Below are 230,686 nucleotides of genomic sequence, written 5' to 3'. Positions count from 1 at the left end.
ATGTTTGCTCTACACTTCGCAGTGTAAAGCCTCAGCAGGTATGAAGAACACAATGAACACAGTTCTTCAATATCTGCAGTCCGTAACGTGGACTAAGACGATTCCCCCTAATAAACGCTGTTACGACTTAATGCGATAAAGTCATAACGTAGCATCTTTCAGGGAAACAGCTCCGAGGTGAGCTCGTATAAAAGGGGTTTTGGTGGTGGTTTCAGCTGATCCATCCACTCTCTGAGCAAAAGAGCCCTTTAAACTTCGTCCTCATCATTGCCGATTGGATATATTCGTTAAAATGTTTAGAAACATTATATGATTCATTCATTCCAGAAGTCAACACATTTATTTTACTTCCGATGAAAGGTTTTCATTCACTATTGGAACAATCCCCTCGCTTCCTTGATGCAAAACACGCTCTTAAACCCTGCTACATATGATAAATGGAGCTATCCTTAATAGCGGTGAAGGGAGGAAACAACACGATGATCCGCTATCGAAAACCGGAGCAGGATGATCCGATGATTCTACAACTCATTGAGTCCCAACTCGTCCCGCTTTCCCATATGACAAAAAAAGAGCTGGACATCATCCGCAAGGATATTCCCTCTCGATTACGACGCGGCGTGACCCTTGTTGCTTCGCCTCAGGATAACGATAAAATCATTGCCTTTATCCATTTTATGATGCACGGCGAACTGCTGTATATCGATATGCTGGCCGTCGCATCCACCGCACAGCGAAGACGGTGGGGTGTCCGATTGATGGAGCATGCCGAACGTTTCGCTGTATCCCGCGGATGCAAACGCGCCAAGGTCATGGTGGATATTGGAAACCAGACCGGCCTTAACTTTTACCGAAAGCTCGGCTACACGGTTACAAGAATCATCGAACCGAGCCGCTGTTATGAGCTAGAGAAGATTTGGTTCCTCTAATTACCAGAAGAAACCTGGCCCAAAGCCTGGCCCGAACGCGCCATACCCCGGTCCGAATCCGCCGTATCCCCCTGGGTAGCCTCCCGGATATCCACCGAATGCGCCACCATAGCCTCCACCGAATGCATAAGGTGCCGTCCCAATGGCAAGAAGGTCAAACAATGCGAGCGGAAGAATCGCCTTGGTTCTCACCTTTTTCCCCTTGGTTGCCGGTTCTACAAAAAGGCGGTTGCCGGAAATGCGTACCAGCTTGCCTGTCACCATCGTCCCGTCTTTCTTATACGCTACGATCTGTTTGCCCACATATGATTTCACTTTTGCCTTGCTGACAGGCTTGTGCATAAGATCCCTCCTCAGGTAATATACATTCAATCTATTCCGGAAGGAGTTCCTTTGCTTGTTTCATGGCCCTTACCACGGCTAAAGATAGGTGAAAAAGCTCGTCCTGCCCAGCATTCAGCGCTAGCAATTCTTATGTATGACAGACAGGAGTGGAAAATAAAAAAACCGCCGTAATATTACGGCGGTTTCTTCATACACGTATAATTAAGCGTTCACTTTTTCTTTAGCTACAGTAGCCAAGGAATTGAACGCGTTCAGATCATTAACAGCCAGATCAGCCAGCATTTTACGGTTAATGTCCACGCCAGCAAGCTTCAGACCATGCATCAATTTGCTGTAAGACAGACCGTTTTGACGAGCAGCGGCGTTGATACGAACGATCCACAATTTACGGAAATTACGTTTCGTTGTACGACGATCCCGGTATGCATAAACGAGGGATTTCATTACCTGCTCGTTCGCTGTTTTAAAAATGCGGTGTTTGGAACCGAAATAACCTTTCGCAAGCTTCAATACTTTTTTATGTCGACGACGAACGACAAATCCGCCTTTAACTCGTGCCATATCAAAAGACCTCCCAATAATTGTTGTTTACTATTTCAAGTTAGCCAGACCTTGCTTCAAACGTTTAACATCTCCAGGCGCCATAACTGGGCTATTGGACAATACACGCTTCGCACGCTTGGATTTGTGGGAAAGCAAGTGGTTTTTGTAAGCTTTATAACGTTTAACTTTACCAGTACCAGTAATCTTGAAGCGGCCTTTCAGGCTGCTATGTGTTTTCATTTTAGGCATTGTAGTACTTCCTCCTCTAATTTCTCTTAGGCTTTTGGAGCCAAAATCATAATCATGCTGCGGCCTTCCAATTTCGGTTGACGTTCAATGACGCAGAGATCCGCCACTTCCACCTTCACGCGCTCCAAAATCTTCTGACCAATGTTAGCATGGGTGATTTCACGACCACGGAAACGCACGGAGCATTTCACTTTATCGCCGTCTTTCAAAAACTTAACGACATTGCGAAGCTTGGTTTGATAATCATGCTCCTCAATGTTGGCTCGGAACCATACTTCTTTGATATCCACAATTTTCTGGTTCTTACGTGCTTCCTTCTCTTTCTTCTGCTGCTCATAGCGGAATTTACCGTAGTCCATGATGCGGCATACCGGCGGTTTCGCCTGAGGGGCCACGTTCACCAGATCCAGATTGAGATCAATTGCCATTTGCAGTGCTTCACGAATCGGCTTGATCCCGATTTGCTCACCTTCGGCACCAACCAAACGTACTTCCTTGGCCCGAATCTCGTCATTGATCATATGTTCCTTACTGATAGTCCTCCACCTCCAAATTACTTGTTGTTCCTGTTTGCAAAAAAAATAAAGGGATGACGGGTTAATCACCGACATCCCTATTTGATACTCATCTCACAAATGAAGTTAAATCCATTCATTGATTTCGTGATCAAACCAGCCAACACACGTCGGTCAGGTGAGAAGCGGCGCTTCTGCTTGCAATCAGATATTCTGTTTAACAGACTACGATAGTATAACAGGTCATCCTATCTTCTGTCAACACAGATGCAATATAAATATTGGATTAGCCTTGTTTGCTTTGAACTTCTTCAAGGCGTACAACCCGGGTATGCTCCGTATGACTCCACTGCTTGTTGTTCTGCGTGAAGAACGCATACACCGTGATAGGATACCACGACAGCAGGTAAATCGGGAACAGCACCAGATACATATACACTTTCTTGTATTTCACCTTCTCCAGAATCATCGCGATCATGAACGTGAACACATTCGCTGCGATCGCTGTAAAGCTAAGCCAGAGCGGTAAATATCCATACAGGTTCGCGATATTCGGACCATCGAAGAATGAGCTGTCAACCCATATGATGGCCGTCAACAAGAAAGTCAGCAGTACGATGTAAACGTTGACTCCGTACAATGCCAAGTCCAGCTTCACGAGGCTGCGTTCTTTAATGGCACGCCACAGCAGCGGGAAGAAATAACGGCGGGCAACCGTAAAGTGACCCTGCATCCAGCGCAGACGTTGTCTGGCGGAAGCCTTAAACGTAAGCGGCTTTTCGTCAAATACCTTCGCGTCATAGTTGAACTTCGGATACACGCCGCGCATAACGCTGCGCATCGTGAACTCCAAGTCCTCAACCAGACTGGTTGCGCCCCAGCCGATCTCCTTCAAGAGATTGGTCTCAAAGCACATTCCTGTACCGCCGAGGAAGTTCGCCATGTTCAGATTGCTACGGGAAAGCTGCCACAAGCGGTTGATATACCAGTAAGACACCCCGTAAGAGGCAGTGATCCAGGAATCCTCAGGATTCTTGGTATCGATATATCCCTGGATAACTCTTGCTCCAGAGCATAGATCATTGTTCATTTCGTTCAAGAAATTCGGAGCGGCCAGATTATCCGCGTCAAACATAACAACCGCATCATACTGGCGCGGCATTGCCCAGAGCTCTTTCAGCATCCACTCGATGGCATAACCTTTGCCTCGCAGATTCTGATTCGTGCGCACGCATGCGTTCATCCCGTGGGCACGGACGATCTCTGCAGTACGATCTGTACAGTTGTCGCAGATGACAAATACGTCGTACAGATGTTTCGGATAATCAAGCTGTTTCAGGTTCTCCATCAATGCACCGACAACCTGTTCTTCGTTGTGCGCAGCAACTAACACTGCAAATGATTTATTGGGTTCAAACTGTTGTTTCTTTTTTCTTTTGACCAGACCAAACAAAGAGAATACGAACTGGTACACACCCACCGCGGCCAAGAATAGTTGGAGCGCGATAAAGATGGCGTCTGTCATGATTCTCCGTTACCCCCTTTTTATAACCCGAGAATGTTTGTTATTTTTTTCTCTCTAAGTTTTTCGCTTTTTTTTGTTGTTGCTATGACCCTGTGACTTGTGTCTGTCCTTCTAGTAGCCTCGGTGCCGCGGGGCAACTTCGCACGTCATACACGATTTTCCACACTTTTGAATCTTTTGTCAAAACCGTGGAATGCTCTAATTTACGGAAAAACTTCGTAAAAGAGCTCAGCTTGCAATGTCGTTTGCCAGCAAGCTTCGTTTCAAACGGCTTTAGTTCTTATTTTCATCCGTTTCCTTGCTTTTTATTTCTCTTGGCTGCCCATTTTTTCTTTTTCGACTTGTCCGCCAATAAATAAACGCAACAGACACCCAAAAAGTTTCCGTTTTTCAATGCTCTTTCTCTAATAAACTTTTTGATGTCCGTTTGAATCATTGTAGCGGCATCTCATACTCAAGTCAAAAGACCACGGACCCTGATTTTCTACAAAATGCGCGCAGCTGACTAACTCCTTAAGTAGCAAGGCGCCAGCGAGAAGCTTGCCGAATAAAGTTTCCGTTTCCGGGACCAAAGTCCCTGAAACATAAGTGGAGAACGGTTGATTTCTTTTCCCAAAGTCGATATGTTAAAGTTAAAGAATAACGCTGCAGAACGGGTGAAAAGTAGTGGCTAAAAAAAGAGTCTTGCTGTTATCTGAAGGGTTCGGTGCAGGCCATACACAGGCCGCTCATGCACTCTCCAGCAGCCTGCGCCAGTTATCTCCTAGCGTACAGACCAAAGTTCTCGAGCTCGGGAGCTTCTTGAACCCTAAAATCGCTCCACTGATCATATCGGCCTACAGAAAGACGATTACAACTCGCCCGAGATTGGTCGGGTACATGTATCGCCATCAAAAGTCCTTTAATCGCTTTACGGCTTTAGCACTTCACCGAATGTTCTATACAAGCACCAAAAACGTGGTTAGACAGCTCAAACCCGACATCATTGTGTGTACCCATTTTATACCGAGTGCGGTCATCTCGCGTTTGAAACGACTGGGCATCGATGTGCCTCTGTGTACCGTTATTACCGATTATGATGCTCACGATACATGGATCAGTCCAGAGGTCGACCGATATTTCGTGTCCACGCCGGAGGTGAGGCGAAAGCTGCTCAATCGCGGGGTGTCCCAAGCCAAAATTCAGGTTACCGGCATTCCGATCCATCCCGACTTCTGGACGCATCCGAGCAAGAAGGAAATCAGGGAACGATTTCATCTGTCCGATATGCCTACCGTGCTTGTAATGGGCGGAGGCTGGGGCATCATGAATGATGAAGTGGTGCATGAATTTCTGACCCGATGGCGCGACGAAGTCCAGATCATATTTTGCCTCGGCAATAACGACGAGGGACGCGAGGAGATGGAGAACAACCCCCGGTTCCGGCATCCGAACATCCGGATTTTGGGCTTTACGCGCGAGATCGACAAGCTGATGGAGGTGTCCGACCTGCTCGTTACGAAGCCAGGCGGGATGACATGCACAGAAGGCTTGGCCAAAGGAATCCCGATGCTGTTTCATCAGCCTCTTCCGGGACAGGAAGAAGAGAACTGCCAATACTTCACCGCGCAAGGATTGGGCGAGCCTATCCACTCGCTGGAGGTTATTGCCAACTGGATGAACAAACTGCTTCATCAATACGACGTAATCCAACAGCAACGGGCGCAAAATTTGCGAGACATCGAACGATTCCATCCGATGCAAAGCGCCCGCAGCATCATCGACATGCTGGAAAACGAAAAGGTGTACTCCTAATGAGGGAGCACACCTTTTTTTGCGCCGTTTCCGCAAACACGTCATCGAATTGATAGATTTCCTACTATTATAATAGATGCAAGCGCTATCATCGGAGAAACTCTACCATATAGACGTTATTTACCGTATTTTTCAAGACGATTCTCATGGTAGGAAGCAAGTGCTTCCTTGCCAACGATGGCCTCGCAGCGATGTATCTGCATACCTTGACCGACGAATTTCGTCTCGTACTCAGTCATCACGTGTTCTTCGTTCAGTCCGTCCCGATGCAGATCCAGCGAAATATTCGTCATTTGCAAACCATAATCGGCAAATGCATTCAGGGAAAACTCAAAAAGCGTAACCGAATCGGTCTTGAAATGAATTTCCCCGCGCTCGTTCAGGATCTGGGAATACTTGTCCAAAAAACGCGGATGCGTCAAACGACGGCGGGCATGCTTGGCTTTTGGCCACGGATCGCTGAAGTTTAAATATAAACGTTCGATCTCGCCGGATTCAAAAACCTGCTCGACATTCTCGATATTAAACAGCGCCAGCTTCAAATTCGGCGGGGTATCGACACCGTCCTGAGCCCAGACATTGCGTCCCTTTTCGCTTGCGCGGCGAATCAGCTCGTCGTACATGTCCACCCCGATAAAATTCACATTCTGATGCTTGTAACTCATCTGGCTTATAAATTGGCCTTTGCCCATGCCGAACTCGACATGGATCGGAAGGTCATTGCCAAATAATGAAGCCCATTTCCCTCTATATTGACCGGGGTCCAAAACGACCAGGTCTTCCTGCTGCTCCAGATTTTCCCGTATACCTTTTCTTCCGCGTAAACGCATGTCATACCTCCGAAACTTTCCAAGTAAATTTAGAATGATATCCCGATACTGCATTTATTGTGACGAAGTTAATCCCAAAAGTAAAGGCCCCATAGAAAAAGGAACCTATACTCTGCTTAACGCAAAGGCTTAGGTTCCTCTTTCTTATATTTGGAATTGGGGTTCCGCGATGGTTAAACTGTGAATAGTCTACCTTTCATTGGACGTAAAATCAAACGTCTTCTCAAAGGCGGCCCGAATCTTGCGACGTGCCGAAGCCTTCACGTCCTGATCGGAGTTAAACTCCACGCCAGTAAGGGCTAAAGCTTCGTTCGGGGTAAGCTCCACAGCGATTTTGTCTCTACTGTCATTCTTTACTGTCGATGAATTCATTCGTAATCACCTCACGGTATTATTGTATCCATGACGTCACACAAATATGAATCCTATCCGATATATACCCATGCCAAAATTGCTTGAATCATATTTTTATTTTTCTACTTTAAATATACCAATTATATGCAATTCATTCAAGTAACAACATCTTAATTAGGCATGAAGACCTGTATATAACGCAAAGTTTTATTTTTTGTTACAATGGACATATCTGCTTAAGTAAAAGTTAAGTAACACATGTATACTTTGAGGCACGGCTATCCCTGTCTCTATTCATCTTATGCGGCTATAAAGGAGCACACATGAGTACATCACTTAGACCCGCCCCAACATTATGGGGCGACAAACGATTTCATACATGGAATTACGAGATGCGCAGCCAATTCCAGGAAAAAGTATTCAAGGTTATGCTGGATGCGGGCTTTACGTGCCCGAACCGCGACGGCACGATTGCCAAGGGCGGGTGCACCTTCTGCAGCGCCCGCGGCTCCGGTGATTTTGCCGGACGACGGCGGGACGATCTTGTAACCCAGTTCAACACAATCCGTGACCGGCAGCACCAGAAGTGGCCGAGCGCCAAATACATCGGTTATTTCCAAGCCTATACCAACACTTATGCTCCAGTAGAGGAGCTTCGGGAGTACTATGAAGTCATTCTGCAGCAGCCGGGCGTTGTCGGTTTATCGATCGCTACACGCCCGGATTGCTTGCCTGACGACGTCGTGGAATACCTGGCCGAGCTGAATGAGCGAACCTATCTCTGGGTGGAAATGGGCCTGCAAACGATCCATGATGCCACCTCCGAGCTGATCAACCGGGCCCATGATACCGAATGTTATTTGGAAGCGGTCGAAAAGCTGCGCAAGCATAACATCCGTGTCTGCACACACATCATTTATGGTCTTCCGCAAGAGGACCATGAGATGATGCTCGCCACCGGCCGCGCGGTCTCCAAGATGGATGTGCAGGGAATCAAGATCCATCTGCTGCACCTCATGCGCAAGACGCCGATGGTGAAGCAATATGAGGCGGGGCTGCTTCGGTTCCTGGAACAGGACGAATATATCAGCCTTATCGTAGATAGCCTGGAATTTTTACCTCCCGAAATGATCGTCCACCGTCTGACGGGAGACGCTCCACGGGATCTCTTGATCGGGCCGACGTGGAGTCTCAAGAAGTGGGAAGTGCTTAACGGCATTGACGCCGAGCTCAAGCGCCGGGATACATGGCAGGGTAAATTGTGGGGGGGATCCTGATGGGCTTCCTCTCGGTTTTGAGTTTTGCTCACAAGCTGGTGTCCGAAAGGCTGCGGCCTGGAGACATTGCGCTGGATGCGACGGCGGGAACCGGGGCCGATACGCTGTATCTAGCCAAATGCACAGGATCAAAGGGCAAGGTGTACGCTTTTGATATTCAGGAACAGGCGCTGCAGCTGACTCGTGATCGGCTGGACAAGGAACCGCCCGGCACCCTTGCGGAGGTTACCCTTCACCATCAGAGCCATGCCCTTATGGGAGAATGCGTACCTGAGTGCGAGCATGGCCGTATGGGTGCGATCATGTTCAATCTCGGTTACCTTCCGGCAGATTCATCAGATAAACGGATCATGACGGAAACCGCCAGCACACTCACGGCTCTGGAAGCAGCCATCGAGCTGCTCCGTCCCGGCGGCATTATCACCATCGTGCTGTACCCGGGCCATAAAGGCGGCGATGCCGAAGCGGACGCCGTGCAGGCCTGGGCGGCGGAATTGCCCCCGCACAAGGTGCAAACGATATTGTATCGTGGTCTTCAGCGTTCCGAAGCGCCATATCTCATTGCACTGGAACGGAAGAAGCCGATATGATATAAGTTCTAGGAGAGGTCCCGCACTTACATCCATAGAATATTCCAAACATGATGAAAGGTAGATGATTACTATGACAAAACCATATCCATTATTGTTCCAACCCGAATTTAAAGAGCGTGTGTGGGGTGGCCGTGCCCTGGAGCAATTCGGCCTGGATATTCCTGAAGGACATATCGGAGAAGGCTGGATGATCGCCGACCACCCGAACGGCACGACCAGCATTGTGAACGGTGAACTTGCCGGTCGCGGCCTGGATCAGGTTCGGGAGCAATTTGGACGGGAGTGGTTTGGCAGCAAAGGATTCTCCGAGGTTAACGGACGTTTCCCCCTGCTGATCAAGCTGCTTGACTGCAATGACAACCTCTCCGTTCAGGTGCATCCGACCGATGACTACGAGGGGCTTCCGAAAGGCGAGCTGGGCAAGACTGAAATGTGGTATGTGCTGGATGCGAAGCCGGACGCCAAAATCATATACGGTCTGAAGGAAGGCGTTAGCCGTGAGACGTTGAAAGAAGCCATGGAAGACGGCACGGTTATGGACCAGCTGCAAGAAGTGTCCGTAAAAGCCGGAGACACGTTCTACATACCTGCCGGTACGGTGCACGCCCTGTGTGCTGGCGTTGTAGTGGCGGAAATTCAGCAAAATTCGGATACAACCTACCGGATTTTCGATTATAATCGACCAGGCCTTGACGGTAAGCCGCGCGAGCTTCATATCGAGGACTCCTTGAATGTGACGGCCTATGAAGGATCCGGCGCGACCACGATGAGCACGGAAGGAACCGCGCCTGGAGAATGGCTTGAGCTTGCCAAATCTCCCTATTTTGTTGTCGAGAAAGGCGTTGTTAACGGTGCCTGGTCCTTGTCCACTTCCGCGGAAAGCTTCACGATCGTCGTGGTATGCGATGGTCAAGGAACCCTCAGCTGGGATAACGGCTCCATTGAGTATACGTCCGGACAATGCTTCCTGCTGCCAGCTAACCTGGGTGCATATACGCTGGACGGGCAATCTACGGTTCTTCGTTCATATCTTCCATAAACAGGGTATAAAGTATTGAAATAAACCATTCGTTTTTGTGGAGGTGTTAGGCCTGAAATGCAAACCGACACGTTTACGATGCTGAATACGCAGGGCATGCATGTTTTTGTATATCAATGGCTGCCGGAGCCGGACCATCCCGTTCGTGCCATCGTGCAAATTGCGCATGGCATGTGCGAAACCGGCATACGATACGAGGAGCTTGCCGAGTTGCTTACAGCACACGGTTACGCTGTGTACTGCAACGACCATCGGGGTCATGGACAAACGTCCGGCCTTACACTTCTCGGCGATGCCGGGGAAGACGGATTCGAAGGGATGATTGAAGACCTGCTGCTTCTTGCTTCCGAGCTTAAAAAGCGCCATGCTAGTGTTCCACATTACTTGATGGGTCACAGCATGGGGTCTTTTTTGACCCAAAAGATCATGTGTTCGAACGGCGAATTATTCAACGGATTCATTCTGTCCGGCACCAATGGTCCACAGGGACTGCTGGCGTTCGGTTTGAATCTGGCAGCGGCACAAATGCGCCTTCAAGGAAACACGCACCGGAGTCTGATGCTGAACGCCATCGTGTTCGGCCCTTACAACAAAGGTTTCGGCCCTATTCGCACTCCATTCGATTGGTTATCCCGGGATGAAACGGAAGTGGATAAGTATATCAACGACCCCTACTGCGGTCAGGTATGCAGCGCTCGTTTCTTCCGTGATTTCTTCAAGCTGCTATCCCAGATCCATAAACCTCAATTGATGGAATGCCTTCTTAAGGATAAGCCGGTCTACATTTTCTCGGGCGAGGATGATCCGGTCGGACACCGCGGTAAAGGCGTACAGCGGTTGATCGAAATGTACCGGAAACATGGCATCCAGGATCTTGAATACCGTTTGTATCCCGGCGGCCGCCACGAAATGCTGCATGAAATCAACCGGGATGAAGTAGCGGCACATGTTCTCGACTGGCTAGAACGGCACACCTCGGAATCGCATGGGACTAGAGACGCCGCGAGAATCGAAACGCGTATGTAAAAGAATGATGCAGGACGAATTAATAAGGGGGTGTCCCAAAAGGTCGATTAACCTTTTGGGACACCCCCTTCTCTGTTGTGACGCTGTGCATATCCATCCTTAGTAAATGTAAACCCTTTTTAATTCGACAAGCTATTCGTCAAGTAAGTAAACCTACTTAACAGAAAGCCCAGCCCCTTACTCTTCCTCGTTCGGCGTGCGATCGATGATCAGCTGCGTGACCTCGGTGTACTCGCCATGGTCTACTTCATCCTCCGTAGCCTCTTCGCGCAGATCATCATTGGTTTCCATACCCGGCGCAATGGTGGGCTCATCCTGCGGATGCTGTTCCCGCCCCATCTGTTTCCCGTTCATAAACATCCCCTCCTCATCGGTTGATGCGATTAGAATACCGATCCTCAGGGTGTTTTATTCCGGGACGCCCAGGTTACAGTCCGTTAATGATACGAAAGGGGGCGTGATCACAGCTTCAATCCAATCAGTCCCTATGAGTCCCTACCGATCCATGATCCTTAGAAGAAAGTTATCTCGCCAAAACGGCAAGCCGCTCACATCAAGTTCCGGTAAGGAGTTGTCCTTCGCTAACTCTACTTTGCCTGCTTCGCTAACTCCACAGGCATCGTGTAGTACTGCGGCTGTCCTGTTTCGTTCTGCTGATACAACACCAACAGCATCGTTGCATGGTCCGAGCTGTCCGGGAGTCCAGTGCCACCCTGGATGGCATCGCTGAGGTTAAATGGCAGCACCTCGATCATCGCATGTTTCTGCAGATCGCGCTCCGTGATCCCCAGATCGGCAAAACCGTCGGACAGGGCCGCAGGCTCCTCTACGATTTTGCGGACATTGGCGGTCCATTGCGCTTTATCCTGGGTATGATCCCACCATATTTTCCGAGGCTTATACTTATGGCCCAGGAAATAATCGAACTTCATGAGACCGGAGACAACGTCCATATGCGGGGTCTTCCGATCTTCAAGGAAAGCCGTTAAACGCGTAAACAGGTCCTCGAGCTGATGGCCGATTTTTTGCCAGCCCTGTCCTTCCCAGTAGTCTCCAAACTCTTGGAAGAAATCAAACGGCGACGTAAACTCATGCTTCATCAAATAATTCAGGGTGTGATCCATCCGGTGCGCATTCCAATACTTCTCCAGCACATCCTCCAGTCTCTTCAATCGGACGATATCCGAGAACGGAAGCACGTCGCTGCCGAGGATCTCATACGGAGCATGATCCATGTAGGTGTAATTATACTTGTCCGCATCGATCCGCAGCCCGGTTCCGCGGAGCATCTTCAGGAAGCCTAACTGCAGCTCCTCCGGTCCAAGCGCAAATACGTCGTTAAACGTTTTGCGGAATGTATCGTAATCCTCTTCCGGAAGGCCTGCGATCAAATCCAAATGCTGATCGATTTTGCGGCTGTCCTTGATCATGGTCACCGTGCGCGACAGCTTGGTGAAATTCTGGCGACGCTTCACCAGCTCGTTTGTCGGATCATTGGTCGACTGCACCCCGATTTCAAACCGGAAAATGCCGGGAGGCGCATTTTTCGCCAAATAATCCAGCACCTCGGGACGCATGATATCCGCGGTGATCTCAAACTGGAATACGCAGCCGCCATGATTCTCGATCAGAAACTCGAACATTTCAAGCGCGTAATCCCGCTTAATGTTAAAGGTGCGGTCTACGAACTTGATCAATTTTGCTCCGTTCTCGATCAGGTAGAGAATATCCGCCTTAGTCCGTTCAATGTCGTAGTAGCGAACCCCCACCTCAATGCTCGACAGGCAGAACTGGCAACTGAAGGGACAGCCCCGGCTGGTCTCAAAATAGACAACCCGCTTCCCGAGATGCGGGATATCCTCCGGAAAACGATGCGGGGAAGGCAGCTCCGCCAGAATGCTCTTCGGTCTTCCGGGATTCACAATGACTTCGTCCTGTTTGCGGTAAGCCACGCCATAAACGAAATGATACTTCCGATCCCCTTCAATCGTTTGCAGCAAATGATGGAAGGTCTCCTCGCCTTCACCCATGACGATAAAGTCGACATTGTGCAGCCGTTTCATCCAATACTCCGTATCGTAGGATACTTCAGGTCCGCCCAATATGATCGTGACCTCCGGCATAATCTTCTTCACGATATCGATCACTTTAATCGTTTCTTCAATATTCCATATATAACAGGAGAATCCGATCACATCCGGCTTGCGCTGGAACAGGTCGGAGACGATATTCATCACAGGGTCCTTAATCGTGTACTCCGTCAGTTCGATATCGAAATCCTTCTCGCTGTATGCCTTCAGGCAGCGAATGGCTAAGGAGGTATGAATGTACTTAGCATTCAAGGTTGATAGTATGACTTTCATGGTAGGGTCCACTTTCTTTCTACGTAATGTAAATTTATTAACCGAACGGTATATTCTGAGTGATGGAACGGGAAAAAGCCATGATTTCCGCCTGTCATGCAAGCCTATTCTTCATAGTCAAACAGATCGTCCCCGTCATTCGACGCACTCTGACCATTCAGGAAGAATTCCAGGAACGGACGGCCGTATTTACGGAATTTCACCTCACCGACCCCTTTGACATTCAACATCTCATCTTCACTCTGCGGGCAAACCACACTCATCTCACGCAAGGTTGCGTCATTAAAAATGATGTAGGACGGCACATGCTCTTTGCTTGCCAGCTCACGCCGAATCAAACGCAGCTGCTCAAACACCGTCTCGTTGACGGCTGACGGCGAATAATCGCGGCGGCTGCCGCTTCGCTGGCTGCCTGCGGCTTTGGAAGGACGCGGAACGCGCTGCATCACTTCGCGCTGGCCTTTTAACACATCGGCGGCCTCGCTCTGCAGTTTCACGACAGGGTATTGGCCTTCCGTCAGCGCCAGGAACCCTTCCGAGATGAGCACATTGATCGTCTCGGATATCTCCTTCTCGGTCCGATTCGACATCACGCCATAGGTCGGAAGGCGGTCAAAGCCGTACTCCAGCACTTTTTTTGCCCGCGAGCCCTTCAGCACGGAGGCGACCGTGGACACGCCAAAGCGTTCGCGCATCCGGTGGATGCATGAGAAAATTTTCTGCGCATCCACCGTGATATCGACAAGCTCCCGGTCATCCGTACAGGAGCTGCACGTACCGCAGGGCTTATCTTCGTGCTCTTCCCCGAAATAATCCAGCATCGCGCTGCGCAGGCACCTTGTGGTGTAGCAGTAATCGATCATCTGCTGCAGCTTCCGGTAGTCGTTCTGCTTGCGCTCGCCCTCCTGGGGATTTTGTTCAATCAGGAATTTCTGGGTCATGATGTCCTGGGCGCTAAACAGCAGTATGCACTGGCTGGGCTCGCCATCCCGTCCGGCGCGACCCGCTTCCTGCACGTAGGACTCCATATTTTTCGGCATATTGTAATGAATGACATACCGGACGTTGGATTTATCGATCCCCATGCCAAACGCGTTCGTTGCTACAATAACGCGAATATCGTCATAGAGGAAAGCCTCTTGGCTCTCCGCCCGCTCCGCGTCACTCATGCCGGCATGGTATCGACCCGCTAGAAGCCCCTTAGCTTGAAGGCGCTGGCATAAATCATCGACCTCTTTGCGAGTGGCGGCATAGATGATTCCTGGCTGGTGGGTATGCGAGGCCGCATAGTCCAGAACGAACTCCCGCTTGTTCTCACCGCGAAGCACCGACATCTCCAGATTGTCGCGCCCAAGGCCCGTTACGAACACCTGCGGCTGTTCCAGTCGCAGCAGACGCTGCATGTCCTCCATAACTTCAGGCGTGGCCGTGGCCGTAAAGGCCGCCACGATCGGACGGTTCGGGAGCCCTTTAACAAAAGGAGCCACCGAGAGATAGCTGGTCCGGAAATCATGCCCCCACTGGGATACGCAGTGAGCTTCATCGACAGCCACAATCGAAATGTCAAGACCTGCCATCTCCTCCCGGAACCAATCCAGTTCAAGCCGTTCCGGGGCGACATATAACAGCTTCAATTCTCCGCGCTTGGCCGCACGTATGCGCTCGTTCACTTCCTTACCGCTGAGCGTGCTGTTGATATAGGCAGCGGCCACACCCGCTGTCGTAAGGGCATCCACCTGATCCTTCATCAAGGAAATCAAAGGCGATACAACCAACGTAAGACCCGGACACAGGAGCGCCGGGATCTGATAACAGATCGATTTGCCTCCGCCCGTCGGCATAATCCCGAGCGTATCCTGACCCGCCAGTAGACTGCCGACGATTTTTTTCTGGCCCTCCCGAAAATCAGGATAGCCGTAATATTTCTGCAGATAATCCCGCGCTGTATCCATATTCATCGATTCTCTATCATTTGTTTCCACATTCATGGATAAAAACTCCTTAATTCTCCTTGGTTTTCCGTTTCGAAAAGCCTGTATCCTTTAAGTTTAACGGCCTTTCCATGAATGGGCAACCGAATCGTAGAAGGAAATTGCATTCGACGAAGAGAACTTCATAAATGTGGAAAAAGGCATGCTATCATGTAGAGCCCAAAAATTGAAGTTGGTGATCCTAATGAATGACGCACATACGGAAGCCGTAAATCAAACCATTCAATATATGAAGGAGCATCTGGACGAGCCCATGACGACCGAGCAGCTCGCCGATCTTGCGGGATACAGTCCCTACCATTTCTCCAGAGTATTCAAGCGAGTAACCGGCATATCGCTCAGGCAATACCTGTCCGCGCTCCGGGTTGAATCCGGCAAAATCGAGCTCCTTCAAAGTCCTTCCCTGCTCGTAAAAATCGGAATGAGCATCGGTTTGGCAAGTCCCGGCACCTTCAATACCCGCTTTAAGCAATTTGTCGGCCTGTCTCCAAAAAAGTTCCGCACCACCACGGAGTCTCTGCATCGTTACGTGAATCAATATGAACACAAGCCATTAACCTGGGCAGAAGAAGAAAGACATGCTCTGCCCCGGATTCATTGCCGGATCGAAGCTCCCGAGGCGTTCCGCGGCATGATTTACGTTGGTCTGTTCCCAAGACCCGTGCCTGATCAGAAGCCCGTGTCCGGTACGGCGGTCAACCTCAAGAACCGGACCTGTACTTTAACCGGCATACCAACCGGAACGTATTATGTGCTGGCAGCGGGCATCCCCTGGAGCCTCAATCCCCGGGATTATTTTCTACTGAGCAAATCCTTGCGAGGCAAGCGGGAGGAGCCTGTCCATATCGACGAAGAAACCGATCTCGCCGTAAACATCACCTTGCGCGAGCCTCTGCCCTACGACCCGCCGATTGTTGTTAATCTACCTCTGCTCTTGTTCGAGAAGGATCGGAAATAACAGCGCAAGGTAGAAGAATTTTTGAATCGCATATCCCTTTATAATGGAATTGCTGGAAGCGTTATTACGGAACGATGAGCAGGATATGTTTGGAGGAATAGACATGACCATTATTCAAGAAACCATAATTCAGGCCGACGTGCAGCTCCTCTGGCGAGCATGGACGGAGTCTGCGAGGATAACCGAATGGTTTGCGCCGGCTGCGGAAATTGAACCGAAGGCGGGCGGGAAATTCGAGCTTTATTTTAACCCCGCTAATCGTGAATCGATGTGCACCGCGGGCTGTACCATTTTGCAATATGATGAGCCGCATACCCTCGTGTTTGAGTGGAAAGGACCCGATCCCTTTGCGGAAACGATGAATCAGGGGGAATTAACTGAGGTCAAGGTGTCTTTTAGACCTGAACAGGACGGCGGCACGAGAATTACCTTAGAGCATACGGGCTGGAAGGATACCGAAGCGTCACTGCAAGCCCGAGAATGGCATGTGGATGCATGGAAGGGCATGCTCGCCAGCTTAAAATCCAGCATCGAATCCGGTGAAGGCATTCTATGCTGCCAGTAAGACAACCCATGGATTAGAGGAGAAGAGGAACTATGCCCAATCTTTGTGTTCTATCGATTAATGTAAGTGATATGGATCAAGCGACGCGATTTTATTGTGATATTCTGGGATTCGAAATTTCCAAGGTGTATGATGATCAGATCATCAGTTTGAAACATGAAGACGTTTCCCTTGTTCTGCAAAAATGCGACCGTCCTACGAAAACCGATTATCCGCATGAAGCTCAGGTTATTATCGGACTTGAGACGGCTGATGTAAGCGCGGCGATTGCGAACTACAAATCGCAGGGTGTAGAGGTCATCTTTGATACACCGCAGCCGTGCCCTCCCGGTCTATACAACGCAATCCGGGACCCTTTTGGCAATGTAATTGAACTGCTGGAATTTACGGAGTAATCATGCCGTTTGAGAAGGACCATGGTATCGGCAATACGAAGTGAAGTCCATATACACGCTCGAAGGATATGCTGCATGTAGCAGGTGTCCTTCTCGTCTTGAGGTCAGCCGGGGATTACCGGTTGACCTTTTTTGAGTTTGGAGCAGCCGATACTTGTCTCTATCATCCTTGACCCTCTGTTAATGTTAAACCCGATCCGGGTAAGAACATATTAATGTTAATTCCGAAGGTGAGGCATGGGCAGATTAGGAATCGCTGGTTTCGGAAATAATAGGTACTCGAACTGATATATTAACGACACAAGGGGAAATTCATATGGATATGACACCAGAACAACGCGTTACCCTGCACGGGTTCAATAACCTAACGAAATCGCTCAGCTTTAATATGTACGATGTCTGCTATACGAAAACCCGGGAAGAACGAGAGGCGTACCTTGAATATATTGATGAGCAGTATAACGCGGATCGGCTAACAAAAATATTAAGCCATGTGGCCGAAATCATCGGAGCGCATGTCCTGAACATTGCCAAGCAGGATTATATCCCGCAAGGCGCCAGCGTAACGGTGCTTGTATCCGAGGGCCCTGTCGTAGAGGTTCCTGAGGAATCCTATGACGAATCGCCGGGGCCGCTGCCGGAGAATGTAAACCTTCAGCTCGACAAGAGCCATATTACCGTCCATACGTATCCGGAATTCCATCCCGATGAGGGAATCAGCACCTTCCGGGCCGATATCGACGTGTCAACCTGCGGGGAGATTTCACCCCTGAAAGCCCTAAATTACCTGATCCACTCCTTTGATACGGATATTATGACGATCGACTATAAAATTCGGGGCTTCACGCGGGATATTCACGGGCACAAGCTGTTTATCGACCATGAGATCAGTTCCATTCAAAACTACATTCCGGACGAGGCCAAGGAGCTGTTCGATATGATTGACGTTAACGTATACAAGGAGAACATCTTCCACACCAAGTGTAAGCTGAAGCAGTTTGATCTGGACAACTATCTGTTCGGTTACACGAAGGATAAGCTATCCGAAGCCGAGCAGCAGAAAATCACCGAGCGCATCAAACTGGAGATGGACGAAATTTATTACGGTAAAAACATGGACCGCAGTTACTGATGGTATGCACTCCGATACGCTGCCATCAAACGGATTTGATGCAGGAATATGCAAAAATCAGAAATCAGGCCGGGCTCATAGGAGCCCGGCCTGATTTGCAATTTCTATCGCTTCGTCCCGGTTGCGGACGCCCAGCTTGGCATACAAGGTTGAAGCGCTTATCGGAAGTGGATTCGTTGATCCGGACACCCGTATCCAAAAAGACGACTCCGTCCATTTCAATCCAAGCAGCTGCTGCTTCGTCAAGAGGCCTGTGCTCTGCTGGATAAGGCTTTTAACTTCTACACCCTTCCGCTAGCCTCGAAATAAATTAGGGATCGAAAAAGCCCTGCACCCCTCGGTGCAAGGCTTTTCATTTCTTCCCATGGCGCTTGCTTGCCGGAGAAGCAACCGGATAACGGTGCTAAAATTGAACCGAAAATCCGTTGAACCGGTGAATGCCCGTTCCAAATCGGACAAGGTCTTTTTCCCGCAGCTCTTGAACCGCCTCTTTGACCACGACCAGCCATGCCGGATCCAGCCCAAGTGTATTGTGAGAACCATAGATGCGCTTTACACCATCGAGATTCGCGATCCGCTCCAGCGAGTTTACGAGATCCTCCGGACTTGTCGTTGGATAAAAAGCATATATCGGCGTCTCGTCATACAATAAATCCCCTGTGAACAAGTAACCCCGGTGTATATCAAATACCGCGATATGCCCGGGCGAATGGCCCGGTGTGTGGTAAATAACCAGACTCCGCCCGCCCAGCTCGATGACATCTCGATCCCTTAGAATACCGGTCGGCTGCCCCTGGTAAGGGGTATAGGTTGCCGGATCGAAGGAAGCCGGTACCGGCCTCGTGATATCGCGTGAAATGTCCTTACGGATTTGTTCAATGGACAGCTTCTTAATCCCGCTGACGAGCCAGTCCTCCTCAGCCTCATGCACATAAATCTCTCCGTACTGCCCATGACTGCCGATATGATCCGCGTGAACATGCGTGGTTAGCACCACAACAGGTAAATCCGTCAGCTGATCGGTCATCCGCCTCATGTTGTCGATGCCAAGTCCCGTATCAATCAATGCGGCACGCTCGCTTCCGATCAACAGAAACGAATGCACCTTCTCCCAATGTCCGTATTCACTGATCGCGAACGTGGTCTCATCCAGCTGCGATACGGTAAACCATGCATCATCGATAACGACGTTATATTGATTTTTTTCCATATGTAACGACTCCCCCATCAAGGATTATCGAATGGTGATATCCTCCTGATCATCTTGAAATGCGATCAACGACATATAGTAATTTTTCTCTTCCGTGGACACATGCGTATGGCCTGTTTCGGCCTTCTCCATCGTAAAGTGTTTATTCATGAGCTGCTTGAACTCGTCCACAAAAGCATGGAAGCTCTCCTTTGTTGCATGAAAACGGTAGGTCCCTGCCATGTTTTTTCGATAGTGTTCGCTTGTGCTGTCCAAGGCAAAAGAAGAAGCCGGCGCGCTTTCGATTTTCGTCCGGGTAACATCGAGTGTCTCCATAAATACCTGTCTGGATGTTTCCACCAAATCCAGGCTCGGCAGCAAATGATCCTCCGGAATGAAACGGCTTGCGACGGCGCGATAGTATTTCTGCACGATACCGTTCTTCTCTTCCTTCCGGACCACGTGAATGATGCCGTGCTTCTCCAGCTCCTTCAGATGAAAGTAAATATTGTTCCGCGTAATGTCCAGTACCTCGGCTAGCTGCTGTCCGGTGTAGGCATCTTTCACGAGATTCATCAGGATCTTGGTGCGCAGGGGATCGGCAATCGCTTTGAGCTGTTCATGAGTTTTAATTCTATAAACACCAGTCATTTTAATTTTAACACCTCCATACATTTTACCGGTAAAATATATTTTACTGTATTTTGTGTTTCATCCTATCATGATCTTTACCCGCAGGTCAATCTTGCTGCCCCTACGATTTTTCCGTTATACCAGATTGGAGCCGATTGCGAGTCAACGATGATACCATTTGGCAATACTGTTATAAAACGAAGGAAATCACGCAGAGAGTCCCATCTTATACATTAGTATGCTCCCCTTAAGCAGCTGAATTGTGATATATTATCCACAATCGTATATACGACATTATGACGTTTAAAGGATGTGCCTCATGTTTGACCCGACGATATTCGAAAATTTAAAGGTTGGCATCGAAAACGCGGTCTATGATCTCGATAACCTCGATGAAATCATTCGTGTTACCGATCGGAAGGATCTCCTGGATATGGCCACGTTATCCAAAAGTTTTAGCCTCCGGTTCGAGCTGGCAGCGCCATCCACAACTTCAGCCGAAATTTGCCTCGAGACCGGGCTCCGGGATTTGGCGGCCGAGATCTTGGAAATTCCGGAAGGCCAGCCAGCCTGCGAGCTGAAGCTCCGCTTTTATAAACATATCGCTGATGCTTCCATAGCGTGTCCGGCTATTGCCCAGATCATAAAGGAGATATGGAATCCGGAGCTGCCTCCGCTGCAAACGATACGGTACACCTACAGCGATGATCCGGTACCGCTTCACAACACGATCGAGCTTCGCTTTCCCCGTAGAATCAACGAAGAACAGATGGGAGATATCCCGAATATCTTGGAGTTCATGCTTCGTACGCTGGGAGAATTAGACCAGATATAACTTAGAGATAACCGAGATTTCTCATAAAAAAAGCCTGCCCACGATCATCGCGGACAGGCTTTTTATCTTAAATTATATTAAGCAACAACCAACCGAATCCAGATATCCAAAGGATCTTGAACGGCCCAGACGCCATCGCGCTGCTCCAGGCGCAGTCCCGCCTCACGGATACGGCCGGTTACCGCTTCAAGCTCCTCATAGCTCGGAAGCTCAATCGTATAATCTTCCATCCCCGCAGCGCTCCGTGGTGTGTTCGGAACACCGTATCCTGCCCAAACATTGAGCCCGATATGGTGATGGTATCCTCCCGCAGAAATAAACAACGCAGCGCCGCCGTAATGGGCTGTCAGCTCAAACCCAAGAACATCGCAATAAAATACGCGGGCATCATGCAGGTTGGACACGTGGAAATGCACATGCCCGATAACCGTCTCTTCAGGGAGTCCATACCATTCCTTGTCCTTGGAGAGAGCCAGCAGTCCTTCTACATCGACAGGGTCGGTAGTCATCACATACTCCCCATTGGCATCACGCTTCCAGGTATCCCTTGGTCGGTCGGCATAAATCTCGATGCCGTTTCCGTCCGGATCATTAATGTACAATGCTTCGCTGACCAAATGATCGCCTTGACCGACAGGAATGTTATGCGCAATCAGATTGGCAAGCACAAGCCCGAGCGATTCCCGATTCGGAACCAGGATCGCAAAATGGTACAGACCTGCCGTCCGGGTCTGCGGTCTCACCAGATCTTGAATTTCCTCTATAATCAGCAGCGGCTGTTTGCCGTCTGCCGTCAATTCGGCAACACGGCCATGCTGGCGAAGCATTTTCAACCCGACGACTTCTGTATAAAAGCGAACAGATTGTGCCAGATTACTGATCCGCAGAGAGACGGGGCCAAGCTTTGTGGATGGATGTATAATGGCTGTCATATTCTCACTCCTTGAATGTTGTGGTTAGTTCGTTCCATATATTCAGGTCAACGTCAGGTTCAACTTGTAATCAAATCAGTTACACCTTGCTTGTAATCATTATAGTTACAGGACATCCTTGTTGTCAAACCCAGTAATTTACAAGTACATCGAAGAGTCGCCAACAGTTAACCAAAAGAAAACGCCCATCCTACATAAGGATTGAGCGTATGATTTTGGCTTATTCACTTGATGTTCCATTCGCAGAGGCATCAATTTTCCGGACAATCTCTTCCAGATTCACCTCATGCAGCGTGTTCTCCATGGCCTTCTGGGCCGCTGAAAAAACCGGGACAATTGCCGTTTGAATATGTTTGCCAACAGGACATTTTGTGTCCGAATTCTCATGAATGCCAAACAAGGAATCCTCCTGCACGACATGAACGGCATGATAAATATCCAGAAGCGTAATCTCGGACGGTTGCTTTGCCAGCTTCGCTCCCGCTACGCCAGGTTTAACCTCCACCAGGCCCGCTTTGCTCAGCATGCCTACGATACGCCGGATAACCACAGGATTCGTGTTCACACTCTCCGCGATATAATCTGAGGTGCTGACGCCAGCCTTATTCATCTCCAGCACGGAGAGAATATGAATGGCCACTGCAAATCGGCTGCTTATGTTCATGTGACCCCTCCTGACGGACCAAATCTTCAGATGACTATCATATCATGTAACCATCATAGTTACATTAACCCTTAAAGTCAACGGTGAAGCCCCTTAATCCAAAACCAGGCATTTGATATACAAATTTCAAAATAATTATGGGATATAATGTAATTCTATGTTGATTTTCCCGAGCATTTCACTATAATTATCACAACACGTATTGGTAAAATCAACCTATTCAAACATAATCCAGGCATCCCTGCATGATCCGAAACATTCAAGGAGGAAATCCATGGATCCCAGCCAACATCGAAATGAAACGTATACTATCAGACGTCCTCGAAAACCTAAAAGCCGTATCAAGCTCAAGAAATGGATAGGAATATCCTTATCGATACTAATTCTCTTAGGCGGACTAGGCTATATTTTCAGAAAAGAATTATCCTGGATGGCGTTTCATGTTTTTTTCGCGAAAGATATCAAACATACACTGGACAAGTCCTACAAACCTGTTGGTCCTTCTGATTCGCCCGAGCCTGCTTCGGAGGCAACGAAACCATTCTCGGTTTTGCTTCTGGGCGTTGATCAACGCGAGGACGAGCCTGCCCGTTCCGACACCATCATCTACTCTGTCATCCGACCTGACCTTAATAAAATATTGCTCGTCTCCATTCCCAGGGATACCTACACCGAAGTCATCGGCAGGGGAGTCACCTCCCGAATCAACTCAGCTTACGCCCACGGCGGCGCGAAAATGGCCATGGATACGGTTGAGCATCTGTTTCAGCACCCTGTCGATTATTATGCAGCGATCAATTTCTACGGATTAAAGGATATCGTCAATGCATTGGATGGGATTAAACTCCCCATCGATAAAGTCATCGAGAACAAGAGCGCCCGTCATATCAAATTGCGGATCGAGCCGAACAAGCCGATTTACGATGGCACAGATGCATTAAATTATGTCAGGTACCGGGAAGACTCGGATTTCAACCGCACCATGCGCCAGCGCATATTCCTCAGTTCCTTAATGGATCGGGTATTTGAATTGAAAAATATAACCAAAATCCCGGAGCTAATACGTATCGGAGGCAGCAATCTCACGATGGACTTAAACTCCGATTTCATTCTCAAGCTGGCCGAAAACCTATTTTTTAATGACTCCCCACCGACATTTGAGAATTACATGCTAAAGGGAAAAGATCTAGTGATCCGCGGTGATTACTTCTATGATCCGGACGATTCGGACATCCGGTATATTCAAGAACTGCTTGCCGACTGGTCTGATGAAGAGACCAAGCTGGAAGATTTGATGATCCCAGCTGCAAAATAAAGCTGATCGTTCGAGGTTGGGTGAATCGCCTGACTAGGGTACAGCTTGTTTTGAAAAAAGCCGATCCATGATAAAAAACCTCTCTTTCGCGTACCACGAAAGGGAGGCTTTTTAACGAATACCATCTGCTCCTTCTAGAACATCGGAAATACGTATTTGATAAGGAAATACAAAAATCCAAAGAAGATAATCAGATAAGCCACATACTTAATTAACGTAGATGCTACCCTGCTGGAGTCATTCCGCTCCTCGATATTGCGGGTCTCGATCTCCACGTCTCGGTCACGCTGCCTGCTCATAGTCTCCACCTCCATCCGATTCTTTAGTTGCAGATGTTGGTTATTTCTTGACGCTTACTACTCTTTACACACACGTCTGGAGATTGAACCAAGCTTCAGGTCAGGAGATGGCAAGCCTAGAGAAAGCCGATCATGGCAGGCAGAACGATAAAGGAAGCCAGCGTGGTCCACAGTATGCACCTGGATACCAGCTTGGGCGCGGCATCGTATTGTTCAGCAAGGATTACCGCGTTCACGGCTGCTGGCATCGCCGACAAAATCAGGATGACCGCAAACAAGGTTCCCTCAATGGATAAAATCGCGAGCAATCCCCAAGCCACCAATGGGCCCACCAGCATTCGCATCGCCATGCCCGACCAGAATCCGCGCTTGGAGACGGCAGAAGCTCCGCCATCCCGAACCCCGACCATCTGGGCTCCCAAGATGACAAGAGCGAGCGGCGCATAAGCCGCGGACAGCATGGAAACGCCGGTATTCAACCCTTCCGGAAGCTGAAAGTCCGTCAACCGGAAGAGTACGGCGAGTCCCGCCGCGTAAACCGAGGGGAGCGTAAACACCGATTTGATCGCCTTTGCGGCGGAAAAATGAGATCTCGCTGCCAGATACACCCCTAATGTATTCATAATGATAATCTGCACAATGACATAAACAGAAGCTTTATCCAGCCCCGCTTGCCCGAAGGCAAGCAGAACGAGGGGAAGGCCGTAATTCACGCTGTTGGTAAAAATAGTGGTCAAGGCGAGCCCCGATTTCTCTGTCTGGGACAAGCCCAGCATTTTACCGGCTAAGGCACTCAACACCCATAGCGCGATCACATTCAACAAACAAAACGCAACCGTTACCGTGACCTCATTCGAGGTAATCGAAGCCTTCTCCAGCGTTTCGAAGATCAGAGCCGGGCTCAGCACATATAAAGACAGGGCCGACAGACCCTTGGTTTCAATGCCCTTGAATCGCTTGAGCAGTGCTCCGCCGATGACGGGCAGCGATATGGGTAGGAATACGCCATAAATCGTAGCTAAGAAAGAAGAGATCATGAGGTCCACCTTTATGCAAAGTAAAAATTCTTGGTCCGCCGCTGTTGTCTTTTCAACTAACGTATCCCGTTGATTGAGCCATAAATCATCGATTACTGCACTTTGGAAAACTGGCTATCCTATGACGGATTAATAATCGCCAGAACCTGATGATCCACCCACTTACCGTTGATCTTTGCGTTGCTTCGAGAGATGGCTTCATTGTATAAGGTCGACAGCCATCCAAGTTTGCCCCGGACCACGCACCGTGCGCACAGGGGGCAAGGCGCTTGGTACGTGTGCACAGGGGACAGCGTGCTCGGTACGTGCACACAGGCGCCGCCGCGCTCGGTGTGTGCACACAGGGGACAGCGCTCGGTGCGTGCACACAGGCGCCTCCACGCTCGGTGCGTGCACACAGGCGCCGCCGCGCTCGGTGCGTGCGCACAGGGGACAGCGCTCGGTGCGGGGACGCCGCGAACGGTGTACAGACATAAGACCTGCTCCGTGCGGACCGTGATTCCGCTATTTGCAAACAAAGGTACTAAAATTAAGCTTAAGCGGACACTTGTTCCGCTATTGCCGGCATATCACAGCAAAAAACAGGAAAAAGCCGAGAATAACGGATTCTGTGTCCGCAAAGCCTTAAATTTGGCACTGTTGTTGGCAAATAGCGGACCTCCTGTCCGCATCTCTCCGTGCATATTGCACATCATCAGCGCATATTGCACATCGTCAGTGCATATTGCACATCGTCAGTGCATATCGCACATCATCAGTGCATATTGCACATTATCAGCACAGGGGGCGCCGCGAACGGTGTACAGTAGTCATAAGACCTGCTCCGTGTTGACCATGATTCCGCTATTTGCAAACAAAGGTACTAAAATTAAGCTTAAGCGGACCCTTGTTCCGCTATTGCCGGCATATCACAGCAAAAAACAGGAAAAAGCCGAGAATAACGGATTCTGTGTCCGCAAAGCCTTAAATTTGGCACTGTTGTTGGCAAATAGCGGACCTCCTGTCCGCATCTCTCCGTGCATATTGCACATCGATTGTCCGATGTTTATATTATTGAATCGGCATTGCCATTTCCCCCTCTTTCGGGAAAATGGCGAGATTTATGGGTAACAAAGCGCGGCGGTTGATCCGGATTCAAGACCGGGAATTCGGTTACGTAAGTTTTATTATTTACCATCAACTAACTTCGTCTCCGTATTTTCCCTAAGAACAATGTACCTGGATCATTCTCTCTACATCCTAACCCATACCTCAAGCATTCGTCCAAGATTCAAAGACTATAGGTTTAATAGGCTTAGGCTCTCATTATGCCATCTTCCTGATGACAAACGACACGGTGGTTCCTCTGCCCCTTGTGCTGTCAATCATGAGTCCTTGCCCATAGACTTGCTTCAAACGCCGATCCGTGTTCATAAGGCCGACTCCCTTGCCGGTACGCTGCCCGCTCCCCAGCATCAAGCGGAGCTTCTCGGGATCCATCCCGGCACCATCATCCGCAATAATGACTTTGGCGGATTCAGCTTCACTTACGATGCGAATCGTTACGGTCCCTCCCTGGGTTCGAGCCAATACCCCGTGAACGACAGCATTCTCCACAATCGTCTGCATGGTCAAAGGGGGAAGCTTCCACTGCTGAACAGCGACTTCCTCGGAAATATGCCAACGGACACGCAGGCGTTCCCCAAACCGCTCTCCTTCGATATACAGATATGAGCGAACCAAGCCAAGCTCCTGCTCCAGCGGGATAAAACGCTCCAAGTTGCTGATATCATAGCTGGCTCTCAGATAGTGGCTGAATTCTCCAATCAGCGCAACCATCCGGGAAGGGTCAATCTCACTAAGAGACGCAATCGAATTTAAAGTATTGTGCAGAAAATGCGGCTGAATTTGAGCCTGGAGCCAAGCCGCCTCCATATGCAGCCTTTCATTAATGGAGCGCTTCAGCTCCAGCAGTGCGCGTACCCTTGTTTTTAATTCCAGATGATCCACCGGTTTTATCAAATAATCGTTAGCTCCGGAAATGAAGCCCATATGAATATCTTCAGGCCGATTTCTTGCAGTCAGCAGCAGAATTGGAAGCTCCGATATCATATACCTCTGCCGAATCGTCCTGGACAATTCATATCCTGACATCTGGGGCATCATCACATCAGATATGATGAGATCCCATTCTCCCTGCTCTAATAATTGGAGGGCTTCGTCAGCCCGGGTAACGGTCACGATCTGATACCCTTCGTTTTCAAGCAAATGACGGATAACTTTTAGGTTAACCGGATCGTCATCTACGATGAGCAGCCTGCCATCGGTTTGACGAGAACGCTTCTTAGCCTCGGATTCGGCATCATCCTGTTCGTGCTTATCTGACATGTTAGATAGCCTCTCCTTCTCTTTCTCTGAATTTGAAGCCAAGGAGCCGGCAACAAACTCCTGTTTATCCGTATTCTCCTGCCTCATCATATCGTCCACTTTCAGCGTAAACGTAAAGGAACTTCCCAGCCCCGGAGCGGATGACACGGAGAGTTCCCCGCCATGCAGCTCAACCAGCTGCTTGCAAATGCTAAGTCCAAGCCCCAAGCCGCCTCCCGCTGCGGCAAAGCTGGAGTCTCCCTGCTCGTAGGGGAGGAATATCCGCCTTATTGTCTCTTCGTCCATCCCCATCCCCGTATCAAGAACGTGGACGCAGGCCCTTCCATTAACAACATCGGCAGTCACCGCGATTCGGCCTGACTCCGTATATTTGATTGCATTGTGAATCAGATTGAATATAATCTGAACCAACCGGCTTTCATCTGCCCATACCTTGGGAAAGTCATCCTCGATCTCGCATACGAGCTCGATTCGTTTGCCCTCCGCCATCGGACGGAGCATATCCAGCACGCCTTGGGCAGCCGAACCGAGATGGGTGCTCTGTACATTCAGCCGGATCCGCTTGTCCTTCAATAACGAAACATCCAGCAAGTCATCCAACAGCAGCGACATCCGCTTACCAATGCCGGTAATCAGCTCCAGGTGATTGCGATCCTCTTGCTGAAGTGTACTCCCTTTACGTTCCAGCAGCGTTTGCGCCATATTAATCATGCCATTCAACGGATTTCGCAGCTCATGGGACGTATTTGCCAGAAATTCATCCTTCTTCTTGTCTGCCCGCTGCAGTTCCTCTGCCTGTTCCCTCAGCACCACAGTGTTTCGGGCAAACCGGATAAACCAGAAGGAAGCAAATCCGAGAAACGCAACGATCAAGTCAATCGGGTAATAAGGCAGTTCCTTAAAATATCGAAACCTTAAAATTCCGCTTAAGATAATGTTGCAGGAAACCGCAACCGCCGACAGCAAGATAAATATGGCCGCTTCCGTCCGCTCGCTGACCGCCTTCCTGGCCATCGAAGGCAGGAACAGCACGGAGCTTATTAGCACCAATGATAAATAAGTAGAGAGATGCACCATCAGATGAAACGGAAGCAGCAAATAAGCGACGGCATACGAAACCACAAAGATCGTATAGGCCCGGTATAATCCTTCTTTGATTCTCGGCCGGAGTAAATGCTTGGTGCACAGAATCAAACATAAGGATATAGCCACATAAGCAACAACCTTAAGCTTCACTGACCATTCGAAACGGATAGCAGGCTGCCAAACGAGCAGGAGCTTATCGTCGTCAACCAGCGTAGCCAGCAGCGTAAACAGTATAAGGGCCGCAAAATATAAGAGGCCTTTGCTCCGATAGCCGATCAGATACAAAATTAAGACATACATGACATGAAGAAATAACACTACGCAGACCAGCAGCTGCATGTTCTCCGAGAAAGCTTTTCCTTTCATCACCGCTTCTGCAGTCCCGAATTTGATTGGCAGCCTAATCCCGCCTGAATCGGCATATTGGTAATTGCTCACTTCCAGGATGATATCCAGCTCGTCTCCGGCAGCCGGGGGGATGAGTTCGATATGGGGAACGATTCTTGCCACATGGGTCTTTGGCGTATCGGAGGGATGTCCGGATTCGTACAATAACTCGCCATTGACATACAAACGATAGGCTGTACGGATATCGGTGATCCAGAGGCCGTAAGTTACGTTACGTTCCGGTACGAGCAGCTTGAGACGATAAGTGCCGAAGCCTATTTGGTTCCCGTTCTCGTTTACGCCGTCCCATGGACCGGGAACCTGTATCCAGCGCGGATCGGCGGCAGGCTGCCGCTCCCCTTGAGACCATTTATCGGGGCCCAACCATTGATTCGGATAAAAGGCCCACTCCCCGTTCAGCGCGACCGTATTGCGGTCATCCGCCCGCCAATCCCGAAGATCCAGCACTCCTTGCTGAAACGGAACTTCCTCAGGGATCATGATGATTTTAAAATAAGCCAACCGCACGGAGAGTAAAATGACAATAAACAGAAAAGTAATCCCCAACAGCCTTCTGCCGGAGATCGGTTTCGGTTTCGGTTTCGATTTCGAGTTTGAGTTCGAGCTCGAGTTGGAATAGGTCGACAATAATAACAGTCCTTTTAACATATTGTAAAAAATCAACACCCCTACACAACTGTCCATTATTTTACATCGTTACGGAGCTGTTGTCTGTTCCTTTTCCATAAAGTCCAATAAATAAGCGGGCCGGGTCAGGCCGCTATACAAACGACAATGTCTTGCCCGGACGCTGCAGCGGCTGGTACGGACATAATTCCGCAGCGGATACATACTTCACCGTATAGTAAGAGTAGAATCTTTTTCTCCCGGATGCTTCATAGATCCACGAAAAAAAGTCGAAAATCGAATCATCCACCCATTTTCCGTTGTACTCGATCAACGACCGCAAATAAGGAATTTGGAGTTTCACTCCTCCGTCCCACATAAAGATAAATGTGTTAACCTCGGCATTTTTTTGCAATAAAAAATGAACGGTACGCTCATCCAGCAAGTACTTTTCCTGACCACACAGAAATACCGGACCCTCATCCGTAGCAACGATGCCAATCCGCTTGCCGTTGAAGTGAGCATAGAAGCCTCTGCAATGCTGGAGGTCCTTCTCCGCATCAAGCTCGAACTCCCGGAACGTTCCAAGCTCCAATCCCATGGCCTTATGCAGCGAAGATTCCTTAAATTTCCGAATGAATTTCATAACCGAATCATGTACCTCCCGATTGTTATGGTTCACTCCACAGTATAGGAGACCGTCCTCTACAATTTCTGAACAACACCGGGAGGACCACAGATTTGGGCAGCAATATACAAAAAATCACCGGTCGAACGACCGGTGACTTCGAAAGCGCGCTTTGGCTATCTCATCTATTTCATATTGGTGACTTGGATTCCATTGCTCCATTCGTCGTACCATTTCACAATGTAAGGACTTGGCTCCTCGCCCATCTCATCTTCTAACACCTGACACAGAAGACTGAATTGACGGTGCACCTGGGCCGGATTATCCTGCAAAGCATATATTTTCATCAATGAAAAATAAGCCTTCTCCTCCAGGGGATGCTGCCTCTGGATCGAGAAGTAGCATAATATGGCTTCATCGATGCGTTCCTGATCCACATACCATTCCGCCATGGACAAAGAAACGCTAAGCCACAGCTCCTTCAGCCTTTGACGCTCTCCTTCTGCCCACCAGTAGTCATGTTCCTGCAGGTAGTCCCCGGTGTACAACTTCATCATTTCAATATGTCCCTCAATCGATTCGGCCGACACGGAGGGATTGGACATGAACCAATTCTCCCACTCCTCAATGTCCAGCTGCACGCCTTCGATATTCAGCACATAGCCTTCCGTCGTGTTGGTGATTTGGAATCGGGTATCATAAGGCTCCAATGTTTTTCGGATATGATAAATGGCCGTGTACAGCTGGGGATAGGCTTTATCCATATCAAACTCCGGCCATAACATATCGATCAATGCCGACTTTCGTACAAGCTGTCCTCTATGCTGAAGCAAATAAATGAAGATTTCCTGAGCACGAGTTGTCCGCCAATGAAGCAGAGCAAATTGCCCCTGCTCGTTCGGCTGCTCGATCATAACCTGGCGGAACATCGTCATCCGAATGTTGCGATTGGACTCCATGACCTCTTCCGGCCTGGACGCAATGCGGCTTCGCAAACGCTCCATCGTTTTGGCGACTCGATCAATCTGGACAGGTTTAACAATATAGTCTACGGCATTCAATTCAAAGGCAGTGACTGCATATTCGTGATACCCCGTCACAAATACAATACAGAGATGAGGCTTCTGCTCAAGCAGCTGCTCTGCCAGCTCAATGCCGTTTAATTCCGGCAAGCTGATATCCAAAAACACGATATCGACGTCCCTTGCAAGAATTTCTTTTCGTCCTTCAAAGGGATTCGTATATGTACCGATTACATCTATAGACATGGTATCCAGTTTTAACAGCTGACGTTCTAAATACTTCAAGGCCAACGGTTCGTCATCTACGAGAATTACCTTCATTCATATTACTCCTTGGATTGGAAAAATACGGTCACATTTAACTATATTGATTCCTTCGCATTGTTGCAACAAGCGAAAGCAATGTTTATAACAATATACTCGTTATTTTTTCTCTTGAAAAACTCATAATTCCAAGTATAATACTTGGTATAAAGTGATTAGAAGTTTGCTAAGGGGGCTTTCAACTTGGATCAATGCGATAAAGAACCGACATCTCTGACCCTCGATGATTATCTGGATCTTCTCAATTTGGCTATCCGCTTGGAAGATCGGAAGTGGCAAGCAGACATTGTTCGTACACTTCGTCATATGTTGGAACCGCAGGGCAAGAAGCAAGCGAAGTCGGAGGAATGCACGGAACAAGAACTGTGGCAATGCTTGAACCAAATCAATGACCGGATGTTTGCCCTTTACAATGAACTGAAAGCAACGGATGATAAAGATATGCAGCGGAGGCTGCTGGACCAAATGTGGGAACTTAAAATTGCCCGGGTTGAGGTTTTCCGTAAAATACGCTCGATATATCAATAGCAAACAAAGACGATAACCCCTTCTGGAGTATCGTCTTTGTTTGCTATCTGACCCTTCGTTATGATAAATCCAAATAATAATTAGCAAATTCTTCATCCAGCACATACCCTGCGGATTCATACAAATGCTGAGCTGTCACGTTATGAAGCTGCGTAGACAGGGTCAGCCCCATGGCTCCGGTCTGAAGGGCGTGCGCTTTGGCTTGATGCAGCAGTTTCCTTCCGATACCAAGCCCGCGATATTCGGAGTCCACGAATAGATCATTCAAGATCCACAACCTGGACATCGATAGCGATGAGAAGGATGGATATAACTGGAGAAAGCCAGCCGTAAACAGGTTTTCTCCTCTATTGCAATCCGCTAAATACATAACGGAATCGCCCAGGTTCAGCCTCTCCCTTATATATTCCTCGGCCCCGTTCAAATCATCTTCCCGCATATAGAATTGCCGATACTGATTAAACAGAGCGGCTGCCTTGCTCAAATCCTTCTGTTCCGCTTGATATATATGAATCTCTGCTTTCAAATCACGCACATCCTTTACATCCGACGTTACCTCAAGTGTACTGGATGACGGTCAGGGTTTGGAATGCATAAAATCACGAACGGTTTGCACGCAACTTCATCTTCAAGCATCCAGGATGGTGTCATGATTTCCGGATTAAACTGCACGGCCTACAATGACCAAATCCCGCTTAATGCCATCAAGCTCCGCAACCCCGGGGAGAAGCCCCCATTGATCAAAGCCAAACTTCATCAACAGCTTAAGGCTCGGTTCATTATGGCCGAATACAAATCCGACCAGATTACTGACGCGAAGGCGCGGGCACTCCTCAATGGCCTTCTGAATTAATATGCTTCCGGCACCGATGCCGCGATATTTTTCGTTTACGTATATGCTGATCTCAGCTGTGCCGTTATAGGCCGGACGGCCATAAAAGGATTGAAAGCTCATCCATGCAACCATTCCGTCATCGGACCGCATGACCCACAGCGGGCGAAAATCGTTGCTGTGCTCTTCGAACCAGCGTATACGGCTCTCCACCGTGACCGGTTCCAGATCGGCGGTTACTTTTCTGCCTGAGATCGTCGAATTGTAAATGTCCACAATGGCCGGCAAATCCTCTTTGACGGCATAATCGATACGGTATTGTTGCGTCACGATGTCCTACCTCCGAATAGATGCGTAGTCTTTTTGTACGAGATCTATTGTACAAGAGGCAGCGGAAAAACGCTTCTGTTTTTTCAAGCGGCATTAATTCACGAAGGTGTTTCGCACACGCTTGGAGCGAATGAAATACGGGATCCAGATACAGGCGTACAGAATGGACCGGGTAACTTCACGCATGAATGTCCCATCATCCCCCTGAGCCAGGATTTCGATTTGGCTGACTGCGACATAGTCCACTATGCCGGTCAGCAGACTAAATAAAATATAACCGATCATCAATTTGGGAAACGCCCTTTTTTTGCGATAGAGCAAAAATAAAGCAAAGACTAATGCAATAATAAACAACACATTAACTACGGTCTCAAAAAGGATTAGCTGGACAAGCGATTGATTATAAGCAGCCGATCTTTTATCGGTAATCATACTCCATATCTCCGGCTCGAACACCGGGAAAATATGATTAAACAGCAGGTATATGATCGTGATCAATGAAAAATACATAGAAATCTGGACTAATACAAGCCATCCGCCAAGCCCTTCCACTTTAAGTTTTATAAGATGTTTGGGCGTCTGGCCCTGCGGTGATGAACCAGGATTGTTCTCCTGAACTTGATTCGGATCCATTCGAGTGTAATTCCCCCTATATATTATGTAATTTTTAACTCCAAAACATTATATAGGAAGATCAAGCTCATAATAAAGGAACACTTTACTTACGTGATTGAACGCGATAACCTAACATTAATAGCGTGAGAACCGTCTTCTGATGATGAAAGGAATGAACAGAATGAACGAACGATTGCAAAGTTTGCTACAATCCATGAATACACAGGGCTGGGATCATGTCCTTGTGACAGACCCCAAGCATGTTTACTATTTGACCGGATTTGCGAGTGATCCCCATGAGCGTTTCCTGGGCCTGCTCCTCTCCTCTGCGAATGATCCGGTGCTGATTGTCCCCGCATTGGATGCCGACGCGGCAGCGGCCGCTTCAACGGTTAAGCATATTGTCACGCACCAGGATACCGATAATCCGTATCTCTTGCTCAAGCAGCAGTTTCAAGGTGCAGTCGGTACGCTGGCGCTAGAGAAGGATCAGCTTACGGTCTCCCGTTATGAGCAGCTGCAGCAGCATCTGAACGCGAGCCGGGTCGAGGATGTTGGCGCTGTGCTCCGGGAGCTCCGCATTCGAAAGTCGGCCGATGAAGTGAAGATCATCAAACATGCAGTAAGACTAATTGAGGATGTTCTGACGCAAGGCCTGGCCCAGATCAAAATCGGCGTCAGCGAGATTGAGGTTGTGGCAGAGCTGGAATACTTAATGAAAAAAATGGGTGCCGATGCTCCGTCCTTCGCCACAATGGTATTATCCGGCCCTAATACCGCCTTGCCTCACGGTGTTCCCGGTACGCGCCGGATCGAAGCAGGCGATTTGCTCATGTTCGATATGGGAGTTTATGCGGGTGGTTATGCGTCGGATATTACCCGTACCTTTGCCGTAGGCGAGCTGAAGCCTGAAGCCGTCAACATCTATGAGACGGTTCTCGCAGCGAACCTGGCCGGCATTCAGGCCGTAAAACCCGGCGTAACCTATGGCTCGATTGACCAAGCCGCTCGCAAAGTGATTGACGACGCAGGGTACGGCCATGCTTTTGTACATCGCTTGGGGCACGGGCTTGGCATGGATGTTCATGAATATCCGTCCATCCACGGTTTGAACCAGGACATTTTACAGTCCGGGGCGGTATTCACGATCGAGCCCGGCATTTATCTGCAAGGCGTAGGCGGCGTGCGGATCGAGGACGATGTGATCGTAACCGAGGATGGCGTCGAGGTGCTGACCTCCTTCCCGAAAGAACTGACTCGCATCGGATAATTCCATTTTCAGTATGATAAAAAAAGCCCGGATACCGTTTTATTTACGGTATTCGGGCTTTCTCTATGTACCAGAAGAGCCATCCTCCGGCAGAAACAATGCCTCCAAGATGGCTCCCATGGTTACGTTCTTATGCCTGAACCATATCCAGTTCAATGTTGTCGTCGTTATACACGTCTTTATCCACTTCATTCATGACTTTCCCGGTAATCACACCCGCTGTCATGGAGTCATTCACGTTCAGTGCCGTCCGTCCCATATCGATCAGCGGCTCGACGGAAATCAACAGGCCCGCCAAGGCAACCGGCAGGTTCATCGTAGAGAGCACGATGAGCGAGGCGAAGGTAGCCCCGCCTCCGACACCCGCCACGCCGAAGGAACTGATCATAACGACCACAATCAGGGTAAGGATGAACGACCATGAGGTCGGGTCCACGCCGGCTGTCGGCGCAATCATGACGGCCAGCATGGCAGGATAAATGCCCGCGCAGCCGTTCTGCCCAATCGTGGCGCCAAACGATGCCGAGAGATTCGCGATGCCTTCCGAGACACCCAGCTTTTTGTTCTGGGTCTGCACGTTAAGCGGAATCGTAGCCGCGCTGGAACGCGACGTAAAGGCGAAGGTCAGCGTCGGGAATACCTTTTTCACATATTTAAGCGGGTTGAACCCGAATATCGCCAGCAGTACCAGATGGATAATGAACATGGCGATCAAGGCCACGTACGAAGCAAGGACGAAATCGATCAAATTCATGATGACCGCAAGGTCGGTCGTGGCAATCGTTTTGGCCATAAGCGCCAGAATCCCGTAAGGGGTCAGACGAAGCACCAGCGTCACGATGCGCATGACCACGCCATACACCGCAGAAATCATATTGCGGAACGTTTCCGCCTGCTCCTTGTTTTTTCGGTCTAACCCGAGAACCGCGATCCCGATGAATGCCGAGAAAATAACGACCGCAATCGTCGAAGTTCTTCGTGCCCCCGTCATGTCGGCAAACGGATTGCTCGGAATGAAATCCAGGATCTGCTGCGGGAGCGTACGGCCCTCAACATCCCCGAGCCGTTCTTGCAGCAGTGCACCCTGCTGCTCCTCCGCAGCACCGCCTTGGATATTGACGGCGGACAAATCGAACGCCAGCGCGGTTGTAATCCCGACTGCAGCGGCTACGGCTGTCGTCAGAAGCAGCACCGTGATGATAAGTCCGCTCATTTTGCCCAGATTCTTTCCGCCCTTCAGCTTCATGATAGCCGATATGATTGACACCATGATCAGCGGAATGACCATCATTTGCAGCAGCCTGACGTAGCCGTATCCTATCAAATTAAACCAATCGGTGGATTTCACCACCACATCGGAGGTCGAAGTGTAGATGAGCTGCAGTGCCACTCCGAACAACACACCCAGTCCGAGTCCGGCAAACACGCGTTTGGTAAACGAGATATGCTTTCTCTGCATCCAGTACAGAATACCGACCAGCAGAATCAGAACAAGGACATTGATGATAACCCAAAGCGTTTCCATCCTAATGATTCCTCCCATTCTTTAAATAAGGATATATGTGCTCCATCCTCATGTCATAAGTGCGCTAGTATGTATTCATATCCATTACAGCCCACTCTAAACATATCATTACCCGATTGAGAAAATTCCTGTCAAAATCGTTAGTTTCCCATCGATGCGGATTATGTCGACTATGTTTATCGGATTACCACTGATATCACCCTACTATCATATCATGTAAACTTCAAAAGGAGAACCACAAATATTAACAAAACCGTTTCAATCAGTTCATTGAGCGCTCCATATGTATCCCCCGTCAGTCCTCCAAGTCTTCGGCTCATCCGTTCAGCCGTTAAACTTCCAGCTGCCCAGGCTATGAACGGAATGACAAGGATTCCTCCGACTGCAATCGTCCAAAGATTAGTCTCGCCTGCCGTGATCCATAGGAAACCTACATTAACTAGCGTTAAGAGAGCAGCCATTACGCCCGCCAGCGATCTCCTTCCGGCCGTCAATCCGTGAAATAGAGCGGCAAGCCCCTCACTTCCCCGTGCCATCGGCCAGCGATACATCGCATGGACCATAAACCAGCGGCTCCAAACCGGAGCCAGCACCAGCAGCCATGCCTCTTGTTTCCATGCCCCGGCTGACAAATCCCATACAGACATGATCAAGGAAGCCTTCAGAAGGAGCAGCAGCATACACGCCATGACGCCCATCGCACCCACACGGCTATCCTTCATGATTTCAAGCATCCGTTCACGCGACCGATGGCTGAGCAGCGCATCCGCGCTGTCCATCCAGCCATCGAGATGAAGGCCTCCGGTCAGCGCCACCCATACAACCAGCAGGATGACCGCAGCAGGAAGGGAGGGCAGCACATAGCTTAAACCCAGTCCCAATCCGGCAACGATAAAGCCTATGACCGCCCCTACCAAAGGATAAAAAACGACGCTCCGTTGCTGCACTTCCGGAGTAAAAGGAATTTCTCTCCGCACCGGCAGCCTCGATAGAAATTGAAAAGCGGCCGCAGCCGCTTCGATCATCTTGCTCATATGAGATACTCCCTGCTCTTGATTTCCATCGGAATTCCCGCAGTCACCAAAAATACTTCATCGCATATCTGAGCCAGCCTCTGATTCATGATCCCTGCCCAGTCGCGATATATTCGGCCTAGCGGATATTCCGGAACAATACCCGACCCCACTTCATTGGTTACCAAAATGACCATGCCCGGGTAACCCTGGACCGCTCTTGCGAGTCTGCCGATTTGAAGTCCTAACCGTTCTTCCATTGCAGCACTTCCTTCAGGCTCAGCTTGCAGCAGCACGTTCGTAAGCCACAGCGTCAGGCAATCCACTACCACAGCAGGGGCATCCGAGGCGGACTGGCCGAGCGTTTCCAGCAATTCGGGCAGTGCAACAGGCTCCTCCACCGTCTCCCAACGATAGGCTGAATCCTGCCTGCGGTCTTGATGAATCCGGATCCGTTCCCTCATCTCTTCGTCGTAGGCTTGCGCAGTCGCCACGTACGTTCCCGACTCCGATCGCTTCATGCACAGCTTCTCCGCGAATGAGCTCTTTCCGCTTCTGGCCCCGCCTGTTACCAACACGCTTCCACGATGGCTCATACGGCCCCTCCGCTGATTCCAGCGCTCTCAAACGTGGCCATCTCGTTCACGATCCTGCACGCCGCCTCGACCAGATGAAGGCACAGCACCCCGCCCGTCCCCTCGCCAAGACGCATGTCCATTTGCAGCATCGGCTGGAGTCCGAGCTCTTTCAGCAGAAGAACATGCGCCTGCTCATGCGAAACATGAGAGGCAATCATATAGGAGAGAGCGTCCGGGCAGATGCATTTGGCAACCAACGCCGCCGCACTGGATATGAAGCCGTCGATGATAACAGGACAACCGTGAGCAGCCGCACCCAAGATCAGTCCAGCCAACCCGCCGATTTCATATCCTCCAACTTTGGCGAGCACGTCGAGGGGATCATCGGCATGAGGTCTATTAACTTGTATAGCCTGTTCCACCACTCGAATCTTATGCAGCAGCCGTTCATCCGTTACGCCGGTTCCCCTCCCCACGACTTCAGAAGGCTGATAGCCGGACAAAACGGAGAAGATCGCCGCACTCGGTGTCGTGTTCCCAATGCCCATCTCTCCGGTCACGAACATTTGCGTTCCTCGAGATACCAATTCGGCAGCTACCTCTGCACCGGCTACAATGGACTGCAGTGCCGCTTCCTTTGTCATCGCAGGCCCTTTGGCCATATTGGCGGTTCCTCTGCCAACGTTCCGCGACATCAGCTTCTCATGGTTCAACTCGATCGCGACCCCGATGTCCACACAATGAACGTCTGCCCCCGCCTGACGGGCCAGCACATTCACAGCCGCCCCTCCATTCAGGAAGTTCATGACCATCTGGGGCGTTACCTCAGCCGGAAAGGCGCTGATTCCTTCTTCACAGACTCCATGATCACCAGCCATGACAACGACGGATTTTTTGGTGAACGACGGTTTCATATTCCCTGTAATGCCCGCTAATTGGATCGCTAGCGACTCCAGCTTGCCCAGACTGCCCGGAGGCTTCGTCAGCGTATCCAAATAAGCGGCTGTTTCGTTCTGCACCTCGACACTCAGCGGTTTTATGTTAGCAATGTAACGATTTAAACGATTCACGTTGGTATCCGTCAATGAAACGACCTCCTCATATCTTGTTCCTAAATATTGCATCCCCGCCCGGAACATGCGGCAGCATCGGTCAGGACCACGTGCTATTTGCCGTTAACAGCACCTGCGGAGCGCCATTCTCGGGATGGGCCACAATCGAGGGCTCCACCCGGAAGATTTGGCGTATATACGCCGCTGTCAAAACTTCTTTCGGCTTGCCAACCCCCGCGATCTTTCCCTGATCAAGGACCAGCAGCTTATCGCAAAACTGGGCTGCCAGGTTCAGATCATGCAGTACGCTGATCACGGTAATTCCGGACGAGCTCCGCCACTGCGCCACCATATCCATAAACTGAAGCTGATAGCGGATATCCAGATAAGTCGTCGGTTCATCCAGCATCAGCAGCGAGGGTTCCTGGACCATCACCTTACCAAGCGCGACACGCTGACGCTGGCCCCCGCTTAACTCGGTAAGCCGCCGTTCCTCCAGACCGTTCAGATCCAGCTTTCGGATAACGGCCTCAATGAGCGGTGCTGCATCCTTATCTTCACGACCAAGCCAGTTTAGAAAGGGGAATCTCCCCATCTCCAGCACTTCCCGGACCGTAAAATCGGTAGGGTCAAGCCCTTCCTGCTGAAGCACCGCCACGATCCGTGCCAGCGCCTTTCGGGCATAGCGTCCAAGCTCCTTGCCCCGAAGGGTCACGCTTCCTGTCGTGGGACTCTCCACACCGGATAACAGCTGCATGAGGGTGGATTTACCGCTTCCGTTCGGACCGATGATCCCCCACCATTCCCCTTCGGCAATATGAAGGTCCACACCTTCAAGAATCGGCACCTTGCCATAGGCTTTGCCAAGCCCTTGAGCTGTAATCATGATAAACCCTCCCTGCGCCTTTTTTTGTTCCGGTATAGCAAATACGCAAAGAACGGAGCGCCTATGAATGCCGTAACTACACCCAGCGGTATTTCCGTTGGTGCCAGCACGGACCGTGCCGCCGTATCGCACCAGACCATGAACACCGCGCCGCCCAGAGCCGACAGTGGAACAATGACGCGGTAATCAGAGCCGGTGATCAGCCGGATCATATGCGGTACCACAAGTCCCACGAATCCAATCACGCCGGAAACCGACACGGCTGCGGCGGCGAGCAGGGTAGCAACGATGAGCACACTGGTCTTCAGCCGATCCACATTCAAGCCCATATGGGCGGCCTGCCGTTCCCCCAGCGATAAAATATTAAGCGCTCGCGACCTGCTCCATAAGTATATAAAACCTGCGATAAAATACGGGAAAAGGATGGCCGTATACGACCATCCACGCATGCTGAGGCTCCCCATCGTCCAGTACAGGATCTGGTTCACCGTATCTTTGGACATGACCGTCAGGAAGGAAACGACGGCGCCCAGAAACGACTGCATCACCACGCCGGACAGAATGAGCCCGTGGATCGGCAGCTTTCCTTGATCCCTCGCCAGCAGCAGAACGACCCATAAGGTCCCTGCTCCGGTCAGAAACGCTACAAGCGGGAGCGTGTAACCTCCGGCAAAGGAGTATTCCATCCCGAAAAAAATCAGGGATGCTGCGCCAAGCGCAGCACCCGAGGATACACCGAGCGTAAACGGATCCGCCAGCGGATTGCGCAATACCCCTTGAAAGGCGGCTCCGGCGACGGCCAGGGAGGCTCCTACGAGCATCCCCAGCAATATGCGCGGCAATCTCACCTTCATTAAGATTTGCTCGGATGAAGCTTCCCAGCCCGGAACGATGGAATCGCCGATTCCCGGCAGCCGGTGCAGCAGCATCGCCCCAATCTCTCTCACAGGCAGGTGCACGGAGCCGATTCCGAGACTGACAACCAAGGTTAACAGTAATAGGATGATGCCGGCCGCACCGAATCCTGCAAGTTTTTTACTCATGGATTCATCAGTTCCGGATAAACGGCCTTCGCCACTTCAATCAACCCTTGCGTTACACGGGGACCCGGACGGCTTAACAGATTCGCATCCACGGATATGACCTGATCGTTCTTGATGGCTTCGATCTGATCCCAGCCGCCGCGCTCCTTAATCAGCTGATCCAATGTTTTCTTGGTTGCTTCGTCAACGACATCGTCCGTGTACAGAATGACGTCGGGGTTTGCAGCGATAATATTCTCCTCGCTGATTTCGAACCAGCCTTCCGCTTCGCCGGCTGCGTTAACGCCGCCAGCTAAGGTGATGATCTCATCCATAAACTCGCCCTTGCCGACGGTCCATCCTGGAGAGAATTCCACATACACTTTTTTCTTGTCTTCATCCTTCACGGATTTTACGGCATCCGTAACGGTAGTCAATTCCTGCTTCATCTGATCCACGACCGCTTTCGCCTCCGCTTGACGGTCCGTAATTTGCCCGATCAGTTCGATGTTCTCCATCACGGCATCAATGGTTTTCGGATCATTGACGAACAGGGTCACGCCAAGCTCACGCAATTTCTCGGCATTCTCGGCATTCATCGAAGCGGCGAATACCACATCGGCATCGGCTGCAATAATAGCCTCTTCATTTACTTGGAACCCGCCCAATTTCGGCTTGGATTTGGCCGCTTCCGGGTAATCGTCATTATCGGACACGCCCACAATTTCCTCATCCAGGCCCAAAGCGAACAGTTTTTCCGTCTCGGACGGTGTCAGGGATGCAATTTTGACCGGAGCCTTCTCAAACGTCATTTCAACCCCGGTTGAATCCTTAACGGTCAGCGGATACGTCGTTTTAAGCTCTTCGCCCGAATCCGCAGGCGCTTCGTTATTCTGCTCTTCCTGCTGTGCCGGCGGCGTTGTATCCTTCGGCGCCGCTTCTTCGCCTCCACAGCCGATCAAGGCCAGAGCCATCAGTATGGCTACCAGAAGTACGGACCATGTTTTGTTCAATGCTTTCATCTCTTGAAATCCCCCTATACATAATTGAGAACCTGGCGCTGCGAGTTTACATTCCTTCGACCGATCCTTACCGGGAGAAAAAAACATCAATCGTCATACTCCAAAGAAGCAAAAATCCCTGACTCCTCGTAAACAAGGAATCAGGGATTACGTTTTAACATAAGGACATCTGGACCACCGTTCACAGATAGCGCCTTAAACTTCCGCCCACACATGCTGCATGGGTCCGGCAAACGTAATCCTCTCCTCGAAGGACCGTCATTCATTCGCCGAGGGCAGGTCTCCTGACTTGCAGGCTGTAACGACTTCTCCGCCTTCCCAAGCGCTTTTGGCTCAGTGGCATATGGAGAAGTCCCTGCTTCACAGTGGCGGGACCGTGCCGGACTTGCACCGGCTTCCCTATTAACCCGGCAGATGACAATAAATGCCCTCTGTCCGGGACCCTCGCAAATAATATGAATTTATGTATGTTAGGCCAAGCATGGTTTCTCTGCCCAAGATTATAGGCGATAAACCTCCCTCTTACAACCGAAAGTTTCGGTCATTTCAAATGCCTTATGATACGGATTTATCCCGTTATCGCCCATTCCGCACCGATATCATACGATTTCGTTTAATCGCTTAACCGTACGCCTAGCCAGCGTTCTCCATCCCAAGTCAATTGCAACTGGAGCTCCTCCCCCGGCGACACCTGCGTCTCCCAGAATTCCGTATGCGGAAGGGCTGCTGCCGCGATCTGCCGGATGACGCCCCCATGGGTGATCACAAGCACATCAAGCTCCGCCCTCTGTGCTCTAAGGACATAACTAACTGGCATTGCCTCTGCCTCTGCCTCTGCCTCTGCCTCTGCCTCTGCCTCTGCCTCTGCCTCTGCCTCTGCCTCTGCCTCTGCCTCTGCCTCTGCCTCTGCCTCTGCCTCTGCCTCTGCCTCTGCCTCTGCCTCTGCCTGCACAAGGGTATCCGGATCTTCCTCTACATGCAACAGTTCCTTTAAATCCAAATACATTCCGGTCAAGAATGTCTGAATCCGGGAACGGAACGCCTCCCAGCTCTCCCCATTCGGCGGCGTAACTTCTGCGGGGTTATCAATCCAGTGCCGATAGGAGATATCCGATTTCAAATCCTCGTAGGTTTTCCCTTCCCAATCTCCGAAATCGAGCTCGCGCAGCCGCGGATCATACACCACTCCCGGTATAATCCTGCCCAAAACTTCACCATCAGGAATAGCAGCCATTTTGGAGTCCGATAGGATAACATTCAGCGTCTGTCTGCATCGAAGGAGATCGCTGCAATAGATCCGGACAAAGTGCCTGGTAAAAAACCTATCCCGCAGCGGGAGGAGCTGTTCCCTTCCCTCAACCAGGATTCCCTGATCCTCGTGGCCGAGATAACGGCGTTCCTCGTTCCACAACGTGCGGCCGTGACGGACCAGATGCAGGGTGATCCTCATAACCATAGGCTTCCTCCGGCTGCGGCAACAAGTCCAAGCACCAGGGTACCCAGCAACGTAAACAATACCGATACGCCCAGCAGCAGACGGTTTGTCACCCGAATATGCTCCGCTTCAAGCGGGCGTTCGGGATCCCCCATATAAGCCCGGAACGAGATCACGCCTTGATAGGAGTTTTCTCCCCCGAGACGAACCCCCAGCGCACCGGCAACGGCCGATTCCGGGAAGCCGCTGTTCGGACTGGGGTGCTTTCGCGCATCTCTTCTGACCATTTTGATCGCTTTTTTCCATTGCAGCGACAACATGGCAGCCACCATGGCCAACAGTCCTGCCGTCAGACGCGCCGGTATCCAATTGGCGATATCGTCCAGTCTTGCGGATGCCCAGCCGATATGCTGGTATTTGTCGTTTTTATATCCGACCATGGAGTCGAGCGTATTCACGGCCCGGTAGGCCATCGCCAGCGGCGCTCCCCCGATCAGGGCAAAAAACAGCGGAGCGATGACCGCATCCACGATATTCTCCGCAACCGTCTCCACCGTTCCCCGCACGATCTCCGGCTCATCCAGATGACCGGTGTCTCTTCCGACCACCATGCTGAGCGAGCGCCTGGCCTCCGCGATATTCCCGGAGCGAAGATGGCCGTAGACCTCCAATCCGGCTTCACGCAGCCCCTTGATGGCAATCGTAGTCGCAATAAGCACGATCTCTACTCCCCACGCTAGCCAAGGATGAATCGCCCCGCACAGCTCCAGCAGCAGCCATGCCAGTACGAAGGAGCCGCCGGCCACGATCACCGGCAGCAGAATGCCCGCTCGCTTCAGGCTCTGAGCGGTAGTCGCCCGTTGGCGTATCCAGCCTTCAACCCGGCGGATGGCTTTCCCCATGCCGATGACAGGATGGGGAAGCCATCTCGGATCTCCGATCAGCAGGTCCAGTACGACCGCTGCCCAAATGACCCACACGACGGTCATATCCGGTCCTCCCTTTCGGTGATAATGCTTTCCGTAACACTCTCGTAGACAAGACGGCCGATCATGCCGCCCAGATCGGTTGCGGTTCCGGCATAATGGTGGTTAACGCCATACGCTGCATTGCCGCTGACCCCAAGGACCATCGCGTCCGTTGTCGTTCCGGTCGCAACGCCTCCAGTCTCATGATCCTTCACGCCAAGATCATGCAGCGCAGCGGCTTTCGCTTCCGTTGCCGTCAGCATCGCGTTCACCATGCAAGCCGGCGTCATCATCCCGTCCACCATCAGCATGATATTAATCGTGCCCGGCTGGTAGGCCGCAAAGGTCGTACGGCTCGACCCGGCGCGGGCTGCATTGCCCACGCCGGCGGTGGTGCAGCACAGGATGGAAGACTGTTCACTCCGCTCTTCCCGGATGGCAGCATACTTCAGTTTCACCGCTGTCATCAATCCAGTTGTAGATTCAGCCGGATAACCGTGAACAGCCATAAAGTTAACCATATCGTTCACAGGGTCGCTGCAATCGTAATGCTTGTCCACATAACGGTTTACGATATGATCCAATAGCACGAATCCGCCGCCGTATATGGCGCTGCTTATGGACGCAGCCGGCTCCGGAAGCGAGATCCGGATATGCGGATGCTGCCGCTCCGATTCCAAGGACACTGTGGCTCCCGGCCATGCGTCCGAGTTATACGGACGCGTGTTGCCTTTCAGAAAAGGTACTGCCATGTTTTTTTCTCTCCCTGCTCCTTAAATATCTGAACCAACTGTACCTGTAGCGTTCTTCATATAGCTCTGCTGCTAGACATCCCTATGTCACGCCAGCAGAAGGATTTCCAAGGACCTCCGCGGTTATGGCCAGCAGCCTGTCATTAGCTCCGGCATCCTTAACGGCTAGCCGAATATGACGCTCACCAAGGCCCGGGTACATGGCGCAGCTTCGGACAAGCACGCCGCATCTGCCCATCTCCGACTGAAACCTCCCGGCACTCCATGGCCGCGGAAGCTCCATGAGTAAAAAATTGGCCTCCCCCGGCGTAACGTCAAGCTCCATCGCTAGTAACCCCCGTATCAGCTTCTCGCGCTCTGCGCGAATCAATTGCAGCGTAGCCAGTTCATATTCCCTGCCGCTGCCAAGACAAGCCTCTCCCGCAAGCAGCGCCACTCCATTGACACTCCACGTCACCTGTTTGCCTGCCATCTTGCGTATCACGTCGGGATGCGCGACCGTGTATCCGAGCCGCAGGCCCGGAATCGCATAAAACTTGGTCATTGACCGGACAATGATCGTCCGCGGATAGTCCTGCAGCTCCGGCATCAAGGTCTGTCTGTCCTTCGGCGGAATGAAATCGATGAAGGCTTCATCCAGCACCAGCCAGGTCCCTTCTTGCTCTGCGCATACCGCTATTTCACGGATATCCTCCAGGCTGTATTGAACCCCGTTCGGATTGTTGGGCTGGCCCAAAAACACGAGATCCGTGCGAGCCAACAGCTCCATCACATCCGCCTTGTCTGCTCTCCAGTCCCTTTCCGGATGTCCGCACACGGAGCGGATATCCGAACCAAATTTTAAGGACAATTCCCGGTATTCGGAAAAACACGGGTCAACCACGCCCACAGTCCTTGGCGTAAGGCCCATCAACAACAGCGCCATGCACTCTGCCGCCCCGTTGCCGACAAGGATTCGCTTGGGATCGGTGTCTAACTCCGCTGCGAGCAGCTTCTTGAACCTGCGGTGTCCCGGATCCGGATAACGAATGACCGCACTCATTCCCTCTTGCAAGGCCGTAATAACCCCTTGCGGCGGTCCGAGCGGGTTAATATTGGCGCTGTAATCCAGGAAAGCCGAGGCTTGCCTTCCGAATGCAGCAGCAGCCGTCTCCACGTCTCCTCCGTGGCCATACACCTCGATCAAGGGTTGTTTTTTGTCATTCATAAGGGCTCCTCCTGTTCCATGTCCTGGCTCTTGCAAGCCCTGCCGTTATGTAATGCCATCATTATGTCGCTACCGTCCCTGCCTCGTCAACATGGAATGCTTTGTCTCTGTCTTAAAATTGGTTTACAATAGTCTGGAAGCACCACATTTTGATTTGTGACGACGGAGGATACTATGCTATTTATCGATAATCAGGGGATCCACGATCCTTCCATTAACCTAGCGATTGAAGAATATGCCTTGAAGCACTTGTCCATGGACGAGAGCTACCTTCTCTTTTATATCAACAAGCCTTCCATTATTATCGGAAAGCATCAGAATACGATCGAAGAGATCAACCAGGAATACGTTCGTGACAACAACATTCAGGTTGTGCGCCGGCTGTCCGGGGGCGGTGCCGTATACCATGATCTCGGCAACCTGAATTTCAGCTTCATTACGAAGGATGACGGACAGTCCTTCCACAACTTCCTGAAGTTCACGCAGCCGGTTATCGACTTCTTGCAAAAGATGGGCGTGCCCGCCGAGCTGACCGGCCGGAATGACCTGCAGGTCGGCGAGAAGAAAATTTCGGGGAACGCGCAGTTCTCGACGCGGGGACGCATGTTCAGCCACGGCACGCTCATGTTTGACCTGAACCTGGATGATGTCCAAGCCTCGCTGAATGCCAATCCGGAAAAATTCAAATCCAAGAGCACCAAATCCGTCCGCAGCCGCGTGGCCAACATCAAGGAGCTGCTTGGCTCGGATATGACGATTGAACAGTTCCGCGCCGAGCTGCTTCGCTCGATTTTCGGGATGGAGCCGGATCAAGTACCGCAATATGTCCTTCAAGAGAAGGACTGGGAGATGATCAACCAGATCTCGAAGGAACGCTACCAGAACTGGGATTGGAACTATGGGCTATCCCCTGAAAGCAATGTGAAGCATGCCAAGAAGTTCCCGGTGGGCATTATCGATATCCGAATGGACATCCGTGAAGGACATATCGGAGAGATCAAGATTTACGGCGACTTCTTCGGCGTCGGCGATGTTGCTGATATCGAGAACCTGCTCCGCGGCAAACGGTATGAAGAAACAGCGGTGCGCACCGCGTTATCCGGCATCGACGTCAAGTTTTACTTCGGCAACCTTGAGCTCGACGATCTGATCGGCTTGATTTTCCTTGAGGAATAGAGCCGGCTCGTATTAAATAAGCCTCCCGCCCGTATGCTGCACAAGGGTGGGAGGCTTTTTCATTTCAAACAGGTATACCTCGGATCAAGAGGAGGCCATAAACACATACCAAACGAGGACCAGCGTTAACACAATGCAGGCATTCTCTACCGTACGTCCCCATTTGCTTCCGGTGCTCATGATTTTCAGTTTAATTCTCCATTTGAAAGGAGGAAGCGGGCGAATTCCGCGATTGGTCAATGCATCTGCAAGCAAATGAATGGAGTAGGATAAACCGCCGGCAAACCATAGGCTTTCCCCGCCGATCTTACCCTGCGATGCAAAATACAATAGGCCCGTCCATCCGGCAGCGGCATAGACGGTATGTGTTAACCCCCGGTGGGTCACCAAGGAGCCTGCAATAAGCACGCTGCCTGCGATCGTGTTCCATGGGCTGAAGCCCTGCCCGAAGGATATCAGTCCGAGACCGATCAGGAACATGACGATATGGCGCAGGGTCCGGCTTGGCAGGTACGAAACCACCCCGATCAGTCCGGCCAGGGCGATGTTCCAGGGGGCATACTCCTTGCCGTAGAAGACAACAAAGATGGCTGCGCCGATCATGGCCAGCTGCAGGATTCGCAGCAACCCGGAAGGAATCGCCTTGCGCACCAGCAGAGAGTTGGGCTCGTCAATATCGGGAAGCAGCGCGCTAACCAAAGCCACTGCGGCAGCCGGCAATGTGACAGGCACTCCGCTCATGCCCATGACGGATAACGTGACCCCTGTGCTAATAATCAAATGAGCTCTGCCCATCATGATGACAATCTTCCTTTCTAAGCTCAATGCTGACTAAGGGATCGATGGATCGCTTGCCGACCTTCACGTCCGATAGCCCAGGGTCATGAGAATGTACGTTCGGTTCATTAGTATAGCAAAATCATCCTCTTTTTGTCTACCCCTTCCACTTGGGTTAGGCCTAAAAATGGTTGTCCGATTCTCTGATATGGGATACAATTTGATCACTTGCCCAAGGTTACGACCGGGGACGAATGTACGGGAATCTCATCAGGAGTTTCACATCTTCAAGAAAGGATGACTACCGAGTGAATCGCTCACGAATTGCCGATCTCAGCCTGCTTCTGGTGGCCATGATGTGGGGATCTACGTTCCTCATCGTTCAGCATGCGGTCCGCGTGCTCCCGCCGATGGCTTTCAATTCGGTCCGCTTTCTGGGAGCGGCCCTGCTCCTTGCATGGATCATCACCCTCTTTTACCGGAGCCAGTGGAAGCTAATATCCGGCAAAATGCTGCTGCATGCTTGCCTGCTGGGTCTTTTTTTATTTATAGGGTACGCCTTTCAAACCGCGGGCCTTCTGTACACCACCACGTCCAATACAGGCTTTATTACCGGCTTGTCCGTCGTGCTGGTCCCTTTCATATCCTATGTACTGCTAAGGCACTCCATCTCCAAATTCACCTGGATCAGCGCCTTGCTTGCGGTGGCAGGGCTGTATCTGCTTACCTTCACCGGATCCGGCATGAGCCTGAATAAAGGGGATTTGCTGGTGCTCGTTTGCGCCATCGGTTTTGCGCTCCATATCGGTTACACGGGCGTTTATGCCGGCCGATATCCCTCTTTGCTGCTCGCGGCGCTCCAGATGGCTGTCGTGGGGATATTGAGCTTAGCGGCATCTGCGCTAACCGAGCATGTCGGCAATGTGACCGACCTGATAGGGAAGCTGACCCAGCCGAACGTGCTGTGGGCGCTGGCTGTATCCATCGGACCTACCAGCGCATTCGCCTTCTGGATCCAAACCGTCTGTCAAAAATATACGGCGCCGTCCAGAGTGGCCATCATCTATGCAACGGAGCCGGTATTCGCCGCGCTGACCGGAATCCTGTTCGCGGGAGAGCGGCTTACGCTCATCGGCGGCATCGGTTGTCTATGCATTTTGGCAGGAATGATGATTGCGGAATTGAAGTCTGCGCCACAGAAGGTACAATAGAGTTAAAGACAGAGACAGAAACAAAAGGAGAGATACCCATGACAACTTACAAATTGATGGCCATCGACATTGACGATACCCTGATCAATGACGACAAGGAAGTAACCCCCGGCGTCCAGCAGGCGCTTGAGCAAGCCGTAGCCCACGGTGTCGTTGTGACACTGGCAACCGGGCGTGCCTATGCGTCCGCTCAAGCTATTGCGCGTCAAACCGGACTCAACGTTCCCATAATCACCTACCAGGGCGCCCTGATTAAAAATCTGCTCGACGAGAAGGTTCTCTACGAACGCTTCGTACCCGTCGATGCAGCCGTGAAGCTGTATGAATACTGCGTAGAGCACAATCTCCATCTGCAAACCTACATCGATGACAAGCTGTATGCCCGTGAAGAGAATCAGAAGCTGATCGATTACTGCGCCCTGAACCGGACGCCGTATTACATCGAGCCTGATTTTATGAAAATGGTTCAGCAACCGACCCCGAAAATGCTCATCATTGACGATCCGGACTATCTGGATGAACTGATCCCTGTATTCCGTGAGCTGCTGGGCGATGACATGCACATTACCAAATCCAAACCGCATTTTCTGGAGTTCATGCATAAGGAAGGCACGAAGGGACATGCGCTCACCTTCCTGGCCGATCATTTCGGCTGCGATCTCAAGGAAACCATCGCTGTCGGCGATTCCTGGAACGATCACGAGATGCTGGAAGCCGCCGGTCTTGGCGTCGCCATGGGCAATGCGATCGAGCCGCTTAAGGCGATTGCCGATTACGTTACGCTTGGGAATAACGAAGACGGCGTGAAACATGTCATTGATAAATTCGTGCTCAACCAAGGTTAATATCCGGAACAAATAAATCTGCGCAAATAAGCCTCCATGGTATCCATGGGGGCTTGTTCATGTCCATAAAAAACGCAGCCAGTGCGTTCCCTACCCGGTCACCTGGGATGGCGCAAAGCCGTCAATGCCTGTCCGTCATTCCCGATCCGGGTTAAATGTTAGAATCGGCTTCAAAAGCGCCGCATCGTTGAACTCCAGCAGGCCTACCTCCATGCAGAGCTCCATCAATTTATGAATGCCGTTGTATTGCTGCAGATTCCGTTGATGGATGACGGACAACGCTTCGCGGACCATTTTTTGGGCCTGCTCAATGCTCTGATGCTCCACGGCTTGAATAATCTCCTTGATGCTCTCCAAGTAATATACGGTCCGCCTGAGCGAGCGGATCAGCAAAATCTGCCTGACTTGCGACGGGGTGTACAGCCGATATCCATTCTCGGGGTTTCGATCCGGGGTGATCAAGCCTTCCTTCTCCCAGTGACGGATGGCGGACGATTCCACGTTGGTCAGTTCGGCGACCTCGCCGATTGTCATATGGGGTTTGAGCTTTTTATCCTTGATGATGTTAAGTTCGGGATTCTCCAGCAAGGCTAGCGTTTCATCCGCAATATTTTTTTCCTGCAGCAGTTTGACCTGCTCCCCATTCACGAGCCAGAGGGCTTCATCCATCTCCCTCTTCTGAATGTGGCGAATCACATCATAAGTAACCGCGTAACCAAAGCCCGGAAACATGGCGCGCAGACAACGGAAGTAGGCCATATGCATTTGCGTGTATAAACGGTAGCCCTTCTCGTTCCGGGCAGGAGGGGGTACCACTCCCCAAGATTCATAATGCCTTAAAGCACTCGTGCTGATTTGCAGCTCTTTGGCGATATCTTTCGGCTTGTAGTAATGCATGCCCTTCCCTCCCCAATCACGATTGAGAACCTACTTTACCAGAATCGCAAGCCATTGGCAAACCTTAAATTAAAACATTAAAGTGCTCTGAGAATGTCTGTTGGATGATGTCCTCGGCTTGGTTGGATCCGCTGCAAGACATCTTCTCACTTGCATCAATGTTGTATATTGAGTGGTGTAGAGGCAAGATAAACTTAATATTATCCGCGGGAGGCGATTATGATGAACGTGAACATAACCGAGGAGTTTCCACAGAATCAAGAATACATGGATCTAAAAGCAGTTACAGGGCTGCCTGAGGTTGAGATTTCGGCCATAGCGACGGCGCTAAACCGCAGCGTGCTGTCCCTTCTGGCCAGAGACGACAATGACCGGCTGATCGGGATGGGAAGGGTCGTAGGCGATGGTGCTTTCTATTTTCAACTGGTGGACATTATGGTTGCGGCCTCCCACCTTGATCAAGGGGTTGAAGAGATGATCGTGTCCGAACTGCTCTCCCGCCTGACAAAAATAGCGCCAAGCGGAGCCGAAGTCACCGTCATCACCGACGTGCCCGGAATCAAGCTGTACCAACATGCCGGCTTCAAGCTGCTGTACCCTGATCGATACGGCATGGCCAGGTCATTGTAAGAGAGAGCCCCGGAAGCACTTAAAGCGGCAATCCTGCCGCATTTTCACGCTATAGGTCTCGGCACGGGAGCAACCGAGCCCCACGCATGCCCGGCCTACGCTATATTTTTCATTTACTCAGCTTTATTGTCATCCCTGTCCTCGCCACGCGGACTTCCTCCGGAAGAGGCAGCTCCTTCCGAACGTCGACGTCATGAGACATATGGGTATACACCGTTTGGCGAGGCTTCACCTCGGCGAGCAGCTCTGCCGCTTCCTTCATGTCATAGACGGAGCGCGTCTCAAATTTGGCGGTTTCATGAACAAAGCTGGTTCCGAGGACCAGCAAATCCACGCCATTCAGCGGTTCCTTTTCCGCAGGGCTCAGATTAATCGAGTCGGAATTGTATACCCAGATGTACCCGTCCTTCTGAAACCGGTATGCATAAGAATATCCGTTCTGTCCATGGTTTACCTTCCAGCAGGAAATCTCCCAGCCGCCCAGTGAAAATCCATCATCGACTGGCGTCATCTCCATCTGTCGCGGGAGCCATGGATACTGCCTTACAATCTGCTCCAGCACCTCGGCAGGTGCGTATAACCGTCCCTTTTCCCTCTGCCATCTGCAGGCATCGCTCCATTCCGGCAGGCCGCCGATATGATCAAAATGGGCGTGCGTAATCAGCATATCGCTCATCTTCCGCTTTCCCAGCCCCTCCATCATGGAGCGCCAATCCGGACCGCAGTCGATCATGAAGGACGTTTCATCGCACTCCACCATAACGGCAGAGCGCAAACGCCGATTGATCCCCGTATTCCGGGCTTCCGTGCATACCTCACAATCGCAATATACCCGCGGAACGCCCATGGCATCTCCCGTTCCCAAAAAAGTCAATGTATCCCCGCTCACATGACATCCCCCATTTGTGTTTATAGATTTGTTCTTGTTTGCGTAAACCTTGTCCCTATATTGTATAAGCGCACCAAGAAAAAACAAAGACCGCCCGGATCATCCCGAACGGTCTTTCGTCTTAAACGGTATCATAGCAATTCATTAAGCAAATGAGGGCTTATTATCGTCAACAGCTCCGCTGATGACCTTGACGTATTTCTTATCTACACCTTCCACAGAAGGACCAACATATACACTGTTCTTGCTTGGGCGTCTGACCGAGCGCTTCCGGGATTTCAGCGTACTCATCATCGGTACGGGTCCCCGAACCACCCAGCTGCTGCCATTGGCGGACCCCTGCGGATGACCTGACGTTCTCTTCTTCTCATTCCTGCTCACGACGAATCCCCTCCAACTAAATGCCTGATGGTACGAAGCAGCTCACGATTCTGTTCTACAACCTCCGCGAGATCTTCATCCGTAAGAATCTCATGTCCCGTAAAATGCACGGACAATACATGATTTACACCTAAAGGATAGCAGAACACATACACCTGCGCAACTTCCTCTTCGTGATAAAATGCCCATTTTCCACTATTATAGACATCTATCACGTAAATCGACTGGTTACTTGGCGAATGTTCCTTACTCCCATCGAACGGGAAATACCGTCCTCTACCTACATTACCCCCAATTTGGGCAATGCCTTCATCTCTTCGGCCCCAGAAGGCGGCCCCGGTCACCCTGAAATCCCCTGCAGCTGGCGGGAGCAAGGAATTTCGGACAGCTTCACTCAGTGCATGATATTTTTCCGCTTCATCCGTCACATGCACATTTCGATTATATTCCCAGAAAAAATGCAGCACGCTTTGCTTGCGCCTCAGCTCCGCATCCTTCTGCTCAATCACGGTGCTCGGGTTGTTGTAGAACCCTTCGGTTTCGATCGCGCTCAGAATATGCCCGCAAGCGACATCGACGGCTGATTTGTAATCGTCATCGCTTCGCAATTCGTATTCGAGCAGCGTTATGCCCTGCAGGTCGGAGAGTAGATGGTAATCCTTAACGATCACGTCTTGAACGGAACTGCTGTCTGCCTCCACCTGATCCGGGATGATGCAGTACACCCTTCGCCGCCCGAGCCTTCCCCAATACAGCCCCATCTCGAACAGCGTGTTGTCGCGGGTAACGAATACATGTTTGCCTCGAATGAGTGCCACATCATCCGGAGAAAAGACGAACACACCAAAATCACTGGACGCCAGCTGCTTCTCCAAAGCTTCCATCGTATACATGTTCGCCCCGAACGTTCCGCCGTACCACGGTGTCACTTGGGCGGACCGTTTGAGCTGTTCGTGGATCGCCCTTGCATACTTGATGGCCTCTCTGGAAGAACCTATGAATAAATTCGGCTTCGGTATGGTCATAGGCACATCCTATTCTCCCTTTGTTATACATTTTAGTCTTATTCGACCATTATAACAAAGTTGCCTATTTTTGGGTGAAAATTATGGCAGGCGCATGTTGGTATAGTATATGCTAAGGTTTCAAAACAGACCCCATAAATAACCATGTGCCGGTGTCCCGATCTTCAATGGCAAAGAAAAAAGGGCGGTCAACATTCATGACGATCGGCTCGGTAGGCTCAGCTGCGGTTGTCTCGATCCCGACCGCTGTAATCGCGGCGGCCTCCGTGCCCTTTTCGCTGACATCCACCACCGTTTTGTGTTTTACCTTGTCAATCCAAAATTTCTCTCCATCGGCAGCCATGGCGCTAAAATCAGCTGCATCCCTGTCGAATGCCTGAATCATCCCCAAACTTTGAAGCGCATCCGGGAGCTCGAAGGTCTGTTCCACCTTAAATTTGGGCAGCCCAAGCTGGATGGTCTCATGCGGGAAATCGCCTTTCCAGACGGACGTATCCTTCCACAACTGCTGCTGCAGCTCATCCATGGATGAGGATTCCTTCGGCAGGATGATCAGCATATGCATGCGGCCATCTCCATAAGGAATGCGGATCGCCTGCCAGGACTCCCCTTCTTTGTAACCGTATCGTCCTTCCCGCTTCATCATCGAAATTTTTTGAGTGGTGCCGTCAGAAAGCGTGAATTCTTCATCCACGGTATTCGCCGGATCAAATTCATCCGTCCACCCCCCGTTAAAATAAATGGCATTGATCAGAACCGCAACGCCGCCCGGAGGCTTATCATATATCGAAGGAATCATGCCGCTCGTCTTGTCGTTCACCCACCGATTTATGGCATCCACTGCATCGGCATGCAACAAGTCGGCCTCCTTAACTTCAGCACGATAGCTATCCTTAACGGCCTGCAAATACGTCTTCTTCATCTCAAGGCCTGGCTGGTGCCAAACGGAATTGGCCACATTCAGCACGACGCCTCCCCCGTTCTCCAGCAATGATCGCAGCTGGCGGTTCCCATCGTTGATATCAGCCACATTCATGCCCTTCCATCCAAGTACGTCGGACATCTCGGCGGCCGTACCGCCCGCTGTCCCGTTATAGGCCAGTGCCAAAGCTTGCGTAACGCTGTACGGAGAAATAATCAGATTATCACTTCTGTACTCCGGGTTATTCGATAACGCCTGATGCAATCGTAAGCCAAAATCATTCTGCGCTTCCACCATGCCGGTATTAATCTTGCTCAACACCTCTTTACGTTCCTCAGCCGACAGTTCCTTCACTTTGGGCTGCTTAAGCTTATCTACAATCGCTTGCGGTTCCCCTGACTGGATATCGCTGCCCTGAGCGCAAGCGGTAAGCCCCATAAGTAAACATAGGCCCGAGAGTACCATTCTTTTTCGCATAACCTTGTCCCCCTTCAATCTCAAATTCCTTGTCTATCTGCTATTGACGGAATAATGTCACCTAATGTTTCATATAAAGGATCATTTATCCAAATTCAGTTGGCAACCAACTTGTTCACCGTTACAATGTAGAGAACCCGGACCGTACTTAAGCATGTACAGAATACAGAGCGAAAGGAATTTCTACATATGCAAAAAATTCGCCTTGAAGGCAGCAAAGTGACGCTAAGATCCAGGAAACCCGAGGATACCCCGGTTCTATATAATCTGATCTATGGCAAGAAGAATCCGGAATGGAAAAAATACGACGCTCCTTATTTCCCGCTCAAGCCGATTTCCTACGAAATATTTGAAACGCAGTGGAACGCCGACTTCGAAACCGATCAATTTCCGAGTGATTTGCTCATCGAAGCAGAGGGAAAGACGATTGGCATCGTCACGTTCTATTGGGAGCATGAAGCCTCACGCTGGCTGGAAGCGGGCATCCTGATATACGATCCGAGCCATTGGAGCGGCGGATACGGCACGGAAGCGCTGTCGCTGTGGGTGGAATGCCTGTTTCAAAATCTCACCATCGCTCGTGTCGGCATCACCACCTGGTCCGGCAACCCGAGAATGATGCGCTGCGCGGAGAAGGTTGGCATGCAGCTGGAAGGCCGTATGCGAAAGTGCAGATATTACGAGGGCGTCTACTACGATTCCATTCGCATGGGCATTCTGCGCGAAGAATGGGAAGCGCGGAAAATGCGCGTGTAGGGCAGGATTGTACGGCACAATCCGTATACATGGAAAACTTCAGTACACGAGGCGTTATCCAGATCATTGCTTAATGTTCTATATATACAAATAAGAGCCTGCCAGGAGATCCTGGACGGCTCACTTTCATTCTTTTTTGATTGACGGGTCATTTGCGAAACGCAGTTCAGCACGCGACTGCCCCTCATGAAACCTCAATCGCTCCCGTTTGCCGCGAGCATCATAGACCGGCCAGCACCTGATACCAGACTCCGCGCTTGGAATACAGCGTCTCGCGCACCTGATCCCATCCACCCAGATACTCGATATCGAATAACCCCGGCGGATTGGAAAACTGATCCTTCGTCTGTTCAAACACCGATTCTTCAACTGGACGGAACCCATACTTCACAAATATGCTCTGCGCCTCCGGCGTGCGCAAGTACTCTACGAAAGCTGCCGATACATCCAGCGTGCCGTGTTTTTCAGCGAAACGCTCGACGACTGCAGCCGGATTCTCGATCAGCATCGTGTGCTGCGGCACAACGATATCATACTGGACGCCTTGAGCAATCCGGGCGAGCAGCTCGTTCTCATACGTGACGATTACGTCGCCGACCCCGTATTCAAAAGCAGCCATGGAAGCCCGCCCGCTTTTATCGAGCGATTCCACATTGCGGTGAACCGCTTCAAGGAAGGCTTTCGCTTCGGCAGGGTCACGCTTTCCGTTCTCTTCCGATTGTTTCAGCCCCGCGCCGTAGATTGCGTTAATGTCCCACTGGGCGCCGCCCGATGTCTTCGGATTCGGATACAGCACCTTGACGTCCGATCGGGTCAGATCGTCGAAATCCCGTATTCCTTTCGGATTTCCCTCGCGGGTGCCGAGAACGACTATCGATCGTGTCACCATGCCGTTATACGGCTGAGATTTCCATTCCGGGTCCACAAGCCCTTCCCGAACCAGCTTGTCGACATCCCCTTCCATGGCAAGCAGCGTTACGTCGGCCTCAAATCCGCCCGTGATGGCACGAGCTTGTGTTCCGGAAGCCTCGTAGGATTCCTGAAACCGAATGGTTTCTCCCGTCTGCTTCTTCCACTGCGCTTGAAAAGCAGGGATGATCTCGGACAGGGCATCTCTGGCCACACTGTACGCGCCCAGAACGATCGTTCTCTCTCCCGCTCGGGATATCACTTCTTCGCGATCCGGCGGATCATTGGCGCATCCTGCCATAAAAAAACTGAAGAGAAGCGCCATGCCAACCAGCAGGAATGAGGTGCGTTTCATATTTAAGATCCGCATGAATGAATCCACTTCCCTTCGGATATTTAGAACCATCAGATCATAATTGGCATCGGATCGACCTTCAGTCGATTCTCCTCGATCCAGCTGTGCTCTTCATTAAAGAGATAAGCCCGGTGAACGAGGACGCGGACCTCTTGACCCGGATACAGCGTTTCCTTCTCCAGTGAACGGTAGGTGATCAGCTTATGTCCCTTAACCTCCACCTCCACCAGCCATTCGCTGCCGCGGAAATGCAGATGACGGACGATCCCCGTCTCCGTTGCGGACAACACGCTGAAATCATGCTTGCTTCCAATCTCGATGTATTCCGGACGAATCAGCGCACGCGTCGCATTCTTGTTAGCCGCTGCCTCAAATCCCTTCAACTCGGCCGCGCTCGAAATCACGGTGGATTCGCCTATGAATGAAGCGACAAACGGCGTCTTCGGCTCCTTGTAAATATCCCAAGGCGTTCCCTTTTGCTCCACGCGCCCCTGATTAATAATCATTATTTCGTCCGCGACTTCAATCGCCTCATCCTGGTCATGCGTAACAAAAATCGACGTAATGCCGACCCGCTCGATCAGCTCGCGAAGCCAGGAGCGCAGCTCCTGGCGGATCTTCGCATCGATGGCGGCGAACGGTTCATCCAATAAGAGCAGCTGCGGTTCAGGTGCCAGCGCTCTGGCAAAGGCTACACGCTGACGCTGTCCGCCCGATAACTGGTGCGGATAGCGGCTCTCAAAACCTTTTAAGCCGGTCAGCTCCACCAATTCCATAACCCGGTCCTTGATTATGGCCTTTGGAGTCTTCTTCACCTTCAAACCGAAAGCGATGTTATCAAACACGGTCATATGCTTAAACAAGGCATAGTTCTGGAATACAAAGCCGATACCGCGCTCCTGCGGCGGCAGATCATTGACCACTTGGCCGTGAAAGGAGATTTGCCCGGAGTCCGGATTCTCAAGCCCGGCCAGCATGCGCAGGATGGAGGTTTTGCCGCCTCCGCTGGGCCCCAGAAGTCCAATCAGATGTCCCTTCTCAATCTCGAAGCTGACATCCTTGACGGCATGAAACGTACCAAAATGCTTGTTCAGATCGCGAACCTCCACATGCATATCAATGCACATCCTTTCTTTTTTTGGCCCATTCCATCAGCAGCAAGAGTCCTACCGAGAAGGCAGCCAATACCAATGCGACGCCATTCGCCGCAGCCACGTTAAAATTCTCCACATCCTGGTATACTAACGTTGTCGCCGTCTGAGTTTTATTCATGATATTACCGGACACCACCAGCACCGCACCAAACTCGCCCAATGAACGGGCTACAGTGAGTACCAGGCCATATACGACAGCCCACCGGATGGAAGGCCATGTTACCTTTCGGAACGTTGTCCATTCATAAGCCCCCAGCGTCGCTGCCGCCTGTTCCTGATCATTTCCAATTTCCTGCAATACAGGCATGACCTCACGAACCATGAGCGGAAACGTGACGAACAGTGTGGCGATTACCATTCCTGGGAAAGCATACACCACTTTAAACCCGATCCCTTCAAAAAAACCGCCGATGATGCTGTCGGGTCCGAGCAGCAGTACAATCATCAAACCGCCAATGACCGGCGATACCGCATAGGGCAGATCGACAATGCTGTTCAGAATGCCCTTGATCTTTCGGCTCAGCCAATTCGCCCGTACCAGGTACAACGCCATCATGATGCCAAACAACGCATTGAAGAACGTAACGAATACCACTATAAGCCCCGTCATCATCAGGGCATGCAAGGCTTCCGGCCTGAACAAACCTTCGGCAAACCCGCTCAGCCCTTTATCAAACGCACCGATCGCAATTCGGGACAGGGGGATGATTAGCAGAATAATAAATACAGCGTACGTAAGTCCGATCCACAGACGTCTCAAACTCGTCTCCCCCTCTGCTGTACGGCATTGATCACCCAGAGGATGATGAAAGAGAGGGTAAGGAGCAGAATAGATACCGCAGCTGCTCCAGCAGGATTATCGCTCTCGACCTCACCAAAAATAAAAACCGAGGCAATAAGTGTTCTTCCCGGAATGTTGCCGGCCACCAAGACAACGGCCCCGAATTCGGCTAATGCCCTTGAGAATGCCAGCATTCCTCCGCTGATAATCCCGGGCAGCATCGACGGCAGGATGACTTTAAAAAAAGTTCTCGTCCTGGAAGCTCCCATCGTATAAGCCGCTTCTTCCTCCAGCGGGTCGAGCTCCTCCAGCAGCGGCTGAACCGCACGGATGACAAACGGAAACGTGACAAACATCATCGCTATCACAATCGCGGGCTGGTGGAATACAATTTCAAAACCCAATTTCTCTGCCAAACCACCGAGAAAGCTCCCGGGGCCCAGCAGCAGCAATATCATCAGACCGCCAACGGCTGTCGGCAGTGCAAAGGGCAGGTCGACCAGACTGTTCAGCAGCGTCCTTCCCGGAAACTTATATCGGATAAGCACCCATGCAATCATCGTTCCGATAAGCACGTTGATGAAAGTAGAGATGACGCCCAGCTTGATGGTAAGCAGTACAGCCTTCCATGCTATCGGATCCATAATGCTCTCCGTAAAATGACTCCATCCTGCAGAGAATGATTGCACATATACCCCAAAGATCGGCAGTACGATCAAGGCAAGAAAATAAAGCAGTACGGTACTTCGAAACCCCCAAGTCCAACCTTTATGACGAATCCATGTTGTCATCTCGTATCCCTCCCGCCTCCGGATGGCATTCCGGTCGACACTTTCGCAAACCATCTTTATATTTCCTATTTGTATACTTGGTTTTCTTTACACATACTTTACCAAAAGCGGAATCCCATCGTCAATCCATCTTTTGCACTTTATCGGGTAAAATAAAAGAAATGGCAAATAATGAGGAGGTATCTACATGCTGTATACCGGTGAATTGGATACGCAAGGTCGAGATGAGATGAGGGATATTACAAGGGAGATCCACTCCTATGTGAAACAAAGCGGGGTCCAGCAGGGAACGGTCCTGATCTACTGCCCGCATACGACGGCGGGGATTGCCATCAATGAGAATGCGGATCCTGATGTGAAACGGGACGTCCTGATGTCGCTCGATGAGGTCTATCCTTGGAATCATCCCAAGTATCGCCATGCGGAGGGCAACACCGCTTCCCACCTCAAATCGATCACCTGCGGCCCTTCCCAGACCGTGATTATTCAGAACGGGCACCTGCTCCTCGGACGTTGGCAGGGCATTTATTTCTGTGAATTCGACGGACCGCGGCAGCGCCAATATCATGTGAAGATCATGGAAGGATGATCCCTCAAATAAGATGTTATGTTGACGCCAGCGTATGTATAACAACACAAAAAGCAGACAGGCACATGCTAGGGGGCGTGAACCTGTCTGTGTTTTATTCATTAGGTGATTGACGTTTCAACGCTAGATCGTTGTAACGGATTGAAGCATCAAGCTGCGCATTTTGACCGTATTTAAACATCAGACCCTGCTGTACAAACTCCGGCATAACACTTTGATATGGGTAAGAGCGGCTGGTTTAATCTCATCAAAACCAATTCTGTCCTGAATATAATACGATATAAATCCATGCAGCGACAAAAACAAAGTCAACGGAACGGTTCGCCGTTCTTCCTCACTGTAATTCTCCTCAAGCAAATACTGACGGACCAGCATAGCAAACATTTCAAAACAGCGTCCCTGCTCAGAGCGACAGTAGGACAGCAGCTCTTCGTCCCGAATCATGAACATGATTTCGTACTGGTAAGGATTATCCAGACCGAAACGAACGAATTCCAGCATCAGCTGCTCCAGCTTCGATACCCCGTCACAGGGAGGCTTTCCCGAGACTTCCAACAGCAAATCATTTAGATCATTAAAGTCCTTCATGACAATGGCGTAGAAAAGCTCCGCCTTTTCCTTAAAATGATAATACAAGGAGCCGTGGCTATAACCCAGATGCTGCCCGATGCTTCGCATCGATATGGCCCTGTACCCTTTGGTTATGAACAAATGCCTGGCTGCTTCCAGTATCCGCTCTCTCGACAACTCGCGTTCGACTGCTCTTCTTGCCATATTATTTTATTCCCCTTCAATAAAATAAAGCCGCTCTCCCTCTGTGATCAGGGACTGCCCCTGTGTCAAATCCACCATCCAAGACATAAAGCTCTCCGCATCACCATCGAGCGGCAAGCAGGTCAAGGTCACCGTGTCGGCAAAGTTTGTCTCTCCCATACGAACGCCTCGGTTGCGGAGCTCGTTCTCCACCTTACCCAGCCAGGTATAATCCAGCTCCACGAAAATCTCCCGATGCAGAACCCTTGTAATCGGATCGCCTGACTCAATCGCAGCCACGGCTCCGTCGGTGTACGCCCGGATCAATCCGCCTGCACCCAGCATAATGCCGCCAAAATAACGCGTGACCACAATGGCTACATTCTTCCGCCCCTGATTGCGGATCACCTCGAGAATTGGCTTACCAGCCGTTCCGCTCGGTTCCCCGTCATCCGATTGCTTCTGAATCTCATCCCGCTCGCCGATCATATAAGCGGAACAGTTATGGGTAGCATTCCAATGTTTTTTCTTGATCTCTTCAATAAAAGCGACGGCTTCCTCTTCGGCTTCAACCGGCATCACATGCCCGATGAAACGCGATTTCTTGATGACGATCTCTTTGGAGCCCGCCTGACGTACCGTTTTGTAACGATCCAGCATGAAACTACAACCACCTCTATATTGCCAAGAAAGCAGTCCACGGCAATGATATGCCAGCGGACTGCTTCCTTCAGCGTCTTACGTCTAATCCAATGAAAGTGTCAGGTTATTCGGAAAGTCTAGCTTCCAATTCGGCCTTCTCTTTCTCATACCCAGGTTTGCCGAGCAATGCGAACATATTTTTCTTGTACGCCTCTACGCCCGGTTGGTCAAACGGGTTGACACCCAACAGATAGCCGCTGATACCGCAGGCCTTTTCGAAAAAGTATACCAGATATCCGAACGAATAGGGAGTGAAATCTGGAATTGTCACAATCAAATTCGGAACTTGTCCGTCTGTATGGGCCAGCATCGTGCCTTGGAAGGCCTTTTTGTTAACAAAATCCAATGTTTTCCCGGTCAGGAAGTTCAAGCCGTCCAGATCGTCCGGATCCGATTCGATCGTAATATGCTCGGATACGTTCTCCACCTGAATGACCGTTTCGAAGATGTTGCGGCTGCCTTCCTGGATAAATTGACCCATGGAGTGCAGATCGGTAGAGAAATCGACGGATGCCGGGTAAATCCCCTTGTAATCCTTGCCTTCGCTCTCGCCGTAAAGCTGCTTCCACCATTCGGATACAAAATGCAGGGAAGGCTCGTAGTTCACGAGGATCTCGATGCCTTTGCCTTTACGGTATAGCGCGTTACGAACCGCGGCATATTGGTAGGCTTCGTTCTCGGCTACGTTCGGGCTGCTGTATTCCTTGGATGCGTCAGCCGCGCCTTGCATCATTTCTTCAATGTTGATGCCTGCCGTAGCAATCGGAAGCAGACCGACCGCTGTCAGCACGGAGTAACGTCCGCCCACATCGTCAGGGATGATAAAGGACTCGTAGCCTTCTTCGGTAGCCAGCTTCTTAAGGGCGCCCTTCGATTGATCCGTCGTAGCGTAAATGCGTTTGCGAGCTTCTTCTTTGCCGTATTTCTTCTCCAGTTCCGCACGGAAAATACGGAATGCGATAGCCGGCTCTGTCGTTGTGCCGGATTTGGAGATGACGTTGACGGAGAAGTCCTTGCCTTCAATCAATTGAAGCAGGTGAGTCACATAAGTGGAGCTAATGTTGTTACCCGCAAAATAGATTTCCGGTGTCTTGCGCTGGTCCTTCGACAGCTCATTATAGAACGAGTGCGAGAGCATTTCGATGGCCGCGCGTGCCCCGAGATAGGAGCCTCCGATTCCGATAACGATCAGGACGTCCGAATCGTTTTGGATTTTGGCAGCCGCTTTCTGGATGCGCGAGAATTCTTCTTTATCATACTGCGTCGGCAGGTCGATCCAGCCCAGATAATCGGAGCCGGCTCCCGTACCGTTATGTAACTGTTCATGAGCTGTGCGGATCGGCTCAGCGAAATAATCAACTTCGTGCTGATTGACAAAAGTCAGTGCTTTACTGTAATCAAACTTGATTTTTTTAGACATGCCTTAAACCTCCTGTGAATTTAGAAATAGGATACTTTAATTTAATAAAGACCGCAAGTTTCACGGGCCAACTGTCATCTATTCTTCATGCGCGGATCTCCTTACCGCTTCCATTCCTCACAAACGCTGGCTTCGTTTCAGGAACCCATGCTAAGATAGAGTGGATCAGGAATCCATAATCGAAGGTGATATAGCTATGAAAAAAATCGGGTTTATCGGACTGGGCACCATGGGCGCTCCCATGGCCTCCAATCTGCTGAAGCAGGATTACGATGTGACCGTGTATAACCGCACCCACGAAAAATGCCGTCCGCTCGCCGAACAGGGAGCCTCCATTGCGGAGACGCCTCGTGAAGCGGCTGATGGACAAGATCTTGTCATTACAATGGTAAGCAACGACCAATCCATCCGCGATGTATTCTATGGAGAGAATGGTCTGCTCGGCTCCCTGACGAGCGGGATGACCGTCATTGACTGCAGCACGATCTCCGAGAGCCTTGTCAAGGAAATTGCTTCCGCCGTATCCGGTCTCGGCGCTTCCTTCCTGGATGCCCCGGTAACCGGCAGCAAGCCTGCAGCGATGGATGGAACCTTGGTCTTCATGGTTGGCGGCGATGCCGCTGTCATCGAAGCGCATGCGGACGTATTTGACACCCTGGGCAAAAAGGTCATTCACATGGGGCCTAACGGTAGCGGTGCCGTGGCCAAGCTCGCACACAATACGATTGTGGGCATTAACAACCTGGCACTGGCCGAAGGCTTCGCCATCGCTGCGAAATCAGGCATTCCCGCTGACAACTTCCTGGAGCTCGTGCAGCTGGGATCGGCCGGCAGCAAAGCGGCCGAGCTGAAGGGACGCAAAATTATCGAGGGCGACTTCAGCAACCAGTTCTCGCTTGCGCTCATGCTCAAGGACCTCAAGCTGGCCTCCTCGCTCACCGATGGCATCGGAATGCCTTCCCCTATGCTGAACCTGGCCAAGAGCCTGTTCCAGGCCGGTGCCAGCGAAGGTTATGGCGAAGAGGATCTTTCCGCTGTGGTGAAATGCTATGAAGCCTGGATCGGCCAGAAAATCGGCGAACAACAGCAATAATAACAAACAAGCCGTGCTATATCTTATAATGGTTCCTTCTTGCTGGTTTTCGGTTCATCCGGACCAGGAGGAAGGAGCTATTTTTTTGGTCATTCCATCATTTTCCTCTCGGAAAGAAACTTTTTGCATTTCACTTCCGTCTACTATGCAAAGGGAGGAATTACAACATGAAATGGACCAAAAGATTAAAAGCAATGGCAGCTGCTGTCATGCTAACCGCTGTTCTGTCTCCTGCAATAGCCGGTTCACCGGCTTCTGCCGCAGCCAAACCAACCGCTTCGATTAACAATGTTACCGCAAGCGGTGACGTGCTGATCAGGCAGGGCACCACCTTTGTTACCCTTACCGATCTCAAGCCTCTGGGTAACTACGTCATGAAGTACGACAACAGCAAGAAACAGGTGACGATTCAGGGCAACCATCGAACGGTGATTCTCACGGCGGGAAGCACCCGCATGGATGTGAACGGAGTTTCGAAGACGCTGCCTGCAGCCCCGCTGCTGCATAAAGGCAAGACCCTGATTCCCCTGAGAGCCGTAGCCCAAGCTTTTGATGCTGACATCGACTGGAATGGTTCTCTAAAGACGGCATATATCAATAAAGCAGATGCCGCTATGCTCGCTGACTTAAAGAGCTCCGATCTGGCCACCGCCCGGAATGCTGCAGCCAAGCTGCCTTATTCATCCCAACTGCAGAAACCTGAGCTGGAAATGCTCCCTGTGGAAATGCAGGGCGTGGATTATTATTTTCCAAAAGGCAAATCCAATCGCTTCTTCCTGGTCGATAACGACATCGCCGAATATTACGAGATCCAGGGTGGCGTCAAATATTTGAAATGGCAAGGCAAGCTGGATTACTCCGCCAAAGCGGCTGCGAATCAGAACCTGTTCTTCCTGCCCCCGGTTCAAGCCGAGATCGGTAAGCAGCCGGATGCCAGAAACTGGACTGTAGCCGAATTCGCATTCCGTTATCCTTCCGGCGTCACCAGCTACAAACTGCTCGACCGTAATCAGGAATGGAGCAAAGGATACGTAGAGCTTGACAACCGGGCTCCCGGATATAAAGGCGAGATCGTGACGATCCCGGAGGAATAAGTCCATTATAACAACCAACGTTAAAGGCATGCGTTGATATCCGGCATTGACAGTAAGGGTTCAGAGCCAACGGCTCTGAGCCTTTTTGATGTTTATTTACGGACACAAAGTCATGTGGAGCGCTAAAACTATTACATGGTCGGATAAGAGCAGCAATAATCCGTAACGGTGCGGATTTCCAGCTTAAAGCTTGAATTGCCCGGAACGTTAAAGGTCGCAGACCCTTGAATCTCTAACCACTCCTGCTCTCCAGGCAGCAGAACACGCAAATCGCCCGACAAAATCTCCATAATCTCAGGGCCATCCGTTCCGAATTCATAGCTTCCCGGAAGCATGATACCGAGCGTTACCTTCTCGCCATTCTCCAGCAGCACCGTACGGCTGGTTACCTTCCCCTCATAGTAAACGTTGGCTGCCTTTGTAACGGTAGCATTCTTAAATTGTGACATCGACAAACTCTCCTCCTCCAACATCGTTATGGCTTGATATATGGACGGCACCCGCATGATGCGGGTGCCGGAAAATCAATATAGAGTTAGATCCGCTTGGATTACAGCAAGCCTTTTACGCGGCTAACCACGTTCTCAACGGTAAATCCGTATTCGGCAATGACGCGGTCGCCAGGAGCCGAAGCGCCAAATGTGTTGATGCCCAGGATGTCGCCTTTGTCTCCGACATAACGCTCCCATCCGAACGGATGAGCCATTTCAATAGCCAGACGGGCTTTAACGTCAGGAAGCAGCACGGAATCTTTGTATGTCTGATCCTGGCTGTCGAACAGATCCCAGCTCGGCATGCTGATGACGCGTACGGCGATTCCTTCTTCAGCCAACACTGCTTGTGCTTTAACGGCAAGCTGAACCTCGGAACCCGTTGCAATGATTTGAGCTTGTACGTTGCCATCCTTCGCATCGGATACAACATAAGCGCCGCGTTTGATGCCCTCGCGTGCATGATCCGCCGTGCCTGCAAGGATCGGCAGATTCTGACGAGTCAGCACCAGCGCTACCGGACGGTCTGTGTTCTCAACCGCATAAGCCCATGCCGCGGAAGTTTCGTTGGCATCCGCAGGACGGATCACCGTCAGGCCTGGAATGATGCGCAGGGAAGCCAATTGTTCAATCGGTTCATGCGTAGGACCGTCTTCACCGACAGCGATGCTGTCATGAGTCAGTACATACGTAACCGGCAGCTTCATGATCGCAGCCAGACGTACAGCCGGACGGAGATAATCCGTAAATACGAAGAACGTACCGCCGAAAATCTTCAGTCCGCCATGAAGAGCGATACCGTTCATGGCACCGGCCATTGCGAATTCACGAACACCATAATACACGTTGCGGCCTTCGTAGCTGTTCGCTGTGAAAGAGGCCAGGTCGTTCAAGTGAGTCATCGTGGAGCTTTCCAGGTCAGCCGATCCGCCGAGCAGCTGCGGTACGCCTGCAGTCAACCCGTTCAGCGCTTTACCGGAAGCCACGCGAGTGGATAGCGCTTTGTCATCCGCGCTGTATTTCGGAAGGTCTTTGTCCCATCCTTCAGCCAATTCGCCGGATTCACCGCGCTCGAATTGCGCCGCCAGCTCAGGATAAGCTTCTTTGTATTTCGCAAATTGATCAACCCAAGCTTGATAAGCTGCAATGCCGCGCTCTTTCACTTTGCCGAAATGCTCGCGCACTTCCTCAGGCACATAGAAATCCTCTTCATATACCCAATTATAGAAATCCTTGGTCAGCTTCGCTTCATCAGCTCCAAGCGGAGAACCGTGCGTACCGCCATGGCCGCCTTTACCTTGTTTGTTCGGGCTGCCGTAACCAATGACGGTCTTCACTTCGATCAGCGTCGGACGGTTCGTATCGGCTTTTGCTTCCTCGATCGCTTTCTCGATCGCAGGCAAATCGTTACCGTCTTCTACACGCAGCACTTGCCAGCCATAAGCATCAAAGCGCTTCGCTACGTTCTCGGAGAATGCCAGGCTGAGCTCGCCGTCAAGGGAGATATCATTGGAATCGTACAACATGATCAATTTTCCAAGCTTCAAATGACCTGCCAAGGAAGCTGCCTCGGAAGCTACGCCCTCCATCATGTCACCGTCGCCGCAAATCGCATACGTATAGTGATCCACTACATTGAAGCCGTCTTTATTGTAAGTCGCGCCCAAATGAGCTTCAGCCATTGCCATACCTACAGCCATAGCCACACCTTGTCCAAGCGGACCTGTCGTTGCATCTACGCCGGCCGTGTGGCCGAATTCCGGGTGACCCGGGGTTTTGCTTCCCCATTGACGGAACTGTTTGAGATCCTCAATGGACAAGTCATAACCGCTCAGGTGAAGCAGGCTGTAGAGCAGCATGGAGCCATGGCCTGCAGACAAGACAAAACGGTCGCGGTTAATCCACGCCGGCTGGTCCGGGTTATGGTTCATCGTCTTCGCGAACAGTTGGTAGCCCATAGGTGCAGACCCCATCGGCATGCCCGGATGACCGGAGTTGGCTTTTTCGATCGCGTCGATCGCCAGTGTCCGGATCGTTGCGATGGACAGGTTGTCGATCGTTTGGTTATGTTCAGTTGTCATGATTCGTCCTCCTCAAATCTTTTCCATAGTAAGCTTCGAAAATGAAGGCTTCTTACGTCCCTCCAGCCCCAATCCACATGGTATCAGAGCAGTTAGGAATGTTGAGAATATCATTTTGACTCTTATTGTATCACCACACGTCTTTCATTTCCATAACGTAATTGTCAAAGTTGTGTAAAAGCCGCCAGGGCGAACGACATCCCCCTTGCATTATTTCCCTTAATAGTCCGGTTATAACCGGATTCGACATCCGTTAAACGATTTTACGGACATCGGCGGCATGGAAAAAGTTACTTCATTCGACAATAAAAAACTTCGGCCGAAGCTGCACATTAGACAGCTTAGACCGAAGCGTGAGACGGCACATCAGCGCGTGCCGCGTTTTTTGGCTTTGAGGAGGCGATCCATGGAGGAGCCTCCTTCCGGAGCCGGCCCGGTCTCCCCGGGCCGGCCGCTGCCGTCCCCCTGCGCCTTCGGCGGCGGGGGCGGGGGTGGCGTGGGCGCGCTTCCCTTGCGCGCGCCCTGGCTTGCGGGCGGCCTCGCCTGCGCCCGCCCCTCCCCCCCCCGCGGGGGATCCCCCCGCTGCGAATCGCGCGCCTCCGGCGGGGCCTTGCGGCCCCCTGCCGGAGCTGCGCTAGCTGCCGGGGCGGGGTTCCCGCCCCCGGCGCCCTGGCCCGCGCCGCTGCGTTCGCGCGCGGGCGGGGCCTGCGGCGGCGGCTTTGCGGAGCTGCCGCCGTAGAACTGGGCGGCGCGGGCTTTGCGCGCCGCCAGCCGCTCGAGGCCGGCGTCACGCCCGGCCTCGCCGGCAGGTGCAGGCCGCCTGCGGAGCAGGGCGGCCAGCCTAGCGCCGATGGCGCCCCATGGCAGAGCCAGGCGCCGCACGGCGATGTCGGCGACCCACAGCAGCAGGGCCGCCGCCAGCAGCGGATAACTCCAATCATGGAGCTGCATCCGCGAGGCCGCCTGCCGGTCGAACACTTCGGCCGGGTTATCCCAGGATAGTACACGGCCCCCGGTTATCTCGGCCAGCCGCTTCATGGCTTCCTCGCCGCTGCCGGAAGATAGCCGGTATTCCGGCGAATACGGCACAACAAAACCGGTGCCCGGCGCGGCTTGCAGCGGCTCTTCCCCGCTCGCGTCCTCAAGGGACATGAGGAAGGCTCCCGGCTTGGATACGTTGACGAGTCCGGTATAACGGCCGGGCGCCTCCTGAATGAGCTCTACCGTCTGCTCGCCGGCTTCATCGTCCCCGATCACCGCATTCAGCTTCTCCGGCGGATTCTCGCCCTCTGCCATAACATGGAGCTTTACCTGGTTGCCGGCCGTCTCGGTAGTCACTTCATAGGGCGACGACGTAAACTGCGGGAATGTCCACTTCACGATTTCGGTCAACGTGTTGGCAAAGCCGGACCACGATACCCATTCCTTGGACCACTTTCCGCTTAAATCACTCGTCCATGCCACCGTTCGTCCGGATCCGTACTGCCAGCGTGACAGGATCGGGTCCGGCTCCGGACTGGACAGAATCGTCTGGGCGGAAGACTTCGGCGTTGTCGCTACATAACCATACAGCCCCGGAACGCCCTGCTGGAATAGACTCGCCCAATCGCCCGGGTTCTGAACGGCCGGGACAAAGGGTTTATCCACGATATAGGATTTGGCCAGCATGACTGCCTCCCGGCTGAATACCGCCGGCAGCGTCGTTTCATCCTCAACGAAGTAATAACGGCCCTTGGCCGCATCCGCCAAGGATTGAAGCAGGTTGGTATCGGCATCCATCCCGACCGCCACCGAAGACATCGTAATTTTGTTCTCCACCATCGTATCGGTCAGATCCTGATAACCGGAATTCATGGCGGACTGCCCGTCGGTCATCAGAATGATATGTCTGCGCTGGGTTTTAATCTTCAGCATTTCCTCAAGCGCCGAGGAAACGGCAGGATAGATGTTGGTCCCGCCTGCGCTCGGAATCGACTGGATGCTGCTGAGCACCTCTTCCTTGTCCCCGAGCTTCTGCGGCGGAACGACCCACCACGGCTGATCGTCAAAGGCGACAACGCCGACCGTATCCTTGGCTCTCAGCAGCTCCACCGTTCGCATCGCCGATTCCTTGGCCAATTCGATTTTGTTGCCGTCCATGCTCCCCGAACGGTCGATGACGAGTATGAGGCCCAGGGATGGAATCTCCCGCTTGCCTTCCAGCTCCATGGAGACCGGCAGCGCCTTTTCGATCGGGGTTTTAAAATATCCGCCCATCCCGAAGCTGTCCTCGCCGCCCGCCATCATAAACCCGATGCCAAAGCTGCGGACCGCCTGCTCGATCAGATCCATCTGCTTGCCGCCGACGTCACTGCCCGAAACGTTATTAAAGATGATACTGTCGTATACGGCATACTTGGCCGCTTCCAGCGGGAGCAGTTCCGGCGGAATCACCTCGGTGCCGATCATGCCGGACTCGAGGGCTGCCGTGATATTCCCCGATGTTCCCGGGGTTCCTTCCACGATCAGTACGTTCGGCGGACCTTCCACCCGGGTGAAATCGAACGCAGCATTATTGGCGGACGCTTCATCCCCGTCCATGAAGATTTCGGCACGGTAACGGTGAAGTCCCGGACTCTTGGCCAGGCCTTTCACGGCATACCGGTTCTCGCCCGGGGTGACGTCTACGCGTTCCCGGCCGATCTCACGGTTGTCCTCGTAAATGCGCAGCTCACCGGAGGTCTTAAACGTGCTGCGGATCATAACCTCCACATAGAAAGACTCCGCTTGATACAGCTTATCCGGTACCTTCAGTTCCTCCACCGCAACGTCACGGATGGCCTGCTTCGGCGTCGGAAGCACATCAACCGCAATGCCACGGTCCTTCAGCAGCCTCCCGGCCGCTGCCATGCTGCCTACATTCTCTTCCCCGTCCGAGATCAACACAATTCTGGAATCGCTGTTGCCCTCGAACAGGCTCCCCGCGAGCTGAAGACCGGACTCCAGCCCCGTAAACTGCTGCTCCAGCAGCGCATTAAGAGAGGCTCCTGCATTCTCTGCAGAGGTTAACCGCCGTTCTACAGCGCCCTCAAGCCCCGTAGAAACAACGGCGGTGCCATCCTTCTCGCCTTTTGCCGTGAGAGAATCGTTAATCCAGCTCGCGATCCGGGCTGAATCCCCCATACTGTCGGAACGGTCGGCCAGATATACAACCTGTTTATCTCTCAGGACGGTAAAGCCATGCAAACCCGAAATCATAAGAATCAATAATAGAATGACGCAGGTTCTAAAGAATAAAGCCAGTTTCTTCCGAAAGCCGTTTAATCGAAAATCCGACTTGTATGCATAGTAGAGAAATAATCCTGCCGGAATCAACAGCAGCAACAACCATGGTTGGCTAAATTGAACGCCCACGCTGGTACACCCCCCATTCTGCTGCGATCACAGCCAGTGCCAAGACAGCAAGCCATGGCATTAACGAGCCGGCGCGGTTTGCGGTTTCGTTGCTGCCGGATGTCCCGGCATGCTCTCCCGCTTCAGACTCATCCAAGTTCGGAGCCGCTTGACTTACGACCGGCCCCTGATCGTTGCTCCAATCCGCCTCGTATGGATCCGCCGTCACGGCCAGCCAGAACCTAAGCTTCTCACCCGCTTCATTTTGCTGTTCAAAAGCGTACAGCCCCGGATATTCCGGCACAAGCTGTACCGGCGATATCCCTTGCTCATTCCGGAGCGCTTCCGCAGCAGGGATGCCGCCAGTAAGAGCAAGACCGCTCGCAGGTACCCATTTTGCCGCTACCGTATCCGCCGCAATCGGTATATCCGCTTGCGCGCCAGCCATATAGCGGCCAAGGCCGCTTCCCTTGCCCGAGGTCATCCACTCCAGTGCATTGCTGACCATGACCGGGAACTCCGGCGATAACGGAAGATCACTATCCTGTAGCAGGAAATTAAACGACAAGCGCGGTCGCCCGTTTTCGCTTCCCGCATAGACGATCGGTTGATCCCCCAGCTTTATAACGGGCTCTCCCCAGGCAGGGGCCTGTTCCAGTAGCGTGCCAAAATAGACGCCTGACAAGGTTACATAGGCGGTCACCGGATGCTTGGAAAGCACGGCGCGCCCCCCTTGGTTGCCGACTTTGGCACCTTCTCCGCCGATCGTCCAGAGCGGCGTTTTGGCGGCCAGTTCCGCCCACTTCCCTTGCTTGAACCCTTCCGGCACGTCCCCGTCGATGACGAGCAGATCAAATTCGCCTTCAGGCACGGGCGGTACATCCGCAGCTGTGCTGCCCTTACCCGCCTCCTTATCCGTACTGCCATTGTCCTCGGCGGTCTTGTCTTTGGACTCGTCCAAAGCAACCCGGGTGACTTCGGCTCCGCTTAGCTGCAAGGCCTTCTCCAGAAACAAGTTGCCCGAAGTCAGCAGAAGCACGCGCGAAGATCCATGACCCAAACCGAATGCAAAGGATTGATTGTCTGCGGCATATCCGTCATCCTGGGACAACTCGAGCCGGTACACTTCCGCAAACGGCAGATCGGAAAAGGATTCGGTTAATTTTTTACCAGGCTCCAGTTCAAGCATCCTGCTGGTCAATAGCTGTTCATCCCCGTAAAGATTCACTTCAGCCGACATCGATTCCTTGGCATTCGTGCTGAGGACAGACACCGCCCCATAGGATGAACCTGTTTCACCCTTGGGTGAAATGCCGAATTGGTCAATGGACACGTTAAGAGGGAGCTCCCCCTGCACCTTCTCTACGGATACCGGAACCTGAAACGTTATGGGAGCCGTATCCTGCTTCCAGTAGCTGTCCGTAAAAATAACGACCTCTGCATCCCGCTCTTCCCGTGTCAGAGCGGAAGCGAGCGATAAGGTTTCCCTGTAGGATGCCTGGCCGTAATAGGGCCGCAGCCCATCTACAGCCTGATCAATGACGGTGCGGTCGCTTTCATGGGAGACCAGCGTCATGGGACTTGCTCCCACGGACAGGAGGGTGATTTCGCTCCGTCTCCCTTGGTTCTTCACGTATTCCTTTATTCGTTCCTGCATCCATTGCAGCCTGGATGCGGCTTCGCCTTCAGCCGATGGCTGAATCTGCGCGCTCATGCTGCCCGAGGTATCGGCAACGATGACCACGTGGGCGCTGCCTCCGCCAGACACCTGCAGAAAAGGCTGCATCAGTGCGAAGACCATCAGCGCAGCAGCAAGCAGCTGGAGCCACAGCAGAAGCCGGTTCTGCAGCTTCTGCCACGGCCTGTTGGCCTCCAGGTTCCGAAGGACCCGCTCCCACAGCAAATGGCTGGGAACAGTTGTATCGACATATTTTCGTTTGAACATATACATAAGCACGATGGCCGGCAGCGTTAAACCGAACCATAGACTCAGCCAAGATTGAATCCCCAACGTGTCCCCTCCTTACTCCCGTGGACCCTGACTAACACGACTTGGACGTTTTCTCAAAGCATCGGATGAAGGCCTGTCATCTGTTCCTGTTTTATTTCAACGAGTTCTCTTCTTGTTTCTTCTATATAGATCACAAACAGGTGCTCGTGAAGCCCGCATTTCATAGATGTGTATTCACCGGTGTTCCCCTGTCTACCAGCTTCCCCAATACGTATGAAGCTCCTGCAGATGCTTGGACACGGGGCCCTGCAAGGGATCCCGCTCTATCCAGTAACCAGGCCAGCTCCCGCAAGCACCCCGAACATCGCATCCGTAAGCGGCATGTCCGCCGGAATGAGCACGTAAGACATCCCCCGCTCCGCGCACACGCGGGACAGCATCGTCCGGTACCGCTCCAGCTCCTCTTTGTAAGCATCGAGCACTTTACCCGTCAACGCCACTTCCTTGCCGCTCATCGTTTCGCTGTCGACCAATCGCAAATCGCCGGTCAATTTAGGCTCCAGTTCTTCCCTTGACAACACATGCACCAGCACCACTTCCTGCCCGGTGCCGGATAAAAGGGAAAGCGCCCTGAACAACTCCTCCTCGCCGCCCTCGAGCCAAAAATCCGAGAACACCCAGGTCATCCCCGGCTGCCGGGGGAGTGCGCCAGGAACCGCAAGCGCTGCGCCCAAACTGCCCTCGCCTCCCGTTTCTGCCCCTTGCAGGAACGAAAACAGGCGATGGGCCGAGCCCTTTCCTCTCATGATCGGAAGGCGGGCGTTAATCGAACGGCTGTAACAGGCGATCTGCAGCCTGTCGTAAGAGGACAATGCCATGTAGCCGATGCTTGCGGCGAGTTGACGTGCGAGCAGCCATTTCGGACTTTCCTTCGTTCCTGCCGGATCTGCAGCAGATGGTTCGGATGACGATGACATGACAGCCCCCATCGATGCCGAGCAATCCACGAATAGACTGACCGTCAGCTCCTGCTCGTCCATGAATTGACGCACGAATGCTTTTCCCGTACGAGAATAGACGCCCCAGTCAAACCTGCGGACATCATCGCCGGGTGCATACACTCGATAATCGGCAAACTCGAGGGACGATCCGAGCCGGCGGGATCGCCTCTTTCCCTGCAGCGTCCCGGCAACCCGCCGCTTGGCATCCAGGCTCAGCCGCTCCAGACGCGGAAGCCATTCCGGAGGAAGCAGGTGCCCGCCCCCGCTCACGCGGATGCCTCCAGCGCTTGCAGAACCTCCTGAATGACATGGTCTGTCGTAATGCCGAGCGCCTGCCCCTCGAAATTCAGGAACAAACGGTGGCGCAGCGCAGATAAAGCCACGGCGCGAATATCCCCTGTCGATACATGCATCCGCCCGCTGCACAATGCACGGACCTTGCTCACTGATATGATGGACTGAATGCCCCGCGGTCCGGAACCGAACTGAACGTATTTTCGCACCGCCTCCGGGGCCGCTGCCTCTTCGGGATGCGTCATCATGAGCAGACGAACCGCATAGTCCAAAATTTCCTCGGCAACCAGCACTTCCCGGGCTCCGCGCTGGATTTCCAGCAGCTCGTCGCCGGTCATTTGCCGTTCCACCTGGAATTCGTGGGAGGACGTCGTCCGCTTCACGATTTCCTTCAGTTCATCCGCGCTTGGATACGACACTTCGATCTTCAGCAGAAAGCGGTCAAGCTGCGCCTCCGGCAATGGATACGTTCCCTCGTTTTCCAGCGGGTTTTGCGTGGCAAGAACGAAGAAAGGTTTGGGCAGCTGGTGGGTTACCCCACCCACCGTGACGGTCTTCTCCTGCATGGCCTCCAGCAAGGCGCTCTGGGTTTTGGGCGTGGCCCGGTTAATTTCGTCGGCCAGCACGATGCTGCTGAACAGCGGACCCTTTTGAAAGGTCATCCCGGTGTCCCCATGCTGCCCGAACGATAGGATATTGGTGCCCGTTATATCGCTCGGCATCAAATCCGGCGTGAACTGTATACGGGAAAAGGATAGCTCCAACGCTTCCGACACCGTGCGGACGAGCATCGTTTTACCGAGACCCGGAATCCCCTCCAGGAGGGCGTGCCCTCCTGCAAAGATACACCAGAGCATTTGCTCCACAACATCCTGCTGCCCGACAATCACCTTGCCGATATGTTCCCGCAGGCCTGATATTTTCTCCATCCATTCCTGTGGTCTCACTGCTATATCCGACATGGACGAAACCTCCATCTTCTTGGTAAAGTTCAAGTACTCATTCTATATAAGTTGAACTAAAGATTCTTAGCCTGAGCATCACTACGAATGCGGATTATTCTTCCGATCGCTGTTGCCCCCAGATTTCTTCTATACATCCATAGCATGGTTAAAATCCGGGGGCAGTATATGCTTCCGATGCGAGCTTTCCTTTGGAAAGCTTTCGGGCGACCTCTTCGTTTCTCCAGAATAATTCCGCCTTCTTTCGTTGAAGTTCTTCTTTTCTTTAGTTTAATCTATATAGCTTTTCGTTATCGGTTCCTCGATCCCCTACGGATTCGGATTGATCTGTATGAAATATTCCTCAACCAACCCTTGCATCTGGTCAGGCAGCGGATTGCGATCTAACGTTTTGCGCGCTTCGGTCTCATAATCGCGGTACACTTCCTCATAAGGCCTGGACATGCCCGGAACGGTCGGCGAAACACCGCCCTTCTGAATATCTCCGCCGCTGCCCTTGATCTCGCCGGAATCGTTCTGCACATTGCCGCTGCCCTTGAAATCCCTAGGGATCGTCACAAGCTCGCGACCACCTGAGCCGAGGCCGGCTCCGCTTCCGGTTCCGCTTCCCGATCCTCCGCTGCCGCCAGAGCCGGAGCCTGCTCCTGATCCAGAGCCGCTCCCCGAACCGGACCCACTACCGGCGCCTTGACCTTGACCGGCCCCGGAGCCGCCTTCCCCGGAGCTTCCCTCCGAGCCTTCGCCTTCTTCTCCCGAGCCTTCCCCGGATCCCGCCTGCGCCAACGCCTCCGCACTGCCGCCGTTACTCCAGGCATCCGATACCGACATCCCGGCAGCCGTCATCTGATCGGCCAAGCTCAGTCCTTGCGAAGCAAGGGAGGACGCCAGCGAAGCGGCGGATTGCGATTGACTGTCGGATGCGGCTTTAGCTTGGGCCGCTTTAGCCAGCTCCTCGGCCAGCTGCTGGAGCGCTTCTTCCAGCTCTTTCGGCAGCTTGCCTTCCTTCAGCGAGTCTGCCGCTTTCTTGAGCTCTTGCTCCAGCTTCCCGTCCTCCAGCTGCTTGGCCGCTTCCTCAGCCAACTTTTTCAAAGCATCGGCCAGCTCGTTCTTCTCTTCCTGGGACATCTTTTTCACCTGCTCGGTGAGTTTCTTCATTTCCTGCTTGAGCTCATCGGCCATGCCCTCGGCTAGCTTTTTCCCTACCTGGGACAACGCCTTCTCCTGCTGCATTTTTTGGGCCAGCTCCGACAATGCCTTCGCTTTTTCCTCCTGCTGTTTCGCCATTTTCTCCAGCTCTTTCATGGCTTCTTCCAGCTTCTCCAGCGCTTGCTCGGGATGCTTCTCACGCTCCAGCGCTTTTTTCAAGGCATCCAGCTTCTCCTGCAGCTTCTTCCTGTCAGCAGGATCGATCGTTTCTTTCTGGAGTTCTTCCGCCAGCTTTTCGGTTTTGGCTGCCTGCTCCTTCATCCAGCTCTGAGCTTCTTTTGCCGCTTCCACCTTCTTATCCATCGGATTCGGAACAAAAACAAGGATGAGCACGGCAGCCAACGAAGCGCCACAGATCAAGAGATGTCTTTTACGGTTAGGGTAAGGAAGACGCTCCGGCAATTGCTCTGCAAAGCGTGCGCCATAGCGCTCCGCCTGCTCGCGCTGCCATTTTGCGGCCTGCGACTCCTCTTCTTTGAACGATAGTGCCGTCACCATCATGTCACTTCGCTCCGCTCCGTCAGGAACATGATCCATCGCAGAAGCAGCCTCTTCGATCGGAATCCGGTGCAGCCATCCCCATAACAAACCCACGAATCCTGCCCCGACGGGAATGGCGACGGATGCAACGGGAAGCCAGGCTATGGGCACGAATCTCCCCAGCACCAGAAGCAGCAGCAGTGCGGCAAACCCTGCCATCAGTCCGTATAAAACATACGTTATGACGCGGAATCGCTGCAGCCGCCGTCTCGCGGCTTCGATAAAACGCATGATGTTGTCCATTGCTCTTCCTCCTTACCCTGCTGTTATGCTTTAGGTTACGCTTCGTCCCGCGTCATTTCCGATACTTGCGGGAGCTGTTCTTCGTTCTTATCCTTACGCTTCCGCCTGGCGACAGGACGGATATTCCGTACGGCAACCCACAGGGCGAGAACGATCACAACCGAATAGACGATGAAAAATTCCAGCCACAATTCAATGGGAGCCTTGCTGTTCAAGCTTCCTCCGTGGAGCAGGAACACGTCTTTTGAGAAGGACGGGTTAAACAAACTCATCATCGCCCCAGCCGGATTCAAGCCCAGCAAATATCCGACCCAGGAATAGCTGCCTGGCGTTGGCGCCTGCCCGCTTTGATACATATTCTGCTGTTCAATTCCCATGAAGAACAAATACAGAAGTCCTGTTATAAGGAAGATAATCAGTCCCGCACCGTAGGTGACAATAATCGCGACGATGGTTCTTTTGAATAAAGTCGAGAACATCACCCCAAGCGAACCGAGCAGCAGCATCACGAATAAATAAAAAACAAAGACGGATATGAGCTGTTTCGGCGAAATCCCCCCATACAGGAAAACAATGCTGTATACCGGCAGGGTGGCCAGCACGATCAATGTCATGAAGCTGAGCGCCGACACCAGCTTGCTCAGCACAATCGTGGCCGAGCTCTGCTGCGTTGTCAGCAGCATGCTCAGCGTTTGCTTCTCCCGCTCGCTGCTGATGACACCGGCGGTAAGAGCCGGCGCCATGAATGCGATGAGGACAAGCTGGGCAAAACTCAGCACATAGAACATCATTTGGCTCATCTGCGGATCGAATCGCTGTGGTCCCCGCTGTCCCAAATATAAGAAGAGATAAATGAAGCCCATCGCAACGGCTCCGAGAGCCAATACATAAAACAACACCGACAGCATGGAACGCGTAGAACGCATCCGCAGCCGAAATTCCTTGTCAATAACCGGATTAATTAGCTTTCTGCTCCAATTCATTCGCGGGGCCCTCCTTTGGTAATTTCGAGGAATACATCCTCCAGATTACTCTGCGCTTCCTGAAACGAGACAATCGGAATTTCCCAGGAGACCACCTGCCGAAGCAGAGCGCTTTGCTGCGTGTCATCCCCGCCGTAATGAACATGGACGCCGGTGTTATCCGTTAATACCGACGTGACAAACGGTTCGTCCCGCAGCTTCTCGGCCAGTTCCTCTTCACGCTCGAGCGTGCGGATGTGGATGACTTTTTTCACGCGGAGACGGCTCTGAATATCGGCCACCTTGCCTTGGGCAACCATCTCGCCGTGCTCGATCACGCCGATTTCATCCACCATCTCCGCCAGCTCAGGCAAAATATGCGACGAAATGATGATCGTCTTGCCCATCAGTTTCAATTCCTTCAATATTTCACGCATCTCGATCCGCGCCCGCGGATCCAGCCCCGAAGCCGGCTCATCCAGAATCAAGACGTCCGGATCATGCACCAGGCACCGGGCAAGGCATAACCGCTGCTTCATGCCCCGCGAGAGACTGTCGACGTAGGTATCCGCTTTGTCGCTCAGGTTGACAAGCTCCAGGAGCTGCGGAATGAGCTGTTCCCGCTCGGCGCGCGGAATGCCGTAACTTGCCCCGTAAAAATGCAAATATTCGGTAGACTTCAGCTGGTCATACACGCCAAAGAAATCGGGCATGTAGCCGATCCGCTTGCGGACCTCCTTGGGATGCTGGGTCACGTCGAAGCCGCCGACCTTGGCAACACCCGAGGTTGGCAGCATCAGGGTGGCCAATATGGACATCGTTGTGGATTTGCCGGCTCCGTTCGGACCGACAAATCCAAATACCGTCCCTTTTTCGATATGGAGACTGATGTCCTTCAACGCATGGAAGGTTCCGTATTTTTTACTCAGGTTTCTAATCTCGATCATTGAGTGGCCTCCCCCTTCACAGACAGCTCCGGCATCATAAAGTTGGTCTGATCCTTGGCGGTGATCATGAAGCGGATCCGATTCCCCACGATATACTGCTCGGGATTCTTGGTAATGGTAAACACATTGTTCGCGTCTGTAACAGGCTCCCATGCGCTCTTCTTCGAGTTCCAGATCTCCATCGTAACGTTGTTGTTAAATTTGGTGCCTTTCACGGACAACTCCGAATACTTCACGTTGCCTTCCGAAATTAACGGGAATTCGGCGATCAAGCTGCCCTGTCCCATCTCGACCCCATGAGGGTAAACCCCGAACATCGGCGCATTCACCTGCGATATTTCGGGAGACAGGAAGCCGAAAGGAATGTTAATCTCCCCGTTCAGTCCCCAATCCATCTCCACCGGCTGTATCCAGAAATTGAGCTGATCACTGTCCACCTCAGCGCCTTTCAGCGTGTAATTCGTCAAATGGTCCTTGCTCCATCCCAAAATGTAAGCATCCCTGTTGACCATTCTGTTGGAATATCCGTATTGGGACATAATATCGCGCTCACGCTGTTTCGGATCATTCTGCGAATAAGGGTACAGCATCCCGGACAAGTCACCGCCCGTAAACTTGATGATTTGTTTCGGGTCCTGAGGAACGGCTGCAGCAGCCCCCTTCTTGATATCTCCCAGCTTGTAGGCTTTGCCCCCGACAACCAGCACAACCTCGGTCAAATCGTTAATCGTGTCATTGGTGACCTTACCGTTTAATTCTCCTTTGGCATCCAGCTTCAAATCCATGCCCAGACGCCCCATCTCCTCAGTTCCTTGACGGTCCACCCAGACCTTAGCTAATGACCATTGGGACATGTCGCGTAGCTCCAGCGTCGTGGACGCCTGCTCCACTCGGACAAAACTCTTATTCTCGCCCATTCCTCCAAACCTGGTCTGGGACTGCCCCGTTTTCAAATACGTATTCTCCGGAAATTCCAAAGCATAGTTCCCGCTTCGAGGCGTGAAAAATGCGGAAGCCGTCGATTTAACCGCATCCCCCTGACCGTTTAGTTCAATCAAGTTGATGGTGTGCGCGAGTTCCCGCGTCTTGTCCGATGAACCGACCACGTAAACGGAACCGCTCGCGATGACGGCAATGATCGGGATCAAGAACCACGCCCATTCCCGCTTGTCCGCCTTCTTCAAGATATAGTAGAGCAGCGGGGCAACGACGACCGCATAAATAATGAGCATCCATAACAACAGGGTGAAGGAAGGCATCTTCAGCGATGGAAAATACTCCAGAACGTAATTCAAACTGTCCATCAGCGAACTGTAGTACATGCCATTCTGCGCGCCCACCATGGGAAGGTTATTGCGCAATATTGATGCCCATGCATCCGGATGGCCTGCCCATGAGCTCACCGGCTCCATAGCCAGATCATAGGCCGCATATTGAACACTCCCTTGGCCATAGGCTTTCGAGGCAAACAAAGGTTGTCCGTCCGCTTCAATTCCGATTTTGGAGCCTTCCACCGCTTTCGCTGTGGAAATGGTAAATGCCCCATCCAGGTTCAGCGGCTTCCCGCCAAGCTTCTCCAGCTCAGCCAGCGAATGAACGGTGGTGGTTCCATCCGCAACGACCGGCGTGATGTCGGCAAACGGCGCCGCTGTTTTGGCATATCCCGCGCCGCCGGCCAGAATCAGGGTGCCGCCGCCATTCACCCAATCTGTAATCGCCTTGCGTTGTGGCTCTGACAGCGTATCGGAAGCAAAATTGTTGATCACGATGGCGTCCAGTCCGTTCAGCAGCATTCCATCCGATGGAACGCTGGCGTTCTTAAGCGGGAACACGTTCACGCTGTTGCCCTTGCCGTTAAGGACATTCATGAAATTCATCGTATCCGGATCATCGGATAACACGGCAATGAGTGCGCCTTGATACGGAGAAGCCTGCACGTAATTTTTACCTGAGGCAAACGGAATCTGCTTCCCCTTGGTATAAGATCCTTCATAGAAGAGGATCTGGTTATTATCTTTATTCAGCACAGCCCCTGGAATGCCGATCACGACTTCCTTCGGCGTATCCTTCGGCAGGTCCACCTGCTGGACGTAGGAGGTTTGATATCCGAAGCCATTGTAGTTCTGAATCTGCACGACCACGTCACCGGATATATCCCGGTCACTGGTTAAGGTCAGTTTGAGCGGATTCCATTTATCATGTTTAATCTTGCCTTGATAACCCATTTCGGATTGAATGCCAATCTTCGCTCCGTCGGCGTAGACGTTTCCGGCCGGGAACGAGAAGGATAACGTTGCAACAATCAGCAGCGCCACCATCGGCAGCAACATCCACGTTTTTTTTGTATAAAACGACAACTGATGATTCCCCTCTCCACATATAAATTGCTTTCTCATGACAAATGACACCTATGTTCAGAAGACGTATGTAAAGGTTCTCTTCACAAGTTCAACTATATTGACGAGTCGAATCTATAAAAAGTTTGACGTTTCCTTCCATCAAGAGATGTATCGGACCGTAATTTCTGCATATCGGGCGATCTAGCTTTTTTTACCAAGTCGGCTATAAATAAAAATCCCACTCCAATAAGAGGAGCGGGATCAAGGGGTAATCCATTGCAGCGTTAAAGTGTTGGGCTGCTCCATTGTACTATCTATGATGAATCGTCCGAATACAGCCTCACTTGCAATCCTTAATTGAATACAACCGTTTTATTGTTATGCACCAGAATCCGATCCTCAACATGCCATTTGACGGCTCTTGCAAGCACCACGCGTTCGATGGTACGGCCGATACGCTTCAACTCGTTGACATCATCCCGGTGGCTAACGCGCTGCACGTCCTGCTCAATAATCGGCCCGCCATCCAGCTCTTCGGTTACATAATGGGCGGTGGCTCCGATAATTTTCACCCCGCGGTTATAAGCTTGCGCATAAGGCTTGCCGCCGACAAAGGCCGGAAGGAAGGAATGGTGGATGTTGATAATCCGGTTGCGGTAATGTTCGATAAAGGTTGGCGAAATAATCTGCATGTAACGCGCAAGAATAATCACGTCGATATCATCGCCGATCACATCCAGCTGACGCTGCTCCGCTTGAGGCTTCGTATCAGCCGTAACCGGAATGTGGTGATACGGGATACCGAACGATTCCACGTATTCCTTCATATCCAGATGGTTGCTTACCACCAGCGCGATATCCGCGTCCAGATCGCCTGCCTGCCATTGCCACAGCAGCTCTACAAGGCAGTGATCTTCTTTTGAAACAAAAATCGCCAGCCGTTTCTTGCGGACCGCATGGTAGATATTCCATTCCATACGGAATTGATCGGCAACTTCCCGGAAGGACTCCTCCAGCTGGGGAAGCTTCGTGTTCAAATCCTCCAGATCGAATTCCACCCGCATAAAAAACATGCCGCCGGCCGGATCCATTGTATATTGATCAGACTGGACAATGTTGGCGCCATGCTGGTACAGAAACTGGGAGACCGCCGCCACAATTCCCGGTCCATCCGGACAGGAGATCAGCATGCGGGCACGATTAGGGTACTGACCTGCCGCAGACGACAGATCCTTCTTGATGTGAATTTCCATGAGACTTGGTGATCCTCCTTTTAAATCTGCAATTAACGTCAATCGGCCTCTCAGGAAAACATGCCGCGAAATGCGGACGTTATCCCGAGAATGCCTTAGTATTGTGATTATAAAGCCATTTAATGAAGCTTATGAAGTCAGGGAAACACCGGACAACCAAGCGATCAGGCGCTGATTGATCTGCTCCTCCGAAAGGTCGGACAGCAGGCCAGCTGCCATGACCATATCATACAGGCGCTCCATCGGTTCGCGAGGATCCGCCTTTTTGGCCTTGGCATCATTCTTCAGAAGCGTCCAGGTATCCAGCACGAACGAACGGGATTCGATGCCTTCCTTCGCAAAGAAAGCTCCCAGTTCTTCTACTTGCTGAGCAAAAGTCGGCCCGAAACGGCCTTCCACATCCCCGCGCAGAAGCGCAATCTCTATCTCATACATCGGACGCTGCGTTTTCGGATCTTTACCAATCCACGGCGTCTCCAGAATGAACGGTCTGCCCTGAAGCTTCTCATGATGAACCACTCTTTGAATGGCTTCATAGCCGATCCATCCGGTTCCTATCGGCGTATGACGGTCTTTACCCGCTCCGCGCGGATTCTTGCTGTCATTCACGTGCACGACCGTTAACCGGTCGAGTCCGATCAGCTTGTCGAACTGCTCCAGAACGCCGTCCAGATCATTTACGATATCATAACCCGCATCATGAATATGGCAGGTGTCGAGGCAGATGGCCAAACGGTCATTGTACTTCACCTTATCAATAATGGAAGCAATTTCTTCAAAACTGCGTCCCATCTCGGTGCCTTTACCGGCCATCGTCTCCAGTGCAATCTTCACTTCGGTCTCATCCGTACCGCCGAGAACTTCATTAAGACCTTCGGCAATTCGGTCGATGCCGTATTCCGCATCCTTATCGGTATACGCACCGGGATGGAGAACGATATTCTTCACGCCGACCGCATGCGTACGGCGAATCTCCTCTTGCAAAAAGCTTACCGCCAGCTCAAACGTGTTGGGCTTGTACGATCCGAGGTTAATAATGTACGGCGCATGGACCACGATCTCCTCAATGCCGCTTTCCTGCATGGCGGCTTTGCCTTCTTCGATAAACATCGAATCGATCGGCTTGCGGCGCGTGTTTTGCGGCGCGCCGGTATATATCATGAACGAGCTTGAGCCATATGACGTGGCTTCAGCCGTCGCAGTCAGCAATCCCTTGTCCGAAAACGACACGTGGGAACCAATTTTCAACATGCTGCATCCCCCTTTTTTAACACACAATTACACCTATTTTAGCTTGTATATCGAAATAAATCTAGAAATGCGTTATAATTCTCATGAAAGTGTCATGTGACAATAATCATTGAGGTGATATACAGATGAAGAGCACAGGGGCCGTCATGGGCTATTTGTCGTCCAGTGCGCCGCCGTCATGGTTCATGAACTCCATTGCCTTCTGGGGATGGGTCATGCTTGGGCTGATGGGCATCGGCGGATTTTTCATGTTCCGTAAGTTTCTGAAAGTGCTTCCCAAAGCCGACGGCAAATCAAAGCTCGATTGGCAAAATTACTGGGTAGAGCGAAGCCGCCCGCTGTGGACGGATGAATCCAAGGCATTTCTGGACGAGCTGGTGCAGCCGGTTCCGGGACCGTTCCGGGATATCGCCAAACACTCCATTGCAGCCGAAATCGGCAAAATCGCCGTCGAATCCGGCGCAACCGAAGTAACCCGGGATCACTGCATCAAAGGTTACATCGTGGCTACGCCGAAGCGAGATTACAAATTCCTGATGAATTTCCTCCAGAAGAAGGAAATCGACTACAAGCCCTATCAGCATTTGATTAATAAGTAATAATACAACTTCAAATGAAACGACGGTACCTGCCTCATTCAAATGTTCGGACAAACCGTTGGGTCCGAATCATATCTCCCCCTAATCCTCATACAGAGGATCAGGGGGATTCGTTTTTTTATTTCGTTAAATTGAAGGGATACGAATGAACTTGGCCTGTTTTTCTCCAAGAAAATCATGGAAATAAATCATAGATCACGTATAATGGAGTGTTATAAGAATTCTAATCCGATAGTCCTAGGAGGAAAGAATGGCGTGAAGTTGAAATTAGCAATTATTATCGTTTTACTTTTTACATGTATCGTGCCGACCGCAGGAGCGGCGCAAGCCAATATCGTCAATGTGGATGGCGTTAAAGTGGGGCTACGACAGGCCCCTATTTTGCGAGACCGGGTGACCTTGGTACAATTCGCTCCGATATTCAAAAGCTTGGGTCTCTCTGTAAAGTGGGATCCCGCTAAACAGCAGATTACAGGAACTAAAAAAGGGATCAACCTTGTGCTGACCGTTGGCAACAAAAACGCCTATGTAAACGGCTCACGAATGCTGCTCGAATCTCCTCCGGTATCCTTGAACGGAAACATTTTCGTTCCGCTTCGCTTCATTAGCGAAGCCACTGGAGCAACCCTGGCCGTAAATGGAAATACCATCAACATTACCAGTTACAAAGGGACAGAGCCTTTTGTTCCTAAGCCTACACCGATCCCGCCGGTAAAAACGAAAGCCGTAAAAATCGAAGAGGAGTTGGAATCCAAATACTCGAATCTCTCTTTCGGAAAATTGCACCTAAACAACTTAACTTATGGCGTAACCGACGATTCGGATACACTCACCATTGCCGTAGAGATTTCCGATGAACAAACGATGCAGAACATTATCGACACCTTTGACAGCAAACCTTCAACAGGGCATCTGCTGACCAAAAATATTGCCAACCATGTACATAAAAAATATGGCTACAAAAAAGTTAATATCTTTATTATTACTTTTTTTATCCACTCGTCTTATCCAAGCGGATATGATGCACAATATAATATCTTCGTTCCGGAATACAATGTGTACGTTACACGCTGGCCCTTATACGGAGGATCTTATAATTACTCAAAAAAGGTCGCTAACTGGTACCTGGACCCAACCGGAGATACGGAGTACCTGATCTATTCAAGCTCGTTATAAAAATTTCGAACTTACACTTCAATAATAATAAAAAAAGAACCCCGGGTATTATGTTAAGGCAGATGGCTGCCTTTCAAAATCCGGGGTTCTTTATGTACTAAATAATATTAACCCCTTCGCAGGGTAAACGACCATCCGGCAATAATAAAAACATCCCCCTCCATCAGAGGATATTCTTTATAAGGCACCATGGATTCCCCTTTCAACACCGTACCATTTCTCGAACCTAGATCCTTCAGGACGTAACCCCCGCCTTCACGCGAAAGCTCGACATGCGCACGTGAAGTCCCCACACCCTGTGCGACGAATTGGGCTACGTCAGGGGATCGGCCGATGATGAAATGGGGCTGATATAGTTCAATCCGCTGCGGGGCGGCTGCATTCGGTTCGTTTAGCTCGAGGTAAGCACCTGCTGAATACTGCACGGCTGGACGGGCTGTTGCATCCGGACTTAGTAGGACGGTAGCTCCCTCACCTCCAGGGAACGAAAGCACCTCCGTCCGTTGGGACAACTGGGCATAATAATCCCCCACTTCCCCATATGGATCCGCGGCCGCAGCTTCTGCCTCAGATGATCGCGAATAAGCATGGCCCTGCGGAGATTGTGCGGAATATCCCCCTGAATGGTGATCTCTCTCGGAGTTGAATGGAGATTTAGGGGCCCGCCATCTCCAGTTCTCTTTCCCCTCCTCAAGCCCTGCTTCTGCTTTTCCAGCGTCTGTTTCCGAGTTATCCCCAAGAAGACCCGATAAAGGGTCCGCCTGAAAACGCGGGACAGACTTCCACTTGGAATGCTCCTGCGGACTAAGCTCTGTTGACTCGAACATGGGCAAGGAACCGGACCAATCGCCGGATCTCCGTGAGAGCAGCTGGAGTTTACCTGTCCAGCCAAGCCAGGTTACCGCAGCAAGCAGAATTGTAATACCTACCGACAACCCCAGCATCAATGGAGTAGGCTGATTCATGTAAAGCAATCTCCAAGCTCCCGCTGCGGCGAGCAAACATCCTAACATAATATAGGTGCGAACCGGCGAAGTCTTCTCATTATCTGAAGCTTCTGAATTTGTCTCATCCGTATGAGGCAGCCACGAAGGAGTGGAACCCAATGGGCTTCGACCCGCATGAGAATTCATTTCCTCGCTCTTGTCTCTCTTCCCGAACATCTCATTCGTACGTTCCTTCAGACCTTGAATTAAACTCTGTTTATCTGTGTAGATGTCACTCTCCGTCTGTGGCACTGCTGTCCGTCCATGAGTCGGTTCTGCAAATGCGAATGCAGGCTTGGAGCGAATGTTGCTTGATTGACTATCGGTATAGGGCGATCCTTGATTCAGACCTGAAGGCACTGCTGCATTTGCTTGAGTTACAGTACGATGGTCTTCACCCTCTCCGGCTAACAGTTCAATCACAAGCTTCTTAAGGCCCGGCAGATTGAAGCTCTGTTCGCTGCAGAACGACATCAGTGCCTGTATCCCTCCCCCTTTTAGCTCCGTCACCGATGCAAGCAACCTTGTCATTAGTTCCTTGAGCATAAGCGGAAGACGAGTGCCGCTTGCTTCGATGGCTGCAACGGGAACATAAGTTAAATATAAAGTGCCAAGATGCAGGGAACCTTCAATAAACAGATAATCCTCATGCAAAATATAATTCTCCGGTTGAAGCATATACAACTTGCTGTCTTCCAGAGCCGTGACGATCTGCAGCAGCAATCCAAAATATTCGGTCAGCGTCATGCGCTCGCTCTTTAACGTTTGAGATAGCATTTTTTTGCCGGTGATATCATACTCCAGCGTTACCTTATAATCGACTTCTTTCATATGCAGCTTCAGAAAATGAGGGATTCTCGACGAACGGATCATCCCTAGCTGTACATGATTAAGTTCTGATGATTGGATTCCTTCAGCCCGATCCAGCACCATAATGGTTCCACCGTTCTGCATAAAATCCGCCTTTAATCCGAGCATAAATTCCCCCTCCTACAAGTGCAGTACCACATACGTGCTGATTACGCCAGGAAGGACGGCAATCATAAAAGGGAATCGCAAGTGTTCCTCCTGGCTGTTGCGCCATGGCAACCAGCTCTTCATCACAAAAACGCCGGCGATACTGCCAACGACAGTGCGTATTCGCTTCATCGTTTCCCGACGCCAGAGCAGGATAAGCAAACCGATGACACCGGCAAAAAGGACAGAATACATAATGCCCTGCAAGGTAAACCATAAGCCGGTCCAGGCACCAATGCCCCCAAACAGCTTAACGTCACCCGCTCCTACAGCCCCTATAAAATACATGATCAACAAGATAAGAAATCCGGCTCCAAGCCCCTTCAAAGAAAAGAGCAGCCCCTCCCACCCGTCCAGAACGCCATGATAGACAGGGCCGGACAGCATAGCCGAAACAGTTAAAACATTCGGTATTTTCATGGAGCGAAGGTCTGTAATGAATGCGGCGATCAAATAAACAGCACAAACACCAAAAGCAACGGCCATAAAACATCATAACTCCCTTGCTAAACTATTCACTGGAATAGCCGTGGTAGGATTTTAACTATGGATGTACAACGAATGCTTCTTGGAATGACTCTCTTAAACACTTCCCTGAAACGCTTCTTAGGGAACCCTTCATTTCGAACTCTTGCTATCAAGGTTTCAAGAACCTGACCGCGCGACCACCGTAAACGGCACCTCAATCCGCTGCCCGTCTGCTGTCTCAACGACAAACAGCCACGTTCCCGGCGTTGTATTAAAGCCTACGTTCCATTCCCATTCGATATAGCCGTTCTCGTCCGCGGTCTCCCAACCCAAATATTTAGCCGTACTCTGACCGCTCTTATAATAGACTGACAATTGAGCACTGCTGCCCGGCGCCACTCGTACTTTTACCTTAGCCTGCTTGCTGGCAACGGCCGGATTCGGCTTCTCCAACAGCTCAATCGCCCCGTTTGTCCCGGATCCATCCCCTGAACCCGTCCCTCCTTCACCGGTATCGCCAATCCATAATCTCTCCTGAGCTTTTGCCTGCAGCACGATGCGTTTGTTCAAGAAAGGAACCCGGATCGGAAGCGCGTAATTCAGCTCAATGCCGAAATAGGGACTCGCTCCGCTCTTCAAATTGGGAATATGAACATTGGACACATGGATTCGATCATAGTCCAGAAGATGTTCGGGCATAAATGGCTTCAGCATCGGCTTGACCACGGGATCGAGTACGGCTTCCACGGTTTGGTTCTTAAGCTGCTGCAGCGGCTCCTCGCCTGACGCTACAGCTTGCGTGATCCACTCATTAACAGGAGCAGGAAGAGAGTCGCTGTAATTCGAAACCCAATCAGAAAGCGACAATTTGGGAATCTCCCAATGAGATGTGCTTGGAGAGCCTTCTCCTGTTCCACTACCACCAGCATTGGCCTGCACGGCTAGAGAGACAGGATACATATGAGCCGCCACAGTTTTGACCGTATCCGATACGGTACTCTGGAGCGCTGTCGATATCAACGTCATTTGCACGATATAAATGAGAAAAATAACAAAAAACATAAACATCGGCAGCACAAGTGCAGCTTCCACGACCATGCTTCCTTGTTCCGATGACGCTTTACCTTTACGGAGAGGTGTCTGTATTTCCGATAATCGTTTCATTCAACTACCCCTAATCCTAATAGGAAAAATCCGCCTTGCGCTTCACCATGTAACGACTTCCCTGAACTTCGTCCCCATCGCTTCCAAATACAACGCCGATCGCCTTCGTCACTCCTGGAAGAAACCATAAACGCATGGCCGTCCTGACCTCTCCTGAAGCATAGGTAAATCGCTCCGCAGGATTGGTGCCGGTGTTCAATCGAATCAATGCCAACATGCGTGACAGCTTCTTCTCGTTATTGCTGTGAATAAGCAGAAATATTCGTAAATGATCTCTGTAAGTCAGCTCAATGGGGGCATACTTGGATAGCTGAACACTCCCCTTCTGACACAATTGGATCATATCCTCTATGGCCTTCTCAATCCCATACAGAATGGCCGCCGCCAAAATCGCCAACGGATTTCCTAATTTACTATTCACAATGAATCCTTCCATCGTCCGGACCGCGAGTCTGGAAGAAAAAATCTCTGCATAGGCCGCGGATATATTCCCGGCGGGGTTATGAAATCCGTATAGAATATACTCCACTTCCTGGTTCCCAATGGCGAATTCCTGTATGATATCTCCGCCGGTGTTGGAACCATCAACCATTCCGGTTAATTTCCCAATATCAAAATGCTGATAATAATGAACGGCGTACTCATTTTGAAACAGTTCATCCCTGACACTGCCAAGCACGTTCCCCATAAATCCAAACATACCGTCCATATTATCCATTGCCTGTTTACCGGCATCATACGGATCATCATCCATAGGTTTTCCCTTACTCATACTGTCCGCTTCGGCGTTAAATTGAAGACTTTCGTCATAGTACTGCTGGAGTTCACGAAACTCATCGATAATGGCCTGATGTTGTCCATTCAACCCGTTAATTGCCTCAATGACTTTGGATGCCTGCTTCAGCTTTTGATTGGCCTGCTTCTCCATCGCCTTGCGTTCCTTATCCGATGTGCGGAACTGTTCCAATGACGCCTGCTGCCGATCTATAATATTTCCACTGCCTGATACTCCATAATTAGAAACAAAATGCTGTAATGTGCGACTGGCTTCAAGCACCGCTTCCTTCATTCCCTCTCCCCCCAGAGAAGACTGAAGAGTGGTGACCGCTCGTGCAGCCTGCTGGTATCGACTCTCCTGGCTTTCAATCTCTTGCCGGAAGCCGTTCAAGAATTCATCGCTATGAATCAATTTGTCAGCTTGCTTCCGTATGGATTGAATCATCTCCGCTTCTGCCCCCGAAGAATCGTTAGACCCTGGCGTTACATCATTCGTGACCTGATCATATCCCCTATTAGATGAACGATTCTCGGAATCCTTGATGACCTGCTTCATCTCTTCATTCAGATTCCTTGCTTCCTCCCATAATTGATGTGCATCTGAGAGCAGCTTGTCATTCTCCCTCTGAATTCGGCTGGCCTCCCTCGAAATCTGTGAGCCAATGGAAGAAATTCCGCTCCGGTAAGCCATGAGCAGCAGCGTATACTGTTGTTCCTTGGGAGGCCTGTCCGCATCCTCCTGTTGTTTAGCCTTATAATCCTCGTATTGTGATGCCACATCAGCGGCGGTATACATCCTGCCCCCCAGCGAAGTGTCGGAGATCGATTGTCCCGGCGGATCCATAACCAGCTTCGAAAGCCGGATTGCGCCCTCCCCTGCCTTACGCTGCTTTGCCAGCATCTCATCCAGTGCCGCTTCCCGCTTGTCATACAATTTACGAAGCTTCTTAAGAACATCTACCGTATTGGAAGCTTCCTTCATGGACTGCGATAACGGTTTGAACTTGTTCACTAATTCCAAAGTGAAATCAATCGGCGCTTTATACTTCATATCCTCGATAATCTGCCGGTTGAATATGTCATAGGTCCCTAGCGGACGCTGCAGCTCAAGACCCGAACTATCGAGCTCCATTGCCATTAACCGGAATGCATCGCTCCGTTCTCCCGGATTCATGCTGTCATTCAGCACATTGCCCATAATAAGATCGCCGCTGGTGTCCCCAAGGGCATACAATCCATATTCCTTCTGAAGCTGCGGATCATAGGAGGACATCACGGAGCGTACGGCCGCTCTGGTCAGCCTTTCGCTCTGCACCTTCATCGCTGCTATGCGGGAATAATCAATAAAGATAGCTACAAACATGAATACAGCAGCCAGGGCGATAATCAAAAAAACAGATACAGATCCATCGGAAGATCGGTCGCCCTCTCTCCTTATCCGACTCGACCGTGGTTTCCTATGCTTCGTCATGACTATCGCGAACCTCCGAACTTTTGTAGAACTTCTCCGGCGGCAGCTTTATCCGTTCCGTTTCTCCCGCCTTGAAACTTCGATCCGTAATATCGCATTAGATCCACCGTGCGAATAAATTCAACAGGGTCCACCACGATCGATTGTGCGCTGACCCTGATCTGGCCCCCATCGTCCAATATTCGGCTCAATGGCGTCAGAGATACCTGCTCATTTAACGAGGTCGTTACCTTTCGAATCAGCAGCTGATTGGTATAACTCATCTCTCCCGCCATGCTTGTGGGAACAGCCTTGCCGCCCTTGAACATTTTGAGTTCGGGCAGTTTCCCGCCCCCTTCTTCGCCATGCGGCAATGAAATGGACTTCGTTTTCTCACCCCCAGCAAAGCCGAATAGAGTTCCTATAACATGATCATCCGTCAACCGCCAATATAGCGAATCATATTGTCCCTGCTCTACGGATCCCGTGGCTGCATTCTTATGGCTGTTATCCCAGTTATACGCAGTCCGCTCGGATGCTGCAGCTGAAGCTTGGACCAGCAAAGACTGTTGATAGATGTACAAACATAGGAACAGCAGCAATACCGTCACCATCAGTACGACGGGAAGAACCAGGGAGGCTTCCACCGTGAAACTTCCCGTCTCGTCCTTCCATCTTCTCTTAAGCCGATTATTCAAGGAACTCTTTGCTCTTGTTGTTCACGTTTTTAAACAAGTTGTTCACCAAGGCCGTAATCTGATCTTTAAATATCAGCGCGATAATCAAAATAACGACAAGGATCAGAATCATCTCAAGTGTTCCGATCCCTTTCTCATCCTTCCAAAAAGCTTTCATCCCGTTCTTCGCCATGTTTAACATCATATTTCGCACACCGGTCCCTTCTACATGTTCATCATCATAAATGCAGGCGCTCCGAGCAAAACAATCACGATCATGAAGATGACCACCATTGGCAGTACCAGCTTCGAGGAGGCCTGCTCGCCCCTTGTTCTTGCAATGGCCTTGCGCTTCTCCCACAGCACTCGGGACAAATCCCGCAGTGCCAGGACAAAGTCATTCCCGCCGCGCCGAAAATTAAGCAAAACGGTTGTTGTAAATATCGATACTTCCTGAACGCCGCACCGTTTATTGAACTGTTCGAAGGCTTGCTGGAACGGATGGCCTCCCTCCCATTCAAGCACCATTCTCTTCAGCTCAGCATACAGGGGATGGTTTGCGTTCTTGTTCCGTTCCACGCAATGAATGATCGCCCGCTGCACCGTCTCGCCGGCCCCGACAAGCAAAACAATCTTGTTCAGAAGCTCCGGCAGCTCCATCACGATATCCTGCTCACGCAGCGTGACCTTTTTATGGAGGTCCTTCACCAAAGCGACGGGCAGCAATGCCCCCAATGCCAATCCAGCCAGAAGTCCGATTGCATCCCCGGACAGCAACGACCACAAGCAGCCGCCGATCAAAATAAGCCATGTATACGCAAGTGCCTCGGCCATAAACAACAACGTCATTTCCGCGCTGTGCCGCAGACCATGGATCTTCTGGACTGAGCCCTGCATCCGATAGAACACGATCGGAAAACGCATCGGAATCTTTCCCTGCTCCAGCAGGAACAACAGAGGCGGTGTTAACCGCTGCAGCCTGAGCCCATCCATGGGCACTTTGCTGAGACGATGGTATCGTTCGCCGCACATTTGATTCAGCACCACCCAACCACCCACAAGCAGAACCATCAGCGCACCGGATATCCATGTCAGCATCCCCGCCTCACCTCCTTACACCTTGATATTCATCATTTTGGTGATCCATAAGAAACATCCTCCTAAAGCCGCCAATGCAAAAGTAGAGATCATGATCCCCGATCCGCTATACATGGGCTCCATATAATCGGGAGACGTCAGGTTCATGAACAGCAGCAGCAGGAACGGCGCAGCCAGCAGCGCCTTGGATTCGAACCGCTTCTGGGCGATCATCACAGATATCTCCTGCTGAATATCCAGCTTTTCTCCGATGACTGAAGAAGTTCTCCGCACGACTTCAACCAGATCGCCGCCTGTGCGTTTGCAAGTTGAGAAGACATCGGCAAAATTCGTTAGATCCTCCATCCCCGCCCTCTGTGCAAAATCTTGCAGTGCCACTTCGATAGGCTCGCCGTACTCCAAACGGGACACAATGACTTTGAGTTCGAAGATCAGATCGCTACTGCCTCCGGGATCCAGCAGCAGCAAGTCCTGAACGGCATCCCTGAATCCGTTCTCCACGGAGCGGCCGGCCGACAGAGACGAGGACAAGGAGTAGAGAGCTTGCTTGAAGTGAAGATTCAGCGTCCTGCGTCTGCGTTCCAGCATAAACCGTCCCCAAAATTTAGGGATCGTCAGACCTGCCGTTCCAAGCAGCAGCGACAAAATCAGATCGTGATAAAACAGATAACCGATGGAGAAAAACATAAGACCGCCAAGGATAATGCATCCCATTCTCTGTCTCATCGAGAGATGATAGACGCCGTAATCCGGAAGAGTGTTGGTTCCAACTGGAGCAGCTTGCTCACGCTTTCCAGCTCCATTCCTCCTCTTGATCACCCGCTCACCTTGACCCTCTTCCGGGGTCAAGACCGAACCTTCAGATCGCTTCATGACGTCACCTCCATCATCTTCTGCAGCGGCCAAGCCGTAATCCCGGCCATATGAAGCTTGTCCGCCGATTGAAGCGGATTGCCGCAAGGCTCAAGAGACCCAATCACCCGGCCGCCCGATTCGCCCGTTTCACGGAACCGGTACAGCGGATTCAGCACCACCTCGCCATCGCTCATTCCGATCACTTCGCTAATCTCCGTTACGCGTCGCGATCGATCCCTAAGCCGGGATAAATGAACGAAAATATCGATCGCCGAGCTTATCTGCTGACGGACTACACTGATCGGAAGATCCGCGCCGCTCAGCACCATCGTTTCCAAACGGCTGATCATGTCCTGTGTGCTGTTAGCGTGCCCCGTCGACAGACTTCCGTCATGCCCGGTATTCATCGCCTGCAGCATATCCAGCGCCTCGCTTCCCCGCACCTCGCCCACTACGATCCGATTGGGGCGCATCCGCAGCGAGGAACGGATCAGATCGCGTATCGCGATTTCTCCCCGGCCTTCCGTGTTAGCATTCCGGGTCTCCAGCGACACGAGGTTCGGGACCGTCACGATCTTTAATTCCGCCGAATCCTCAATCGTGATGACACGCTCATCAGGCGGAATATACTGCGATAATGCATTCAGGAAAGTCGTCTTCCCCGAACCCGTCCCTCCGCCTATAAAAATGTTGTATTTCCCCTTAACCAGTATCCGAAGCTGCTCCGCTGCCTCCTCTGTCAGGGCGCCCCTTCGTACCAGGTCCTCCATCGTCATCGGCGATTCCGGAAACTTACGGATCGTCATGGTCGGCCCTTTCAGCGCTATGGGAGGAAGCACGATATTTACCCGCGAGCCATCCTTCAATCTGGCGTCAACGATGGGCGTGGATTCGTTCACCACCCGGTTTACCGTACCGACAATGCTCTGAATGATATCCTCCAGGCGGCTCTGCGATTCGAATTGGAGCGGCAGCTTCTTCACCTCCCCATCCTGCTCGATGAATATATCCTGGTGGCTGTTAATCATAATTTCCGTAATTCGAGGATTATCCACTAAGGGTTGAAGCACATCCAACCCGCGAAAAGAATCAAATACCCTGCGCACCAGCCGCCGCTTCTCAGCGGCTGTCAGTTCCATGAGCTCGCGTCTTCTCCACACCATTTCCTCGATACGGGCCATTAATTCCGAATTGTTAATGCTCGCACTCATATCAAGCTCGGAACGAACCTGGTCACGAACCGACTTGAACGGATCCTCCATCATCACTGCCCACCACCCGCTTGCAACGCCATGATACCCGAGCCCTCCAGCAGCTGCTGGCAGAGCTTCAATACCTCTCTCTGATAGATGGGTGAGGACAACAGCAGTTCTTCCCGATGAAGCTGTTTCCATGAAGGAATATAAGGCAGTACGCTGTCTATGCTTATATCCTTGCGGGGGAATCCGTTAACAAGTTGTCCTGTGTACCGATTGACAATGAATTGGCTCCGCTTCTTCAGGCTCCCGAAAAGCGCGGGATCCTCAAGCTCCAATTGATCCATCCACACACCGCTCTTATACATACTCATGAGATCATCTAATAAAACCCAGATTAGCACTCCGGCCTGTTCAAGAACCGCCTGCATTCGTTCTTCCATGTATCCCTCGGTATCCACGACAATGACATCATATTGATTACACGATACGAGGGAAGCCAGCAGCAAAGCCGTATCCTCCATGGTCATCTCCGTGATTTCCTTCACGTTGAAGCTGGGCTCAAAGGAATCGCACTTCAGGCCATGATGTCTGATGATATAAGGGGTTACTGACAAATCGGTCCCCGAAGCCGTTTCTTGTGAGGCCTTAATGTCGTACAACAATCTTGAAAAGCTCCCCTCCATGCCCACCGAACCGGAAGGAAATAATGCACTGCTGTTCACCGTCTCCAAATTGAGATAGAACACCTTTAATCCCAGCACGCCCAGCTGCTTCGCCATGTTCATGGCTATCGTTGACTTCCCGCTCCCGCTCAGGGGAGATACAATCCCAATCACCGAGGTTGTTCCGACATTCAATTTCTCCAGCGCTCCACCGCTTCGCTTACAGTGGGTGATGATGACTTCCATCAGCTGAGGCAGCGGTTGATACTTGAATGTACTGCTGCCGCCCTCTACAAGAGAAGAAGATGAATGACCTTCACTTAGAAGCAGCCAAGGAACCGAAGTCTCCCCCCGGTTAAGCCAGCTCTCCAGCATTTCCGTATCCCCCACGACCAGATTGGGCACTTCCCCCACTTCCATATAATGTAGAAATGAATCGATGCGGGTAAATGCGGTTACCTGAAGAGCCGATCCGTAAGAACTTCCATGCACATAACTCAGCAGCGGTTCAACATACCGGGAATCCTGCACTGCCAGCACAAGTCGGGCCGGTATCATAAAGCCAATCCCTCTCTTCTGTAACAACGCCAAAAAGCACCGTCCAAGGCCGCAATATGCGGTCCATGAACGGTGCTTCCGTTGTCTGTTATAATTTGACATTAGAATATCACAGTTGCAGAAGAACGGCAAGATATTATTTTGATATACAGATAGCCCTTATTCACTATTGTCAAAACAAGGATATATGTCCTACTATATAGGCTTAGAACGAATGTTCTCTATATAAGAACTACTTATATAGAACCAACATTACATAAACTCCTAAACCATCTGAACCAAACTTCCAAGCCAGGAGAGTGACAACATGTGAACAAACGAATGTTAACCGCTGTGCTAACCGCCTTGCTGCTATTATCAGGCTGCAGCCAGCCGCTGATGTCCCCGGCGACATCAAACGAAGGAACCGCAACAAGCGTTAAATCCGAAGCCAAGACCAACAACACCAGTACAACGAATTCCAAACAAACGACCTATCCAACCGATGATCTGAATCTTCCGCGGGCAGCCGTGGAACTGGTCAAAGCCGTTGACGGTGACACCATCAGCGTGATGTTCGAAGGGAAGAAGGAGAATGTCCGGATGCTCCTGATCGATACCCCCGAGACGAGTCATCCGAAGCTGGGCGTACAGCCATTCGGGCCCGAGGCCAAGGCTTTTACGAAGGATCTGGTGGAACAAGCCGACCTTCTTGAATTGGAATTTGATATCGGTCCGAACCGGGATAAATACTCCAGGCTGCTTGCGTATGTATATGCCGACGGAAAAATGGTCCAGGAATCGCTGCTTGAAGAAGGGCTCGCCCGCGTGGCCTATATCTACCCGCCCAACACCCGCTATGTGGACAAATTTGATGATTTGCAGCGGATCAGCCGGGACCAGGCGCTCGGGATATGGAGCGTAGAGAACTATGCCCAGGAAGACGGCTTCCATCCGGAGGAGCAGGACAACACAAACAACAAGAACAACAGTAGCCGTAATAACACAGCGGCAGCCCAAGCTCCGAAAGAGAACAGCCAAGCGTCCAAGCAAGGCTGCGACATCAAGGGCAACATCAACTCGAAGGGCGAGAAAATCTACCATACTCCCGAATCCCCATACTATGAGCGCACGAAGCAGGAGCAGTGGTTCTGCAGCGAGGCAGAAGCCGTCCAGGCCGGTTTCCGGGCCCCGAAGTAAACTCATCTGATATATGAAATGTACTCTCATGTTCATCTTATATAAATTTTAGCTTTAATTGAAAAGGAGCCACCAGCCATGGGGAACAAGAAACCTCCAGCAATCCAACCAAATGAAAGTCAACCGTCAAATCCAAGCTCTGCCGCATGGTACAAAACCGTCTGGAGATGGCATTTCTATGCCGGCATCATTTTTGCTCCCTTTCTGATCATCCTGGCGATCACCGGCTCCGTTTACTTATTTAAGCCTCAGATTGAACAAGCGCTATATCGGGACTACTACACGGTAACCCCTCAGGTTGAACGGGTAACGCCCAGCAAGCTGGTCGGACAAGTGAAAGAGCTCTACCCTGACGCTACGATCACGAAATACCGCCCCGGCGAGTCGGACTCCCGATCTACAGAGATCAGTTTGACCTCAGGGGGCGAATCCATGACCGTCTTCATGGACCCTTATACGGGAGAAAAGATTGGCGAGCTGAAAGACAAAGACCGCATCATGGACAAAATCGAGGAATTCCACGGCGAGCTGATGGTCGGGACCGTGGGGGACCGGATCGTGGAGCTAGCCGCCTGCTGGGCGATCGTGCTGATCATTACCGGATTATTTTTATGGTTTCCGAAAAATAAAAACAAAAGCAAAAAGAAAAGAAGCCTCGCGGGGATCCTGTACCCGAGGCTCGGCAAGGGCAAGCAGATTCTCCGCAGGGACCTGCACGCCGTTCCCGCCTTCTGGATCGCGGCAGGCATGCTGTTTCTCATTATGACCGGCTTGCCCTGGTCAGGCCTGTGGGGCAGCAATTTTCAAACCATGGCAACTAACACCGGCGCTGGTTATCCCCCTTCCATCTGGTCAGGCAGTGCGCCATCCTCCCATGTGGTTCAGACGAAGGAAGTCGCAGAGGTCCCTTGGGCGGCCGAAAATCTGGAGGTACCTAATTCCACCATCTCCGACTTTACGCCGCTTCCAATCGAAGATGTCATGTACGTAGCCCGAAGCGAGGGGATCCATCCTAGCTACACCATCAGCATTCCACAGCAAGCGGACGGGGTGTACACGTTGTCGGCCTATCCGCCGAAAGCCCAAGATGAGGCTACCATGCATATCGACCAGTACAGCGGCGCGGTGTTGGCGGATTATCGCTATGATCATTACGGAATGGTCGGCAAAGCCGTTGCCCTGGGCATTACACTGCATAAAGGAACCCAATTCGGTATCGTTAACCAAATCTTCAGTTTGCTTATATGCATAGGCATCATTTTCATTGCGGTGAGCGGTCTGTACTTGTGGTGGAAGCGAAAACCGGAGCATGGACTGGGGGCGCCAAAAGCACCCGAGGTTAAAGCCAAGAACATGAGGGTATTCCTTCTGCTTCTCATCGCTTTGGGGATCCTGTTCCCGCTTGTGGGCTTGTCGCTCATCATCGTGTGGATCATCGATTATGTCATCGTTCGGAGGGTACCGGCGATCAAGACATTTCTGAATGCCTGATTCGGTCTTTACTCTAACTACAATAAGGGGTGGCGGTTTCATGATCATGAAAAGCCGTTTTATATTATCCGCACTGCTATCGGTCCTGCTGCTGAGCGCTTGTTCGGCCAGTCCCGAAGCAGTGAACCGGTATGAAAAAGAAATCCCGCTGATCGCCGAGGTGAACATTCCGGAGACGTTATATGTTCATCAACCGGAGACCATTGAGATCATTCTCACCCAGGATGGCCAAAGGGTACCTGGTGCGGATTTTGTCCACTACGAACTGTGGAGCCATGACGGCTCCCTGCGGGATCCCATGACGGATGCGGTAGAGGTCGGTGATGGCGTGTATACGGTAACCAAGACCTTCGATAAAGAGGGACTGTATTTCATCAAATTGCACAGCGGCAACAACGGTTCCATCATCATTCCCCAGAAACCGTTCGCCGTCGGCAAACTGTCCGAGGCCGAGCTTGCCTACCTGCAAGCAGGAACTCCGACATTTCAAGAAGGTACGGCAGAACATCATCATTAATACAAGTGGATTAGGACAAGAACCGACGCCGAATGTCCGGCGTCGGGATCATGCATTCACTGGATTGCCCAAACCACCGGTAACGGTTCTTCGCTACCCAGCGGTACACCAGGTTCCGTAAGAACGGGGGAATCAGGATCAGAATATACGACAGCGGCCAAGGAAAGCGAAGACGCCGCGTAATCCGCAGAGCTCCCGTCGACCTTGTGTAATACCTCCCCTGTTCAATCAGCACCATCGTTTCCGTAGTATCTCCACGAAGCCCTCCCTGCCTCAACAGCTCCTGACCGATCTCGGATTGCAGCGAAGCGAACCGGAAAGCACCCGCGGGATCTCGCTTGATAATAAATTGAGTCAGCCCCTGGCACAAATGGCACACGCCATCAATCAGCACAATCGTATATTCCTCATGATTTTCGGTTGCACGATCCTTCATATCTTTCCTGGCTCCCTTCAGGCCTAAAACAAGAAAAAACGCAGGAGCCCTCTCCTACGCTTGATCAAGTACGCTTATTGGTTTATTACTCAGCAGCTTTGTTCAGCCACTCGCCGTCTTTCATCTGCTGGTCGAATTCGTTCGAGAATTTATCCATGCATTTGCATATGAAATCCTTACGACAAACCGGGCAAGGTACTTTCCCAAGTCGGCTAAGCGCAGTCAGTTTCCATTCCGGGAAGCGGTTATAGAATACGCGAATATCCGTTCCGTCAGCCGTGTGGATAATGAATTCGTAAAGCCCTTCTTTTTCATTGCTTCCAGCTGTGGTCACATTTGCAATCTGCGGTCTGTATGGCATGTTCATCACCCGTTTATTTTATTTAAATTCCCTATGACTGGTTTGTACTTTCTGGTACTTAGTCATATTAAAGAATTTTAGGGGTGATGTCAACCGAAGAACACATCCAGGATCGAGCCAAGCTGCCCCCTCTTTTTACCTTCTAATATATCCGGGTTGAACACTTCCACATATCCGCAGTTCGTGCAGGAAACAAATAGGAAATGATTGTGCTGAATATCAAACATCTTGCTCAGCCCGGCCCCTGACATCGAGACCTCTTTCGTCTGGCAGTGATTCCCTCCGCATTTGCTGCATACAAACCGTTCCTCTATCATTTGTTCAATACTCATCTTAAGCGCCCCTTTCCAATTCATAGCTTCAACTGAAATACGGAGTATCATGTAAAAAGTTTCATATTCCGCATCGTAAGCCGACAAAAAAGGATGGCCCTCCATTTCAGAGGACCATCCGAATTCCTTTATGGTTAGCTTACGCTTAACTCCACGTCGATGTTGCCTCGGGTAGCCTTGGAATAAGGGCAGAACGCATGCGCCTTCTTCGCGAGGTCCTCCGCCTGGCTTCGTTCGATTCCCGGCATTTCGATCTTCAGCTTCACCGCAAGCTTAAAGCCGTCTGCGCCTTCGTCCTTTCCGATCATCACCTGGGAGTGGATCACAACGTCTTTGAGCTCGACGCCCTCTTTACGGGCGATATTAGCCAGGGCGCTTTCGTAACAGGCGCCATAGCCGGCCGCAAACAGCTGCTCCGGATTGGTTCCGTCACCGCCCGGTCCTCCAAGCTCCTTCGGCATGCTTAACTTGTGATTAAGAACCCCATCGGTAGATTCAACAGAGCCTTCACGCCCTCCAATGACTTTTACATCTGCTGTGTATAATGGTTTCATGCTCGTTCATCTCCTTCATGCCCTATTATGGTCTCTACATGTACTCTTTAAACTTGCAGCGGAAATTGAAACGATAATTGGGCAAACTCGCATAAGAAACAGCATGTCCCAACTTGCGATGCAAACAAAAAAGCCGTTTATCAGAGGAAGAATTCCTCTTGATAAACAGCTTCTTCATAAAGTATGCGGTAGAGAGGACTCGAACCTCCACGGGTATACACCCACTACCCCCTCAAGATAGCGTGTCTGCCATTCCACCACTACCGCATGTTATAAGGGATGTTCTGTAGCGAACATTCCCTATTATACTGTTCCGTCACACAAAAGTAAAGATCCAAATTATGGGGGGTTCGGTTAGGCGTCATGAGCAGCTAGGTCTTATCGTTTCGCTTTTCCTTCCGGTATGCTGAAAACTCGATATATTCCCGGATAAACTCCTTCTCATTCTCTGCCAATCCGGACATGATGGGAAGATCGAATGATCCCGGCTCCACTTCATACTCCCCGCGCGCTTCATTGACTCGGGTAGGATTGCCCTTGCCAATAATCAACCAATCCAAGCTTACGGAAAAGAATGCAGCTATCTCAATCAATTTATTTGTACTCGGCGTTGTTTTCCCCCTCTTCCAATCACCAAAATTTCCTGTGCTGATCCCGAGGGTTTCACAAAACGCCTTCTTGGTCATACCTCGGCTTTCTATGAGATGTTCGATTCGTTGGTAAATAGACTGCATCAAACAACCGCCTTCCTAGTTCTCTTTGAAAGAAAATTACTTATGTACGTATTTTTCTCTTGCAAAACCACTTATTTACGTGTATAATCAAATATATATTGCCTAAATTATACCATAGTACTCATGGATGGTTGTATCTTTTACTCATGAGTCTATTCCGTATGAGGAGCGAGTCATTTGCCCTACGATACCATGATCACATCCTGGAATAATGCGGTTCATTCCTTGAACAAAGGATTGATGATCATTACGCCGGATGGCATCATAGACAAAATTAACGATCCACTCATTACCATGGCCGGAAGATATGGTGTTTCCCCTGAGTTTGGATGGCAGGGGGCATCTTTTTTTAATCTCGCTTCCAAGTCCCTGAGTCTGGCTTCATTTGATCATTTTTTCCGTGAGTTGGATTTGCCCTCCGTAAGAGATGTTATGCTGGGGAAGCATTCTGATTATTCCTTTGAATATGCCGTGCAATGGAACGGCCAAGAGAATTGGGTTTTATGTGAGGTACTGCCGCTGCTTATCAACAAGGACAGCCGTATTCACGGAGCTATGATATCGTTTACGGATATTACGAAGTTCAAGCGCAAGGAATTGCTGCTGGAACAAGCGCTGGCTCACAGCTTTCCCCTTCCCGGACATATTCCCATCTGCGCCGTATGCAAATACGTTCACCACGCGGAAGAGTGGGAGCCTGTGGAGAGCTATTTGGAGAGCCGCCTCCCCATTGAATTTACCCACGATATCTGTCCGGATTGCATTCGCAGATTGTACCCAAAGTACTCTTCCATCCTTGATGATCCGGAAATACACGATTAACTCTCTGCCTATAAACAGCAACGCGGAATAAGCAGCTTCATGATCCGGCTTTATCCCTGGATATGAGGCTGCTTATTCATGCTTAAGGCATTTTTCTCATATTACGCGTTCACAAAACGAAGCAGAGGGCTTACCAGAGCAGGCAGCACCGAGACGTGGCCTTCTCCCTCAATTTCATGAAACGTAGTCTCCAGCACCTCATCATGCCCTTTGAGGAATGCATAGAGTTCCCTGGCGTCTTGAACCATGGACGGCTTCTCCTCAGCTCCAACGTACAGACGCAGCTCTTTACGCTGTCCGCTCTGTTGTAAACGGAGCTGCCCCTCTTCCCATCGTTTGTACAGCACGTAGTTCTTCCACCATACGGAGGGACAAGCCGCAATATACCGCGAAAAGGCCTCCGGCCTGGTGAATAATGTATACAAGGTGAAAAAACCGCCGAGCGAGTGCCCGAACAGCGCCTGCTTCGAACGATTCACCGCGTATTGCCGCTCCACGGCCGGCTTCAGCTGAAACTCGATGAACGTAAGGAATGCTTCGACGCCGCCTGTTTCCGGCCAATCCAATCCGTTAGGGCGGACCGGCAATTCATGGTCATCAGCATATTCAGTAAAGTTGTAAAAACGCTCGCTGCTCACGATCGGACTGTCACTGTCAAAGCCGATCCCGACAATAAGCGCCGAGGGAATGCCGCGGGGGGTCCGGGATTGCAGTCGGATTGCCTCCGCAAGCGTTCCGAAGGTCGCATTGGCATCCAGCGAATATAACACAGGATAACCGCCTTCAGGTGGCGGTCCCATCGGTTCGGCAATGAAAATACGGTATTCGCGGCCCGTGACCTCGGATTGCATGGACCATGTCACCGTTCCCGGTATGCAAAACAGAAGATCCTTTTCGTGGTAATTGCAGTTAGCTCGCACCATCTCAGATTCTTGGTCATATTCTTCCTTGACGAACAACCACCGCAGCGCATCCGGAAATCTTCTGGCCATAAAGATGGGATCATGGGTCCCATCAGGATCTACCGCCAGCTGGATCCGCTCGGGGCTCACCCCTTGTTCCATCCAGAATCGATGGGCCTCGACATTATTCGGAAACATAAGTTTCTGCGCATTGTTCTTATACGCACCTTCCAACTGTCCAACGGACATATACACCCTCAGCCCGGCAGGCAATTCCCCCTGCTCCCTGATGTAATCCATAACCCCGTCATACCATAACGAAGCCGACAGCATTCCGATCCGTCCAAAGGTCTCGGGGCGCCAATAGCCCGCGAACATCGAGATCAAACCGCCAAAGGAACCACCAATGATGGCTGTATGTTCGGGCGCTGCGAGTGTACGGTACTGTCTGTCTATGTACGCCTTGATGACATCCGCCACCTCATCGACATAAGCTCTGCCCTCCCCGCCGAAAAGCGGATTGCCCTCCAGCAGCGGCTCGGCCGGCCAAGGCGTGTACTCACGGTTTCGATTTGTTGACGAAATCCCGACCAGGATGACCTCGACGAGTTGGCCTGCTACAAACAGATGGTTCAGATAGTTGAGACAGTCCGTGAACATATCTCCTTGATCCTGTACGTAGGCAACAGGATAAGAACGGTCCGACTCATGATAGGAAGGAGGCAAATACAGTGTGAGTTCCCTGTCCTCAACCACCAGCTGTTGATAACGATTCATGTGATCCTCCCGAAAGCTGCTTTTATTTTCGCATGCGAATTAATAGATAGATAAAATATGGAACCCCAATCACGGACACGACAATGCCTGCTGCCAGCTCGGCCGGAGCGAATATCGTTCTGCCGATGAAATCGCCTATGACCACAATCGCCATGCCTGCTATACCGCTGATCGGGATGATATGCCTGTGCCGCAGTCCAACCAGCTGCCTCGCCAGATGCGGAGCGATCAGACCGACAAACCCGATGCTGCCGGATACGGCAACGCTCGCGCTGACCAATCCGATGCTGCATAGAAGCAATACATTTTTCTCACGTTCGACGGTTACCCCGACACTCTTCACGCTTTCCTCGCTCAGCTGGAACAAGTCGAGCACTTGAGAGCGGAGCCAAATGACAGGCGGCAGCATGATGAGCCAAGGAAGCATCGTGACCACGAACTTCCAGTTAGCACTGTGAAGACTACCGGCCAGCCAAGCTACGGCCATCTCATAATCCGATGGATTCATTTTGAGCGAGAGGAACATCGTAATAGCACCAAAACCCGATGCAATCGCAATCCCCACAAGAATTAGCCGCTGCGGATCCAGCTTTCCGTTTTCTCTGGCGAACATAAATATGGCCGTAGTTGCCGCCAAACCGCCAGCGATACCGAACATCGGCATCATCATAACCCCGAGCCACCCGGTCATCGTGATCTGCCCTTGCAGCAGGAACATAAACAACACAACCGCCATGCCTGCACCTGCATTGATGCCGAGAATGCCCGGATCCGCAAGTCCGTTGCGGGTAACTCCCTGGATAACTGCACCGGCCATACCCAGTGCAAAGCCGACGAGAGCGCCAAGCACAATACGAGGCAGCCTGAACTCGAACACAACGAGATCGAAATCCGAATTGGGATTCATCCGGAGCAAAGTTTGAAATACTTCCTTGATGGACATATCAAACGTCCCGTTGGTGAGACTGAAATATACGGCAGTCAGTACAACCAAGACTCCCCCAATCAGAACCATCGGGAATCGGTAATAGGTGTTACGCACGCTGAGCCCCTCCCCTCGTCTTGATCAAATAGAGGAAGAAAGGAACCCCGATCAACGAAGTTATAACACCCACCGGCGTCTCAAACGGATAATTTACAAACCGTGCGAGAATATCACATAATGCAAGAAACATGCCGCCAAGCACGCCCGACACCGGTACGATCCATCGATAATCCGAGCCGGACAGAAAGCGGGCAATATGAGGAATAATCAAACCTACGAAGGCAACCTTACCCGCCAGCGCCACAGATACGCCGGTCAGAATCACAACAGCCACCATCGCAAGGGCTTTAATCAGCCATGTATTCACACCAAGCCCCTTGGCCGTCTCGTCCCCGAGCGACAGCAGCGTGATCGATTTGGATAATACAACGGCAAGACACAAACCAACGATTGCAAACGGAATGCTCAGTTTAATCAGTTCCGGGTCCATGGCATGCAGCCGGGCATTGTACCAGAAGCTGATATTATGCGATATCTGAAAATAGGCCGCCAATGCCTCTGCGGTACCGCTAAGAAACGTCCCGATTACGGTTCCGAGAATAGCCAGTCGAACCGGGCTGAGTCCGCCAGGAATAAGCCATGCCAAGCCGAACACCACGGCCGCTCCGATGGCTGAGCCGATCAACGAGCTGACGATATACATATTGGAGCTAGCGTTCGGGATAAATACCATGAACAGTGTCACCGCGAAGACCGAACCATCCGATACCCCCATGATGGATGGGGACGCCAAATAGTTCCTTGTCATTCCTTGCATTAAAGCACCTGATACCGCGAGAAAAGCGCCGATAAGCATGGCACCGACAACTCTCGGCAATCGGGAGCTCACAATAATCTGATGATCGATGCTCTCCGAATCAAAAGCAAAGATGGAATCCCAAACGGTATCCATCGTAATATTTTTGGCTCCATACAGGATGGAGGCCGCTATGAGCAAGAAACAGACTGCCGGGGCCATCACAAGGATGACAGCCGGCAGTGATTTTTTGAACCTCATGAACAACACGCCTTATAGGTTTATACTGAAATGTTGGATGTTACTTTGTCAGGCTTTCGACTGCAGCTTTCAGAAACTCGATTTTGCTGTACGCGGTTCCGCCTTGAGCCAGTGGATCCACCACGTTGACAAAAGCGGTCCCGTTCTTGAATGCATTCAAGTTCTTCATGATCGGATCATTCTGAAGTTCTTCCAAAGCATTCGGCGTATCCTTATTCTCATCTGGCGAGAATTGGACAAATACATAATCCGGATTCATCTCTGCAATTTTCTCTTTCGAGATCAGTTCCTGTGCTTTGGCTGCCGCTACTTCAGCCGGTACTTCAATCCCCAAATCCTCATACAATACCGGGTTAAAGAACACGCCTGCCGGATAGATGTACATCTCGCCCGCACGAATCCGAAGCGCCAGAACTTTCTTGTCCTTCAGGCTATCTCCAATCGTCGCTTTGACTTCTTCCAAGCTCTCTTTATATTTCGCGATTGCCTGTTCCGCTTGTTCCTGTTTGCCGCTTAACTCGCCGAGCAATTTCAGGTTGCTCTCCCAGTTGGTCGATATATGGGAGTACGGAATCGTGGGTGCGATTTTATTTAACTGTTCAATGACTTCAGGCTTGGCTTTGGACGATGCCAAAATCACATCCGGCTTCAAAGACAGGATCGTTTCGAAATTCGGCTCCATTTTCTCGCCAACCGACTGGGCGTTCTTCGTAATCGATTCAAACATCGGCGGGAATTTACCCGAGAAGCTAATGGCCCCAACCGGGTTTACTTCCAGCACAATGGCATCCTCCATGGCTTCAACGGCACCGGTGATAACGATGCGCTCCGTCTTGGCCGGAAGCGTATATTCCTGATCGAGATATTTCACAACTTTAGTATCGGACGATGCTGGAGCCGCTTCTTCTTTCGCAGCGTTTTCCTCCCCGGCTGTGTTCGCGCTCTCTGCTGCATTATTCGCGCTAGCTCCGTCTGTATCTTTAGCCTCGCTGCCTCCACCGCAGGCGGACAGTACCAACGCAAATACCAGCAATAACCCCAAGACCCATTTCATTCGTTTCATCTCTCTCCAATTACCCCTTCCATGATCTATGATCACTCAACAATTGATAATGATTATCATTATTGATCATAGTATAGGATTTGCTCTCTTAGTACCATGGACAAATCACCGGATTCCTCATGGACAATTTCCGGAAAACAACCGAAAGGCTTCCTCCGCCATCTGCTCCATCGCAATGGGAGAGTATTCGCGCCAAGGGTAAGAGGATAGTTGGTGCAACGTTCCGTCTCGCACCGCAGGAATGGTCATCCACTCCGGCGTTGCCTGCAGTTTTCTCCAATTGGCCAGCGTTTCGGAATCCTGACGGATCAAGAGCAGCATATGGTCTGCCCGGCTCTCCTTGATCTGCTCAATCGTTAAACGTCCAGCCTCCTCCCAGTCCACAGACTTAGCCGGCTGAAAATTAAAATAATCAAATAATAGTTCCTTCATGCCCGGATGACTGTAAGCCATCAATTCATCCTGATGCAGGCGTGCGGTCAAAAGCGTGCGTTCTTCCATCATTTCAGCGGGGAGCTTCCCACGGTAAGTCGATATTTTATGATGAAACGTATCGATCCACTGCTCTGCTTCGGGCAGCTTGTTCAGCAATTTAGCGAGCCCTAACAGATTAACCTGCCACCCTCCCTGCTCTTCCGGCATTTCGTAGAGGGGGGCAATCAGCCGAAGCTGCTCCTTCTCCCAATCTTCCACCCCCTGTGCACAAACGATGAGCTCCGGACGTGCCGAGGCCAGCTTCTCCAGATTCGCATATTTATTATGATTCTGGCGGTATGCATCCAGATGAACGGGGATATCCGGCCCAAGCGTGTTATAGTAATGCTGTGACCACTTCGGATGAAGCGGAGCCGCATACGGCGTGAAATCCAGCGGCATGGCGTAACCTAGGAGGGCCGTTGAGCCGTACATCGCCAGTTTATTTTTCCTTGTTTTCATATACACCGAGGGGGATATCCCGAATGCCTTCTTAAACTTGCGGCTAAAATAAAATTCATCCTTATACCCCACCATGTGCGCCACTTCACGCAGCAAAAAATCCGAGCCCAGCATCAACTGTTTCGCCTTGTTCAAACGAACATGCGCCAAATAATCCATCGCGCTGTGCCCATACGTCTTCTTATATACTTCAACAAAATATTTGGGACTCAGCTCCGAAAGGTTCGCCAATTGTTCAATCGTTACATCTTCATCATAATGTTCCTCGATATACTCCTTCACCCGCTCCAGCGCTTGCCGCTTATCATTCTTGGAGTAAGGGCTGCATTCGGCAATCATCGTATATAACAGCTCTTGAAAATCCAGCTGAACCCTCCACTGCTTCATGGGCTCCTTGCTGTGAAAATCCTTATACATCGACCGGCAGACGAGATTCAAGCGGTCCGGAGAGCTGATGACAAAGATGCCGTCATGGGGCATGAAATCGGCGCAATCCACCTCATGCAATCGACCGCAGCCTGATATCCCTTCCATGAAACTATAATGAAGAATCGCGACCGAAGCCTGCTCGTGTTCCTCGGAACTCTTGTGATCGGCACTCGTAATTCCGAAAGTAGCCCCCGCTGCACAACAATAAACGCATCCCTTATTCATACGGGTGATTTGCTCTGCCTGTTGTAAACAGGGTTCTCCGCTAAGCGGGATAATCAGGGCTGGCTGCACTGCCAACTGCTGCTCCAGGGAGAGCTCTTGCCCATGAACAATATCCATATTCCATAAACGGGCCGTGAGCCCGCTGTATTCACGCGAATCTTTTTTGCTACTGCTATTCGTCGACAGGTTTAACATATGTACAGACCCCAACCTTAGATGAGAATGGTTATCATTATCATATAATTATCACACACCGTCCCAAAAGTCCAGCACGATCTTCTCTTTTCCACCTTGTCGCATGCTGATGTTAGACAAAAAGAAAGCAGCCACGTGCTCCCTGTCAGGAAGCCGTAGCTGCTGCTTTTCAAATATTGTGTATGAAGGCGGATCCTTCGCATGAGAGAATTTCAGTCCCCTCCAAGAAAAGCCTCTTCTCAAATGCGCCTGGTTGTCATTAGTTCCCCCGCTGGCGCTGTCTTGCTCTTGCCTCTCCGCCTTTGCGGCCCGCTTCTTCACGGCTCATCTTGCCGTCCCCGTTGCTGCCGCTATCGCTTCTGGCTTCGCCGCCCTGCTGTCCAATCTCTTGATAGAACTCACGTCCGTGGGATTCCGAGGTAGCCTCGCCGCCTTTGCGTCCGATGTCCTCATAGAATTCCCTGCCATGGGAATCGGAAGTCGCTTCCCCGCCCTTCTGGCCGATTTCCTGATAAAATTCCTTATCATGGGAGTTTGACGTGGAGTCTCCTCCCTTTTTACCGATGTCCTGATAAAACTCTTTGTCATGGGAACGGGAAGTTGCTTCGCCGCCCTTCCGTCCGATTTCTTGGTAGAACTCTTTGTCATGGTTGTTCGCAGTTGCTTCTCCACCTAAACGTCCTGCTTCTTCACGGCTCATCTTTCCATTGTTGTTATTAGCCATTCTGAATCACTCCTTATAGGTAATTTGAAGTTGTTGCTCGTCCACGTTATGATATTAAACTCCTGACCAGAGATGAAACACTTGTTGTGCATAAATGTGCAATGAAAATCGATCAACACCGTGATGAGTCCTATGTAAACCTTGATATAAGAAAAAAACTATCGACGTACATTCATAAGAAGACAGAACTCGTTAGATGTTATTTTCTTGCATATCAGGTAGGCCATGCTTCGAAGTTTATACATTTGAGATCTTAAGCGCAAAAAAAGCCCCGCACAAGGTGCGGAGCTTTTTCTTCATGTTCGTATGCGGTAGAGAGGACTCGAACCTCCACGGGTATACACCCACTACCCCCTCAAGATAGCGTGTCTGCCATTCCACCACTACCGCATAATATAAGGAGTACATCGTTTCGTTGCTTTGTAAAAAATGGTGAGCCATGAAGGGCTCGAACCTTCGACACCCTGATTAAAAGTCAGGTGCTCTACCAACTGAGCTAATGGCTCTCGATGACAATCGTGCTGCTGCCATATAAGAAAGTTATATAGAAAGTGGTGACCCGTAGGGGATACTCTCTCTTCGTTCGAGACTGCGAAGCTTATCCTAACGATGATTATGCTCCGACGAACCGACGGGGTTCTCATCCCGAGGTTATATAGAAAGTGGTGACCCGTAGGGGATACTCTCTCTTCGTTCGAGACTGCGAAGCCTATCCTAACGCTGATTAAGCTCCGACGAACCGACGGGGTTCTCATCCCGAGGTTATATAGAAAGTGGTGACCCGTAGGGGATTCGAACCCCTGTTACCTCCGTGAAAGGGAGGTGTCTTAACCCCTTGACCAACGGGCCACTTTAACCACGTCGCCGTGACGACAAGATTGAGTATAGCATAATTTCAAAAATGCTGGCAAGCTTTTTTTTCGTGATTTTTAAAATTTATTTTCGGAGCTTTTTCGGCCAATAAATCAGCCTAAAAAATCCGGTGTTAGCTCCACTTCTTGAACGCTATTTCCTTCACGCTCCACATGGTATGCATGTGCATTTTCCCTTGAGCTTACGATTCGATACAACCGTCCGTCCATAAAATGTAATGCAACCCCATCATCAGCAGCATATCCTGCTTGTGTTTCACCTTGAAGTACGAGTTTATGATAGGCAGGTCTTCTTTTGCTCTCACCATCATAATGCGGGCAATGACTGCCTTGTAATATACCCAAACCCTCAAGCTTGTACAAGGGGGCGTTCAACGGGTCCGTCACCCCATGCTCAAACCAACAAATGGAACCAGCGCTTAACCCTGTTAAGATGACACCCTGTTCATACGCCTCTTTGAGTATCTGATCCAAGCCCCATTCCTTCCACAAGACCAGCATATTCCGGGTATTGCCCCCGCCAACATAGATGATATCCTTCTCGAGTACAAAAGACCGAAGATCAGCAAAGTTCGGCTGAAACAGCGACAGATGACTGGGAGTGCACGGGAGTGTCCGGAAAGCATGATAGAAACGCTCAACATAACCATCCGCATCTCCGCTTGCCGTCGGAACAAAACACACTTCAGGCAATTCTTTCGGTACTTGTGCCAAAACATAGCGATCAAGCAGCAGATTATCCGGTTCCATCGAAAAACCGCCGCCACCCATTGCAATTATCTGTTTCATTAGATACTCTCCCTTCGGTCGAGACTGCGAAGTATTCCTAACGTTGCTTAGGCTCCGACGAACCCTATCCAGGGTTCTCATCCCTATGCAAAAAAGCTCCCGATCACTTGGTGATGGGAGCTTTCTTCGATGTAACGCTCAACGGAGAGAGAGGGATTCGAACCCTCGCACCGCTTACGCAGTCTAACCCCTTAGCAGAGGGTCCCCTTATAGCCACTTGGGTATCTCTCCATATGGCTCCCCGAACAGGACTCGAACCTGTGACAACTCGATTAACAGTCGAGTGCTCTACCAACTGAGCTATCAGGGAACATTAAGTTGGATATAAATAATTTATCATGACTTTATAGGGGAGTCAAGCTTCAGGAGTGTAAGGCGTCCGCTGCACTTTCCGCACCGATACCGGGCGGGATTCATTTTCCGTTTACGCAGATATTCGGTTCCGCAGACGCTGCAGCGTAGTTTATATCGGTATGGTTCCGGTTGACGCCGGCCCGCGGCCTTGCCCTTCGGCAAGGATTTGCAGAAACGGCTCCCTCCAACGGCTTGCAGCAGGTTTTTGAAATCAGCGTCCCGATGCCGGTATCCCCTGCCCGCGATATGCAGATGATAGTGGCACAGCTCATGCTTGATGATCTTCTCCACCTCTTCCTTACCGTTCGTAGCAAGCTGATGCGGATTGATCTCGATGTTATGGCTTTTCATGAAATAACGGCCGCCTGTTGAAGACAATCGCCGGTTAAACGTAGCCCGATGCCTGAACGGAACCCGGAAGCTTTCCAGCGAGATTTTCTCAACCCATTCCTGCAGTTCTTCGTTACTCATCTCGTTGATCGTCACCATGTCTGATCCTTCCTTTTGCCTTATAAATGCTACTTGAATTTTAACTTCTCTCTGGGCTACACTGTCAAGTAGAAAGTATGGAGGGAGAACCTGCAATCATGCCGAACATGCGCTACGTTATTTTAAAAGGACAGGACGAGCTGTTATTTGTCGAAATGCCCAGTGACTATGCTTACCAGCTCAGTGCTCTAAATTTACGTCTCAATAAGGAAATCGATAAACTCACCGCCGCAGGCAAACCTCAGCTGCCTCTTGCTGTAGCCGAATGCGACAATCTGGATCTGCTTCAGGAATCGCTGAGCATTCAAGGTGGTCTGGAATACATAAATGAGCTTGAGCAGGCCTTTGCTTCCCTTAAGGAAACGGAATATCCGCTCATCTCATTGCTTACCGAAATTCGTGCTCTCCAAGCGCAGCTTGAGCAATGGTACGAGGAAGAAGCGTTATAATCGAGGTAGACCTGCACGCTTTGGGCTTTTTCCCCATATGCTATCCATACAGATGGAATTAGCAAGAGGAGGAGATACCCTTGCCGCAATGGCTCTGCAATCAATTGACACGCGCTTTTCGCAAAAAGGACAGACGTCAGATCAAGCTGTTGAACGAATGCTGGTACTTTTACCGGAATTCCCCGGGCGAAGAAAACTCGAATGCCCGTTAGTGCACTGCAACCGATCCATAGGTATGACAATAAGCCGGACGCCCTGTCCGGCTTATTTTTGCATTTATTATGATGGCTGAATGGACGACTCTTATCCTTATAGATCGCTGCGTTTAGCTGGCCAGGAGCCCTGAAGCTTCCGGAGAAAAACAATTTGTCCCGTATGATACGCATCATGCATGATTAAGCTAAGTATTCGCTGCGGCGATTCGATGATGTCCGCCTCCGTCATCTCTTCCATCTTCTGTCGTAAAGCGGCATGAACATCCTGAAGCTGCTCTCGAGCTGTATTCCATGCCCCCTCACCAGTGTCATGAATGAGAAACGTCTCGTCATTGCCGATTCCTTCATTAGGAAGGGGCGTTCCTTCCAATCTCGCGAGCAGACGCTGCTTGTAATACAGCAAATGCTGCACGTTCTCCCAAATGGAATTTGCCGCCTGCCCTTCCGGTTTCCACAAAGCCTGCTCAACTGTTACATCCTTCAGGGCAGGAAGAATCGGCGGATACCAATCCTCCTGCCCCATCGCATAATCCCAGTTTTGGAGCAGCAGTTCCTTCATGTTCATAAACATCGCCTCCGCATTAAATTTGTAACCAGCATAAATTAAATAGCATGTTACATAAAAATTAACACACTTCGGATTCCATTACAAGTAACTAGCAACATTAATATTTACTTGTTACAATATGAGATGAGAAAGGATGAGTTTCATGTTATGGGATGATTTTATAAACAGTGAATGGCATGACTGGAGAGGCAGCGGCCGATCCGAGGACAGGCTTGCCCGAGAGGATTGGCTCACCGATTTCATGAACCAATATCAGCTTCAAGTCAGCCTGCCCCTGACCCCGGATGAGCTGGGGCAGTTGAGGGAGCTTCGTTCCTTCCTGTTAACGTGTGTTCAACACATCGTCGCGGGGGAGTCACCCTCTCCCATGGAGATAGAGCAATTAAACCGCTGGATGGCTGCTGGACCCGTTATTCGTCATCTGGAGATCGATGAGGAACAAAATTTGGCGCTGTCCTATATCATCCAAAATCCTGGCCTGCAAGCAGCGGCTGCCGAGATTGCCGGCTCCTTTGCGCAAGCCACCCAGCAAGGCGAGTTATCCCGGTTCCGCATCTGCACGAATCCCGATTGCCTCTGGGTATATTACGACGACACGCGTAACCGTTCCAAACGGTACTGCGACGATAAAATGTGCGGCAATCTGATGAAAGTCAGACGATTCCGGGCGAAGAAAAAGCAGCAATCTTCGAACAGCGAGGACTAAGCCGAATGCTTATGCTGCGCGCAGTATACCTCCACATCCATTTTAAAGAAACTGAGGTGAGTAATCATGAGCATCAAAAGGGTGACTCAAGCAGAATTGCCTTGGGTCAATCAACATTACGAGCACATCGGCTTTCAGCCAAGTTCACTGGACAATGAAATCATTGCTATCGTCATGTCGCAAGACGACTACGCAGGAGTCGGTCGATTGGTTAGACTTAATGAACACGAGACAGAGCTCGGCGGTATTTATATTTTGGACAAGTTTAGAGGCCAGTCCCTCGCGCACGAAGTCGTCTCGTTTCTGGTGGAAGAATCAAAGAGACTAGGTTTAAAGACGGTTTACTGCATTCCGTTTGAGGAGCTGCAGCATTTCTATAAGAAGTTTGGTTTTCATGAAGTCGATGTAAATGCTCCCGCAGTCGAACCCAAAATTTCAGCAAAATATCACTGGTGTCTCGAAAGATACGATAAAAAAGTACTGCTGCTAAAGCTGAGCCATGGCTAAGCCAACCGCCAGGACATGCCCCGTTAGCTCTTACTCCAGATCAAGAATTATACAAAAAAAGAGCCGTTCTCCCCAAAGGAACTGCACCTCCAAATGTTAGGTCATCTCTAGCAATTGGCGTACAGTTCAAGGAGTTACGGCTCTTTTTCTATTTTACACAGCAGTTCCTATGACTGATCTTTCGGCTTGCGCATCGTCAATCCGACGCGGCCTTTCTTCAAATCTACATTCAGCACCCACACGGTAACGTTATCCCCCACAGAGACAACATCCATCGGGTGTTTGACAAATCCATCGCTCAGCTGGGAAATATGCACCAGTCCGTCGCTCTTGATGCCGATATCCACAAAGGCGCCAAAATCGATGACATTGCGTACCGTTCCCTGCAGCTCCATTCCCGGCATGAGATCCTCGATCTTCAGTACGTCCTGACGGAAAATCGGCAGCGGCAATTCCTCCCGCGGATCGCGTCCCGGGCGCTGTAAGCTGTCCAGTATATCGCGCAGCGTCGGCACGCCAACCTCCAGCTTCACGGCAAGGTTCTCCGGCTGCTGGGCATCCAGCAGTTCAGCGAGTTCCTTGCTTCCAAGCTTGTCCAGACTTACCTGAAGCTCTTTGAACAAACGGTCAACCACCGCATAGGATTCCGGGTGAATCGGGGTACGATCCAATATGTTCTCGCCTTCCGAAATCCGCATAAAGCCCACGCACTGCTCATAGGTCTTGGCACCGAGACGCGGAACCTTCTGCAGCTGCTTCCGGCTGACAAACTTCCCATTCTCTTCCCGGTATTTCACGATATTTTTGGCAATCGTTGCATTGATGCCGGCCACATAGGATAGTAGTGACGGCGAAGCCGTATTCACATCCACCCCGACATGGTTAACCGCAGACTCCACGACGGCCTTCAGGCTCTCCTCCAGATGCTTCTGGGTTACGTCATGCTGATATTGGCCCACGCCGATCGATTTCGGATCAATCTTCACCAGCTCGGCCAGCGGGTCCTGCACACGGCGGGCAATCGAGGCCGCGCTGCGCTCGGCGACATCCAGGTCCGGGAATTCTTCCTGCGCCAGCTTCGAGGCCGAGTATACGCTTGCTCCCGCTTCATTGACGATGAGGTAGGCCAGCTCAGGGTCAGCAAGTTCCGCAATGACTTCTTCGGCGACGAACTGTTCCGTTTCACGGGATGCCGTACCGTTTCCAATGACAATCAGCTTGATGCCGTATTTGGCAATCAGCTCCTTAAACTTCGCCGCGGCCTCCTGCTTCTTGTTGGCCGGCGGCGTCGGATAGGTTACGGCCACCTCAAGCAGCTTGCCCGTATCATCGACCACCGCAAGCTTACAACCGGTACGGTAAGCCGGGTCAACACCCAGCACACAGCGTCCCTTCACCGGCGGCTGCAGCAGCAGGCTGCGCAGGTTCCCGGCAAAGATGGAGATCGCCTGGTTCTCCCCTTTTTCCGTCAGCTCTCCACGGACTTCCCGTTCAATCGATGGAGCAATAAGGCGCTTGTATGAATCCTCGATGACCGCCGTAAGAATGTCCGTGACGGCTGATGGACCTTTAAGCACCTGCTTGCCGATGTACGCGTGAATGGATTCGGAAGGAACATCCAGCCCTACCTTCAGAATATTCTCGCGCTCTCCCCGGTTAATGGCCAAAATCCGGTGCGGCGGCATTTTCTTCGCCAATTCCCGGTAATCGTAATAGTTCTCGTATACGGATTCCACTTCGGTATCCTTCGCCTCTGAGGTCAATATGCCGTGGTCCAGGCTGTATCTGCGAACCCAGGAACGAATAGTTGCGTCATCGGCAATGTTTTCAGCCAGTATATCCATCGCGCCTTGCACAGCCTCTTCTGCCGAAGCCACACCCTTCTCCTCATCCACATACTTGGCTGCCTCGACCATCACATCAGCCTGCTTCGGCTGCGACCATATCCACTCCGACAGCGGCTCAAGCCCTTTTTCCTTGGCTACGCTTGCCCGGGTTTTACGCTTTTGCTTATACGGACGGTAGAGATCTTCTACCTCCTGCAGCTTAACGGCAGCCGTAATCGATGCCTTCAGATCTTCGGTCAGCTTGCCTTGCTCCTCTATGATGCGGATGACTTCCCGCTTACGGATCTCCAAATTGCGCAGATAGCCAGTCCGCTCTTCAATATCACGTAATTGGTTCTCATCCAGTTCGCCTGTCATTTCTTTACGGTAACGCGCAATAAACGGTATGGTATTGCCCTCATCCAGAAGTTCAACGGTCGTGCGCACCTGTTTTTCGGACAATTGAAGCTCCTTCGCGATCTGCTTCACGATCCGTTTCGATTCTTCCTTGCGAATCTGTTCCTCATTTACTTCCACAACAGCTTCTAATTCAGACAATGATATCCCTCTTTCTTCAATGAAACTATATTTGCTATTATCCCAAACTTAAGCGCTCATTTCCACTACATCGCTCACTTCATAAGGCTTTAAGCTGCTTTTAATGTCAATTTCATCTGATTTTAAGATTAAATTTATATTCTTAGTGTACGAAAATGCTGCTGCCGGATATCCGCACCTCATTACAATTAGGGGGTCACCTAAGATGAATGACAAACATGCGATTGCCTGGTCCGTTGTCTGCCTTTTGTTTATCGTTGCGGCGGTTACAACGGCCTACATCCTCATACCTACAAACGCGTAAACCGCTACTCTCTTAGTTCATGCATCCATTGCCGTGTCCTTCGAACATACCCTCCATATAAAAACCCTCAAGGAGTTAGTCCTTGAGGGTTTTTAGTCATAACATTCTATGTGGAAAACGTTAGCGCTTGAATGGAATCAAAAATCAATCAAGCCCAGACTTATTTGCAGGGAATCATCCACCTTACTCATCATTTCATCATCAAGATGGGTGATTTTGTCGGTTAGCCGCTGCTTATCAATCGTCCGGATCTGCTCTAGCAAAATGACGGAATCCCGGTCAAATCCATGCGACGCCGCGTCGATTTCGACGTGAGTCGGCAGCTTGGCTTTTTGAATCTGTGCCGTAATGGCTGCAACAATCACAGTCGGACTAAACCGGTTGCCGATATCGTTCTGAATGACAAGGACTGGCCTTACGCCGCCCTGCTCAGAACCGACAACAGGTGATAAATCCGCAAAAAATACGTCGCCCCGTTTAACGATCACTGTCTACACCCCGCTTACTAAGCGGTCTAGAGTGTTGTCTGCATCTTCCTCCGCGTGAAACGCCTCAGAAGCCATGGTCAGGTTAATTTTGGCCATTTCCATATAACCCCGCTGCATGGATTCACGAATGTAACGTTTCTTCCGTTCATTCAGGTACAACTTCATGGCTTGCCTAATAAGCTCACTGCGGTTGGAATTTTCCAGCTGAGCGATCCCGTCCACTTCCTGCAAAAGATGATCCGGTAAACTGATCATGATTCGTTTGGTGTTCTGCATATTGGCCACCCTCTATTACACCCCCACAACCTTCTCGCCCTGTGCACCAGTATTACATTATTCAAGGAAAATTATACAAAAGAATATATATGCCGAAGGTATATCAAGTATGCTGCATATCATTATAAACTACAATCGACACTTTCGTACAGACTTAAACGACATATTCCTAATTCGGGAAGGTCTGTACTTATTCCTTCTTTCCTGAATAAATTACTTATGGTGACTTGACTTTTTAAAGGTTGCTCCAGAGTGCATTCACGGTCTTCACGGGTATATCATTGCGTATATACTGACGTGGTACCCGATGGGCAATCATGCAGACGACCTCGTAGTGGATCGTCCCCAGCTTGGACGCCAGCTCATCTGCCGTGATGCATTCGTCAGACTGCTGACCGATGAGTACAACCTCTTCACCAGCTTTAATTTGTTCCGCCTCATCGGCGAAAGGTTTGAGCGATACCATACATTGGTCCATACAGATGGTTCCGACAACAGGGACGCGGCGGCCGCGTATCAGCACTTCCACTTTACCGCTCAGCATACGAGAGAAGCCATCGGCGTAACCGATGGGGAGGGTTCCAATTTGCTCTTCCTCCTCCGTTACATACTTCGTCCCGTAGCTGATACCGGAATGCGGAGGTAAATTTTTGACGTAGACAAGCTTTGTCTTTAACGTCATGACAGGGCGGAGGCTGACTGTCTTTCGATTCACCTCATCCGAAGGATACAGTCCGTACAAGCTGATGCCGACACGAACCATATCATAGGATAATTCGGGTGTATCAATTGCAGCAGCGCTGTTGCCCGTATGTATGAGCGGGATATGGTAGTCCTTATCCCGAAGAGCGTCCGCTACGCCCTGAAAACGGCGGTACTGTCCCAATGTATAGTCTTTGTTCTTTTCATCCGCTCTTGCAAAATGGGTAAACATTCCTTCGACAACAACCTGCGGCAGTGAAAATACTTCTTCTATAAAAGAAATTGCATCTTCGCCTGGAAGCAGGCCCAAACGACCCATTCCGCTGTCAATCTTGATGTGTACCTTGAGTGGCTTCTCCGGCTGGACCGGCAGTGCCTTAATCGCTTGGAGCACTTCCGAACTGAACAGGGTTATGGTTACATCATGCTCATAAGCGATCTCTACAGCCTCCGGTGGTGTATAACCGAGCACCAGGATCGGGCTGGAGATGCCTCCTTGCCGAAGCTCGAGCGCTTCATCCAGGAAAGCTACGCTTAAGTAAGCCGCCCCCAATTGCTGAAGTTCGCGTGCCACTTCTACAGCTCCGTGACCATAGGCGTTAGCCTTCACACAAGCAAGCAATTTCATGTGGCTTGGCAGCGCCTCACGAAAAGCGTTATAGTTGGCGCGCAGATGGTCCAGGTTGATCTCCGCCAGGGTAGGTCGATATATCGCTTGCAATTCCAGTCACCTTCTTACCATTTTGAAAAAAGCATTATGCTTTACATTAGATTAATGGTAATGTTCCCGGGGGCAACTGTCAATTGAGGCAAATTGCTTATTTATGAGGCTCGTGGTTCCCCCCGGGTGCGAAACTTGGTGAAACATCGGAATATCTGCAAGAAATAGTGATGAGCCCACGGATGGAGTTCCTTTATTTGGAAAAGAGGCGAATGGCCTCATTGTCGGAATTTTGCCCTCCTTCAATGCTCGGTATCCGCCTACTTCGTATTATTTACCCGATTCTCCCTGCATGGAAGCAGCGACTTTCTTCATTTCTTCAACAGGCAGATTGGCGCTCGTAATTCGGTATTCCACGCCTTCCGAATTCCAGGTCAGCGTTCTTTGCTGATCGCCGGTGAGCAGGCCAACTGTTGTGAAATCGATATACACGGCCTCGCCCGGTACGAGGGAAACCGCACGATCCACCGGTCTGGATTCCATAATCGTGTATTGATACACGCCGTCATACTTCAGAATAACCGCATGATCCTTGCTCTCCGGAACTTCCATCGTGTCTTTGTTTGTGACCCCTGCAGGCACATATTCCGGATAGATGATGCCGAAGGATCCCATATCGCGACCCGAAGCCGCTTCCGTCAAACCTTCGGTTCCCTGAGTGCCGTTACCTTCCGTACTGGAAGCCACCGGTACCCCGTTCTCGTCCACTTCCGCCATGGTCCCCTTCGCATCGTTCATGGCACTTAGATTCTTGTTCGTATCAAATGAATCCTTGGTCAGGTTCGTATCAAAGGTAAAGGTGTTGAATTTCACCTCAACAACCACATTCGCTTCGGAATCCGACACTTGTACCTGTTTCGGCGTGTAGTTGTCCTTGGCGAGCCAAATCTTCTGACGAATCAAGGAATGGCTGTGGTAATTGGCGGCCACATCAAACACGTAACTATCCTTATCCTCGGCAAACTGACGGGTGTTGTCGTTCAGAATGCTGCTAAGCAGCGTTTGGTACAGATATACCTGTCCCTGATTATCCGGCCAGTCGCTCTTGAAGCGGAAGCTCTTGTTTAAGCTCGGCGTCAGAACGAACACGCCGTCATCGTTGCGAAGCACGATTTGCGTAATATCCTTTTGTCCATTGGTTAAGCTGATCCGGTAATAAGATGGAGACTGGTACCATACCTCAACCTGATACTCCTGCGGCGCCGAACCGGTATGTATGGTCATAACGCCCGCTCCCTGGTAAGCGCCCTTGGCACTTTCCAGCTTATCAGCCACCTTGCCCAGATCCTTCACAACGCTGTCTGCATTCTTCTTCCCGCATCCCGCCAGTATTGTTGTTAAGCATAATACTACCGCGAGCAGCACCCATGAAATCCGGCGCATGTCATCATCCCCTTCAACACTTGTTTTGACTTGATTGATACATGTCTATGAGGGACTTGGTCACATTATGCAGACTAGCCTGACAAGCATCGCTGCGTTGGGATGCGGCGGGCATTTACACTTCGCTTAAACGAAAAAAAGAGCCGAGGATGAATCCGTCGATTGCTGATTCATCCTCGGCTCGATATATGAAAATAATCAGTACAACCCCTCTTCTTATAGGTCTCTGTAAGTACAGAAGCTGATCGACCTTAGCCAACTCTAAGGGGCTGTGTGCATAGAAACGGACTTCTCAGGAGCCGTATTCGTATAAGGCGCGAACCATTCTTCATCTACATTGTCAGGTGACGGAAGACTACGGGTGGTCGAGTCAAAGATCCAGAAGAACCCTACACAGAACACGGCGATTCCGCATCCCGCGATAATGGACGAGCTTGCCGCAACCACGCCAAGGGCACCTCCGATCAGGCTGCCAAGCGGCATGGCAATTCCGCTGAGTCCGCTAGCTGCCGCAAACACCGTACCCAATCTTTTCTCGGGTATTGCCTTCTGAATGACCGAATTGATGATAACGTTCGTAATCCCTCCGGGAAACCATGCCAGACCGTACACCAGAACGACAAGCCAAGTCCAAGGGGTAAATACGCTGAGACACCAGGCAGCGCCCGATAAACAGAACGCTCCGGCAAAAATATATCCAAGGGGCAGGCGCTCCAGCTTCAAATATGGAGCCAGGATCGCTCCCAGCAAACTTCCGAAAGCCTGGGCCATGAGCAATATACCGTAGACGCCGGCTCCGCCGAGGCTGTCGGCAAACGCTGGCATAACCGTAAAGGTAGCGCCGCCCGCAGCATTGATGACAATCATCCCCATTTGTACCCGTGCGAGCGGGGTTGCCAGAATGTAGCGAAGACCTTCCTTCATGTCCGCCCAATAACTTTTAAGGGCATTACGCTTAGGTTTTGAAGTTACGGTATTGTTCATTGATATTTTATTATCGTTGTTATCCGAAGTTTTGATAGATTTCTTGATTTTCAGTTGCGAGAATAACAGCGCTCCGATGAAGAATCCAATGGAATTCCATAAGTAAAGGGATACTGCGCCCAGCACAATAATCAACACACCGGATATTGCGTTGCAAGCGACATCGATGCCTTGATAGGCTAAGGAGAACAGCGAGTTGCCTTGCGTCAGCTGCTTTTTATCGAGAATTTTGGGAAGGGCCGACATTTGGGCGGGATATACCCACATATTCAGCGTGGACAGAATCGGTGTAATCGCCAGTACAACGCCGACCGTCAGAAAGTCGAAAAAAAATGCAAGCGGAACGATCAACAGAAGAAGCGCCTGAAATAACTGGGTGTACACCAGAAGCCCCCGTATAGGAACGCGGTCAATCATCGGACCGGATAGCAGTTGAATGATTCGGGGAAGAATCGAGAGGAAGCCGGCAAGCCCCGTATACAGCGTCGAGCCTCCGAGATCGTACACCAGCCACATGGCCGCTACCGCGTACAGGCTGTCGCCGATATTCGTAAGAATTCGGCCAACGAACAACAGCAGGAAATTGCGATTTTTTAATATTTCCATAGAGGAACACTCCTTGATTAAAAATTTAGTAGTTTTGGAGAGAAGAGGCTAAAGAAGCCCCTTCCTAATCGGACGTTTCCGTCGAAACCACGTTGATCCCGACGGCATACTCCTTGCTGTCTTTCCCTTTGGTCGTGAGGGTCTTGTTCACCCATTTTTCAAGCAGTTCCTTGAATTCCTTTGTCATCTCTTCATATTGGTCTGCGTCCAACTGCAGCCTCAAGCTGATCCTTGTACGGGTCGCCGCTGCATAATCTTCGGCAAGGACCGGGTCCATCGTTTGCGTTCCCTTGGTGTTAAACCACTTCGCTTTGGATTTATAATATTTCTCTACGATGCCGCCAACCGTCCGGGTCTCCACCAAATCTATCAGCCCGCCGTCATATAACTTCTGAATATGATAGTGGATGCTTCCCGGCGAATCTCCCAATTCATCTGCTACTTGCTTTGAGGTTTTGGCCGTATCCAGTATGGTTCCGAGAATTTTCACCCGCTGGGCGCTCCCGAGCAGCTTCGCTTGTTCCACCGATATTTCGATGCTTTGATTTTGATCTTGTTCCATAGCGCAACACTCCATTCTAAATTCATTCTAATTACGTAAATTAAACTGTTATTTTCGTTCATTCCATTTTAATTTATCATTCTAATTTTCTAGATCAGTATGACACAATAATAAACCACCTATTACCATTTGTAAATAGGCGGCTTATAAATTGTTTATTTTTTTTCTAAACGGGTTTGACCATATGATAATAAACATGCCCGTTAATCATGATTTCCTTATCCGTTTTATATCCTCTTCTGTCGTACAAAGAATGGGCGCGATGATTGTCCGTTACCACAGCGAGAGCGATTTTACGATACGTAAGCTCCTTTGCCCGGTTCTCTGCATGATCGATGAGCGCCGAACCGATCCCCTTTCCTCCAAACTGCGGAGAAACAGATAACGTATCGATATAATACTCATCCTCGTCTGCCTCTTTGTCCAGCGCTACGGAAGGGTCATTCTTCAGTTTCCGCAAACGATCCAGAATCGGACGATCCAATTCGGCCGCTTGATCCCCGCCGTAAGCAACGATAATGCCCGCTACCTCGCCGTCGATCTCTTTCACGGCAGCCTGACGGTAACTGAGCCTGCCCTCGTCTGCCCGGAAATATTGCTCCAGCACTTCAAGCACTTTCTCTTCGCTGTCTTCCCCTGTTAATTGATGCGCCACATCGTGCAGTGCGTCGTACAGCAGCCTTACCGCTGCAACTGCATCCTGTGGTCTAGCTGATCTGATGCTCATGCCTATTCATCCTCCGATTACAATTCAATGCAATTTCATCATTCAAGTATCCCAGTCCTCAACCTCATAAAACAGCTCCATCTCGGACGATGCTGTAAAAGAACGTCGTTTCACTTCAGGATCCCCGATCTTCTCGTGCAGTCCAAACCCTCTTGATACCTTGAACGTAAAAGACAAGCCATGTGGTACCATTGCACTCCCCCTATATATGCCATCTCCGCAGTACGGAATCTCAAATCCGGCATAGATCGTAGAGGAAGCCGGTGTGGAAGGCGGTACCTTCACCTGAATCGTTATTTTCACAAACTCAGGCAGTTGTTCAACGATCGTAATCTCTTTATCTGCGCTCAAGCTTCCCATGTGCAGCGTAACCCGGGTACTGCCGGATGTTCGAGGCTTCATCGTTCCGTCCGGCAGCAGCGTGAGCAATTCCGGCTCCTCGACATGGTAGGTTCCGTTCATCAACGATTGCACAAATCCGCTGTCGTATGTAATGACCGGGTTCAGTTGCTTGACGGGTCCGTTCACCCCTACGACGCCATCTCCATGCAGCTTTATCGAGGCTGGTTCTCCAATATCGCCGAAAAAATACAACAGCGGCCCCTTCGCTCTGCCTGCCCAATCGCTTTGGCTGTGAGCCGCCCCCGGATCAAGGAACAGCATGAGATCTTCTCCCGGCACAAAGCCGTCTTGGACCAAGCGTTCCGCTTCCTCACGTGCGTATTTTTCCATGAAGACCCCTTCTGCGCCACCCATATCAAGCCATAACTTAAGTTTTGGGTGCGTACCGTATCTTTCATAAAAAGGGTGTTCCTTAAGCTCTCCCTGAGCATCAAAATGAGCTTTGACAAAATAAGGCGACATGACCGCTAAACTTCCGAACACGTCCGGTCTTCTAAAGCCAATATTGTAGGTAACGATCCCACCCGCAGACGAACCCATCATGGCCGTGTGCTGAGGGCCCCTCAACGTGCGAAAGTTCTGGTTGATATAGGGTATAACTTCATCAATAATAAATAATTCGTAGCGTTCACCGGCAAACGGGGGATCAAACACCTCATGCATCTTTGGATTGTCATGGAAGTATTCATTCAGTCTTTGATGGGGAACCGTTGCGATGCCAACGATGATAATCTCCTGCATCCGTCCTTCGGAAACCAGCCGATCGGCGGTGACATGCATATCCCAAGAACCGCCTCTTTCATCCGCTGAAAATACATGCTGCCCGTCATGCATATAGAGTACGGCATAATGCTTCCCCGTATTCTCATGATAACTGGGTGGAAGATATACATACAAACTTCGGGTATTGCCTAAGTTAACCGATGGAAAATCTGCAATTTCTACCATTCTTGAGGACATACTGACCATTCTAACCCCTCCTGACTATTTTTGCACCACATGCACTTGCATAGCAGTTATTCATCCAGGCGATGCCAGATAACAAAAAAAGGCACAACCCGATAAAATCAGGTTGTACCTCTTGGGTAAGCATTGCCTTACTCCACATTATACTGGGGAATTTCCCCATTTTCAATATCAGGATTCACCTTCAGGCGGTTCTTTCGGCACATACTTAAAGATATCGCCATCCACAAAAGTATCAATCAATCGTTCCAGCCATTTATAGTAAGCAACGGCCTCGCGCATCTTCGCCTGATCCTCTTGCAGCACCGCTGCCAGCTCTTCGTCATCTTCATGCGTTTTACGGAGCTTCTCCGTTTCGTCGAGCGCTTTGCGCAGGACCAGAATGTTGCTCTCCACCGATTTACGCCATTTAATATCGAAGAAATCCAAGAAGGTCTGGTACCAGTCATACTCCACTTCATACAAATCCTTGCGGGAACCCTTCTCCCACACCTTGTTTACCATTTTATAATCGAGCAGCGTCCGCACGCCTGTACTCATGCTGGTCTTGCTCATTTTCATTTCCTGTCCCATTTCATCCAGGTTCATCGGCTTATCCGCAAAATAAAGCAGTCCGTATAAATGTCCCGTTGAGAGTGGAATGCCGTACAAATCCATATTTCGTCCAATATTTTCAATGACACGCTTACGAATCTTATGCACGGCTGCCTGCCGTTCATCATCTAAATGGTACAAGCCCATGCTTGCAGCCTCCTCTATCTGTAGCCATCCAAGAAGTCATGTCAACATAACAAAACTAGGTGGACTCGAAGTGTAGTGTGAACGATCTCCATGAAATCTAAACAAGCCGAATCCACACACATTCTCTGATCTATTGTAGGGAAAGCTATTTTAAAAGTAAAGAAGATCGCTCTAGAGGATATCGGAGTATATGGGAGCATTTTAAAGGATAACTTTGTACAGTTTTTACTGTACGTACTTTACGTACGGATATAACGTTTGATACTTTACGTATCGGTTGTTACAATGGGTGACATGGGTTTACGAGACGACAGGAATAAGAAGACTCGGTCAAATGGACGCGTCTCTATACAATAAAAGGAGGAGTACTTTTGGCTATTCTGCAAGTTAACAAAGTCAGCAAATTGTTCGGCGCGAATCCGGAACAAGGAATTCAATTGCTGGAGCAAGGCTGGAGTAAAGCGCGAATTGCGAAAGAAAAGAACATAACGGTTGGCGTTAACCGTGTCAGCTTCGATATCCACGAGGGCGAGATTTTTGTCATCATGGGGCTGTCAGGCAGCGGTAAATCTACATTGGTCCGTTTGCTAAATCGGTTGATTGAACCAACATCGGGCGAAATATTGATCCACGGCAAGGATCTCCGAAAAATGAACAAGGAACAGCTGCGTGAAGTAAGACGCAAAAAAATCAGCATGGTGTTCCAGAAATTCGCCTTGTTCCCTCATCGTTCGGTTGTAGAGAATGTGGAGTACGGATTGGAAATTCAAAAGGTAGACAAAAGCAAGCGGCACGAAGCGGCCATGAAGTCGCTTGAGCTTGTAGGCTTGAAGGGCTGGGAGGAAAAAATGCCCGATCAGCTTAGCGGCGGCATGCAGCAGCGTGTCGGGCTCGCCCGCGCGCTCGCTAATGATCCCGAGATTCTGCTGATGGATGAGGCTTTCAGCGCACTGGATCCGCTCATTCGCAGAGACATGCAGGACGAATTGATCGAGCTCCAGGATAAAATGAAAAAAACCATCGTGTTTATCACGCATGACCTGGACGAAGCTCTTCGAATCGGCGACCGCATTGCCTTGATGAAGGACGGTTCGATCGTACAGATCGGAACGCCGGAAGAAATCTTGACCCAGCCTGCCAACGATTACGTTGAGCGGTTCGTAGAAGATGTGGATCTGTCCAAGGTGCTTACCGCTTCACGCGTTATGCGCCGTCCGGAGACCATTACGATGGATCGCGGACCTCGCGTTGCGCTGGAGCTTATGCGTGAACGGGGGATCTCGAACCTGTTCGTCATCGACCGTTCCAAGAAGCTGCTTGGCGTTATTACGGCCGAAGATGCGTCGGATGCCATGAAGAATAACCGCAAGCTTGCGGATATTCTTATTACGGACGGTCCGAGTGTCGGACCCGATACATTGCTGAATGAATTGTTTGAGATTACGAGCATGGCTAAAGTCCCGTTGGCCGTTGTGGATGAGAATAGCCGATTGATGGGCGTTATCGTCCGCGGTGCTGTTCTTGGTGCCTTGGCCGGAGAAAGCAAGAGCGAGGAGGTGACGCAAGATGCCTAAGATTCCTCTCGCTAGCTGGGTTGATTCCTTGGTTGAATGGATGGGAGACGTCTTCTCCGGATTCTTCGACGCCATCGCCTTCGTCATTGAAAACGTCGTGCAGCTCTTTACGGATTTGTTCATGCTGCCACATCCGTATCTGTTCATTGTCATCCTGGCCGTCATTGCCTACCTATTAGGCCGTCTGCCGTTGACATTGTTCACAGCCATCGGTTTTCTGCTCATCGATAACTTGGGTTACTGGTCACAGACGATGAGCACGCTCAGCCTGGTTATCACGGCAGCCTTGATCTCCGTTATACTGGGTGTTCCGCTGGGTATATGGGCGGCCTACAGCAAGTCGGCATCCCGCGTGATCATACCGGTTCTTGATTTTATGCAAACCATGCCGGCGTTTGTGTACTTGCTTCCTGCCGTTACATTCTTTAGCTTGGGCGTGGTTCCAGGGGTTATCGCTTCGGTTATTTTCGCCATTCCGCCAACGATTCGCCTGACCCGTCTTGGCATTATGCAAGTATCCGGTGAACTGACGGAGGCTGCGGATGCATTCGGTTCGACTTCCGGACAGAAATTGTTCAAGGTTCAGCTCCCGCTGGCGATGCCAACCTTGATGGCCGGCATTAACCAGACCATCATGCTGTCCTTGTCGATGGTCGTCATCGCTTCGATGATCGGTGCCCAAGGTATCGGTGCCGAGGTCTACCGGGCCGTAACGCAGCTGCAAATTGGTAAAGGGTTTGAAGCTGGCTTGGCTGTCGTCATTTTGGCGATTGTCCTTGACCGCTTTACACAAAATATATTTAAAACGAAAAAAAGGGGTGCTTAATTTGAAGAAACAGAAGTTTTGGTTGCTGCTCAGTTTGGCTGCTATTCTGGTTCTGTCTGCTTGCGGACAGGGCGGAAATGGCGGAACGGATGGAACGACGGACAAAGGGGCTGAAGGCGGTTCAACTGCTTCCCTCGGTGAACAAGTGAAACATGAAATCATCGGTATTGATCCAGGTGCAGGCATTATGAAAGCGACCGCAGCGGCTATTGAGGAATATGGATTGACCGACTGGAAACTGGTCGAAGGCTCCGGAGCTGCCATGACGGCAACCCTTAACAAAGCCATTAAGAATGAGGATCCGATCATTATTACCGGTTGGACTCCGCACTGGATGTTCTCCAAGTATGACCTGAAATATCTGGAAGATCCTAAGAAAGTATTCGGTGAAGCGGAAGAGATTCACACCGTTGTCCGTCTTGGACTGAAAGAAGATCATCCGGAAGCTTACAAATTCCTGAGCAATTTCAAATGGACGTCCGACGATATGGGTCAGATTATGACGGCGATTCAAGAAGGTCAAGACCCTGAAGCTGCCGCGAAGGAATGGGCGGACAACAATGCGGAGAAAGTCGACGCCTGGCTCGAAGGCGTTCAGCCCGTTGACGGCAAAACCTTCAAATTCAGTTATGTCGCTTGGGATTCCGAGATCGCCAGCACCAATCTGCTGAAAGTGATCATGGAAGACAAGCTCGGATACAAAGTTGAGGCGCTTCAAGTCGAAGCAGGCCCAATGTGGACCGGCGTTGCCAACGGTGACGTGGATGCAACCGTAGCAGCATGGCTTCCGTTGACGCATGCAGACTACTGGGATAAGTTCAAGGACCAGGTCGAAGACCTTGGCGCTAACATGGAAGGCGTAAAAACCGGCCTGGTGGTTCCGTCTTATGTGGAAGCCAATTCTATTGAGGATTTGAAGTAACGATGAAAGCCATCCCATGGTTTGTGGGATGGCTTTCTTTTTTTGGTGGTCAAGATTAGTCGGCCTGTTCTGGGAGGATGTATCCATTCCGGTCGCTGTTGAAACCAGGAAAACGGGATGATATTCTTGCGGTATTTTCCCGGTTTCAAAGGCGAACGCCAGGTCTCCTCCACGCATACATCCTCTGTTCCTAAGTACGGCCTCCAATCTTTCCACCCACCAAAAGAGAGCCATCCCTTTCGTCTGGGATGGCTTTTTTTGGGGCTGGGCGCGGGAGGGGCTAAGCTGACCACTGCTACACGGTCAGCTGCCTGATTCACTGCCGGCAAGCCTGTGACTCCTCTGGACTCACAGGCTTGCCAGGCTAACTTGCTTGCCCTGTCGGGAGCTTGCAGCTTTCCCCGTACGGCCTCGACATTGCACTGCTTCAGCTCGTCCCTCGCTCACAAAAACGATCATGCCCACAGATGGGCATGATCGTTTTTCTATTATATAAGCACTACTCTTTTATCGTTACCGTCACGGGAGAGTATTCGGCAATGACGGTTTGTCCATGCACGGATACGCTGCCCTGCGGCGTAAGGTCTTTTTCGGTCATGATCCCCAAAGCGATGGTGAACTTATTGAACTTGATCGGGATGTTTTTCTCCCGGCGGATCTCCTCGCCGTTCACGTAGAAGATCGCTTCGTCCTCGGCACGGTTATACGTAATTTTGTACGTGTTGAATTCCCGCGGTGTAAAATGCGTATCTTCCTCTTTGAAAATGCAGAAGTAACGGGTCTTGTCCGATTCCGGCACCTGCACGCCCGGGAACGGCAGGACGGCATACACGCTGGCATACTTGTCGTTCGAAGCAAAAAAGTCCAGTGCTGCACCCGTGCTGAAATCAAGCAGATTCAACGATACATAGCCGTCATACAAGTCGCCAGGAACCGTACCCTGGGTGCGTGCCCGAATCTGCAGCTCGAACGTAACCTCACCGGATTCCGGCACATCCACCTCTTCGTTGGAATAATACATATGCTTGGCATTATCGAGAATTTGGATTTGATCATTCTGGCGGCTGAGCGGTGCCCGCACGTACAGGATTCCGTTGCGGACGATCACGACTGCATTCGGCTCGCGATATTCCCAGAATGAACCGTCCGGCAACGGAAAACCGCCGATCTTCCAAGTCCCGGTCTCGGACAGGATAGAGTGAAAATCACCAAAAACGCGTTGTTGTTCCATCTAATTCCCCTTCTTCCTTACAAAGTCTGAATGATTCCTTGAATGATCAATGACAGGATCAGCACGCCGCCGCAGCGCATGGTGGTTATCGTTGACGCACCCATCAGCGGTAAATACGCTTCGGAACGGTTGTTGTCCTTCAATCTTCCATAGACAAGATACAACGGAATCATCGTAAGTAGTGCAATCAATGCGTAAGGCGGGAGCGCCCCGGCCAGTACGCAGGCTATCAAAGACAAGCAGGCCAGCAGCAGCAGAACTCTCGAGAAGCTCAGCGCTCTTTTTTCACCCCATACCACTACCAGGGTCTTCTTCCCGGCCTGACGATCCGCCTGCCAATGCAAAAAGTGATGATTAAACAAAATCAGCGTTGTCAGCAGCCCAATGGGCAGTGACAGCAGCAGCGCCCGAACATCCATATGTGAGGTTTGAACGTAGTATGCGCCCATCACCGGCAAAATACCAAAGGATAGCAAAATCGCAATCTCGCTGAAACCCTTGCCGCGGTATCCGAATTGAATCGGCGGTGCGACATAGAAATAAGCGATCAGCCCGCCAAGTCCGCCAAAGATGAAGGCCCACCAACCACTAATCAAACTAAGGATAATACCGCTCAGCGCCGCAATCCCAAACAGCGTCCAGGTAACGATCTCGAATTTACGGAGCGACCAGACGCCCTTCGTAAGAAAACCGGAATTCGTGGAGATCGCATCTACATGCTCCTGCGCTTCCGTGTCCGTTCCGTTCTTATAGTCCCACAGATCATTCACCATATTGGAGAACAGATGGGCAGCACCGCTCCCGATCAAGGTCAATAAAAAGAGGCCGATATGAAATTCACCTGTCCATACATAAGCCCCGAGTGCTCCTAAAGCAACCGGAATCAGCATCACGGGAATCACTTTGATTCGGGAAGCTTTTTTAAACTGTTCAAGGGCATCCACTTGGTTATGCTCCTTTCCTTCTATAATACAGAATAGAACGCCTGCAGACAGCTGCAGACGTTAACGTTGTGAAACATGGAACTTGCATAAATAAGAATATCATAATTGTCGAACTTTGTAATCCGTTTGTTAGAACTTGGCTACGCAGCCATTATACCGATGAACGTTCGATCAGTTCGAAGGCAAGCTCCTTGCGAATCGGCTCTTTCCGCTCCCCTTGAATATGCGCATACAGCATTTTGAAGGCCTCCGAACCCATATCAAAGAGTCGGTTATCAATCGTGGTGAGACCCAGCATTTTACCGATCGGCTGGTTATCGAAGCCAATGACAGCGAGCTCTTGCGGAATGGACAGTCCTCTCTTCTCAGCTTCATAGATCAAACCCGCGGCCACATGGTCACCCGTTACCAATAAACTACTTGGACGTTCCTCCATAGCGGACAGCCGATCCATGATTGCCGCACCGTCTTCCAGATCGATACAGCCATCCAAAATCCATTCCTGGCGGTAAGGCTCCCCGATCTCTTTAAGGACTTCTTCATATGCCACTTGGCGTGCTCTCGTGCTCGGACTGTCCAGTCTTCCCACCGTGAAGCCGATGCGTCGATGTCCCCGCTTTATCAAAAATTGCATGGCACTGCGAAATGCCTCAGCATGGTTTATATATATAGAAGAAAATAATCGTTCGCCCGCATCCTGACAGCATACAATCGGTCCATAAGCACAATAGGCTTCGATCTGTTTCGGGGTCACGGCCGATGATAAAATAATAATGCCGTCAATCTCGCGGTTTCGCAGCATCTCCAGCACTTCCACTTCCTTATCCGGCGCATACCCGGTTTGGCACAGGATTAGGCGATAACTAGCAGCAAGCGCTTCTTGGCCGGCTCCCTCCATCAGCAAGGAGAAGTAGGCATGATTAATAAACGGCAGCATGATAGCAATATTCATCGTTTTCCCTGTAATCAGATGAACCGCGTTCATATTCCGGGCGTATTTCAGCTGTTTCATGGTCTCCAACACGCGTGTCCGCTTATCTTCCCTGACATAGGGATGGTTGTTCAGCACCCGGGATACCGTTGACACCGATACGCCTGCCAGCTTGGCAATCTCTTTAATGTTAGCCACAATTCATCAAGCCCCCTTCGTCCACTGGTTCCTTCCTGATACTATCATGATTGCTTTCCCTATTCAAAGAGAGGCAACCCGGAGTAAAGAGCTGCTGCATTCGAGTGTACACAATACCCACGCATTGCTTTTTAATACGATTACAAATATCACCCCTATGGAGGTATCGGCATGTCAAAACTGTTCAAGACACTGGGAGCTATATGGCTAGCCTGGCGATCAGAAACCACCCCTTGGTAATTCCAGGGCTAATCTCAGCGCACTGAAGGGTTATAAGGTGAATGCAAAAGATGAACAACGATAAAAAGAAGTCTTGATCTGGTATGCTTTTCATACTTTACACTGAAGTTGGGTGGAAACCTTCATTCATTGTCAGCGTGACCGGCAAGGGCGTGATGGCAAGAGCAAGGCTTCTGCCTTTTTAGCATGATACGTGAAACTTGGATCTTGTCCATTACGTTATCCTTGTCAAAAGGAGCTGATGGAAGATGGAGACGTTCGGCAGAGGCTGCCTATACATTATAATGGGTATGGTTGGATTGTTACTGCTTGCCATTCTATTGGGGACGACGATTACGATCCCCTGGTTCATCTTCATTCCGCTTATCATTATTGCCTTTGCTATAGCTGCATCCAAGAGCAAACGCAAGGATGATGATTAAGCGAACCAGCGAATAAGCCGCCGGATGCTAGAGAGGTTGCTACGCGTCGTTATCGGACCCATATGCGAAGTTAGACACGGTCAAACGCTTCTCTAGCCACTGTACATGAATAAGACTCCCTTCATGGGAGCCTTTTTCATTCCATATGATTCCGATCATTCTTTATCTTATCGCTTTATTTCGAGATATTCTTGAATGCCTCTGTCTGCTGCTTAATGCCAACCTCGGTGGCAAAACGTTCGATGCTGGATGCTCCAAAGAATCCCTCCACGCCCTGGGTTCTGGACAATACATAAGCCGCATCTTCAGGTTCTGCAATCGGACCGCCATGGCACAGAATCATAATGTCCGGGTTGACAGCTTTACCGGCATCGCAAATCGCTTGAATCTTGTCCACGCAATCATCGAGCGTCAGCGCTGTTTTCGCGCCAATGGTACCTTTGGTGGTAAGCCCCATATGGGCAACCAGGACATCGGCTCCGGCTTCGGCCATCTTCTTCGCCTGATCGACATCAAACACATACGGGGTGGTCACCATACCCAGCTCATGCGCCTTCCGGATCATCTCAACCTCAAGATCATAACCCATGCCTGTCTCTTCCAGATTGGCCCGGAATACGCCGTCAATCAAGCCCACCGTCGGAAAGTTCTGTACGCCCGCAAAGCCCTGCTCCTGAAGCTGCTTCAGAAAAATATCCATGATCCGAAACGGATCCGTGCCGCATACACCCGCCAATACCGGCGTATGCTTCACGACCGGCAGCACCTCATTCCCCATGTCCACCACGATCTGATTCGCATCCCCGTACGCCATCAATCCTGCGAGCGAGCCGCGCCCCGCCATCCGGTAACGGCCCGAGTTATAAATAATGATCAAGTCTACGCCGCCGGCTTCGGCGCTCTTGGCCGAAATTCCTGTTCCTGCTCCCGCTCCCAATAACACCTTACCCGCTGCTACCTCTGATTTTAACTTTGCTAATACTTCTGTTCTTGTTTGCATAGCCATGATATATGTTCCTCCTTCAGTATAAATACTTGGTGCGTTTGGCTTCCCCTTCTCACTGCCGATTCATTAGCTCCATCAACTTATCGGCCGCAGCCACGGCAAAAGCTTGGTCATTGATGTCCGTATTCATCTCGATCAACTCAACGTTGTTACGGTCTATGCGTTGTCTTAACGTATCAAACAGCATCTTATCCTCTTCAGGTCCATGGAATGCTTCACCTTCTACATCAAGCATCGATACGCCCTTCAAAGGGAGCATCAGCGCCGTAGGCCCTTGCGAATCATTCAGCTTCTCCGCAATCTTCTCGCCAAGCTGTCGGTTCTCCTCAACCGTGGTCCGCATCAGCGTAACCGAGGGGTTATGCTTGTACAGATTCCGTTCCCGGAATGTCTCCGGCACGGTTTCATATGGACCGAAATTGACCATATCCAGCGCTCCGGTCGATACGACCTGCGGTACCTTGCAGCGACCGGCTGCTTCCAGCCGATGCGGACCGGCCGCCAAAACGCCGCCCACCAGCTCATCGCACCATTCCGTTGTCGTCAAATCCAGCACACCGTCTATATATCCGGCCTCAATAAGGCTTTCCATCGTTTGTCCGCCCGTACCTGTGGCGTGAAATACAAGCACTTCGTAACCATGCAGCTCCAGATGCGTCCTGGCATAATCGATGCAAGGGGTCGTAACTCCAAACATCGTCGCTGCAACCAACGGCTTTTTATCCATCGGGGGCGCCGATTCGAACTGAACCATGCCGGCGATCGCATGTGCCGAGTTCGTGAATATTTTGGTGGAAAACGAGTTCAGTCCGGATACATCCACGATGGACGGGAACATGATAATATCACTTGTCCCCACATAAGGTGCCGTATTGCCCGATGCGACCGTGGACACCATCAGTTTCGGAACGCCAATCGGCAATGCCCTCATCCCCGCTGTGACGATCGAAGTACCTCCAGTACCGCCGAATGACAGCATGGCGTCAAATTTGCCCTCGGCATACAGCCTCGGTACGACTTTTTCCATTCCTTGAGCCAATGCTTCAGTCCCTGCCGCCCGGTCCTTTCGGGCCGCGATCTCGAGTATATCCACTCCAGCTGCCGCTGCAACCTCGATGTTGGATACATCCGGCGTGAACATCGGCTCAAACACACCGCTATGGATCGTAAACGTCTTTAGCCCCAAGCTCTCGATGACGGATTTAACATATGAAAACTCGGCACCCTTCGAATCAAATGTCCCTGCAATAGCTACCGTCTTCACCGTGCAGACCTCCTCCATATCTCATCTAAAGGATCGCTTGCACCCGTCCTGACTGGTCCGGCATAGGATCCCTACAAGACTATAATACAGCGCTTTCATATAAAAAAGATCGTATCGATGTACGATCTTTATGTATATTTGTCTTTCAGATGCTGACGATAGGATTGAGGAGAAGTTCCCGCGTATTTCTTGAAGGTTTTGCTGAAATGAACATAGTCAGGGTAGCCTACCAATTCGGCTATTCTGCCCAGGGACAGCTTGCTGTGCTTCATGATTTCCTGAGCCTTGTGAATACGATATTTGGCTATATATTCCGGAAAGCTGCATCCCACTTCCCTGTTAAAAAGCGCGCTCAGATGCGTTCGTGAAACATGAATTCGCTCTGCCAGCTCGGTCATTGAAATCGGGCCCGTGTAATTCTCAGCAACATATTCCTTCACAAATGCAACATAATCCATCGGCTCTTCGAGCCCCGAGAGCTTCTCCATCAGCTGTCGATCCTGCTCCAGATGGCCTGTTGCCTTAAAACGATGTGTTGCATCCACGATGGCCTCTTCCGTCGGTGTTCGTTCAAAGCTCGAACCGCCCACGTAACCCATGGCTGACGTGTTGTCATACATATACTGAACATCGATCGGCGTATGGACCGGGCCGCCATATACCAGCTTGATCGGCCGCCTACGAGAAGCGTCACATACTTCAAATATGTCTCTGGCGATTTGCGCACCCTTCTCCAGCGACCATGCTTTTGTGGTGCCCATCAACCCGCCCGCCGTGACACCCAAATGGGCGCAGATGATATCGGCTCCCGCATCCAGCATCCACTTCGTCTGCTCCGGAGTAAAAACAAAGGCCATCGTAAACATATCCTGATCATGAGCAGCCCGGATGGCCTCCACCTCCTGCAGATAGGTGATGCCTTCTTCCTCCAAGGCTTCACGGAACTGTCCATCAATCAGTCCCACGGTCGGATAGTTGATAATGCCGGCAAAACCGCTGCCGCGGATGAATGCCAAGTAATCAGGAAGCTGAATGGTTGGATCTGTCCCGCATAAGCCGAAGATCACCGGTATGTCACCAACCACCGAAAGAATCTCCCGCGAGCCGAATTCCATCACCATTTCATTGCAGTTCGCATAGGGCATGAAACCCGCCAAGGAGCCAAGCCCCATCTGCCGAAAACGGCCCGAATTCAGGGCCAGTATAAGATCAGCCCCGCCCTTAACCGCATATTTTGCCGAGATTCCTGCCCCTGCCGCAACGCCAATCAATCGCTCCTGCGTCTGTATTCCTTTATGTAATCGGTCTAAAATTTGTTCTCTGGTCGTTATCAAAGCTATTGGTCCCCTTATCTTCAATCTGACCATCATATTACCATCGTTGCTAATCCTATTATAAATGAATATCAATAGAGACGCTTGTCGTAACTGTCCTGTAATCCCCGAGTAACCGACTCCTCCGTCACACTATCTTGATTCACATGATCTGTAATGATCCGGGACGGATTCGGCAGTTGTTCGTCTGGTATCCAGGAATCAGGATTCCATGCTTGGGAGCGTATGAAGGCTTTTGCGCAGTGAATATAGCATTCTTCAACCCGTACTCCGATGCCAAGCCATGGCCGTTTGCCCTGTACGCTGAGCTGCTCCAAAATGTTTTCGTCCCTTACCAGAACGGCACTGCCGTTGACTCGCAGGGTCTCCTTCAAACCCGGTATGACAAACACGATGCCAACCCTCGGGTTGGTCAGGATATTTCGCAGCGAATCAAAGCGGCGATTGCCCGGCCGTTCCGGAATAACCAAACAGGATTCATCCATCACATGTACAAACCCCGGTGCATCTCCCCTGGGCGAAACATCGCAGTAACCGGATTCGTCCGAAGTCGCCATAAATAGCAGCGGACTCTTGTCTATGAAGTCTTTACAGTGATGATCCAATCGATCAATCGCTTTATGTTTGACCACGTGATTGGACTCGCCGAACAGGTCCCGAAGCTCCTCCTCCGATGTAATAATGGACTGAAAAGGACTTTTTGTCATCAAAATCACCCTCCTTTTTATTTCCCCCTCAAACCTGTTTCTTATAACCAATCCGATTCTGGTTCTTGTCCTCTCCGCTCGTATGAAAAGAAGCCCCCCGCAAGTTCCAAGAACCTGTGGGAAGCCATACTCCATTCTTATAAGAAGACAAGCAGCAAAATACCGACGACAAAGCAATAATAGGCGAAATATTTCAGGTTTCCGCGCGCCATGATATTCATGAGCCATTTCATCGCAACATAGGTACAGATCAGCGTAGCAATGAACGCGATCAGATAAGGAATTAGCAGCGAAGAAAAGTCGGGGTCCGATGTGATATCCGATACGCCCAGCACCATACCGCCGAGACTTATAGGGATATAGAGCATGAAGGAAAACCGAAGCGCTGTCTCCTGCTTCATCCCGACAGCAATCGACGTAATGACGGTTGAGCCGGATCGGCTAATACCCGGGATCAGTGCAACCGCCTGGGCCAAACCTACGATAAGTGCGTCCTTGAATGATAGATCATTGTCCAGCTTGCGGCCGCGAAGATTCCTTATCAGCCAAAGGGCGACCCCCGTGAACAGAAGCGCAATACCAACCGTATGTACAGAAGCAAATATTTCTTCGATCTGATCTTTGAACAACAGACCGATAATGACAGCCGGAATCGTACCTATAACAATATACAGAATGAACAAGAAATCGGATTTATACTCCGGTTTTCGTGTGCGCAAATAATTTAGGCCGTTCACGATCAGTCTCTGCAAATCCTTGCGATAGATAAACGCAATTGCAATCAACGAGGCCGCATTGGTTAACATTTCGAATGACAGCCCATTCTGCTCCATGCCCATGAGTCTCTGGGCGACAATCAAATGACCGCTGGAGGATACCGGAATCGGCTCCGTAACCCCTTGCACAATACCCAGCAGCAAGTACTTCAACCACAAGATGACATCTTCCATAACTCTCCTACTCTCTTTACAACATTTGTATGGCTTATAAAAAACACTAGTCTATCATAGCCCAAAAAAATAGCAACAATCAAACCACGAGCGGGCCAAAAAAGGTAGGTAAACAAGAGAAGCCCCTCTAACCACGGAATTAGAGGGGCTCCTAATCTATTGTTAAGAGGTGATTCCATCATAAGATCTGCAGCTTAATGAAACCTTAAAGCTTCATTAGGGGGACATAAAAAGTTGTAAGCACACCAGTGATCAGTTCTTATTTCCCTGGCCGAAATACACATCGTAGATGATAACGATAACTCCATTATCGGTTTTTACGCCCACACTACCGGCGATATTCTGCAAGATGATTACGTCACGATGCGAGGAGTGCCGGCGACATTTTATTCATTTGAAAATGTAGGCGGCGGAACCACGAATTCCGTTCTTATCGGTGTGTCCACGATTGAGAAAACGGAATCGTTTGTTTCGTATAGATGCTCAATTATACGGTGATACCTAGACATAAAAAAAAGCACCTTTAGCGGTGCTTTTCTTTATTCTTTATAAATGACCAAAATATCGTACGTTCCGTCGGCAGACGAAAGCTTAACATCCTTGACATCATCAGGATGGATATTATACAGGAACTCATTAACCTGTTCTTGCAAATCGTCCAGATTGGAATCGCTAAAGAGCTCGACTTTCAACGTTTTTAGCATGTAAGCACCCCCCACATCAAACTTCGACATAAAGTGGGTTTTTCCCTGCTGGAGTTGAGTAAACCGGGCGTTTCATCCCTCTAAGATACACTGGCCATTTTAACGTCTGGTTTCTCATACACGGCTCATCAACATCTAAATTATGGTATATTGGTGGAGTCGTTGTTCGATTTCAGAGGAATTATGATAAAAACATTCTTGGTGGTGAACAGGATTATGCAAGTCAAACACAAACAAATCATTGGGATTACTGCCTTACTGATGTTACTTTCTGCCGTTCTCTTCTACGCCATAATTTATATGATGGAACGCCCTGGAGGATTATCGGATCGGCGCATATCCCGCGCGCTGGGGCAAAAAGTTACCCTTCATATCCCACTCGGGAAAACCCCGGATAAAGCAGTTGAACGGTTTAGAGGTCCATCGTCGATGGAAGTCATTCACCGAGAACCTGTTAAAGGGGGCACCCTTATATTTATGAGACGATATAATCAAACGGATAGCAGCAATCTTCAGGTAGAGTATGTGCGGAAAACATGGATTGGATGGAAGTGGGTTTGGGGCGGGGGATTCGGGATCAGTAAATCTCTACAATCAAAATCATCATTAAACTATATGAGCATGCCTAAACTAGATCATATCTCAACCCCCTTTCCCATGGTTTTTGGAGATATTCTGAATCCTTCGATCAAGAATGTAACTGTCAAGAGTCAGAATAATGGTACATATCAAGCTAAACTGGCGACCGTGGGTAATGAAAAAATGATCTGGTTCGTGTTTTTGCCCTCGGCCATTTCCACACCTTTTGATATCGAGGGCTTTAATGAAGAAGGGGCTCTCATAGCTCGCAAAACAATAACCGATCCGAGAGACAGCGGCACGGTCCAATTTAGAAAATGATTTGAAGTTAATCCGGTAATATCAAGGGTGAATGATACTTTTGATTCGACACTCGTCAATGAACTCGCAGCTAAGCAGATCAAGCTCATACCTATTTAATCGAATTTTGTACCCTGCCCGTTTTAGCAGATGCTGAAAAATAACTCATTTCCACGACGGAAATGGGTTTTGTTTTTGCTTTCTCCTTTTCTTCTTCTAAAGCCTCACCTTGACTTTGTTCTGAGCTTTCCCGGCGAGGTCTCCCTTCCTTCAGCTTGATATCAATAAAATCAACGATCTGCTGAAGTGAGGAGATTTGATTCACGATATTTTCACGGTGGCTTCTTAATTGATCCACCAACTCCGTATATTCCACGGAATCCGTGTTGGCTGCTGAGGCCGCCAAAAACGGCCGCATCGCCTCGAGCGGCATGCCCGTTTTTTTAAGGCAAGATATCAGCTTGAACATATAAATGTCTTCTTTTCTATAGAGGCGATGCCCGTTTTCCTTCCGGTCCGCCCGAGGTAGTAGCTTAATCTTTTCGTAATATCGAATCGTATCCTCGGAAATTCCGGTTTGCTCGGCGATTTGCTTGATCGTATATATTAGTTCTTCCACTGCGTCCCCTCCCGAAATTGCATTTTGACCATTATACATCCTGGATCCGACTCCAAGTCAAACTTATTCTCCTATCTCTTTTCCCCAAGGCACCTCTTTTGTTTTCGCATCTTGACTTGGATTCGACTCCAACTTTTATGATGAGCTCTAACAGGAGAAATCTCCTGACCATATAAAGGAGGAAATGTATATTGGACTTGAATCGACGCGACATTTCACGCGGTTAACCGCGCCTAGTGCCCGCATCAGATTGGAACTGCAATGATTAAAAAATAGGAGTGGACATCTATGGATCGTAAATATCAGCCTTTAATGGAGCCGTATCGTTTTAAGAATGGTATCCAAGTAAAAAACCGTATCGTTCATGCACCGATGACAATATCTTATTCTAAGCAAGACGGTACAGTATCTGATGAGTTAATCGGATATTACGAAAGTCGTTCAAACGGAGTTGGAATCGTTGTCACTGGAAGCACCATAATCACACCCAACGCCAAGGTATTTGGCGGCGAATTAGCGGCTGATCGCGATGATGTGATCCCAAGTTTACAACGCCTGGCAACAGCCATTAAGAAACGCGGGGCAAAAGCCATTCTGCAAATCTTTCATGGTGGTCGCGAAAGTTCGCCAGAATTGGTACCGAACCGTGAGATTGTCAGTGCGAGTGCGGTTGCTAAAGAAGCATCGAGCGTGCTCCCTCAAGAACTCCAAGAGAAAGAAATTGTGGACATTATTCGAGCATTTGGCGATAGCACTCGTAGGGCAATCGAGGCTGGTTTCGACGGGGTGGAAATTCATGGGGCCAACCGATTTCTTATTCAACAATTCTTCTCCCCACACACAAACCGACGCGATGATCGATGGGGAGGAAATATAGACAAACGTATGGCATTTCCACTCGCAGTTGTAGATACAGTAATAAAAGTGGCGGATGAGTATGCAAAACAGCCGTTTCTTGTGGGGTATCGGTTATCGCCAGAAGAAGAGTTGACGCCCGGTATTACCATGGCCGACACACTTATATTGGTGGACGCCCTGGCAAATAAAGATTTGGATTATTTGCATGTCTCTTTAATGGATTTTTGGTCTAAACCTAGACGTGGCGTAGAGGACAATCGCTCCAGAATGGAGATTATTAACGAGCTCGTGAAACAAAGAGTTCCCATTATCGGCGTAGGATCGATCCGTACGCCCGACGAGGCGCTTAGAGCGTTACAATCGGGAGTTCCATTTATTGCGCTTGGACGAGAACTGATTATCGATCCAGATTGGGTTGAAAAAGTAACTCTGGGTAAGGAAAACGAAATTCGTACTGAGTTAACTTTAAATGATCAAGCAAAATTAGGGATTGCTCATTCGTTATGGCTGAAAATCATCAATACTCCAGGATGGTTCCCTATCTCAACTAAAATTTAACAGACTGTAGCTACATCACAGTGTAAATGCAACTGCTCTTAAAGACATATATACATTTGTGACCTTATACAAGAAAAGAGACCCCGAGGGGTCTCTTTTTCATTGATATGACAGGCTTTTGGGGCCTATTGTTACATCATGCCGCCCATTCCACCCATGCCGCCCATGTCAGGCATAGCTGGTTTTTCTGGTTCTGGCTTGTCAGCGATAACCGCTTCGGTTGTCAGGAACATAGCCGCAACGGAAGCTGCGTTTTGAAGAGCGGAACGCGTTACTTTCGCAGGGTCAACGATACCTGCTTCGAACATGTTCACCCACTCATCCGTAGCAGCGTTGTAGCCGATACCGATCTCTTCTTTTTTCAGACGCTCTACGATAACAGAACCTTCTTTGCCAGCGTTTGCTGCAATCGTGCGGATTGGCTCTTCCAGAGCGCGCAGAACGATATTCACGCCTGTTTTCTCGTCGCCTTCTACTTGAACAGCTGAAACAGCGTTGTATACGTTAACGAGCGCCGTACCACCACCGGATACCATACCTTCTTCAACCGCAGCGCGGGTTGCGTTCAGGGCATCTTCGATGCGCAGTTTGCGTTCTTTCAATTCCGTTTCAGTAGCCGCGCCGACTTTGATAACCGCTACGCCGCCAGCCAGTTTAGCCAGACGCTCTTGCAGTTTTTCTTTATCGAAATCGGAAGTGGTTTCTTCCAATTGGTTGCGGATTTGCTTCACGCGAGCTTCGATGTCTTCTTTGTTGCCAGCGCCATCCACGATGATCGTGTTCTCTTTGGTTACGCGCACTTGACGAGCGGTACCCAATTGATCGATGGAAGCTGTTTTCAGGTCGAGACCGAGCTCTTCCGTAATCACTTGGCCGCCAGTCAATGCAGCGATATCTTGCAGCATCGCTTTACGACGGTCACCGAAGCCAGGAGCTTTAACAGCGACAGCGTTGAACGTTCCACGCAGTTTGTTCACGATCAGCATCGCTTGCGCTTCGCCTTCGATGTCTTCCGCGATCAGAACGAGCGGTTTGCCTTGCTGTACGATTTTTTCAAGGATCGGCAGGATCTCTTGCGTGTTGGTTACTTTTTTATCGGTGATCAGGATGTATGGATTCTCAAGAACAGCTTCCATTTTATCCGTATCGGTAATCATGTATGGAGAGATGTAGCCGCGGTCGAATTGCATACCTTCTACAACTTCCAGCTCCGTCAAGAAGCCGCGGGATTCTTCAACGGTGATGACGCCGTCTTTACCCACTTTATCCATCGCTTCTGCAATCAGTTGACCAACTTCATCGTCAGCTGCGGATACGGAAGCGACTTGAGCGATTTCCTGGTGGTTCTTAACTTCTTTTGCGATGTTTTGAAGTTCAGCCACAGCTGCTTTAACCGCTTTGTCGATACCCTTGCGGATGATCATTGGGTTTGCGCCAGCTGTTACGTTCTTCAGACCTTCACGGATCATAGCTTGAGCCAGAACCGTTGCCGTTGTTGTACCGTCACCGGCAACATCGTTGGTTTTGGTAGCTACTTCTTTAACAAGCTGAGCACCCATGTTCTCGAATGCATCTTCCAGCTCGATTTCTTTAGCGATGGTTACACCGTCATTCGTGATGAGCGGGCTTCCGAATTTCTTCTCAAGAACCACGTTACGGCCTTTCGGTCCGAGTGTTACTTTAACTGCATTTGCCAAAGCGTCTACACCGCGGAGCATCGAGCGACGGGCGTCTTCACTGAACTTAATGTCTTTTGCCATGGTATTACATACCTCCCTAGTGGATTATGAAATAGTGAAACAAAGATATATTCAGGCGTTCATTAGCCTAAGATCGCGTGGATGTCGCTTTCTTTCATAATCAAATATTCTTTACCTTCGTATTTGATTTCTGTTCCAGCGTATTTGGAGAAAATAACGCGGTCGCCTTCTTTAACTTCCAAAGGTACACGTGCGCCGTCTTTCAGGGAGCCACTGCCTACAGCAATAACTTTACCTTCTTGCGGCTTTTCTTTAGCAGAGTCAGGAAGTACAATCCCGAATGCCGTAGTTTCTTCTTGTTCGATCGGTTCTACCAATACGCGTTCACCTAAAGGTCTGATCATGAAAAAATAGCCTCCTTTAAATATGTTGTGATGCTTTTTTCAAAGCTTTATGTATTAGCACTCGACAACCCTCAGTGCTAACAACCAACTTTATGATACTCAAGTTGTCTTAAAATTTCAAGTCCTTTGCATGATTTTTTGATCATTTTTTTGCAATCCGGACTTAGGGAGGGGTTGTCCCCAAACCCCCTTCTCCATTGTATCCATGACCAGCCAAAATATGCCTGAGTCTTAAGGGACGCTGTACGGCTGGAACTATTGATCCAGTCATCATTCTACGAAAATAAAACAGCCCGAAATCAGGGCCTTCCCTTGGGAAGGGTCCCTCTTTCAGACTGTTTAACGTTCAGCGAAATATCCATCCCCTTCGGATTAAAGCCTAGGGTCGATTTCTTTTTCTTTCTCCATCTCGAACAGCAGCTGCATCGCAACCTCTTGGTAATCCCCGTGGCTCGGGGAAATCTCGTCATACTTTACCCCAAGCAGGCGCTTTCCAAGCTGGTGCTCGGCGATCGAAGTGCGGAGCTTCTTGTGTGTGTTTTTTTGTTTCAACAGCTTCGCGTATTTGTGCGGAAACCGGTAATCGTAACCGTAAATGATCGAGAGGTATTCGGGATTTCGCACCTTCAGGTAAGGGGCAGCGTTCTCCCGCTCCTCTTCCGGTTTGATCACAACGCCTTCCATTCGGTTCCGGGTCGTCAACGTGGAGAAGAACGCCTCCGCCTGTTCATAGCTCTCCCGCTCGCGCAAATCCAGAACCAGAATCTTGTCGTCATTCAGGAAACGGAACATGGCCGAGGTATTCATATCAGGCGTGACTTCTTCTCCGGTATCCCGAATTTGTTTCAGAATGGCGAACGGCTTGTAGTCCAATTCCGCGTCCCCCGCATAAAGTTCGAGCTGCTTCTTGTACATGCGATAAGCTTCCTCATGCTTCTCGAGCGGCACATAAGCTTTCCGAACATCCCGTATATATTTATATGATTGATAGCTGCTCGAGCCGTGCTTCTCTATAAGCGCGGATTTGGATAGTCGAAACTGTTCATGCTCAAAGCCGCTTGCGTCATAGGCTGTGAGCAGCTGAGCGTAAGCCTCTTCAAAACCCGTCTCTTTCAGAAACCTTGTTTCCGACTCAAGCGCAGCCGCAATCGGTTGAAACTGCCTGTCGATCAGGCCTTTCCCGAGTGCCTTCCATGGCAGCAGCTCCCCATCCAAAAGCATCATCTCGATGCCTTCGGTCTGCATATGAGGCGAGAATCTCTCCAGCAGCCGTTCGTACACCGAAGATAAATCAATCCCGCTGATTCGGTAACCGTTACGGCTGGCGGCATAACAGCGCTCCAGGTCCCGGAACAGATAGATGCTGCATCTGGAGCCCATGTATTTAGGCTGGAGCACCACATGTTCAATCCCTTGGTCCTTGTAATAATCGAGTCCTCTTGCAAGGGACTCCAGTTCTCCAGTAGCCAAATCCTTATCCGCCGGCGACATCGTTCCGGAAATAAAATTGATTTTATGCTCCGCGCAATACAACAATCTTCGCTGGGCTTCGCGGTCTAAATCCCGGAGATCGATGCTGCTGCGCTCTGATCTAGCAAACAAATCCGGTAATTGTTCATGAAGGAACGCAGGATCTTGTTCCCTAAACGGCGACTTAAAGCTGCGATAGACCGGTTTTTGGCCGATTTGAACGGCCGTCAGCATATGCCCGTGCACGCTTCCCGTATCGATGTGAATTTTGTTCTTGATCCGAAACGGTCTCACCGCGGCGACATGACCGAACACATGGTAAGGATGATTGCTGACCGCTTCTTCGCTTAAGAATAGAAGCTGCTGCTCTGTCGTGACTTCCGGGTTGCTCCGATCCAGACGGAAGGAACGCTGATGGCGCAGGGAATTCGAGTCGAGTTTGCCGACATATTTATTCCGGCAAGGAGCATGGGTTACGTAATAGGAAGGTCCGTGCTGACCCACATATCGATAAAATGGCTTAGCCCGGCCTACAAGTTCATCGAAGCGCTGGCGCAGCGCTTCATCTTGGCCTAACGTTTCCGTAGAATCAAAGTAGGAACGAAGCAGCTCCGGCTCGGCCCCCTTGATCTCTCCCTTCAGGTACTTATAAACGAAGTTCTCATGATTCCCCATAACGAAAAGGAAATGCTCCATATTGTCGTAGAGGAAATCGATCATGGCCCGGGTTTGCTTCCCTTTGTCGATCCAATCCCCGGCCAGAATGATCCGGGTGTTTCGCAGTTTCTCCGGAACGGATAACTTTCCGTCGATCGTCCCGTAACCATAACTCCTCAAAAGCCCCTGAAGCGCGTCTACACGCTCGTGCACGTCTCCGATCACAATGTATTCCATATCCTGGCTCAGAATCGAGGACAGATACTCCTCTTTATTGTCCACAATCACTTCGTAAGCGGGTTTCGCCAACCCCCCTTTGTCAAGGAAATCCTTCGTACGCACTTTATGAATGGCATCGTATCCTTCCCGTGCGAGGACGGGGAGCACCTCCTTTTTCAAGCGGCTAATATGCGTGGATATCAGCTTCTTGGAGCGATCGGAGGCGTAATAATCCTCCCGTTTCCGGTAATCAAACAGAATGGCTTCCACACGGTAGTTGTTCTCATGCGCGATTTCAAGAACCTTGCTCCGGAAATCATCGGCCAATGCCGTTGTATCCACTACAACAAAGTCAGCCTGAATCGGAAAAGAAATTGTCAATCTAAGCCGCTCAAATAATAACTGAAACGCATGCGAGCTCGCCTCCAGCATCACCTGATCGTATTTATCATAATCATAACCGAGCAGCTCCTGACGAATGGCGTCCGATGATAGGTACTGGACATTGCTCCTGTAGTTGCGCTCGGGGTATTCCCACTGCAAGGATGGAATCAGGATTTCCTTCGCAAACGTCGTTTTTCCGCACTCCGTCGGACCGACCAGCATAAAAATCGTGTGCATTTTGGTATGCAATTCCATAGCCTTACTCCCCCTTCCTCGTAACAATCATTCCCTGCGTTGTATGCATGCCGTCCACACTGTCACCGATCATCACATACTCATATTGAACGCCCAGATTCTGCAGGATTTCGTCACACCACGATCTAAACTTCTCCTGCCCCATTTCCCACTTATGATCATCATGCCTGAAACCATCGAGCTCATAATACGGGTTGAAATCGGCATTGGGCGTCGTAAGGATCAGCTTCTCGAACCGGATCTCCAGCACGACTTGGCGAATGAGGTCCGCCGCTTCCGCTTCCGGCATATGCTCGATCACTTCGGTCAAAATAACATCTACGGACTCATCGTCATACCCCTCAAGAAAGTGAGCGATCGACGGAAAGGTCACCAGATTGTCCAGCCCCTTCGCTTCCGCTTTACGCTCTACCACTTCCAGCAAAGCTTCATTAATATCTACCGCATAATAGGTTTCCTCTATTTTTCCGGCAAAAGAAAGGGCGTAAAAGCCTTCACCGCAGCCGATATCCAATATCGGCTTGTTGAATGGCAGCACTTGAGCGATGTAACTTCTGCGCTGCATAGCCGTGTTTCCATAAGCAAAATTGATGCTGTATCTAGGCGTAAACTCAAGCTCCTGCTTGAACTGCTTGAATCGATCCCGATTATTCAGAAAATTGCGCACGAACAGACTTCGTATGTAGTAGGGGGCATCGATGACATTCAGACTGCGAATGTGCTTTTCAAGCACTTTATCCGAGGTATCGAGATACTCGCTCCCGAACATTGCCAGGAACAGGCACAACACATTGACCGTATGCAGCAGATGGTACAGGCTCTTCCCGGTGGTTATGGTGAGGGTATAGCTTTTATGGGCCTCGTGCCGAAGCGAGAACGAGTATTCCTCGAGATGCTTTTGAAAAAATTCAATATAACGCGTCTTCTCAATATGAATGAGATTGATGTAAAAAACATGCTCGTGTCCCTCCGTGTCCCGTTCATCGTGCTTTTTGAAGGGAGCTGCAAAAAACTCGTTAATGGCAGCCAGCGGAAACAAAGGTGTGTTATAACGGGACACGTTCAAATACTCGAAACTCTCCCCTTGATGCTGTTTGAAGGATATTTCGTTATCCGCATCCTTGAAGTAGACGTTAAACGCAGCTGATTCGGAATACCATCCGTATGCCGTTCCTTGCCTCACGCTCCGAAGCTGCATGCCGGAGTTCGGGTTCTTCTTCATGAGAAACGAAAACTGCGGATTCGTTGATGTAACCTGTATAATTGCCAAAATGACTCTCTCCTTTCATCAAACCGTGAATGACTGCGGTCCGCCGGTTCCCCATGCTTCAACCAGCGCATCCCGAAACAAAGCATCCAGCCTTTGATCCAGATCCGTATCTTGATGCTTCTTATCCTTGGCTAGCAGCTCATATTCGTTCAATTTCTCTTCAATGAATGCATGTATGTTAGGAAGCCTCGGTTCAACATTCATCTCTTCACCTGAACGTTTGCGGAGAAGCAATTGATCAATTTCCTGTTTCAGCGCACTTCCCTGATCTAATAGGCGATTCGTAAGCAGCTCGAATTCCATGGGAGGCATCTCGTTGTAGGTTTGAATCCAGCCGCATGCCAGGATCGGACGCAGGACATAGAAATATTTTTTGATCTTAACGTCTCCCCCTTGCAAATACATCCGGTAATTGCCTTTAGCCATGTTCAGGTAGTGGTGCATGCAAGATTTAGGCGAGAACGCAAGCGGAGATATGCTGCGGATTTGCTGGGCGATGCCAAGCGTCTCCTTATACTTGATGGGGGACTCCAGCCATTCGAGCAGGGGCGGATTCGACTTGCGAAAAAGCCCCAGCGCTTTTTTCAAATCCCAACCGCTCATATCCAGCCTGTCGCTGATCGGCCGCTCAATCACATCTCGCTTGTCGAATATCGATAAATACCACTCCACGGGTCTGATATAGATAAACCTTACGTCATAATCGCTGTCTGTCGACGGAAAACCCCAGGCCCTGCTGCCTGATTCGCAGGCATACAGGATAAGGACGCCTTCCTCCCGCTCAATTCGCTCAAGTTCTTGCTGAATCGTCGAATTCATTTCCTGCGATATATTCATATCTGGTATCTCTCCTTCTGTAGCTGCCGTCTGATTTCCGATAACCTTATTGTCCTCCACACGTTCCAATTTCAACAGGGCGAAAGTATGGCGATAACAAAAAGATGTTATAATTTCCATCCTTTATGCAGTTCCCTATCCTTGCTACAATAGTTACAGACAGCATCACGTATGATCTAATATATGACTTGAAGGAGGGCGCCATGGCTCGGGAAAGCTTCGATAAAGAAATCCAGTTCCTTCGCATTCTGGCGCTGGCCGGAGGAGCATACAACCGGCAACAACTGGCCGATCGACTCGGTATTTCGGTACATACCTATGACAAAACGCTTCGAAATTTAAAAAATAGGATTGAATCGCTTCAGCCGCAGCTCTCGGAAGAACAAAGTCTCACCCTATCCGAAGGCCTGCGCTATTCATACTATGAAACCGCAGATCCGCTCCTGCTGCTGCTGTTCCGCGGCAAATCGCTTAAGGCATCGGAAAGCTTGAGGCTGTCCACGATCCTCACCCAGCTGCAGCATCAGCAGTTAACCGCCAAAGAACTAATCGACCTATGCGGCGATCACTTGCCTGACGGGGAGTCTCTGCCGGATGAGAAGACGATCCGCGGAGATCTCAGATACCTGGAGGAAGTCGGAGTCATCGTGAAGACAGGCACAGACCGGCCTTACCGTTACAGGGGCGCCTGTGATCTGATCGATTCGTTGTCGGATGACGAGCTGCTTGATCTCTACGACTATGTGGACGTCATGTCGAATACGCAGCTCCCGTCCGTGCAGGGTTATATGCTCAGGGATAACTTAAAGCGGGCTTTGCGGAAGCGTGACATCGCTGCGCACTCAACCGCTGCTTATATTTATAAATATCATTATCCTTCACGTATATTGGACGAAGCGCATCTGCATACCATTTTTCAGGCCATTACCAAAAGAGCTAGAATCCGTTTCCTGTACTTATCACCCAAAAGCACTTCACGCTATGCTTCCCAAAATACGAATCCGCTGTTCCACAGGGAGTCCAAAGGGCTTCGGGAAACGGTGCTGCCGCTGCGCGTGATATATGACCATCAATACGGCCGTTGGTATCTGATCGGTTATAACGGCAGACAAGGTCTCATGAAGTTTCGTATGGAGGGATTGACTCAGATCGAAGAAGGCGATGTGGTTGAGGAAGAGGTCTTCCAGCAGCGCCTGGAGGAAGTGCTGGCCGAATTCGAGAATAGTTGGGTTACCGATACCCGTAATCCCACCAAGGTTGTGGCCAGATTTTTTAATCCGGCGGACAGCAAAGTGAATTTCGTGCTGAACCGGGTTAAGGCGCAAGGGCAATGGGGGACCGTTACGATAGAATCCGACGATTCATTTCTATATGAAATCGAAGTGAACGGCACCAGCGAAATCAAGCCCTGGCTCCGGAGCTTCGGCTCCAGCTGCGAGGTGCTCAAGCCCCGCTCCCTTCGCCTGGAGTTCATCAAGGAATGGAAGGAGATTGCCGCTTACTATGAGCCAGAATCCGTTCGAGAAAATTTTTAATTATCAGATTATGACGCGGCTTGAGGAAACCGACTCGATTGCCATAACCGCTCAAGAACGGGGATGGCTCAAGATGATGCTGGTGCATCCTGAGGCAGCTAACGCCTTTACGCCTGAAACCTTAAAGCGTCTCGAACAAATCCTTCACATGGAGCATAGCGGTGCCGAGATGAAGGAGATTATCCTGGAGAAGGCCAAGGGACAGGAACGAAGTGTGTATCATCCGCATCTTCGCATCTTGCGAAGAATGATCATGCAGGATCAGGGCTTTCGCTTAAGCTATCGAACGAAGCTCGGAGAAACGCGCAGCAATCAGTCCGGTTTCCCGTTCAAATTAGAGTATTCCATGATCAAACGGGAATGGATGCTGATCTGGTACAGCAAAAGCCGAAGAGGACTCATGTACACAAAGCTCGATCATATTCTATATATCCAAGGGACATCACTTCCGTCTTTTCGAATCGATCGCATCAAGGAACGGCTGCAGAATCTGATGGAGAATCGCGAGAAGCAAGCCCTTATTGAAATCCATCGGCGATACAATGGGGAATTGTCACGGATTCTGTACGCTTTCTCCTGTTTTGACAAGACCGTCCATTATGATGAAGATTCCGACACCTACCGCATTAAAGTCTGCTATTTGAAGGATGAGTGCGACTTTCTGCTCTCCCGTATTCGCTTTCTCGGACTGCGGGTGAAAGTCGTGAAAGGTAGCACGCTGCAGGCCAGAATGCAGGAAACCGCAGCGATGGCGCTGGCGAGATATGCTCAAGAGGAAAGTTAGGACGATATGAATAGATCCCTTTGAGACCTGGGCGAATGCACTTATGAAATTGATTACTAACCATTCTATCCTTGAACCAAAAAACAACCCGCAAACCATACTCCCGTGGAGTGGGTTCATGCGGGTTGTTCTTATTCTATACGATCCTATTTTGCAAAAAAAACGTCACTGTCCATCCTCTTCATCTACCCGTATGTACCGGCTGTCCCGTTCCATATCCGCCTCTAACTGCTTGCGGTAGATCACGGAGGACAGAAACACGCTGAATTCGTACAGCAGCAGCAGTGGAATCGTGACCAGGAAATCCGATATGAAGTCCGGCGGCGTAATGACAACCGCGATGAATACGAGCGCGAAATACGCGAGTTTGCGCATTTTTCGAAGCCGCAGCGGATTCAGAATGCGAATTTTCGTTAAGAACATCACCACAAGCGGCAGTTCAAACAGCAAGGCCAGCGGCAATACGAGATTGAACATAAAATTCAAGTAATTGGTAATTCCGTAGGTTTCCTGAAGCCCCATGCTCTGGGTAATCGTTGTCGTGAATGACAGCGTCATCGGAAACACGACGTAATATCCGAACGTGATCCCTACAATGAACAGAAGAAACGCATAAGGTACATAACGAATGGCCGCTTTCTGCTCTTCTTTGCGAAGTCCCGGCTTGACGAACGCCCACAGCTGATAGAAGATCAGCGGAACGGAAATGACAAGCGAGAAAATGGCAGCGATTTTCATATAGATCCCGATACCATCCCAGAAGGAGAAGGCGTGCAGTTCAAAGTTCTTGGCTTCTTCAGCCGCCGTCAAATAATGATAGATCGGGTCCGCAACAAAAAGCCCGCCGATCAAACCCGCTACGAATACCACGAGCACAATAATAATTCGTTTGCGAAGCTCGCCCAAATGCTCCACAAGCGCCATATCTTTCACTTGCTCCGACAAGTTAACCACCACCCTGTATGTGACCCTGACAAAACAAAATCCCTCCCGAAGGAAGGGACTTCAAGCCTTGCTTTATTTCTATTCCGGAAGACGCTTGTCTTCAACCTTGGTTGGCTCAGCGACAACGGCTTGTTGGGGAGCCTCTTCTTTCTTCTTCGCCGGTGCATCGTCAGCAATAATCTCCCGCGCACCGTCCTTAAACTCACGGAATGTTCTTCCGACCGCACGTCCAAGTTCAGGAAGCTTGTTCGGTCCGAACAAGAGCAGCGCCAAAATAACGAGCAAAATAATACCCGGCACTCCAATTCCACTCATATCTATTCTCCTCCTCGTCCTGCTCAATGCCTTTAAAAGGACTTCAGGATGATCTAAATCCGTCATGCCTTGCACTACAACAGGTGTTAACTAATGACCATAATCCGACTACAGCAATTGAAACAAGCTCATATACCGCCATCATACCATAATGTAAATCACATATACAGTCTAGAAACGTGACAGATTATTTACATAATTATCTAATAAGATGTCCCTTAGAGCTGCTCCCGGTACTGGCCCGTTACCATTAGCAGCGCCTCCGGAAGCTGATCCATAACCGCCGCCAAATTCTCGTGCACACCTTTGGGCGAACCCGGGAGATTGACAATCAAGGTACGGCCGCGGACGCCGCATACGCCCCGAAACAGCATCGCACTCCGATTCTTCTGCATGACGGTAGCGCGCATCGCTTCCGCAATGCCCGGCACTTCGCGTTCGATGACCCGCTTGGTCGCCTCTGGCGTAACATCCCGGACCGCCAGCTCTGTTCCACCAGTCGTGAGGACAAGGTCCACTTGATAATAATCCGTAAGTTCGATCAATGCCGCAATAATCTCATCCGGCTCGTCCGGTACGATCCGGTATTCAATAATTTCTCCGCTCAGCTCTTCCTCCACCAATTCCCGGATCACTTGAGCGCTCGTATCCTCGCGTTCCCCCCGCGAACCTTTGTCGCTCGCCGTCAGGATCGCCGTTTTCCACACCATCTGCCCTCTCTCCTTCCCACTCGTCCGAATCTCCTATCTCTATGCAATCCTATGTTGTTTCTTGTATGTAATCCCCGCTCTTCCCTCCGGTTTTGCTTACCAGGTAGGTCGGGCCGATGACCATGTCTTTTTGCAAGGCTTTGCACATGTCATAGACCGTCAGCGCAGCGGCGGAAGCTGCTGTCAAAGCTTCCATTTCAACACCGGTTTTGCCTGTGGTCTTCACAGTCGTTTCTATATATAACTCATCTCTAGCATTATCGCTGAACTCCACATTCACGCCGGTCAACGGTAGCGGATGACACATGGGAATCCAGTTTGACGTGTTTTTGGCAGCCATGATAGCCGCAACCTGCGCTACGGCAAGCACATCTCCCTTGCCGATCTTCCCTTCCTGGATACGAATCAGCGTATCCGGGTGCATACGAACCGTAGTCTTCGCTACCGCTGTCCGGGCGGTTACATCTTTATCACTGACATCCACCATGCGTGCTCTGCCTTGGCCGTTAAAATGACTCAATTCCATCTCTTATCCCTCCGCTGCAGGTCTGGCTGTTTCCGAATGTCCCAGTTCCGTAACCAAACCGTCCAATACCCGATCATGTTCTTCCATAGGGACATGCTCCAAGACTTGAACCTCGTAGCCAATTCCCATCCACAAAGGTTCACCGATCTGAGCGTTGTCTTGTGCTCCCTGACTAAGCCTGTCCGAGAGCCGGTCATAATAACCGCCTCCGTATCCAAGTCTTCCGCCATTCCTGTCAAACGCAAGCCCGGGCACCCAGATGATATCAGGTCCGGGATGATTCCATTTCTGCGACCGCAACGGATCTGGCTCTGGAATACCGTAAGCTCCGGGAATCAGCTCATTCCATGCCTGAAGCTTATACAATTCCATCGAACGGTCTTGGGGCAGACTTCGGGGAACGATAACCTGAATCCCCTGCTTCCACGCCCATTCAACCAGCGGCCGGGAATCCAGTTCGGAGCGAAAGGGGACATAAACCATCATGCTCTGAAATTGAAACCGATTCATGACCTCTGAAGCAAACTTGCAGGCTTGCTTCGAACGCTTCGAACGCTCTTGCCCGGATAACTCATCCCTGCGTAATGTCATCACTTTGCGCAGGGCTTTCTTTGCGGATACCCGCTTCAATTCTTCCTCAGGGTTCAACACGTGATCTTTCCTCTCACGCTTATAATTAATTTTAGTTTACCACTGTTCCTTCCTTTAGCCAAGAATGCCGGAAGTCGCCAATCATGGTCGATTGTTCGGCCATTTTCATGTACACTTACTTTATGATATCAGAACGTATAAACTTCAAAGCATGACCACACTGAGAATGTACGTCGGTAAACGTTTTTCTTAAGAGATAAGATTGTTTATACATCAGAGGCTACCTCCTTATCTCGCAAGAAAAACTTCCGCTATATGCGGTCTATCTACTAGGAATGTACGTCGGTAAACGTTTTTCTTAAGAGATAAGATTGTTTATACATCAGAGGCTACCTCCTTATCTCGCAAGAAAAACTTCCGCTATAAGCGGTCTGTCTTCTGAGAATGTACGTCGGTAAACGTTTTTCTTAAGAGATAAGAATGTATATACATCAGTAGCTACCTTCCTTATCTCGCAAGAAAAACTTCCGCTATATGCGGTCTATCTACTAGGAATGTACGTCGGTAAACGTTTTTCTTATAATGAAGAATTAATGGTACAAACATATAGAATGATGGAGGTTTCACATAACATGCTGCTGCAAGCCAATGGCATTACGAAATTATACGGAGTTACGCCCGTCCTTGACGGGATCAATCTGCAGGTGCTTGAACGCGAAAGAATCGGTCTTGTCGGAGTCAATGGAGCCGGGAAATCGACCCTGCTCAAAATTTTAGCAGGCGAGATGTCTTATGATGGCGGACAAATCTTCAAGGCAAAGGAAACCACCGTTGGCTATCTTGCCCAAAACAGCGGGCTTCAGTCCGATTCGTCGATATGGAACGAGATGCTGGATGTCTTCGCTCCCCTTTTGGAGATGGAGCGCGAGCTGCGTCAGATGGAGGAACAAATTGCCGACCCGAAGTTGAGCGAGGATCCGAAGAAATATCAGGAGCTTCTGGATCGTTATGCGATCCGTTCGGACTGGTTCAAGGATCAGGGCGGTTATGAGATCGAAACACGTATCCGCAGCGTCCTTCACGGCATGGGATTTGGCAGTTTTTCGCCGGACACCTCCATTGCCACATTAAGCGGCGGGCAGAAGACAAGGCTGGCGCTTGCAAAAATATTGCTGCAGGCACCTGACCTGCTCATGCTGGATGAACCGACCAACCATCTGGATATCGCGACCCTCACCTGGCTGGAGGATTATCTGCGCGGCTATTCCGGTTCCTTGCTGGTCGTTTCCCACGACCGCTATTTCCTGGATCGGCTGGTAACGACCATCGTTGAGATCGAACGCCGTCATTCCAAAAAATATACGGGCAACTACAGCCGGTATATTGAGCTGAAGGCAGCGGAATACGAATCCCAACTAAAGCAGTACGAGAAGCAGCAGGATGAGATTTCCCGGATGGAGACCTTCATTCAGCGGAATCTGGTCCGGGCCTCCACGACCAAGCGCGCACAGAGCCGTCGCAAAGCGTTGGATAAAATGGAAAGGCTGGACAAACCGCTGGGGGATCTGAAGAAAGCACACTTTTCTTTTGAAGCCGAGTATATGTCAGGTAAGGATGTGCTTCACGTGCGGGATCTGGCGCTTGCGTTCGAGCAGGACAAGCCATTGTTCCGTCAGGTTTCCTTTGATCTCAGCCGCGGGGAAACCGTAGCTTTAATCGGACCCAACGGGGTTGGCAAATCGACGCTCCTGAAATGCCTGATCGGTACTATGAAGCCAACAGCCGGATCGCTGCAATGGGGTACAAAAGTCAAGATCGGCTATTACGATCAAGAGCAATCCGAGCTGAATCCAAGCAATACGGTTCTGGAAGAGCTATGGGGCACCTATCCGCATATGGAGGAAGCCCGCATCCGCACCGTTCTGGGCAACTTCCTCTTCAGCGGCGAAGATGTGCTCAAGAAGATCAGTTCCTTAAGCGGCGGGGAAAAGGCACGCGTATCGCTTGCCAAGCTGATGCTCCTGGAAGCCAACATGCTCATCTTGGATGAGCCGACGAACCATCTGGACTTATTTGCAAAAGAGGTTCTTGAGTCAGCACTCATGGATTACGAAGGCACTTTATTGTTCATATCCCATGACCGTTACTTCCTTAACAAAATGGCCGAGCGCATCATCGAGCTTCATCCGGACGGCATTCAACATTTCCTGGGTAATTATGACGACTATACGGAGAAAAAGCAGGAAATTCTCGATATGAATGACGAACCTTCCGAGCCGTTTGCTCGTCACACCCTGAAACAGGAAGGAAAAGCCGAAACTGCCATCGAGAAACAGGGAGCCGTTTCCTTTGAAGCCGAGAAACAAGCCAAACGGGAGGAACGGAACCGTCAGCGCAAGCTCGCAAGTCTGGAAGAGCAAATCCATGCTTTGGAATCGGACATAACCGAGTTAGAGGCCGAGATGACCCTGCCGGAGATCTATCAGGATTATATGGCACTCCAAGAACGCCAGCAGTCGTTAGAGGAGAAAAAGAGTCAGCTTGAGCAAATTTTTGCCGAATGGGAGTCATTGCTGGAAGATTAAAAAAAAGTTCACAAAAGTGTTTCAAATGGAGTTTTGCATTTATACACAAACTTATCCCCAAGAATGGTGCATAAGTTTACCATGAAAATGGCCGAAACGGCCATTTTTTTGTTGTTATACGCGCACTCCTGGTCCTATATCCAGCTTTATCCACTAAGTTATTCACATTATCCACAGTTTCCACCGAAAAATTTGAAAATCCTGTCCCCTCTTTTCAGCCTCTTGCAAAAGACCGATTTATCGACATTTTTCTCGCTTATACACATTTTTTGGCGAATATGTGGATAACGTTGTTCACAACTTGACAGAATTATATGTCTTATATACTGGACTTCTATATAGACTTATCTCTTGTTATCGGCAAGTTTTATCGAGCTTGATTATGAAAAAGCGACCCTCCTCCATCCGGTTCGGAAGGTCGCTTATGCCATCAATCATAGAAGCGTTAGACGCTAAGGTTCCCTATTGAGCTTTTCGTCTAGACCGACATCAACGCCGAGTTGCATGCGGCAACGTATGCCAGGCCTGCGGCCATAACGATATCCTGATGCACAGCCGTGCCGCGGAAGATCTTGCCCGCCTTCTCAACCGTGACCGCCGCTTCGGCATGCGCGTCTTCGCCGCTGCTTAACGAGTGGAGCTCCAGATCTCCAAAGCGGATATCGCTGCTAATTCCTTGGCTGATTGCCGAGATAACGGCTTGCACCGGACCTTGCGCCACGCTGGAGTAGGTGGCTTCCGTTTGCTCGCTCAGATGACGCAGCGTGACGGCCGCGACCCGGCTGCTGCCCGTTCCCGAGATGACCTGTGCCTCGGCTAGCTCATATACTTGGGCTGGTTTGCCCAAAGTACTGCTCACCATTTGCAGCAGCTGATCATCGCTGACCACCTTCTGACGATCAGCCGTCTCCTTGAAGGTATCGTACAAGGACTCCATCTCGTCTCCATCAAGCTGAACACCGTACCGGGCAAGACGATCCTTCAGCGCATGACGACCGGAATGCTTGCCCAGCACAATCATGCTCCGCGGAATCCCCAGCTTCTCCGGATCCATAATCTCGTAGGTGCTTCGATCCTTCAGCAGACCGTCCTGGTGGATGCCGGACTCATGCTGGAAGGCGTTCCTGCCGACTACAGGTTTATTAAAAGCGATCGGAAAATGCATCGCGCCACTAACGAGACGAGATACTTCATACAGCTTCTCGGCCGTAATGCCCGTCTCTGCCCGCAGCATGTCACCCCGGGTAGATAGAGCCATGACCAGCTCCTCCAGTGCGCAGTTGCCTGTACGCTCGCCTACCCCATTCACGGTAACCTCGATTTGGCTGGCGCCATTCTCAATCGCGGCCAGGCTGTTGGCCACAGCCAAACCAAGATCATTGTGGCAGTGGGCGCTATAGGCGACCGTCTTTCCGCCACGAGCGCCTTCCCGCACACGTCGGAACATCTCGCCGTATTCATTCGGAAGCGCATATCCCACCGTATCGGGCAGATTGATTATCGTTGCACCCTCTTCAATGACGGCCTCCACCATCTCAATCAAGTCGTCAATACCGGTACGCGAGGCATCCATCGCCGTAAATTCCACCACGTCGCTGAACTGCTTCGCATAAGCTGTCATCTCACGTGCCCTTGCCACTACATCCGGACGACTCATGCGCAGCTGGTGGCGAAGATGGATGTCGGAAGACGAAATAAACAGATGGATTCGCCTTCTGGCCGCATCCTGGGTGGCCTTGACGGCAGCATCAATATCCCCTTTAACGGCCCGCGCGAATCCGCATATCTCGACCTGCTGCAGCTGTCTCGAGATGGCCTGCACAGCGGCAAACTCCCCGGGACTGGACACCGGAAATCCGGGTTCCATCACATCAACGCCCAGCTCAGCCAGCTTTCCGGCCAGCGCAATTTTCTGTTCTGGCTGCAGGCTTGCTCCCGGGGCCTGTTCCCCGTCCCGCAACGTTGTATCGAATATTTGAATGGTTCTCATGGATTCACTCATTTTGCATACTCCTCCTTGGTATTGGTATAACCCGATTTCCTACGGGAACGTTGTTTAATCTGTTCCATATGTTCGCTTTACGTCCGCACGTCGACTTGCGTCCGCATCCCACCCTGCTGCTGCCGGCAGCAAAAAAGCCCGCCATCTCTTCATATAAGAGACGACGGGCTTAGACCCTCCGTGGTACCACTCTAATTGACGCGCCTAAGTTCGCAGCTGTTCTTCCGCGACATATACACGTCCACTCATGTCCATCTCCTCATACCGGCCGGTCATGAAGAGAATGGACGTCCTGATGACGGAGGAAACTCCGTAAGAGAGTACAGCTGCATTCAGGGTCGTTGGGCTGACTAACTCCATCAACCGATGCTTGCTGCTGTTCCCCTCTTCCGCTCCCGGGCGAGATTCGAAGGTTGCTGCCGCTGCGTTACACCAAACTCGCAGCTCTCTGTAGACGGCTCCCTTTTACTGCTCCCGTTCATTGCGTTTATTCGATATGTTGTTATGCTGACTATCATATCCTTCGGATCACTATATCCGGAGATTCCGCTTTTATCTGCGGATTGGAAGTGAAGCTCTTTATCAGATTGATTAGCACTTAGCTGTCCAAGCATGCAAAAAAGCCTGCCATCTCTTATTCAAGAGACGACAGGCTATCCTATCGCGGTACCACTCTTGTTGACTCTAAGCTCCCGGGAACATCCTGCTGTCTCCCGGACCTAAAGCCCCCTCAGATCGCCAAATCACAAATGATCTGTGCGCAGCCATTCTCACGGAGGCCATCCCGTAGCAAGGTCAAACTCCGCAATCCAATCCGTGCCTGACCGGCACTTCACTGCGCAAGGTTCCCCAGCTCCGCTCCCAGGTGAGTTCAGGTCCCTCTCGTCTGCGTTGCACCGTCCCGCAGCTCTCTTCATCCAAGGTTCACCTTACTGGTCCTGTTCTTCGCGTTTCAACATTCTGGAATTTGATCAAGATTATACGTCCTATACAAAGACGTGTCAAGCGTCTCTAGTTTGACGGCTCCGCCCATAGCTCCAGCGACATTTGCGGGTCGGCTTTCATATCGAGCGGCGTAAAGCTCTCCTGCTTCCATTTCAGATGCGCCGCGGCAGCAATCATCGCTCCGTTATCGGTACAATACTGAAATGGCGGGATCGTCAGCAATATCCCTTCCTGCTCGCAGCGTTCAGCCAAGGCTTTACGGAGTCCGCGATTGGCGGCAACGCCGCCGCACAGCAGCAGCTGCTTGGCATCATATGCTCTGACCGCACGAACCGCCTTTTCCACGAGCACTTCGACCACGGATTCCTGGAAACCCCGGGCTATCGCTTCCGTCCGGACTTCCTCACCACGCATTTTGCTCTGATTGACGACATTTAATACAGCCGATTTCAGACCGCTGAAACTGAAGTCGTAGGAATCCGGCTCCAGCCATACGCGGGGAAGCTCTACGACCTCCTCGGCCTCCAATGCCATTCGGTCGACATGCGGACCCCCGGGATACGGGAAGCCAAGCGCCCTGGCCACCTTGTCGTACGCTTCGCCAACCGCATCATCCCGCGTCCTGCCGATCAACTCAAAGCTGCCTTCGTCTTTCATGTAGACCAGCTCGGTGTGACCGCCGGAAACAACCAGCGCCATGCAAGGGTAAGCGATATCGCCCACAAAACGATTGGCATAGATATGACCCGCAATATGATGTGTTCCAATCAGCGGCTTGCCAAGCGCAAACGCCAGGCTTTTAGCAGCCATAACGCCAACGAGAAGCGCTCCAACCAAGCCTGGACCCTGCGTTACGGCGATCGCCGACAAATCCTTCATTTCAATGCCGGCCTCAGCTACGGCTTGTTCAATAATGAGCGTGATACTCTCCACATGCTTGCGGGAAGCCACCTCGGGCACCACCCCGCCAAAAGCTTTATGCGTCTCAATCTGGCTGGCAATGACACTGGACAAAACCTCGCAGCCATCCTTTACAACGGCAACCGAGGTTTCATCGCAGCTCGTTTCTATCGCCAATATGCAGCTGTGCTGCCGGTCTACTCTTTCTTCATTCATGATAGCCTTTGACTTCCTTCCTCGCCATCGTCCTCCCGATAAGGGGGCAGATCTGCCCACATGATGAGTGCGTCTTCCTGATTATCGGAATAATACCCCTTCCGGACACCGGCTGGTTTAAACCCTTTTTTGATATATAAGTGCTGGGCCACGTGATTAGATACCCGGACTTCCAGCGTCATTTTCTCCATTCCCATATAGGCAGCCGTCTTCATCAATTCCGTAAGCAGACGATCGCCCCACTTGCGTCCGCGGTACTGCTCCAGCAGCGCAATATTTGTAACGTGCGCTTCATCCACGATCGTCCACATGCCTGCATATCCTACCGTTTTGCCTTCGTACTCCATAATCATATAACGTGCAAAATGATTCAGTTTCAGCTCATTGTGAAAAGCTTCCTCGGTCCAGGGCACGGTGAACGCTTCGCGCTCCACCACGAGAACCTCCGGAATATCCTCCAGGGTCATCAACCGAAAGGACAAACCGTCTTCACCATCTACCGGCTTCTTCTGCTGATCCATGACGAATCCTACGCTCCCTTCACCGCTTACGCAGCAGGTTCGCTTCCGCTTCGGAAAGCTGTGTATAATTGGGTACCAGCGTATGCACATCATCCGTTTCACCGGCGAGCAGCCTCGCTGCGCCCAAGTACCCCATCCAGCGGCCTTCGAGCGAGTACGGATGAATATGCAGCCGTTCTCCGAACCCCGGCTCAAGCCTGCGGGCGGTTTCGGCATGGAGTTCCACTTCCCCAATAAACCAAAGGCAGACCGGGCGTTCCTCTTCAGGCAGCTTGCTGATGCGTTCCTTAATGGCTTCCACCCAGGATTGCATCAGGCGAATACCGTCTGCCTCCAGACGTATCGGCGCACTCTCCTGACTCTCTGAATCGGCAGCGAATAATGCCGTGTACACCTGCCCCCGTCTTGCATCCAGCAGCGGAATGATCCAGTGGACTCCCGCCTTTGGCTCGGCTTCGTTCCATCCGGATTTCAGGCCCCCCCATGCAAGGGCATGCAGGCTGGATACCCCGACAAGCGGGATGCGATTAGCCCATGCCAATGTTTTGGCAGCCGTTACCGCAATCCGGATCCCTGTATAAGATCCCGGCCCTACTCCCACGGCAATGCCGTCCATCTGGTCCATGCCGAGGCCTGCTTCAGCAAGCGCCTGTGCCATCACCGGATGCAGATGCACCGAGTGATTGCGGTCTGCATTCGTGTTCACTTCCGACAGCAGCTTGTCCTGCTCCATCACGGATACCGCCAGCGATGCCGTAGACGTATCCAGCGCCAAAAACCGCTGCTGCGGCTTCGTGTCATTGTTGTTCATTCCAGCTACCCCATTTTTCATTCAAATCCCGGCACCACTCACCATAGGGCTCGCCCTGGCTTGAAAGTGTGATGGTCCGGTGCGTTTCGCCTGTTGTTTCAAGCTGGATATGCAGATACCGCTCAGGCAACAGCTCCGTGACCAGGCTGCTCCACTCCACGAGACAAACCCCTTCGCCAAAAAAATACTCATCCAGCCCGAGCTCATCCGCTTCATCGATCGACAAACGGTACACATCCATATGGTAGAGCGGCAAACGCCCCTCATATTCTTTAATAATCGTAAATGTCGGGCTATTCACAACCCCGTTCACACCAAGGTGCTGTGCAAATTGTTTGGAGAATGCCGTTTTTCCTGCTCCAAGATCCCCGTCCAGTCCGATGACAGTCCCTGGCTCCGCTCTAGCGGCCAGCCAAGCAGCAAGCTGCCCCGTCTCCTCCAGACTGCTTGAAATCATTCGAAACTGGCCCTCCGTACGGCCATTGTTCACTGATAACCCACCCTTTACTTAGTTTGCCCATATCTCAAAATACTTGATCTTCATTATATCGGTCCTCCCAACCCGCTGCAAGAACATGAGTTTCGCCTTCATAACTCAATTGACAAAAGAAACGCCCAATCAGGTTTCAAACACTGACACTATGTAGTCAATCATCAGACATTATAGTGAAACCATAACGATGATAAAAAGATTTGAGGAGGATTATAATGAACCCTACGAATGTATCGAATACAGCCCCATTTTCTGAAGAAACCATACTTCCATTTCGCATTCAAATTCCAGAGTCGGACCTGCTTGACCTTAAGGAACGTTTGACCCGCACTCGCTGGCCTGATGACCTGGAGGATCATCACTGGGAATATGGCACGCCGCTGTCTTACCTGAAAGAGTTATCAACCTATTGGAAGGATGTTTACGATTGGCGTAAATATGAAGCCATGTTGAATGAATTCCCTCAATATACGACCACCATCGATGGGCAAAACATTCACTTCCTGCATGTTCGCTCCCCTGAGCCTGAAGCACTTCCTCTAATCATAACCCATGGCTGGCCCGGATCGATTGTAGAGTTCACGCGTATGGTGGAACCGCTCACCAATCCCGGCAAGTACGGTGGGAATTCGTCCGATGCATTTCATCTTGTAATCCCGTCCCTCCCGGGCTTCGGCTTCTCCGGGCATACAACCGAACGCGGATGGAACATCGAGCGTGTCGCTAAAGCGTGGGATGAATTAATGCGCCGCCTGGGCTATGAACGATATGGAGCACAGGGGGGAGATACCGGGAGCATGGTTTCAACGGAACTTGGCCGGATCGCTGCAGAGCGAATCGTTGGCGTACATTGTAACGGTCTGTCTGTGTTTCCAACCGGAGATCCGGCTGAAAGCGAGAACCTTACGGCTGTAGAGAAACTTCGCTATGATGAATTAGCCGGTGGTGGATTTGAAGGGTCCGGATATGCCATCCTTCAGGCGACCAGACCCCAGACGCTTTCCTACGGCTTAACGGATTCCCCTGTTGGGCAGCTTGCATGGATAGTAGAGAAGTTTAAGGAATGGACCGATCCAACGGCCGATCTTCCTGAGGATGCGGTAGACCTTGAGCTCCTTCTTACGAATGTCTCGATCTATTGGCTGACAGCAACGGCAGGCTCCTCCGCAAGAATTTATAAAGAAAGCTCGAACAATTGGGGAGCGCCGGCACCATATTCCTCCGTGCCCACCGGCGTGGCGGTCTTTCCCAAAGACCTCTCCATTCGCAGTATGGTCGAGCAGCAGTACAATGTCGTCCATTGGTCAGAGTTCGACCGCGGCGGCCATTTCGCCGCATTGGAAGCTCCTGATCTGCTGACTGAAGATATCCGGTTATTTTTCAGAGAGATTCGTTGACGGCAGGGTCAACACAAACACACCTTATCCGGGTTCCAACTTACGGAGTCCGAAGTAAGGTGTATTTTTTCGTGTTTATTAAACAGTTTCCCGGAAAACTAGAGGCCCTGCAATAAGCTATTCGCCTTCTTTTAGCCGGTCTACGTCTACAGTCAGCGTATTGGTCGGACGGGAGCCGACCTGGACGGTGGCCATTCCGTTCTGCTGATCCACATGCTCGATCCACACGGACTCCCCTTCCAGGTTGACCTTGTAGATATCCTTGGAGTTGAAAATCTCTACGGCGCGCTGTATCTCCATACGTTTAATCCTCCTTCTCCCTATTTCTTGGCGATTCGTCCACGATGTCCATCGTATCGGTTGTGGAAGGGCCGATCAGCCCATTATCTATGGTGACATTGCCTCCGCCAAGGCCTTCGTTGATCATCCGGTCAATATCGAACATCGTAGATTCCCGAGAGATCTCGCTCTCCTCCGAGGTCAGGCTGTTCCAATCCACCATGTCCCCGTTCACCGATTCTGCAGCGGAATGATCCGAGGCCCTGTCCTTCTGTATCTCTTCCGACGTGTGGGTTTCTCTAGGCTCCGTCATGACGAAAATTACCTCCTTATACAGGCAGCGTTCAACGTCAATATGCCACAAACAGGTTCTAATTATGCAATCCTGAGCTATAACTCATACTAGAGTCTTTTTTTGGGCACACTGATAGAGGTAGTACAAAAAGTCATAGTAGTCGTTTATTACGTTTACTACACGGTCATACCCAAACATATTAGAATTTGATAGGAGGTTTCATAGAATGCATACGGTATGGAAGGGCGCGATCAGCTTTGGTCTGGTGCACGTCCCTGTCAAGATGTTCTCGGCCACGGAAGATAAGGATATTTCGATGCGGTACATTCACAAGGAGTGCGGCAGCCCGCTCTCTTACATCCGCAAATGTCCGGTATGTGAAGAGGAAGTGGCCTGGGAGGAAATTACGAAGGGATACGAGTATGAGAAGGGGAAATTCGTGCTGTTCGAAAAAGAGGAATTGGAGCAGCTGGCGGAACAGAACAGCAAAAATATAACGATTCTGGACTTTGTGGATCTGACCGAAATTGACCCGATTTATTTTCAAAAGACGTACTACCTCTCGCCGGATCAAGCAGGCGCAAACGCATATCGGCTCCTGCTGGAAGCGATGAAGCAGTCCGGCAAAATCGGCATCGCCAAAATCGCCATTCGCTCGAAGAGCAGTTTGGCGGCGATCCGGGTGCTCGATGAATGCTTGTCGATTGAGACGATTTTCTACCCGGATGAGATCCGGCCAATCTCCCAGGTCCCGAATTTGCCTGAAAGAACCGAGGTCAACTCCAAGGAACTCGATATGGCCAAATTGCTGATTGACCAGTTGTCGACTCCCTTTGATCCTGAGAAATACACGGATGATTATCGCGAACGTCTGCTGGATCTGATCAACAGTAAAGTATCCGGTGAAGAAATCAAAATTGCCCCTGCTCGTCAGGAGACCAACGTTGTCGATCTGATGGCTGCCCTCCAGGCAAGCATCGAGGCTGTAAAGCCGATCGGAACGGATCCGGGCACCAAACCGAAGCCACGTAAAACGACCCGGAAGACGGCAGCCAAAGAACCTGCTGCCAAGGTCAGCGGCGGAGAAGGCGAGCTTGACGCACCGAAGCCGAAGCGCCGAACAACCAAATCCAAGAAATCCGACTCCACATCCTAATCCGTATGGGACAAATGCAGAATCTGCTGCCCAAAGAGCCGATGGCACCGATCTCGACGGATCAAATCACGACGGGCGAGGATTGGGGTTATCAACTGAAATGGGATGGTGTGCGCATACTCGCCGGACTTGACCAAAACCTCGTATCGCTATATTCCCGCAAGCTGCTCGATAAAACGTCGCTGTATCCCGAAGTCGTTCAGGCATTATCGGGCTTGCATGAACGGCGTCTTCTTTTGGATGGTGAGGTTGTCTATTTTCATCCGGAGTTGGGTCGTCCCGTGTTTCAGAAGGTACTTCAGCGGGAGCGTTCGCGTGCGATCAGCACGAACGCTCCCCTGTTTACTTATGTTCTCTTCGATATTCTGGTGGACGGCGACCAAGACTTGCGTAAGCTGCCCTATCTTGAACGTCACCACCGCCTGAAGGAGATTGTTTCCGACACGCCGGGCCTGCTGATCGCAGATCTGTTTCTTGAAGGCGAGCATTTATGGAATTGGGCCGAAGCACGGGGATGGGAGGGCATTGTAATGAAGCGCCTTTCCTCTCCTTATCGTGAAGGCAAGAAACACCGGGATTGGTACAAGAAAAAGATTGCCGTGAACATGACAGCCACCGCCGTCGCCATGATCATCAGGGAAGGCCGTGTGGCCAGCCTTGTCATTGCCGATGACGATGGCAATTACATCGGCCGCGCCTCCCTGGGGCTTAATGAGCAGACGAAGAAGAGGCTGCTGCAATATGCCGAAATGCATCGTGCTGACGCGGTATGGAGTATGCTCCATACCGACCTGAAGAAGGAACAGTTGGCCTGGCTTAGCCAGCCGCTCTCAGTTCAGGTCACATTTCTCGAGTGGAGTCAGGATGGCATGATGCGCCATCCCAAACTCGTATCGATTGAGGGGGTGTAAACCATATGGCTCGTACCGTCAAAGGCACCCTGACGATCGAGGGACAGGAGATTCAAATTACGAATCCAGACAAACCGCTTTGGCCGGAAGTCGGCATTACCAAAGCGATGTATCTGCAAAAGCTTGCGGCCATCTCCCCGTTCCTGCTCCGGTACTGCCGGGGCAGGCTGCTCACGACCATCCGGTATCCGCACGGAGCCGAAGGCGAATCCTTCTATCAGAAAAATGCGCCGGAGCCGCTGCCTCCTTTTGTTCAGACCTATGTGCACGAAAATATTAACTACGTGCTGCTCAACGGACTGCCGGAGCTGCTCTGGCTGGGGAACCTGGCTGCGCTTGAGTTTCACCCTTCACTGCACCTCGCAGGCAGCAATCTGCCCTGCGAATGGATGATTGATCTGGATCCAACGCTGCCGGAGGAGCCGCGCATCATGGAGGCGACTGCCATTGTAGGGGACGTACTGACCTCGTTGGGCCTGTCCTCCGTCCCGAAAACCTCAGGTGCTACCGGGGTCCAGATCATCGTTCCCATTCAGGAAGGCATTACGTTCGATGAACTTCGAACGGTCGGCCAATTCGTGGGGCAATATGTAACCGAGAAATTCCCCAAGCTGTTCACCATTGAACGGCTGAAGAAGAATCGCGGCGATAAAATCTACTTCGATTATCTTCAGCATTACAGCGGAAGGACACTCGCCGCTCCTTATACCCCGCGGGCCCGGCGGCTGGGGACCGTCTCTACGCCGCTCACTTGGGACGAGGTCCGTCAGGACGTTTCTCCCACGGAGTTTCATCTGCTGAACATCGAGGAACGATTAAGAGAGAAGGGGGACCTGCTGCAGACCCTGCCTCCTCAACCGATAGAGAACGTCATCCGACATCTGAAGCCACAAGGAAAGGCAGCGTCAAAAAGGAAAGGATAGCTGCTCAACATCCGGCATAAGCTCCTCCCCGGAGACCGGTGCGGCCGGTTGCGGCAGCTTCCTTGGCTTCACAGAAACAGCAGCCAAATCTTGCGCTAAACGAAGATGATCGCGAGCGCCTTCCACCTGCGCCCCGTCCTCTTGAGAAGTCCCGCTTCCGATCGTCCCGGACTGGCTCACGCCAGCAGCAGATGCCCCCGGGGTCAGTCCATTCAGTTCACATTCGTTCAGCAGCCTGGCTGCCATCGACTTGAAGGAGCGTACGTAATGCTCTTCGGCATATGCGCCCTGCGCATATAACTCACGGTAAGGCTGAACCACTTCAGGAAACTGGTGTTTCAGTGTTTCGATATACCATTTCTTCACATCGCGTGAGAGTCTCAGCAGCGAGATCATGGCAAAGGAAACGCCCCTTACCTTCGCCTGCGACAAGAGCTCCCTCAGCTCCGATTCCTTATCCGTCAAAAAGGGCAGCACAGGCGCCACAAACAAACCCGTTCTTATGCCTGCAGCCGATAATCGGTGGATCGTATCGAGCCTGCCCTCCGGATGAGGCGATGCCGGCTCCAGCTTCCGGATGATGTCCCCATTCAGCGTGTTGAGGCTCATGTTGACAGATACATTCTCCATCCGGGACAATATGTCCATATCCCTGAGCACGAGCGGAGATCGCGTTGTAATGCTCGTGGAAATGCGGTATTTAGCTAGCAGCTTCAGGCACTCCCGCGTAATGCCCTCCTTGCTCTCGATTGGCTGATACGGATCGGTTGCCGTACCGATCGTAACCTGTCCTATTGATCTTTGCATCGCTTCAATATCATGATCAAACTTCTTCGCTGCACTCGATAACTGCTTCTCCAGCGCTTCCGCTGCATTCGACTTCATAAAGATATGATGCTGAAACTCATCCTCCGCCCCCATGCCGATGAAGGATTGGAAAGCGCGAGCATAACAAAAGCTGCAGCCATGCCCGCACCCGCGGTACGGATTGATGGACCAATCGAAGGGCATCCTCTCTTCCTTCACTCTGTTTAAAGTCTGTTTGGTGGTTATACGTTCATAATGCGTACGAGCCATTCCTCTTCCTCCCCTCTGATCCTGTATTACTATCTTGAATTATTTCATATTTTAACAAACATATGTTCTTATTATAAGTGGATTTTACTGGATTTACAAACCAACCTTCAGCGCACCACATGATAATCGGTTGAACTCCGTCCATTTAAGCTTTATAATCATTAAATATCATGTGATATGTATCAACTGTTCCACATATAAATTATCTAAGGAGTTGCAGACAGTCATGGCACCGAAAACGAGGTTCACCAAACAAGATATCGTGCTAGCCGCATTTGACATTGCCCAGACCGATGGGATCGAGTCCATTACGATTCGTAAAGTAGCTGAACGTCTGGGCAGCTCCATCGCGCCGATCTATGTCAATTTCAACGATGCTGAAGAACTGATTCAACAGGTCGTCGATAAGACCTTCCAGGTAGCCCGTGGATTGATTACAGAGCAGAAGTCCGGTCAGCCTTTCCGGGATATCGGCATGGCAAGTCTCCGATTCGCCAAGGAATACCCTGTGCTCTACCGGGATTTGATAATGAAGAACAATCCCCACATGAAGAATACCCCCGAACAAATTCGTGAGGTTATCGGGTTAATGAAGTTAGATCCGGAGCTTGCGGGATTTTCTGATCAGGAGCTGCAATCTATTTTATTGAAAATGCAAACCTTTCAGACAGGTCTCTGTATCATGCTAGCCAATGATCTGTTCACGGAGAGCGTTGATGACGACAAGATGATCCATATGATGGACGAGGCTGCTCAAGATTTCATACGTGCCGCTCGTTTGCGGAAACAGCAAGAGAAATGAATCTGCGTTAGGTGTCGATACATTTCGATCTATAGGAGGTATACGGAGAATGGGAAGAGCCCTGGAGCAGTCGCTTCTGGATGAATGGTTGGAACAGATCGCCAATAAAAAGAATGTGTTTAGCACGGTTCTGTGCGTCGAGGACCAGGAGCAATCACTATCCCTTGTCAGCAGCGGCGGGGCAATGAAGACTGAAGACCGCTATTTCATTGCCAGCGTGACCAAATTGTACGTGACAGCCGTAATATTGAAATTACGATCCGAGCAGCGGATTGGGCTCGATGATCCTATCGGCAAGTACCTCCCCGAAGAGATCATGGCGGGACTGCATACGATGGAGAACAAGGATTACTCTGAAGAAATCACCGTCAAACAGTTAATGTCCAACACGTCAGGCATCCCGGACTATTTTTCTGGAAAGGTCTTCTCCGACCTCATCGCCGGACATGATCAGGCTTGGAGTCTGGACAAAACATTGGATGCCGCCAGACGGCAAAAGCCCAGATTCAAACCTGGCCAGAGAAATAAAGCCCAATATTCCGACACCAATTACCGGCTGCTTGGCCGAATAATCGAGAATATCAAGGGCGAACCCATTCAGAACGTATTCAAGGAGTACATTTTCGACAGGCTGAATCTGATGCAGACGTATTTTTTTCATGATCCCGAGGATACAAGCCCCGTTCCTTTCTATTATAAGAAAAAGCGCTTGGACCTTCCTCTGTACATGGCGTCAATCGGAGCGGAAGGCGGCATCGTCTCAACGGCAAGGGAAACGATGATGTTCCTGCGCTCCTTTTTTAACGGGAAACTGTTTCCGATAGGTGATCTGGATGAACTCCAGCGACAATGGAACTTTCTCTGGGCACCGGGCCCCTTTTTCTATGGCACCGGCATTTCAAGACAGCCGCTATCTCCAATCAGCCTGGGACGGGGACTCATCGGTCACTGGGGTCAATCCGGCGCATTTGCCTTCCATCATCCTGAATCAGGACTCTATTTCACCGGAACCGTGAACCAGGCTGTCGGTCAATCCGCGGCTGTGCAGGCAATGACAATAATCATTCGCCATTATGGGCGGGAGAAGAAGACGCTTCACTTGCGCTCAGACACCCCTTAAACAAAAAAATGCTCCACCCGTGTTAACTCTGAACATGGGTGGAACATAGCACTTCATGGTGATTAATGTATGGCCTTCTTCTTAAAGCGGCCGCCCTTCACATCATGGATGTTACCGATGGCAACAAAAGCCTGGGAATCCCAATCTTCCACGATGGATTTGAGTTTCGCTTCTTCCAAACGGGTGATGACAACAAAGATAACCTTCTTGCTGTCCCCGGAATAAGCACCCTCTCCATCCAGATAGGTTACGCCGCGTCCCAAACGTTGGGTTAACGCATCACCGATCTCCTTATGCTTATCACTGATAATCCATACCGATTTGGATTGATCGATGCCTTCGATTGTAATGTCAATCAGTTTAAACGCCAGGTAATAAGCAATGAGCGAGTACATGGCATGATCCCAACCGAAAATAAATCCAGCACTGCCCAGAATAAATACGTTAATGAACATCACGATTTCCCCAACAGAGAACGGTGTCTTCTTGTTGATCAGAATGGCTACGATTTCCGTGCCGTCCAAGGAGCCGCCGGACCGGATTACAAGACCAACCCCGACCCCGAGCAGAACGCCGCCGAACACGGCCGCTAGCAGCGGATCGATGGTAATCGGATCGACGGGATGCAGAAAATAAGTTCCAATGGACATGATCACTACAGCGAACAGCGTGGATAATGCAAAAGTTTTCCCGATATGTTTATATCCCATAAACAAAAATGGAAGGTTGAATAAGGTCAGGAATATACCAAGCGGAAAATCCGTGATATGGGAAACCATAATGGATATCCCGGTAATGCCTCCGTCAATAATTTTGTTGGGCACCAGAAAGATCTCCAGCCCTACTGCCATTAGTACCGCACCGAAAGTTAAGAACACCAGACGACGGAGAAGCTTCAAGGTGGTTGAGCCTGCCTTGGGATTCTCCGGCTTCTGCTGCTCCGCTTTCACTTGTGCAAGAATCTTCACATCACTTGACATAAATCTCCCCCGTTCAACTTATGAAAAATAAGCTAATTTATATTTATAAGTGAAAACCTTATAAATATTCTATCATATAAACAAATGCTGGACATAGAACTTTCAGGCTTCTTCCTGAATTTCACTTTACCCTGCATTCCGCGTAAGATGTTAAAGCTAAAGCATGGGAGACAGCATCCTACATAATATTTCGGCAGCTTTCTGCCATCTTCCGCGCTGACGAAACACCTCCGGATCCATAAGCCTGCTCTGTTTAAGATCCTCCTTAAAATCCGCAACCAACCGCTGTATAGGCAGCTGATCAAACAGCACGGCGGTCAGCTCGAAATTACAGAAAAAACTCCGCATATCCATATTCGCCGTACCGACCGAGCCGAGAAGCTCATCCACAATGAGCACCTTGGCATGGATGAATCCTTTTTCATACTCGTAGAAGGTAACTCCCGCTGCCAACAGCTCTTCCACATAGGACAAGCTCGCCATTTTTACAAAACGGGAATCGGCACGATCCGGAATAATGATCCGTACATCCACACCACTCACCGCCGCCGTCTTCAGCGCTTCATATATTCCTTCATCCGGAATGAAATAAGGCGTAGTGATCCATATCCGTTCTTTGGCTACGGATATCGCCCCAAAGCACATCTCCTGGATGGCATTCCAGTTCAGATCCGGTCCGCTGCTCAATATTTGCACTTGTTCATCCCCGGTGCATTGATGCTCCGGGAACAGCCCGAAATCCGCAATGCGTTCTCCGGATGCGAGCTTCCAATCATGCAAAAACACATTTTGCAGGAAGTAGACCGCATCTCCCTTTACCTCCAGATGCGTGTCGCGCCAGTAGCCCATTTTCGGATATTCGCCCAGATAGTCGTCCCCGACGTTAATCCCGCCAAGAAAACCGATTATCCCATCCACCACGACGATTTTACGGTGATTCCGGTAATTGATTCTGCGGCTGAACATCGAAACCATGGCGGGCAGGAAGAAATAGAACTCCACTCCCGATTCCTTGAACCGCCGAATGAACGTTTTCTTAAGTTTATAACTGCCAAGCCCGTCACAAACCAGGCGTACCTTGACGCCTTCTTGCGCCTTTCGGATCATGACCTCCTGAAACTTCGTGCCGATCCGGTCATGACGAAAGATATAGAACTCCACATGGATGTGGTCTTTGGCCTGTTCCATAGCACGCAGCATGGCATCGTAAGTCTCTTCTCCATCCGTCAACACGCGGCTCTGATTACAGCCTGTAATCGGACTCTCCGACAAGTGATTGAGCAGATTGAACAAACGGTCATTATGATGAAATTCCGCATTGTTCATGCCTTCCTTGTTCCAAACAACGGCGGCCCGATCCCACAGGTGTCCCCTAAGCTCCTGAAACAGTCTGGAGCCCCGCTTGCGAATCTTCAATCGCTTCTGATAGTCCCTAGCCACAAAGAAATAGAGTACAAACCCGATCAATGGGAGGCAAAATAAAATAAACAGCCAGGCCACGGCCTTGGACGGATTCCGAAACTCCAGCAACAGCACTGCAACCATCTGCAAAATAAAAGTAATAAGTGCAACCAGAAGCCACACCATACCGGCAGCCTCCTCACCATGAATAATAGTCGTATTTTGAATCGATTAACTACACTACATCATTGACCAATTCCATATGTATTTATTCAATTACCCAATGGCGCACCATACTGAATAAATTCTCTTAATTAATATTTTTTGACATGTTCTTCGAAAGAATAGAATACATACTAGATAAGGAGCTGGCCAAGTCTAGCGGGTACCATGATCCATAAACGATGTATGGAAGGGAGATGCCATGAAAACCACACACCGTAAACAACGCTTAACCTTGCTGGTGCTTCGGGATGCCCAGCATACAGTCAAACAGATCCATCTGTCCAAGCCTCTAATGATAGCGGTGCCCGCGGCCGCTATTTTGTCCATCGCCGGACTGATCGTTTCCCTGCAGATCCAGTCGGCCCAGACGATCTCGGGGCTGGAGCAGCAGCTGATGCTCAAAAACCTGGAAGCCTTAAAGATGGAAGTGACGGTTACCGACAAGGAAGAAGCCATAGAACGTCTAAACAAAGCCATCATTCAGCTGTCGGGCGAAGCAGAGCAAACGAAGGTCCAGATGGAGCGCGTTCAGCAGCTGGAGCAGGAGCTTCAGCAGTTTATTCAGAAGCACGGCAGCTTGTCAGGACAGACCTCCTCCATCACGGCTGAGGATAAGCAGCATGTCGGAGGGGAATTCATTGCCGTTCATGAGAATGGAATGTTAAGTCTCGCGAAGGAGACTCAGGATGATTTTGAAGAGATTCAGCAGTTGATTTCTCGCATGGAGCAGCATATTCCGCGTACGCTGGATCAGGCTCAGGAAACCCAAGAGAAACGTGAAGGCACACCCTCTCTATGGCCGACCACCTCTAAGCGGCTGACATCGAATTTCGGTTATCGGAGCGATCCTTTTACCGGGCGTTCGGCCTATCATGCCGGCATCGATATTGCCGGTAAAACCGGCGATCCGATCTATGCCGCCGGTGCCGGTGAGGTGACGGCAGCGGAACGCAGCGGAGCTCGAGGGCTTTATATCGTCGTCAAACATCCAAATGGACTGGAGACCTGGTATATGCATCTGGACAGCCTGGACGTGTCGGTAGGTGATTATGTCGATCAAGGTGATACCATCGGCAAGCTGGGTTCCTCCGGGCGAAGCACAGGCCCTCATCTTCATTTTCAGGTCGTCAAAAACAACCAAACGATTGACCCGTTGCCTTATCTGCAGTAACAACATCCAATCTTGGTGAGGAGGAATATAATATGAAAAAGAAAAACAAGAACAAGCGGGCTTCAGAGAGAACGGATACGCTGATTGGGCCGGGAAGCGAAGTGGAAGGTGTGCTTCAATGCGAAGAAAACCTGCGGATTGACGGCCGCTTTAACGGCTCCATCGAAAGCCAAGGCTGTGTCACGATCGGCGAAGAAGCCATTGCCCGCTCCAATATCTCCGCTCGGGAGGTCATCGTGGCCGGCAAGGTGTATGGCGATGTAACGGCAGAAAACAAACTGACCATTACGCCTACGGGACAAATGTACGGGGATGTTTACGCCGCTTCCCTGATCGTTATGGAAGGCGGACTCCTGAATGGGGCTAGCCGAATGGACCATCCAACCTCCAATCAAGATGCTGCAGAGTCAACGGACACCACACTGCCGCTTCAGCGTTCGGAAGCAGGTTAACCTAAGCGTATGGACGACCACTCGAACCCGGCAGTTTTATATAGAGCGGCTAGTTCTTTCAGCCGACATCATCAAAGAGCCCCTTCCCATCCATGTTCACACGGGCAGAAGGAGCTCTTTTCTTATTCATAAAATTAAGCTGCAACGTCTCTCCTCGTAAAGGCCAACCAAGAGATGAGCATGAACAACAAACTATAAACAACCAGAATGGTGATGGAGAACCCTAGCCCCACTCCCCCCGGTCCGACCGGCGACTGAATGTAACCGCTCAGGTCGGTGTGGAGAAAGAGTAAGTACTTCGCCCATGCAAACCGCTCCGGATTAAAGATAAAGCCGAAAATATCCTTGGTGAACAGCACCAGCAGCGATAAGCCAATCGCCAAACCGCCAGAACGAAACACCGTAGAAAGCATAAACGCAATCAGCGAGATGACCAGCGCCTGGGTCGTATCGGTCAGCAGGAGAAGCAGCGAATTGTTCATCGAAGATCCCTCGAATCCGCCCGACAATCCGGTATTTCCGGAGAATAACAGCAGCGACATAGCGATCCCTACCACAGCCGTGATTCCTGCACAGAGCAGACCGAATAGAATCAGAGCGGTGAATTTGGACAACAGAATCTTCCCTCGGCTCCATGGCCGAATCAGCAGCAATTTGATGGTCCCTCCGGCAAACTCCCCTGCCACGATATCCGCCGCGATGATCACCGTGAAGATCGTACTCAGGTAGATGGTGAAACTCTCCGTCCATGTGAATACGGTCCAGACATCCATCGGCGCATTCGTAAAGTACAGCATGGTAGGCATAGCCACATTAAACAAGAGAAGAATCGCCAGCATGACCCATGTCCGTACGCGATAGTAAATTTTCATATTCTCATTGGCTACAAGACGGGTAAAGTTATTCAACAACGAATCCCCCTCCCGTCATTTCCAAAAATTGATCCTCAAGGGACCGGGTCACCGGCTGTATGGCATAGACGCGTATGCCGGCTCCGACCAATGTCGCGTTGATATCCGCAATCATATTCTCGTCACCGCGGACAATGATTCGGTGATCGCGGGCTGACGCTTGAAATTCTTGGAGCAGCGCCGCCGCTGCTTCCGCGTCATTGACGGTAAATGCCGTCTCTTCAAACACACGCTCTCCCTCAGCCGTCCGCAGCTGCCGGATATCAATCAGCTTGCCGTGACGTATAATGCCAACGGTATCACACATCAGCTCCATCTCGGACAGCAAATGACTGGAGACGAATACGGTCGTCCCTTCCTCCTGCGTCAATCTGCGCAAATAATCTCGCAGCTCCCGAATGCCCTGCGGGTCCAATCCATTCGTAGGCTCGTCCAGGATCAGAAGCTTCGGCCGGTGCAGCAGTGCCTGCGCCACGCCGAGCCGTTGGCGCATCCCCAGCGAATAGGTCTGCACTTTCTCATGAATCCGATTCCCGAGCCCTACGAGTTCCACCACCTCATCGATACGTTCCTTGGTAATGCCCTGCATCATGCGCGCAAAATGCTTCAGGTTGTTATAACCAGACAAAAATTTATACATCTCCGGGTTCTCGACAATCGCGCCAATCTGGGCGGCTGCCTGCTCATAATTCTTCTGTATGCTGTAACCCCCGATGGTAATATCCCCTTGAGTGATGGACATCAGCCCGACCATCATGCGAATGGTTGTTGTCTTGCCAGCCCCGTTCGGTCCAAGAAACCCGAAGATTTGCCCAGATGGGATATCTAAAGTCACATTATCCACCAAAACCTTGGACGAGATTTTCTTCGTAACCCCGAGCAGTCTTACCAGCGGTTCCTGCTTCATGTAATCTATTCTCCTTTGCCCTTGTATCATGCAATCTCCACAATTATACAATACTAGAGCAAAGGACAAAATTGTTGAATGCATGACCCCTATATTTGCTGTTATTGGAGCCGTCTACTCGCGATGCACCAACAAAGCCGATTGACACGCCTTGCAGACTCCCGCCGGAACATTATGCTTATAGAATCCGGTTTTATACAAGCTGTGGCTTTGTGCAATAGGAAGCATCCGACAGCAACTGACGCAATACATCATCACTTCTTTCATCCCGTCATCTCCTCTTTCGGGATAGATGCATCTATATCTATGCACAGTATGATACAAAATGTATCTACTACAAAAATTCTATATAAATTGTTACTCTTTGTCAAACCTAAATCAAGCAAATTATGATAAGACTACAGGACCTGGGATAGCCATGATTATCGGAAAGATAAAGATACATTTTTTTCTAAATTTTTAATAAATGATACAATATGTATTGACGATCGATGGAATTTAAGATACATTTTGTATCATATTAGATGTTTTATAAGATGTAGGTTTGCTCTAAATTAATGGAACTTGTAGAGAGGTGATTATGAATGTCATATGGATCTCGCATTGCAAAATTGCGGGAGCAAAAAGGTTGGACCCAGGAAGAGCTATCCGAACGTATTGGTATCAGTCGGGCTTCTTTATCACATTATGAGAAAGATCGCAGAGAACCAAACTTGGAAACGCTAACAAGATTAGCGGACGTATTTCAAACCACGATTGATCAAATCATTGGAAGATAGTCTGTTCAATCCCCCCACTAAAAAATAATCAAAATAACCTAAAACTTCGATATTCTACTCCACACACAAAAACCCCCTTTACTCAAAAAGGGGGTTTTGTGTTGAGAATCATTCCATATACGCTTGTAACGTAGACGTTATCTTTTCTCTTTCTTGATCACCGACGATATAATACCATATTCCATTCATTTTTTGTCCATGGCCTGCGATTTCAACCTGCTCAACCTTTTTCAGTTTTTGACGGTACTCTGTTACAAACATCTTCATCTCTTCAAACGAAATATCCGTTTTGACGCTGTTTCCAACGTTATCCAAAAGCGATTCCAGTTTAAAAACAGTCGAAATCCTTATCAGCTTATTTAAGATCCCCTTCAGAACCTCCCGTTGCCTTGCATTCCTGCCTAAATCACCCTTAGGATCTTCAAACCGCATACGCGAGAATGCCAATGCTTCCTCACCGTTTAAGTTCAACTTCCCTTGATCAAAGTCATAGCCTGCATATTCGAACCGCATATGGTTATCCACGGTGACTCCACCCAATGAATCTACAATGCTGGAGAAGCCCTCCATATCCACTTTAATGTAGTAATCGATAGGGAATTGCAAAAAATTCTCCACGCTGCTGATCGACATCTCAACGCCTCCAAAGGCATAGGCATGGTTAATTTTATCCACCGTTCCATGTCCTACGATATCAGTCCTGGTATCACGTGGAATATTAAAAATAAGTACTGACCCCTTTGCAGGGTTTACTGCCATTAATATCATGACGTCGGATCGTCCACGATCATAGGGCCTTTGGTCTACGCCCATAACCAGAACAGTAAATGGATCAGCGTCCTTCATGTTTTTCTCTCCGACCTGAACAGTCGTCCGATCATGTACGAATGTTGGAACTACAGGCGAAGGCTCCCGCTCTTCGTAAATCCGAACCGCTGTCGACTTAATGGATTGATACGTATACAGAAGATAAGCTGAAGGCAGCAGTATAAGAATAGCCAGCAGCCACAGGACCCATTTCCTTGTCATTTTCATCCAGTGATGCCTCCATTGCGTTGACCTTATACTGTCCCGTTAAAGGTCGATGTTGAATCACGACTTAAAGCATAAATAAATACAGTGAAATCATCTTGAACAAAGATTAGGAGAAGGGAAACCAGCAGAAATATGTATCGAGGATGTTTCATGATTACAATGAACTAAATATACAACTCCGATTCGAGATTAGATAAAAATCCACATATGAAATTATATAATGAAGTCTCATTATTAGTAGGAGAAAAACAATGATATTCTAAACCTATCCCTCATCATGCATACGGATTTAAGGTAAAAGAACTAATGACCAAGCAACGTAAATATAGTAGAATAGCAATAAACCATGATAATGATGCATCGGGATTCCCTGTTCGCTGCAGGCTATCCATGAATTACGTTTCAGTTATAGAGACTCATTTTATTCGACTCGCTGTGACTGAACATCATTCGGTTCAACATACCCACGATACGGGTCTTTTTATCGCCGTCTGTATGGAATTCAGTATGATACAATTGGCGTCCATAAAAGAGCCCCCTTGATTCAATGTGGCCCGAAAGCAGAATATGATCCACATTATCATCAATTTCGTAACCCAATATAATATTAGAATGAATCGGTATTTCCCAAGGACATAGGAATACAAGACCACTGGGCAGCAGCTCTAGCGGTGTAACGGAATGACTTTTCCCATGAATGGTTAATTGCCCGATCTGCATGACTCTAATCCTTACCGTAATTTGGTGTTGGCGTTCTCGTAACATTGGAGGTAACCCATCCGCTCCTTATTATAATTTTTTGGTATGGGACATTTCTGCACTGGATAAAATGATACTAACTGTACCCAAACCTTTACATTGCAGATACAATATGTATCTCGTTAATGTTTATAATACGATACACATTGTATCTAGTCAATAAAAAGTAGTCTTTTTATGTATATAATAAATCGGCAGTTTTAACTTTATTGATCTATTCAATTAACTTCTATAGATACAAGCCATTCGAAAGGGGGATCAATGCGTGAACTACGGAGAACGAATATCTGAATTACGTGAACAGCATGGGTGGACTCAGGAAGAGCTCGCTACCTCTGTCGGTATTACACGTGCTGCACTATCCCATTATGAAAAAAATCGGCGCAAGCCCGATTTCGAAACATTGACCCGCCTGGCAGATCTGTTTGACGTATCCATAGATTATCTGATCGGGAGAACGACACAGGAAAAAACGGTGCTTGATACGGAAGTTCGATCGTTTGTGGACGGACTTGAACTATCCGATGAGGATTTATTGGAACGCTTTAACCTTACGGTGGACGGTCGCAAGCTAACCGAAGATGAAGCCAAGCGATTTATTGCATTTGTTCGCATGGAACGAGCCATGAAATAATGCTCATGCCCAAGAACTACAAAATCCCCGCCGTGTAGGATACGTTCATCGCTACATGCCGGGGATTTTATTGTCTTCATAAGATCATATCTAATCTTTTCTTAATTCCTCCATTTGCAGCCATTTATCAGGATGGATTCCCAATTGAGTCATGAGCTTATTGATGTCGATGTTCGTTTTCTGCTGGTCAAGCCGCTGCTCGGTGCTTCCGGAGCCTCTCTCCTTGTCCACACTCATTTCCACAACTACCTCGCTTATCTATAATTTCCTCTCCATCCCAGCTGCCAATGCTTGTTGAAATTACCATGTATACAGCAACAACCTATTAAACAACTTACTTACCAATATTATAACGAACGAATCCACATGATGCTGTCGTCTTATGGAGCCTTTGTCCTATGCTTCCGGTTCTAATTTTGTCGAATTTTCTTTTTGAATATTTTGTTGAATATTCAAATTTCTCAATGATACTAGCGTAACTTACTTATATATGAAAAAAAACCACATTGCATTCATTAAAGAACACAATGTGGTTTCAGCTGATATAACGTCAGATATTAGTTCCCTGTACGAGCCAGCTCTTTCATATTCGCCTCAAATGCGGCGAGAAGCGCAGCTTCACCTGCCAGCCCTTGGTCTTGAGCCTTCTCGATATGGAGCAGCATGCGTTTGTAATCCTTCGGAATGATACGGACAAAGCGGCTCAGCGCCTGATCCCAATCCCCTAGAATTTGCTGTGCAGGCACACTGCCCGTGTACTGCTCGTGCTGCTGAATAAGATGATGGAGTGCTTCCGCTTCTGCGGTTTCCTCTACGCGCTCAAGGAGTACCATCTCCAGATTGCAGCGATCCACAAAAGTTCCTTCAGGATCATAGACGTAGGCCACGCCGCCGGACATCCCAGCCGCGAAGTTCCGTCCGGTTTCGCCGAGAACAACCACCCGGCCGCCGGTCATGTATTCACAGCCATGATCGCCGACGCCTTCAACCACAATGCTCGCACCCGAGTTACGAACGGCAAAGCGCTCGCCGGCAATGCCTCTTACATAGGCTTCGCCGCCTGTAGCACCATAAAACGCAGTATTACCGGCAATGATATTCTCCTCGGCTTTGAAGGTTGCTTTCGGTGAAGGCTTCACGATCAGTTTGCCGCCGGAAAGGCCTTTACCGATATAGTCATTCGCATCTCCTTCAACCGTCAGTGTCATCCCTTTCGGCACAAAGGCACCAAAGCTCTGGCCTGCGGACCCCACGAAGTTAAAACGAATCGTGTCTTCCGGCAATCCGGCAGCGCCGTATTTGCGCGTGACTTCACTGCCTAGAATCGTACCCACTGCACGATCCACGTTTGTGATCGGGAAGGTGCCTTCCACCGCCGCTCCCGATTCCAATGCAGGCGCAGCGCTGCCAAGCAGCGAACGCATATCCAGCGTTTCTTCCAGGCCATGATTCTGTCTTTGACTGCGATAGCGAGTGCTGCCTTCCGGAAGCTCCGGCGTATACAGCAATGCGGAGATATCCACGCCTTGCTTCTTCCAGTGATGATCTGCTTTGACGGCATCCAGGCAGTCGGTACGTCCAATCATCTCATTAATGGTGCGGAAACCCAGCTCTGCCATCAGCTCGCGCATGTCTTGAGCGACAAAGCGCATAAAGTTGGCAACATGCTCCGGATCTCCTGTAAAGTTCTTACGCAGCTCCGGATTCTGAGTGGCTACGCCAACCGGGCAGGTGTCCATTTGACAGACACGCATCATGATACATCCGATGGCAACCAATGGTGCCGTAGAGAACCCATACTCTTCGGCTCCAAGCAGAGCCGCTACCACCAAGTCGCGCCCGTTCAGCATTTTGCCATCCGTCTCGAGCACGACGCGGTCACGCAGATTGTTCATGATGAGCGTCTGATGGGTTTCGGCAAGGCCAAGCTCCCAAGGCATACCGGCATGACGGATCGAGCCTTGCGGCGAAGCCCCCGTACCGCCATCGTAACCGCTGACCAGAATGATATCCGCGCGGCCCTTCGCAACACCTGCAGCGATCGTACCCACACCCACCTCGGATACGAGCTTCACGTTGATATCCGCACGCGGATTGGAGTTCTTCAGGTCGTAAATAAGCTCTGCCAAATCCTCAATGGAGTAGATATCATGATGCGGCGGCGGCGAGATCAGGCCAACACCCGGCGTCGAACCACGAACCTCGGCTACCCAAGGATACACTTTACGGCCCGGGAGCTGTCCGCCTTCGCCCGGCTTCGCGCCCTGCGCCATCTTAATCTGGATTTCGTCCGCGTTCACCAGGTAGTTGGAGGTTACGCCGAAACGTCCCGAAGCCACCTGCTTGATGGCGCTGCGGCGGGAATCGCCGTTAGCATCCGGGATGAAACGGGCTGGATCCTCTCCGCCTTCACCCGTATTGCTCTTGCCTCCGATGCGGTTCATCCCGATCGCAAGGCTCTCATGCGCTTCCTTGCTGATCGAGCCGAATGACATCGCGCCCGTTTTGAATCGGCGCATGATGGATTCTACGGATTCAACCTCATCCAGTGGTACCGGCTCGCCGACCGGCTTGATTTGGAGCAGTGAGCGCAGCGTAAGATGCTGCTCATTCTCACCTTTCACAAGCTCTGCGTATTTCTTGTAAGTTGCATAGTCATTGGTGCGGACCGCCTGCTGCAGCAAATGGATGGTTCTCGGGTTGAACAAATGCTCTTCCCCGTCAGCTCTCCATTGATATTCGCCGGCTGAATCCAGCGCTTTATCGTTCCCGTCCTTATCAGTAAAGGCACGCTCGTGATGAGCCAGGGTTTCCTTGGCCACTTCTTCCAGACCGATCCCCCCGATACGGGACGGCGTCCGTGTGAAATAGCTTTCTACGAAATCTTCTTTGAGGCCGACAGCCTCAAAGATTTGAGCTCCGCGATAAGATTGGATCGTGGAGATCCCCATTTTCGATAAAACTTTAACGACGCTCTTGCTTGCCGCTTTAATGTAATTCTTCACGGCTTTCTCATGCGAGATCCCGCGAAGCATGCCTTCCGCAATCATGTCATCCAGTGTTTCGAACGCCAGATACGGGTTGACCGCGCTCACGCCGTAACCGAGCAGCAGGGCGTAATGATGTACTTCGCGAGGCTCACCGGATTCAAGCAGGATCGCCACCTTGGTCCGGGTTCCCTGACGGATCAGATGATGGTGGAGTGACGATACGGCAAGCAGCGATGGAATCGCCGCATTGTCTTTATCTACACCGCGGTCCGACAAGATCAAGATGTTATGGCCCTTGGCAATGACCCGGTCCGCTGCCTCGCAGAGGGTATGGATCGCTTGACGAAGCCCTTCTGCTCCTTCCGCTGCCGGGAAGAATATCGGAATGGTCATGGACTTGAAGCCGGGACGGCGAACGTGGCGCAGCTTCGCAAAATCTTCATTCGATAGCACCGGCGAATCCAGACGGATGTGACGGCAGCTTTCCGGCTCGGGCTTCAGCAGATTGCGCTCCGGACCGATCGTTGTTGCCGTTGAAGTGACCAGTTCTTCACGAATCGCATCAATGGGCGGGTTCGTCACCTGGGCGAACATCTGCTTGAAGTAGTTGAACAAACGCTGCGGACGGTCGGATAACACCGCAAGCGGTGCATCGTATCCCATGGATGCGACAGCTTCCGCACCCGTGATCGCCATCGGCTCGATGACTTTGCGCAGCTCCTCATACGTATAACCGAAGGCTTGCTGCAGCTGACGTACATTTTCATGCTTCGGATCCGGCAGTTCCGGCGCGTCAGGGAGATCATGAAGCTCTACCAGATGCTCATCCAGCCATTCAGAGTATGGAAGTTCCGCGGCGATGCTTGCTTTGACTTCTTCGTCAGAGATGATCCGACCTTCCTTCGTGTCAACGAGCAGCATCCGGCCGGGACGCAAGCGGTCCTTGTACAGCACGTTTTCCGGCGGAATATCCAGAACGCCCGCTTCGGAGGACAGAATGATCAGGTCATCCTTTGTTACATAATAACGGGATGGACGCAATCCGTTCCGGTCCAGGGTAGCCCCGATCTGAACGCCGTCCGTGAACGCCATCGCAGCCGGGCCGTCCCATGGTTCCATCAGCGTGCTGTGGTATTCATAGAATGCTTTTTTGGTCTTATCCATACTCTCATGGTTGCTCCACGGCTCAGGGACCATCATCATGGCCACATGCGGCAGGGAACGACCGCTGAGATACAGGAATTCAAATGTATTATCGAACATCCCGGTATCGGATCCGTCCGGGTTGATGACAGGTTTAACCTTCTCGAGATCGCTTCCGAACAGTTCATGCTCGAACAGCGATTGACGGGCATGCATCCAGTTTACATTCCCGCGCAGCGTGTTGATCTCGCCGTTGTGAATCATGAAGCGGTACGGATGCGCGCGTTCCCAGCTTGGGAACGTGTTCGTACTGAAACGGGAGTGAATCAGCGCAATAGCGGATTCCAATCCCTCTTGCTGCAGATCCAGGTAAAATTCCCCTACCTGCTCCGTCGTTAACATACCTTTGTATACGATCTTCCGGCAGGACAGGCTGGATACATAGAAGCTGTCGCCTTCGGGCTTTCCGCTGTAACGGATAGCCAGCTCGGCGCGGCGGCGGATGACATACAGCTTGCGCTCGAACGAGAGATCATCCTGAATGTCGGAACTTCGTCCGATGAACACTTGGCGGACGTACGGCTTTGCCGCTTTTGCGGATTTACCCAGCATTTCATCATGGGTCGGGACATCACGGAATCCGAGCAGGGTCTGGCCTTCTTTAGCAATAATCGAAGCCAACTGATCCTCATGGGCCGAGCGGACAGCAGGGTCATGGGATAGGAACAGCATGCCGGCACCATAATGCCCGGCTTCCGGAAGCTCAAAGCCCAGCTTCGCTGCTTCGGCGGAGAAGAAGGAGTGAGGAATTTGCAGCATAATCCCAGCGCCGTCACCGGAGTTCGGCTCGCTGCCCTGTCCTCCGCGATGCTCCATATTAGCAAGCATGGTCAGCGCGCTGCTTACGATTTCATGGGATGGCTTACCCTTGATATGGGCAACAAATCCCATACCGCAAGCATCTTTTTCAAACTGCGGATCATAGAGGCCCTGTTTCTGGGGAAAATCAGTATGTTTCATAAGATGCAACCTTTCTTTGTATAGAATAAAATGCTGCTGATCAATAACGGAAAACATAAAGGTTGGACATCAATCCTCTCCTGCAGTGTGACACACTGTCTTGAGGTGATGCAGTATTGTGCAAAAGCGGCAAGGGGTAACATTTACCTGACACGTAAGATTTATTAGTTCTATATATTTTATCACCGTCATAGAGTGCAGGCAATTCAAAGTTTTTATGAATTTGATAAGAATTGTTTTTATGAGAGTTATCACAATACACAGTTAAAACTTATGTAGAATAGTGCAAAAAAACATGCAAATAAAACATTCCGAACAGGCGTTTTTGTTCACCTTATCTCATTTCCACGACCATCCGCTCATCTTTTTCCCTGCACCTTCTCTCCAACGGGAGGGGCAAGTGATCATCATCACCATGATCCAATATAAGATGATGCGACTCCGAGGTCGGTTCCAATGGCCACGCACCCGAGCATCAAAAAAGGACTTCCCCGAGATCTGCTCGACCATCGGGAAAGTCCTCTTCCTTCATATAATAGATATCTTGCTTATGCAGTCAACGCTGTATTGGCGTCTGCTGCTTTCTTGTTGTTTCGGGTAGCCAGGAAGTACACGGCGGTCAGTGCCAGGAATACGAGACCGAATCCGGCCAGTACACCCACATTCGCCCACATGCCGTCGAAACTTCCTGTGGATATGACGTCCTTGTAGCCTTTTACGCTGTAAGTCATCGGCAGCAGCGGATTCAATGCCTTCATCCAGTTCGGAATCAGCTCTACCGGGAACGTGCCTGCGCTTGTTGTCAATTGGAGGATCAGGATAACGATGACGACGAAGCGTCCAGGCTGATCCAGCCAGGTTACAAACATTTGCACCAGGAACATGAACGACAAACTCGTAATGATGGAGAAGAGATAGAAGAGCGGAACGCTCTGTACCTCAAGCTTCAATCCGTACAGCATAACGACCGATGCCAGAAGCGCTTGAATCAATCCCATACCGGTAAAGGACAGCGTACGGCTGACAAACCGGTTCCAGCCCGATGCGTTCGGTACCGATGCTTCACGGATCGGCAGGATAATCGTACAGAGCAAGGCTCCGACAAACAAACCGAGCGACAGGAAGTATGGTGCGAATCCCGTACCGTAGTTCGGTACTTCGTTCACTTTATGCTCTTCAACCTGTACCGGTCCGGCAAACATGGTGACCGTTTCGTCGGTTGTTTTGATATCGCCTGTCTTGTCGGCAGCCTCGTTCAGCTTGCCTGCAAGCTCTCCGCTGCCTTCCTTCAATTCACTCATCCCGTTTACCAGCTCACCGGCTCCGGAATCCAGCTTTTTCGAGCCGTCGGCAAGCGTTGTAACGCCACTTCCGAGCTTGCCCGCTCCTCCTGCAAGCTGCTGTGTGCCTTGCGAAAGGGTGGCTGCTCCGCTTGCGAGCTGTTTACCGCCAGCTGCTGCTTCGCTCAGCTTCGTGCCGAACAGCTTCATGCCGTCAACCAATTGGCTTTGGCCGGCGCTCAGCTGTTTGGCACCAGCCAGCAGCTCTTGACCGCCAGCTGCGAGCTGTTTGCCGCCTTCAGCCAGCTGATTCGCTCCTGCGCTCAGCTTGCCTGCGCCTTCCTGCAGCTGCAATGTGCCTTGATTCAGCTCGGCTGCGCCTTGTGCCAGCTGTTTCTGACCGGCATTGAGCCCGCTTGTGCCGTTGGCAACGGATTGGCTTGCAGCCAGCAGCTGCTGAACCTCCGGACTTTGCGCCAGCTCCGGATTGCTTTCAGCCAGCTTCTTCATTCCGTCTGCAACGGCCTTGGCGCCTTGCTCCAAGGAAGCCGTAGCCTCCAGCGATTGATTCAGCCCGGTTTTCAGGCTGCTGCTGCCTTCATGAGCGCTTTTCGCGCCTGCGGCAAGCTGGGCCGCCCCTGCCTGATTGGCTTGGAGGCCTTCATTCAGAGTGGTGCTGCCGGCTGCGGCAGATTCAATCCCCGCTTGCAGCTTGGCACCGCCCTTGCTAGCTTCCTCAGCTCCCGCTTGCAGCTTGCTGTGACCCGCTTTAAGCTGATCCAAGCCGGAAGCGAGAGTGCCGGCTCCTGTGTTCAACTTGCCCGCACCGTTATTCAGCTCCTGCACGCCTTTGGTCAAAGGCGCGATTCCATTCTGAAGCTCCTGTGTGCCGCTGACGAGTTTAGCCAGATTTTCCTTTAGCTTCACGGCACCGTCATCCAGCTTCACGGCACCTTCGGATATCTTGGTTGCACCGTCTCCAGCTTCGCTCAAGCCATCGGATACCTTGGCTACTTGATCGAACAGGGTTTCCGTATAGGCTTCCGTCACTTTCGCGGACACCTTGGACTGAATCTGCTTCACCGCAGATCCGCCGATCTGGGCCGCCAGGAAGTTGTAGCCTTCATTCGGCTCAAATACGATCTGCGCAGGCTGCGGATGTTCATCCATTAAGGTTGTTGCCTGCTGGGAGAAATTCTCGGGGATGCTGATGGTCATGTAGTACTTGTTATCCTGCATGCCCTGCTCCGCTTCCTGCCGATTAACGAATTGCCAATTAAAATCTTTTCCCTTCTTCAGCTCGGCAACCAAATCCTCGCCGGCGTGAAGCGTCTTTCCTTCAAAAACAGCGCCCTGGTCGTTATTGACGACCGCAACGGGCAAATCATCCATCTTCCCGTACGGGTCCCAGAAGGCCCCGAGGAACATACCGCTGTACATGACCGGTATGAACAGCACCGCGATGATCGGAATCAATATTTTTTTATTCCGAACGGCAGCCCCAAGATCTTTTGCAAATACAGATAATGACTTCATCCCAGTCTCTCTCCTTTTTTCTCTAGATAACCAGCCGACATGAATCTGCATCAGAGCAGATCACATTCCAGTACATAATGACCAATATCCTCAATCAGTCAGTTTAGGCCAAAAAAAACGATCCCTGGCAAGGAAGACGATCCCTCAAAGCCTAGAGAGTCCGCCTTCCTCATCACGAAGGAGGTTCCTGTATTCTTCTTATGAAGTAGCCTTCAACCCGTCAGCCAAGAACACCATCATATATTCCTTGATCTGTTCCTTGCTTAGCGGCTTGTGAAGCTGATTGAAGTCCGTCGTGAGGGCAACGTACAGTTTCAGCATCACGAAGGATACCACTTGAGCATCCAGCGGCTTGAGCTCACCGATCGATATGGCCTGCTCCACAATTCCCTCGAGATATCCGACGATCCCGTTCTCCACTTTCGTCAATCCTTCATGCGCCTTCGGCGTGCCAATATCCCGCACCTCTTGCGATAGCTTAATGAACAGCTCATGCTCGCCTCGGAATTCAAGCAGCGCATCCAGCACCCGATACAGATTGTCGAAGAAATCTCTGTCCTTCCGGATCTCCCGCTCGGCAATACGCTTCATCTCCATAATGGCCGACAGCAAAATCTCGTCAAACAGCTCATCCTTATTCGTGAAAAACGTGTAGATCGTACCTTTCCCTACATTTGCAATCTTCGCCACCTGTTCCATCGTCGTCGCTTTATATCCGAACAAAGCAAACGACTTGGAGGCAGCATCCAGCACCTGCTTCCGACGGTCCACAGCTGACATGCTTACCCCTCCTTCTTGATCTTTTAGATTGGCCTTCATTTCAAAACTGACCAAAATACTTTTTCGGTCATTCGGTCAAAAATCACTTTACCAGATAATCGGTGGCATTGCAATATCTTTTCGTTAAATTTTTTAATATTCTGAATGCAGGGTTCAAATTTTATCATGTCGTCTAATGTAAGGGTACACTCTGACACCCAGCCGTAAAATAATTGAAATGCTTTTCCCTTTTGCGCGTATACTTATGATGCATACTCTTTTTTTTCGCGCCGCTCTTCAAAAAATGATTCCTGTTTTGTAAGATAGAGGGAGAAAGAAGTAGGTGAAACCATGCGATATACAAGAGTGCTCCTCTTTTCCGAGGGTTTCGGCACAGGTCATACGCAAGCAGCGTATGCGCTGGCTGAAGGTATACAACGGATGAATCCCGGCATCCACTGCCGTGTCATTGAGCTCGGCAATTTTTTGAATCCAACCATGGGGCCGTTAATCTTATCCGCTTATCGAAAAACCGTCAGCACCCGTCCGCGCCTTGTCGGCATGCTGTACCGTTCGCAATATAAGAAATCGCTAAACCGTTTGACGCGGCTCGCGCTGCACCGTATATTCTACGCGCAGGCTCAGCAGGTCATCGAGCAGCTGAAACCGGATCTTATCATATGTACCCACCCCTTCCCTAACGCCGTGGTCTCCCGCCTGAAGCGTCAGGGACTCGAGGTTCCGCTCTATACGCTGATTACCGACTATGATGCCCATGGCACCTGGGTCAATCCGGAAGTGGATGAATATCTCGTATCAACGCCTCATGTGAAACAAATGCTGCTACGGCGGGACATTCAGCCCGAATTCGTTCATGTGACCGGCATTCCGGTGCATCCCAAGTTCTGGGAAAGGGGCAATCGAGAAGCGCTTCAAGCCGAGCTTCAATTAAAAAACATGCCAACCGTACTGATTATGGGGGGCGGTTGGGGTCTCGTATTCAACAAGGAGCTGCTCAGCAAGCTGGCCAGCAGGGCCGATGATATCCAGCTGGTCTTCTGTATGGGACAGAACGAGAAGCTGGTTGCCAGCATGCGTGAGGACCCGATCTTTCAGCATCCCAACATTCATGTTCTCGGGTACCGCGAAGATATACATAACCTCATGGAAGTGTCGGATTTGCTCATTACCAAGCCAGGCGGGATGACGTGTACAGAGGGAGCCGCCAAGGGAATTCCCATGCTATTCTATGAGCCTATCCCGGGACAAGAAGAAGTGAATTCCCATTTCTTTGTCAGCGAAGGCTATGCGGAAATTTTGGACTCTCCTTCCGTGATCGACAAATGGCTGAACCTGCTGTCCGATCATTATGATCAGGTGAGTAAGAAACGTAATGGAGCCGACCGGCGGCGCATACCGCATCTGGAGCCCGACCACTGCGCCAGCCAGGTAATGGGATTGCTGACCGAAGGGCGCATGCCCGATCGTCGTGAGGAAGCCATCAAATTGTTGGCGGACCAGCCCTGATATCTATAGCATGCTCTATAATTCCGCTTTGAACTTTTACCCCAAAAAAGCTTCCCTGTCTTCGTGACAGGGAAGCTTTTTATATGAAAAATCCATCTATATTTCCAGCGTTTCTCCAGCCTTCAATGGATGTCCCTGAATGCCTGTTTTGGCTAGTTCGTCGCAGAAGGCCCCTGCATCCTGTTTAATGCCCGGGAACGTGTCATAATGGATTGGGATTACATGCTTCGCACGAATCCACTGTGCGGCCAACAGGGCGTCCTGTGGGCCCATCGTCAATAAATCCCCAATCGGCAGCGCAGCTGCATCAATTTGGTTCATCTCTCCGATCAACCGCATATCGCCAAACAAACTCGTATCGCCCGCATGATAGAATGTTTTCCCGCCCATCGTCAGAATGACGCCACCAGGTTGCCCTGCATAGATCCAGGTGTCCCCTACCGAAATGGATGAAGAATGAAAGGCCGGGGTAAACTTTACCTTAAAACCATCGAATTGCGCGCTTCCGCCGATATTCATTCCATGGGATTTGGCGCCCAGGCTGCCGCAATACACGGCGAGTTCATAGACCGCGATAATCGGGCAATCATTCTGCTTCGCAATCTCGATGCAATCGCCAAAATGGTCGGAGTGCCCATGCGTCAGCACAACCGCATCCACCTTTACGTCCTTGGGCTCAATGCCGGAGCCTGGATTCCCTGATAGCAGCGGGTCGATGATCACACGAACTCCGCCTTCTTCCACCAAAATGCTAGAATGGCCGTAATACGTAATATTCATGCTTAAACACACCTCCTACATCCTAGTTTACCCATATGGGCACTACTTGTAAAAAGAGTGATTTCCTATTTTTTTAACAAATGTTCTTGAATGATGTACCGTCAGGTCCTGAGCCAGCTTCAAAGACAGGAAGAAGTACGTATCGTCCTTTACCTCTTTTTGGCCATGAAGTGCCGCATTCACGGATTTAATCGTCTCTTTGTTCGGCTTGACACGTTTAAGACGCCCGTTCGCTACAGGACTAAATTGGTGCTTTTGATAGATGACATCGGTAATCGTATCGGGAAAATTAGCGGACCGCAGCCGGTTTAAGACAACGTTAGCAACGGCTACTTTGCCTTCGTACGGTTCGCCTTCCGCCTCTGCCATGACAATCTTCTGGAGCAGAAGCAGTTCTTCAGCTGACAAATCATAGGTCCAGGTCGCTTTGGCTTTCTGATCCTGGGTTAACGTATTTGTTCTTGTGAAGAATAAAGTTGTGGGGGGTGTTAAGCTTTCAGTCTGAGATTTGACGACATGCGTCCCCTTTTGTTTTGCCGGTTTCCCGTCCGCAGCCTGAGATTTCGATGGTTTCTTTTTCTCATCTGCAGCCTTCAATGCTTGTTGCGAGTTCCAATATCCGTTTTCAGCCAAACCTATGCCTTTTGTATTTGAAAAAGCATGACTCTTGCTCCCCGGCTTATTCCACTCTTGGAAAACAATTGAAGACAAAATATTGACAGGTTCCCTATCCTGCTTGGTACTCGCGTCTTTTACTAATAGATCAGGGTCATTTACAAGAGCCGGGGCAGCCGTAACGAATTTCGGCATATCCTGCTGCTGTTCTTCCCCTTCCGCCATTGTCTGCATTCCAAGTAAACTTATAAGAGACAAACTCACAAAGAGCGCTCCGATGAGCAGCGCAACCCAGCGATTTTGCCGTAGCACTTTCATAACCATATTTTTCCTCCTATGATGTCGGCACATTCCTACACTATGTAACCACATTTTTAGGCGTTGAAAACATGGTAATTTTATGAACATTCTATTTTCAGTTTCAGAAAATGGTCGAAAGCCGCGCCACGCCTACTGTTTCGTACATTGGAGTTGCATGCAAATTTGTTCGAAAAAGAACGAGCTGCTGCACTTCCCACTGGATGGGCCTGGGTCCTGTTCCGATAACATCCAATGAAAATTTGTGGTTTCCTTGAAATTTCCGGCCAACCGTAATATGCGGACGAAACGGTCGCTCCTCCGGGACAAATCCGAAAGCCTCCATCCTCGATACCACCGATTGCTGAAGCTGAGACAGAGCATTCAAATCCCCGCCGACTCCCGCCCATAAAATTCTTGGCGAGACGCTTGCCCCAAACACGCCGGCATCATAAAGGCCAAGCTTGAAGGGCTTATGCTCCTTAGCGACTTCCTGCAGCGCCGCTGTGAGCTCAGCTATGCGATTTGACGGCGTATCGCCTAGAAACTGTAAGGTTATGTGGTAATCCTGCGGATGAACCCATTTTTTAAAAGTTACCTGCTCTCCCAATGTTTCCGTCCATTCCTGAATTCGGGACGACACCTCCGAAGGCAGATGTACGGCAACAAATAAACGATCCATAGCTCCCTCAGCCGAATGGCTCAACTAAGACACTTCCTTCCAATCTCTTTTATCCTAAGCAGCCGCTTGGCCGCAATAAGCACCATGTTTTCTTGGTTCGTTTATAGTTTGAGCAACAATACCTGAAAATAGTATGAGGGGTACATCAAATTCGCCTAAAAATATGATGAAGCTTCAATTTACCATAAACCGGACAAAAATTCATGTACAAATTTTCCAATCCGGACAGTTCGTCCATGCGCAAAGTGATGATTTCTGATAATATGTTCCCAAAGAGTTTAACACTTTTATTCTGGTTTATATCACATTCCTTAGGAGGTAGCACCATGCCGAAAATCGTTGCCATACACGACTTAACCACCGAACAACAGCAAAAAATCAGGGATCTCGCCCCCGACTACGAGCTGCTGGTTACGAAAGCGAAAGAGCTTACGCCAAGCATCGTTCAGGATGCCGAAATCATGATCGGCTGGTCACGCTCCATACAGGAGGATATATTGTCTGAGGCCTGCAAACTGAAATGGATTCAAGCATGGTCAGCCGGTGTCGATAAAATGCCGCTCAAAGAGCTCGAAGAAAAGGGCATTCAGCTTACCAATGCCAGCGGCGTACATAGCGTTCCGATCACGGAGCATATTTTTGCGATGATTCTGGCCTTCACGCGCAACCTTCATCTAGCCATTCGACAGCAATCGAACAACAAATGGGATACGTCCGGCACGTTCACGGAATTGGCAGGCAAAACCATCGTCATCGTCGGCGTCGGCCAGATCGGCAGTCATACAGCGCGCGTGGCCCAGGCGTTCGGTATGCGGACCGTCGGGGTCCGTCATTCCGGCAAATCCGATCCTTATGTGGAAGCGATGTATAAGGTCGATCAGCTCGATGAAGCGCTGGCTGAAGGTGATTATATCGTGAACATCCTGCCGCTCACGGATGATACCCGCGGACTGTTCAATGAGGCAAGATTCTCGGCGATGAAGGACTCCGCCTTCTTCGTTAATGTGGGCCGGGGTCAAACCGTAGTAACCGAAGACATGATTCGGGCACTTCAATCCGGAGCCTTAGCAGGTGCTGGACTGGATGTCTTCGAGGAAGAACCGCTTCCTTCAGACCATCCGCTGTGGTCCATGGACAACGTCATCATGACCCCGCATATGGCGGGCGATACGGATCGCTACGGCGAGCGTGCCGTGGATATTTTCCTGGAGAATTTGCAGAATTATGTAGGCGGTAAGCCCCTGTCGCGAAATGTAATCGATTATAGCAAGTCGTACTAAGACCAGGTAACAAGTCCTTAGTACAGCTTTAATCCTGCTCTCAAAGGAGCCGGGAATCGATCGTGCAACATAGACCACAAGATCTATACAACAAAAGGAACGTCCCGAGGTTTTCATACCTTCCGGGACGCCCCTTTTTATTTTTTTACTACTTTTATACGCAATGGGAGAGAGAATCGATGCAGCCGTATACGGAACGTGTAATTGAAGTGATCCGGAGCATTCCGGAAGGATATGTCATGACGTATGGACAGGTGGCCAGACTGGCCGGCAGCCCAAGGGGCGCACGACAAGTCGTCAGAATACTTCACACCCTCAGTCATATTCACAAGCTGCCGTGGCATCGGGTCGTCAACGCAAAAGGAGAAATCGCCATCAAGGACGATGAATCGAGACTCATGCAGGAGCTGTACCTCCAGGATGAAGGCGTTGCTGTCAATCCCAAAGGCATCATCGATTTAGAGAAATATCGTTATGACCCTGGAGAATAGATAGGTGGCACCACTATTCGCACAACCAGATATCCCTCACAAAACTCCCCTTGCGGGTCGTGCAATGACGCAGGACCTTCCAGCCCGTGCTCATCAGCAACTCGTGTAATGGCTCTGTGCTGACGATGACAGCTCGATCTGACAACCGACGTAAGCTTTGCAGCATCTGCAGCTTCTCTTCTTCAGGGAAAACAGAACACAGATTATACGGCAGATCCAGGATCGCGGCATCATAATGCCCTTGCAATGTATTCATATCCTGAATGGCAACTTTGTTGTCATCATAACCGTAGTGCCTCAGATTCACCCTCGCTCCCCGAATGGCAAGCGGATTGATGTCACGCCCCTCGGCCGCGATTCCCATCGAGAACGCCTCGATTAATACATTCCCCATGCCGCAGCAGGGATCCAGGAGCGTCACTTCGCTTAATCGAGGAACTGCCAGGTTGACCAGTGCCCTCGCGATGCGCGAGCTGAGGCCTGTGGAGTAATTTTGCGGCTTCTGTTTATGCTTCAGCCATGCGCGTTCAGGTTCATGAAGGAGTCCCAATCTCCAGATGCCGCCTGTTGATATCATACCGAGCGTGACATCCGGGGCTTTCATCTGTGCAATTCCTGTAATTTGGCGGCCTACCACCCGCTCATACCCGCGTGATTGTTCATAACTGAACCGATCTCCCGCCTTGAGACAGACGACTTTGAAGCTTGCGTGGTTAAGATGAATGCGGTCTGCTTGCTCGGCCATTTCTTCGATGGATTCTCCAGTCATCCTGACGTCGATACAGGCTGATAAGAACGGGCTCCGATCCGGATCAACCCATTGCTCGCTTACCAGCCAATCCTCACCGTCAGGCTCATGACCGAACAGCTCCGTCAGCTCCATCAAGCACAGCTCACGCTCCGTTTCATGACAGGCATACGTGTACAGATAAGTGGACTTATCGCTTATGAAGGATGGACCAAAAGTAATGTCATTATCGTTTGAATGCATCATTTAATTTCGTCTCTCTTCTATTATATATGTGCAGCAATTGACTGCTGCTCCATTAACAGCCGATAGGATTCCAGCCGTGCATTGTCATCACTTACCGGCGTGACGATCAGGAACTCGTCACACCGATACTGCTCTGCCATATGCTGCAGTCTGTTTCGCACACTTGCAGGCGTGCCGATGATTAGCCGCTGGGATGGGCCTGACGAATCGGAACCGGACGGGGCCGGATCTCCGGATTCTGACGCTGAATTCCCTTGAGGATCCCCTTCATGGATCGTGGCTGCTGTTCTGCCACTGGAATGTGTATCGCCGCCGCTCCCACCAATTTCTGCTTGTCCGATCGCAGCCAAGACTGGGCTTTGTTCATGATCGGCCGTTTCCTTACGGCCCGTCGATACGCTGCCCTGCCCTGGTCGGGGTATCTCCGCGGCAAGCTTCTGCGCCTGTTCCTCCGTCGCCGCGCATACCACGCTTACCGCCACCATTGCGCGCGGTTCATGCTGATGAGCGCTTGGCCGATAAGCTTCCCTGTAAGATTGGAGAACTTCCGCCCCGTCTGTATCGCTCATAAACTGGCCGAATACGTAGCCCGTACCGAATTCAGCCGCATAACCCGCACTCTTCGTATTCGTGCCGAGCATCCACATTACGGGCGGGGTTACGGGTACCGGCTTCGCAGCAACCGGCACGTCTTCGTAGCGATAACGATCCTCCAGCAGTTCGGTTAATGCCCGAATCCGCTGTGGCAAATCCGCCACATGGCCCAGAAAATTACCGCTGAGCGCCATACTCGTATGCGCCGAACCTCCCGGCGCCCGCCCAATCCCGAGATCGATGCGTCCGGGATACAGCGCTGCCAGCATGCGGAAATTCTCCGCCACCTTCAGCGGGCTGTAGTGGGGCAGCAGCACGGCCCCGGAGCCGAGCCGAATGCGCGCGGTCCTGGTGCCGATATGGGATAGCAAAATCTCGGGCGATGCACAGGACAAATGCTCCAGATCATGGTGCTCTGCCGCCCAGTAGCGCCCGTAGCCCCATGCTTCCGCATTCTGAGCCAATATCACCGCTTGCTGCAAGGCTTCTTCGAACGTACTCTCTCCAAAACGCGGAACCAGATCAAGCACGCTCAGTTTCAATTGGTTATTCATGCAATCCCCCCTTCCGTCAGCATTTCAACTTCCTATAGAATAAAATGCAGGTTCATTAGCAGGTGGTAGCTGAACCATTATCAACGCAACCACACACCTGCTCACCGCTGCTAATCCAAATCGTAGATCGAGCCTACCTTGAGGCCATACAGCTCGTTGTAGATTTTCTCGGCAAAAGCGTCCGTCATGCCCGCGATATAATCAATCACCATATGCTCCCATGTCCAAATCGGCTGCGCCCGCTTCTGGTCCGCCTCATAGCGCTGAAGCCAGTCGGACGGAATGATCGCCGTTGAGGCGACAGGATCCAGAAAAGCATCCCACAAGCGCTTGATGATCCATTCGCTGCGTTTTTGCAGTCGCTGCACCCGCAGGTCGCGAATCATGGTCACCCAGGCAAAACTCTTCAGGACGCTGACCGTACGCAGCATATCCTCATCTTCCACGCCGTCTTTAACAAACGTCACCTTTTTCCAATCCCCGTTCGTGATCACGCCCAAGCTGCCTACAAAGAGGCTGACCCAGTAAGCCTTGACCTCCCGCCGGGTACGGGAATAGTCATTCTCGCAGGTCGGCATTTTCTCGTTCCAGATTTTCAGAAACTCGTCCAGCACCAAATCCACTTTCGGTTGGATCTGCTCCTTGGTCCATCCCTTCCATACCTCGTCTTCCAGCGTCATGATCTTCTGCACGATCAGTTTGTTCAGGTGACTGTCCCGCAAAAAGTGTTCATGCACCTCGATCTTCCCGGCTTTGATGCCATCCTCCAGATCATGCGCGGAATAGGCGATGTCATCGCAAAGATCCATCAGCTGCGCTTCGAGCGTTCGATGCGTGCCGGGAATTTGCCACTCCTTCCGGATATGAGAGATGTATTCCCATTCATGCCGGTACATCCCCTTGTGATTATCCAATCCGGAGAACGGATATTTATTGATGCCAAGCAGCACTGCATCGGACAGATTGAGTCCGTTGACGTTCTCTCTTTTCTCCAAAAACATGATCAGCCGAAAATTGTGCGCATTCCCTTCAAAATGCTCATACTTACGCCGCATCGCCTGCTGTACCTCGGCTGCCTGCTCCGGTGTAGGCGTGCCCGGCTGACGTGTCAGCTCCTTCTCGGTTCTCCGGTCAATATGTTTCTCCAGAATGCCCTGCAGCACCTCTTCGCCCTTGTGACCGAATGGAGGATGCCCAAAATCATGCGCGATCGCCGCGCATTCCACCACCTCGGGGTCAATCATCAGCCCGGCATTCTCCGCCTGTTCCGGCATCACTTCAGGGTAATTGCGGGTCAGGCTCCGCGCCGCTTCACGCGCAATCTGTGCAACCTCAAGCGAATGCGTTAATCGCGTCCGGTAATAATCGCCGGTGCCGGCACCGAATACCTGTGATTTTCCTTGCAGCCGGCGAAACGTCGGCGAATGGATCAGGCGCGAATAATCCCGCTCGTAAACCGCGCGCGAAGCATCCGACTTCGTTTGCTCCGGATATTGGCGATGCTCTCTAAGCTCCTTCAGTGTCATTTATACCACTCCTGTTTTATCTGTATAGGGTCGATTCGAAATCGTTCGTTCTTTAGATTATATGCCATCCGGCAGCTGAAAGAAAAATATGATTCCCAAGTAAACCCGTTCCTCCTTGTATACCCGAATCGTGTCATACGTTATCCACCAGACACGATATTCCCGTCAGGGTGGTGGAGCAAAACATTAACAAGATGGTTTGCAATCTCCAATACGCTATTTCGCACCCACAGGAGGCAGAAGCATCAATAATTCCTCCATTATGCAAAAACGCCAAGCGCTTATAGGATTAACACAAGACCTGTGCGCGCATTCTTGCTACGTTGTTAGGTAAGCGCTGTCATTCCTGTCTTAAAGCGCACCACGGAAAGGAGGGAAATGATAATTCATAAGGGTTTTCACCATTATACGGGAGGGATTTCTGTGAAACGAAGGCATGCTTTTTCGAAAAAACTAACGTTCTGCCTACTCAGTGCAGCCATAGTGTTTGCTCCTCTGTTTGAAGGACGCGGATTGGCCGCCGGAGAGAGCGAATACTCGGTTTCCGCATCGGCAAGCAGCTATGACTCTCGCTGCGCTTGCGATGCATCCAAAGCGGTGGACGGCAGTCTTAGCACACGCTGGTCCGGCGAAGGTGACGGCAGTTGGCTGAGGCTGGATCTAGGATCTGTCAACCCGGTTTCAATGGTTAAAATCGCGTTTTACAACGGAGATTCGCGCAATTTCACCTTCGATATTCAGACCTCAACCGATGGCTCCAACTGGATTCAGGCACGGAACACTGTCACTAGCGCTCAAAACAACCAGCTGCAATCCTTCCCCATCCCCGTCGTGGAAGCCCGGTATGTACGCATTGTGGGCTACGGCAACACCTCCAATGACTGGAACAGTTACACTGAGGTCGAAATTTGGGGAGGTACTGCGGATGGAGGAGGTGGAACCCTTGACCCGGCTAAACCCCCTTCGGGCAACTTTGACCTAACCAAATGGAAAATCACCCTGCCCGACGCGTCCGAGATCCAGGCCGGAACACTCGCCAGCGGGTATGTGCATCCGGATTGGTTCTATACCGATCCCGTCACCGGCGGCATGGTATTCACATCGCCTAATATCGGCGAGACCACCGCGAACAGCACTTACACCCGCTCCGAACTTAGGGAGATGCTGAATCCGTCGACAAACAGCGCCTCCTCATGGGCCAACAACTGGGTAACCTCTACCTCTTCCCCATCCATAAAATCTCAGGCAGGCGGCGTGGACGGAACGATGAATGCTACCTTACGCGTGGATCATGTCTCCGTCAGTGGGAACGAAGCCGATAAAATCGGCCGCGTCGTGGTCGGGCAAATCCATGGCCCCAGCACCGAACCGATACGGCTCTATTACCACAAGCGTCCTTCGGACAGCAAGGGTGCCGTTTATTTTGGAACCGATGACCTGGACAACAACAACACCTGGGTGAACATTCTCGGCGGACCGAACCAGCTAAATCCTGCAAACGGCATTGCCCTTGGCCAGAAATGGAGTTATGAAGTCAAGGTGACCGGGCTTCTTATGACCGTGAAAATAACCCCTGAGGGCGGATCGGCCACCACCGTGACGCATACCCTCCCTAGCGGTTATAACGATAAGTATCTGTACTTCAAAGCCGGCGTCTACAACCAGAACAAATCGGATACCACCCCTGATCAATCCGATCATGTCAAAGCCACCTTCTTCTCCCTTACCCACATGCACCCCTGACATCCACTAGCCTAATCCCATCCCGGAGCAGTCAAATGACGGCTTCCCGGTTTCTTAAACGAACTTCATGCACCCATATTGAAAAGCGAGGGATGAAATGTTGAAAGAGCAACTTAACCGGATCTCATGCCTGATCCTCTGCCTTCTGATCGTAATGACCATCATGGTTTCACCAGCGCAGCTTATGGCCGTAACGGCACAACCTGCGGCAGGGGTTGATCTTGCGGATGAATCTTTTGCATCGAATTCCGATCCCCTGCCGGAACCCGAAGGGCCGGATATTCTCTTCTTCTCCGATAATTTTGATTCAGAGCGCTACGGAGCCACGGGTGGTGTCGTCATTCCGCTGCCTTGGGTTCAGACCGGGGATGGCGGGAGTAAAGCCAAAACCTCCGTATCCAGCAGCGCGCCGTCCACGCCAAACCTTATGAAGATCGATGTAACCGACTCCGTCTATCTGCCTGTCAATACGACGGGGTATGGCAACATTAAGCTGAGCTATTATACGAGAGCCTCATCCTATGTCAGCGGAAGCATTGTGGCCGAGTGGTCCGGTGACGGCGGAGCGACCTGGAGCACGCTGGAGGAGTTTAAACTGGCCCCGGGAACGCCCGAAGCGCCGCGCAGCGAATCCAACACGTTGAAGACTTGGACGCTGCCGTCGGAAGCAAGCAGCAACCCAAATGTACGAATCCAGTTCCGGGTAGGTGATCCGATGAACGCGAATATGTACATCGACAGCGTCTCGCTGTCAGGCCAGGCCATCCCCGGCATTCCGCCTGCGGTCGATCCCGTGCCTGAACCCCCGCCGACCGAAACCGGCCCATACCCTGCTCCGGAAGGCGTAACCCTTTATGAGGATGTACGGATCGGAAAAGCCGGCGACCGGGACCTCTATACGTCCATCGCTGTTCCGAGCACGCCGCCAGCCGAGCCTATGCCGGTCATGATTTACATTCACGGCGGAGGCTGGAACAAAGGCGACCGCAAAAACGCCCTCGGCAGCATCTGCAACTATGTCCTTAAACGCGGGTACATCGGCGTATCCTTAAGCTACCGCCTAACCCCCGAAGCGCCTTACCCGGCCCAAATTCAAGACGTGAAACTGGCCATCCGCTATTTGCGCGCCCATGCCGAGCAGTACCACATCGATCCGAGTCGTATCGGCGTTTGGGGAACTTCGGCGGGAGGGCATCTCACTTCCCTGCTGGGAACGACCGGAGACCTGACCATGGAGGATACGGTTACGCTGGATACCGGAGATACGGTTCATCTGCCCGATATCGAAGGCACGGGAGGCTGGCCGGAATACTCCACCAAGGTGCAGGCTGTGGTGGACTGGTACGGACCGGCCGATTTCACGACTGATTTTGCTGACCGCTACAGCTCGGTCACGAAACTGCTCGGCGGGCATAACGCCCTGTCCGTTCCGATTGAAGCACGGCTTGCCATGCCGGGAACGTATGCCACTCCTGATGATCCGCCGTTCTGGATCCGCCATGGAGACGCGGATGCCACCATCCCATATACCGACAGCGTGACCTTCGCCGATCAGTTGACCGATGCCGGAGTGCCGGTCGTGGATTTTGAGATCGTGCCCGGACAGGGCCACGGCTTTACCGGAGAAGCCAAGGCAATCGCGGATGCCGAAGCTTGGGCTTTCATGGAACAGTACGTGAAGAATCTGGAGGTCACGACGCCGATCCTCTACAAGGACGGCTACACGCCGCCTGATCCGACGGATCCTACAGATCCAACCAATCCAACGGACCCGACCGATCCTACAGATCCCTCTCCGGGCGTTCCCGTTGAGGTTGGCCGTTTGGACCCTACAGACGATGCCCTAATCGACAGCTCTAAACCTGATACCAATATCAACTCGGCTACCGGCACAAGTATCGGACTTCTCAGCGTATCATCCGGTACAACCAACAAAAAGGTTCTCTATTTCAAATTCGATGCTTCCACCCTGAGCGATCCGGATTACCGCTACGAATTTCAGGTCGCTGCAAAAAAAGGCACCAGCAATACGGATCTAGAACTCTCCCTTTATGGAATCGAGGACACGGCTTGGAACGAAAACGATCTAACCTGGAACAATGCGCCCGTGAACAGCCTCGATCCGACCGCTTATGTAGGATCGTTTACGGTAGAGGCCGAGAATAGCGGGCGTCCGGAGGTGTACAGCGTTGATGTGACGGATTATGTCCGCAGCCGTCTTGCAGATGGCAACATAACGTTTCTCCTTGCGGATGCGGGCCATACCGGTGTTAGCGTCAATATCTATACCAAGGAAGCCAACGGCTCCAGCAATCCAAGACCTGCGCTGATCGTAAGCGAGTTGGTGGACTCCAGTCAGGATACGACGCCGCCGTCCTGGCCGGACGGAAGCCGCCTGTCCGTCAGCAGTATTGGCGAAGATTATGTGTACTTGGCATGGCCGACGGCAGCGGACGACAAGTTAGTCGCAAAGTATAACGTTTATCAAAATGACGTCAAAGTAACGGAGCGGAGCTCCGACATCACCCGCTATGAAATAGAAGGACTGTCTCCGCACACGGAGTACAGCTATAAGGTCGAGGCCGTGGATGCCGCCGGAAACGTCAGTCCGGTTCCGCTTACGTTGTCGGTTACGACGCTTAGCGCTCCCTTAGCCCCTTGGCCTGTGACCTCGGTCACGGCAAGCGGCAGCGACGGCAACATCGAGGATAATACCTTGGACCAGAATCTGTACACCCGCTGGTCTGCCGCCGGCGACGGTCCGTGGATCATGTACGATCTCGGCGAGGCCCGGGACATCGGCTACCTGGGCATTGCCTTCTATAAAGGGAACGTTCGCGCTACGGAGATCGATATCGAAACCTCAGATGACGGCGTGTCCTGGTCTCACCTTTTCAACGGTTCGAGCAGCGGAACCACCACTGCGATGCAGCCTTTTAACGTTCCGGACACGAGTGCACGTTACGTGAAGCTGACCGGGCGCGGTAATTCGGACGGCAGTGCCTATACGAGCCTGACGGAGGTCCATATCTATCCGCCTTTCGCTAACGGGGATACGCCCGTGGCGATCATTCCGGATTTTGTGCCGCAACCACCGGAAGGAACCGTCCCTTTTACCGCTCCCGGCATGAAGAATGCGGACGGGAGCAACCATCCGGTGCATCAGGCTTTTGTTGCTACCGGAAGGACGTTGAACGTGGTCGATTACGGAGCAGATCCTGCAGACAATGCTTCGGACGATCGACCGGCAATTCAACGAGCGATAGATGAAGCAGTCCCGGGAGACGAGGTGTTTTTCCCGAATGGCGTATACAACTTAAACAGTACTCCAGATGGCCTGACCAATCTGATACTGAAATCGGAGGTCAATTTACGGGGGGAAAGCCAGAACGGCGCGATCCTGAAGACCTCGCTGAACAAGGTCCGGAACAGCACCATGCTGAGATCCGCCAAGCAGCATGATCTGACCATCTCCAATCTGACGCTGACCTCCGCTTGGGAAGGTCAATATACGACGGATCACAGAATCAACAACCCGGATGCCGGCGGTCCGGACATGATGATCATTGCCGCTAATTATGGCGAGACGCCATCGTACAACATCACGATCGACAACGTGACGATCGAGAAATTCAGCCGCATGGGGGTCCGCATCGAGAACAGCCATGACATCGTTGTCCGCAACACTACGTTCCGAAATGCCACGGACCTTGGGCCGGGCGGTGCCGGTTACGGCGTATCCATTCAGGGCGTGCCGAAGGTCGACCGCAACGGATTTGCCAATGATACCAGGTGGAATCTGGTCGAGGACTCATCCTTCCAGGGGCCTTACCTGCGCCACGGCGCACTCATTCAATATGTGGCCCACAACAATGTAATTCGGCATAATGAATTCCACCAAGTCCGGCTGGATGCAATTGATCTGCACGGGGAGCTGGAGTATTTTAACGAGATTCACAATAACCTGATCACCGACATGCCGTATGGTGGCGGCATCGGCATCGGCAATACCGGAGGAACCGCCCCGACCAACCACAGCAAATCCGGTCCGCAAAACTATATCCACGACAACACGATCCGCAATGCGCGGGAAGGCATCGTCGTATCGATGGGATCGCCGGATACCATCATCGAGAACAACCGGATCGAGAACACCGTCGACATTCCGGATGCCGCCGGGATCAACATTTTGAACGGGCCGGGCACGATCATCAAGGGCAACACGATCCGCCAGAACACCGCCGAGCATTATTGGGGCATCCTGCTCGAGCACGACAACGGGGACACCAACGCGGGAGGCATCGGAGCCGGAGACCCGGAGAACGTGCAGATTCTGAACAACACCATCACCGGTAACAGCAACGGGATTCAGCTCAAGGCAGGCCGGAATATCAAGCTAAGCGGCAATGCGCTGGATAACATAGGAGAGAACTTAACCGCCGCACCGGGTGTCACGTATACCGATCTCACCGTGGGCTTGGAGTACAGCACGACGGCCTCGACGAATGGAGACGTTGTTGCAGCCTTAGTCTCGGAGAGTCCAATTACCGTCATTAATAACGGCGGATCTCCAACTTACAAATTTACCGAGAACGGTTCATTTACCTTCGAATATGAGGATGCAGACGGCAATGAAGGCACCGTTACGGCAACCGTATCGAACATCGATAAAATCGCCCCGGTGCTTACGGTTACACTCTCGCCTTCCGTACTAAAAGCGCCGAACCACAAAATGGTCGATATTCACGCTGACCTCGAATCCAGCGATGAAGGCTCCGGCGTTGCGTCAGTCGTGCTGACCTCTATTACCGTGGAGAGTGCGGGCGGCAAGGGGCATAGCAGAGATACATCGGAGATTGTGAACGGTAAAGATAAGGATATGGGTAACAGGGAAAGCAAAGACAATCGAAGCGCCGGGGGACGGGATATACAAGATGCCGAGTTCGGCACCTATGATACCCATTTCCGGCTGCGAGCCGAGAAGTCGGAGCGTGGCCAAAGCCGAATCTACACCGTTACTTATACTGTGACGGACCATGCGGGGAATCAAGCGCAGGCAGTAGGGACGGTGAGGGTGAAGTGAGCTGGGTTGTATTGTTAAGTAACAAACGATGAGGAGCATGTTATTTTGAGTTTACGTAGTGAATTATTATTAAGGTGTGAATGCACGGACAGGAATTCATCGAACAATCAAGCATGACATTCGTCGGAAGGGTAAGGAATGTTCGAATTCACTAATAACGAACGATTCCGGGAAATGAATAACCGAATCTACTAGTAAAACACTAACTGATATATATCTACCCATACAACAAAAGCTGCCCATACCGCTCTAACGGTTGGGCAGCTTTATTGTTCAACACAACTCAAAAAACGCTTCATTATATAGATGAAACTTGCGAAAGCATCTGCCGTTGTTAATTTTTGTATCACTTGCTCGATCTATCGAAAATCCCCAAACGATGCAGCACGGTCATGATTCGGTAAAAATCAAAGCTGCCCTCAGGATCATGCAATACTTCTGCCTGCTGTGCAGCTTGTACTGCCGGTTCCGCCCAAGCTGGAACTTTAACCGGTTTCTCCGTCTCTACCGCCTTGAGCCTTATGTTCATCTGCTTCATGGCATTACTCTGCTCGTCTAACAATTTCATCGCAGAAGTATATTGCTTACTAAGCAGCTGCATCTGCTCCTGTGTTTTTTGCAGCTCGGCCGTTAATTGTTCGATTTTCATGCGTTCCTCCTCCTCTGGACTAGGCACATCATATTGATAGAGCGAGTTCTGCTCCATTAAGGCGATGAGTTTTTTCGGATAATTAGGGTCTGTGGCGTAACCACCCCTCCAAATCTCGGTCGCCGCCGTTTTATAATTCGCCCATAACACGCCATGGTAACGCTGTGGCTTGTCACGTGTACCATTCAGGATCAGTCGAGTATGATCGGCAACCGATTCACTCCAGCTGTTATACTTACGAAACTGGGCTTGGGTCGTATAGGGCGTCTGCCCCCGATATTCGGTTGTCTGCATGGTGACGCTTCCCGCCGGACCGGTTCCTTTGATGCCAAACAGATTGTTCGCTTTTTGCGTTAGACCGCTCATTCCCCAATTGGATTCCAAAATTGCCTGAGCGAGCGTAAGCGAAGCAGGCACCCCGTACTGGCGCATATCCTGGGTGGCTATAGGTGCCAGCTTGGCTATAAATTCAGAGGGTTTCATCCTTTTTCTCCTCCTTTCGTGCGGTTGGCTTATCCCCTTCTTCGGATTTGATCTGGAATACCTGTACCACATTACGCAGGGACTGGGGGATCGGTACCCCCATTCTCCCAACGTTCTCAATAATAGACAGCAGCTCATTTGCGAGATAGAAGAAGATCACCGTATTCTGAAAATAATTCATCTCTCCCAGCACCCGGTCCACCAGATGCATCAAGGCGATGATGAGAAAAATGGTCATTTTGCGTGCAATCCCAGTATAACCAATACGGCTGCGCAGCTCGCCGTTCATCCAGGCCGCGCCCCATCCGGTCAACCAATCGATCACCACGAACCACAACAACAGATGCAGCGGCAACGACCATCCGCCCCAGGCGTACCCTGTCACGGCCCCCGTCCCCGCCACCAGCATCTTAAAAAACTGACCGATGTGCTCATACATAATTGTTCCTCCTTTTATATGGTTTTGAAGGTGTGAAAAAGCCCTCGGAGGAGCCGAGGGCTTGGATTGAAGTTATTCATAGTTGCTTTAACAGAGATAAACCATTTGGGCAGTACACCACTTCGCATGCGGATCATGCTTCCGATCGCTGTTGTCCCCGGATTTTCCTGAAAACTTATGGATAGGGTTAAAATCCGTGGACAAAGGCGACCGCTTCGCTTCTCCAGCATGATTCCGCCTTCTCCGTTGTAGTTTCATCTTTAATGAGAGTAACTCAAAGCAGCGTTTAGTATGCCTCGCCAGTGATGACTTCATATTCATCCGAGGTGATTACGCCAAACGCAACATACTGTCTCAATTGAGGCTTCTGCGCCCACTTCTTTTCATAATAGTACTTCAATCTCTCAAAATCGTTTTCGAACATCGTCTCCCGCTCCTTTCGATCAGCTATTTTCAAGTGATAACAACCGTAATTCAAGCCCCACAATTTGAGCGCCCTGCGCCTCATTTTGTTGGCGCAACTCTAGTGCCTGAAGCTCCCGTGCAACCATCTCGGTACCTAAACGATCCATTTCATTGGGTTCAACAGGCTGAGGTTTGGTTAGCTCCTCGATTTCTTCCGGGGTTAGACCTTCGATCCAAAGAGCTGGTTGTGGCGGAGACACCTGAACTGGCATGTCGCCGCGTTGCTCGTCTGGGAGTGCTTGCCACTTCGCATGGGCTTCGTGATATGAATTCTGAGCAGCGCTTACGGCAGATTCGTATGCATTCCAGGCTGCTAGATCAAAGCGTGGGCGGAACAAGCCGGGGGGTACAGGGATGCCGATGATGTAGCCGGAGATATTGGATTCAGGGTCGTTGGGTGACTCACCTTCTGGTTGAGTTACGTTTTCTGTTGTCGTTAGAACATTTGGTATTCCTTGTTCCATGTAGGAATAAAAAGGGACGACACCAGAAAAGGTATCATCCACGAGCGTGTCCTCTAAATAGAGGCCTTCTTTATTTACTTTAGGTACGGCTTTCATGTGATACCTCCTTATTGTTCAGCTAGGTAGGAAATACCTGTAAGACTTATCCAGCTTGTTGTTCCAGAATATCCAGCAGTAATAATTACATCACCATTACTAGCGATTCCCAAGCGACCAAACGACTGCGTAGTCCCATCGCTACTATGAATAATATCAGTTAAAGTTTTTGACGGTATATAACCTCTCGGTAGTCGAAATAAAACAGCAGGTAATGTCGAAGGTCCTCCCTTAACCAAACCCTCAATGTGTACTCTACCATTGGAATCCTTATAGTATCGTGCATTTGCATAAGAAGAACCATAATTAACCCATCCATTAAGTAATGTAGGCTCTATCCAGCCTGGAGAGTCCCTATCAGCTTTTTTATTTAATAAAACAGATAGAGATGTACCACTCTGTGTTAGAGATTTAATTAATTCCTGTAGTATAGTATTCTCATTGGAAGTGAGTGATCCCTCGAACGCACAAATAGGCGATCTTTCTACCATTAAGTATGTTACGGAATAAACTGCTGAAAGATCGAATTCAAAAGACGGACTTAACTGTGCTAATTCCCCGTAAGACGAAGTAGGTGAGAACTTCCATCTAATATCACGAACATTATTTATATAAACAGATAGAATTTGTTTCGCAACATGTTTAAAGCTAGTTGAGCTTGGATTTGCCACAGGATTACCCAAATTCCACCATTTAGCGTTATCTAACGATGCCTTTGAATTTTCGCGTATCACAATTCCCGTTCCAACTTCAACTTGATTAATACCTTTGTAAAAGGTTATCCCCCCTTCATATACAATTGGCTCAACTGATTGTATTTCTAATGGATACACGAGTTGGTACGGTCTCCAATTGGGTGCAATATTTGTCGGACAGACATTTGTGGAGTCCATCCAATAACGTGTACTGACATTAGTACGTCTAACCCAATATTTAATTCCTGTTCCATCATAGAGATTATTTTCTGGATTATCTGGACTACCGTTGATATAATCACCATTAAACATTACCCATCCCATAAAATAAGCTCTAATTTCATCAACTGTGGGTGTATAGTTATCCCCCCATCCACTGTCTTTGTTAGATACGGATAAATACACGTTACCGTCTGGAGATAGTTCTAATGCATCCGCTTCCGTAACTCCCCATAGTCCACCTTCTGTTAATGTTTTCAGAATAGTACCATCAAACTTTATAGCCCTTTCCCTTCCTGTATAAATCCTCCAAGGTTTCAGTCCACTGCATATAAAAAGCTTTCTACCTGGATAGGTAGCAGTATGTTTCCAATTTTGTGTGCCATTCAATTCAACATTCTTCCACTTCGACAGTTTGAAATATTGCCCATCCATTTCATATACTTCATCAGTCTCTACATCTGAGATAGGGTCAGCGTATAAATCTGTCTGGAACGCAAGCATAGCATCTTCTCGTGGTTTAAAGGATTTAATATTGGGACCTAGCGTTAGCATAGGATTCTTAAAAGTAAAAGTTCCTCCAGTAGGTGAATCCTGTGTAACTAAAATTTCCATTCTAGTAGCATTAACTGGCGCTTTTACAGTTTGTCCGTTTTGATTCTTAGGTGTCCAACCTATTTTCTCGCCATTCATACCAATCCATTGTATATTGATATATGCAAATTCAGGATTGCTAGAAGTATAAGAAAGACTGTAAGTTTGTCCTGATATCGCAGGCAGATAAACCCGCCACCCCGCCCCTGATCCTGTATTAGAAAGTGTAACCTCATAGGGTGCGGTTGGAATAAATTTTGAAGAAGTATTGCTCGGTGTGAACTGATAGAACGGTGGAAATAGATTCTCTCCATAACGAATTGCATACGGATTGCGTACAGGCTGAACACTATCTACATAGGGAAATTTCCTTAAGAGATTATCATCCGTATCCATATAATCCTGTTCAGTAATTTCGTAAATGCGTAATGAACTAAGATAAAAAGTTGCAGAATTATCGGAGGAGTTCCAAAAATGAACTCCTAGTCCCCGGCTGTCTCCGATTCCTCGATACACCACTGACTTCCATGATGTATTCACTTCAATATCTTTAACGCTCCCAATTCCTCCCCACAATTCACAGTGTAATATCATGGATGTATCGGCTTTGATGTCCGCCATAATAATATATCTAGTGTTATCCTTATACATATGTGAGCCTATTCTAATAAGATTAGTTTCATCACCTGCATTTCCCTTACCATTTGCAACAACTTTTAAGGCGTTATCCCCCCCTGTTTTGTTAGTAGCATCCAAAGCTATACTGTGATTACCATACGCAGCCATATGCTCAAGAGAGGGAAACCTCCCCAGCCGCCCCAACAAATTCACCAACGTCCGCCCATTAATCCCACTCAACTTAAAAGGCGCGCTCCGCTCCGTGTTCACGATCTGAAGCCCGGGCTGCAGCACGACTTCCCTGCGCTCTTCCGTGTCCAGGCGCTTTTCTAAAGCCCCGATTGCATCACTGCTTTCACCCGCGAACCGATCTACGGCATCCGCGTTCTGATCAATATACTTCTCCAGATCGAAATACGTCGTGGACGGCGAGGTTCGATCGATTTTGTTCAACCCGATATTCGGTGTAACCGGATTCGTCATTTAGGCTCCTCCTCCCAACAATCTGTCTTGTGTCGTTGCTGATATTTCCTCAAACGTCATGCCCTCCACCTCGGCAATGGTAAGATAACGCAGGGCGTAATCGACCGCCATATGGGCGGGTTTGATCTCCTCAATGGCCGATTTCAAGTCGCTTAAATTGGGCGGAATGCCCAGCGTATCTCGAAAATGAATCGTCACTTTATACTCCGCCGGCTGGACGGATACCTCGATGCTGCCTCGCTCATAAGCTTGCGCCACATTTTTGAGCATGCTGGCGGACACCTTGCCGCTTCCCCGCATCTTCGAGATGATAACCGAGCGCCGCTGCTCGATCGGCTTGGAGAGGTTCACCGGAATGTTCAAGTCCTGCTCGAACCGGGATAGCGCCCACGTAGCGGTTTCGGGATAATACTGGTCCACCTGATCCTCCAGTTCCTGCGCTAACTTGTCCAATTCAGCCCCTTCTGCTCCGGCAATGACTTTCATTTCTCGAACATCATGATAATAGGACGGCAGGTAACCCAGCCAGGCTTCGGCTTTACTCATCGGACCGTCACCGTCCCCAGGACAGCCACTGCTTCCGGTTCGATCGGAAGGCTGTCCGTTCCTCCGTTCACGGTCAATACCTCGTAGTCGATGACCGCTGGAATATCCAAGATCACATTGGCGATCCGGTTATACCGGACCAACGGGTCGGACATGGCGAGGTCTTTCAGATACTGGCGCACGCCTTGCTCAATCGCTTCCTGCACACCATCTAAGCCGGCCCCATCGAGCAGCGTAACCTGCACTTCGATATTAACAGGCACTTCAGCCGCTCCAACGACGGTTACGACCGAGCCGACCGGAGCTGCCCCTTCTCCCATTCCATCCATGGTCGGATCAATATGTTGCTGCACCGATTCCACAACGGAAGGCGTCGGCGAACGCATCTCGTTATCCAGCAGCACCACCTTGACGGTGCCCGGACCATCCCATAAAGGAAAAGCCTTAGCCTTTCCAACCCCGGCTTTCTCCCTCGCCCACAGTTCATACTGATTCCGGTTTGCACTGGTCACGGGTCGGGAGATTTTTTCGCGGTATCGGTCATACAACGCTTCGTCCGACTCGGTATCTACGCCAGGTACCCAGAGCTCCATCAGCTCCGCCTTCACCAAGCCTTCTACGTATTCCAGCGGAAGCAGCGAACCGAATCGGCGGTTGCCTTCCTTCCCGCTTGTCTCGCACTCCAGAACAAATTGCCCTGCATCCAATCGGGTGATGACTTTGTAATTCAGCGGATCCAATGAAAAACGGCTCCCTAGAGGCACATCCACCGCGGCACCGTTATTGCCTGAGAAGTGCCCCAAAAGCTGTGCTTTTGTAGACTGCTTCCGGGTCAGCCCTGACCAGGCAATGCTACGATCCAAAAATTCGCCCGATGCCGTCGCGGCAAATTTCAGGTTCATGGAGTACCCCAATTCCACGTACATCTGGGCAAGCTCAGCCGCAGAGGGGGCCAACGCATCGTAGATGATGCTGCCTTCCCTTTTATCCATACCATCCGGGATTCGATCCATCATCCGCTCCAGAATGGCTTCATACGTCTGTTCCTCAACCATCCTCCCTCACCACCTTAGTCATACTGTAAATGCCATACACACTTCGGACCGTAAACTCTGCCATGGCCAACTCGCCCGTAAAAGTAATATTCATATCATCGACCGACAATACGCGATCATCCTGCATCAGCGCTTCCTTGATATGCCGCTCGATTTCAGCATAGGCCCACAGCGGGTCACGGCCAATGACGGAGTCTAGCTCCTGCCCATAGTTGCTGCTGTAGATCAGATGCTCAAATCGGCGAGTCTGAAGGATTTTGACGACAGCCTGTTTAACGGCTTCAAGACCGTCAATGTGACCGGATATCGTCCCTTCCTCCAGGTTCAAGTTATACGTCAGACTAGGCTGCTCCAGTGTTTCCACAATCTCGCTATCCGGTTGCAGCGTTCCTCCCTGCGGAATCATGACGGCTTCACCAACCGATCCAGCACGAGATACGTTTGCCCGCCTTGGTAACGAATGAGCAGCACCGTATCACCGATCTCCAGCCCTTTTCGAATCACATATTCCGCGCCGCCAATGTTCAGCTTGTATTCGGTCATCGACTCTCCGATAACTAAAAAATCCTCCGTCAGGCTGAAACGCTGATCCACGTTCACCTCCAGAGGATGGATTGATGTTACTGTGCCGTACAGCACCGCCATCGGGTTTGTGCTTCCCACGGCGCTGAGACTGGCTTTTTTAATAATATCCAGCATCCCTGCTTACACCACCTTCATATTCAGCGACATCGTGTGCGTACCGTCCGAGAATTTATGCGTACATTCATCGATGAGATACGGCTTCAAGCCTTCATCAGGCAGATTCACATAGATCGTGTTTCCGGCACGGACCCGTAAATCCCCGATAGCCTCAATCGACAACGTTCGCTGCTCCCTGTTCTTCAGCTCCAGCAAATTTTGCGCTAACTGCTTCAACTGAGCGGGATTCATGTTCTCGTCAGCAACCTCGTACAACTGGAGCAGGCCCCACTGGGCAATGTTTTGTCCGTGCTGGTATAGGTAAACATCCCGCTTGCCCGTCTGCTTGTTGTCCCGCACGACTTTGACGCGGTTGTACGTCTCGTTGTCGATGCTTTTTTTATATGAAAAATCCGTCATGAGACTGTCTTCTCCCACCGCAAGCATGAGCAGCATGTCGTTGATGTTGGTCAACCTCAGCTCACCGTACTGGTCGTAAAACATATAGTACTGCTTGGTCGCGATCAGCGTAGAATCCAAGGCCTTGCAGATGATATCAATCAGTTTCTTGTCCGCTTCCAGCATGGCAGGGATGGTATGGCCGGTATCGGCCAACGTCCCTGTTTTCAGATTAAAATCCTTGGCAATCTTGCGAATGATATCCTCCACCTTGGCATTCGTAAACCGGTAGGTGTCGTTGCTGGACAGGTAACGCAGCTGGTCGTAAGCCATCACTTTAACCTGGGCGTCCATGCCCCACTCCTTGGAAAAAACATATCCATAAAACAGATCCTTGTTATCCTTGCGGAAGCGCACAATGTCGCCGTTTTCCACTTCGAATTCCTTGCTCTGCGCAAGACCATTATTCACATAGTTGATATCCAGACTCGCCGGCTTCGCCTGACGGCTTGTTTTCCACGTGATGTCGGTTACGATCTGCCCCAGATCCCACACGCTTCCGTTCTTGCGGTCAATCATCAGTTCAATCATGGCGCCACCTCTTTAGGGAATCTTGAGAACCCGGCCGACGGCCAGCTTCCGGACCTCATGGTCCTTGATTCCGTTCAGTTTTTGGATATCCGCATGACGGAAACCGCTGCCGAGTAGCTTTTGGGCAATGCTCCACAGGGAATCGCCTTTGGCAACCGTATAGGAAGTCGGCTTTTTCCGGTCATCCGGCCTGTCTTTGGTTTTCACCGCAGCGGCTTTTTTGTCCTTAACCGGCACGACTTTACGCGCCCCGTAGAACACATAGCGCTTGAGCGTAATTGAGAACTCGATATCTTCCGGTGAACCGGCCATCGTATTCCAGTTGAAGCTTTCGATGGATGCCGCCATGTTGATGCCAAAAGACTTCCTCGCTCTCACCACATTCTTGCCATCCGTACCGCTCAGCGGATCGGGAACAAGCCCCGTCATGACAAAGCGAACAGGTCGACGGGACTCCATCCAGCCCTTAATGGTATTAACGTATTCAATCGGAAGCTTCAGCTTTTTGTCAGAACCTAGATGTACAAAGGGATACACTCTCCCCGGGAAAAAGCTCTCAAACGAGATCTCCGTCAGCTTCGGATGCAGAATCGCATTTACTTCGCCAAGCCCAGCTACCGTATAGGATTTGCCTTCACCGCTATCCTTGACGTCAAACCGCTCAGGATTCACCGGAAATCGGAAAACTTCCTCCTGGTTATTGAAGCTCAGAAAAAATCCATAATCGCTCATGCTACAAATACACCCCCTCGGCACTGGACACAAACTGCTCCTCCAGCGTCCGGTTAATTCTCGACATGATCGTATCCAGATCAGCTCCGGAATTAATATCTCCCGTCGTCATCTGTACGGTTGGCGTCAGGGTGATCATATTGCTGATCGCATTCACTTCTGCCAAATCGCGCATCACTTTCAGATCCTCGCTCGCCACGTCCACCGAGTTATCCACTTTACCAATGGAATCGATGCTGCCACCCGCAGGGGCTACCGGGATTGGAGCCGTTGGCATGGCGGGCATAGCAGGCATGGACGGGGTCGGGGTTGCTTTTGGAAGAGCAACATCGTACCCGGTTTTCCCCGTGTTGTACTGTTTTAAAATATCCTCGTTGTTCTTGCCCAGGTTCTTATCCGGCATGAATTTATCCTTAAATGTATCCATGGAGAAATCTTCTATGCCTTTCTGTCCGGTGTCTTTGAAATTCGTAAAGTCTGCCTTATACTCAATCTCTGCAATCTGCTTGGTATCCACACCAAGGACCTTTCCAAAAAAGCCCGCTACCGCGTTAACACCCTTAATTATCCCGTTAATAACTGAAATGACAGTATTAACCGTGTTTTGCGCCAGATCGACAATGAAGCCGAATACGTTGCTGAATATCTGCTTAAGGCCCAGCGTCACCACTTTCCAAGCCCCGAATGCGGCCATAGCAGCGATAACTAAAGAAATTAATAGCATAAGAGGATTAGCCTTAACCACCATATTAAATAATCTCATTGCACCTGCCGCTATATTCGTAACCGTAGCCATCACAGTTTGTGCTGCAGTAAACGCGTAAGCCGATATTCTCCCCATGATCATCCCTGCATTTAACATCGCAAAAAAAACACCCGCTAAAGCGATAACAGGAAGCAACCCCATAAATATAGTGACCAGATTCCATATGGTGTTACCGACACCAGCAATCGTAGCTTTAATGAATTCCCAGGCTGGAGGGATCATTTGCGCTACCCACAAAAACCCCTCAGCAATTACGGTTAATCCTATGGATATAGCATCAATAAAAGGCTGGAAAGTCCCGTTTTCAAAAGCTGCATTCAACATATCCAGAATTGGCATGATTGCAGCTAATGCGCCACCCCCCATCTGAACAAAAGAATTGTTGACGGATCCCATTAGCTGCTGCCACTTATTAACAGGCGAATCCAGCATGGCATCCATAGCTTCCTGTGTCATCCCTGATTTTTGCAGCAGTTTGTCCATGGATGAAAGAAATGCAGTAAAATTCCCTTTAGATGATATGATTTCTGCATTAAAGCTTTTAATCTGGGAATCAGGAATATTAAAATCTTTAGCTAGAGAGCTGGTATCGCCACGCATCGCACTCATAATCGCCCCTGTTGCATCTTTTGAACTCTTGCCGTCTGTTGATAGTGTGCTCATTCGATCAGCGAAGCCATTTAATTGCGCAATTTGATCTGAGTTTTTAGTCATTGACATGAACGTTAAAGCATTATTTAACGAATCATTAACATCTAACCCGGTTTTCAATGCATTCTGTTTGACGTTCTCGAATATAGCTGAACCTACCTCGGCATCACCAGTCTTAACTTTAAAGAAGTCTTCCGTTACTTGTTCTTTTGCTGCTGGAATAATCGTCATTTTCGCAACAAAATCGGCCGCTTTATATGCGGATTTTAACAATTTAAAAGTATTCCCAAGCTTACTGGCTTTCTTTTCCCCTTGCTCAATCCGTTCATTAAGCTGCTCTTGTTCTGCTGCTGCCTCAGCAATTTGATCAACAGTTTGTTGAAAGCTGTTTTCAAGCTGTAACAGCTGATTCACGATCATTTCATTAGCCAAATTATTTAAGCGCAGGAGTGCATCCTTTACACTCGCCATTCCTTCACCCCCTTCTTCTACAACCTATCTCCGCTTCCGAACTCGCTCACGCTTCTCCTTCTCCACCCGCATCGAAATCATGGCATAGATGGCGGCCCGTTCCCGGACCGTCATCGCCATGAGCTGGTGAGGAAGGATGTGCAGTTCATGGAGGGCGTAGTACGCATAGTTCGCGTCACCGTCGCCCTCTTTGATTAGTTTTTTACGTCATCCACCAGTTCGTTCATATCCCGGTCAAAACCGTTCAGCGCTTGCACCCGTTCTCCAAGCGCGGCGAACTCACCGGGCAGCAGCATTTTGCGGAGCAGAGATTCTGCACCGAGCACGCCGTAGGATTTTTGCAGCTCGCTGTTTTTCAAATCGGGGTAGATGACGCTCGATACCATCAGTTTCGCCATATAGTCGTTCGGGTCGATTTCCGGCGTGAATACACCGTTCTTGCCCTTAACCTTACGCGTAGCCGCTTTGCGGCACTCCTGGTTTTCTTCCTCCGTGATGCTGCGCAGCTTCCAAGGCACAGGGCTCCCTTCAGCATCCTTAAAACGAACAGAGACCACGAATTCCTCCGTGATCTCCGCAGACGACTGCCCAGCAAAAAACATACTAAAATCGCTCATATCCTTCCTCCTCATTCAATATTAAGTATTAGGCCAATGGGTTAAACGGCGTCTCAATCCGCACATTCTCAAACGTGAAGGCCACTTCTTCCTCCAGCGCCTCCGCTTCGGTGTCGAGAGAAGCCATAATCACGCTGTCGAGGTTGACCCCTTCCAAAATCACTGTCTGACGCCCTGTGGTCGATCCCGGATCCTCATTGCGCACTTCGATCATGAAGTAGGCGTCTTTCCCTGTTTGGATGTATTCCATCATCAGCTCGCGAAACAGTGAGGTCACATAATAAATGGTCATCGTGCCGCTGCCCTTCCAGCCAATGGCTTTGTGCTGTACGGCGCGTTGGCCCATCGTTTTCAGCTCGGCTTTTTCCTTCTCCACCGTAGCTTCCAGTGTTTTAATGTAGAACATTTCCTCCATACGCTCGCCAATCTTGACGAATGCCTTGCCCTCTTGCCCGGAAATCGTGTCGTTCGCCCGCAAAAATGCCATCTTAGACCACCTTCACTTTCATGTATACTTTTTCAATTGCATCGACTGGCTGTACCTTGATATCCACAAACAGCACATCGCCTTCTGTGCCCGGCGTCACCACAATATCCTCGTTCGCATCAAAATTCTGGATGGCCCCGATATTCTGCAGAGATGCAAAATACGCCGCACACTCCGCCCAAAACAGCGTCCGGCCATCTACGTTGTTATCTACCTTCCCGATATAAGACTTCTCAAAAATGAGCTTTAAATCATTCGCAATGCCATCCAGCACGCGGACCACCCGATTTTTAGAAAAATGCCGCGCTTTCGCCTGCTCAATCGAGGTAAAGCTATTAATATCCTGCTCTACCACGGCCTTGCCTCCGCTGTAGCTGAACAGAAACTCACCATTCGTGAGCGCCGCTTCAATCTCCGTATGGCTTAAACGAACATCGGTATCCACCGCTTCATCGTAAGCCGCGTACGTTAGGGATTCGTTAACAGCTGCTGCAGCCGTAGCACCAGTGACCCAAGCAACTGCCTTTACCTTGTCCACGACAGTGCCGTCGGTGAGAACAACGCCATTTTTCACGGAGATGACGCCTTCATAATCCGCAGCCGAATAGTCAGACAGCACAGCTTGAACCTTCTTGCCTTCCTGCTCGCGAATCCGCTTAACGAATGCGGTATACAGGGACTTGAGCGTTGGGTCCGCAGACAACAGACCTACAGTCTGGAAGTCTTGGACCTCAAGCGCAGTAAGGAAGTCCACATGCTCTTGGTTCGTCACGGTGCCGTTAGCGCCGCCAGTCAGAGCAAATCCTGCCGTGGCCGCCATATCGCCGGTATCCGGTGTAAAGGCTACGTACAGGTTCGGCTGCAGTTCGGCTGCACTAGCTACAAGCTGCTTGTCCACAGCTTTGCCGCTCAGCAGCGTGCTGACCACAAACTTGCCGGGATCATCCACCGCGTTCTCAACAACGATCTGGATATCATTCCCACGCTCTCCGCCGTAAAGAGCGGTTACTTTAAGACCGGCAACAGAACCTGCAGCCTGTACACCGCTGTTCAAACGGTACAACAGAAGCGTGCCAGCACGCTTAAGTACTTCTTTTACCGAGAGCAACTGTGGTGCGGTGATATCATAACCCAACACCTCCACCAGATTGGTGCCTGGTTTGATCGTCAGGATTTTATGGGGCTCTCCCCATGAAAGTGATAAGCCCAGTGCCGCAATCCCCCTTTCACCTACGCGCCCGATTGGCTGCTCCTGCGATGAGATTTGGGTGTATACGCCTGGTCTTACTTTGTTGGGTGTTGTCCATGTTCCTCCGGCCATTTAGATGACCTCCTTTTTCAAAAATGTGGTTAATTGGTCTTTCGCTTGCTGAACGGTGTACGTCTTGCCCTCTTCGAGAATGGCGCTCAGCACATCCTTCTCGCGATTACTGAATTGTTTGGATTGTGTCAGCTGAAACTTGTTAAACGCCGGTGCTGTTTCTTTTTTACTCATTTCAATCCGCCTCCCTGTTTCAATGTTTGCATCTTCATTTCGTTCTCATCCTGATCCGTTTTCATCTGAATGACATACTCTGCGCGAAAATATCCTTCTCCCGCTGCCCCATCATTCCCAGTTGGTCGCTCCCACGCCACTGATGAAGCACGGCAAGGTCGACCTTCGACTTCAAGGTATGTTAAGGTCTCCAGCATCTGGTCCATGATCATTGCTACCGGCTTCTCAGGAACCGGAACGTAATATATCTTGAAACGAAAACGAGCCGTATATCGATTGGTCGATATCGGCTCGAACTCGGCTAGGGTTAGCTCGGTTTGGAAGTATGGAGCTGGTGGCAGTGGAGCGGCATTCTCTTTGATGATGAGGGGGATGTCGGGGAAGGAGCTGGATAGTTGGGATGCTAGGGCATCGCGTATGTGTTGGGTGGCCATGGGCCTACCTCCCTCTTGAATTAATATTTATATTTCGCGCCAAGCAAAAGAGCCATCGCCCAACCTTTTGCACACATACAGCTTATCCTCTTCCCCGTAACCATCCTGTCGGAGAATCATCCCCCTTGTTTCCCAAGTAGCAGAAAACTGACCTGTGAAGAAACCATGTACATTGCTCATTCAAATTTCCTCCTTTTATTGGTTAGAGAAAAATTTAAGTGCGGAACTATTGCATTTCATAAACTAAAAAACCGATTCAGTGTCTCCCCTTTGAATTCGGCTCTCAAATCATTATATTCTTTTCGAATTTCTTGAGGGATGCTGTCTTCTTCTCTACGCAAAGCGTTTACAAGATCAAGATAAACTCTTGCTATCGCTCGATAATCCACTTTCAATTACCTCCTTTCAATTGCATTTCGAAAAGTAAGGCAATGGCTTCTTTATTAACCAAATCAGCTGCTTTAAGATTAATAATCTCTTCTGTCAGAGGTCTCTGATACATTGGTGAATCTTCCGATTCCGGTTTGTTTGGATCGTTATAAAAAAATTCAATTAAGCCGGTATGCGGATTAAATCGCCATTCCTTTGCTCGTTTGAAATCTTCGGCGTATTGTCCTGGTTCGAATGTCGTCATCTCAATTGCATCCGGATCATACTGACTTAACTCGACATAGACCGCGAAATCCTCTTCTTTTGTTGATTCAATTCCGGCGGACATCTCACCACGCTGCGCTACGATATTCCCAGTAGACTTTACCCAAAAGAAACGTCTGCCGAGCGGTTCAATTACCTTCATACAATTTCCTCCTTATACGCCGAATACAATATACGCTGTTCCGTTTGGAGAGACCGTTCCTCTAATGCCGTCAAAACTTACAGAATTTGCGCCGAATACGACGTTTGTTAGCTCCTGAATATTGCGCTCAATCTCATAGCCCCCACTATACAAAAATGAAGGTAGACTGAAGCCAATTATATTAGTTCCTCCAGTGTTATAGGCGATGCCGTAACCACTTGCGCGAGCTTGATACCCAGAGTTGTTAAACGTCTCAGCCCGCCCATACACTACTAATATCTGCGGTTTAAACGGCAAGTTCGTTATTGTCCTCGCCCCTGTCGAGAACGCCGTATTTCCGGTCGCCACTTGTATTCCCGTTTTAATTTGTATAATCTTACTCGCTAAAACCGTAAACTCGTCGCTTCCTGATGCTGGTATTCCTTTGCCGCTAATGGCGGAAGCGATCGCCTGTTTCCCGTTAGCGACAGAGGTAAAAAGATCTTGGGTCCACGCAGTCCACCCGGAATCAGTCCGTCTCCGCATGTAAAAGCGATCAGCGTGTAGATCGTAAATTTTTTGTAAAACCCATGTCTCGGCATGTCGGATAACTTCGACGTAACCCCAGCCACTAGACAAGGCAGGAGCATTTATCATGCCGTTCCCTTTATAAAACCCAGTCAGCAGGATATTGTTTAAGTTCTGACCTGATATATCGATTGCAGTCCCATCATCAGCGGAGACTTTATGTTTCTGCCATGGCTTTGCATCGATGTAGGACTTGGCGTTGTTTTCAGCCGCATTAGCCTTGGATTGAGCACCTGCCGGAGTCTCTGCCGCTTCTGCCTTTACTTGTGCCGCTGCAGCTGCTGCTACACCCTCACTGCCTTTATCATAAGCCGCCTTCACCGCCTTCTCCGTTGCCGCCACATTCTCCCGCACCCCATTCGTGGCACTGGACAACTGCACGATCCCCTTTTGAGTCAAAGATGCATCCGGAATTTCCACATCAATATTCCCCAGATCCTCTCTGACCTGCCCCACAGCCTCATCAATCTTATCCCAGTTCTCATTCAGCATCGTCTCGATGTTAAAGGTCTCATTGCCATCCACCATCGGGTCTTTCTTTAATAGTCCTAAATTCGGTGTGTTACTGGACAACTCAAACACCTCCTGCAAATTTGTTTAACGGCGTCTGCCCCATCTCGCCCAATGTCATCACGTCATGAATATTGCGTATGAGCAAGTAGTTGAACGCATACGCCACCACCAGATGCGCCGGCTTGATCTCCTCGATCGCAGACTTCAAATCCTCCAGATTCGGCGGAATGCCGAGCGTATCCACGAATTTAACCGTAAAGCCCCATTCCTCGGGCTGAAAAGATACCTCGACCGTGCCGCCGTCGTAAGCTTCAGCCACGTTTTTCACGAGCGCACCGGAGAAGGTTCCCGCTCCGCGCAGCTTGGACTCCAGCACCGCCCGCCGCTGATCGATCGGCTTGTTTCGGTCGGTTGGAATGCCAAGCTCCATCTCCCAGCGTTCCAGGCCCCAGGTTGCTGTACGGACAAAGAACTGGTCTGCAGCTGAGTTCAGTGCCTGGTATAGCGCGTCCAACTCGCTGCCCTTGGCATCCATATCGGATTGCATGACACGGGAGGTCTCATAATAGGCCGGTAGATAAGAAAACAGCTCGCGACCGCGCAAGCTGTTCATTCGGGTACTATTCACTTACGCTCACCGTCCCGAGCACCGCTACCTGACCGGAGCCAATTTCGATATTTTGCTGCTCGGTATGGCCGTTAATCGTCAAATCCGAGTAATCGATAATAATCGGGATATCCAGCAGTACAGCGGCAATACGCGTGTACCTTACCAAAGGATCCTTCCGGTTAAAAGCGATCTGCTGTAAATACGTCCGAACGCCGTCCTCGATCAGCTTCCGGATTTCGTCCATCGTCGAAGGCAACTCCTGCGTGCGCTGCACTTTGACGGAGATATCAATCGCCACTTCCGCCGCAGGCATCACCGTGATAACAGGACCGGCCGGGGCAACGCCTTCACCCTGTCCATCCTGGGACGGGTCAATGTACTGCTGAACGGCATCCACGATATCCGGGCTTGCCGCACGCTTGCCCGTATCTATGAGATACAGCCCAACGGTACCGGGTCCTTTCCACAACGGCACTACTTCCACGCCGCCAACACCCGCAATCTCATTGGCCCACTGCATGTACTGTGCTTTGTTGCCGCTCGTTCCCTGACTACGGACTTTGGCGTAAAAACGCTCCAGGAGCGACTGATCGCTTTCGGTATCCGTCCCGCTCCGCGTAGGCTCCAGGTTCGTAACCGATGTTACGCCGCTGATAGATGTCATCATGAGCTGAATGACGCCTGCGGGAACATTGCCATTACTGCCCGGCATGACGGCTCGAATCGGCGCCGTGCCGGTACCCAAGTCACTCAGCGTAACGCCTGATGTGGTCACATACTCCACTGAAGATTCTCCGGAGCCCTCATCGGCTGGCGTAGCCACATAGGTTCCGGCAGGCACGGTCGTCCCCGGCTTCCCCGTAAACACAACGCTGCCGGACGATGCGACCGCTTCCCGCCGGGTAATCCCATGCTCTGCCGTCCTCAGATCGAGTTCGGCGGAACGGATATCCGGACGATCGCTTGCCACGGTGCTTGCAAAGCCTCGGCGCAGCAGCTCCTGTGCCCACAAGGCGGCTTCGGACAGCATAAACGCGACCGGCGCATGCGCATCCCAAATAAAAGAACCTTCCGACTTGTCGATGTCCGAAGGCACTTTGTTCAGCATGCGGTTCATAATGTTCTCTTCCGTCTGATCCAACAAATACAACGGCAAATCTGCCATCAGATCACCACGCTTTCTATAATTTCCGTCTCATCCCGGATACTCGTAATGCGGCAGCTGAAACGGCAAACTTCTCCTTCCCAGGCAAAAAGGAATTGATCCACACTCTCCGTCCGAGCGTCCGCCAGCAGTGTCTCGGTCACCATGCGCTGAATCTCGCTCTCTTGCAGAGATCGGTCATAGCCTTTGCCGACCAGTTCCTCCAACTCGCTGCCGTAATCACGCGTATAGATCAAATGGCGGTAACGCGGCGTACGGATCGCTTTTTCGCACCAAATGACCCAGGCTTCCTTCTCGTCCGCAACCGGAATCTTCCGGGTCGGGGACATCACGAACTCGCCAGCTTCAAAATCATACCGCCAGCTCCGTCCAAAAACAGCCCCGTCTCCTTCCAGTACCTCCGGATCGGTCGCATCCGTCCAAACCATGTCCTCGTTCTCCGGGAATAAATTAGCCACCAATGCTCACCACCTTGCATACAACCACCACGTCGTTACCGCTGTTGACCCGAACGGCGAGCACGCGGTCTCCCGGTTTCAAACCTTTTCCCAATTCAAAAAGGGTATCTTCAACTTCGTTCTCTTCGGCATCAAATGTCATATCCTGATGCTGGCCGCCCCCCAAAGTCACGGTGCCCTTTGCCGTATAACGGGGCAAGGACAGCATTCCCGGCAGCTCCGCTACCATATAGTCCTGCAGCTCATGCTTGAAATCATCCAGCTTGAGTCCCGTCGAGGTTATCGTGCCGAGTACGGCCCCTACGCCGCCCATGGCTTGACGGGTTTGCTTGTTCATTGAGGCGTATAAGGAGGACGCCAATTGTCCATAGGGGTCTTTATTCAAGGTAAAACCTCCTTTTTACATCGTCATAACTCCCCAGCTCCAGCATCATGCTTCCGGGACTGCCCAGCTCCCGACTGACGGAAATCACAAGCAGCTTCATCGAGCCCAGCATGACCGCATCTCCGGCACGGATCGTATTGACATCGGGTGCATTCAGGGAGATGGTCTCCCGAATCCCCCTCAGTTTGCTCCGGGCCAGCTGGCGGGCGGCCGCAGGCGACTTCACTTCATCGTCCTGAATAATAGCCTGGAGCTGGCCGTATTTGGCAATATCCTTCTCCTCGATGGCCATCACCTTGGAAGGAACCTCTTTTCCGGTCTCGCTTGCGGCTGTCGCCAGCACCTTGACCTTGGTCGCCGCACCCTCCAACGTCCGCGATTGCGTAGTATCCGTGATGGCCTCCAGGATGTAGACATCTTTGTTCGTTCCTAACTCATACAGCTCAAGCCCTGAAGAGATCATCCGCGGATGATACAGCTTCCCGCCGGCTTTGGCCGTCTCCCGCAGATCAGCGAACATGCTCGCATAAATCGACTGCGTCCGGTAAACGGAACGCCCCAGCTGCTTCTCGGTATCGGGCAAAACCGCAATTTTCAGGTTCCAGTCCGCCGCGTACTTTTTGAATCGCTGGGTAGCGGTCTGCTTCGCCGGGAACAGATATTCATCCTCCGATTTGTCCAGATAAACCGTCCGATCGTACAATGTAAGGGTCATCCGCTTCACCCCGTTATTCGAGGTTTCCACTTCCCACACGACAGCCGGGTGCAGCAGGGGAACATAATCCTTTTTACCATAAGGTATCCCGCTGATCCGGATCGCCATTCCCGGCGAGATTGGCGGCATATCCTGCGTTACGACCAGATTGACCGTTCCTTGATAAGCGACTTGTTCAAGCGAATCCCGTAGACTGATAGCTTCCACCAAAGGAGATAAATCGTATTGATCCTGCAAAATCACCTTGTAACTCATGACAGCACCAGCTTCTGACCAGGCTTGATGGTGTTCGGATCTTTACCGATCATTTTCTGATTCAGCTTGTAGATCTGGTTCCATTTCGAGCTGTCCCCGAGCTCCAGCTTGGCGATTTTGGAGAGTGAGTCCCCTGACTTCACGATGTACGTCTTGTTCTTTTCCTTCATGTCGGCCCGGGGCTTTTTATTCGTTCCAGATGCCCCGCTGCTGCCAGCCGTTTTGGCCACCTTCATGTCGCTCCATGTCCGAAGCGTGATGTCAAAATACACATCCCCGATCTCCCCGCCACGAAACGTGGACTGATGGGAGGCGATGTACACCGGCACGTTCACCGCCGTCTCGGTAATGACGAATTGCAGCGGCGTTTTATACGTCAAAAACTCGTTAAGTTTATTCATCGCGGTTTGCGGTTTAATATGATCTTTCTCTTCTCCTTTGCAATAAGCTGCATCATACTCTTGTGGGAAAAATGAAGAGAACGATATCTCCTTGATCCGATGGCCTTGCGGAAAATCAAATTCCCCAAAGTTGAGAATCGTAGCCGTTTCCAGTCCCTTTTGGCGTGAAATGGTCACCTCTTCGGGATTGACCGGGAACAGGAATGTCATGCCTTTTCCGTTCTTCAAAAGAAACTCCACCTTGGTCCCCTCCTTTCTGTATGGATGCCTTCGGACCGACTTCAGGCCTGCTGGTAACCATCATCTTCAATAGGCCATCGGAGTCGGCTTCCGGTTCTGCGCCGCTTTGCTGAATTCGGCTCTCAGCCGCTGACCGATCAGAAGGATCAATCCTTCCACATCGATCGGGTGTTCCTCATGCACCGTAACCTGGACCGCGCCTGGGGGAAGATTGTAATTCACGGTTGTCTCCGTTTTGAAATCCATCAGCAAGCCGGATATCGTGCTCATCTGCTCCGGGCTGATCTGAACAGATTGCGGGGAGGTTGGCTTCCCTGCAAAAGCTTGGTTTTGTGCTGCACTCGCTGGTGGCCCAAAAGTACTCATGCTTGTAGCATGGGTAGGCGGGACATACGGGCCGTACGGGTTCAAAGCTGGATTCGGCAGCAGCGGCTTGCTAAAATCAGCCGGCGCTGGTTTCGGAATGATGGGAGCCGGAAGGGCAGCCGCACTTGAGGGTGGTGCCTTCGGAACATCCTTCGGTTGAGCAGCTTCCTTGTCTTTTTTCCCGAAGGAAAACGTATTGGAGAACCACTTCGATACCTTCTCCTTACCTTCTTTGAACTTGTCACCAATACCGGAAATTGCGCCGCCAACCTTCTTGCCAATAAAACTTCCTACGGTGCCGCCGAGCGTTGAGCCGATCATCGTACCTGCAACTGGGATCACGGAGCCAACGATGCCGCCGATCGTGCTTCCGATACCTCCGCCGACGGTGGAGCCTATGGCTTGGTTTCGTTCTTTCCCAGGCTTGGCTGAGGCAATTGCTGTCGCATCGGCTATATAACTCAATGGGCCGAGGACCCGTTTGCCAAGCCCTTTCATCAAGCCGGAGCCTAGGCCGCTTTTGCCGGCATTTTTTGCTGCACTAGCTCCAGCGCTACCGTCAGCTGCCTGTTTTACTGCATCTGACCCTGCACCGGACTTGGCAGCGCTCGCCGAGCCTCCGGATACGATGCCGCTGGCACCGCCGCCGCCAAATATACCCTTGGTAATATCCAAAACACCCTTAATTGATTTCACTGCACCAGATCCCGTATTGCCAGCGGTTTCTATAACGTCTCCCAATGTTTCTGCCTTCATAAAACGCTTACCCCATTTGGTTAGTGGCTTTTCTCCTTGGCTACTCGGGGTCGCGGCAGCCTGGTTTTGACTGGAATTGGATCCACGGCCGCCCCCCCTTCTGACCCCATTGGGCCTAGGTGCCGCCCTAGGGGCAGGTTCAGGGGCAGGTTGATCTTTACCCCATGCTTCGCGCATCTTTGTTCCTTTACCATATAGTTGGCCTCCATTTTTCATAGTGGAGCCAATCGCGGTTATAGTACCAAAAACATTCAGAGCCGTATCCCATCCAGATTTTTTACCGCTCCCACCGCCTCCAAGCTGAAGCGACCCAAGCGCAGCCGTAAGCTTATCCACCGCAGTCGTATTCGCTGTCAGCGCAGCGATCATCGGAGAAAAATCAAGCCCTGCCGCCCGCAAATCCACCTGAACGCTCGCCTCGATCTGCTTCTGCACGCTCAGGTTTAGATTCGTATCAATCTGCTTCTGCACATTCAGCTTCACATTCGCTGAAGCTTGGATGACTTGGGACTTCACCCGCTGGATTTTGCCAAGCAGGTTGTCCAGCCCCTTCGAGGCGCTGTCCTTCAGCACGATTTCAGGTGCCATGCGGGTACGTCCGATTCGCATGACACGTCCCTGGATCCGCTCAAAATAACGCTCCATCGCCCGCAGCTCGCGGTTGGCCTTGATCACGTTTTTCGGATCGATGACCAGATTCATACGATAGTTCATGGCTTCAGCCATTTCATTTCACCTCCTGTTCACTTCAAACTCTGACCGGCCATGCCCTCGATCTCCTCCTGGGAGAAAGCGAGCAGCAGCAGGCGCTCGCCTCGCGGGAGCCGCCAAAAATCTCCGGGACGAAGGTGATGCCGGACCCACAGATGATACAGCATCGTCGTCATTCCCCCGGAGCCGATCAGTTTTTTAGGTCAGCAATCTCAACTCCGAAGCCGGACAGCTCCAGCACTTTATCGCCTACGGCATCCAGCTCTCCGGCCAGCAGCATGCGGCGAACCGCCTGCTCTCCGCCCGACAGCTTCAAGCGGCTTGTAATCCGCGGATCGCCCCAGCCGCTCAGCGTCAAACCCTTCACCGACAGACTGCTCGTGGCCTCGGAAATTAGCAACGCATTAAACGTCTCCGTATCCACCTTCTCATCCACCGCACCCTTTATCGTACGGCGAACGGTACATCTCTCGCGGATGCTGTCGACCTTGCTTGAAGTCAAACCCTGCAGCACCATCTTCATATCCAAACGCTTAATACGTACCGTTTCCTCCGGCAGCTTCTCGGCTGCCTCAAACAGACTGTCCAAAATTTGCTCTTCGCTCATGTTCTCATGCAAGCTCATGCGTATATCTCCTTTACTCATAAAATAATAGATTTCATCTTCCTATTGCAGGGCGACGCTCGCCCGAATCAGGCATTCCTTACCGGGCGAACCCCCGCTTTACGCCGCACTTGACCTTGATAATAAGAAACCTCTTAATTCCCCTGAATCGGATCCAACAGCTCGTACCCCTCAAAGGTAAACGAGGTTTCCTCCTGCACTTCCTCGCCGGCCGTCCAGTTGGCCAGCTGGATTTTGTCCGGCATGCAGCGGATCAGACGAACACGCTCATGGCCGTAGGATTCGGGATCATCCAGCTTGGAGATGATATCGAATTTGGTGAAGCCGCGGGAGATCATATCGGAAGTAACCTTGTAACCAGTCATCGTGCCGGTTCCTTTTTTGCTGCCGTTTTTGTGTACCGTCCAGTCGTTGCCGACCAGCTTCAGCTCGCGTTTCTCCAATTCCACGCTGGCTTCCAGCTTGTTAATGTGTGTCTGCCAAACCCCGTCAATGTACGCCTGGCCGTATGTCCCCATAATGACTCTTGAAGCATCCAACATGTTAAATTCCTCCTCGATTTCTTTTCAGTTTTTTCTTAAAAAAAGCCCTCTTCGGGCAGTCCGTCTCATCTTAAATACGCTGATTGCCGTACTCGTTATTGCACGTAAAATGTACCGAGCAACTGCTCCATCACATCGGTCAGCTTCACGTTCCACTGCAGGAAGACCTGATCCGGCT

The 230,686-nt window shown here is 50.6% G+C and carries 224 protein-coding genes, 6 tRNA genes, 1 pseudogene, 1 riboswitch and 1 other annotated feature (1 of these 233 cut by a window edge); of the genes and pseudogenes, 56 read left to right on the top strand and 175 right to left on the bottom strand.

The genetic code is table 11. From position 1 onward, the window contains the following. Window positions 1-479: 479 nt before the first annotated feature. The gene (locus AK95_RS25240) at window positions 480-929 is read left to right on the top strand and encodes a GNAT family N-acetyltransferase (RefSeq protein ID WP_071222671.1); all 450 of its coding nucleotides are present in this window, start codon (window positions 480-482) and stop codon (window positions 927-929) included. Here the strand turns inward: AK95_RS25240 and AK95_RS25235 are convergent, their stop codons facing one another. The 5 genes from AK95_RS25235 to AK95_RS25215 all read right to left on the bottom strand — a co-directional run bounded on the left by AK95_RS25235 (window position 930) and on the right by AK95_RS25215 (window position 4,106). Continuing rightward, window positions 930-1,271, bottom strand: coding sequence for a hypothetical protein (locus AK95_RS25235; RefSeq protein ID WP_071222670.1), 342 nt, complete (start codon window positions 1,269-1,271; stop codon window positions 930-932). It abuts the gene before it with no gap. A gap of 204 nt (window positions 1,272-1,475) precedes the next feature. Continuing rightward, entirely contained in the window at window positions 1,476-1,835 is a 360-nt protein-coding gene (rplT, locus tag AK95_RS25230) for a 50S ribosomal protein L20 (protein WP_071222669.1), read from the bottom strand. 30 nt (window positions 1,836-1,865) lie between these two features. Further along, window positions 1,866-2,066, bottom strand: a complete 201-nt coding sequence (gene rpmI, locus AK95_RS25225; protein ID WP_007127239.1) for a 50S ribosomal protein L35 — start codon at window positions 2,064-2,066, stop codon at window positions 1,866-1,868. Window positions 2,067-2,092: 26 nt separating this feature from the next. Beyond that, entirely contained in the window at window positions 2,093-2,587 is a 495-nt protein-coding gene (gene infC, locus AK95_RS25220; protein ID WP_071222668.1) for a translation initiation factor IF-3, read from the bottom strand. A 280-nt stretch (window positions 2,588-2,867) separates the two neighbouring features. Further along, complete coding sequence (locus AK95_RS25215; RefSeq protein WP_071222667.1) at window positions 2,868-4,106, bottom strand: glycosyltransferase family 2 protein; 1,239 nt, start codon at window positions 4,104-4,106, stop codon at window positions 2,868-2,870. Between the two features lie 666 nt (window positions 4,107-4,772). On the opposite strand from AK95_RS25215, the gene AK95_RS25210 reads away from it, so the two are divergent. Then, the gene (locus AK95_RS25210; RefSeq protein WP_071222666.1) at window positions 4,773-5,900 is read left to right on the top strand and encodes an MGDG synthase family glycosyltransferase; all 1,128 of its coding nucleotides are present in this window, start codon (window positions 4,773-4,775) and stop codon (window positions 5,898-5,900) included. Between the two features lie 116 nt (window positions 5,901-6,016). On the opposite strand, the gene trmB is transcribed toward AK95_RS25210, so the two are convergent. Further along, window positions 6,017-6,730 carry a tRNA (guanosine(46)-N7)-methyltransferase TrmB gene (gene trmB, locus AK95_RS25205; protein WP_071222665.1) on the bottom strand — a complete coding sequence of 238 codons (714 nt, stop codon included), beginning with the start codon at window positions 6,728-6,730 and terminating at the stop codon, window positions 6,017-6,019. A 189-nt stretch (window positions 6,731-6,919) separates the two neighbouring features. Then, complete coding sequence (locus AK95_RS25200; RefSeq protein WP_071222664.1) at window positions 6,920-7,102, bottom strand: hypothetical protein; 183 nt, start codon at window positions 7,100-7,102, stop codon at window positions 6,920-6,922. Between the two features lie 305 nt (window positions 7,103-7,407). Between AK95_RS25200 and mnmL the strand changes: the two genes are divergently transcribed. The 4 genes from mnmL to AK95_RS25180 all read left to right on the top strand — a co-directional run bounded on the left by mnmL (window position 7,408) and on the right by AK95_RS25180 (window position 11,019). Continuing rightward, complete coding sequence (gene mnmL / locus AK95_RS25195) at window positions 7,408-8,361, top strand: tRNA modification radical SAM protein MnmL/YtqA (protein WP_071222663.1); 954 nt, start codon at window positions 7,408-7,410, stop codon at window positions 8,359-8,361. Next, window positions 8,361-8,951, top strand: a complete 591-nt coding sequence (gene mnmM / locus AK95_RS25190; RefSeq protein WP_071222662.1) for a tRNA 5-(aminomethyl)-2-thiouridylate-methyltransferase MnmM — start codon at window positions 8,361-8,363, stop codon at window positions 8,949-8,951. The genes mnmL and mnmM overlap by 1 nt, the downstream gene beginning before the upstream one ends. A gap of 73 nt (window positions 8,952-9,024) precedes the next feature. Then, the gene (locus tag AK95_RS25185) at window positions 9,025-9,993 is read left to right on the top strand and encodes a type I phosphomannose isomerase catalytic subunit (RefSeq protein WP_071222661.1); all 969 of its coding nucleotides are present in this window, start codon (window positions 9,025-9,027) and stop codon (window positions 9,991-9,993) included. Window positions 9,994-10,050: 57 nt separating this feature from the next. Next, window positions 10,051-11,019, top strand: coding sequence for an alpha/beta hydrolase (locus tag AK95_RS25180; protein WP_071222660.1), 969 nt, complete (start codon window positions 10,051-10,053; stop codon window positions 11,017-11,019). Between the two features lie 177 nt (window positions 11,020-11,196). On the opposite strand, the gene AK95_RS34610 is transcribed toward AK95_RS25180, so the two are convergent. The 3 genes from AK95_RS34610 to recQ all read right to left on the bottom strand — a co-directional run bounded on the left by AK95_RS34610 (window position 11,197) and on the right by recQ (window position 15,370). Continuing rightward, window positions 11,197-11,373 (bottom strand): hypothetical protein, encoded by a 177-nt coding sequence (locus tag AK95_RS34610; RefSeq protein ID WP_201259429.1) that lies wholly within the window; start codon window positions 11,371-11,373, stop codon window positions 11,197-11,199. 233 nt (window positions 11,374-11,606) lie between these two features. After that, the gene (locus AK95_RS25175; protein WP_071222659.1) at window positions 11,607-13,382 is read right to left on the bottom strand and encodes a B12-binding domain-containing radical SAM protein; all 1,776 of its coding nucleotides are present in this window, start codon (window positions 13,380-13,382) and stop codon (window positions 11,607-11,609) included. Window positions 13,383-13,486: 104 nt separating this feature from the next. Continuing rightward, complete coding sequence (gene recQ, locus AK95_RS25170) at window positions 13,487-15,370, bottom strand: DNA helicase RecQ (protein ID WP_071222658.1); 1,884 nt, start codon at window positions 15,368-15,370, stop codon at window positions 13,487-13,489. 187 nt (window positions 15,371-15,557) lie between these two features. Here recQ and AK95_RS25165 point away from each other — a divergent pair, with 187 nt between their 5' ends. The 4 genes from AK95_RS25165 to speD all read left to right on the top strand — a co-directional run bounded on the left by AK95_RS25165 (window position 15,558) and on the right by speD (window position 18,423). Further along, window positions 15,558-16,331, top strand: a complete 774-nt coding sequence (locus tag AK95_RS25165; protein WP_071222657.1) for an AraC family transcriptional regulator — start codon at window positions 15,558-15,560, stop codon at window positions 16,329-16,331. Window positions 16,332-16,434: 103 nt separating this feature from the next. Then, window positions 16,435-16,896, top strand: a complete 462-nt coding sequence (locus AK95_RS25160) for an SRPBCC family protein (RefSeq protein WP_071222736.1) — start codon at window positions 16,435-16,437, stop codon at window positions 16,894-16,896. A gap of 32 nt (window positions 16,897-16,928) precedes the next feature. After that, window positions 16,929-17,291 carry a VOC family protein gene (locus tag AK95_RS25155; protein WP_071222656.1) on the top strand — a complete coding sequence of 121 codons (363 nt, stop codon included), beginning with the start codon at window positions 16,929-16,931 and terminating at the stop codon, window positions 17,289-17,291. Window positions 17,292-17,607: 316 nt separating this feature from the next. Further along, window positions 17,608-18,423, top strand: a complete 816-nt coding sequence (gene speD, locus AK95_RS25150) for an adenosylmethionine decarboxylase (protein WP_071222655.1) — start codon at window positions 17,608-17,610, stop codon at window positions 18,421-18,423. Between the two features lie 75 nt (window positions 18,424-18,498). On the opposite strand, the gene AK95_RS34320 is transcribed toward speD, so the two are convergent. The 3 genes from AK95_RS34320 to AK95_RS25140 form a co-directional block, all read right to left on the bottom strand. Continuing rightward, complete coding sequence (locus tag AK95_RS34320) at window positions 18,499-18,669, bottom strand: hypothetical protein (RefSeq protein WP_162487648.1); 171 nt, start codon at window positions 18,667-18,669, stop codon at window positions 18,499-18,501. A 157-nt stretch (window positions 18,670-18,826) separates the two neighbouring features. Next, window positions 18,827-19,633, bottom strand: coding sequence for an MBL fold metallo-hydrolase (locus AK95_RS25145; RefSeq protein ID WP_071222654.1), 807 nt, complete (start codon window positions 19,631-19,633; stop codon window positions 18,827-18,829). Between the two features lie 24 nt (window positions 19,634-19,657). Further along, window positions 19,658-20,263, bottom strand: coding sequence for a winged helix-turn-helix domain-containing protein (locus tag AK95_RS25140; protein ID WP_071222653.1), 606 nt, complete (start codon window positions 20,261-20,263; stop codon window positions 19,658-19,660). Window positions 20,264-20,564: 301 nt separating this feature from the next. Here AK95_RS25140 and AK95_RS25135 point away from each other — a divergent pair, with 301 nt between their 5' ends. Continuing rightward, window positions 20,565-21,080 carry a hypothetical protein gene (locus AK95_RS25135; RefSeq protein WP_071222652.1) on the top strand — a complete coding sequence of 172 codons (516 nt, stop codon included), beginning with the start codon at window positions 20,565-20,567 and terminating at the stop codon, window positions 21,078-21,080. A 77-nt stretch (window positions 21,081-21,157) separates the two neighbouring features. Here AK95_RS25135 and AK95_RS25130 read toward each other — a convergent pair whose 3' ends face one another. Continuing rightward, a complete protein-coding gene (locus tag AK95_RS25130) occupies window positions 21,158-22,012 on the bottom strand; it encodes a VOC family protein (RefSeq protein ID WP_071222651.1) in 855 nt (284 codons plus the stop codon). Window positions 22,013-22,232: 220 nt separating this feature from the next. Next, window positions 22,233-22,676 carry an Rrf2 family transcriptional regulator gene (locus AK95_RS25125; protein WP_071222650.1) on the bottom strand — a complete coding sequence of 148 codons (444 nt, stop codon included), beginning with the start codon at window positions 22,674-22,676 and terminating at the stop codon, window positions 22,233-22,235. 430 nt (window positions 22,677-23,106) lie between these two features. Between AK95_RS25125 and AK95_RS25120 the strand changes: the two genes are divergently transcribed. Then, window positions 23,107-23,991 carry an LCP family protein gene (locus AK95_RS25120; protein ID WP_235613225.1) on the top strand — a complete coding sequence of 295 codons (885 nt, stop codon included), beginning with the start codon at window positions 23,107-23,109 and terminating at the stop codon, window positions 23,989-23,991. Window positions 23,992-24,125: 134 nt separating this feature from the next. Here the strand turns inward: AK95_RS25120 and AK95_RS34605 are convergent, their stop codons facing one another. The 5 genes from AK95_RS34605 to AK95_RS25095 all read right to left on the bottom strand — a co-directional run bounded on the left by AK95_RS34605 (window position 24,126) and on the right by AK95_RS25095 (window position 31,765). Next, entirely contained in the window at window positions 24,126-24,290 is a 165-nt protein-coding gene (locus AK95_RS34605; protein WP_164817510.1) for a hypothetical protein, read from the bottom strand. 116 nt (window positions 24,291-24,406) lie between these two features. Then, window positions 24,407-25,327, bottom strand: a complete 921-nt coding sequence (locus AK95_RS25115; protein ID WP_071222649.1) for an AEC family transporter — start codon at window positions 25,325-25,327, stop codon at window positions 24,407-24,409. Between the two features lie 1,305 nt (window positions 25,328-26,632). Next, on the bottom strand, window positions 26,633-29,836 hold the full coding sequence (locus tag AK95_RS25105) for a hybrid sensor histidine kinase/response regulator (protein ID WP_083397727.1): 3,204 nt from the start codon (window positions 29,834-29,836) through the stop codon (window positions 26,633-26,635). A gap of 112 nt (window positions 29,837-29,948) precedes the next feature. Beyond that, window positions 29,949-30,440: a hypothetical protein gene (locus AK95_RS25100; RefSeq protein ID WP_071222647.1), complete on the bottom strand. Its 492-nt coding sequence runs from the start codon at window positions 30,438-30,440 to the stop codon at window positions 29,949-29,951. Between the two features lie 167 nt (window positions 30,441-30,607). Continuing rightward, window positions 30,608-31,765: a response regulator gene (locus AK95_RS25095; RefSeq protein WP_071222646.1), complete on the bottom strand. Its 1,158-nt coding sequence runs from the start codon at window positions 31,763-31,765 to the stop codon at window positions 30,608-30,610. Between the two features lie 186 nt (window positions 31,766-31,951). Between AK95_RS25095 and AK95_RS25090 the strand changes: the two genes are divergently transcribed. Beyond that, on the top strand, window positions 31,952-32,296 hold the full coding sequence (locus AK95_RS25090; RefSeq protein ID WP_071222645.1) for a hypothetical protein: 345 nt from the start codon (window positions 31,952-31,954) through the stop codon (window positions 32,294-32,296). A gap of 58 nt (window positions 32,297-32,354) precedes the next feature. Here AK95_RS25090 and AK95_RS25085 read toward each other — a convergent pair whose 3' ends face one another. The 3 genes from AK95_RS25085 to AK95_RS25075 all read right to left on the bottom strand — a co-directional run bounded on the left by AK95_RS25085 (window position 32,355) and on the right by AK95_RS25075 (window position 34,091). After that, on the bottom strand, window positions 32,355-32,831 hold the full coding sequence (locus AK95_RS25085; RefSeq protein WP_235613224.1) for a GNAT family N-acetyltransferase: 477 nt from the start codon (window positions 32,829-32,831) through the stop codon (window positions 32,355-32,357). A gap of 126 nt (window positions 32,832-32,957) precedes the next feature. Next, the gene (locus tag AK95_RS25080) at window positions 32,958-33,458 is read right to left on the bottom strand and encodes a GNAT family N-acetyltransferase (protein WP_071222644.1); all 501 of its coding nucleotides are present in this window, start codon (window positions 33,456-33,458) and stop codon (window positions 32,958-32,960) included. Window positions 33,459-33,551: 93 nt separating this feature from the next. Further along, window positions 33,552-34,091 (bottom strand): DUF2569 domain-containing protein, encoded by a 540-nt coding sequence (locus tag AK95_RS25075; RefSeq protein ID WP_071222643.1) that lies wholly within the window; start codon window positions 34,089-34,091, stop codon window positions 33,552-33,554. A 163-nt stretch (window positions 34,092-34,254) separates the two neighbouring features. Here AK95_RS25075 and AK95_RS25070 point away from each other — a divergent pair, with 163 nt between their 5' ends. Continuing rightward, window positions 34,255-35,343: a M24 family metallopeptidase gene (locus AK95_RS25070; RefSeq protein WP_071222642.1), complete on the top strand. Its 1,089-nt coding sequence runs from the start codon at window positions 34,255-34,257 to the stop codon at window positions 35,341-35,343. 130 nt (window positions 35,344-35,473) lie between these two features. Here the strand turns inward: AK95_RS25070 and AK95_RS25065 are convergent, their stop codons facing one another. From AK95_RS25065 to AK95_RS25015, 11 genes are all read right to left on the bottom strand, one after another. Continuing rightward, window positions 35,474-36,868 (bottom strand): L-cystine transporter, encoded by a 1,395-nt coding sequence (locus tag AK95_RS25065; protein WP_071222641.1) that lies wholly within the window; start codon window positions 36,866-36,868, stop codon window positions 35,474-35,476. 212 nt (window positions 36,869-37,080) lie between these two features. Then, window positions 37,081-37,902: an adenosylcobinamide-GDP ribazoletransferase gene (gene cobS / locus AK95_RS25060; RefSeq protein ID WP_071222640.1), complete on the bottom strand. Its 822-nt coding sequence runs from the start codon at window positions 37,900-37,902 to the stop codon at window positions 37,081-37,083. Then, window positions 37,899-38,477, bottom strand: coding sequence for a bifunctional adenosylcobinamide kinase/adenosylcobinamide-phosphate guanylyltransferase (cobU, locus tag AK95_RS25055; protein ID WP_071222639.1), 579 nt, complete (start codon window positions 38,475-38,477; stop codon window positions 37,899-37,901). Before cobU ends, cobS begins: the two co-directional genes overlap by 4 nt. Then, window positions 38,474-39,544, bottom strand: a complete 1,071-nt coding sequence (cobT, locus tag AK95_RS25050; RefSeq protein ID WP_083397726.1) for a nicotinate-nucleotide--dimethylbenzimidazole phosphoribosyltransferase — start codon at window positions 39,542-39,544, stop codon at window positions 38,474-38,476. The genes cobU and cobT overlap by 4 nt, the downstream gene beginning before the upstream one ends. A gap of 67 nt (window positions 39,545-39,611) precedes the next feature. Further along, a complete protein-coding gene (locus AK95_RS25045; protein ID WP_071222638.1) occupies window positions 39,612-40,397 on the bottom strand; it encodes an ABC transporter ATP-binding protein in 786 nt (261 codons plus the stop codon). After that, window positions 40,394-41,440, bottom strand: a complete 1,047-nt coding sequence (locus AK95_RS25040) for a FecCD family ABC transporter permease (protein ID WP_071222637.1) — start codon at window positions 41,438-41,440, stop codon at window positions 40,394-40,396. Before AK95_RS25040 ends, AK95_RS25045 begins: the two co-directional genes overlap by 4 nt. Continuing rightward, window positions 41,437-42,441, bottom strand: a complete 1,005-nt coding sequence (locus AK95_RS25035; RefSeq protein WP_071222636.1) for an ABC transporter substrate-binding protein — start codon at window positions 42,439-42,441, stop codon at window positions 41,437-41,439. The genes AK95_RS25040 and AK95_RS25035 overlap by 4 nt, the downstream gene beginning before the upstream one ends. A gap of 257 nt (window positions 42,442-42,698) precedes the next feature. Beyond that, window positions 42,699-42,902, bottom strand: a riboswitch (cobalamin riboswitch). Between the two features lie 152 nt (window positions 42,903-43,054). Then, a complete protein-coding gene (locus AK95_RS25030; RefSeq protein ID WP_071222635.1) occupies window positions 43,055-43,897 on the bottom strand; it encodes a histidine phosphatase family protein in 843 nt (280 codons plus the stop codon). Continuing rightward, the gene (gene cbiB / locus AK95_RS25025; RefSeq protein ID WP_071222634.1) at window positions 43,888-44,865 is read right to left on the bottom strand and encodes an adenosylcobinamide-phosphate synthase CbiB; all 978 of its coding nucleotides are present in this window, start codon (window positions 44,863-44,865) and stop codon (window positions 43,888-43,890) included. The genes AK95_RS25030 and cbiB overlap by 10 nt, the downstream gene beginning before the upstream one ends. Next, window positions 44,862-45,596 (bottom strand): adenosylcobinamide amidohydrolase, encoded by a 735-nt coding sequence (locus AK95_RS25020; protein WP_071222633.1) that lies wholly within the window; start codon window positions 45,594-45,596, stop codon window positions 44,862-44,864. Before AK95_RS25020 ends, cbiB begins: the two co-directional genes overlap by 4 nt. Before the next feature lie 82 nt (window positions 45,597-45,678). Then, complete coding sequence (locus AK95_RS25015; RefSeq protein WP_071222632.1) at window positions 45,679-46,803, bottom strand: pyridoxal phosphate-dependent aminotransferase; 1,125 nt, start codon at window positions 46,801-46,803, stop codon at window positions 45,679-45,681. 174 nt (window positions 46,804-46,977) lie between these two features. Here AK95_RS25015 and lplA point away from each other — a divergent pair, with 174 nt between their 5' ends. Then, complete coding sequence (gene lplA / locus AK95_RS25010; protein ID WP_071222631.1) at window positions 46,978-47,979, top strand: lipoate--protein ligase; 1,002 nt, start codon at window positions 46,978-46,980, stop codon at window positions 47,977-47,979. A gap of 84 nt (window positions 47,980-48,063) precedes the next feature. Here lplA and AK95_RS25005 read toward each other — a convergent pair whose 3' ends face one another. Then, window positions 48,064-48,777: a metal-dependent hydrolase gene (locus AK95_RS25005; protein WP_071222630.1), complete on the bottom strand. Its 714-nt coding sequence runs from the start codon at window positions 48,775-48,777 to the stop codon at window positions 48,064-48,066. Window positions 48,778-49,064: 287 nt separating this feature from the next. On the opposite strand from AK95_RS25005, the gene AK95_RS25000 reads away from it, so the two are divergent. Both AK95_RS25000 and AK95_RS24995 read left to right on the top strand, forming a co-directional pair. Beyond that, a complete protein-coding gene (locus AK95_RS25000) occupies window positions 49,065-49,967 on the top strand; it encodes a DMT family transporter (RefSeq protein WP_071222629.1) in 903 nt (300 codons plus the stop codon). A 38-nt stretch (window positions 49,968-50,005) separates the two neighbouring features. Further along, entirely contained in the window at window positions 50,006-50,812 is an 807-nt protein-coding gene (locus AK95_RS24995) for a Cof-type HAD-IIB family hydrolase (RefSeq protein ID WP_071222628.1), read from the top strand. Window positions 50,813-50,947: 135 nt separating this feature from the next. On the opposite strand, the gene AK95_RS24990 is transcribed toward AK95_RS24995, so the two are convergent. After that, entirely contained in the window at window positions 50,948-51,709 is a 762-nt protein-coding gene (locus AK95_RS24990; RefSeq protein WP_071222627.1) for a TioE family transcriptional regulator, read from the bottom strand. Between the two features lie 219 nt (window positions 51,710-51,928). Between AK95_RS24990 and AK95_RS24985 the strand changes: the two genes are divergently transcribed. After that, the gene (locus AK95_RS24985; RefSeq protein WP_071222626.1) at window positions 51,929-52,339 is read left to right on the top strand and encodes a GNAT family protein; all 411 of its coding nucleotides are present in this window, start codon (window positions 51,929-51,931) and stop codon (window positions 52,337-52,339) included. 109 nt (window positions 52,340-52,448) lie between these two features. Here the strand turns inward: AK95_RS24985 and AK95_RS24980 are convergent, their stop codons facing one another. From AK95_RS24980 to AK95_RS24965, 4 genes are all read right to left on the bottom strand, one after another. Next, entirely contained in the window at window positions 52,449-53,228 is a 780-nt protein-coding gene (locus tag AK95_RS24980; RefSeq protein WP_071222625.1) for an MBL fold metallo-hydrolase, read from the bottom strand. Window positions 53,229-53,372: 144 nt separating this feature from the next. Continuing rightward, window positions 53,373-53,609 (bottom strand): hypothetical protein, encoded by a 237-nt coding sequence (locus AK95_RS24975; protein WP_071222624.1) that lies wholly within the window; start codon window positions 53,607-53,609, stop codon window positions 53,373-53,375. Further along, complete coding sequence (locus tag AK95_RS24970; protein WP_071222623.1) at window positions 53,606-54,634, bottom strand: TIR domain-containing protein; 1,029 nt, start codon at window positions 54,632-54,634, stop codon at window positions 53,606-53,608. Before AK95_RS24970 ends, AK95_RS24975 begins: the two co-directional genes overlap by 4 nt. A gap of 112 nt (window positions 54,635-54,746) precedes the next feature. Then, window positions 54,747-56,033: a serpin family protein gene (locus AK95_RS24965; RefSeq protein WP_071222622.1), complete on the bottom strand. Its 1,287-nt coding sequence runs from the start codon at window positions 56,031-56,033 to the stop codon at window positions 54,747-54,749. 189 nt (window positions 56,034-56,222) lie between these two features. Here AK95_RS24965 and AK95_RS24960 point away from each other — a divergent pair, with 189 nt between their 5' ends. Next, window positions 56,223-56,789: a GNAT family N-acetyltransferase gene (locus AK95_RS24960; protein WP_071222621.1), complete on the top strand. Its 567-nt coding sequence runs from the start codon at window positions 56,223-56,225 to the stop codon at window positions 56,787-56,789. Between the two features lie 220 nt (window positions 56,790-57,009). Here AK95_RS24960 and AK95_RS24955 read toward each other — a convergent pair whose 3' ends face one another. From AK95_RS24955 to cysT, 4 genes are read right to left on the bottom strand one after another with little or no spacing between them, the layout of a single operon-like run. After that, a complete protein-coding gene (locus AK95_RS24955; protein WP_071222620.1) occupies window positions 57,010-58,068 on the bottom strand; it encodes a sulfate ABC transporter substrate-binding protein in 1,059 nt (352 codons plus the stop codon). A 35-nt stretch (window positions 58,069-58,103) separates the two neighbouring features. Beyond that, complete coding sequence (locus tag AK95_RS24950) at window positions 58,104-59,168, bottom strand: sulfate/molybdate ABC transporter ATP-binding protein (protein WP_071222619.1); 1,065 nt, start codon at window positions 59,166-59,168, stop codon at window positions 58,104-58,106. 1 nt (window position 59,169) lies between these two features. Beyond that, the gene (locus AK95_RS24945; protein WP_071222618.1) at window positions 59,170-59,967 is read right to left on the bottom strand and encodes a sulfate ABC transporter permease subunit; all 798 of its coding nucleotides are present in this window, start codon (window positions 59,965-59,967) and stop codon (window positions 59,170-59,172) included. Further along, window positions 59,964-60,779, bottom strand: coding sequence for a sulfate ABC transporter permease subunit CysT (cysT, locus tag AK95_RS24940; protein WP_071222617.1), 816 nt, complete (start codon window positions 60,777-60,779; stop codon window positions 59,964-59,966). Before cysT ends, AK95_RS24945 begins: the two co-directional genes overlap by 4 nt. Before the next feature lie 187 nt (window positions 60,780-60,966). Here cysT and AK95_RS24935 point away from each other — a divergent pair, with 187 nt between their 5' ends. Next, complete coding sequence (locus AK95_RS24935; RefSeq protein WP_071222616.1) at window positions 60,967-61,368, top strand: secondary thiamine-phosphate synthase enzyme YjbQ; 402 nt, start codon at window positions 60,967-60,969, stop codon at window positions 61,366-61,368. A gap of 180 nt (window positions 61,369-61,548) precedes the next feature. Here AK95_RS24935 and AK95_RS24930 read toward each other — a convergent pair whose 3' ends face one another. The 3 genes from AK95_RS24930 to AK95_RS24920 form a co-directional block, all read right to left on the bottom strand. Next, complete coding sequence (locus AK95_RS24930) at window positions 61,549-62,142, bottom strand: TetR/AcrR family transcriptional regulator (RefSeq protein ID WP_071222615.1); 594 nt, start codon at window positions 62,140-62,142, stop codon at window positions 61,549-61,551. A 6-nt stretch (window positions 62,143-62,148) separates the two neighbouring features. Then, window positions 62,149-62,781, bottom strand: a complete 633-nt coding sequence (locus AK95_RS24925; RefSeq protein ID WP_071222614.1) for a YigZ family protein — start codon at window positions 62,779-62,781, stop codon at window positions 62,149-62,151. A 106-nt stretch (window positions 62,782-62,887) separates the two neighbouring features. Further along, window positions 62,888-64,243, bottom strand: coding sequence for a glucose-6-phosphate isomerase (locus AK95_RS24920; RefSeq protein WP_071222613.1), 1,356 nt, complete (start codon window positions 64,241-64,243; stop codon window positions 62,888-62,890). 196 nt (window positions 64,244-64,439) lie between these two features. Here AK95_RS24920 and AK95_RS24915 point away from each other — a divergent pair, with 196 nt between their 5' ends. After that, window positions 64,440-65,336 (top strand): NAD(P)-dependent oxidoreductase, encoded by an 897-nt coding sequence (locus AK95_RS24915; RefSeq protein WP_071222612.1) that lies wholly within the window; start codon window positions 64,440-64,442, stop codon window positions 65,334-65,336. 167 nt (window positions 65,337-65,503) lie between these two features. After that, window positions 65,504-66,430 (top strand): copper amine oxidase N-terminal domain-containing protein, encoded by a 927-nt coding sequence (locus AK95_RS24910; RefSeq protein ID WP_071222611.1) that lies wholly within the window; start codon window positions 65,504-65,506, stop codon window positions 66,428-66,430. Window positions 66,431-66,561: 131 nt separating this feature from the next. Here AK95_RS24910 and ppnP read toward each other — a convergent pair whose 3' ends face one another. The 12 genes from ppnP to AK95_RS24850 all read right to left on the bottom strand — a co-directional run bounded on the left by ppnP (window position 66,562) and on the right by AK95_RS24850 (window position 85,323). Beyond that, complete coding sequence (gene ppnP / locus AK95_RS24905) at window positions 66,562-66,879, bottom strand: pyrimidine/purine nucleoside phosphorylase (RefSeq protein ID WP_006212330.1); 318 nt, start codon at window positions 66,877-66,879, stop codon at window positions 66,562-66,564. Window positions 66,880-66,980: 101 nt separating this feature from the next. After that, on the bottom strand, window positions 66,981-69,002 hold the full coding sequence (gene tkt / locus AK95_RS24900) for a transketolase (RefSeq protein WP_071222610.1): 2,022 nt from the start codon (window positions 69,000-69,002) through the stop codon (window positions 66,981-66,983). A 366-nt stretch (window positions 69,003-69,368) separates the two neighbouring features. Next, the gene (locus AK95_RS35185; protein ID WP_071222609.1) at window positions 69,369-72,395 is read right to left on the bottom strand and encodes a VWA domain-containing protein; all 3,027 of its coding nucleotides are present in this window, start codon (window positions 72,393-72,395) and stop codon (window positions 69,369-69,371) included. After that, window positions 72,379-74,385: a vWA domain-containing protein gene (locus AK95_RS24890; RefSeq protein ID WP_071222608.1), complete on the bottom strand. Its 2,007-nt coding sequence runs from the start codon at window positions 74,383-74,385 to the stop codon at window positions 72,379-72,381. Before AK95_RS24890 ends, AK95_RS35185 begins: the two co-directional genes overlap by 17 nt. Window positions 74,386-74,648: 263 nt before the next feature. Then, on the bottom strand, window positions 74,649-75,596 hold the full coding sequence (locus tag AK95_RS24885; protein WP_071222607.1) for a DUF58 domain-containing protein: 948 nt from the start codon (window positions 75,594-75,596) through the stop codon (window positions 74,649-74,651). Continuing rightward, window positions 75,593-76,582 (bottom strand): AAA family ATPase, encoded by a 990-nt coding sequence (locus AK95_RS24880; protein ID WP_071222606.1) that lies wholly within the window; start codon window positions 76,580-76,582, stop codon window positions 75,593-75,595. Before AK95_RS24880 ends, AK95_RS24885 begins: the two co-directional genes overlap by 4 nt. 309 nt (window positions 76,583-76,891) lie before the next feature. Further along, window positions 76,892-78,571 (bottom strand): phage tail tape measure protein, encoded by a 1,680-nt coding sequence (locus AK95_RS24875; RefSeq protein ID WP_071222605.1) that lies wholly within the window; start codon window positions 78,569-78,571, stop codon window positions 76,892-76,894. Window positions 78,572-78,606: 35 nt separating this feature from the next. Continuing rightward, window positions 78,607-79,554, bottom strand: coding sequence for an ABC transporter permease (locus AK95_RS24870; RefSeq protein WP_071222604.1), 948 nt, complete (start codon window positions 79,552-79,554; stop codon window positions 78,607-78,609). Further along, a complete protein-coding gene (locus AK95_RS24865; protein WP_071222603.1) occupies window positions 79,551-80,480 on the bottom strand; it encodes an ABC transporter ATP-binding protein in 930 nt (309 codons plus the stop codon). Before AK95_RS24865 ends, AK95_RS24870 begins: the two co-directional genes overlap by 4 nt. Beyond that, on the bottom strand, window positions 80,477-82,876 hold the full coding sequence (locus AK95_RS24860; RefSeq protein WP_071222602.1) for a DUF7408 domain-containing protein: 2,400 nt from the start codon (window positions 82,874-82,876) through the stop codon (window positions 80,477-80,479). Before AK95_RS24860 ends, AK95_RS24865 begins: the two co-directional genes overlap by 4 nt. A 296-nt stretch (window positions 82,877-83,172) precedes the next feature. After that, complete coding sequence (gene purU / locus AK95_RS24855) at window positions 83,173-84,072, bottom strand: formyltetrahydrofolate deformylase (protein ID WP_071222601.1); 900 nt, start codon at window positions 84,070-84,072, stop codon at window positions 83,173-83,175. Window positions 84,073-84,201: 129 nt separating this feature from the next. Next, complete coding sequence (locus tag AK95_RS24850; protein ID WP_071222600.1) at window positions 84,202-85,323, bottom strand: deoxyribonuclease IV; 1,122 nt, start codon at window positions 85,321-85,323, stop codon at window positions 84,202-84,204. Between the two features lie 125 nt (window positions 85,324-85,448). Between AK95_RS24850 and AK95_RS24845 the strand changes: the two genes are divergently transcribed. Together AK95_RS24845 and AK95_RS24840 are read left to right on the top strand one after the other, a co-directional pair. After that, window positions 85,449-85,922 (top strand): DUF2621 domain-containing protein, encoded by a 474-nt coding sequence (locus AK95_RS24845; RefSeq protein WP_009594427.1) that lies wholly within the window; start codon window positions 85,449-85,451, stop codon window positions 85,920-85,922. Window positions 85,923-86,177: 255 nt separating this feature from the next. Continuing rightward, window positions 86,178-87,098, top strand: a complete 921-nt coding sequence (locus AK95_RS24840; RefSeq protein WP_071222599.1) for a copper amine oxidase N-terminal domain-containing protein — start codon at window positions 86,178-86,180, stop codon at window positions 87,096-87,098. Window positions 87,099-87,205: 107 nt separating this feature from the next. On the opposite strand, the gene AK95_RS24835 is transcribed toward AK95_RS24840, so the two are convergent. The 10 genes from AK95_RS24835 to AK95_RS24790 all read right to left on the bottom strand — a co-directional run bounded on the left by AK95_RS24835 (window position 87,206) and on the right by AK95_RS24790 (window position 98,009). Continuing rightward, complete coding sequence (locus AK95_RS24835; RefSeq protein ID WP_071222598.1) at window positions 87,206-89,062, bottom strand: DUF6382 domain-containing protein; 1,857 nt, start codon at window positions 89,060-89,062, stop codon at window positions 87,206-87,208. Window positions 89,063-89,074: 12 nt separating this feature from the next. Continuing rightward, the gene (locus AK95_RS24830) at window positions 89,075-89,587 is read right to left on the bottom strand and encodes an A24 family peptidase (protein WP_071222597.1); all 513 of its coding nucleotides are present in this window, start codon (window positions 89,585-89,587) and stop codon (window positions 89,075-89,077) included. A 159-nt stretch (window positions 89,588-89,746) separates the two neighbouring features. After that, entirely contained in the window at window positions 89,747-90,733 is a 987-nt protein-coding gene (locus AK95_RS24825; protein ID WP_071222596.1) for a TadE/TadG family type IV pilus assembly protein, read from the bottom strand. A gap of 16 nt (window positions 90,734-90,749) precedes the next feature. Next, a complete protein-coding gene (locus tag AK95_RS24820) occupies window positions 90,750-92,981 on the bottom strand; it encodes a hypothetical protein (protein ID WP_071222595.1) in 2,232 nt (743 codons plus the stop codon). A gap of 2 nt (window positions 92,982-92,983) precedes the next feature. Further along, complete coding sequence (locus AK95_RS24815) at window positions 92,984-93,658, bottom strand: TadE/TadG family type IV pilus assembly protein (RefSeq protein WP_071222594.1); 675 nt, start codon at window positions 93,656-93,658, stop codon at window positions 92,984-92,986. Next, entirely contained in the window at window positions 93,651-93,842 is a 192-nt protein-coding gene (locus AK95_RS24810; protein ID WP_015737227.1) for a Flp1 family type IVb pilin, read from the bottom strand. The genes AK95_RS24815 and AK95_RS24810 overlap by 8 nt, the downstream gene beginning before the upstream one ends. A gap of 20 nt (window positions 93,843-93,862) precedes the next feature. Continuing rightward, entirely contained in the window at window positions 93,863-94,735 is an 873-nt protein-coding gene (locus AK95_RS24805; RefSeq protein WP_071222593.1) for a type II secretion system F family protein, read from the bottom strand. Window positions 94,736-94,750: 15 nt separating this feature from the next. Beyond that, the gene (locus AK95_RS24800; RefSeq protein ID WP_071222592.1) at window positions 94,751-95,608 is read right to left on the bottom strand and encodes a type II secretion system F family protein; all 858 of its coding nucleotides are present in this window, start codon (window positions 95,606-95,608) and stop codon (window positions 94,751-94,753) included. Continuing rightward, window positions 95,605-96,855 carry a TadA family conjugal transfer-associated ATPase gene (locus AK95_RS24795; protein WP_071222591.1) on the bottom strand — a complete coding sequence of 417 codons (1,251 nt, stop codon included), beginning with the start codon at window positions 96,853-96,855 and terminating at the stop codon, window positions 95,605-95,607. The genes AK95_RS24800 and AK95_RS24795 overlap by 4 nt, the downstream gene beginning before the upstream one ends. After that, entirely contained in the window at window positions 96,855-98,009 is a 1,155-nt protein-coding gene (locus AK95_RS24790) for a P-loop NTPase family protein (protein ID WP_071222590.1), read from the bottom strand. The genes AK95_RS24795 and AK95_RS24790 overlap by 1 nt, the downstream gene beginning before the upstream one ends. Before the next feature lie 309 nt (window positions 98,010-98,318). Here AK95_RS24790 and AK95_RS24785 point away from each other — a divergent pair, with 309 nt between their 5' ends. From AK95_RS24785 to AK95_RS24775, 3 genes are all read left to right on the top strand, one after another. Further along, window positions 98,319-99,188 carry a thermonuclease family protein gene (locus AK95_RS24785; protein WP_071222589.1) on the top strand — a complete coding sequence of 290 codons (870 nt, stop codon included), beginning with the start codon at window positions 98,319-98,321 and terminating at the stop codon, window positions 99,186-99,188. 78 nt (window positions 99,189-99,266) lie between these two features. Beyond that, window positions 99,267-100,679 (top strand): PepSY-associated TM helix domain-containing protein, encoded by a 1,413-nt coding sequence (locus AK95_RS24780; protein WP_071222588.1) that lies wholly within the window; start codon window positions 99,267-99,269, stop codon window positions 100,677-100,679. 40 nt (window positions 100,680-100,719) lie between these two features. Continuing rightward, window positions 100,720-101,196: a FixH family protein gene (locus tag AK95_RS24775; protein WP_071222587.1), complete on the top strand. Its 477-nt coding sequence runs from the start codon at window positions 100,720-100,722 to the stop codon at window positions 101,194-101,196. A gap of 10 nt (window positions 101,197-101,206) precedes the next feature. Here the strand turns inward: AK95_RS24775 and AK95_RS24770 are convergent, their stop codons facing one another. The 6 genes from AK95_RS24770 to AK95_RS24745 form a co-directional block, all read right to left on the bottom strand. Beyond that, the gene (locus AK95_RS24770; RefSeq protein ID WP_071222586.1) at window positions 101,207-101,632 is read right to left on the bottom strand and encodes a thiol-disulfide oxidoreductase DCC family protein; all 426 of its coding nucleotides are present in this window, start codon (window positions 101,630-101,632) and stop codon (window positions 101,207-101,209) included. 85 nt (window positions 101,633-101,717) lie between these two features. After that, window positions 101,718-101,993, bottom strand: coding sequence for a hypothetical protein (locus tag AK95_RS24765; RefSeq protein ID WP_071222585.1), 276 nt, complete (start codon window positions 101,991-101,993; stop codon window positions 101,718-101,720). 89 nt (window positions 101,994-102,082) lie between these two features. Continuing rightward, a complete protein-coding gene (locus AK95_RS24760; RefSeq protein WP_071222731.1) occupies window positions 102,083-102,325 on the bottom strand; it encodes a zinc ribbon domain-containing protein in 243 nt (80 codons plus the stop codon). A gap of 134 nt (window positions 102,326-102,459) precedes the next feature. Further along, window positions 102,460-102,879, bottom strand: coding sequence for an organic hydroperoxide resistance protein (locus AK95_RS24755; protein ID WP_071222584.1), 420 nt, complete (start codon window positions 102,877-102,879; stop codon window positions 102,460-102,462). A 184-nt stretch (window positions 102,880-103,063) separates the two neighbouring features. Further along, window positions 103,064-103,146 (bottom strand) — tRNA-Leu (locus tag AK95_RS24750). Between the two features lie 104 nt (window positions 103,147-103,250). Then, a complete protein-coding gene (locus AK95_RS24745; protein WP_071222583.1) occupies window positions 103,251-103,613 on the bottom strand; it encodes a helix-turn-helix domain-containing protein in 363 nt (120 codons plus the stop codon). Window positions 103,614-103,790: 177 nt separating this feature from the next. On the opposite strand from AK95_RS24745, the gene AK95_RS24740 reads away from it, so the two are divergent. Further along, the gene (locus AK95_RS24740; RefSeq protein ID WP_071222582.1) at window positions 103,791-104,435 is read left to right on the top strand and encodes a PAS domain-containing protein; all 645 of its coding nucleotides are present in this window, start codon (window positions 103,791-103,793) and stop codon (window positions 104,433-104,435) included. Window positions 104,436-104,536: 101 nt separating this feature from the next. Here AK95_RS24740 and AK95_RS33650 read toward each other — a convergent pair whose 3' ends face one another. The 13 genes from AK95_RS33650 to AK95_RS24675 all read right to left on the bottom strand — a co-directional run bounded on the left by AK95_RS33650 (window position 104,537) and on the right by AK95_RS24675 (window position 114,232). Further along, the gene (locus tag AK95_RS33650) at window positions 104,537-106,114 is read right to left on the bottom strand and encodes an alpha/beta hydrolase (RefSeq protein WP_074961940.1); all 1,578 of its coding nucleotides are present in this window, start codon (window positions 106,112-106,114) and stop codon (window positions 104,537-104,539) included. Window positions 106,115-106,136: 22 nt separating this feature from the next. Next, on the bottom strand, window positions 106,137-107,129 hold the full coding sequence (locus AK95_RS24730) for a FecCD family ABC transporter permease (protein WP_071222729.1): 993 nt from the start codon (window positions 107,127-107,129) through the stop codon (window positions 106,137-106,139). Window positions 107,130-107,148: 19 nt separating this feature from the next. Beyond that, a complete protein-coding gene (locus AK95_RS24725) occupies window positions 107,149-108,156 on the bottom strand; it encodes a FecCD family ABC transporter permease (RefSeq protein WP_071222581.1) in 1,008 nt (335 codons plus the stop codon). A 40-nt stretch (window positions 108,157-108,196) separates the two neighbouring features. Next, on the bottom strand, window positions 108,197-109,219 hold the full coding sequence (locus tag AK95_RS24720; RefSeq protein WP_071222580.1) for an ABC transporter substrate-binding protein: 1,023 nt from the start codon (window positions 109,217-109,219) through the stop codon (window positions 108,197-108,199). Window positions 109,220-109,336: 117 nt separating this feature from the next. Continuing rightward, window positions 109,337-111,004, bottom strand: a complete 1,668-nt coding sequence (locus AK95_RS24715) for an AraC family transcriptional regulator (protein WP_071222579.1) — start codon at window positions 111,002-111,004, stop codon at window positions 109,337-109,339. A gap of 259 nt (window positions 111,005-111,263) precedes the next feature. After that, window positions 111,264-111,728 (bottom strand): KGG domain-containing protein, encoded by a 465-nt coding sequence (locus AK95_RS24710; RefSeq protein WP_071222578.1) that lies wholly within the window; start codon window positions 111,726-111,728, stop codon window positions 111,264-111,266. A 307-nt stretch (window positions 111,729-112,035) separates the two neighbouring features. Beyond that, window positions 112,036-112,118: transfer RNA gene (locus tag AK95_RS24705), tRNA-Leu, on the bottom strand. Window positions 112,119-112,158: 40 nt separating this feature from the next. Further along, window positions 112,159-112,234 (bottom strand) — tRNA-Lys (locus AK95_RS24700). A 268-nt stretch (window positions 112,235-112,502) separates the two neighbouring features. Then, window positions 112,503-112,577: transfer RNA gene (locus tag AK95_RS24695), tRNA-Glu, on the bottom strand. Between the two features lie 116 nt (window positions 112,578-112,693). Beyond that, the gene (locus AK95_RS24690) at window positions 112,694-113,389 is read right to left on the bottom strand and encodes a Type 1 glutamine amidotransferase-like domain-containing protein (RefSeq protein WP_071222577.1); all 696 of its coding nucleotides are present in this window, start codon (window positions 113,387-113,389) and stop codon (window positions 112,694-112,696) included. Between the two features lie 142 nt (window positions 113,390-113,531). After that, window positions 113,532-113,620: transfer RNA gene (locus AK95_RS24685), tRNA-Ser, on the bottom strand. A gap of 3 nt (window positions 113,621-113,623) precedes the next feature. Next, window positions 113,624-113,699 (bottom strand) — tRNA-Asn (locus AK95_RS24680). A 26-nt stretch (window positions 113,700-113,725) separates the two neighbouring features. Next, on the bottom strand, window positions 113,726-114,232 hold the full coding sequence (locus tag AK95_RS24675; RefSeq protein ID WP_235613223.1) for a SprT family protein: 507 nt from the start codon (window positions 114,230-114,232) through the stop codon (window positions 113,726-113,728). Between the two features lie 98 nt (window positions 114,233-114,330). Here AK95_RS24675 and AK95_RS24670 point away from each other — a divergent pair, with 98 nt between their 5' ends. Then, window positions 114,331-114,681: a hydrolase/acyltransferase gene (locus AK95_RS24670; protein ID WP_071222576.1), complete on the top strand. Its 351-nt coding sequence runs from the start codon at window positions 114,331-114,333 to the stop codon at window positions 114,679-114,681. 80 nt (window positions 114,682-114,761) lie between these two features. Next, window positions 114,762-114,893, top strand: coding sequence for a cortex morphogenetic protein CmpA (gene cmpA / locus AK95_RS33920; protein WP_015737250.1), 132 nt, complete (start codon window positions 114,762-114,764; stop codon window positions 114,891-114,893). Window positions 114,894-114,990: 97 nt separating this feature from the next. On the opposite strand, the gene AK95_RS24665 is transcribed toward cmpA, so the two are convergent. After that, window positions 114,991-115,461 (bottom strand): DinB family protein, encoded by a 471-nt coding sequence (locus AK95_RS24665; protein WP_071222575.1) that lies wholly within the window; start codon window positions 115,459-115,461, stop codon window positions 114,991-114,993. A 145-nt stretch (window positions 115,462-115,606) separates the two neighbouring features. Between AK95_RS24665 and AK95_RS24660 the strand changes: the two genes are divergently transcribed. Together AK95_RS24660 and AK95_RS24655 are read left to right on the top strand one after the other, a co-directional pair. Next, window positions 115,607-116,170, top strand: a complete 564-nt coding sequence (locus tag AK95_RS24660) for a CGNR zinc finger domain-containing protein (protein WP_071222574.1) — start codon at window positions 115,607-115,609, stop codon at window positions 116,168-116,170. 66 nt (window positions 116,171-116,236) lie between these two features. Continuing rightward, window positions 116,237-116,677 (top strand): GNAT family N-acetyltransferase, encoded by a 441-nt coding sequence (locus AK95_RS24655; RefSeq protein WP_071222573.1) that lies wholly within the window; start codon window positions 116,237-116,239, stop codon window positions 116,675-116,677. A 167-nt stretch (window positions 116,678-116,844) separates the two neighbouring features. Here the strand turns inward: AK95_RS24655 and AK95_RS24650 are convergent, their stop codons facing one another. The 10 genes from AK95_RS24650 to AK95_RS24605 all read right to left on the bottom strand — a co-directional run bounded on the left by AK95_RS24650 (window position 116,845) and on the right by AK95_RS24605 (window position 127,923). Beyond that, window positions 116,845-119,061 carry a Tex family protein gene (locus AK95_RS24650; RefSeq protein WP_071222572.1) on the bottom strand — a complete coding sequence of 739 codons (2,217 nt, stop codon included), beginning with the start codon at window positions 119,059-119,061 and terminating at the stop codon, window positions 116,845-116,847. Window positions 119,062-119,502: 441 nt separating this feature from the next. Then, entirely contained in the window at window positions 119,503-119,853 is a 351-nt protein-coding gene (locus AK95_RS24645; protein ID WP_006212388.1) for a type II toxin-antitoxin system PemK/MazF family toxin, read from the bottom strand. 3 nt (window positions 119,854-119,856) lie between these two features. Continuing rightward, entirely contained in the window at window positions 119,857-120,138 is a 282-nt protein-coding gene (locus AK95_RS24640; RefSeq protein WP_028406492.1) for a CopG family ribbon-helix-helix protein, read from the bottom strand. A gap of 226 nt (window positions 120,139-120,364) precedes the next feature. Next, window positions 120,365-121,552, bottom strand: a complete 1,188-nt coding sequence (gene alr, locus AK95_RS24635; RefSeq protein WP_071222571.1) for an alanine racemase — start codon at window positions 121,550-121,552, stop codon at window positions 120,365-120,367. A gap of 270 nt (window positions 121,553-121,822) precedes the next feature. Then, a complete protein-coding gene (locus tag AK95_RS24630) occupies window positions 121,823-122,935 on the bottom strand; it encodes an outer membrane lipoprotein-sorting protein (protein ID WP_071222570.1) in 1,113 nt (370 codons plus the stop codon). Between the two features lie 261 nt (window positions 122,936-123,196). Beyond that, window positions 123,197-124,525 carry an MFS transporter gene (locus AK95_RS24625; RefSeq protein ID WP_071222569.1) on the bottom strand — a complete coding sequence of 443 codons (1,329 nt, stop codon included), beginning with the start codon at window positions 124,523-124,525 and terminating at the stop codon, window positions 123,197-123,199. Between the two features lie 64 nt (window positions 124,526-124,589). Further along, the gene (locus AK95_RS24620) at window positions 124,590-125,087 is read right to left on the bottom strand and encodes a winged helix-turn-helix domain-containing protein (RefSeq protein ID WP_071222568.1); all 498 of its coding nucleotides are present in this window, start codon (window positions 125,085-125,087) and stop codon (window positions 124,590-124,592) included. A gap of 166 nt (window positions 125,088-125,253) precedes the next feature. After that, the gene (locus AK95_RS24615; RefSeq protein WP_071222567.1) at window positions 125,254-125,814 is read right to left on the bottom strand and encodes a GNAT family N-acetyltransferase; all 561 of its coding nucleotides are present in this window, start codon (window positions 125,812-125,814) and stop codon (window positions 125,254-125,256) included. A 42-nt stretch (window positions 125,815-125,856) separates the two neighbouring features. Continuing rightward, a complete protein-coding gene (locus AK95_RS24610) occupies window positions 125,857-127,185 on the bottom strand; it encodes an alpha/beta hydrolase (protein WP_071222566.1) in 1,329 nt (442 codons plus the stop codon). Between the two features lie 168 nt (window positions 127,186-127,353). Beyond that, window positions 127,354-127,923, bottom strand: a complete 570-nt coding sequence (locus tag AK95_RS24605) for a GbsR/MarR family transcriptional regulator (protein ID WP_071222565.1) — start codon at window positions 127,921-127,923, stop codon at window positions 127,354-127,356. Window positions 127,924-128,294: 371 nt separating this feature from the next. Between AK95_RS24605 and AK95_RS24600 the strand changes: the two genes are divergently transcribed. The 3 genes from AK95_RS24600 to AK95_RS24590 are packed head-to-tail and all read left to right on the top strand — an operon-like array spanning window position 128,295 to window position 131,245. Then, complete coding sequence (locus AK95_RS24600; RefSeq protein WP_071222564.1) at window positions 128,295-129,497, top strand: quaternary amine ABC transporter ATP-binding protein; 1,203 nt, start codon at window positions 128,295-128,297, stop codon at window positions 129,495-129,497. Beyond that, complete coding sequence (locus AK95_RS24595) at window positions 129,490-130,323, top strand: ABC transporter permease (protein ID WP_071222563.1); 834 nt, start codon at window positions 129,490-129,492, stop codon at window positions 130,321-130,323. The genes AK95_RS24600 and AK95_RS24595 overlap by 8 nt, the downstream gene beginning before the upstream one ends. A 1-nt stretch (window position 130,324) precedes the next feature. After that, window positions 130,325-131,245 (top strand): glycine betaine ABC transporter substrate-binding protein, encoded by a 921-nt coding sequence (locus AK95_RS24590; RefSeq protein ID WP_071222562.1) that lies wholly within the window; start codon window positions 130,325-130,327, stop codon window positions 131,243-131,245. A gap of 499 nt (window positions 131,246-131,744) precedes the next feature. Here the strand turns inward: AK95_RS24590 and AK95_RS24585 are convergent, their stop codons facing one another. The 3 genes from AK95_RS24585 to AK95_RS24575 form a co-directional block, all read right to left on the bottom strand. Then, complete coding sequence (locus tag AK95_RS24585) at window positions 131,745-132,476, bottom strand: DUF6081 family protein (RefSeq protein WP_071222560.1); 732 nt, start codon at window positions 132,474-132,476, stop codon at window positions 131,745-131,747. A 17-nt stretch (window positions 132,477-132,493) separates the two neighbouring features. Next, on the bottom strand, window positions 132,494-133,420 hold the full coding sequence (locus tag AK95_RS24580) for a prenyltransferase (protein WP_071222558.1): 927 nt from the start codon (window positions 133,418-133,420) through the stop codon (window positions 132,494-132,496). 151 nt (window positions 133,421-133,571) lie between these two features. Beyond that, a complete protein-coding gene (locus tag AK95_RS24575; protein WP_071222556.1) occupies window positions 133,572-134,549 on the bottom strand; it encodes a LacI family DNA-binding transcriptional regulator in 978 nt (325 codons plus the stop codon). A gap of 488 nt (window positions 134,550-135,037) precedes the next feature. Here AK95_RS24575 and AK95_RS34600 point away from each other — a divergent pair, with 488 nt between their 5' ends. After that, window positions 135,038-135,211, top strand: coding sequence for a hypothetical protein (locus AK95_RS34600; RefSeq protein WP_201259428.1), 174 nt, complete (start codon window positions 135,038-135,040; stop codon window positions 135,209-135,211). A 175-nt stretch (window positions 135,212-135,386) separates the two neighbouring features. Here the strand turns inward: AK95_RS34600 and AK95_RS24570 are convergent, their stop codons facing one another. The 6 genes from AK95_RS24570 to AK95_RS34315 all read right to left on the bottom strand — a co-directional run bounded on the left by AK95_RS24570 (window position 135,387) and on the right by AK95_RS34315 (window position 141,176). After that, window positions 135,387-136,217, bottom strand: a complete 831-nt coding sequence (locus AK95_RS24570) for a phosphoenolpyruvate hydrolase family protein (protein ID WP_071222554.1) — start codon at window positions 136,215-136,217, stop codon at window positions 135,387-135,389. Window positions 136,218-136,269: 52 nt separating this feature from the next. Further along, a complete protein-coding gene (locus tag AK95_RS24565) occupies window positions 136,270-137,481 on the bottom strand; it encodes a Tm-1-like ATP-binding domain-containing protein (protein ID WP_071222552.1) in 1,212 nt (403 codons plus the stop codon). Between the two features lie 128 nt (window positions 137,482-137,609). Beyond that, window positions 137,610-138,851, bottom strand: coding sequence for a phosphoenolpyruvate hydrolase family protein (locus AK95_RS24560; RefSeq protein ID WP_071222550.1), 1,242 nt, complete (start codon window positions 138,849-138,851; stop codon window positions 137,610-137,612). Between the two features lie 35 nt (window positions 138,852-138,886). Next, the gene (locus tag AK95_RS24555) at window positions 138,887-139,522 is read right to left on the bottom strand and encodes a pyridoxamine 5'-phosphate oxidase family protein (RefSeq protein ID WP_071222548.1); all 636 of its coding nucleotides are present in this window, start codon (window positions 139,520-139,522) and stop codon (window positions 138,887-138,889) included. Window positions 139,523-139,659: 137 nt separating this feature from the next. Then, window positions 139,660-140,472: an undecaprenyl-diphosphate phosphatase gene (locus AK95_RS24550; protein ID WP_071222546.1), complete on the bottom strand. Its 813-nt coding sequence runs from the start codon at window positions 140,470-140,472 to the stop codon at window positions 139,660-139,662. A gap of 539 nt (window positions 140,473-141,011) precedes the next feature. Next, window positions 141,012-141,176, bottom strand: a complete 165-nt coding sequence (locus AK95_RS34315; RefSeq protein WP_162487647.1) for a sporulation protein Cse60 — start codon at window positions 141,174-141,176, stop codon at window positions 141,012-141,014. 216 nt (window positions 141,177-141,392) lie between these two features. On the opposite strand from AK95_RS34315, the gene AK95_RS24545 reads away from it, so the two are divergent. Then, on the top strand, window positions 141,393-142,076 hold the full coding sequence (locus AK95_RS24545; protein ID WP_071222727.1) for a hypothetical protein: 684 nt from the start codon (window positions 141,393-141,395) through the stop codon (window positions 142,074-142,076). A gap of 91 nt (window positions 142,077-142,167) precedes the next feature. Here AK95_RS24545 and AK95_RS24540 read toward each other — a convergent pair whose 3' ends face one another. Beyond that, window positions 142,168-142,713: a MerR family transcriptional regulator gene (locus AK95_RS24540; RefSeq protein WP_071222544.1), complete on the bottom strand. Its 546-nt coding sequence runs from the start codon at window positions 142,711-142,713 to the stop codon at window positions 142,168-142,170. A gap of 249 nt (window positions 142,714-142,962) precedes the next feature. Between AK95_RS24540 and AK95_RS24535 the strand changes: the two genes are divergently transcribed. Next, window positions 142,963-144,090, top strand: a complete 1,128-nt coding sequence (locus AK95_RS24535) for an NADH-dependent flavin oxidoreductase (RefSeq protein ID WP_071222542.1) — start codon at window positions 142,963-142,965, stop codon at window positions 144,088-144,090. Between the two features lie 131 nt (window positions 144,091-144,221). On the opposite strand, the gene groL is transcribed toward AK95_RS24535, so the two are convergent. From groL to AK95_RS24510, 5 genes are all read right to left on the bottom strand, one after another. After that, window positions 144,222-145,850: a chaperonin GroEL gene (gene groL / locus AK95_RS24530; protein WP_071222540.1), complete on the bottom strand. Its 1,629-nt coding sequence runs from the start codon at window positions 145,848-145,850 to the stop codon at window positions 144,222-144,224. A gap of 62 nt (window positions 145,851-145,912) precedes the next feature. Continuing rightward, a complete protein-coding gene (gene groES, locus AK95_RS24525) occupies window positions 145,913-146,194 on the bottom strand; it encodes a co-chaperone GroES (protein WP_006212454.1) in 282 nt (93 codons plus the stop codon). A gap of 372 nt (window positions 146,195-146,566) precedes the next feature. After that, the gene (locus AK95_RS24520; RefSeq protein ID WP_071222538.1) at window positions 146,567-149,179 is read right to left on the bottom strand and encodes a metallophosphoesterase; all 2,613 of its coding nucleotides are present in this window, start codon (window positions 149,177-149,179) and stop codon (window positions 146,567-146,569) included. Window positions 149,180-149,183: 4 nt separating this feature from the next. Then, window positions 149,184-150,449, bottom strand: coding sequence for a methyltransferase domain-containing protein (locus tag AK95_RS24515; RefSeq protein ID WP_071222536.1), 1,266 nt, complete (start codon window positions 150,447-150,449; stop codon window positions 149,184-149,186). A gap of 18 nt (window positions 150,450-150,467) precedes the next feature. Further along, window positions 150,468-151,286: a nucleotidyltransferase domain-containing protein gene (locus AK95_RS24510; protein WP_071222726.1), complete on the bottom strand. Its 819-nt coding sequence runs from the start codon at window positions 151,284-151,286 to the stop codon at window positions 150,468-150,470. 203 nt (window positions 151,287-151,489) lie between these two features. Between AK95_RS24510 and AK95_RS24505 the strand changes: the two genes are divergently transcribed. Continuing rightward, window positions 151,490-152,821, top strand: a complete 1,332-nt coding sequence (locus AK95_RS24505) for a helix-turn-helix transcriptional regulator (protein ID WP_071222534.1) — start codon at window positions 151,490-151,492, stop codon at window positions 152,819-152,821. Continuing rightward, on the top strand, window positions 152,790-153,605 hold the full coding sequence (locus tag AK95_RS24500; protein WP_071222532.1) for a WYL domain-containing protein: 816 nt from the start codon (window positions 152,790-152,792) through the stop codon (window positions 153,603-153,605). The genes AK95_RS24505 and AK95_RS24500 overlap by 32 nt, the downstream gene beginning before the upstream one ends. Before the next feature lie 165 nt (window positions 153,606-153,770). On the opposite strand, the gene tatC is transcribed toward AK95_RS24500, so the two are convergent. The 5 genes from tatC to AK95_RS24475 all read right to left on the bottom strand — a co-directional run bounded on the left by tatC (window position 153,771) and on the right by AK95_RS24475 (window position 156,752). After that, on the bottom strand, window positions 153,771-154,550 hold the full coding sequence (gene tatC / locus AK95_RS24495; RefSeq protein ID WP_071222528.1) for a twin-arginine translocase subunit TatC: 780 nt from the start codon (window positions 154,548-154,550) through the stop codon (window positions 153,771-153,773). Window positions 154,551-154,628: 78 nt separating this feature from the next. Further along, a complete protein-coding gene (locus tag AK95_RS24490) occupies window positions 154,629-154,865 on the bottom strand; it encodes a twin-arginine translocase TatA/TatE family subunit (protein WP_071222526.1) in 237 nt (78 codons plus the stop codon). A gap of 218 nt (window positions 154,866-155,083) precedes the next feature. Further along, complete coding sequence (locus AK95_RS24485) at window positions 155,084-155,575, bottom strand: MogA/MoaB family molybdenum cofactor biosynthesis protein (RefSeq protein ID WP_071222524.1); 492 nt, start codon at window positions 155,573-155,575, stop codon at window positions 155,084-155,086. A gap of 49 nt (window positions 155,576-155,624) precedes the next feature. Then, complete coding sequence (moaC, locus tag AK95_RS24480; protein WP_071222520.1) at window positions 155,625-156,101, bottom strand: cyclic pyranopterin monophosphate synthase MoaC; 477 nt, start codon at window positions 156,099-156,101, stop codon at window positions 155,625-155,627. A gap of 3 nt (window positions 156,102-156,104) precedes the next feature. Continuing rightward, complete coding sequence (locus tag AK95_RS24475; RefSeq protein WP_235613221.1) at window positions 156,105-156,752, bottom strand: 5-formyltetrahydrofolate cyclo-ligase; 648 nt, start codon at window positions 156,750-156,752, stop codon at window positions 156,105-156,107. A 572-nt stretch (window positions 156,753-157,324) separates the two neighbouring features. Between AK95_RS24475 and AK95_RS24470 the strand changes: the two genes are divergently transcribed. Beyond that, window positions 157,325-159,277, top strand: coding sequence for an ABC-F family ATP-binding cassette domain-containing protein (locus AK95_RS24470; RefSeq protein WP_071222518.1), 1,953 nt, complete (start codon window positions 157,325-157,327; stop codon window positions 159,275-159,277). 478 nt (window positions 159,278-159,755) lie between these two features. On the opposite strand, the gene AK95_RS24465 is transcribed toward AK95_RS24470, so the two are convergent. The 5 genes from AK95_RS24465 to tsaE all read right to left on the bottom strand — a co-directional run bounded on the left by AK95_RS24465 (window position 159,756) and on the right by tsaE (window position 165,129). Continuing rightward, window positions 159,756-161,279, bottom strand: a complete 1,524-nt coding sequence (locus AK95_RS24465) for a 2-isopropylmalate synthase (RefSeq protein WP_071222516.1) — start codon at window positions 161,277-161,279, stop codon at window positions 159,756-159,758. A 153-nt stretch (window positions 161,280-161,432) separates the two neighbouring features. Continuing rightward, window positions 161,433-161,770: a binding site (T-box leader), on the bottom strand. A gap of 520 nt (window positions 161,771-162,290) precedes the next feature. Beyond that, complete coding sequence (gene tsaD / locus AK95_RS24455) at window positions 162,291-163,340, bottom strand: tRNA (adenosine(37)-N6)-threonylcarbamoyltransferase complex transferase subunit TsaD (RefSeq protein WP_071222512.1); 1,050 nt, start codon at window positions 163,338-163,340, stop codon at window positions 162,291-162,293. Further along, entirely contained in the window at window positions 163,337-163,861 is a 525-nt protein-coding gene (gene rimI, locus AK95_RS24450; RefSeq protein ID WP_071222510.1) for a ribosomal protein S18-alanine N-acetyltransferase, read from the bottom strand. The genes tsaD and rimI overlap by 4 nt, the downstream gene beginning before the upstream one ends. 19 nt (window positions 163,862-163,880) lie before the next feature. After that, window positions 163,881-164,672, bottom strand: a complete 792-nt coding sequence (gene tsaB / locus AK95_RS24445) for a tRNA (adenosine(37)-N6)-threonylcarbamoyltransferase complex dimerization subunit type 1 TsaB (RefSeq protein ID WP_071222509.1) — start codon at window positions 164,670-164,672, stop codon at window positions 163,881-163,883. Beyond that, the gene (gene tsaE / locus AK95_RS24440) at window positions 164,659-165,129 is read right to left on the bottom strand and encodes a tRNA (adenosine(37)-N6)-threonylcarbamoyltransferase complex ATPase subunit type 1 TsaE (protein WP_071222507.1); all 471 of its coding nucleotides are present in this window, start codon (window positions 165,127-165,129) and stop codon (window positions 164,659-164,661) included. The genes tsaB and tsaE overlap by 14 nt, the downstream gene beginning before the upstream one ends. A gap of 251 nt (window positions 165,130-165,380) precedes the next feature. Here tsaE and AK95_RS24435 point away from each other — a divergent pair, with 251 nt between their 5' ends. Then, window positions 165,381-166,562, top strand: coding sequence for an epoxide hydrolase family protein (locus AK95_RS24435; RefSeq protein ID WP_071222505.1), 1,182 nt, complete (start codon window positions 165,381-165,383; stop codon window positions 166,560-166,562). 117 nt (window positions 166,563-166,679) lie between these two features. Here AK95_RS24435 and AK95_RS24430 read toward each other — a convergent pair whose 3' ends face one another. Together AK95_RS24430 and AK95_RS24425 are read right to left on the bottom strand one after the other, a co-directional pair. After that, a complete protein-coding gene (locus tag AK95_RS24430; protein ID WP_071222503.1) occupies window positions 166,680-166,862 on the bottom strand; it encodes an H-type small acid-soluble spore protein in 183 nt (60 codons plus the stop codon). 4 nt (window positions 166,863-166,866) lie between these two features. Beyond that, window positions 166,867-167,154 (bottom strand): hypothetical protein, encoded by a 288-nt coding sequence (locus AK95_RS24425; RefSeq protein WP_162487646.1) that lies wholly within the window; start codon window positions 167,152-167,154, stop codon window positions 166,867-166,869. A 208-nt stretch (window positions 167,155-167,362) separates the two neighbouring features. Here AK95_RS24425 and ku point away from each other — a divergent pair, with 208 nt between their 5' ends. Genes ku through ligD form a run of 3 tightly spaced genes read left to right on the top strand, consistent with a single transcriptional unit; the run spans window position 167,363 to window position 170,126 of the window. Then, window positions 167,363-168,292, top strand: coding sequence for a non-homologous end joining protein Ku (gene ku, locus AK95_RS24420; protein ID WP_071222501.1), 930 nt, complete (start codon window positions 167,363-167,365; stop codon window positions 168,290-168,292). A gap of 14 nt (window positions 168,293-168,306) precedes the next feature. Further along, complete coding sequence (locus AK95_RS24415) at window positions 168,307-169,203, top strand: ATP-dependent DNA ligase (protein WP_235613220.1); 897 nt, start codon at window positions 168,307-168,309, stop codon at window positions 169,201-169,203. Between the two features lie 5 nt (window positions 169,204-169,208). Then, on the top strand, window positions 169,209-170,126 hold the full coding sequence (ligD, locus tag AK95_RS24410) for a non-homologous end-joining DNA ligase (protein ID WP_071222499.1): 918 nt from the start codon (window positions 169,209-169,211) through the stop codon (window positions 170,124-170,126). Here the strand turns inward: ligD and AK95_RS24405 are convergent. Next, window positions 170,109-171,203 (bottom strand): SPL family radical SAM protein, encoded by a 1,095-nt coding sequence (locus AK95_RS24405; protein WP_071222498.1) that lies wholly within the window; start codon window positions 171,201-171,203, stop codon window positions 170,109-170,111. The two genes, ligD and AK95_RS24405, sit on opposite strands and share 18 nt — an antisense overlap. Window positions 171,204-171,429: 226 nt before the next feature. Between AK95_RS24405 and AK95_RS24400 the strand changes: the two genes are divergently transcribed. Together AK95_RS24400 and AK95_RS24395 are read left to right on the top strand one after the other, a co-directional pair. Further along, a complete protein-coding gene (locus tag AK95_RS24400) occupies window positions 171,430-172,005 on the top strand; it encodes a TetR/AcrR family transcriptional regulator (protein WP_071222497.1) in 576 nt (191 codons plus the stop codon). 49 nt (window positions 172,006-172,054) lie between these two features. After that, complete coding sequence (locus AK95_RS24395; protein ID WP_071222496.1) at window positions 172,055-173,125, top strand: serine hydrolase domain-containing protein; 1,071 nt, start codon at window positions 172,055-172,057, stop codon at window positions 173,123-173,125. A 62-nt stretch (window positions 173,126-173,187) separates the two neighbouring features. On the opposite strand, the gene AK95_RS24390 is transcribed toward AK95_RS24395, so the two are convergent. Both AK95_RS24390 and cls read right to left on the bottom strand, forming a co-directional pair. Next, the gene (locus AK95_RS24390; protein WP_071222495.1) at window positions 173,188-174,105 is read right to left on the bottom strand and encodes a YitT family protein; all 918 of its coding nucleotides are present in this window, start codon (window positions 174,103-174,105) and stop codon (window positions 173,188-173,190) included. Between the two features lie 156 nt (window positions 174,106-174,261). After that, window positions 174,262-175,692, bottom strand: coding sequence for a cardiolipin synthase (cls, locus tag AK95_RS24385; RefSeq protein WP_071222494.1), 1,431 nt, complete (start codon window positions 175,690-175,692; stop codon window positions 174,262-174,264). A 238-nt stretch (window positions 175,693-175,930) separates the two neighbouring features. Here cls and AK95_RS24380 point away from each other — a divergent pair, with 238 nt between their 5' ends. Both AK95_RS24380 and AK95_RS24375 read left to right on the top strand, forming a co-directional pair. Next, window positions 175,931-176,902, top strand: coding sequence for a M23 family metallopeptidase (locus AK95_RS24380; protein ID WP_071222493.1), 972 nt, complete (start codon window positions 175,931-175,933; stop codon window positions 176,900-176,902). 32 nt (window positions 176,903-176,934) lie between these two features. Beyond that, window positions 176,935-177,354 (top strand): bactofilin family protein, encoded by a 420-nt coding sequence (locus AK95_RS24375; RefSeq protein WP_071222492.1) that lies wholly within the window; start codon window positions 176,935-176,937, stop codon window positions 177,352-177,354. Window positions 177,355-177,488: 134 nt separating this feature from the next. On the opposite strand, the gene AK95_RS24370 is transcribed toward AK95_RS24375, so the two are convergent. Together AK95_RS24370 and AK95_RS24365 are read right to left on the bottom strand one after the other, a co-directional pair. Next, complete coding sequence (locus AK95_RS24370) at window positions 177,489-178,262, bottom strand: ABC transporter permease (protein ID WP_235613219.1); 774 nt, start codon at window positions 178,260-178,262, stop codon at window positions 177,489-177,491. Further along, complete coding sequence (locus AK95_RS24365) at window positions 178,255-179,172, bottom strand: ABC transporter ATP-binding protein (RefSeq protein ID WP_071222490.1); 918 nt, start codon at window positions 179,170-179,172, stop codon at window positions 178,255-178,257. Before AK95_RS24365 ends, AK95_RS24370 begins: the two co-directional genes overlap by 8 nt. Window positions 179,173-179,756: 584 nt before the next feature. Between AK95_RS24365 and AK95_RS24360 the strand changes: the two are divergent. After that, a pseudogene (locus AK95_RS24360) lies at window positions 179,757-179,948 on the top strand (helix-turn-helix domain-containing protein); the annotation flags it as partial. Window positions 179,949-180,059: 111 nt separating this feature from the next. On the opposite strand, the gene AK95_RS24355 reads toward AK95_RS24360, so the two are convergent. After that, window positions 180,060-180,986 (bottom strand): LCP family glycopolymer transferase, encoded by a 927-nt coding sequence (locus AK95_RS24355; RefSeq protein ID WP_071222488.1) that lies wholly within the window; start codon window positions 180,984-180,986, stop codon window positions 180,060-180,062. A gap of 402 nt (window positions 180,987-181,388) precedes the next feature. Continuing rightward, entirely contained in the window at window positions 181,389-181,706 is a 318-nt protein-coding gene (locus tag AK95_RS24350) for a hypothetical protein (protein ID WP_162487645.1), read from the bottom strand. Window positions 181,707-182,010: 304 nt separating this feature from the next. Here AK95_RS24350 and AK95_RS24345 point away from each other — a divergent pair, with 304 nt between their 5' ends. Further along, on the top strand, window positions 182,011-182,379 hold the full coding sequence (locus tag AK95_RS24345) for a helix-turn-helix domain-containing protein (RefSeq protein WP_071222486.1): 369 nt from the start codon (window positions 182,011-182,013) through the stop codon (window positions 182,377-182,379). 90 nt (window positions 182,380-182,469) lie between these two features. On the opposite strand, the gene AK95_RS34595 is transcribed toward AK95_RS24345, so the two are convergent. From AK95_RS34595 to AK95_RS24330, 4 genes are all read right to left on the bottom strand, one after another. Then, entirely contained in the window at window positions 182,470-182,616 is a 147-nt protein-coding gene (locus AK95_RS34595) for a hypothetical protein (RefSeq protein ID WP_179090689.1), read from the bottom strand. Window positions 182,617-182,936: 320 nt separating this feature from the next. Beyond that, window positions 182,937-187,532, bottom strand: coding sequence for a glutamate synthase large subunit (gltB, locus tag AK95_RS24340; RefSeq protein ID WP_071222723.1), 4,596 nt, complete (start codon window positions 187,530-187,532; stop codon window positions 182,937-182,939). A 548-nt stretch (window positions 187,533-188,080) separates the two neighbouring features. Continuing rightward, entirely contained in the window at window positions 188,081-190,348 is a 2,268-nt protein-coding gene (locus AK95_RS24335) for a YhgE/Pip domain-containing protein (protein ID WP_071222485.1), read from the bottom strand. A 198-nt stretch (window positions 190,349-190,546) separates the two neighbouring features. Further along, complete coding sequence (locus tag AK95_RS24330; RefSeq protein ID WP_071222484.1) at window positions 190,547-191,128, bottom strand: TetR/AcrR family transcriptional regulator; 582 nt, start codon at window positions 191,126-191,128, stop codon at window positions 190,547-190,549. A gap of 330 nt (window positions 191,129-191,458) precedes the next feature. On the opposite strand from AK95_RS24330, the gene AK95_RS24325 reads away from it, so the two are divergent. Further along, window positions 191,459-192,634, top strand: coding sequence for an MGDG synthase family glycosyltransferase (locus tag AK95_RS24325; RefSeq protein ID WP_071222483.1), 1,176 nt, complete (start codon window positions 191,459-191,461; stop codon window positions 192,632-192,634). 96 nt (window positions 192,635-192,730) lie between these two features. On the opposite strand, the gene AK95_RS24320 is transcribed toward AK95_RS24325, so the two are convergent. The 3 genes from AK95_RS24320 to thpR form a co-directional block, all read right to left on the bottom strand. After that, complete coding sequence (locus AK95_RS24320; RefSeq protein WP_071222482.1) at window positions 192,731-193,414, bottom strand: metal-dependent hydrolase; 684 nt, start codon at window positions 193,412-193,414, stop codon at window positions 192,731-192,733. Window positions 193,415-193,456: 42 nt separating this feature from the next. Further along, complete coding sequence (locus tag AK95_RS24315; RefSeq protein ID WP_071222481.1) at window positions 193,457-194,353, bottom strand: cell wall hydrolase; 897 nt, start codon at window positions 194,351-194,353, stop codon at window positions 193,457-193,459. 97 nt (window positions 194,354-194,450) lie between these two features. Next, window positions 194,451-195,032, bottom strand: a complete 582-nt coding sequence (gene thpR / locus AK95_RS24310; protein ID WP_201259427.1) for an RNA 2',3'-cyclic phosphodiesterase — start codon at window positions 195,030-195,032, stop codon at window positions 194,451-194,453. A gap of 302 nt (window positions 195,033-195,334) precedes the next feature. Here thpR and AK95_RS24305 point away from each other — a divergent pair, with 302 nt between their 5' ends. Together AK95_RS24305 and AK95_RS24300 are read left to right on the top strand one after the other, a co-directional pair. Beyond that, window positions 195,335-196,288 carry a D-2-hydroxyacid dehydrogenase gene (locus AK95_RS24305; protein ID WP_071222480.1) on the top strand — a complete coding sequence of 318 codons (954 nt, stop codon included), beginning with the start codon at window positions 195,335-195,337 and terminating at the stop codon, window positions 196,286-196,288. Window positions 196,289-196,467: 179 nt separating this feature from the next. Beyond that, window positions 196,468-196,779 (top strand): MGMT family protein, encoded by a 312-nt coding sequence (locus AK95_RS24300; protein WP_071222479.1) that lies wholly within the window; start codon window positions 196,468-196,470, stop codon window positions 196,777-196,779. A gap of 13 nt (window positions 196,780-196,792) precedes the next feature. On the opposite strand, the gene AK95_RS24295 is transcribed toward AK95_RS24300, so the two are convergent. The 3 genes from AK95_RS24295 to AK95_RS24285 all read right to left on the bottom strand — a co-directional run bounded on the left by AK95_RS24295 (window position 196,793) and on the right by AK95_RS24285 (window position 200,447). Then, a complete protein-coding gene (locus AK95_RS24295) occupies window positions 196,793-197,773 on the bottom strand; it encodes a TRM11 family SAM-dependent methyltransferase (protein ID WP_083397724.1) in 981 nt (326 codons plus the stop codon). 20 nt (window positions 197,774-197,793) lie between these two features. Beyond that, window positions 197,794-198,921 (bottom strand): MsnO8 family LLM class oxidoreductase, encoded by a 1,128-nt coding sequence (locus tag AK95_RS24290; RefSeq protein WP_071222478.1) that lies wholly within the window; start codon window positions 198,919-198,921, stop codon window positions 197,794-197,796. A 110-nt stretch (window positions 198,922-199,031) separates the two neighbouring features. After that, a complete protein-coding gene (locus AK95_RS24285; RefSeq protein WP_071222477.1) occupies window positions 199,032-200,447 on the bottom strand; it encodes a deoxyguanosinetriphosphate triphosphohydrolase family protein in 1,416 nt (471 codons plus the stop codon). A gap of 423 nt (window positions 200,448-200,870) precedes the next feature. On the opposite strand from AK95_RS24285, the gene AK95_RS24280 reads away from it, so the two are divergent. Beyond that, window positions 200,871-202,190, top strand: a complete 1,320-nt coding sequence (locus AK95_RS24280) for a polysaccharide lyase family 7 protein (RefSeq protein ID WP_071222720.1) — start codon at window positions 200,871-200,873, stop codon at window positions 202,188-202,190. 97 nt (window positions 202,191-202,287) lie between these two features. After that, window positions 202,288-207,273: a CBM96 family carbohydrate-binding protein gene (locus tag AK95_RS24275; RefSeq protein ID WP_235613218.1), complete on the top strand. Its 4,986-nt coding sequence runs from the start codon at window positions 202,288-202,290 to the stop codon at window positions 207,271-207,273. Window positions 207,274-207,619: 346 nt separating this feature from the next. On the opposite strand, the gene AK95_RS24270 is transcribed toward AK95_RS24275, so the two are convergent. The 32 genes from AK95_RS24270 to AK95_RS24140 form a co-directional block, all read right to left on the bottom strand. After that, window positions 207,620-208,405, bottom strand: coding sequence for a glycoside hydrolase family 73 protein (locus tag AK95_RS24270; protein ID WP_071222476.1), 786 nt, complete (start codon window positions 208,403-208,405; stop codon window positions 207,620-207,622). Beyond that, window positions 208,392-208,844, bottom strand: coding sequence for a phage holin family protein (locus AK95_RS24265; RefSeq protein WP_071222475.1), 453 nt, complete (start codon window positions 208,842-208,844; stop codon window positions 208,392-208,394). The genes AK95_RS24270 and AK95_RS24265 overlap by 14 nt, the downstream gene beginning before the upstream one ends. Before the next feature lie 286 nt (window positions 208,845-209,130). Then, window positions 209,131-209,268 carry an XkdX family protein gene (locus AK95_RS33645; protein ID WP_074961938.1) on the bottom strand — a complete coding sequence of 46 codons (138 nt, stop codon included), beginning with the start codon at window positions 209,266-209,268 and terminating at the stop codon, window positions 209,131-209,133. A gap of 19 nt (window positions 209,269-209,287) precedes the next feature. Further along, entirely contained in the window at window positions 209,288-209,869 is a 582-nt protein-coding gene (locus AK95_RS24260) for a hypothetical protein (protein WP_071222474.1), read from the bottom strand. A gap of 11 nt (window positions 209,870-209,880) precedes the next feature. Continuing rightward, window positions 209,881-212,478 carry a hypothetical protein gene (locus tag AK95_RS24255; protein WP_071222473.1) on the bottom strand — a complete coding sequence of 866 codons (2,598 nt, stop codon included), beginning with the start codon at window positions 212,476-212,478 and terminating at the stop codon, window positions 209,881-209,883. Continuing rightward, on the bottom strand, window positions 212,479-213,024 hold the full coding sequence (locus AK95_RS24250; protein WP_071222472.1) for a YmfQ family protein: 546 nt from the start codon (window positions 213,022-213,024) through the stop codon (window positions 212,479-212,481). Further along, entirely contained in the window at window positions 213,021-214,079 is a 1,059-nt protein-coding gene (locus tag AK95_RS24245) for a baseplate J/gp47 family protein (RefSeq protein WP_071222471.1), read from the bottom strand. The genes AK95_RS24250 and AK95_RS24245 overlap by 4 nt, the downstream gene beginning before the upstream one ends. Next, window positions 214,072-214,485, bottom strand: coding sequence for a DUF2634 domain-containing protein (locus AK95_RS24240; protein ID WP_071222470.1), 414 nt, complete (start codon window positions 214,483-214,485; stop codon window positions 214,072-214,074). The genes AK95_RS24245 and AK95_RS24240 overlap by 8 nt, the downstream gene beginning before the upstream one ends. Continuing rightward, on the bottom strand, window positions 214,482-214,778 hold the full coding sequence (locus AK95_RS24235; RefSeq protein WP_071222469.1) for a DUF2577 domain-containing protein: 297 nt from the start codon (window positions 214,776-214,778) through the stop codon (window positions 214,482-214,484). Before AK95_RS24235 ends, AK95_RS24240 begins: the two co-directional genes overlap by 4 nt. A 6-nt stretch (window positions 214,779-214,784) precedes the next feature. Further along, entirely contained in the window at window positions 214,785-215,750 is a 966-nt protein-coding gene (locus AK95_RS24230; protein WP_071222468.1) for an XkdQ/YqbQ family protein, read from the bottom strand. 12 nt (window positions 215,751-215,762) lie between these two features. Continuing rightward, window positions 215,763-216,482: a LysM peptidoglycan-binding domain-containing protein gene (locus tag AK95_RS24225; RefSeq protein WP_071222467.1), complete on the bottom strand. Its 720-nt coding sequence runs from the start codon at window positions 216,480-216,482 to the stop codon at window positions 215,763-215,765. Window position 216,483: 1 nt separating this feature from the next. Continuing rightward, complete coding sequence (locus tag AK95_RS24220) at window positions 216,484-218,370, bottom strand: phage tail family protein (protein ID WP_071222466.1); 1,887 nt, start codon at window positions 218,368-218,370, stop codon at window positions 216,484-216,486. A 194-nt stretch (window positions 218,371-218,564) separates the two neighbouring features. Next, a complete protein-coding gene (locus AK95_RS24215) occupies window positions 218,565-218,987 on the bottom strand; it encodes a phage tail assembly chaperone (protein ID WP_071222465.1) in 423 nt (140 codons plus the stop codon). Between the two features lie 28 nt (window positions 218,988-219,015). Next, the gene (locus AK95_RS24210; protein ID WP_071222464.1) at window positions 219,016-219,474 is read right to left on the bottom strand and encodes a phage tail tube protein; all 459 of its coding nucleotides are present in this window, start codon (window positions 219,472-219,474) and stop codon (window positions 219,016-219,018) included. A gap of 1 nt (window position 219,475) precedes the next feature. Further along, a complete protein-coding gene (locus tag AK95_RS24205; RefSeq protein ID WP_071222463.1) occupies window positions 219,476-220,795 on the bottom strand; it encodes a phage tail sheath family protein in 1,320 nt (439 codons plus the stop codon). After that, on the bottom strand, window positions 220,796-220,969 hold the full coding sequence (locus AK95_RS34590) for a hypothetical protein (RefSeq protein ID WP_201259426.1): 174 nt from the start codon (window positions 220,967-220,969) through the stop codon (window positions 220,796-220,798). Then, complete coding sequence (locus AK95_RS24200; protein ID WP_071222462.1) at window positions 220,966-221,403, bottom strand: phage tail terminator family protein; 438 nt, start codon at window positions 221,401-221,403, stop codon at window positions 220,966-220,968. The genes AK95_RS34590 and AK95_RS24200 overlap by 4 nt, the downstream gene beginning before the upstream one ends. 27 nt (window positions 221,404-221,430) lie before the next feature. Then, the gene (locus AK95_RS34310) at window positions 221,431-221,583 is read right to left on the bottom strand and encodes a hypothetical protein (RefSeq protein WP_162487644.1); all 153 of its coding nucleotides are present in this window, start codon (window positions 221,581-221,583) and stop codon (window positions 221,431-221,433) included. Between the two features lie 56 nt (window positions 221,584-221,639). Next, complete coding sequence (locus AK95_RS34305; RefSeq protein ID WP_162487643.1) at window positions 221,640-221,792, bottom strand: hypothetical protein; 153 nt, start codon at window positions 221,790-221,792, stop codon at window positions 221,640-221,642. A 2-nt stretch (window positions 221,793-221,794) separates the two neighbouring features. Continuing rightward, window positions 221,795-222,199, bottom strand: a complete 405-nt coding sequence (locus AK95_RS24195) for a hypothetical protein (protein ID WP_071222461.1) — start codon at window positions 222,197-222,199, stop codon at window positions 221,795-221,797. A 12-nt stretch (window positions 222,200-222,211) separates the two neighbouring features. Next, a complete protein-coding gene (locus AK95_RS24190) occupies window positions 222,212-223,339 on the bottom strand; it encodes a pyocin knob domain-containing protein (protein ID WP_071222460.1) in 1,128 nt (375 codons plus the stop codon). A 1-nt stretch (window position 223,340) separates the two neighbouring features. Continuing rightward, window positions 223,341-223,907, bottom strand: a complete 567-nt coding sequence (locus AK95_RS24185; protein WP_074961936.1) for a YmfQ family protein — start codon at window positions 223,905-223,907, stop codon at window positions 223,341-223,343. Beyond that, window positions 223,900-225,054 (bottom strand): baseplate J/gp47 family protein, encoded by a 1,155-nt coding sequence (locus tag AK95_RS24180; RefSeq protein ID WP_071222458.1) that lies wholly within the window; start codon window positions 225,052-225,054, stop codon window positions 223,900-223,902. The genes AK95_RS24185 and AK95_RS24180 overlap by 8 nt, the downstream gene beginning before the upstream one ends. Next, window positions 225,054-225,512, bottom strand: a complete 459-nt coding sequence (locus AK95_RS24175; protein ID WP_071222457.1) for a DUF2634 domain-containing protein — start codon at window positions 225,510-225,512, stop codon at window positions 225,054-225,056. The genes AK95_RS24180 and AK95_RS24175 overlap by 1 nt, the downstream gene beginning before the upstream one ends. Next, entirely contained in the window at window positions 225,505-225,897 is a 393-nt protein-coding gene (locus tag AK95_RS24170; protein ID WP_071222456.1) for a hypothetical protein, read from the bottom strand. The genes AK95_RS24175 and AK95_RS24170 overlap by 8 nt, the downstream gene beginning before the upstream one ends. Continuing rightward, window positions 225,890-226,867, bottom strand: a complete 978-nt coding sequence (locus tag AK95_RS24165; RefSeq protein ID WP_071222455.1) for an XkdQ/YqbQ family protein — start codon at window positions 226,865-226,867, stop codon at window positions 225,890-225,892. The genes AK95_RS24170 and AK95_RS24165 overlap by 8 nt, the downstream gene beginning before the upstream one ends. Further along, on the bottom strand, window positions 226,864-227,508 hold the full coding sequence (locus tag AK95_RS24160; RefSeq protein WP_071222454.1) for a LysM peptidoglycan-binding domain-containing protein: 645 nt from the start codon (window positions 227,506-227,508) through the stop codon (window positions 226,864-226,866). Before AK95_RS24160 ends, AK95_RS24165 begins: the two co-directional genes overlap by 4 nt. Window positions 227,509-227,574: 66 nt before the next feature. Continuing rightward, a complete protein-coding gene (locus AK95_RS24155) occupies window positions 227,575-229,356 on the bottom strand; it encodes a hypothetical protein (RefSeq protein WP_071222453.1) in 1,782 nt (593 codons plus the stop codon). A 17-nt stretch (window positions 229,357-229,373) separates the two neighbouring features. Continuing rightward, window positions 229,374-229,508, bottom strand: a complete 135-nt coding sequence (locus AK95_RS35180; protein ID WP_015737373.1) for a hypothetical protein — start codon at window positions 229,506-229,508, stop codon at window positions 229,374-229,376. 23 nt (window positions 229,509-229,531) lie between these two features. Continuing rightward, entirely contained in the window at window positions 229,532-229,966 is a 435-nt protein-coding gene (locus AK95_RS24150; RefSeq protein WP_071222452.1) for a phage tail assembly chaperone, read from the bottom strand. A 134-nt stretch (window positions 229,967-230,100) separates the two neighbouring features. Next, on the bottom strand, window positions 230,101-230,508 hold the full coding sequence (locus AK95_RS24145) for a phage tail tube protein (protein ID WP_071222451.1): 408 nt from the start codon (window positions 230,506-230,508) through the stop codon (window positions 230,101-230,103). Between the two features lie 95 nt (window positions 230,509-230,603). Then, window positions 230,604-230,686 carry the 3' portion of a phage tail sheath family protein gene (locus AK95_RS24140; protein ID WP_071222450.1) on the bottom strand. 1,384 nt of this gene lie beyond the right edge of the window, so 83 of the gene's 1,467 nt are visible here — the last part of the coding sequence; its start codon lies off the right edge, out of view; it ends in the stop codon at window positions 230,604-230,606.

This window comes from Paenibacillus sp. LC231, assembly GCF_001860525.1.
Taxonomy (GTDB): Bacteria; Bacillota; Bacilli; order Paenibacillales; family Paenibacillaceae; genus Paenibacillus_AQ.
This window is presented reverse-complemented; position numbering and strand designations above follow the sequence as displayed.

Coding starts and splice junctions, on each gene's coding strand:
- AK95_RS25240 (WP_071222671.1), top strand. CDS start 480: ATGATCCGCTATCGAAAACCGGAGCAGGATGATCCGATGATTCTACAA.
- AK95_RS25235 (WP_071222670.1), bottom strand. CDS start 1,271: ATGCACAAGCCTGTCAGCAAGGCAAAAGTGAAATCATATGTGGGCAAA.
- rplT (WP_071222669.1), bottom strand. CDS start 1,835: ATGGCACGAGTTAAAGGCGGATTTGTCGTTCGTCGTCGACATAAAAAA.
- rpmI (WP_007127239.1), bottom strand. CDS start 2,066: ATGCCTAAAATGAAAACACATAGCAGCCTGAAAGGCCGCTTCAAGATT.
- infC (WP_071222668.1), bottom strand. CDS start 2,587: ATGATCAATGACGAGATTCGGGCCAAGGAAGTACGTTTGGTTGGTGCC.
- AK95_RS25215 (WP_071222667.1), bottom strand. CDS start 4,106: ATGACAGACGCCATCTTTATCGCGCTCCAACTATTCTTGGCCGCGGTG.
- trmB (WP_071222665.1), bottom strand. CDS start 6,730: ATGCGTTTACGCGGAAGAAAAGGTATACGGGAAAATCTGGAGCAGCAG.
- AK95_RS25200 (WP_071222664.1), bottom strand. CDS start 7,102: ATGAATTCATCGACAGTAAAGAATGACAGTAGAGACAAAATCGCTGTG.
- mnmL (WP_071222663.1), top strand. CDS start 7,408: ATGAGTACATCACTTAGACCCGCCCCAACATTATGGGGCGACAAACGA.
- mnmM (WP_071222662.1), top strand. CDS start 8,361: ATGGGCTTCCTCTCGGTTTTGAGTTTTGCTCACAAGCTGGTGTCCGAA.
- AK95_RS25185 (WP_071222661.1), top strand. CDS start 9,025: ATGACAAAACCATATCCATTATTGTTCCAACCCGAATTTAAAGAGCGT.
- AK95_RS25180 (WP_071222660.1), top strand. CDS start 10,051: ATGCAAACCGACACGTTTACGATGCTGAATACGCAGGGCATGCATGTT.
- AK95_RS34610 (WP_201259429.1), bottom strand. CDS start 11,373: ATGAACGGGAAACAGATGGGGCGGGAACAGCATCCGCAGGATGAGCCC.
- AK95_RS25175 (WP_071222659.1), bottom strand. CDS start 13,382: ATGAAAGTCATACTATCAACCTTGAATGCTAAGTACATTCATACCTCC.
- recQ (WP_071222658.1), bottom strand. CDS start 15,370: ATGAATGTGGAAACAAATGATAGAGAATCGATGAATATGGATACAGCG.
- AK95_RS25165 (WP_071222657.1), top strand. CDS start 15,558: ATGAATGACGCACATACGGAAGCCGTAAATCAAACCATTCAATATATG.
- AK95_RS25160 (WP_071222736.1), top strand. CDS start 16,435: ATGACCATTATTCAAGAAACCATAATTCAGGCCGACGTGCAGCTCCTC.
- AK95_RS25155 (WP_071222656.1), top strand. CDS start 16,929: ATGCCCAATCTTTGTGTTCTATCGATTAATGTAAGTGATATGGATCAA.
- speD (WP_071222655.1), top strand. CDS start 17,608: ATGGATATGACACCAGAACAACGCGTTACCCTGCACGGGTTCAATAAC.
- AK95_RS25145 (WP_071222654.1), bottom strand. CDS start 19,633: ATGGAAAAAAATCAATATAACGTCGTTATCGATGATGCATGGTTTACC.
- AK95_RS25140 (WP_071222653.1), bottom strand. CDS start 20,263: ATGACTGGTGTTTATAGAATTAAAACTCATGAACAGCTCAAAGCGATT.
- AK95_RS25135 (WP_071222652.1), top strand. CDS start 20,565: ATGTTTGACCCGACGATATTCGAAAATTTAAAGGTTGGCATCGAAAAC.
- AK95_RS25130 (WP_071222651.1), bottom strand. CDS start 22,012: ATGACAGCCATTATACATCCATCCACAAAGCTTGGCCCCGTCTCTCTG.
- AK95_RS25125 (WP_071222650.1), bottom strand. CDS start 22,676: ATGAACATAAGCAGCCGATTTGCAGTGGCCATTCATATTCTCTCCGTG.
- AK95_RS25120 (WP_235613225.1), top strand. CDS start 23,107: ATGGCGTTTCATGTTTTTTTCGCGAAAGATATCAAACATACACTGGAC.
- AK95_RS34605 (WP_164817510.1), bottom strand. CDS start 24,290: ATGAGCAGGCAGCGTGACCGAGACGTGGAGATCGAGACCCGCAATATC.
- AK95_RS25115 (WP_071222649.1), bottom strand. CDS start 25,327: ATGATCTCTTCTTTCTTAGCTACGATTTATGGCGTATTCCTACCCATA.
- AK95_RS25105 (WP_083397727.1), bottom strand. CDS start 29,836: ATGTTAAAAGGACTGTTATTATTGTCGACCTATTCCAACTCGAGCTCG.
- AK95_RS25100 (WP_071222647.1), bottom strand. CDS start 30,440: ATGAAATTCATTCGGAAATTTAAGGAATCTTCGCTGCATAAGGCCATG.
- AK95_RS25095 (WP_071222646.1), bottom strand. CDS start 31,765: ATGAAGGTAATTCTCGTAGATGACGAACCGTTGGCCTTGAAGTATTTA.
- AK95_RS25075 (WP_071222643.1), bottom strand. CDS start 34,091: ATGGATCCGAATCAAGTTCAGGAGAACAATCCTGGTTCATCACCGCAG.
- AK95_RS25070 (WP_071222642.1), top strand. CDS start 34,255: ATGAACGAACGATTGCAAAGTTTGCTACAATCCATGAATACACAGGGC.
- AK95_RS25065 (WP_071222641.1), bottom strand. CDS start 36,868: ATGGAAACGCTTTGGGTTATCATCAATGTCCTTGTTCTGATTCTGCTG.
- cobS (WP_071222640.1), bottom strand. CDS start 37,902: ATGAGCAAGATGATCGAAGCGGCTGCGGCCGCTTTTCAATTTCTATCG.
- cobU (WP_071222639.1), bottom strand. CDS start 38,477: ATGAGCCATCGTGGAAGCGTGTTGGTAACAGGCGGGGCCAGAAGCGGA.
- AK95_RS25045 (WP_071222638.1), bottom strand. CDS start 40,397: ATGATTACAGCTCAAGGGCTTGGCAAAGCCTATGGCAAGGTGCCGATT.
- AK95_RS25040 (WP_071222637.1), bottom strand. CDS start 41,440: ATGAGTAAAAAACTTGCAGGATTCGGTGCGGCCGGCATCATCCTATTA.
- AK95_RS25035 (WP_071222636.1), bottom strand. CDS start 42,441: ATGAAAGCATTGAACAAAACATGGTCCGTACTTCTGGTAGCCATACTG.
- AK95_RS25030 (WP_071222635.1), bottom strand. CDS start 43,897: ATGGTTATGAGGATCACCCTGCATCTGGTCCGTCACGGCCGCACGTTG.
- cbiB (WP_071222634.1), bottom strand. CDS start 44,865: ATGACCGTCGTGTGGGTCATTTGGGCAGCGGTCGTACTGGACCTGCTG.
- AK95_RS25020 (WP_071222633.1), bottom strand. CDS start 45,596: ATGGCAGTACCTTTTCTGAAAGGCAACACGCGTCCGTATAACTCGGAC.
- AK95_RS25015 (WP_071222632.1), bottom strand. CDS start 46,803: ATGAATGACAAAAAACAACCCTTGATCGAGGTGTATGGCCACGGAGGA.
- lplA (WP_071222631.1), top strand. CDS start 46,978: ATGCTATTTATCGATAATCAGGGGATCCACGATCCTTCCATTAACCTA.
- AK95_RS25005 (WP_071222630.1), bottom strand. CDS start 48,777: ATGATGGGCAGAGCTCATTTGATTATTAGCACAGGGGTCACGTTATCC.
- AK95_RS24995 (WP_071222628.1), top strand. CDS start 50,006: ATGACAACTTACAAATTGATGGCCATCGACATTGACGATACCCTGATC.
- AK95_RS24990 (WP_071222627.1), bottom strand. CDS start 51,709: ATGCATTACTACAAGCCGAAAGATATCGCCAAAGAGCTGCAAATCAGC.
- AK95_RS24985 (WP_071222626.1), top strand. CDS start 51,929: ATGATGAACGTGAACATAACCGAGGAGTTTCCACAGAATCAAGAATAC.
- AK95_RS24970 (WP_071222623.1), bottom strand. CDS start 54,634: ATGACCATACCGAAGCCGAATTTATTCATAGGTTCTTCCAGAGAGGCC.
- AK95_RS24965 (WP_071222622.1), bottom strand. CDS start 56,033: ATGCGAAAAAGAATGGTACTCTCGGGCCTATGTTTACTTATGGGGCTT.
- AK95_RS24960 (WP_071222621.1), top strand. CDS start 56,223: ATGCAAAAAATTCGCCTTGAAGGCAGCAAAGTGACGCTAAGATCCAGG.
- AK95_RS24955 (WP_071222620.1), bottom strand. CDS start 58,068: ATGCGGATCTTAAATATGAAACGCACCTCATTCCTGCTGGTTGGCATG.
- AK95_RS24950 (WP_071222619.1), bottom strand. CDS start 59,168: ATGCATGTGGAGGTTCGCGATCTGAACAAGCATTTTGGTACGTTTCAT.
- cysT (WP_071222617.1), bottom strand. CDS start 60,779: ATGACAACATGGATTCGTCATAAAGGTTGGACTTGGGGGTTTCGAAGT.
- AK95_RS24935 (WP_071222616.1), top strand. CDS start 60,967: ATGCTGTATACCGGTGAATTGGATACGCAAGGTCGAGATGAGATGAGG.
- AK95_RS24930 (WP_071222615.1), bottom strand. CDS start 62,142: ATGGCAAGAAGAGCAGTCGAACGCGAGTTGTCGAGAGAGCGGATACTG.
- AK95_RS24925 (WP_071222614.1), bottom strand. CDS start 62,781: ATGCTGGATCGTTACAAAACGGTACGTCAGGCGGGCTCCAAAGAGATC.
- AK95_RS24920 (WP_071222613.1), bottom strand. CDS start 64,243: ATGTCTAAAAAAATCAAGTTTGATTACAGTAAAGCACTGACTTTTGTC.
- AK95_RS24915 (WP_071222612.1), top strand. CDS start 64,440: ATGAAAAAAATCGGGTTTATCGGACTGGGCACCATGGGCGCTCCCATG.
- AK95_RS24910 (WP_071222611.1), top strand. CDS start 65,504: ATGAAATGGACCAAAAGATTAAAAGCAATGGCAGCTGCTGTCATGCTA.
- ppnP (WP_006212330.1), bottom strand. CDS start 66,879: ATGTCACAATTTAAGAATGCTACCGTTACAAAGGCAGCCAACGTTTAC.
- tkt (WP_071222610.1), bottom strand. CDS start 69,002: ATGACAACTGAACATAACCAAACGATCGACAACCTGTCCATCGCAACG.
- AK95_RS24880 (WP_071222606.1), bottom strand. CDS start 76,582: ATGTCGGATATAGCAGTGAGACCACAGGAATGGATGGAGAAAATATCA.
- AK95_RS24875 (WP_071222605.1), bottom strand. CDS start 78,571: ATGGACAACATCATGCGTTTTATCGAAGCCGCGAGACGGCGGCTGCAG.
- AK95_RS24870 (WP_071222604.1), bottom strand. CDS start 79,554: ATGAATTGGAGCAGAAAGCTAATTAATCCGGTTATTGACAAGGAATTT.
- AK95_RS24865 (WP_071222603.1), bottom strand. CDS start 80,480: ATGATCGAGATTAGAAACCTGAGTAAAAAATACGGAACCTTCCATGCG.
- AK95_RS24860 (WP_071222602.1), bottom strand. CDS start 82,876: ATGAGAAAGCAATTTATATGTGGAGAGGGGAATCATCAGTTGTCGTTT.
- purU (WP_071222601.1), bottom strand. CDS start 84,072: ATGGAAATTCACATCAAGAAGGATCTGTCGTCTGCGGCAGGTCAGTAC.
- AK95_RS24850 (WP_071222600.1), bottom strand. CDS start 85,323: ATGTTGAAAATTGGTTCCCACGTGTCGTTTTCGGACAAGGGATTGCTG.
- AK95_RS24845 (WP_009594427.1), top strand. CDS start 85,449: ATGAAGAGCACAGGGGCCGTCATGGGCTATTTGTCGTCCAGTGCGCCG.
- AK95_RS24835 (WP_071222598.1), bottom strand. CDS start 89,062: ATGCTCGGATTAAAGGCGGATTTTATGCAGAACGGTGGAACCATTATG.
- AK95_RS24830 (WP_071222597.1), bottom strand. CDS start 89,587: ATGGCCGTTGCTTTTGGTGTTTGTGCTGTTTATTTGATCGCCGCATTC.
- AK95_RS24825 (WP_071222596.1), bottom strand. CDS start 90,733: ATGAAACGATTATCGGAAATACAGACACCTCTCCGTAAAGGTAAAGCG.
- AK95_RS24820 (WP_071222595.1), bottom strand. CDS start 92,981: ATGACGAAGCATAGGAAACCACGGTCGAGTCGGATAAGGAGAGAGGGC.
- AK95_RS24810 (WP_015737227.1), bottom strand. CDS start 93,842: ATGATGTTAAACATGGCGAAGAACGGGATGAAAGCTTTTTGGAAGGAT.
- AK95_RS24805 (WP_071222593.1), bottom strand. CDS start 94,735: ATGCTGACATGGATATCCGGTGCGCTGATGGTTCTGCTTGTGGGTGGT.
- AK95_RS24800 (WP_071222592.1), bottom strand. CDS start 95,608: ATGAAGCGATCTGAAGGTTCGGTCTTGACCCCGGAAGAGGGTCAAGGT.
- AK95_RS24795 (WP_071222591.1), bottom strand. CDS start 96,855: ATGATGGAGGATCCGTTCAAGTCGGTTCGTGACCAGGTTCGTTCCGAG.
- AK95_RS24790 (WP_071222590.1), bottom strand. CDS start 98,009: ATGATACCGGCCCGACTTGTGCTGGCAGTGCAGGATTCCCGGTATGTT.
- AK95_RS24780 (WP_071222588.1), top strand. CDS start 99,267: ATGGGGAACAAGAAACCTCCAGCAATCCAACCAAATGAAAGTCAACCG.
- AK95_RS24775 (WP_071222587.1), top strand. CDS start 100,720: ATGATCATGAAAAGCCGTTTTATATTATCCGCACTGCTATCGGTCCTG.
- AK95_RS24770 (WP_071222586.1), bottom strand. CDS start 101,632: ATGAAGGATCGTGCAACCGAAAATCATGAGGAATATACGATTGTGCTG.
- AK95_RS24765 (WP_071222585.1), bottom strand. CDS start 101,993: ATGCCATACAGACCGCAGATTGCAAATGTGACCACAGCTGGAAGCAAT.
- AK95_RS24760 (WP_071222731.1), bottom strand. CDS start 102,325: ATGAGTATTGAACAAATGATAGAGGAACGGTTTGTATGCAGCAAATGC.
- AK95_RS24755 (WP_071222584.1), bottom strand. CDS start 102,879: ATGAAACCATTATACACAGCAGATGTAAAAGTCATTGGAGGGCGTGAA.
- AK95_RS24745 (WP_071222583.1), bottom strand. CDS start 103,613: ATGCAGTCTATTTACCAACGAATCGAACATCTCATAGAAAGCCGAGGT.
- AK95_RS33650 (WP_074961940.1), bottom strand. CDS start 106,114: ATGAATCGTTATCAACAGCTGGTGGTTGAGGACAGGGAACTCACACTG.
- AK95_RS24730 (WP_071222729.1), bottom strand. CDS start 107,129: ATGGTTCTGATTGGGGGAGTCTTGGTTGTACTGACTGCCGTATATTTC.
- AK95_RS24725 (WP_071222581.1), bottom strand. CDS start 108,156: ATGAGGTTCAAAAAATCACTGCCGGCTGTCATCCTTGTGATGGCCCCG.
- AK95_RS24720 (WP_071222580.1), bottom strand. CDS start 109,219: ATGAAACGAATGAAATGGGTCTTGGGGTTATTGCTGGTATTTGCGTTG.
- AK95_RS24715 (WP_071222579.1), bottom strand. CDS start 111,004: ATGTTAAACCTGTCGACGAATAGCAGTAGCAAAAAAGATTCGCGTGAA.
- AK95_RS24710 (WP_071222578.1), bottom strand. CDS start 111,728: ATGGCTAATAACAACAATGGAAAGATGAGCCGTGAAGAAGCAGGACGT.
- AK95_RS24690 (WP_071222577.1), bottom strand. CDS start 113,389: ATGAAACAGATAATTGCAATGGGTGGCGGCGGTTTTTCGATGGAACCG.
- AK95_RS24675 (WP_235613223.1), bottom strand. CDS start 114,232: ATGGTGACGATCAACGAGATGAGTAACGAAGAACTGCAGGAATGGGTT.
- AK95_RS24670 (WP_071222576.1), top strand. CDS start 114,331: ATGCCGAACATGCGCTACGTTATTTTAAAAGGACAGGACGAGCTGTTA.
- AK95_RS24665 (WP_071222575.1), bottom strand. CDS start 115,461: ATGAACATGAAGGAACTGCTGCTCCAAAACTGGGATTATGCGATGGGG.
- AK95_RS24660 (WP_071222574.1), top strand. CDS start 115,607: ATGTTATGGGATGATTTTATAAACAGTGAATGGCATGACTGGAGAGGC.
- AK95_RS24655 (WP_071222573.1), top strand. CDS start 116,237: ATGAGCATCAAAAGGGTGACTCAAGCAGAATTGCCTTGGGTCAATCAA.
- AK95_RS24630 (WP_071222570.1), bottom strand. CDS start 122,935: ATGCGCCGGATTTCATGGGTGCTGCTCGCGGTAGTATTATGCTTAACA.
- AK95_RS24625 (WP_071222569.1), bottom strand. CDS start 124,525: ATGGAAATATTAAAAAATCGCAATTTCCTGCTGTTGTTCGTTGGCCGA.
- AK95_RS24620 (WP_071222568.1), bottom strand. CDS start 125,087: ATGGAACAAGATCAAAATCAAAGCATCGAAATATCGGTGGAACAAGCG.
- AK95_RS24615 (WP_071222567.1), bottom strand. CDS start 125,814: ATGAGCATCAGATCAGCTAGACCACAGGATGCAGTTGCAGCGGTAAGG.
- AK95_RS24610 (WP_071222566.1), bottom strand. CDS start 127,185: ATGGTCAGTATGTCCTCAAGAATGGTAGAAATTGCAGATTTTCCATCG.
- AK95_RS24605 (WP_071222565.1), bottom strand. CDS start 127,923: ATGGGCTTGTACCATTTAGATGATGAACGGCAGGCAGCCGTGCATAAG.
- AK95_RS24595 (WP_071222563.1), top strand. CDS start 129,490: ATGCCTAAGATTCCTCTCGCTAGCTGGGTTGATTCCTTGGTTGAATGG.
- AK95_RS24585 (WP_071222560.1), bottom strand. CDS start 132,476: ATGGAACAACAACGCGTTTTTGGTGATTTTCACTCTATCCTGTCCGAG.
- AK95_RS34600 (WP_201259428.1), top strand. CDS start 135,038: ATGGAGACGTTCGGCAGAGGCTGCCTATACATTATAATGGGTATGGTT.
- AK95_RS24570 (WP_071222554.1), bottom strand. CDS start 136,217: ATGGCTATGCAAACAAGAACAGAAGTATTAGCAAAGTTAAAATCAGAG.
- AK95_RS24560 (WP_071222550.1), bottom strand. CDS start 138,851: ATGATGGTCAGATTGAAGATAAGGGGACCAATAGCTTTGATAACGACC.
- AK95_RS24555 (WP_071222548.1), bottom strand. CDS start 139,522: ATGACAAAAAGTCCTTTTCAGTCCATTATTACATCGGAGGAGGAGCTT.
- AK95_RS24550 (WP_071222546.1), bottom strand. CDS start 140,472: ATGGAAGATGTCATCTTGTGGTTGAAGTACTTGCTGCTGGGTATTGTG.
- AK95_RS34315 (WP_162487647.1), bottom strand. CDS start 141,176: ATGCTAAAAACGTTGAAAGTCGAGCTCTTTAGCGATTCCAATCTGGAC.
- AK95_RS24545 (WP_071222727.1), top strand. CDS start 141,393: ATGCAAGTCAAACACAAACAAATCATTGGGATTACTGCCTTACTGATG.
- AK95_RS24540 (WP_071222544.1), bottom strand. CDS start 142,713: ATGTATAATGGTCAAAATGCAATTTCGGGAGGGGACGCAGTGGAAGAA.
- AK95_RS24535 (WP_071222542.1), top strand. CDS start 142,963: ATGGATCGTAAATATCAGCCTTTAATGGAGCCGTATCGTTTTAAGAAT.
- groL (WP_071222540.1), bottom strand. CDS start 145,850: ATGGCAAAAGACATTAAGTTCAGTGAAGACGCCCGTCGCTCGATGCTC.
- groES (WP_006212454.1), bottom strand. CDS start 146,194: ATGATCAGACCTTTAGGTGAACGCGTATTGGTAGAACCGATCGAACAA.
- AK95_RS24520 (WP_071222538.1), bottom strand. CDS start 149,179: ATGGAATTGCATACCAAAATGCACACGATTTTTATGCTGGTCGGTCCG.
- AK95_RS24510 (WP_071222726.1), bottom strand. CDS start 151,286: ATGAATATATCGCAGGAAATGAATTCGACGATTCAGCAAGAACTTGAG.
- AK95_RS24505 (WP_071222534.1), top strand. CDS start 151,490: ATGGCTCGGGAAAGCTTCGATAAAGAAATCCAGTTCCTTCGCATTCTG.
- AK95_RS24500 (WP_071222532.1), top strand. CDS start 152,790: ATGAGCCAGAATCCGTTCGAGAAAATTTTTAATTATCAGATTATGACG.
- AK95_RS24490 (WP_071222526.1), bottom strand. CDS start 154,865: ATGAGTGGAATTGGAGTGCCGGGTATTATTTTGCTCGTTATTTTGGCG.
- AK95_RS24485 (WP_071222524.1), bottom strand. CDS start 155,575: ATGGTGTGGAAAACGGCGATCCTGACGGCGAGCGACAAAGGTTCGCGG.
- moaC (WP_071222520.1), bottom strand. CDS start 156,101: ATGGAATTGAGTCATTTTAACGGCCAAGGCAGAGCACGCATGGTGGAT.
- AK95_RS24470 (WP_071222518.1), top strand. CDS start 157,325: ATGCTGCTGCAAGCCAATGGCATTACGAAATTATACGGAGTTACGCCC.
- AK95_RS24465 (WP_071222516.1), bottom strand. CDS start 161,279: ATGAGTGAATCCATGAGAACCATTCAAATATTCGATACAACGTTGCGG.
- tsaD (WP_071222512.1), bottom strand. CDS start 163,340: ATGAATGAAGAAAGAGTAGACCGGCAGCACAGCTGCATATTGGCGATA.
- rimI (WP_071222510.1), bottom strand. CDS start 163,861: ATGGATCAGCAGAAGAAGCCGGTAGATGGTGAAGACGGTTTGTCCTTT.
- tsaB (WP_071222509.1), bottom strand. CDS start 164,672: ATGAACAACAATGACACGAAGCCGCAGCAGCGGTTTTTGGCGCTGGAT.
- tsaE (WP_071222507.1), bottom strand. CDS start 165,129: ATGATTTCAAGCAGTCTGGAGGAGACGGGGCAGCTTGCTGCTTGGCTG.
- AK95_RS24435 (WP_071222505.1), top strand. CDS start 165,381: ATGAACCCTACGAATGTATCGAATACAGCCCCATTTTCTGAAGAAACC.
- AK95_RS24430 (WP_071222503.1), bottom strand. CDS start 166,862: ATGGAGATACAGCGCGCCGTAGAGATTTTCAACTCCAAGGATATCTAC.
- AK95_RS24425 (WP_162487646.1), bottom strand. CDS start 167,154: ATGACGGAGCCTAGAGAAACCCACACGTCGGAAGAGATACAGAAGGAC.
- ku (WP_071222501.1), top strand. CDS start 167,363: ATGCATACGGTATGGAAGGGCGCGATCAGCTTTGGTCTGGTGCACGTC.
- AK95_RS24415 (WP_235613220.1), top strand. CDS start 168,307: ATGCAGAATCTGCTGCCCAAAGAGCCGATGGCACCGATCTCGACGGAT.
- ligD (WP_071222499.1), top strand. CDS start 169,209: ATGGCTCGTACCGTCAAAGGCACCCTGACGATCGAGGGACAGGAGATT.
- AK95_RS24405 (WP_071222498.1), bottom strand. CDS start 171,203: ATGGCTCGTACGCATTATGAACGTATAACCACCAAACAGACTTTAAAC.
- AK95_RS24400 (WP_071222497.1), top strand. CDS start 171,430: ATGGCACCGAAAACGAGGTTCACCAAACAAGATATCGTGCTAGCCGCA.
- AK95_RS24395 (WP_071222496.1), top strand. CDS start 172,055: ATGGGAAGAGCCCTGGAGCAGTCGCTTCTGGATGAATGGTTGGAACAG.
- AK95_RS24390 (WP_071222495.1), bottom strand. CDS start 174,105: ATGTCAAGTGATGTGAAGATTCTTGCACAAGTGAAAGCGGAGCAGCAG.
- cls (WP_071222494.1), bottom strand. CDS start 175,692: ATGGTGTGGCTTCTGGTTGCACTTATTACTTTTATTTTGCAGATGGTT.
- AK95_RS24380 (WP_071222493.1), top strand. CDS start 175,931: ATGAAAACCACACACCGTAAACAACGCTTAACCTTGCTGGTGCTTCGG.
- AK95_RS24375 (WP_071222492.1), top strand. CDS start 176,935: ATGAAAAAGAAAAACAAGAACAAGCGGGCTTCAGAGAGAACGGATACG.
- AK95_RS24365 (WP_071222490.1), bottom strand. CDS start 179,172: ATGAAGCAGGAACCGCTGGTAAGACTGCTCGGGGTTACGAAGAAAATC.
- AK95_RS24355 (WP_071222488.1), bottom strand. CDS start 180,986: ATGAAAATGACAAGGAAATGGGTCCTGTGGCTGCTGGCTATTCTTATA.
- AK95_RS24350 (WP_162487645.1), bottom strand. CDS start 181,706: ATGCAGATCGGGCAATTAACCATTCATGGGAAAAGTCATTCCGTTACA.
- AK95_RS34595 (WP_179090689.1), bottom strand. CDS start 182,616: ATGAGTGTGGACAAGGAGAGAGGCTCCGGAAGCACCGAGCAGCGGCTT.
- gltB (WP_071222723.1), bottom strand. CDS start 187,532: ATGAAACATACTGATTTTCCCCAGAAACAGGGCCTCTATGATCCGCAG.
- AK95_RS24335 (WP_071222485.1), bottom strand. CDS start 190,348: ATGAAGTCATTATCTGTATTTGCAAAAGATCTTGGGGCTGCCGTTCGG.
- AK95_RS24330 (WP_071222484.1), bottom strand. CDS start 191,128: ATGTCAGCTGTGGACCGTCGGAAGCAGGTGCTGGATGCTGCCTCCAAG.
- AK95_RS24325 (WP_071222483.1), top strand. CDS start 191,459: ATGCGATATACAAGAGTGCTCCTCTTTTCCGAGGGTTTCGGCACAGGT.
- AK95_RS24320 (WP_071222482.1), bottom strand. CDS start 193,414: ATGAATATTACGTATTACGGCCATTCTAGCATTTTGGTGGAAGAAGGC.
- AK95_RS24315 (WP_071222481.1), bottom strand. CDS start 194,353: ATGGTTATGAAAGTGCTACGGCAAAATCGCTGGGTTGCGCTGCTCATC.
- AK95_RS24305 (WP_071222480.1), top strand. CDS start 195,335: ATGCCGAAAATCGTTGCCATACACGACTTAACCACCGAACAACAGCAA.
- AK95_RS24300 (WP_071222479.1), top strand. CDS start 196,468: ATGCAGCCGTATACGGAACGTGTAATTGAAGTGATCCGGAGCATTCCG.
- AK95_RS24295 (WP_083397724.1), bottom strand. CDS start 197,773: ATGATGCATTCAAACGATAATGACATTACTTTTGGTCCATCCTTCATA.
- AK95_RS24290 (WP_071222478.1), bottom strand. CDS start 198,921: ATGAATAACCAATTGAAACTGAGCGTGCTTGATCTGGTTCCGCGTTTT.
- AK95_RS24285 (WP_071222477.1), bottom strand. CDS start 200,447: ATGACACTGAAGGAGCTTAGAGAGCATCGCCAATATCCGGAGCAAACG.
- AK95_RS24275 (WP_235613218.1), top strand. CDS start 202,288: ATGTTGAAAGAGCAACTTAACCGGATCTCATGCCTGATCCTCTGCCTT.
- AK95_RS24270 (WP_071222476.1), bottom strand. CDS start 208,405: ATGAAACCCTCTGAATTTATAGCCAAGCTGGCACCTATAGCCACCCAG.
- AK95_RS24265 (WP_071222475.1), bottom strand. CDS start 208,844: ATGTATGAGCACATCGGTCAGTTTTTTAAGATGCTGGTGGCGGGGACG.
- AK95_RS33645 (WP_074961938.1), bottom strand. CDS start 209,268: ATGTTCGAAAACGATTTTGAGAGATTGAAGTACTATTATGAAAAGAAG.
- AK95_RS24260 (WP_071222474.1), bottom strand. CDS start 209,869: ATGAAAGCCGTACCTAAAGTAAATAAAGAAGGCCTCTATTTAGAGGAC.
- AK95_RS24255 (WP_071222473.1), bottom strand. CDS start 212,478: ATGACGAATCCGGTTACACCGAATATCGGGTTGAACAAAATCGATCGA.
- AK95_RS24250 (WP_071222472.1), bottom strand. CDS start 213,024: ATGAGTAAAGCCGAAGCCTGGCTGGGTTACCTGCCGTCCTATTATCAT.
- AK95_RS24245 (WP_071222471.1), bottom strand. CDS start 214,079: ATGGTTGAGGAACAGACGTATGAAGCCATTCTGGAGCGGATGATGGAT.
- AK95_RS24240 (WP_071222470.1), bottom strand. CDS start 214,485: ATGATTCCGCAGGGAGGAACGCTGCAACCGGATAGCGAGATTGTGGAA.
- AK95_RS24235 (WP_071222469.1), bottom strand. CDS start 214,778: ATGCTGGATATTATTAAAAAAGCCAGTCTCAGCGCCGTGGGAAGCACA.
- AK95_RS24230 (WP_071222468.1), bottom strand. CDS start 215,750: ATGATTGAACTGATGATTGACCGCAAGAACGGAAGCGTGTGGGATCTG.
- AK95_RS24225 (WP_071222467.1), bottom strand. CDS start 216,482: ATGAGCGATTATGGATTTTTTCTGAGCTTCAATAACCAGGAGGAAGTT.
- AK95_RS24220 (WP_071222466.1), bottom strand. CDS start 218,370: ATGGCGAGTGTAAAGGATGCACTCCTGCGCTTAAATAATTTGGCTAAT.
- AK95_RS24215 (WP_071222465.1), bottom strand. CDS start 218,987: ATGAGCGATTTTAGTATGTTTTTTGCTGGGCAGTCGTCTGCGGAGATC.
- AK95_RS24210 (WP_071222464.1), bottom strand. CDS start 219,474: ATGGCATTTTTGCGGGCGAACGACACGATTTCCGGGCAAGAGGGCAAG.
- AK95_RS24205 (WP_071222463.1), bottom strand. CDS start 220,795: ATGGCCGGAGGAACATGGACAACACCCAACAAAGTAAGACCAGGCGTA.
- AK95_RS34590 (WP_201259426.1), bottom strand. CDS start 220,969: ATGAGTAAAAAAGAAACAGCACCGGCGTTTAACAAGTTTCAGCTGACA.
- AK95_RS24200 (WP_071222462.1), bottom strand. CDS start 221,403: ATGGCCACCCAACACATACGCGATGCCCTAGCATCCCAACTATCCAGC.
- AK95_RS34310 (WP_162487644.1), bottom strand. CDS start 221,583: ATGAGCAATGTACATGGTTTCTTCACAGGTCAGTTTTCTGCTACTTGG.
- AK95_RS24195 (WP_071222461.1), bottom strand. CDS start 222,199: ATGAAGGTAATTGAACCGCTCGGCAGACGTTTCTTTTGGGTAAAGTCT.
- AK95_RS24180 (WP_071222458.1), bottom strand. CDS start 225,054: ATGGCAGATTTGCCGTTGTATTTGTTGGATCAGACGGAAGAGAACATT.
- AK95_RS24165 (WP_071222455.1), bottom strand. CDS start 226,867: ATGAGTTACAAGGTGATTTTGCAGGATCAATACGATTTATCTCCTTTG.
- AK95_RS24155 (WP_071222453.1), bottom strand. CDS start 229,356: ATGGCTGAAGCCATGAACTATCGTATGAATCTGGTCATCGATCCGAAA.
- AK95_RS35180 (WP_015737373.1), bottom strand. CDS start 229,508: ATGCTGTATCATCTGTGGGTCCGGCATCACCTTCGTCCCGGAGATTTT.
- AK95_RS24150 (WP_071222452.1), bottom strand. CDS start 229,966: ATGAGCTTGCATGAGAACATGAGCGAAGAGCAAATTTTGGACAGTCTG.
- AK95_RS24145 (WP_071222451.1), bottom strand. CDS start 230,508: ATGTTGGATGCTTCAAGAGTCATTATGGGGACATACGGCCAGGCGTAC.